General features: G+C 70.6%; 207 protein-coding genes, 1 tRNA gene, 1 pseudogene and 2 riboswitches (2 of these 211 running past the window's edge). Of the genes and pseudogenes, 91 read left to right on the plus strand and 118 right to left on the minus strand.

The features are described 5' to 3' along the window. Positions 1–499, plus strand: the 3' portion of a protein-coding gene (locus ACZ6S0_RS14400; RefSeq protein WP_465916510.1) for a TetR/AcrR family transcriptional regulator. The gene continues 71 nt to the left of window position 1, outside the view; 499 of the gene's 570 nt are visible here — the last part of the coding sequence; its start codon lies off the left edge, out of view; it ends in the stop codon at positions 497–499. Positions 500–673: 174 nt separating this feature from the next. Here ACZ6S0_RS14400 and ACZ6S0_RS14405 read toward each other — a convergent pair whose 3' ends face one another. The 5 genes from ACZ6S0_RS14405 to ACZ6S0_RS14425 all read right to left on the minus strand — a co-directional run bounded on the left by ACZ6S0_RS14405 (position 674) and on the right by ACZ6S0_RS14425 (position 6,230). Next, positions 674–1,615, minus strand: coding sequence for a sigma-70 family RNA polymerase sigma factor (locus ACZ6S0_RS14405; protein ID WP_344885371.1), 942 nt, complete (start codon positions 1,613–1,615; stop codon positions 674–676). A gap of 106 nt (positions 1,616–1,721) precedes the next feature. Beyond that, entirely contained in the window at positions 1,722–2,867 is a 1,146-nt protein-coding gene (hutI, locus tag ACZ6S0_RS14410) for an imidazolonepropionase (protein ID WP_465916515.1), read from the minus strand. A gap of 98 nt (positions 2,868–2,965) precedes the next feature. Next, positions 2,966–4,288 carry a formimidoylglutamate deiminase gene (locus ACZ6S0_RS14415; protein ID WP_465916518.1) on the minus strand — a complete coding sequence of 441 codons (1,323 nt, stop codon included), beginning with the start codon at positions 4,286–4,288 and terminating at the stop codon, positions 2,966–2,968. Beyond that, a complete protein-coding gene (locus tag ACZ6S0_RS14420) occupies positions 4,279–5,511 on the minus strand; it encodes an allantoate amidohydrolase (RefSeq protein WP_465916521.1) in 1,233 nt (410 codons plus the stop codon). The genes ACZ6S0_RS14415 and ACZ6S0_RS14420 overlap by 10 nt, the downstream gene beginning before the upstream one ends. A gap of 32 nt (positions 5,512–5,543) precedes the next feature. Continuing rightward, on the minus strand, positions 5,544–6,230 hold the full coding sequence (locus ACZ6S0_RS14425; RefSeq protein ID WP_465916525.1) for an SDR family oxidoreductase: 687 nt from the start codon (positions 6,228–6,230) through the stop codon (positions 5,544–5,546). A 56-nt stretch (positions 6,231–6,286) separates the two neighbouring features. On the opposite strand from ACZ6S0_RS14425, the gene ACZ6S0_RS14430 reads away from it, so the two are divergent. From ACZ6S0_RS14430 to ACZ6S0_RS14440, 3 genes are read left to right on the plus strand one after another with little or no spacing between them, the layout of a single operon-like run. After that, a complete protein-coding gene (locus tag ACZ6S0_RS14430; RefSeq protein ID WP_465916529.1) occupies positions 6,287–6,817 on the plus strand; it encodes a PadR family transcriptional regulator in 531 nt (176 codons plus the stop codon). A gap of 17 nt (positions 6,818–6,834) precedes the next feature. Then, positions 6,835–7,788: an ATP-binding cassette domain-containing protein gene (locus tag ACZ6S0_RS14435; RefSeq protein WP_465916534.1), complete on the plus strand. Its 954-nt coding sequence runs from the start codon at positions 6,835–6,837 to the stop codon at positions 7,786–7,788. After that, a complete protein-coding gene (locus tag ACZ6S0_RS14440; RefSeq protein ID WP_465916537.1) occupies positions 7,785–8,534 on the plus strand; it encodes an ABC transporter permease in 750 nt (249 codons plus the stop codon). Before ACZ6S0_RS14435 ends, ACZ6S0_RS14440 begins: the two co-directional genes overlap by 4 nt. Here the strand turns inward: ACZ6S0_RS14440 and ACZ6S0_RS14445 are convergent. The 3 genes from ACZ6S0_RS14445 to ACZ6S0_RS14455 form a co-directional block, all read right to left on the minus strand. Further along, complete coding sequence (locus ACZ6S0_RS14445; RefSeq protein WP_465916541.1) at positions 8,514–9,359, minus strand: MurR/RpiR family transcriptional regulator; 846 nt, start codon at positions 9,357–9,359, stop codon at positions 8,514–8,516. The two genes, ACZ6S0_RS14440 and ACZ6S0_RS14445, sit on opposite strands and share 21 nt — an antisense overlap. Before the next feature lie 58 nt (positions 9,360–9,417). Beyond that, complete coding sequence (gene hutU / locus ACZ6S0_RS14450; RefSeq protein WP_465916546.1) at positions 9,418–11,067, minus strand: urocanate hydratase; 1,650 nt, start codon at positions 11,065–11,067, stop codon at positions 9,418–9,420. Positions 11,068–11,142: 75 nt separating this feature from the next. Further along, a complete protein-coding gene (locus ACZ6S0_RS14455) occupies positions 11,143–12,849 on the minus strand; it encodes an ABC transporter ATP-binding protein (RefSeq protein WP_465916549.1) in 1,707 nt (568 codons plus the stop codon). A 227-nt stretch (positions 12,850–13,076) separates the two neighbouring features. Between ACZ6S0_RS14455 and ACZ6S0_RS14460 the strand changes: the two genes are divergently transcribed. The 3 genes from ACZ6S0_RS14460 (at position 13,077) to ACZ6S0_RS14470 (ending at position 17,252) form a co-directional block, all read left to right on the plus strand. After that, on the plus strand, positions 13,077–14,453 hold the full coding sequence (locus ACZ6S0_RS14460; RefSeq protein WP_465916554.1) for a DUF4331 domain-containing protein: 1,377 nt from the start codon (positions 13,077–13,079) through the stop codon (positions 14,451–14,453). A 166-nt stretch (positions 14,454–14,619) separates the two neighbouring features. After that, on the plus strand, positions 14,620–15,819 hold the full coding sequence (locus ACZ6S0_RS14465; RefSeq protein ID WP_465916558.1) for a tetratricopeptide repeat protein: 1,200 nt from the start codon (positions 14,620–14,622) through the stop codon (positions 15,817–15,819). Continuing rightward, on the plus strand, positions 15,816–17,252 hold the full coding sequence (locus ACZ6S0_RS14470) for a nickel/cobalt transporter (protein WP_465916560.1): 1,437 nt from the start codon (positions 15,816–15,818) through the stop codon (positions 17,250–17,252). Before ACZ6S0_RS14465 ends, ACZ6S0_RS14470 begins: the two co-directional genes overlap by 4 nt. Before the next feature lie 19 nt (positions 17,253–17,271). Here the strand turns inward: ACZ6S0_RS14470 and ACZ6S0_RS14475 are convergent, their stop codons facing one another. The 3 genes from ACZ6S0_RS14475 to ACZ6S0_RS14485 form a co-directional block, all read right to left on the minus strand. Next, positions 17,272–17,967, minus strand: coding sequence for a nucleotidyl transferase AbiEii/AbiGii toxin family protein (locus ACZ6S0_RS14475; RefSeq protein WP_465916564.1), 696 nt, complete (start codon positions 17,965–17,967; stop codon positions 17,272–17,274). Positions 17,968–18,051: 84 nt separating this feature from the next. Next, positions 18,052–18,804: a hypothetical protein gene (locus ACZ6S0_RS14480; protein ID WP_465916567.1), complete on the minus strand. Its 753-nt coding sequence runs from the start codon at positions 18,802–18,804 to the stop codon at positions 18,052–18,054. A 64-nt stretch (positions 18,805–18,868) separates the two neighbouring features. Further along, positions 18,869–19,615, minus strand: coding sequence for a FadR/GntR family transcriptional regulator (locus ACZ6S0_RS14485; RefSeq protein ID WP_465916570.1), 747 nt, complete (start codon positions 19,613–19,615; stop codon positions 18,869–18,871). Positions 19,616–19,697: 82 nt separating this feature from the next. Between ACZ6S0_RS14485 and ACZ6S0_RS14490 the strand changes: the two genes are divergently transcribed. The 7 genes from ACZ6S0_RS14490 to ACZ6S0_RS14520 all read left to right on the plus strand — a co-directional run bounded on the left by ACZ6S0_RS14490 (position 19,698) and on the right by ACZ6S0_RS14520 (position 27,138). Then, a complete protein-coding gene (locus ACZ6S0_RS14490) occupies positions 19,698–21,068 on the plus strand; it encodes a glutamine synthetase family protein (protein ID WP_465916574.1) in 1,371 nt (456 codons plus the stop codon). A 9-nt stretch (positions 21,069–21,077) separates the two neighbouring features. Beyond that, on the plus strand, positions 21,078–22,421 hold the full coding sequence (locus ACZ6S0_RS14495) for an aldehyde dehydrogenase family protein (protein WP_465916577.1): 1,344 nt from the start codon (positions 21,078–21,080) through the stop codon (positions 22,419–22,421). Between the two features lie 28 nt (positions 22,422–22,449). Next, positions 22,450–23,214 carry a 3-oxoacyl-ACP reductase gene (locus ACZ6S0_RS14500; protein ID WP_465916581.1) on the plus strand — a complete coding sequence of 255 codons (765 nt, stop codon included), beginning with the start codon at positions 22,450–22,452 and terminating at the stop codon, positions 23,212–23,214. 11 nt (positions 23,215–23,225) lie between these two features. Then, positions 23,226–23,921 carry a gamma-glutamyl-gamma-aminobutyrate hydrolase family protein gene (locus ACZ6S0_RS14505; protein ID WP_465916586.1) on the plus strand — a complete coding sequence of 232 codons (696 nt, stop codon included), beginning with the start codon at positions 23,226–23,228 and terminating at the stop codon, positions 23,919–23,921. Positions 23,922–24,003: 82 nt separating this feature from the next. Further along, a riboswitch (glycine riboswitch) is annotated at positions 24,004–24,101 on the plus strand. A gap of 4 nt (positions 24,102–24,105) precedes the next feature. Continuing rightward, a riboswitch (glycine riboswitch) is annotated at positions 24,106–24,189 on the plus strand. 42 nt (positions 24,190–24,231) lie between these two features. Continuing rightward, the gene (gene gcvT / locus ACZ6S0_RS14510; protein WP_465916589.1) at positions 24,232–25,317 is read left to right on the plus strand and encodes a glycine cleavage system aminomethyltransferase GcvT; all 1,086 of its coding nucleotides are present in this window, start codon (positions 24,232–24,234) and stop codon (positions 25,315–25,317) included. Beyond that, complete coding sequence (gene gcvH, locus ACZ6S0_RS14515; protein WP_465916592.1) at positions 25,314–25,703, plus strand: glycine cleavage system protein GcvH; 390 nt, start codon at positions 25,314–25,316, stop codon at positions 25,701–25,703. Before gcvT ends, gcvH begins: the two co-directional genes overlap by 4 nt. A 58-nt stretch (positions 25,704–25,761) precedes the next feature. Continuing rightward, complete coding sequence (locus ACZ6S0_RS14520; RefSeq protein ID WP_465916596.1) at positions 25,762–27,138, plus strand: L-serine ammonia-lyase; 1,377 nt, start codon at positions 25,762–25,764, stop codon at positions 27,136–27,138. A gap of 64 nt (positions 27,139–27,202) precedes the next feature. On the opposite strand, the gene ACZ6S0_RS14525 is transcribed toward ACZ6S0_RS14520, so the two are convergent. After that, entirely contained in the window at positions 27,203–27,625 is a 423-nt protein-coding gene (locus tag ACZ6S0_RS14525; RefSeq protein ID WP_465916600.1) for a hypothetical protein, read from the minus strand. Between the two features lie 160 nt (positions 27,626–27,785). Here ACZ6S0_RS14525 and ACZ6S0_RS14530 point away from each other — a divergent pair, with 160 nt between their 5' ends. Continuing rightward, positions 27,786–28,928: a helix-turn-helix domain-containing protein gene (locus tag ACZ6S0_RS14530; RefSeq protein WP_465916602.1), complete on the plus strand. Its 1,143-nt coding sequence runs from the start codon at positions 27,786–27,788 to the stop codon at positions 28,926–28,928. A gap of 32 nt (positions 28,929–28,960) precedes the next feature. Here the strand turns inward: ACZ6S0_RS14530 and ACZ6S0_RS14535 are convergent, their stop codons facing one another. Next, the gene (locus tag ACZ6S0_RS14535; RefSeq protein ID WP_465916605.1) at positions 28,961–29,476 is read right to left on the minus strand and encodes a hypothetical protein; all 516 of its coding nucleotides are present in this window, start codon (positions 29,474–29,476) and stop codon (positions 28,961–28,963) included. Further along, positions 29,476–30,075, minus strand: a complete 600-nt coding sequence (locus ACZ6S0_RS14540; RefSeq protein ID WP_465916609.1) for a DUF6286 domain-containing protein — start codon at positions 30,073–30,075, stop codon at positions 29,476–29,478. The genes ACZ6S0_RS14535 and ACZ6S0_RS14540 overlap by 1 nt, the downstream gene beginning before the upstream one ends. Positions 30,076–30,212: 137 nt before the next feature. On the opposite strand from ACZ6S0_RS14540, the gene ACZ6S0_RS14545 reads away from it, so the two are divergent. Further along, positions 30,213–31,406 carry an amino acid deaminase/aldolase gene (locus ACZ6S0_RS14545; RefSeq protein ID WP_465916613.1) on the plus strand — a complete coding sequence of 398 codons (1,194 nt, stop codon included), beginning with the start codon at positions 30,213–30,215 and terminating at the stop codon, positions 31,404–31,406. A gap of 73 nt (positions 31,407–31,479) precedes the next feature. Here the strand turns inward: ACZ6S0_RS14545 and ACZ6S0_RS14550 are convergent, their stop codons facing one another. Then, a complete protein-coding gene (locus ACZ6S0_RS14550; protein ID WP_344885448.1) occupies positions 31,480–31,812 on the minus strand; it encodes a DUF3618 domain-containing protein in 333 nt (110 codons plus the stop codon). 158 nt (positions 31,813–31,970) lie between these two features. Here ACZ6S0_RS14550 and bcp point away from each other — a divergent pair, with 158 nt between their 5' ends. Together bcp and ACZ6S0_RS14560 are read left to right on the plus strand one after the other, a co-directional pair. Continuing rightward, positions 31,971–32,444, plus strand: coding sequence for a thioredoxin-dependent thiol peroxidase (gene bcp / locus ACZ6S0_RS14555; protein ID WP_465916620.1), 474 nt, complete (start codon positions 31,971–31,973; stop codon positions 32,442–32,444). Positions 32,445–32,681: 237 nt separating this feature from the next. Further along, positions 32,682–32,754: transfer RNA gene (locus tag ACZ6S0_RS14560), tRNA-Leu, on the plus strand. Positions 32,755–32,805: 51 nt separating this feature from the next. Here the strand turns inward: ACZ6S0_RS14560 and ACZ6S0_RS14565 are convergent. Beyond that, entirely contained in the window at positions 32,806–33,315 is a 510-nt protein-coding gene (locus ACZ6S0_RS14565; protein WP_465916624.1) for a hypothetical protein, read from the minus strand. Between the two features lie 201 nt (positions 33,316–33,516). Here ACZ6S0_RS14565 and ACZ6S0_RS14570 point away from each other — a divergent pair, with 201 nt between their 5' ends. From ACZ6S0_RS14570 to ACZ6S0_RS14585, 4 genes are all read left to right on the plus strand, one after another. Further along, positions 33,517–34,692, plus strand: coding sequence for a sensor histidine kinase (locus tag ACZ6S0_RS14570; RefSeq protein ID WP_465916628.1), 1,176 nt, complete (start codon positions 33,517–33,519; stop codon positions 34,690–34,692). Then, positions 34,689–35,342, plus strand: coding sequence for a response regulator (locus ACZ6S0_RS14575; RefSeq protein ID WP_465916632.1), 654 nt, complete (start codon positions 34,689–34,691; stop codon positions 35,340–35,342). Before ACZ6S0_RS14570 ends, ACZ6S0_RS14575 begins: the two co-directional genes overlap by 4 nt. 113 nt (positions 35,343–35,455) lie before the next feature. Continuing rightward, positions 35,456–36,208 carry an ABC transporter ATP-binding protein gene (locus ACZ6S0_RS14580; protein WP_465916636.1) on the plus strand — a complete coding sequence of 251 codons (753 nt, stop codon included), beginning with the start codon at positions 35,456–35,458 and terminating at the stop codon, positions 36,206–36,208. Between the two features lies 1 nt (position 36,209). Then, the gene (locus ACZ6S0_RS14585; RefSeq protein WP_465916639.1) at positions 36,210–38,699 is read left to right on the plus strand and encodes an ABC transporter permease; all 2,490 of its coding nucleotides are present in this window, start codon (positions 36,210–36,212) and stop codon (positions 38,697–38,699) included. A gap of 279 nt (positions 38,700–38,978) precedes the next feature. On the opposite strand, the gene ACZ6S0_RS14590 is transcribed toward ACZ6S0_RS14585, so the two are convergent. The 5 genes from ACZ6S0_RS14590 to rph all read right to left on the minus strand — a co-directional run bounded on the left by ACZ6S0_RS14590 (position 38,979) and on the right by rph (position 43,173). Continuing rightward, on the minus strand, positions 38,979–39,248 hold the full coding sequence (locus tag ACZ6S0_RS14590) for a hypothetical protein (protein ID WP_344885469.1): 270 nt from the start codon (positions 39,246–39,248) through the stop codon (positions 38,979–38,981). Next, entirely contained in the window at positions 39,245–40,030 is a 786-nt protein-coding gene (locus ACZ6S0_RS14595; protein ID WP_344885473.1) for a toxin glutamine deamidase domain-containing protein, read from the minus strand. Before ACZ6S0_RS14595 ends, ACZ6S0_RS14590 begins: the two co-directional genes overlap by 4 nt. 118 nt (positions 40,031–40,148) lie before the next feature. Then, on the minus strand, positions 40,149–41,819 hold the full coding sequence (locus ACZ6S0_RS14600; RefSeq protein ID WP_465916645.1) for a molybdopterin-dependent oxidoreductase: 1,671 nt from the start codon (positions 41,817–41,819) through the stop codon (positions 40,149–40,151). 47 nt (positions 41,820–41,866) lie between these two features. Continuing rightward, positions 41,867–42,457, minus strand: coding sequence for an RdgB/HAM1 family non-canonical purine NTP pyrophosphatase (gene rdgB / locus ACZ6S0_RS14605; protein ID WP_465916649.1), 591 nt, complete (start codon positions 42,455–42,457; stop codon positions 41,867–41,869). Next, entirely contained in the window at positions 42,454–43,173 is a 720-nt protein-coding gene (gene rph / locus ACZ6S0_RS14610) for a ribonuclease PH (protein WP_465916652.1), read from the minus strand. The genes rdgB and rph overlap by 4 nt, the downstream gene beginning before the upstream one ends. Positions 43,174–43,241: 68 nt before the next feature. Here rph and ACZ6S0_RS14615 point away from each other — a divergent pair, with 68 nt between their 5' ends. Then, positions 43,242–44,480, plus strand: a complete 1,239-nt coding sequence (locus ACZ6S0_RS14615; RefSeq protein WP_465916657.1) for an MFS transporter — start codon at positions 43,242–43,244, stop codon at positions 44,478–44,480. On the opposite strand, the gene ACZ6S0_RS14620 is transcribed toward ACZ6S0_RS14615, so the two are convergent. The 3 genes from ACZ6S0_RS14620 to ACZ6S0_RS14630 form a co-directional block, all read right to left on the minus strand. Further along, positions 44,465–45,217 carry an MBL fold metallo-hydrolase gene (locus ACZ6S0_RS14620; RefSeq protein WP_465916663.1) on the minus strand — a complete coding sequence of 251 codons (753 nt, stop codon included), beginning with the start codon at positions 45,215–45,217 and terminating at the stop codon, positions 44,465–44,467. The two genes, ACZ6S0_RS14615 and ACZ6S0_RS14620, sit on opposite strands and share 16 nt — an antisense overlap. After that, complete coding sequence (gene murI, locus ACZ6S0_RS14625; RefSeq protein ID WP_465916667.1) at positions 45,214–46,038, minus strand: glutamate racemase; 825 nt, start codon at positions 46,036–46,038, stop codon at positions 45,214–45,216. The genes ACZ6S0_RS14620 and murI overlap by 4 nt, the downstream gene beginning before the upstream one ends. Before the next feature lie 104 nt (positions 46,039–46,142). Next, positions 46,143–46,934 (minus strand): thioesterase family protein, encoded by a 792-nt coding sequence (locus ACZ6S0_RS14630; protein WP_465916671.1) that lies wholly within the window; start codon positions 46,932–46,934, stop codon positions 46,143–46,145. A 101-nt stretch (positions 46,935–47,035) separates the two neighbouring features. Between ACZ6S0_RS14630 and ACZ6S0_RS14635 the strand changes: the two genes are divergently transcribed. Beyond that, positions 47,036–47,362 (plus strand): hypothetical protein, encoded by a 327-nt coding sequence (locus ACZ6S0_RS14635; RefSeq protein ID WP_465916674.1) that lies wholly within the window; start codon positions 47,036–47,038, stop codon positions 47,360–47,362. An 86-nt stretch (positions 47,363–47,448) separates the two neighbouring features. Beyond that, positions 47,449–49,353: a DUF3352 domain-containing protein gene (locus tag ACZ6S0_RS14640; protein WP_465916677.1), complete on the plus strand. Its 1,905-nt coding sequence runs from the start codon at positions 47,449–47,451 to the stop codon at positions 49,351–49,353. Between the two features lie 201 nt (positions 49,354–49,554). Here ACZ6S0_RS14640 and ACZ6S0_RS14645 read toward each other — a convergent pair whose 3' ends face one another. The 5 genes from ACZ6S0_RS14645 to clpS form a co-directional block, all read right to left on the minus strand. Next, the gene (locus ACZ6S0_RS14645) at positions 49,555–50,502 is read right to left on the minus strand and encodes a PLP-dependent cysteine synthase family protein (RefSeq protein WP_465916681.1); all 948 of its coding nucleotides are present in this window, start codon (positions 50,500–50,502) and stop codon (positions 49,555–49,557) included. A 1-nt stretch (position 50,503) separates the two neighbouring features. Then, positions 50,504–50,776 (minus strand): MoaD/ThiS family protein, encoded by a 273-nt coding sequence (locus ACZ6S0_RS14650; protein ID WP_465916684.1) that lies wholly within the window; start codon positions 50,774–50,776, stop codon positions 50,504–50,506. Positions 50,777–50,916: 140 nt separating this feature from the next. Next, entirely contained in the window at positions 50,917–51,318 is a 402-nt protein-coding gene (locus ACZ6S0_RS14655) for a M67 family metallopeptidase (RefSeq protein WP_465916687.1), read from the minus strand. 9 nt (positions 51,319–51,327) lie between these two features. Then, positions 51,328–51,852: a DUF2017 domain-containing protein gene (locus ACZ6S0_RS14660; protein ID WP_344885513.1), complete on the minus strand. Its 525-nt coding sequence runs from the start codon at positions 51,850–51,852 to the stop codon at positions 51,328–51,330. Positions 51,853–51,937: 85 nt separating this feature from the next. Then, complete coding sequence (gene clpS, locus ACZ6S0_RS14665; protein WP_344885516.1) at positions 51,938–52,231, minus strand: ATP-dependent Clp protease adapter ClpS; 294 nt, start codon at positions 52,229–52,231, stop codon at positions 51,938–51,940. A gap of 46 nt (positions 52,232–52,277) precedes the next feature. On the opposite strand from clpS, the gene ACZ6S0_RS14670 reads away from it, so the two are divergent. Both ACZ6S0_RS14670 and ACZ6S0_RS14675 read left to right on the plus strand, forming a co-directional pair. After that, the gene (locus tag ACZ6S0_RS14670) at positions 52,278–53,561 is read left to right on the plus strand and encodes a nicotinate phosphoribosyltransferase (RefSeq protein WP_465916696.1); all 1,284 of its coding nucleotides are present in this window, start codon (positions 52,278–52,280) and stop codon (positions 53,559–53,561) included. 15 nt (positions 53,562–53,576) lie between these two features. After that, on the plus strand, positions 53,577–54,146 hold the full coding sequence (locus ACZ6S0_RS14675; RefSeq protein WP_465916700.1) for a nicotinamidase: 570 nt from the start codon (positions 53,577–53,579) through the stop codon (positions 54,144–54,146). 35 nt (positions 54,147–54,181) lie between these two features. Here the strand turns inward: ACZ6S0_RS14675 and ACZ6S0_RS14680 are convergent, their stop codons facing one another. From ACZ6S0_RS14680 to ACZ6S0_RS14695, 4 genes are all read right to left on the minus strand, one after another. Beyond that, complete coding sequence (locus ACZ6S0_RS14680; RefSeq protein ID WP_465916703.1) at positions 54,182–54,376, minus strand: PIN domain-containing protein; 195 nt, start codon at positions 54,374–54,376, stop codon at positions 54,182–54,184. Next, entirely contained in the window at positions 54,376–54,609 is a 234-nt protein-coding gene (locus ACZ6S0_RS14685) for a ribbon-helix-helix domain-containing protein (protein WP_465916706.1), read from the minus strand. The genes ACZ6S0_RS14680 and ACZ6S0_RS14685 overlap by 1 nt, the downstream gene beginning before the upstream one ends. A gap of 725 nt (positions 54,610–55,334) precedes the next feature. Further along, positions 55,335–55,712 carry an STAS domain-containing protein gene (locus ACZ6S0_RS14690; RefSeq protein WP_465916710.1) on the minus strand — a complete coding sequence of 126 codons (378 nt, stop codon included), beginning with the start codon at positions 55,710–55,712 and terminating at the stop codon, positions 55,335–55,337. 185 nt (positions 55,713–55,897) lie between these two features. Next, positions 55,898–56,122, minus strand: coding sequence for a hypothetical protein (locus ACZ6S0_RS14695; protein WP_465916714.1), 225 nt, complete (start codon positions 56,120–56,122; stop codon positions 55,898–55,900). A 415-nt stretch (positions 56,123–56,537) separates the two neighbouring features. On the opposite strand from ACZ6S0_RS14695, the gene ACZ6S0_RS14700 reads away from it, so the two are divergent. From ACZ6S0_RS14700 to ACZ6S0_RS14710, 3 genes are all read left to right on the plus strand, one after another. Next, positions 56,538–57,644 (plus strand): helix-turn-helix domain-containing protein, encoded by a 1,107-nt coding sequence (locus ACZ6S0_RS14700; protein WP_465916717.1) that lies wholly within the window; start codon positions 56,538–56,540, stop codon positions 57,642–57,644. Then, a complete protein-coding gene (locus tag ACZ6S0_RS14705) occupies positions 57,634–58,779 on the plus strand; it encodes a hypothetical protein (RefSeq protein ID WP_465916721.1) in 1,146 nt (381 codons plus the stop codon). The genes ACZ6S0_RS14700 and ACZ6S0_RS14705 overlap by 11 nt, the downstream gene beginning before the upstream one ends. A gap of 82 nt (positions 58,780–58,861) precedes the next feature. Further along, on the plus strand, positions 58,862–59,338 hold the full coding sequence (locus ACZ6S0_RS14710; RefSeq protein ID WP_465916725.1) for a GNAT family N-acetyltransferase: 477 nt from the start codon (positions 58,862–58,864) through the stop codon (positions 59,336–59,338). A gap of 58 nt (positions 59,339–59,396) precedes the next feature. On the opposite strand, the gene ACZ6S0_RS14715 is transcribed toward ACZ6S0_RS14710, so the two are convergent. The 6 genes from ACZ6S0_RS14715 to ACZ6S0_RS14740 form a co-directional block, all read right to left on the minus strand. Continuing rightward, positions 59,397–61,151 (minus strand): DEAD/DEAH box helicase, encoded by a 1,755-nt coding sequence (locus ACZ6S0_RS14715; protein ID WP_465916729.1) that lies wholly within the window; start codon positions 61,149–61,151, stop codon positions 59,397–59,399. Positions 61,152–61,275: 124 nt separating this feature from the next. Further along, positions 61,276–62,196, minus strand: coding sequence for a hypothetical protein (locus ACZ6S0_RS14720; protein ID WP_465916731.1), 921 nt, complete (start codon positions 62,194–62,196; stop codon positions 61,276–61,278). An 84-nt stretch (positions 62,197–62,280) separates the two neighbouring features. Further along, entirely contained in the window at positions 62,281–63,666 is a 1,386-nt protein-coding gene (locus tag ACZ6S0_RS14725) for an MFS transporter (RefSeq protein ID WP_465916733.1), read from the minus strand. Positions 63,667–63,691: 25 nt separating this feature from the next. Then, positions 63,692–64,678 (minus strand): zinc metalloprotease, encoded by a 987-nt coding sequence (locus tag ACZ6S0_RS14730; RefSeq protein ID WP_465916737.1) that lies wholly within the window; start codon positions 64,676–64,678, stop codon positions 63,692–63,694. Positions 64,679–64,757: 79 nt separating this feature from the next. Next, a complete protein-coding gene (locus ACZ6S0_RS14735; protein WP_344885554.1) occupies positions 64,758–65,021 on the minus strand; it encodes a DUF3039 domain-containing protein in 264 nt (87 codons plus the stop codon). A gap of 112 nt (positions 65,022–65,133) precedes the next feature. Beyond that, a complete protein-coding gene (locus ACZ6S0_RS14740; protein ID WP_465916743.1) occupies positions 65,134–66,729 on the minus strand; it encodes an MFS transporter in 1,596 nt (531 codons plus the stop codon). 162 nt (positions 66,730–66,891) lie between these two features. On the opposite strand from ACZ6S0_RS14740, the gene ACZ6S0_RS14745 reads away from it, so the two are divergent. Continuing rightward, positions 66,892–67,506, plus strand: coding sequence for a TetR family transcriptional regulator (locus ACZ6S0_RS14745; protein ID WP_465916747.1), 615 nt, complete (start codon positions 66,892–66,894; stop codon positions 67,504–67,506). Between the two features lie 94 nt (positions 67,507–67,600). Here ACZ6S0_RS14745 and ACZ6S0_RS14750 read toward each other — a convergent pair whose 3' ends face one another. Further along, positions 67,601–68,179: a YqgE/AlgH family protein gene (locus tag ACZ6S0_RS14750; RefSeq protein ID WP_344885564.1), complete on the minus strand. Its 579-nt coding sequence runs from the start codon at positions 68,177–68,179 to the stop codon at positions 67,601–67,603. A gap of 111 nt (positions 68,180–68,290) precedes the next feature. Here ACZ6S0_RS14750 and ACZ6S0_RS14755 point away from each other — a divergent pair, with 111 nt between their 5' ends. Further along, the gene (locus ACZ6S0_RS14755) at positions 68,291–68,812 is read left to right on the plus strand and encodes a hypothetical protein (RefSeq protein ID WP_465916752.1); all 522 of its coding nucleotides are present in this window, start codon (positions 68,291–68,293) and stop codon (positions 68,810–68,812) included. Here the strand turns inward: ACZ6S0_RS14755 and ACZ6S0_RS14760 are convergent. Beyond that, a complete protein-coding gene (locus tag ACZ6S0_RS14760) occupies positions 68,801–69,427 on the minus strand; it encodes a TetR/AcrR family transcriptional regulator (RefSeq protein ID WP_465916756.1) in 627 nt (208 codons plus the stop codon). The two genes, ACZ6S0_RS14755 and ACZ6S0_RS14760, sit on opposite strands and share 12 nt — an antisense overlap. A 103-nt stretch (positions 69,428–69,530) precedes the next feature. On the opposite strand from ACZ6S0_RS14760, the gene ACZ6S0_RS14765 reads away from it, so the two are divergent. The 4 genes from ACZ6S0_RS14765 to ACZ6S0_RS14780 all read left to right on the plus strand — a co-directional run bounded on the left by ACZ6S0_RS14765 (position 69,531) and on the right by ACZ6S0_RS14780 (position 73,973). Beyond that, complete coding sequence (locus ACZ6S0_RS14765) at positions 69,531–70,280, plus strand: IclR family transcriptional regulator (RefSeq protein ID WP_344885573.1); 750 nt, start codon at positions 69,531–69,533, stop codon at positions 70,278–70,280. A 74-nt stretch (positions 70,281–70,354) separates the two neighbouring features. Then, positions 70,355–71,830: a glycerol kinase GlpK gene (glpK, locus tag ACZ6S0_RS14770; protein ID WP_465916762.1), complete on the plus strand. Its 1,476-nt coding sequence runs from the start codon at positions 70,355–70,357 to the stop codon at positions 71,828–71,830. Positions 71,831–71,840: 10 nt separating this feature from the next. Then, a complete protein-coding gene (locus tag ACZ6S0_RS14775) occupies positions 71,841–73,391 on the plus strand; it encodes a glycerol-3-phosphate dehydrogenase/oxidase (RefSeq protein ID WP_465916766.1) in 1,551 nt (516 codons plus the stop codon). Positions 73,392–73,463: 72 nt separating this feature from the next. Continuing rightward, entirely contained in the window at positions 73,464–73,973 is a 510-nt protein-coding gene (locus ACZ6S0_RS14780; RefSeq protein WP_465916770.1) for a hypothetical protein, read from the plus strand. On the opposite strand, the gene ACZ6S0_RS14785 is transcribed toward ACZ6S0_RS14780, so the two are convergent. Genes ACZ6S0_RS14785 through ACZ6S0_RS14800 form a run of 4 tightly spaced genes read right to left on the minus strand, consistent with a single transcriptional unit; the run spans position 73,960 to position 77,566 of the window. After that, the gene (locus tag ACZ6S0_RS14785) at positions 73,960–75,369 is read right to left on the minus strand and encodes an NAD-dependent malic enzyme (RefSeq protein ID WP_465916773.1); all 1,410 of its coding nucleotides are present in this window, start codon (positions 75,367–75,369) and stop codon (positions 73,960–73,962) included. The two genes, ACZ6S0_RS14780 and ACZ6S0_RS14785, sit on opposite strands and share 14 nt — an antisense overlap. 56 nt (positions 75,370–75,425) lie before the next feature. Then, complete coding sequence (locus ACZ6S0_RS14790) at positions 75,426–76,055, minus strand: cytidylate kinase-like family protein (RefSeq protein WP_465916776.1); 630 nt, start codon at positions 76,053–76,055, stop codon at positions 75,426–75,428. A gap of 28 nt (positions 76,056–76,083) precedes the next feature. Next, positions 76,084–77,031 (minus strand): tetratricopeptide repeat protein, encoded by a 948-nt coding sequence (locus ACZ6S0_RS14795; protein WP_465916780.1) that lies wholly within the window; start codon positions 77,029–77,031, stop codon positions 76,084–76,086. Then, positions 77,015–77,566: a MarR family winged helix-turn-helix transcriptional regulator gene (locus ACZ6S0_RS14800; RefSeq protein ID WP_465916784.1), complete on the minus strand. Its 552-nt coding sequence runs from the start codon at positions 77,564–77,566 to the stop codon at positions 77,015–77,017. Before ACZ6S0_RS14800 ends, ACZ6S0_RS14795 begins: the two co-directional genes overlap by 17 nt. 229 nt (positions 77,567–77,795) lie before the next feature. Here ACZ6S0_RS14800 and ACZ6S0_RS14805 point away from each other — a divergent pair, with 229 nt between their 5' ends. From ACZ6S0_RS14805 to ACZ6S0_RS14815, 3 genes are all read left to right on the plus strand, one after another. After that, positions 77,796–79,427 (plus strand): hypothetical protein, encoded by a 1,632-nt coding sequence (locus ACZ6S0_RS14805; protein ID WP_465916788.1) that lies wholly within the window; start codon positions 77,796–77,798, stop codon positions 79,425–79,427. 61 nt (positions 79,428–79,488) lie between these two features. After that, positions 79,489–80,160 (plus strand): DUF4230 domain-containing protein, encoded by a 672-nt coding sequence (locus ACZ6S0_RS14810; RefSeq protein WP_465916792.1) that lies wholly within the window; start codon positions 79,489–79,491, stop codon positions 80,158–80,160. A gap of 151 nt (positions 80,161–80,311) precedes the next feature. Continuing rightward, positions 80,312–80,461: a hypothetical protein gene (locus ACZ6S0_RS14815; RefSeq protein ID WP_465916795.1), complete on the plus strand. Its 150-nt coding sequence runs from the start codon at positions 80,312–80,314 to the stop codon at positions 80,459–80,461. A 248-nt stretch (positions 80,462–80,709) separates the two neighbouring features. On the opposite strand, the gene ACZ6S0_RS14820 is transcribed toward ACZ6S0_RS14815, so the two are convergent. Beyond that, positions 80,710–81,897: an acetyl-CoA C-acetyltransferase gene (locus ACZ6S0_RS14820; RefSeq protein ID WP_465916798.1), complete on the minus strand. Its 1,188-nt coding sequence runs from the start codon at positions 81,895–81,897 to the stop codon at positions 80,710–80,712. Positions 81,898–81,982: 85 nt separating this feature from the next. On the opposite strand from ACZ6S0_RS14820, the gene mce reads away from it, so the two are divergent. The 3 genes from mce (at position 81,983) to ACZ6S0_RS14835 (ending at position 85,213) form a co-directional block, all read left to right on the plus strand. Then, positions 81,983–82,405: a methylmalonyl-CoA epimerase gene (gene mce / locus ACZ6S0_RS14825; RefSeq protein ID WP_465916802.1), complete on the plus strand. Its 423-nt coding sequence runs from the start codon at positions 81,983–81,985 to the stop codon at positions 82,403–82,405. Between the two features lie 204 nt (positions 82,406–82,609). Next, on the plus strand, positions 82,610–83,896 hold the full coding sequence (locus ACZ6S0_RS14830) for a DivIVA domain-containing protein (RefSeq protein ID WP_465916806.1): 1,287 nt from the start codon (positions 82,610–82,612) through the stop codon (positions 83,894–83,896). Positions 83,897–84,034: 138 nt separating this feature from the next. Continuing rightward, positions 84,035–85,213, plus strand: coding sequence for an AI-2E family transporter (locus ACZ6S0_RS14835; protein ID WP_465916810.1), 1,179 nt, complete (start codon positions 84,035–84,037; stop codon positions 85,211–85,213). A 67-nt stretch (positions 85,214–85,280) separates the two neighbouring features. Here ACZ6S0_RS14835 and ACZ6S0_RS14840 read toward each other — a convergent pair whose 3' ends face one another. The 5 genes from ACZ6S0_RS14840 to ACZ6S0_RS14860 form a co-directional block, all read right to left on the minus strand. After that, on the minus strand, positions 85,281–86,066 hold the full coding sequence (locus ACZ6S0_RS14840) for an alpha/beta fold hydrolase (RefSeq protein WP_465916814.1): 786 nt from the start codon (positions 86,064–86,066) through the stop codon (positions 85,281–85,283). A 149-nt stretch (positions 86,067–86,215) separates the two neighbouring features. Beyond that, on the minus strand, positions 86,216–86,974 hold the full coding sequence (locus tag ACZ6S0_RS14845) for an SDR family NAD(P)-dependent oxidoreductase (protein ID WP_465916815.1): 759 nt from the start codon (positions 86,972–86,974) through the stop codon (positions 86,216–86,218). Between the two features lie 112 nt (positions 86,975–87,086). Continuing rightward, positions 87,087–90,371 carry a LamG-like jellyroll fold domain-containing protein gene (locus tag ACZ6S0_RS14850; RefSeq protein ID WP_465916816.1) on the minus strand — a complete coding sequence of 1,095 codons (3,285 nt, stop codon included), beginning with the start codon at positions 90,369–90,371 and terminating at the stop codon, positions 87,087–87,089. Positions 90,372–90,499: 128 nt separating this feature from the next. After that, positions 90,500–91,246 carry an alpha/beta hydrolase gene (locus ACZ6S0_RS14855; protein WP_465917857.1) on the minus strand — a complete coding sequence of 249 codons (747 nt, stop codon included), beginning with the start codon at positions 91,244–91,246 and terminating at the stop codon, positions 90,500–90,502. Between the two features lie 11 nt (positions 91,247–91,257). Next, positions 91,258–91,548: an ATP/GTP-binding protein gene (locus tag ACZ6S0_RS14860; RefSeq protein WP_465916817.1), complete on the minus strand. Its 291-nt coding sequence runs from the start codon at positions 91,546–91,548 to the stop codon at positions 91,258–91,260. Between the two features lie 68 nt (positions 91,549–91,616). Here ACZ6S0_RS14860 and nucS point away from each other — a divergent pair, with 68 nt between their 5' ends. From nucS to ACZ6S0_RS14875, 3 genes are all read left to right on the plus strand, one after another. Next, positions 91,617–92,279: an endonuclease NucS gene (gene nucS, locus ACZ6S0_RS14865; RefSeq protein WP_465916818.1), complete on the plus strand. Its 663-nt coding sequence runs from the start codon at positions 91,617–91,619 to the stop codon at positions 92,277–92,279. A 49-nt stretch (positions 92,280–92,328) separates the two neighbouring features. Beyond that, positions 92,329–93,801, plus strand: a complete 1,473-nt coding sequence (locus tag ACZ6S0_RS14870; protein WP_465916819.1) for an aldehyde dehydrogenase family protein — start codon at positions 92,329–92,331, stop codon at positions 93,799–93,801. 144 nt (positions 93,802–93,945) lie between these two features. Next, complete coding sequence (locus ACZ6S0_RS14875) at positions 93,946–94,488, plus strand: TetR/AcrR family transcriptional regulator (RefSeq protein ID WP_465916820.1); 543 nt, start codon at positions 93,946–93,948, stop codon at positions 94,486–94,488. Positions 94,489–94,604: 116 nt separating this feature from the next. Here ACZ6S0_RS14875 and ACZ6S0_RS14880 read toward each other — a convergent pair whose 3' ends face one another. From ACZ6S0_RS14880 to ACZ6S0_RS14895, 4 genes are all read right to left on the minus strand, one after another. Then, on the minus strand, positions 94,605–94,922 hold the full coding sequence (locus tag ACZ6S0_RS14880; RefSeq protein ID WP_465916821.1) for an STAS domain-containing protein: 318 nt from the start codon (positions 94,920–94,922) through the stop codon (positions 94,605–94,607). A 116-nt stretch (positions 94,923–95,038) separates the two neighbouring features. Then, positions 95,039–96,205 carry a sensor histidine kinase gene (locus tag ACZ6S0_RS14885; protein WP_465916822.1) on the minus strand — a complete coding sequence of 389 codons (1,167 nt, stop codon included), beginning with the start codon at positions 96,203–96,205 and terminating at the stop codon, positions 95,039–95,041. Continuing rightward, positions 96,206–97,318 carry an ABC transporter permease gene (locus tag ACZ6S0_RS14890; RefSeq protein ID WP_465916823.1) on the minus strand — a complete coding sequence of 371 codons (1,113 nt, stop codon included), beginning with the start codon at positions 97,316–97,318 and terminating at the stop codon, positions 96,206–96,208. It abuts the gene before it with no gap. After that, entirely contained in the window at positions 97,315–98,211 is an 897-nt protein-coding gene (locus tag ACZ6S0_RS14895) for an ABC transporter ATP-binding protein (RefSeq protein ID WP_465916824.1), read from the minus strand. The genes ACZ6S0_RS14890 and ACZ6S0_RS14895 overlap by 4 nt, the downstream gene beginning before the upstream one ends. A 127-nt stretch (positions 98,212–98,338) precedes the next feature. On the opposite strand from ACZ6S0_RS14895, the gene ACZ6S0_RS14900 reads away from it, so the two are divergent. Beyond that, positions 98,339–98,959, plus strand: coding sequence for a cob(I)yrinic acid a,c-diamide adenosyltransferase (locus tag ACZ6S0_RS14900; protein ID WP_465916825.1), 621 nt, complete (start codon positions 98,339–98,341; stop codon positions 98,957–98,959). A 38-nt stretch (positions 98,960–98,997) separates the two neighbouring features. On the opposite strand, the gene ACZ6S0_RS14905 is transcribed toward ACZ6S0_RS14900, so the two are convergent. The 24 genes from ACZ6S0_RS14905 to thrC form a co-directional block, all read right to left on the minus strand. Further along, a complete protein-coding gene (locus tag ACZ6S0_RS14905; protein ID WP_344876146.1) occupies positions 98,998–99,378 on the minus strand; it encodes a DUF2550 domain-containing protein in 381 nt (126 codons plus the stop codon). Between the two features lie 29 nt (positions 99,379–99,407). Next, positions 99,408–99,809, minus strand: a complete 402-nt coding sequence (locus tag ACZ6S0_RS14910) for a F0F1 ATP synthase subunit epsilon (RefSeq protein ID WP_080042501.1) — start codon at positions 99,807–99,809, stop codon at positions 99,408–99,410. A 69-nt stretch (positions 99,810–99,878) separates the two neighbouring features. Beyond that, a complete protein-coding gene (gene atpD, locus ACZ6S0_RS14915; protein WP_344876151.1) occupies positions 99,879–101,327 on the minus strand; it encodes a F0F1 ATP synthase subunit beta in 1,449 nt (482 codons plus the stop codon). A 1-nt stretch (position 101,328) separates the two neighbouring features. Continuing rightward, positions 101,329–102,231 carry a F0F1 ATP synthase subunit gamma gene (locus tag ACZ6S0_RS14920; protein ID WP_465916826.1) on the minus strand — a complete coding sequence of 301 codons (903 nt, stop codon included), beginning with the start codon at positions 102,229–102,231 and terminating at the stop codon, positions 101,329–101,331. A 3-nt stretch (positions 102,232–102,234) separates the two neighbouring features. Next, complete coding sequence (atpA, locus tag ACZ6S0_RS14925) at positions 102,235–103,884, minus strand: F0F1 ATP synthase subunit alpha (RefSeq protein ID WP_465916827.1); 1,650 nt, start codon at positions 103,882–103,884, stop codon at positions 102,235–102,237. 23 nt (positions 103,885–103,907) lie between these two features. Then, a complete protein-coding gene (locus ACZ6S0_RS14930; RefSeq protein WP_465916828.1) occupies positions 103,908–104,717 on the minus strand; it encodes a F0F1 ATP synthase subunit delta in 810 nt (269 codons plus the stop codon). Continuing rightward, entirely contained in the window at positions 104,717–105,271 is a 555-nt protein-coding gene (locus ACZ6S0_RS14935) for a F0F1 ATP synthase subunit B (RefSeq protein WP_465916829.1), read from the minus strand. The genes ACZ6S0_RS14930 and ACZ6S0_RS14935 overlap by 1 nt, the downstream gene beginning before the upstream one ends. Positions 105,272–105,303: 32 nt before the next feature. Further along, positions 105,304–105,534: an ATP synthase F0 subunit C gene (gene atpE / locus ACZ6S0_RS14940; RefSeq protein ID WP_344876161.1), complete on the minus strand. Its 231-nt coding sequence runs from the start codon at positions 105,532–105,534 to the stop codon at positions 105,304–105,306. 72 nt (positions 105,535–105,606) lie between these two features. Beyond that, complete coding sequence (gene atpB / locus ACZ6S0_RS14945) at positions 105,607–106,404, minus strand: F0F1 ATP synthase subunit A (RefSeq protein WP_465916830.1); 798 nt, start codon at positions 106,402–106,404, stop codon at positions 105,607–105,609. 72 nt (positions 106,405–106,476) lie between these two features. Next, entirely contained in the window at positions 106,477–106,692 is a 216-nt protein-coding gene (locus tag ACZ6S0_RS14950; protein WP_344876165.1) for an AtpZ/AtpI family protein, read from the minus strand. Between the two features lie 65 nt (positions 106,693–106,757). Continuing rightward, entirely contained in the window at positions 106,758–107,180 is a 423-nt protein-coding gene (locus tag ACZ6S0_RS14955; protein WP_344876166.1) for a hypothetical protein, read from the minus strand. 130 nt (positions 107,181–107,310) lie between these two features. Then, positions 107,311–108,597, minus strand: coding sequence for a glycosyltransferase family 4 protein (locus tag ACZ6S0_RS14960; RefSeq protein ID WP_465916831.1), 1,287 nt, complete (start codon positions 108,595–108,597; stop codon positions 107,311–107,313). Positions 108,598–108,654: 57 nt separating this feature from the next. Further along, entirely contained in the window at positions 108,655–109,920 is a 1,266-nt protein-coding gene (locus ACZ6S0_RS14965) for a serine hydroxymethyltransferase (RefSeq protein ID WP_465916832.1), read from the minus strand. A 63-nt stretch (positions 109,921–109,983) separates the two neighbouring features. Then, the gene (locus ACZ6S0_RS14970) at positions 109,984–110,358 is read right to left on the minus strand and encodes a hypothetical protein (RefSeq protein ID WP_344876172.1); all 375 of its coding nucleotides are present in this window, start codon (positions 110,356–110,358) and stop codon (positions 109,984–109,986) included. Then, on the minus strand, positions 110,358–112,958 hold the full coding sequence (locus tag ACZ6S0_RS14975) for a hypothetical protein (RefSeq protein WP_465916833.1): 2,601 nt from the start codon (positions 112,956–112,958) through the stop codon (positions 110,358–110,360). Before ACZ6S0_RS14975 ends, ACZ6S0_RS14970 begins: the two co-directional genes overlap by 1 nt. A gap of 89 nt (positions 112,959–113,047) precedes the next feature. Next, a complete protein-coding gene (locus ACZ6S0_RS14980; RefSeq protein WP_344876175.1) occupies positions 113,048–113,695 on the minus strand; it encodes an L-threonylcarbamoyladenylate synthase in 648 nt (215 codons plus the stop codon). 10 nt (positions 113,696–113,705) lie between these two features. Next, positions 113,706–114,560, minus strand: a complete 855-nt coding sequence (gene prmC, locus ACZ6S0_RS14985) for a peptide chain release factor N(5)-glutamine methyltransferase (protein ID WP_465916834.1) — start codon at positions 114,558–114,560, stop codon at positions 113,706–113,708. Next, positions 114,557–115,609, minus strand: coding sequence for a peptide chain release factor 1 (gene prfA, locus ACZ6S0_RS14990; protein ID WP_465916835.1), 1,053 nt, complete (start codon positions 115,607–115,609; stop codon positions 114,557–114,559). The genes prmC and prfA overlap by 4 nt, the downstream gene beginning before the upstream one ends. Positions 115,610–115,697: 88 nt before the next feature. Continuing rightward, entirely contained in the window at positions 115,698–115,916 is a 219-nt protein-coding gene (gene rpmE, locus ACZ6S0_RS14995) for a 50S ribosomal protein L31 (RefSeq protein WP_360692478.1), read from the minus strand. Positions 115,917–116,066: 150 nt separating this feature from the next. Further along, the gene (locus ACZ6S0_RS15000; protein ID WP_465916836.1) at positions 116,067–116,702 is read right to left on the minus strand and encodes a response regulator; all 636 of its coding nucleotides are present in this window, start codon (positions 116,700–116,702) and stop codon (positions 116,067–116,069) included. A gap of 60 nt (positions 116,703–116,762) precedes the next feature. Then, entirely contained in the window at positions 116,763–118,028 is a 1,266-nt protein-coding gene (locus ACZ6S0_RS15005) for a sensor histidine kinase (protein ID WP_465916837.1), read from the minus strand. Between the two features lie 168 nt (positions 118,029–118,196). Further along, positions 118,197–120,206 (minus strand): transcription termination factor Rho, encoded by a 2,010-nt coding sequence (rho, locus tag ACZ6S0_RS15010; RefSeq protein WP_465916838.1) that lies wholly within the window; start codon positions 120,204–120,206, stop codon positions 118,197–118,199. A gap of 457 nt (positions 120,207–120,663) precedes the next feature. Further along, positions 120,664–121,569, minus strand: a complete 906-nt coding sequence (gene thrB, locus ACZ6S0_RS15015) for a homoserine kinase (protein WP_465916839.1) — start codon at positions 121,567–121,569, stop codon at positions 120,664–120,666. Positions 121,570–121,607: 38 nt separating this feature from the next. After that, entirely contained in the window at positions 121,608–122,666 is a 1,059-nt protein-coding gene (gene thrC / locus ACZ6S0_RS15020) for a threonine synthase (protein WP_465916840.1), read from the minus strand. A gap of 266 nt (positions 122,667–122,932) precedes the next feature. Here thrC and ACZ6S0_RS15025 point away from each other — a divergent pair, with 266 nt between their 5' ends. Further along, entirely contained in the window at positions 122,933–124,477 is a 1,545-nt protein-coding gene (locus ACZ6S0_RS15025) for a glycosyltransferase family 2 protein (protein ID WP_465916841.1), read from the plus strand. 153 nt (positions 124,478–124,630) lie between these two features. Here ACZ6S0_RS15025 and ACZ6S0_RS15030 read toward each other — a convergent pair whose 3' ends face one another. Both ACZ6S0_RS15030 and ACZ6S0_RS15035 read right to left on the minus strand, forming a co-directional pair. Further along, positions 124,631–126,433 carry a glycosyltransferase gene (locus ACZ6S0_RS15030; RefSeq protein WP_465916842.1) on the minus strand — a complete coding sequence of 601 codons (1,803 nt, stop codon included), beginning with the start codon at positions 126,431–126,433 and terminating at the stop codon, positions 124,631–124,633. Next, entirely contained in the window at positions 126,430–127,506 is a 1,077-nt protein-coding gene (locus ACZ6S0_RS15035) for a glycosyltransferase family 2 protein (RefSeq protein WP_465916843.1), read from the minus strand. Before ACZ6S0_RS15035 ends, ACZ6S0_RS15030 begins: the two co-directional genes overlap by 4 nt. A 250-nt stretch (positions 127,507–127,756) precedes the next feature. Here ACZ6S0_RS15035 and ACZ6S0_RS15040 point away from each other — a divergent pair, with 250 nt between their 5' ends. Genes ACZ6S0_RS15040 through ACZ6S0_RS15055 form a run of 4 tightly spaced genes read left to right on the plus strand, consistent with a single transcriptional unit; the run spans position 127,757 to position 133,453 of the window. Beyond that, entirely contained in the window at positions 127,757–128,197 is a 441-nt protein-coding gene (locus tag ACZ6S0_RS15040) for a hypothetical protein (protein WP_465916844.1), read from the plus strand. Further along, complete coding sequence (locus tag ACZ6S0_RS15045) at positions 128,194–129,693, plus strand: glycosyltransferase family 2 protein (protein WP_465916845.1); 1,500 nt, start codon at positions 128,194–128,196, stop codon at positions 129,691–129,693. The genes ACZ6S0_RS15040 and ACZ6S0_RS15045 overlap by 4 nt, the downstream gene beginning before the upstream one ends. Next, positions 129,690–131,708, plus strand: a complete 2,019-nt coding sequence (locus ACZ6S0_RS15050) for a glycosyltransferase (RefSeq protein ID WP_465916846.1) — start codon at positions 129,690–129,692, stop codon at positions 131,706–131,708. The genes ACZ6S0_RS15045 and ACZ6S0_RS15050 overlap by 4 nt, the downstream gene beginning before the upstream one ends. Then, positions 131,705–133,453, plus strand: a complete 1,749-nt coding sequence (locus ACZ6S0_RS15055) for a glycosyltransferase family 2 protein (RefSeq protein ID WP_465916847.1) — start codon at positions 131,705–131,707, stop codon at positions 133,451–133,453. Before ACZ6S0_RS15050 ends, ACZ6S0_RS15055 begins: the two co-directional genes overlap by 4 nt. Positions 133,454–133,496: 43 nt before the next feature. Here ACZ6S0_RS15055 and ACZ6S0_RS15060 read toward each other — a convergent pair whose 3' ends face one another. The 4 genes from ACZ6S0_RS15060 to ACZ6S0_RS15075 all read right to left on the minus strand — a co-directional run bounded on the left by ACZ6S0_RS15060 (position 133,497) and on the right by ACZ6S0_RS15075 (position 138,770). Beyond that, on the minus strand, positions 133,497–134,786 hold the full coding sequence (locus tag ACZ6S0_RS15060) for a homoserine dehydrogenase (protein ID WP_465916848.1): 1,290 nt from the start codon (positions 134,784–134,786) through the stop codon (positions 133,497–133,499). Beyond that, positions 134,783–136,165 carry a diaminopimelate decarboxylase gene (lysA, locus tag ACZ6S0_RS15065; RefSeq protein ID WP_465916849.1) on the minus strand — a complete coding sequence of 461 codons (1,383 nt, stop codon included), beginning with the start codon at positions 136,163–136,165 and terminating at the stop codon, positions 134,783–134,785. Before lysA ends, ACZ6S0_RS15060 begins: the two co-directional genes overlap by 4 nt. 124 nt (positions 136,166–136,289) lie before the next feature. Continuing rightward, positions 136,290–136,913, minus strand: coding sequence for an anticodon-binding protein (locus ACZ6S0_RS15070; RefSeq protein WP_465916850.1), 624 nt, complete (start codon positions 136,911–136,913; stop codon positions 136,290–136,292). A 9-nt stretch (positions 136,914–136,922) separates the two neighbouring features. Further along, complete coding sequence (locus ACZ6S0_RS15075) at positions 136,923–138,770, minus strand: hypothetical protein (protein WP_465916851.1); 1,848 nt, start codon at positions 138,768–138,770, stop codon at positions 136,923–136,925. 71 nt (positions 138,771–138,841) lie between these two features. On the opposite strand from ACZ6S0_RS15075, the gene ACZ6S0_RS15080 reads away from it, so the two are divergent. Together ACZ6S0_RS15080 and treS are read left to right on the plus strand one after the other, a co-directional pair. Continuing rightward, positions 138,842–140,476, plus strand: a complete 1,635-nt coding sequence (locus tag ACZ6S0_RS15080) for an asparagine synthetase B family protein (protein WP_465916852.1) — start codon at positions 138,842–138,844, stop codon at positions 140,474–140,476. Positions 140,477–140,740: 264 nt separating this feature from the next. Next, positions 140,741–142,534, plus strand: coding sequence for a maltose alpha-D-glucosyltransferase (treS, locus tag ACZ6S0_RS15085; protein ID WP_465916853.1), 1,794 nt, complete (start codon positions 140,741–140,743; stop codon positions 142,532–142,534). Here the strand turns inward: treS and ACZ6S0_RS15090 are convergent. The 3 genes from ACZ6S0_RS15090 to ACZ6S0_RS15100 are packed head-to-tail and all read right to left on the minus strand — an operon-like array spanning position 142,521 to position 146,027. Next, positions 142,521–144,788 (minus strand): ABC transporter permease, encoded by a 2,268-nt coding sequence (locus ACZ6S0_RS15090; RefSeq protein WP_465916854.1) that lies wholly within the window; start codon positions 144,786–144,788, stop codon positions 142,521–142,523. The two genes, treS and ACZ6S0_RS15090, sit on opposite strands and share 14 nt — an antisense overlap. Before the next feature lie 7 nt (positions 144,789–144,795). After that, on the minus strand, positions 144,796–145,524 hold the full coding sequence (locus ACZ6S0_RS15095; RefSeq protein WP_465916855.1) for an ABC transporter ATP-binding protein: 729 nt from the start codon (positions 145,522–145,524) through the stop codon (positions 144,796–144,798). Further along, positions 145,521–146,027, minus strand: a complete 507-nt coding sequence (locus ACZ6S0_RS15100; protein WP_465916856.1) for a PadR family transcriptional regulator — start codon at positions 146,025–146,027, stop codon at positions 145,521–145,523. Before ACZ6S0_RS15100 ends, ACZ6S0_RS15095 begins: the two co-directional genes overlap by 4 nt. 131 nt (positions 146,028–146,158) lie before the next feature. On the opposite strand from ACZ6S0_RS15100, the gene ACZ6S0_RS15105 reads away from it, so the two are divergent. From ACZ6S0_RS15105 to ACZ6S0_RS15140, 8 genes are all read left to right on the plus strand, one after another. Next, entirely contained in the window at positions 146,159–147,406 is a 1,248-nt protein-coding gene (locus ACZ6S0_RS15105; RefSeq protein ID WP_465916857.1) for an ABC transporter substrate-binding protein, read from the plus strand. Between the two features lie 7 nt (positions 147,407–147,413). Further along, positions 147,414–148,739 (plus strand): ABC transporter substrate-binding protein, encoded by a 1,326-nt coding sequence (locus ACZ6S0_RS15110; protein WP_465916858.1) that lies wholly within the window; start codon positions 147,414–147,416, stop codon positions 148,737–148,739. Positions 148,740–148,751: 12 nt separating this feature from the next. Further along, positions 148,752–150,128, plus strand: a complete 1,377-nt coding sequence (locus ACZ6S0_RS15115; RefSeq protein ID WP_465916859.1) for an ABC transporter permease — start codon at positions 148,752–148,754, stop codon at positions 150,126–150,128. Beyond that, positions 150,125–151,033 (plus strand): carbohydrate ABC transporter permease, encoded by a 909-nt coding sequence (locus ACZ6S0_RS15120; protein WP_465916860.1) that lies wholly within the window; start codon positions 150,125–150,127, stop codon positions 151,031–151,033. Before ACZ6S0_RS15115 ends, ACZ6S0_RS15120 begins: the two co-directional genes overlap by 4 nt. Positions 151,034–151,140: 107 nt before the next feature. Then, positions 151,141–151,818, plus strand: a complete 678-nt coding sequence (locus ACZ6S0_RS15125) for a uracil-DNA glycosylase (RefSeq protein ID WP_465916861.1) — start codon at positions 151,141–151,143, stop codon at positions 151,816–151,818. Positions 151,819–151,828: 10 nt separating this feature from the next. Then, positions 151,829–152,152, plus strand: a complete 324-nt coding sequence (locus ACZ6S0_RS15130; RefSeq protein ID WP_344893985.1) for a hypothetical protein — start codon at positions 151,829–151,831, stop codon at positions 152,150–152,152. 87 nt (positions 152,153–152,239) lie between these two features. Beyond that, positions 152,240–152,530 (plus strand): MTH1187 family thiamine-binding protein, encoded by a 291-nt coding sequence (locus ACZ6S0_RS15135; protein WP_465916862.1) that lies wholly within the window; start codon positions 152,240–152,242, stop codon positions 152,528–152,530. 227 nt (positions 152,531–152,757) lie between these two features. Beyond that, positions 152,758–154,353: an FAD-dependent monooxygenase gene (locus ACZ6S0_RS15140; protein WP_465916863.1), complete on the plus strand. Its 1,596-nt coding sequence runs from the start codon at positions 152,758–152,760 to the stop codon at positions 154,351–154,353. A 69-nt stretch (positions 154,354–154,422) separates the two neighbouring features. On the opposite strand, the gene ACZ6S0_RS15145 is transcribed toward ACZ6S0_RS15140, so the two are convergent. After that, the gene (locus ACZ6S0_RS15145) at positions 154,423–155,055 is read right to left on the minus strand and encodes a hypothetical protein (RefSeq protein ID WP_465916864.1); all 633 of its coding nucleotides are present in this window, start codon (positions 155,053–155,055) and stop codon (positions 154,423–154,425) included. Positions 155,056–155,192: 137 nt separating this feature from the next. Between ACZ6S0_RS15145 and ACZ6S0_RS15150 the strand changes: the two genes are divergently transcribed. The 3 genes from ACZ6S0_RS15150 to ACZ6S0_RS15160 are packed head-to-tail and all read left to right on the plus strand — an operon-like array spanning position 155,193 to position 158,274. Next, positions 155,193–155,819, plus strand: a complete 627-nt coding sequence (locus ACZ6S0_RS15150) for a TetR/AcrR family transcriptional regulator (RefSeq protein ID WP_465916865.1) — start codon at positions 155,193–155,195, stop codon at positions 155,817–155,819. Then, entirely contained in the window at positions 155,816–156,706 is an 891-nt protein-coding gene (locus tag ACZ6S0_RS15155) for an ABC transporter ATP-binding protein (protein ID WP_465916866.1), read from the plus strand. Before ACZ6S0_RS15150 ends, ACZ6S0_RS15155 begins: the two co-directional genes overlap by 4 nt. After that, on the plus strand, positions 156,703–158,274 hold the full coding sequence (locus tag ACZ6S0_RS15160) for an ABC transporter permease (protein WP_465916867.1): 1,572 nt from the start codon (positions 156,703–156,705) through the stop codon (positions 158,272–158,274). The genes ACZ6S0_RS15155 and ACZ6S0_RS15160 overlap by 4 nt, the downstream gene beginning before the upstream one ends. Positions 158,275–158,401: 127 nt before the next feature. Here ACZ6S0_RS15160 and ACZ6S0_RS15165 read toward each other — a convergent pair whose 3' ends face one another. From ACZ6S0_RS15165 to glgX, 4 genes are all read right to left on the minus strand, one after another. After that, complete coding sequence (locus ACZ6S0_RS15165; RefSeq protein ID WP_465916868.1) at positions 158,402–159,382, minus strand: hypothetical protein; 981 nt, start codon at positions 159,380–159,382, stop codon at positions 158,402–158,404. Positions 159,383–159,505: 123 nt separating this feature from the next. Continuing rightward, a complete protein-coding gene (gene treZ, locus ACZ6S0_RS15170) occupies positions 159,506–161,215 on the minus strand; it encodes a malto-oligosyltrehalose trehalohydrolase (RefSeq protein WP_465916869.1) in 1,710 nt (569 codons plus the stop codon). Next, positions 161,205–163,334 carry a malto-oligosyltrehalose synthase gene (gene treY, locus ACZ6S0_RS15175; protein ID WP_465916870.1) on the minus strand — a complete coding sequence of 710 codons (2,130 nt, stop codon included), beginning with the start codon at positions 163,332–163,334 and terminating at the stop codon, positions 161,205–161,207. The genes treZ and treY overlap by 11 nt, the downstream gene beginning before the upstream one ends. Then, a complete protein-coding gene (gene glgX / locus ACZ6S0_RS15180; protein WP_465916871.1) occupies positions 163,327–165,420 on the minus strand; it encodes a glycogen debranching protein GlgX in 2,094 nt (697 codons plus the stop codon). Before glgX ends, treY begins: the two co-directional genes overlap by 8 nt. Positions 165,421–165,611: 191 nt before the next feature. Between glgX and ACZ6S0_RS15185 the strand changes: the two genes are divergently transcribed. Further along, entirely contained in the window at positions 165,612–166,184 is a 573-nt protein-coding gene (locus ACZ6S0_RS15185; protein ID WP_465916872.1) for a hypothetical protein, read from the plus strand. On the opposite strand, the gene ACZ6S0_RS15190 is transcribed toward ACZ6S0_RS15185, so the two are convergent. After that, positions 166,181–169,435, minus strand: a complete 3,255-nt coding sequence (locus tag ACZ6S0_RS15190; protein ID WP_465916873.1) for an NACHT domain-containing protein — start codon at positions 169,433–169,435, stop codon at positions 166,181–166,183. The genes ACZ6S0_RS15185 and ACZ6S0_RS15190 overlap by 4 nt on opposite strands. A 49-nt stretch (positions 169,436–169,484) precedes the next feature. Here ACZ6S0_RS15190 and pip point away from each other — a divergent pair, with 49 nt between their 5' ends. Then, the gene (gene pip, locus ACZ6S0_RS15195; protein ID WP_465916874.1) at positions 169,485–170,453 is read left to right on the plus strand and encodes a prolyl aminopeptidase; all 969 of its coding nucleotides are present in this window, start codon (positions 169,485–169,487) and stop codon (positions 170,451–170,453) included. Between the two features lie 23 nt (positions 170,454–170,476). Here pip and ACZ6S0_RS15200 read toward each other — a convergent pair whose 3' ends face one another. Beyond that, a complete protein-coding gene (locus ACZ6S0_RS15200) occupies positions 170,477–170,779 on the minus strand; it encodes a hypothetical protein (RefSeq protein WP_465916875.1) in 303 nt (100 codons plus the stop codon). A gap of 79 nt (positions 170,780–170,858) precedes the next feature. On the opposite strand from ACZ6S0_RS15200, the gene ACZ6S0_RS15205 reads away from it, so the two are divergent. Further along, positions 170,859–171,653 (plus strand): universal stress protein, encoded by a 795-nt coding sequence (locus ACZ6S0_RS15205; protein ID WP_465916876.1) that lies wholly within the window; start codon positions 170,859–170,861, stop codon positions 171,651–171,653. Here ACZ6S0_RS15205 and ACZ6S0_RS15210 read toward each other — a convergent pair. Both ACZ6S0_RS15210 and ACZ6S0_RS15215 read right to left on the minus strand, forming a co-directional pair. After that, entirely contained in the window at positions 171,650–172,786 is a 1,137-nt protein-coding gene (locus ACZ6S0_RS15210) for a glycosyltransferase (RefSeq protein WP_465916877.1), read from the minus strand. The two genes, ACZ6S0_RS15205 and ACZ6S0_RS15210, sit on opposite strands and share 4 nt — an antisense overlap. Then, positions 172,783–173,760, minus strand: a complete 978-nt coding sequence (locus ACZ6S0_RS15215; protein ID WP_465916878.1) for a glucosyl-3-phosphoglycerate synthase — start codon at positions 173,758–173,760, stop codon at positions 172,783–172,785. Before ACZ6S0_RS15215 ends, ACZ6S0_RS15210 begins: the two co-directional genes overlap by 4 nt. Before the next feature lie 108 nt (positions 173,761–173,868). On the opposite strand from ACZ6S0_RS15215, the gene ACZ6S0_RS15220 reads away from it, so the two are divergent. Together ACZ6S0_RS15220 and ACZ6S0_RS15225 are read left to right on the plus strand one after the other, a co-directional pair. Then, positions 173,869–174,813, plus strand: coding sequence for a Gfo/Idh/MocA family protein (locus ACZ6S0_RS15220; protein WP_465916879.1), 945 nt, complete (start codon positions 173,869–173,871; stop codon positions 174,811–174,813). Next, complete coding sequence (locus ACZ6S0_RS15225) at positions 174,803–175,933, plus strand: zinc-binding dehydrogenase (protein ID WP_465916880.1); 1,131 nt, start codon at positions 174,803–174,805, stop codon at positions 175,931–175,933. The genes ACZ6S0_RS15220 and ACZ6S0_RS15225 overlap by 11 nt, the downstream gene beginning before the upstream one ends. A 9-nt stretch (positions 175,934–175,942) precedes the next feature. On the opposite strand, the pseudogene ACZ6S0_RS15230 reads toward ACZ6S0_RS15225, so the two are convergent. From ACZ6S0_RS15230 to ACZ6S0_RS15240, 3 genes and pseudogenes are all read right to left on the minus strand, one after another. Further along, positions 175,943–177,187: pseudogene (locus ACZ6S0_RS15230) on the minus strand (MGH1-like glycoside hydrolase domain-containing protein); the annotation flags it as partial. Further along, complete coding sequence (locus tag ACZ6S0_RS15235; protein ID WP_465916881.1) at positions 177,118–177,903, minus strand: sugar phosphate isomerase/epimerase family protein; 786 nt, start codon at positions 177,901–177,903, stop codon at positions 177,118–177,120. The pseudogene ACZ6S0_RS15230 and the gene ACZ6S0_RS15235, both read right to left, overlap by 70 nt. Before the next feature lie 2 nt (positions 177,904–177,905). Beyond that, entirely contained in the window at positions 177,906–178,934 is a 1,029-nt protein-coding gene (locus ACZ6S0_RS15240) for a zinc-dependent alcohol dehydrogenase (RefSeq protein ID WP_465916882.1), read from the minus strand. A 113-nt stretch (positions 178,935–179,047) separates the two neighbouring features. Between ACZ6S0_RS15240 and ACZ6S0_RS15245 the strand changes: the two genes are divergently transcribed. From ACZ6S0_RS15245 to ACZ6S0_RS15265, 5 genes are read left to right on the plus strand one after another with little or no spacing between them, the layout of a single operon-like run. Continuing rightward, entirely contained in the window at positions 179,048–179,935 is an 888-nt protein-coding gene (locus ACZ6S0_RS15245; protein ID WP_465916883.1) for a sugar phosphate isomerase/epimerase family protein, read from the plus strand. Positions 179,936–179,967: 32 nt separating this feature from the next. Beyond that, the gene (locus tag ACZ6S0_RS15250; RefSeq protein ID WP_465916884.1) at positions 179,968–181,341 is read left to right on the plus strand and encodes an ABC transporter substrate-binding protein; all 1,374 of its coding nucleotides are present in this window, start codon (positions 179,968–179,970) and stop codon (positions 181,339–181,341) included. Beyond that, positions 181,338–182,309, plus strand: coding sequence for a carbohydrate ABC transporter permease (locus ACZ6S0_RS15255; protein ID WP_465916885.1), 972 nt, complete (start codon positions 181,338–181,340; stop codon positions 182,307–182,309). Before ACZ6S0_RS15250 ends, ACZ6S0_RS15255 begins: the two co-directional genes overlap by 4 nt. Continuing rightward, the gene (locus ACZ6S0_RS15260; RefSeq protein WP_465916886.1) at positions 182,296–183,141 is read left to right on the plus strand and encodes a carbohydrate ABC transporter permease; all 846 of its coding nucleotides are present in this window, start codon (positions 182,296–182,298) and stop codon (positions 183,139–183,141) included. Before ACZ6S0_RS15255 ends, ACZ6S0_RS15260 begins: the two co-directional genes overlap by 14 nt. 3 nt (positions 183,142–183,144) lie before the next feature. Beyond that, a complete protein-coding gene (locus ACZ6S0_RS15265; protein WP_465916887.1) occupies positions 183,145–184,293 on the plus strand; it encodes an ROK family transcriptional regulator in 1,149 nt (382 codons plus the stop codon). A gap of 17 nt (positions 184,294–184,310) precedes the next feature. Here ACZ6S0_RS15265 and ACZ6S0_RS15270 read toward each other — a convergent pair whose 3' ends face one another. After that, positions 184,311–185,057, minus strand: a complete 747-nt coding sequence (locus ACZ6S0_RS15270) for a helical backbone metal receptor (protein WP_465916888.1) — start codon at positions 185,055–185,057, stop codon at positions 184,311–184,313. A 97-nt stretch (positions 185,058–185,154) separates the two neighbouring features. Between ACZ6S0_RS15270 and ACZ6S0_RS15275 the strand changes: the two genes are divergently transcribed. Then, positions 185,155–185,958 carry an SAM-dependent methyltransferase gene (locus ACZ6S0_RS15275; protein WP_465916889.1) on the plus strand — a complete coding sequence of 268 codons (804 nt, stop codon included), beginning with the start codon at positions 185,155–185,157 and terminating at the stop codon, positions 185,956–185,958. Positions 185,959–185,962: 4 nt separating this feature from the next. Then, positions 185,963–186,886 carry a TIGR03619 family F420-dependent LLM class oxidoreductase gene (locus tag ACZ6S0_RS15280; RefSeq protein WP_465916890.1) on the plus strand — a complete coding sequence of 308 codons (924 nt, stop codon included), beginning with the start codon at positions 185,963–185,965 and terminating at the stop codon, positions 186,884–186,886. A 38-nt stretch (positions 186,887–186,924) separates the two neighbouring features. Here the strand turns inward: ACZ6S0_RS15280 and tpx are convergent, their stop codons facing one another. Both tpx and icmF read right to left on the minus strand, forming a co-directional pair. After that, positions 186,925–187,425, minus strand: a complete 501-nt coding sequence (gene tpx, locus ACZ6S0_RS15285; RefSeq protein ID WP_465916891.1) for a thiol peroxidase — start codon at positions 187,423–187,425, stop codon at positions 186,925–186,927. A 153-nt stretch (positions 187,426–187,578) separates the two neighbouring features. Beyond that, positions 187,579–190,770 (minus strand): fused isobutyryl-CoA mutase/GTPase IcmF, encoded by a 3,192-nt coding sequence (gene icmF / locus ACZ6S0_RS15290; protein WP_465916892.1) that lies wholly within the window; start codon positions 190,768–190,770, stop codon positions 187,579–187,581. Positions 190,771–190,872: 102 nt separating this feature from the next. Between icmF and ACZ6S0_RS15295 the strand changes: the two genes are divergently transcribed. Continuing rightward, entirely contained in the window at positions 190,873–191,922 is a 1,050-nt protein-coding gene (locus ACZ6S0_RS15295; protein ID WP_465916893.1) for a glucose 1-dehydrogenase, read from the plus strand. Between the two features lie 22 nt (positions 191,923–191,944). On the opposite strand, the gene ACZ6S0_RS15300 is transcribed toward ACZ6S0_RS15295, so the two are convergent. Then, complete coding sequence (locus ACZ6S0_RS15300) at positions 191,945–192,982, minus strand: CHAP domain-containing protein (protein ID WP_465916894.1); 1,038 nt, start codon at positions 192,980–192,982, stop codon at positions 191,945–191,947. Between the two features lie 181 nt (positions 192,983–193,163). After that, complete coding sequence (locus ACZ6S0_RS15305; RefSeq protein ID WP_465916895.1) at positions 193,164–193,934, minus strand: PP2C family protein-serine/threonine phosphatase; 771 nt, start codon at positions 193,932–193,934, stop codon at positions 193,164–193,166. Between the two features lie 76 nt (positions 193,935–194,010). Here ACZ6S0_RS15305 and ACZ6S0_RS15310 point away from each other — a divergent pair, with 76 nt between their 5' ends. The 7 genes from ACZ6S0_RS15310 to ACZ6S0_RS15340 all read left to right on the plus strand — a co-directional run bounded on the left by ACZ6S0_RS15310 (position 194,011) and on the right by ACZ6S0_RS15340 (position 202,475). Next, complete coding sequence (locus tag ACZ6S0_RS15310; protein ID WP_465916896.1) at positions 194,011–195,921, plus strand: HsdM family class I SAM-dependent methyltransferase; 1,911 nt, start codon at positions 194,011–194,013, stop codon at positions 195,919–195,921. 43 nt (positions 195,922–195,964) lie between these two features. After that, complete coding sequence (locus ACZ6S0_RS15315; protein ID WP_465916897.1) at positions 195,965–196,855, plus strand: serine/threonine-protein kinase; 891 nt, start codon at positions 195,965–195,967, stop codon at positions 196,853–196,855. A 170-nt stretch (positions 196,856–197,025) separates the two neighbouring features. After that, a complete protein-coding gene (locus tag ACZ6S0_RS15320; protein WP_465916898.1) occupies positions 197,026–198,321 on the plus strand; it encodes an ABC transporter substrate-binding protein in 1,296 nt (431 codons plus the stop codon). Beyond that, a complete protein-coding gene (locus tag ACZ6S0_RS15325; protein WP_465916899.1) occupies positions 198,318–199,280 on the plus strand; it encodes a carbohydrate ABC transporter permease in 963 nt (320 codons plus the stop codon). The genes ACZ6S0_RS15320 and ACZ6S0_RS15325 overlap by 4 nt, the downstream gene beginning before the upstream one ends. Beyond that, positions 199,277–200,080, plus strand: coding sequence for a carbohydrate ABC transporter permease (locus tag ACZ6S0_RS15330; RefSeq protein ID WP_344886893.1), 804 nt, complete (start codon positions 199,277–199,279; stop codon positions 200,078–200,080). The genes ACZ6S0_RS15325 and ACZ6S0_RS15330 overlap by 4 nt, the downstream gene beginning before the upstream one ends. Then, a complete protein-coding gene (locus ACZ6S0_RS15335; RefSeq protein WP_465916902.1) occupies positions 200,077–201,447 on the plus strand; it encodes a GH1 family beta-glucosidase in 1,371 nt (456 codons plus the stop codon). Before ACZ6S0_RS15330 ends, ACZ6S0_RS15335 begins: the two co-directional genes overlap by 4 nt. A gap of 32 nt (positions 201,448–201,479) precedes the next feature. Further along, on the plus strand, positions 201,480–202,475 hold the full coding sequence (locus ACZ6S0_RS15340) for a LacI family DNA-binding transcriptional regulator (RefSeq protein ID WP_465916906.1): 996 nt from the start codon (positions 201,480–201,482) through the stop codon (positions 202,473–202,475). A gap of 221 nt (positions 202,476–202,696) precedes the next feature. Here ACZ6S0_RS15340 and ACZ6S0_RS15345 read toward each other — a convergent pair whose 3' ends face one another. The 6 genes from ACZ6S0_RS15345 to ACZ6S0_RS15370 all read right to left on the minus strand — a co-directional run bounded on the left by ACZ6S0_RS15345 (position 202,697) and on the right by ACZ6S0_RS15370 (position 209,344). Continuing rightward, a complete protein-coding gene (locus tag ACZ6S0_RS15345; protein ID WP_465916910.1) occupies positions 202,697–203,224 on the minus strand; it encodes a carboxymuconolactone decarboxylase family protein in 528 nt (175 codons plus the stop codon). Between the two features lie 104 nt (positions 203,225–203,328). Then, the gene (locus ACZ6S0_RS15350; protein WP_465916914.1) at positions 203,329–204,837 is read right to left on the minus strand and encodes a glycoside hydrolase family 13 protein; all 1,509 of its coding nucleotides are present in this window, start codon (positions 204,835–204,837) and stop codon (positions 203,329–203,331) included. Positions 204,838–204,840: 3 nt separating this feature from the next. After that, positions 204,841–205,770, minus strand: a complete 930-nt coding sequence (locus ACZ6S0_RS15355) for a carbohydrate ABC transporter permease (RefSeq protein ID WP_465916917.1) — start codon at positions 205,768–205,770, stop codon at positions 204,841–204,843. Beyond that, positions 205,767–206,627, minus strand: a complete 861-nt coding sequence (locus tag ACZ6S0_RS15360; protein ID WP_344876105.1) for a carbohydrate ABC transporter permease — start codon at positions 206,625–206,627, stop codon at positions 205,767–205,769. Before ACZ6S0_RS15360 ends, ACZ6S0_RS15355 begins: the two co-directional genes overlap by 4 nt. Positions 206,628–206,638: 11 nt before the next feature. Next, on the minus strand, positions 206,639–207,991 hold the full coding sequence (locus ACZ6S0_RS15365; protein ID WP_465916923.1) for an ABC transporter substrate-binding protein: 1,353 nt from the start codon (positions 207,989–207,991) through the stop codon (positions 206,639–206,641). 363 nt (positions 207,992–208,354) lie between these two features. Further along, positions 208,355–209,344, minus strand: coding sequence for a LacI family DNA-binding transcriptional regulator (locus ACZ6S0_RS15370; protein WP_465916927.1), 990 nt, complete (start codon positions 209,342–209,344; stop codon positions 208,355–208,357). 240 nt (positions 209,345–209,584) lie between these two features. Here ACZ6S0_RS15370 and ACZ6S0_RS15375 point away from each other — a divergent pair, with 240 nt between their 5' ends. Next, positions 209,585–212,878, plus strand: a complete 3,294-nt coding sequence (locus ACZ6S0_RS15375; protein WP_465916931.1) for a discoidin domain-containing protein — start codon at positions 209,585–209,587, stop codon at positions 212,876–212,878. Between the two features lie 28 nt (positions 212,879–212,906). On the opposite strand, the gene ACZ6S0_RS15380 is transcribed toward ACZ6S0_RS15375, so the two are convergent. Next, positions 212,907–213,779, minus strand: a complete 873-nt coding sequence (locus tag ACZ6S0_RS15380) for a sugar kinase (protein WP_465916935.1) — start codon at positions 213,777–213,779, stop codon at positions 212,907–212,909. A gap of 192 nt (positions 213,780–213,971) precedes the next feature. Here ACZ6S0_RS15380 and ACZ6S0_RS15385 point away from each other — a divergent pair, with 192 nt between their 5' ends. From ACZ6S0_RS15385 to ACZ6S0_RS15400, 4 genes are all read left to right on the plus strand, one after another. Continuing rightward, positions 213,972–214,709 (plus strand): hypothetical protein, encoded by a 738-nt coding sequence (locus tag ACZ6S0_RS15385; RefSeq protein ID WP_465916939.1) that lies wholly within the window; start codon positions 213,972–213,974, stop codon positions 214,707–214,709. Positions 214,710–214,889: 180 nt separating this feature from the next. Further along, positions 214,890–215,594, plus strand: a complete 705-nt coding sequence (locus ACZ6S0_RS15390; RefSeq protein ID WP_465916942.1) for a DUF4344 domain-containing metallopeptidase — start codon at positions 214,890–214,892, stop codon at positions 215,592–215,594. A gap of 16 nt (positions 215,595–215,610) precedes the next feature. Then, complete coding sequence (locus ACZ6S0_RS15395; RefSeq protein WP_465916945.1) at positions 215,611–216,315, plus strand: maleylpyruvate isomerase family mycothiol-dependent enzyme; 705 nt, start codon at positions 215,611–215,613, stop codon at positions 216,313–216,315. Positions 216,316–216,351: 36 nt separating this feature from the next. Then, the gene (locus tag ACZ6S0_RS15400) at positions 216,352–216,600 is read left to right on the plus strand and encodes a DUF6343 family protein (protein WP_465916949.1); all 249 of its coding nucleotides are present in this window, start codon (positions 216,352–216,354) and stop codon (positions 216,598–216,600) included. A 46-nt stretch (positions 216,601–216,646) separates the two neighbouring features. Here the strand turns inward: ACZ6S0_RS15400 and ACZ6S0_RS15405 are convergent, their stop codons facing one another. The 3 genes from ACZ6S0_RS15405 to ACZ6S0_RS15415 all read right to left on the minus strand — a co-directional run bounded on the left by ACZ6S0_RS15405 (position 216,647) and on the right by ACZ6S0_RS15415 (position 218,798). Then, positions 216,647–217,477 carry an alpha/beta hydrolase gene (locus tag ACZ6S0_RS15405; protein ID WP_465916952.1) on the minus strand — a complete coding sequence of 277 codons (831 nt, stop codon included), beginning with the start codon at positions 217,475–217,477 and terminating at the stop codon, positions 216,647–216,649. 112 nt (positions 217,478–217,589) lie between these two features. Further along, complete coding sequence (locus ACZ6S0_RS15410) at positions 217,590–218,537, minus strand: DUF1152 domain-containing protein (protein ID WP_465916956.1); 948 nt, start codon at positions 218,535–218,537, stop codon at positions 217,590–217,592. Between the two features lie 15 nt (positions 218,538–218,552). After that, the gene (locus ACZ6S0_RS15415) at positions 218,553–218,798 is read right to left on the minus strand and encodes a type B 50S ribosomal protein L31 (protein WP_465916959.1); all 246 of its coding nucleotides are present in this window, start codon (positions 218,796–218,798) and stop codon (positions 218,553–218,555) included. Positions 218,799–219,235: 437 nt separating this feature from the next. Between ACZ6S0_RS15415 and recQ the strand changes: the two genes are divergently transcribed. Further along, positions 219,236–221,068 carry a DNA helicase RecQ gene (recQ, locus tag ACZ6S0_RS15420; RefSeq protein ID WP_465916964.1) on the plus strand — a complete coding sequence of 611 codons (1,833 nt, stop codon included), beginning with the start codon at positions 219,236–219,238 and terminating at the stop codon, positions 221,066–221,068. A gap of 1,360 nt (positions 221,069–222,428) precedes the next feature. Here the strand turns inward: recQ and ACZ6S0_RS15425 are convergent. The 3 genes from ACZ6S0_RS15425 to ACZ6S0_RS15435 all read right to left on the minus strand — a co-directional run bounded on the left by ACZ6S0_RS15425 (position 222,429) and on the right by ACZ6S0_RS15435 (position 225,541). After that, positions 222,429–224,462 (minus strand): hypothetical protein, encoded by a 2,034-nt coding sequence (locus tag ACZ6S0_RS15425; RefSeq protein ID WP_465916970.1) that lies wholly within the window; start codon positions 224,460–224,462, stop codon positions 222,429–222,431. Further along, complete coding sequence (locus ACZ6S0_RS15430; protein WP_465916974.1) at positions 224,459–224,761, minus strand: hypothetical protein; 303 nt, start codon at positions 224,759–224,761, stop codon at positions 224,459–224,461. Before ACZ6S0_RS15430 ends, ACZ6S0_RS15425 begins: the two co-directional genes overlap by 4 nt. Before the next feature lie 108 nt (positions 224,762–224,869). Then, on the minus strand, positions 224,870–225,541 hold the full coding sequence (locus ACZ6S0_RS15435) for an HAD family hydrolase (RefSeq protein ID WP_465916978.1): 672 nt from the start codon (positions 225,539–225,541) through the stop codon (positions 224,870–224,872). 877 nt (positions 225,542–226,418) lie between these two features. Here ACZ6S0_RS15435 and ACZ6S0_RS15440 point away from each other — a divergent pair. Next, positions 226,419–227,031: the 5' portion of a LamG-like jellyroll fold domain-containing protein gene (locus tag ACZ6S0_RS15440; RefSeq protein ID WP_465916982.1), read on the plus strand. 5,351 nt of this gene lie beyond the right edge of the window; the window shows 613 of its 5,964 coding nt (coding positions 1–613); its start codon is at positions 226,419–226,421; the stop codon falls past the right edge of the window.

The following is a 227,031-nucleotide window of genomic DNA, read 5'->3' on the forward strand; positions in this document are numbered from 1 at the left end:
CGAGCGCGGCTACGACGACACGTCGATCGAGACGGTGCTGCAGGAGTCGGGGCTGAGCAGGGGGGCTCTGTACCACCACTACGCCGGCAAGGAGGCCCTGTTCGAGGCCGTGCTGGAGGCCACCGAGGCGGCCATCGGCGCCGAACTGGTGCGGGCGGTGCGGGGCTCACGCGACGCCGAGGAGGCCCTGCTCACGGGCGTGCTGGCCTGGGTCCGGCTGGCGCGCGACCCGGTGATCAAACGCATCGTGCTCACCGATGCCCCGGCCGTGCTGGGCTGGGAGCGGTGGCGGGCGATGGAGGAGCGCTACTCGTTCGGCATGCTCAGGGCGGCACTCGACGCCACGGGGGCGGTGCCGGCCGAGTTCCTGGACCTGCACGCCCACATGCTGCTGGCGGCCGTCAACGAGAGCGTCCTGATGGTGGCGCGCGGCGGCGACCAGGCCACCGCCGAGGCCGCCGTGCGGGAGTTCCTCCACAGGCTCCTCCGCCCGCGCTGACCACCGACGCCCCGCGAGCCACGGATCCCGACGCCGGACGGAGGCGGCTGACGGAGACGCCGGGCGTGGGATCTTCGGAACACGCCGACGGGGGCGCCGGATCAGGTGTCCGGCGCCCCCGTCGGCGTCGCGAGTGTCAGGAGGCGTCAGGCGCCTCCGTCGGCGTCGCGGGTGTCAGGCGGCCGCCGTGGCCATCTTGCGCAGGCGGGCCAGGGCGTCGCGCTCGATGCGGCGGGCGCGGTCACGGCCGATGCCGTAGCGCTCGCCCACCTCGGTCAGCGTGTGCTCGCGCCCGTCGACCAGCCCGTAACGCCACCGCAGCATCTCGCTGGTCGGCCCCTCCAGACCGGTGAGCCACTGGTCGAGCCGCTCCCGCTCCAGGATGTCGATGGCCTGCTGCTCGGGGTCGGCCCACGTCTCGTCGGCGATCATGTCGCCCAGCTCGGTCTCGTCCTCGTCGCCCACGCCGAGCTGCAGCGAGACCGGGTCGGACGCCCAGCGCCGCAGCTCACGGACCCGCTCGATCGGCAGGTCGAGGATCCCGGCGAGATCGTCGTCGGTCGGCTCGGCGTCGAACTCCGCCAGCATGTCACGACGGACCCGCATCAGCCGGGTCATCTGCTCCCCCGCGTGCGTGGGCAGCCGCACCGGACGCGCCTGCTCGTGGATGGCCCGCCCCACGGACTGCCTGATCCACCACGTCGCGTACGTCGAGAACTTGTACCCCCGCCGGTAGTCGAACTTCTCCACCGCGCGCACCAGGCCCAGGTTCCCCTCCTGGACCAGGTCGATCAGCGGCATCCCCCGACCCGAATATTTCCTGGCCACCGCCACCACCAGGCGCAGGTTGGCCTGAATGAACTCCTCCTTGGCCCGCTGGCCGGAAATGGCCAGCCGCTCCAGTTCCTCGTCGGCCGCGTCCCCGATGCGCGGCTCCGAGCCCCCGCTGTCGAGGAGCTGCTCGGCGAAGAGCCCCGCCTCTATCCGCTTGGCGAGCTCAACCTCTTCTTCCGCCGTGAGCAGTGGGACCCGGCCGATCTCGGCCAGATATGTCCCCAGCAGATCGCGGTCAGCGATGTGCTGCTCCTGCGTGCGACTCCCCGTAGGCCTTGCCATCCCCAGGCACCTCGTTCCGCAGATGCGTTCTATACCCGGCCAACGTCCGGCCAGATGCAAAGATTCCCTAAAGCACTACGCCTGCGGGATGGTTCTGGATGTCCTCCTAAAGGAGGAGCCCGCCCTGAAACACCTGGTGAACGAGGGGGACGCCGGGCCGATAGGCAAGGTGTACATAGGAGGGGGCGTCGAGGACGACGAGGTCGGCGCGGGCTCCGCGTCGCAGCCAGCCTACGTCCGTACGCCGCAGTGCGCGCGCCCCTCCGTACGTCGCCGCCCTGACCGCCTCCAGCGGCGTCATCCGCATCTCCCGTACGGCCAGCGCCACGCAGAACGCCATCGACGAGGTGAACGACGACCCCGGGTTGCAGTCGGTCGCCAGCGCCACGGTCACCCCGGCGTCGACGAGCCCCCGCGCGTCGGGGTACGGCGAGCGCGTGGAGAACTCGGCCCCCGGCAGGAGCGTCGCCACCGTCCCCGAGGAGGAGAGCGCCTCCACGTCGCCCGGCGTGAGGTGCGTGCAGTGGTCGGCCGAGGCCGCGCCCAGCTCGCAGGCGATGCGCACGCCCGGCCCCTCGGTGAGCTGGTTGGCGTGCACCCGCACCCCGAGCCCGGCCTTGAGCCCGGCGGCCAGGATCTCCCGCGTCTGGTCGCCGTCGAACGCGCCCCGCTCGCAGAACACGTCCACCCACTTCGCGTACGGCGCGCACGCCTCCAGCATCTCCCCGGCCACCAGCCGGACGTAGGAGTCGGCGTCCATGTCCGCCGGCACCACGTGCGCCCCCAGGAAGGTGGTCTCGTCGGTCAGGCCGGTGGCGATCTCCAGCGAGCGCCGCTCGTGCTCGACGGACAGGCCGTAACCGCTCTTGATCTCCACGGTGGTCGTGCCCTGGGCCAGCATCTCCGTCACCAGGGCGCGGGCGCGGGTGGCCAGCTCCGCCTCGCTCGCCCGGCGGGTGGCGGCGACCGTGGTCCTGATGCCGCCCCCGGTGTACGGCTCGCCGGACATGCGGGCCTGGAACTCGGCCGTCCGGTCACCGGCGAAGACCAGGTGGGCGTGGCTGTCGACGAAGCCGGGGATGACGGCCCGGCCGGCGGCGTCCACCCGTTCGTCGGCGTCGGGGGCCTGGGCTGCGGGGCCGGTCCAGGCGACCAGGCCGTCCTCGATGACGAGCGCGGCGTCGGGGATCTCCTCGCGCTCGGGGTCGCCGGTGTAGAGCAGGCCGATTCCGTCGATCAACGTCGTGGTCACCACAGGTCTCCCGTCGTCACGCGGCACGCGCCGCCCCACCCGGCCGTCATCATGGGCCGTCGTCGCTGTGTCGTCATCGCTGTGCCGTCGCTGTGTCGTCATCGCAGGTCGGCTATCGTCTCGGCCAGCAGGGGGCCGATGTCGCCGAGCACGTGCCTTCCGTCCGTGACGATCCGGCGGCCGCCGGACACGACGGAGTGCACGTCGGCCGCCGTGGCCGCGAACACGGCCGCCTCCAGGCCGGGCGTGCCCGCCGTACGCACCGAGTCGAGCCGGATCGACACCAGGTCGGCCCAGGCTCCGGGCACCAGCAGGCCCGCGTCGGGGAAGCCGAGCGAGGCGTGGCCCGCGCCCGCGGCGGCGGCGAGCAGGTCGGCGGCCGGCCAGTGGCCGCGCCGCTCGGTGGCCAGCCTCTCGTGCAGCTCCACCGCCCTGGCCTCCTCGAACAGGTCGATCACGGCGTGGCTGTCGGAGCCCAGCGTGATCTGCGCGCCCCGCTCGAAGGCCGCCCGCGTCGGGCCGATGCCGTCGGCGAGGTCGCGTTCGGTGGTGGGACACACGCACATGTACGTGCCCGACTGCCCCAGCAGCTCGATGTCCACGTCGGTCAGGTGGGTGGCGTGCACGGCGGTCGAGCGCGGCCCCAGCGCCCCGCGTTCGTGCAGGATCTGGACGGGCGTGGCCGCGTACAGCTCCACGCAGGCCGTGTTCTCGGCCCGCTGCTCGGAGACGTGCATGTGGAGGGGCGCCGCGTGCCGGTGGGAGAAGTCGGCCACGACGGGCATCTGCTCGGGCGGCACCGCGCGTACGGAGTGGATGGCCGCGCCGATCTCGACGTCGGGCTGCCCTTCGTACTCGGCCGCCAGCCGTTCGGCCCTGGCCGCCCAGCGTTCGGCGTCGCCGTCGCTGAACCGCAGTTGCACGCCGGTCAGCGGGGCGCCGACGCCGCCGGACACGTAGCAGGTGTCGAGCAGCGTGATGCGCAGCCCGGCCGTACGGGCGGCACGGACCAGGGCGTGGCCCATCGCGTTGGGATCGGGGTAGGGCCGCCCGCCCTCGTCGTGGTGCAGGTAGTGGAACTCGCCCACGCACGTCACCCCCGCCAGCGCCATCTCGGCGTAGACCGCCGTGGCCAGCCGCTGGTAGGAGGCGGGGTCGAGCCGGGCGGCCACCTCGTACATGCGCTCGCGCCAGGTCCAGAAGTCGCCCTTGCCCTCCTGCGTCGCGCCGCGCAGGGCGCGGTGGAAGGCGTGGGAGTGGGCGTTGGCCAGGCCGGGGATCGTCAGCCCCGGCAGGCGTTGCGCCGAGCCGGGCGGGCCCTGCTCGACCCTCGTGATCCTGGTGCCGTCGACTTCGACGAGCACGTCGTCGGCGACGCCGTCGGGCAGCCAGGCCCGCTCGCACCAGTAGGTCAGCGACACAGATCCTCCAGCACGTCCGCGAGTGCCACGACTCCCGCCTCGCAGTCTGCCCGCTCGGCGTGCTCGTCGGGGGAATGGGACACGCCGGTGGGGTTCCTGACGAACAGCATGGCGCTCGGGACGCCCGCCGTGGCCAGGATCCCGGCGTCGTGCCCGGCGCCCGTGGGCAGGATCGGCGCGGGCGTGTCGCCCCCCGCCACCCTGGCCAGCCGGTCTCTGAGCGCCACGTCGAAGTCGACGACCGGGGTCCACGACTCCTCCCGCACGTCCACCTCGCCCGGCACCGGCCCAGTGGCGGGCACAGTGGCGGGCCCAGCGCCAGGTTCGCCCGCGCCGACCGCGTGGGCGAGGTCGGCCACCAGCCCCCGCACCTCGCGCTCGTCCGCGCCGCGCGCGTCCAGCCAGGCCGAGACCAGGCCGGGGATGGCGTTGGCGTTGCCGGGCGAGACGCGTACCTTGCCCACCGTGGCCACCACCCCGCGGCGCCGCGCGGCCTCCCGCGCGGCCAGCACCATGCGGGCGAACGGCAGCATCGGGTCGTCGCGGTCGGCCAGCCCGGTCGTGCCCGCGTGGTCGGCCCGCCCGCGGAAGTCGAACCGCCACCGCCCGTGGGGCCAGATCGCGGCGGCCACGCCCACGGGCCTGCCCTCGGTCACGAGCCCGCGCCCCTGCTCGACGTGCAGCTCCACGAACGTGCCGACGTGGGCCAGGGTCTCGTCGTCACGCCCGGCCCGCTCCGGCCTGCGCCCGGCCCGCCGCATGGCCTCGGCCAGCGTGCCGCCGTCGTCGTCGGTGAGCCCGAGCGCGCGCTCGGGCGAGAGCGCCCCGGTCAGCAGCCGCGAGCCCATGCAGGGCACGCCGAACCTGGCGCCCTCCTCGTCGGCGAAGCAGACCACGCCCACCGGGACGGACGGCGTCACGGCCCGGTCTCTCAGGAGGTCGAGCGCGGCGAAGGCCGACACGACGCCGAGCGGCCCGTCGTACGCGCCGCCCTGGCGTACGGAGTCGAGGTGACTGCCGGTCACCACGCCGGGGCGCGCGGACGACGGGGCGCCCCACCACGCCCACAGGTTGCCGTTGCGGTCTTCCCGCAGGTCGAGGCCCCGGCGCGCGGCCTCGCCCGCGAACCACTCGCGCAGCTCCAGGTCGGCGTCCGACCACGAGTCCCTCAGGTATCCGCCGGTCTTCGGATCTCGTCCGATGTGCGCGAGTGGTTCAAGCATGGAGCCAACTGTAGTGAATGAATCCATTCACCTCAGTTGACGGGGCCTCCTCTGGGGCGGACGGTCAGCTCGGTGAGGTGGGCGTCGGGCCCGGCGGTGACGGCGGCCAGCACGGCCCGCGCCACGGTCTCCGGCCGCAGGTACTTCTCCGGCTCGAACTCCCCGCCCTCCTGGGCCCGCACTCCCCGCTGCATGTCGGTGGCGATCCGGCCGGGATAGACGGTGGTGACCCTGAGCGCGGGCTCCTCCAGCCGCAGCGCGTCGGCGAACGCCCTGAGCGCGAACTTGCTGGCCGCGTAGGAGGCCCACTCGGGGTTCGCGCGCAGCCCGGCGCCGGAGTTGACGCAGACCACGTGGCCCTCGGCCCGCCTGAGCGCGGGCAGCAGCAGCCTGGTCAGCTCGGCGACGGCGACGACGTTGATCTCCATCGTGCGCCGCCACACGTCGGCGCCCTGGTCGGCGATCGGGCCGAGGGTGACGACCCCGGCGCTGTGCACGAGGACGTCGAGCCGCTCGACGCCCGCGACGTCGGCCGCCGAGACCTGGGTCAGCTCCACCGGCCAGGCCCGCGCGCCGGGCAGCTCAGCCGCCAGCGCGGCCAGCGCCTCCTCGTCACGGCCACCGAGGATGACGTCGTGGGTGGGTGCCAGGGCCCGTGCCACGGCTTCGCCGACGCCCTTGGACGCGCCTGTGACCAGCGCCTGCGCTCGTTCAGTCATGGGGGGCAGCTTATTGAGGTTGACGGATACTCAAATTTGTATACAAACTTGAGCCTATGTCTTCGACGCGCATCCTCATCCTCGGCGCCCTGCTCGACGGCCCCATGAACGGCTACGCGGTCCGCCGCCGCCTGGAGGCCATGGGCATCGACCGCTGGACCAACGTGGCCTTCGGCTCGATCTACCACGGCCTGGGCAAGATGGCCGACGAGGAGCTGCTGGAGGTCGTCGAGTCCGGCAGGGGCGGCAGGACGGTCTACTCGCTGACGGAGCTGGGCCGGGCCGAGTTCCACCGGCTGCTGCTGAAGTCCTGGCACGAGCTCAAGCCGATCGTGGACCCGTTCCAGGTGGCGATGACCTTCATGGACCGCCTGGAAAAGCAGGAGATACTGGCCGCCCTGCATGGCAGGATGGCCCAGCTCAAGATGTACGTCGAGACCATGGGGCACCTGACCGGCGTCAAGCACGCCCACGGGGCTCCCCAGCACGTCAACGAGAACCTCGGCCTGCAGCGGGCCATGTTCCAGGCCCAGCTCGACTGGGTGGAGCGGGCGATACCCCGGGTCGAGGCCGACCAGTTGCCATGAAGGAGCTGACCCCCCCAATGATCATTCAGGCGCATGGCCTGCGGAAGACGTTCACCACCAGGAGCAGGAAGGGCACCCAGACCGTCGAGGCCGTACGCGGCGTCGACCTCGAGGTGAAGAAGGGCGAGATCTTCGGCGTGCTCGGGCCCAACGGCGCCGGCAAGACCACCACGATCAGGATGTTGTCCACGCTCATCGCCCCCGACGCGGGCACGGCCACCATCGCGGGCCACGACCTGCGCAAGGAGCCCGCCGCGATCCGGCGCAGCCTCGGCTACGTGAGCCAGGCCGGCGGGGTCGAGGACACCACCAGCGCCCGCGCCCAGATCATGATGGCCGCCAGGATCCATGCGATGGCCGACCCGAGGCGGGCCACGTCCGAGGTGCTCGAACGGTTCGAGCTGACCGAGATGGCCGACCGCCCCGGCCGTACGCTCTCCGGCGGCCAGAAGCGGCGCGTGGCCATCGCGATCGGGCTGGTGCACACCCCGCCGCTGCTCTTCCTCGACGAGCCCACCACCGGCCTCGACCCGCAGAATCGCGCCAACCTGTGGGAGCGCATCAGGCAGTTGCGCGAGTCGGGCACGAGCGTCCTGCTCAGCACCCACTACCTCGACGAGGCCGACGCGCTCTGCGACCGGCTGATGATCGTCGATCACGGTCTGGTCGTCGCCGAGGGCACGCCGGCCGCGCTCAAGCGCGAGGTCTCCGGCGACGTGATCTCGCTCAGGCTCGACGATCCCGAACGGGCCGCAGAGACGCTCGGGCCGCTGGCCCGCGAGATCCGCGTCGACGACGACCGGCTGCGCGTCTACGTCGACGACGGCGAGCACACGCTGCCCGTGCTGCTGCGGGCGCTGGAGGAGCAGGGCCTCGGGCTCAGCTCGATCGCGCTCGACCGGTCCACCCTCGACGACGTCTTCCTGGCCAAGACCGGCCGTACCCTGCGTGACTCGGGAGCCGCCGCATGATCCGCCACACCGTCCTGTTCACCGGCTACGAGCTGCGCAAGTCGTTCAGCAACCCGATCTGGCCGCTGTTCGGCATCATGCAGCCGGTGCTGTACCTGCTGATGTTCGCCCCGCTGCTCAAGACCATGACGCCGGGCGGCACGACCGTCGACGCGCTGCGCATGTTCACCCCGGCGGCCATGATGATGATCGCGGTCTTCGGGTCGCTGTTCTCCGGGTTCGGGCTGATCGCCGAGCTGCGCAACGGCTCACTCGAGCGGTACGCCGTCAGCCCCGCCTGGCGACCGGCCATCGTGCTCGGCCGGGTGGCCAAGGACATGGTCGTCCTGGTCCTCCAGGCCGTGCTGGTGCTGATCGTGGCCATCGCCATGGGCGTGCGGATCGGCGCCGTGGAGCTGCTGCTGGTGCTGCTGCTGATGGCGGCGACCGGGTTGTTCGCCTCGGGGCTGTCGCAGGGGCTCGCGCTGACCGTGCGCGACGAGAACGGCATGTCGCAGACGCTCAACCTCTTCATGCTGCCGATCATGCTGCTGGCCGGGCTGTTCGTGCCCATCTCGTTCGCGCCCGACTGGATGAAGTTCCTGGCCCCGGTCAACCCGCTCTACCACGCGGTCGAGGCCGGGCGGGCGTTGTTCGCCGGGCGGCTGGGCGACCCGTCGGTCCCGATCGCGTTCGGGTTGTTCGCGGTTCTGGCAGTGCTCACCACCCTGTGGTCGATGCGGTCGCTACGCAGGATCGCCGGGTAGGAAGGTGCCGGTCTCCTCGGCCATCCGCTCGTACTCGTCGAGCCTGGCCCTGGTGCGCAACGGCACCGCATCGGCCATGGCCTCCACCAGGGCCATGGCCAGCGCCAGCGGCGCCGCGTGCGAGTCGAACACCAGCCGGTCGCCGACGGGCGCGTCCAGCACCACGTCGGCGGGGAAGCCGGCGCTGTCGGTGATGGCGGCCACCCGCAGGCCCAGCTTCCCCGCGTAGTCGAGGGCCTGCAGGGCCTCCACCGGATAGCGCGGCAGCACGACGGCCACCACCCACTCGGCCCCGGCCCGGCGGGCCGCGTGCAGCCCGTCGGCCAGCTCGGAGCCGCCGTGGGTGAGCAGCCGCACGTCGGGGTGGATGCGGCGGGCGTAGTAGGCGAAGGTGGTGGCCAGCCCGCACGAGACGCGCAGCCCCAGCACGGGCAGCGGCTCGGTCGCCGCGAGCTGCTCACCCAGCTCCTTGAGCGGGAACGCCGCCAGCCGCTCTCTGACCAGCCCGAGATTGCGGATCTCGCAGTCGATGGCCCCGGGCAGCAGGCTCTCCCGCGGCGCCTCGACGCCGCCGCCGAGCACCAGCGGCCGCAGCGCCTGGCGCAGCTCCGGATAGCCCGCGAAGCCCAGCACCATGGCGAACCTGGTCACCGAGGGCTGGCTGACCCCGGCCCGCTCTGCCAGCTCCACGCTGGACAGGAAGATCGCCTCGTCCAGGTGCTCGCTGAGATAGTGCGCGATCCTGCGCTGTACGGGTGACAGCCTCCGGCCGTCCAGCAGCACGTCGAGCCCCATGTGGTAGCCATCGTGATATCCGTCCGCCACGCCACCTCCAACGTCGGCGACCCGCCATTCTCATCCCGCGCACGGATACCGGATCCGATCAGGTCTCCCGCATCGGGATGCGCACGCCCTTGTCGGCGGCCACCTCCGCGGCCTCCTCGTAGCCCGCGTCCACGTGCCGCATGACCCCGGTGCCGGGGTCGTTGGTGAGCACGCGGGCGAGCTTCTCGGCGGCCAGCGGGGTGCCGTCGGCCACCGTCACCTGCCCGGCGTGGATGGAGCGGCCCATGCCGACCCCGCCGCCGTGGTGGATCGACACCCAGGCGGCGCCGGAGGCGGTGTTGAGCATCGCGTTGAGCAGCGGCCAGTCGGCGATCGCGTCGGAGCCGTCGGCCATGGCCTCGGTCTCGCGGTAGGGGGAGGCGACCGAGCCGCTGTCGAGGTGGTCGCGCCCGATCACGACGGGCGCCTGCAGCTCGCCGGAGGCCACCATGTCGTTGAACCGCTCGCCCGCCACGTTCCGCTCGCCGTAGCCCAGCCAGCAGATGCGCGCGGGCAGTCCCTGGAAGTGCACCTTCTCCCCGGCCTTGCGGATCCAGCGGGCGAGGGGCTCGTTGTCGGGGAACAGCTCCAGGATCGCGCGGTCGGTGGCGGCGATGTCGGCCGGGTCGCCCGACAGGGCGGCCCACCGGAACGGGCCCTTGCCCGCGCAGAACAGCGGCCTGATGTAGGCGGGCACGAACCCGGGGAAGTCGAAGGCCCGGCCGTAGCCGGCCAGCTTGGCCTCGCCCCTGATGGAGTTGCCGTAGTCGAACACCTCGGCCCCGGCGTCCTGGAAGCCGACCATGGCCTCGACGTGCCGCGCCATCGACGCGCGGGCCCGCTCGGTGAACCCGGCCGGGTCCTTGTCGCGCGCCGCGGCCATGTCGTCGAAGGCCAGGCCGAGCGGCAGGTACATCAGCGGGTCGTGGGCCGAGGTCTGGTCGGTGACGATGTCGATCTCGGCGCCGCGGGCCAGCAGGTCGGGCAGGGCCTCGGCGGCGTTGGCGACGACTCCGATCGACAGCGGCCGGCGGGCGTCGCGGGCCTCGTAGGCGAGGCGCAGCGCCTCGTCCAGCGAGGCCGCCTCGACGTCGAGGTAGCGGTGCTCGATGCGGCGGGCCACCGAGCGCGGGTCGCAGTCGACGCAGATGGCCACGCCGCCGTTCATGGTGACGGCCAGGGGCTGGGCGCCGCCCATGCCGCCGAGCCCGGCCGTGAGGGTGATCGTCCCGGCCAGCGAACCGCCGAAGCGCTTGGCGGCCACGGCGGCGAACGTCTCGTAGGTGCCCTGCAGGATGCCCTGCGTGCCGATGTAGATCCACGACCCGGCCGTCATCTGGCCGTACATGGTGAGCCCGGCCGCCTCCAGCCGCCGGAACTCCTCCCATGTGGCCCAGTCGGGGACGAGGTTGGAGTTGGCGATGAGCACCCGGGGCGCCCACTCGTGCGTACGGAACACGCCGACCGGCCGCCCCGACTGCACCAGCAGGGTCTCGTCGCCCTCCAGCGTGGTCAGCGTCCTGACCAGCGCGTCGAACGAGGGCCAGTCGCGGGCCGCCTTGCCGGACCCCCCGTAGACCACCAGTTGTTCCGGATGCTCGGCGACCTCGGGGTCGAGGTTGTTCTGGAGCATGCGCAGCGCGGCCTCCTGCGGCCAGCCCTTCGCGGTGATCGTGGTGCCTCGCGGGGCGCGGACAATCCGGCTCATGGGGTGGTCCCTTCGTGAATGAAACCATTCACGAAGAGACTAACCCGCTACGCGACCGTCCCGCAGTGGAGGGCGTCAACTGACCAGGAACTGGGTGGCCGCCAGCTCGCGGTACAGCTCGTCCCCGCCGACGAGTTCGTCGTGCGTGCCCACAGCCCGTACGCGGCCGCCCTCCATGACCACGATCCGGTCGGCGTTGGTCACCGTGGACAGGCGGTGCGCGATGACCAGCACCGTGGTCTCCGTCGCGACCTCGGCGATGACCTCGCGCAGCCGCAGCTCGTTGACCGCGTCGAGCTGCGAGGTGGCCTCGTCGAGCAGCAGCAGCCTGGGCCTGCGCAGCAGCGCCCTGGCGATGGCCACGCGCTGCCGCTCGCCGCCCGACAGCAGCACCCCGCGGTGGCCGACCGCCGTCTCCAGCCCGTCGGGCAGCCGGTCCACCAGGTCGTCGAGCCTGGTACGCGCGATCGCCCGGCGCAGCTCCTCCTCCGTGGCGTTCTGGGCGGCGAAGAGCAGGTTCTCCCTGAGCGTGCCGGCCAGCACGGGGGCGTCCTGCTCGACGTAGCCGAGGGCGGCGCGCAGCTCGCCCAGCGGCCAGTCGCGGATGTCCCGGCCGTCGATGGCGATCAGGCCGTCCTGGTGGTCGTAGAAGCGTTCGAGCAGCCCGAACACCGTGGACTTGCCCGCCCCCGAGGGCCCGACCAGCGCGGTCAGGCCGCCCGGCGGCACCTCGAAGCTCACGCCGTCGTGCACGGTCGGCCGGTCGTCGCCGTAGCGGAAGGCCACGTCCATGAAGGTCAGGCCGATGGGCCGGCCCTCCGCGGGCGTCACGGCGTCGGCGGGCTCGGCGGGCAGGTTCTCGATCTCCTTGATCCGCTTCATCGCCGCCAGGCCCTGCTGCAACTGCACCCCGCCCTGGACGAGCTGCCCGATCGGCGGCACGAGGTAGAACAGGTAGAGCAGGAACGCGATCAGCGACGACACGTCCAGCGTGCCCGAGGCCACCCGGGCGCCGCCCACCGCCAGCACGGCCACGAACGCGATCTGCACGGCCATCCACGTCGCCACCCCCGCGAGCGACGTCCATCCCGCGACCTGCAGGCCGCGGTCGCGGGCGCGCACGGCAGCCTCGCCGACCACGGCGATCTCCCGCTCCTCCGCGCCGCTGGCCTTGACCGTCCGGTACGCCTGCAACGCCCGGTCCAGCACGGCCCCCATCTCGCCCACGGCCTCCTGGGCGTGCGTCTGGGCCCGCTGGATCTTCGGCATGATCAACGCGACCAGCCCGCCGATGAGCACCACGATGAGCAGCGTGACCAGCAGCAGCACGCCGTCCATGGCCGCCATCATGACGATGGCCCCGACCAGCATGAACGCCGCGCTGACCGACTCCACGATGCCGTTCGTGAGGACGGCCCGCAGCAGCGTCGTGTCACCGGTCACCCGCGACAGCAGGTCGCCGGGCTTGAGCCGGTCCACGTCGGCGACCCTGAGGCGCAGCATGCGGTCCACCAGCTTGCGCCGGGCGCTCAGCACGATGCCCTCGCCCGTGCGCTCCATGAGGTAGCTTCCCCCGGCCGAGACGACCGCGCCGACCAACACCGCCACGGTCAGCCACAGCAACGGCCCGGCCATCGACCGGTCCTGGCCGAAGGCGTCCACCACGTACTTGGCCAGCAACGGCATCGCGAGGCCCGCCGCCGAGCCGATCAAGCTCAGTAATCCGCCGACGACGAGGATCTTCCGGTGCGGGCGGATGTAGGCGAGCAGCTCCTTGACCACCGCATCTCCTTTCACGACATTTCTGGTTTCGCCAACGAACGGGAGCACGCGGTCGGCACCCCCGAGACAGGGTCAACTTAAATTGACGACCTAAGTATGTCAACTTTGGTTGACCCTCATTCTCAAGGAGGAGCCCGACATCCACGGAGGGCCGAGGGACGAATAGGGCGTCGAGGAACCCGGCCGGAACCTCGTACGTCACGATCAGCCCTTCGAAAGGACCGAACATGGAGCTCCGGATCAACCGGCGCGCTCTGGTCGGACTTGGCCTCGCCGCAGCGGTCGCCGCGTCGTCGTCGGCCGTGCTCCGTACCGACTCCGGCACCGCCTCCTCGCACCGCGAGGCCCCGATGATCGCGGGTGACCCGCAGCACGACAACACGGACCTGTACGCGTTCGTGAGCCCCGACAAAGCCGGCACCGTGACCCTGCTGGCCAACTGGATCCCGTTCGAGGAGCCCCACGGCGGCCCGAACTTCTACCCGTTCGCCACGAAGTCCCGGTACAACATCAAGATCGACAACAACGGTGACGCCAAGACGGACATCACCTACCAGTGGACGTTCCGCAACGAGGACAAGCGCGGCACGACCACGTTCCTCTACAACAACGGGCCCGTCACCTCGCTGGACGACCCCAACCTGCTCTTCCGCCAGCGCTACACGCTCAAGCGGATCACCCCCGGCGGCACCAGGACACTGGTCGACGACGGCATTGTCGCGCCCAGCCACGTCGGCCGCGCCTCCATGCCCGACTACGCGACCCTGCGCAACCAGGCGATCAAGGGCCTGCCGGGCGGCGGCAGGTCGTTCGCCGGGCAGTCGGACGAGGCGTTCTTCCTCGACCTGCGGGTCTTCGACCTGCTCTACGGCGGCGACCTGTCCGAGGTCGGCCAGGACACCGCCAAGGGCTACAACGTCAACACCGTGGCGCTCCAGATCCCGCAGTCCGAGGTGGCGCTCAAGGGCGACCCCAGGCGCAACCCGGTGATCGGCGTCTGCTCCACCACCGACAAGTTCGACGGCCGCTCGTACGTGCAGGTCTCCCGCCTGTGCAACCCGCTGGTGAACGAGGTCGTGGCGCCCGCCGGGCTGAAGGACGCCTTCAACGCGCTGGACCCGTCGAAGGACGCCGACGTCAAGGCCCTGGTCGACCGGGTCACCGACCCCGAGGTGGCCAGGCTGCTGCAGACCGTCTACGGCATCAAGGCGCCCGCGACCCCGCGTACCGACCTGGTCGAGATCTTCCTGACCGGCCTGGCCAAGCGGAACGGCCCCATCAAGGCCGACCTGAACTCACAGGTGCTCAACAAGGACGCGGGCAAGCTGCGCCCCTCGGAGATGCTGCGGCTGAACATGTCGATCCCGCCCGCCAAGGACCCCAACCGGCTCGGCGTGCTCGGCGGGGACCTCCAGGGATTCCCCAACGGCCGCCGGCTCGGCGACGACGTGGTGGACATCGCGCTGCAGGCCGTGGCCGGTGCCGCGCTGACCGGCAGGCTCGTCCCCGGACTGACGGACAAGGTGGACGGCAACGACAAGCCCGCGCTCCGGACGTTCCCGTACATCCCGCTGCCGAGCGACGTCGCAGTGAACCAGCGCTGACTCGGCGCTCGCACCCTCCCGACCGGCCGGCTCCCTCTCCGATCCGGCCGGTCCACCCGGCGGCGGACCACCCGTCTCCCATGGCCCGCCGCCACCGGAAAAGGGCCGGCCGGCCGTGTCCCCGTCGCGGCCGGCCGGCCCGCACTCCCGTTCTGGAGCCATGGACATGCGTGCCTTCGCGACACTCGCCGGTCTCGCCCTCGTCGGGGCGACGATCTTCACCCTGCTCTCCTTCTCCGCCGCGCCCGCACCCGAGCCGACGGCGTACGCGGCCCGCCGCGAGACCCTCCAGGAGCGGCTCAAGCGCCTGCCCGGCGACTACCGCGGCTGGGCCCGGCTCGCCTCCCAGTACGTCGACCAGGCCCGGATCACCGGCGACCCGTCGTACTACGCCAAGGCGGAGGGCGCGCTCGCCACGGCCGCCAGGCTGAACGACCGCGACGACGCCGTCCTGACCGGCCAGGCGGCCCTGGCCGCGGGCCGCCACGAGTTCGCCGCGGCCGCCAGGCTGGCCGAACGCGCCATCGACGCCAACCCGTACGGGGCCGCGGCGTACGGCGTGCTCGCCGACGCCCGGACCCAGCTCGGCGACCTGCGCGGGGCCCAGAGCGCCGTGGACAGGATGATGGACCTGCGTCCCAGCGTGGCGGCCTTCGCCCGCGCCTCGTACGCCGCCGAGCTGCGCGGCGACCGCGACGAGGCCCGCAGGTACCTCGAACTCGCCCACGACGACGCCTGGCTGCCCGCCGACCTCGCCTACGCCCGCTACTACCTGGGCGAGCTGGCCCTGCACTCCGGCGACCTGAAGACGGCGGCCGGCTGGTACGCCAAGGCGCTGCAGGCGTATCCCGCGTACACGCCCGCGCTCGCCGGGCAGGCCAGGGCGGCGGCCCTCGACGGCCGCCTCACCGAGGCGCTCGACCTGTACGACCAGGTCGTCGAGCGCCTCCCCCTCCCGCAGTACCTCATCGAACAGGGCGAGACCCGCATCAAGGCGGGCGGGCGCCCCGACTGGACGCTGCTCAGGGCCCAGCGCAGGCTCTTCCAGGCCGCGGGCGTGCGCGACGACCTGACGTGGGCCGAGTTCGAGGCCGACCACGGCGACCCGGAGCAGGCCGTACGGCACGCGCGGGCCGAATACGCCCGCAACCCCAACCTCGTCGCCGCCGACGCCCTGGCCTGGGCGCTGTTCAGGGCGGGCAGGCCGGGCGAGGCGCTGCCGTACGCGAAGGAGGCCACCGCCACCGGCTGGCGCAACCCGCTGCTCTCCTACCACCGCGCCAGGATCGAGCGGGCCCTCGGCCGCCCCGCGCGGGTGGATCCCGGATTCGACCCGGCTCTGTCCGCGCTGGCGAGGTTCTCATGAGAGCGGTCCCGCTCGGCCTGCTGTCCGTGGCGACGGGGCTGCTGCTGACGCTGTGCGCGAGCGTTCTCCTGGCCGCCCCCGCCTCCGCCCATCCGCTGGGCAACTTCACCGTCAACCACTACAACGGCCTGCGCGTCTCGGCCTCCGACGTGCGCAACCTCGCCGTCGTGGATCTGGCCGAGCTGCCCACCCTGCAGGAACGGCCGGAGGCGGACGCCACGTACGCGGCCCGCCGCTGCGCCGCCCTGGCCGCCGCCCAGCGGCTGGAGGTGGCGGGCGCGGCGGTGCCGTGGCGGGTGACCGGCTCCGCCCTCACCTACTCCCCCGGCGAGGGGGGCCTGCGGACCAGCCGCCTGTCCTGCCGCCTCGTGGCCGAAGTCCGCGCCTCGGGGGCGGTGACCTTCACCGACGGGTTCGAACAGGACAGGATCGGCTGGCGCGAGATCACCGTGGCCGGGGACGGGGTGCGCCTGACCGCCTCCTCGGCGCCCGCGACGAGCGTCAGCCGGGAACTGCTGGCCTACCCCGACGACCTCCTCGCGGACCCACTCGACCAACGCACCGCCACCTTCACCGTCTCCGGCACCGTCTCCGGCACTCTCTCGGGCGTCACGCAGGGCGGCCCTCAGGGGGGCGCTCAGGACGGCACCGCTCCCGGCGGCATCGGCGTCGGCGGCCCGGTCGGGGACGCGCTGGCCGCGCTGGACCGCACGTTCGCCGGGTTGATCGGCTCGGAGTCGCTCACGGTGCCGCTCGGGCTGCTGGCCGTGGGGCTGGCCGTGGTGCTCGGGGCCGGGCACGCGCTGATCCCCGGGCATGGCAAGACCATCATGGCGGCGTACCTGGCGGGGCGGCGCGGACGTCCGCGTGACGCCCTGGTGGTGGGCGCGACGGTGACCGCCACGCACACGGCCGGGGTGCTGGTGGTGGGGTTGCTGCTGACGGTGTTCACGGCGCTGGCCGGGGAGTCGGTGCTGGCCTGGCTGGGGGTGGCCAGCGGCGCCCTCATCGCCGTCATCGGCCTGCGCCTCCTCCTGAACGCCCGCCACGGCCACCCCCACCCGCACGAACACGGGCATGGGCACGGGCACGGGCACGGAGATCGGCCCGCGAGGCGGTCGGGGCTGATCGGGCTCGGTGTGGCGGGCGGCCTCGTCCCCAGCCCTTCGGCCCTGATCGTGCTGCTCGGCGCGATCGCCCTGGGCCGTACGTGGTTCGGGGTGGCGCTGGTGACCGCGTACGGGCTCGGCATGGCCGCCACCCTCACAGTGACCGGACTGCTCCTGGTCAAGCTCGTGGACCGGCTGGAACGACGCGCCTCGGCGGGCCGCCGCCTGGCCGCGAGGCTCTCGGGCCTGGCCCCGATGGGAACGGCCGCCATGGTCGTCCTCCTGGGCACGGGCCTGGCCCTGCGCTCGGTCGCGGCACTTTAGCCAGGCGGCGACCGGGCTCCTAGTCGATCTCCGGCACGTCGGGAGAGTCGTGGTCGGCGTCACCGTCGTCGGCCCGCCGCAGCTTGATGTCCGCCACCCAGTCCCGGGTGAACCGGCGGAGCTCCTTGATCCGCTCCTCGTCCAGGCCGTGGGCCTCGAAGCTCTCCGGCCCCATGAGATCGGCGAACTCCAGCCGCACGAGCAGTTCGTGCACCGAGAAGCCGTCGTGGTGCGCGGCGCCGAGGCGTTCGAGTGCCCGATAGGAGTAGAGGTGGGCGACGGCGGCGACGTCGATGAGGTCTGCGGCCAGGCCGCCCTCGTGCACGGCGCGCATCCTCAGCCCGACGGCGTCGTCGAGGCCGACCACCTTCAGCGCGCCCCAGGTGGTCGGGGGCCGCTGGAGGGCCTCGCGGTGCAGGCCGCACGCGCAGGTCTGGCCGGTGACGGGATCGCTGACCACCACCTGCCCCGTTCGCCGCGTGACCCCGGCGATCGTCGCCTCCAGCCCTTCGGCAGGGAACGCTCCGGCCACCCCTCGCGCCACGAGCGCCAGCGGGATCTCCGAGGCGGCGACGAGGTCGAGACCGTCGCCCGGCCGCACGGCCACCCCGTGCGCCCCGAACGCGTGCCGTCCCGCCAGAGCCAGCCCGTACGGCTCGCAGACGGGCGCGAGCACGCGCAGCAGCCGCTCATGGAAGGGCGGAGGAAAGCCCATCAGCCGACCGTCTCCCACGGAGATGCCACGCCTCAAGTATGCCGACGCGGGCGAGGCGGCACAGCACCCCGGGGAGGCCCGACCTCAGGTACGCCGCCGCCCACGCCGCGTGGAGGGCAGGTCGTGACGCCCGGAGAGGAACTCCTGGAACGCGATCTTCACCTTGATCACCGGCCGCCGCCACCGCTCCTCCCGGTGGACGGCCCTGGCCAGCTTGCGCGGGGAGCGCCCGGCGAAGAACCAGCGGGCCCACGGGGAGCCCGGCCGCGCCAGCCGTACGGCCCCCACCACCAGCATGGGCGGCAGGAACAGCCCCGCCATGCCCGTCCAGATCTTGCCCTTCAGCAGGGTGACGACGGCGAGCACCAGGTTGACCCCGATCAGCGCGGCCGGATTGACCGGGGTGCCGTAGTCCCAGGTGAGGGGGCGCAGGCCGATGAGGAGCAGGCCGCTCACGGCGATCGCGATGAAGACCGCGTCGACGGAGGTGCGCCCCTCCTCCTCCCAGTAGACGTCGTGCAGGTGCAGGATCAGCGCGAACTCGTCCAGCACCAGCGCCGAGCCGACGCCGAACACCGAGGCCGCGACGGCCGTGCTGACCTGCGAGCCGGGCGAGACGATGAGCGCGACGCCGCCGACGAGCATCAGCACCACGCCGAACACCACGTGGTGGATGTGCATCTCCCCCACGTTGACGTTGCGGAACCAGCCGACCCTCGCCCTGATCAGGCGGACGTTGATGCGGGTGGCGATGAAGGCCACGATGAGCATGACGAAGTAGCAGAACAGCGGAAGCCGTCCCGTGGCGATGATGCTGTGCTGGAACCAGTTCCCCATGAGCCTGGCTTCGATGGTACGAGCCGCCCGCCCGTCACGGGCCGCGTGCCCCGCTGGGGGAACATCAGGACAGGAACGCCCGCAGCAACGCCGCCGTGCCCTCCAGGTGCTCGGCCACGGCCCGCCTGGCCGCGTCCTGGTCTCCGGACAGTATGGCCTCCACGATGGCCCGGTGCTGCACGGCGGCGTGGTCGAGGTTGACCTGGAGCATGGGGATCGCGTTCAGCAGGTCGCTGACCCGGGAGCGGGCGTCGGCGCAGGTCGTGGCGAGCAGGGTGGACCCTGTCAGCTCCGCGATGGACAGGTGGAAGGCGGTGTCGAGGCGGCGGTAGTCGTCGAGCCCGGCCCGGTTCAGCTCGGCGAGCCTGCGCCGCAGCACCTCCCGCTGCTCCTCGGTGAGCGTGGTGGCGGCCAGGACCTGGGCCGCGCCGCACTCCACGGCCAGCCGGAACGTCAGCGCGTCCGTCAGCTCGGCCAGGCCCATCTCGTTGACCACCTGACGCAGGTCGCTCGCGTCGGGCTCGGGCGGCGTGTACGTGACGAACGCCCCTCCGTAGCGGCCCCTGCGCACGTCGAGATAGCCCTCGTCCGACAGCGCCCTGATGGCCTCGCGCAGGGTCACCCTGCTGATGCCGAGCTGGGCGGCCAGCTCGCGCTCCGGTGGAAGCTTGCCGCCGGGCGGGACCACGCCCAGCTTGATCGCCTGGAGCAGCCGTTCCACGGTCTCCTCGAAGGCGTTGCCGGCCCTGACCGGGCGCAGCACCGTCGTCCAACGCGCCGACTCGTCCAACGTGTCCTCAGGTCTTGACAAGTGATCCCGGCATACACATCAATGGTCTGAGACTAGCCCAATCAACGGGAAAGCGCGCCAGGCCAGATCGGAGCGACACAGCGTGGACGATCGAGCGAGCACCGGGTTCCTGTCCGTGGACGAACTGCGCGACGAGATCGCGGCCGGGCGGATCGACACCGTGCTCCTCGCGATCGCCGACATGCAGGGCAGGCTGCAGGGCAAGCGGCTGTCGGCCCGCTACTTCCTGGACGAGGTGCTGCACCACGGCTCCGAGGGCTGCAACTACCTGCTGGCGGTCGACGTGGACATGAACACCGTCCCCGGCTACGCGATGTCGTCCTGGGAACGCGGCTACGGCGACTTCGTGATGCGGCCCGACCTCACGACGCTGCGCCGGGTGCCCTGGCACGAGGGCACGGCGCTGCTGATGGCCGACCTGGCCTGGGAGCACGGCGGCGACGTGACCGCCTCGCCCCGCCAGATCCTGCGCAGGCAGCTCGCCCGCCTGGCCGAGCGGGGGCTGGCCGCGTACGTGGGCACGGAGCTGGAGTTCGTGGTCTACGACGACAGCTACGAGGACGCCTGGAGGCGCGCCTACCGCGACCTGACCCCGGCCAACCTCTACAACGTGGACTACTCGCTGCTGGGCACGGCCCGCGTCGAGCCGCTGCTGCGCCGGATCAGGCGCGAGATGGAGGGCGCCGGGCTCTACGTCGAGTCCGCCAAGGGCGAGTGCAACCTCGGCCAGCACGAGATCGCCTTCCGCTACGACGAGGCGCTCAGGACCTGCGACAACCACGTCATCTACAAGACCGGCGCCAAGGAGATCGCCGCCCAGGAGGGCAGGTCGATCACGTTCATGGCCAAGCCGAACCAGCGCGAGGGCAACTCCTGCCACATCCACATCTCGCTGCGCGGCGTCGACGGCGACCCGGTGATGGCGGGCGAGGAGCGGTACGGGCTCTCGCCGCTCGGCGCGCGTTTCATCGCCGGGCAGCTCGCTCTCATGCGGGAGCTGACCCTCCTCTACGCCCCCAACATCAACTCCTACAAGCGCTACGTCCCGGGCAGCTTCGCGCCCACGGCCGTCAAGTGGGGGGTGGACAACCGGACGTGCGCGCTGCGTCTCGTCGGCCACGGCCACTCGCTGCGCGTGGAGAACCGGGTGCCGGGCGGCGACGTGAACCCGTACCTGGCGGTGGCGGCGCTGGTGGCGGCCGGGCTGCACGGCATCGACGCCGGGCTGCCGCTGGAGGACCCGTACGCGGGCAACGCCTACGCCTCGGGGGCCGAGACCGTGCCGGTGACGTTGCGGGACGCGCTGACCCTGTTCGAGGGGTCGAAGGCGGCCCGCGAGGCGTTCGGCGAGGACGTGGTGGGGCACTATGCGAACAACGCGCGGGTGGAGCTGGCGGCGTACGACGCGGCGGTGACGGACTGGGAGCTGTTCCGTGGTTTCGAGCGAATGTGACGAGTGCGAATGAAGATCGTTAATCCGGCGACGGAAGCGGTGCTGGCCGACGTCGAACTGGCCGACCCGGCCGAGGTCGACCGGGCGGTGGAGCGTGCCAGGAAGGCGTACGCGGCCTGGCGCGAGGTGTCGCCAGGAGACCGGGCGCGGCTGCTGCGCCGGTTCGCGGACCTGGTGGGCGAGCACGGCGCGGAGCTGGCCGGTCTCGAGCTGGCCAACGCCGGCCACCCGATCGGCAGCGCGCGCTGGGAGGCCGGCACCGTACGCGACGTGCTGCACTTCTACGCCGGAGCCCCCGAACGCAACCACGGCAGGCAGATCCCGGTGGCGGGCGGCGTGGACCTCACGTTCCAGGAGCCCCTGGGCGTGGTCGGGGTCATCGTGCCGTGGAACTTCCCCATGCTGATCATGTCGTGGGGCGTCGCCCCCGCGCTGGCGGCCGGCAACACGGTGATCGTCAAGCCGGCCGAGTGGACCCCGCTGACCGCGCTGAGGCTGGCCGAGCTGGCCCTGGCGGCGGGCATCCCCGAGGGGGTGCTCCAGGTCCTGCCCGGGGCGGGGGAGGTCGCGGGCGCCCGGCTGGTCGAGCATCCGGACGTGGCCAAGATCGTGTTCACCGGCTCGACCGAGGTGGGCAAGGAGATCGCCGCCAAGGCGGCGCGCCAGGTCAAGCGGATCACCCTGGAGCTGGGCGGCAAGTCCGCGAACATCGTCTTCGCCGACTCCGACCTCGAGAAGGCGGCCAGGACCGCGCCGTACGCCGTCTTCGACAACGCGGGCCAGGACTGCTGCGCCCGCTCCAGGATCCTCGTCCAGTCCTCCGTGTACGACGAGTTCATGGCCCTGCTCACCCCCGCCGTGCTGGGCGTGAAGGTCGGCGACCCCCTCGACGAGTCCACCGAAATGGGCCCGCTGATCAGCGCCGAGCACCTCGGACGGGTCCAGGGCTTCGTCGAGGGCACCCCCTACCTGCGCGGATCCTGCCCGCAGGGCAAGGGCTACTGGTTCCCGCCGACCGTGCTGACCTCGGGGGTCACCGACCGGGCGTTCACCGAGGAGATCTTCGGCCCGGTGGTGTCGGTGGCCCGGTTCGAGGACGAGGCCGAGGCCGTACGCATCGCCAACGACACCCCGTACGGGCTGAGCGGCTCGATCTGGACCCGCGACGTCGGGCGGGCGCTGCGCGTGGCCAGGGCCGTCGAGTCGGGCGCCCTGTCGGTCAACTCCCACTCCTCGGTGCGCTACTGGACCCCGTTCGGCGGCTTCAAGCAATCCGGCCTCGGCAGAGAACTAGGCCCGGACGCCCTCGCGGCGTTCACGGAGACCAAGAACGTCTTCATCTCAACGGAGTGAACGACCAGTCGGACACGGAGTGAGGCACATGCAGCGGTTGCAGGATCGGGTGGCGGTCGTCACCGGCGCGGGCAGCGGGATCGGGCTGGCCACGGCCCGCAGGTTCGCGGAGGAGGGGGCCAAGGTCGTCTGCGCGGACATCGACGAGGAGGCGGGCGTCAAGGCCGCGAACGAGGTCGGCGGCCTGTTCGTCCGCGCCGACGTGACCAGCGAGGACGACGTCGTCCGCATGTACCGCACGGCCCACGACACCTACGGCAGCGTGGACGTGGCCTTCAACAACGCCGGCATCTCGCCGCCCGACGACGACTCGATCCTGGAGACCGGGCTCGACGCCTGGCGCCGCGTCCAGGAGGTGAACCTCACCAGCGTCTACCTGTGCTGCAAGCACGTCATCCCGTACATGCGCGGCCAGGGCAAGGGCTCGATCATCAACACCGCGTCCTTCGTGGCCGTGCTGGGGTCGGCGACCTCGCAGATCTCCTACACCGCCTCCAAGGGCGGGGTGCTGGCGATGTCGCGGGAGCTGGGCGTGCAGTTCGCCAGGGAGGGCATCCGGGTCAACGCGCTGTGCCCTGGACCGGTGAACACGCCGCTGCTGCGCGAGCTGTTCGCCAAGGACCCGGAGCGGGCGCAGCGCAGGCTGGTGCACGTGCCGGTGGGCCGCTTCGCCGAGGCGTCGGAGATCGCGGCCGCGGTGGCGTTCCTGGCCAGCGACGACGCCTCGTTCATCACGGCCAGCGAGTTCCTGGTGGACGGCGGCATCTCCGGCGCCTACGTCACGCCGCTGTAGAGGGGGTCGCGGTGCGGCGTCCGGTCATCGGCATCACGTGTTACGTCGAGTCCGCCACGTTCACGGTGTGGCGGGACACGACCGCGGCGCTGCTGCCGTACGCGTACGTGGAGCAGGTCGTACGGGCCGGTGGGCAGCCGGTCCTGCTGCCTCCGGCGGGCGAGCCCGCCTCGGTCGTACGGGGTCTCGACGGGCTCGTCCTGGCCGGCGGCGGCGACATCGACCCGGCCAGGTACGGCGCGGAGCCGCAAGAGCAAACCGGCTATGTCCGCAAATTTCGTGATGAGGCCGAATTCTCGCTGCTCGCGACCGCCCTCGACGGCGGCCTGCCCTACCTGGGCGTCTGCCGCGGCCTCCAGGTGCTCAACGTGGCCCTCGGCGGGACCCTCCACCAGCACCTGCCCGACGTGGTCGGGCACACCGGCCACTGCCCAGGACCCGGCCACTTCGGCGACCTGCCGATCGTCCCCGTTCCCGGCACCCGCCTGGCCGAGGCGCTGGGGACGGACCCGGTGACCGTGCCCCACTACCACCACCAGGCCGTCGACCGCCTCGCCCTCGGCCTGACCGTCACGGCCACCACCGCCGACGGCACGATCGAGGCCGTGGAGCCGGTCTCCTCCGGCTCGTTCACGATGGCGGTGCAGTGGCATCCGGAGGCGGCCGAGGACCACGCGCTGTTCGAGGCGCTCGTCAGGGCCTGCTGACCGTCCCACGAGAGGAGCCATCGAGCGGCCGTGCGACGCGACAAGAGCCCCGTAACGGCACTAGGCTGGCGGACATCACCGGCGAAACCGTGCGGGAGAGAGCCCTGACAGCCGGTCAGGGCCCCTGAAGGAGCAAGCCCTCCCCGCGAACCTCTCAAGGCAAAGGACCGTACGGCCACGGTGTCTCTGGAAAGCAGGTCCCTGCGGCCTCGCCGAAGGTGAAAGTCCGGCAAAAGTCGGGCGAAGCTCTCAGGCACCGATGACAGAGGGGGAGGATGCTGGCATCCACTCCTGTCCTGAGGTGCGACCAATGTCCAGACCGACACCGCTACGCGACGTTCACGAGAGCCTCGGCGCCACGCTCACCGACTTCGCGGGATGGCTCATGCCGCTCCGCTACGGCAGCGAGTCCGCGGAGCACAGGGCCGTCCGCGAGGCGGCCGGGCTGTTCGACCTCTCCCACATGGGCGAGATCTTCCTGACGGGGCCGCAGGCCGGCGAGGCGCTCGACTACGCCCTGGTCGGACACCTGTCGGCACTCGCTCCCGGGCGGGCCCGCTACACCATGATCGTCGACGAGCGCGGCGGGGTGCTCGACGACCTCATCGTCTACCGGCTCGGGGACGACGAGTACATGGTCGTGGCGAACGCCTCGAACTACGAGAAGGTCGCGACCGAGCTGACGAACCGCGCGAAGGCGTACGACGCGGTGGTCGAGGACCGCTCCGAGCAGTACGCGCTGATCGCCGTCCAGGGGCCCCGCGCCCAGGAGATCCTCGCCACGCTCACCGACGCCGACCTCGACGGCCTCAAGTACTACGCGGGCCTGCCCGGCCTGGTGGACGGACGGCAGGCGCTCATCGCCCGCACCGGCTACACCGGCGAGGACGGGTTCGAGCTGTTCGTCGCCAACCAGGACGCGGTGCCGCTCTGGCACGCGCTCGTGGCGGCCGGCGAGCCTTACGGGCTCAAGCCGGCGGGCCTGTCCAGCCGCGACACGCTCCGGCTGGAGGCCGGCATGCCGCTGTACGGCAACGAGCTGAGCGCGCGGCTCACCCCGTTCGACGCGGGGCTGGGCAGAGTGGTGAAATTCGACAAGCCCGGCGACTTCGTCGGCAGGGCGGCGCTGGAGGCGGTCAAGGACGACCGGCCACGGCGCCGGCTCGTCGGCCTGGTCGCGCGGGGCCGCCGGGTGCCGCGCCACGGCTACCCGGTGACCAAAGACGGCGTCGTCGTCGGCGAGGTCACCAGCGGTGCGCCTTCCCAGACCCTGGGGAAGCCCATTGCCATGGCCTACGTCGACACTGGGGCCGAATCTGGCCTGGCCGTGGACATCCGGGGCAGCCAAGAACCTGTGGACCTGATCGAGCTGCCCTTTTACAGGAGGAACAAGTGAGCAACATCCCTGACGACCTGAGCTACACCAAGGAGCACGAGTGGGTACGCGGTGTCGAGGACAGCGTCACCGTGACCGTCGGCATCACGGCCTTCGCCGCCGAATCCCTTGGTGACGTCGTCTTCGTGCAGCTCCCCGACGTCGGTTCGAACGTCGAATCGGGTGACTCGGTCGGCGAGGTGGAGTCCACCAAGTCGGTGAGTGAGATCTACACGCCTGTCGGCGGCGAGGTCGTCGAGGTCAACCAGTCCGTCGTTGACGATCCCAGCCTGGCCAACAGCGACCCGTACGGCGACGGCTGGATGTTCCGGGTACGCGTGGAGGGCGACCCCGGCGACCTGCTCACCCCCGAGGAGTACGCCGCCTTCACCTCGGACGGCTCCTGACCCTTTTGCGCCGGGGCTCGTGATCCGGGCCCCGGCCCTGCCTGAAAGGCGCCCATCAATGGCGATCAGCGTCTTCGACCTCTTCAAGATCGGCATCGGCCCGTCCAGCTCCCACACGGGCGGCCCGATGGCCGCCGCGCACAAGTTCGCCCGCGGTCTGCACGACGACGGCCTGCTCGACCGGGTGGCGCACGTCGAGGCCATCCTGTACGGCTCGCTCGGCCTGACCGGCAAGGGCCACGGCAGCGACAAGGCCGTGCTGCTCGGCCTGTCCGGCGAGAAGCCCGAACTGGTGGACGTCGACACCGTGGACGCCCGCGTCGCCGCCATGCGCGAGTCGGGCACCGTCCAGCTCTTCGGCACGCACGAGATCCCCTTCGTCGTCGGCGAGCACCTCGTCTTCGAACGCAAGATCTCGCTCCCCGAGCACCCGAACGGCATGCGTTTCACCGCCTTCGACGCCTCCGGCGAGCGCCTGCGGGAGAAGGTCTACTTCTCGGTCGGCGGCGGTTTCGTCGTGGACGAGGAGGCCACCGGCGCCGACCGCATCAAGCCGGACGACACCGTTCTCCCCTACCCCTTCACCACCGGCGAGGAGCTGCTCAAGCACTGCTCGAACACCGGTCTGTCGATCTCCGCGCTGATGCTGGAGAACGAGCGGGCGTTCGGCCGCACCGAGGCCGAGATCCGCGCGGGACTGCTGCGCCTGTGGCAGGTCATGTCCGAGTGCGTACGCCGCGGCATCTCCAAGGAGGGCGTGCTCCCCGGCGGCCTGAAGGTCAAGCGCCGCGCCAACCAGCTCCACCGCCGCCTGCAGTCGGAGCCGGCCGAGAAGGACCCGTTGCAGGCCATGGACTGGGTGACGCTGTTCGCGCTGGCGGTCAACGAGGAGAACGCCGCCGGTGGCCGCATCGTCACCGCCCCCACCAACGGCGCCGCCGGCATCATCCCGGCCGTGCTGACCTACTACTCCCGTTTCGTCCCCCACGCCGACGACGAGGGCGTCATCCGCTTCCTCCTCACGGCCGGCGCGATCGGCGTGCTGTTCAAGGAGAACGCCTCGATCTCGGGCGCGGAGGTGGGCTGTCAGGGCGAGGTGGGCTCGGCCTGCTCGATGGCGTCGGCCGGCCTCACGGAGGTCCTCGGGGGCACGCCGGAGCAGGTGGAGAACGCGGCCGAGATCGGCATCGAGCACAACCTGGGCCTGACCTGCGACCCGATCGGCGGCCTGGTCCAGATCCCGTGCATCGAGCGCAACGCGGTCGCCTCCAACAAGGCCATCACCGCCGCCCGCATCGCCCTGCGCGGCGACGGCCGCCACTTCGTCGCCCTCGACAAGGCCATCAAGACGATGCGCATCACCGGACAGGACATGCTGGACAAGTACAAGGAGACCTCACGCGGCGGCCTGGCCGTCAACGTGATCGAGTGCTGATCACCCATTGTATGAAGAGGGTCTTCGGCGCGACACCGGCCGAGTTCTCGAAGGCCGTCCAGTGTCAGGGCAGGTCCGGGAGGAAGCCGGGGATCAGGGCGGCGGCTTTCGCCGGATGACCGGCAGGGATCGTGTGGCGTTTGTCCGGCGCCATCGCGCCGGGCTCGCCGACCTGCGCCAGGTCGACGACGTACGCCCGCGACCGTACGGCCATGCGGATCGTGGCGACGCGTCGGCCTTCGGGGCCGAACACGTGGAGTTCCGGGGCGTACCGATCCAGGCTCCATTCGTACGGACGCCGAAAGCCGCCGGAATGTAGCGAGAGTTTGAGCCATTCGAGGATCCGAGCGTGTATGCCGCGCTCGGCGAGCAGCGATTGCAGCCCGGTCAGAATCTTGTCGTGCTCACCTGCCAGCTTTTCCGAGATGCGTTCGCGAGGGAATTCCAGGCTTTCGCTCATGCCCTCCGGCAGTTCACGAGTCAGCACCGTCCACCTCCATGGTCGCCATCACGCCGAGTAATCGCGATGTGTCTCACCGCTCGGGCGGCCCATGCTCTCCCAACCGTTTCCGCCATACCAGCACGGGTATTCCTCAGACGTATAAGGCACCTGTCGGGCTGATACCTCTCCGTCATACGCTCAGCCAGTGGAAGTTCGGACGCTCCCCGAGGCCCTTGCGGCGATCATGAAACAACGCGGCTGGACTCAGCGACAACTCGGCCGTGAGCTGGGGATATCCCAAGCGTGGATCTCTCGCATCTGCAACGGGGTTGCCGATACGGGTCTCGCTCGGGCGACGGAACTGCTTGCGCGCGTCGGCTGGGAGGTGCGATTCACGCCGTCTGTGGAGGAGCCAGTGGAGCGCCGTGAGTTCTTGGCAGCCGCCGCATCGGTGGTGTTCGTTCCATCTGGGGTCAGCTCGAATCCGTACCTCGATCCGGATTATGTGCGCGCACTGGCCGACAGTCTGGCGCGAGGCCGCTACGAACTCGGAGGGCTGCCTCTCACCGCCCGCGCCCTCGGACACGTGCGGCACATCGACCAACTGAAAGCCCGGCCGCTCGGAGACGAGTTGCGGACGGCGGCCTCCGACCTGCTCTACCAGGTAAGCCTCGCCCTGTACGACGCGGGCAGGCTCGCCCAGGCCGAGCATGCCGGGACGATCGCCCTCGACCTGGCTCACCATGCCGAAGACCCGTCGGCACGGTCACGCGCATACGACGCGCTGAGCCGCGTCAGCCTCTATCGCGGCGACTCGATGCGCGCGATCCAGCACGCCCAGCGCGGACTGCGGATCCCCGACCTTCCCCCCAGCCGCCGCGCCGGCCTGCACATGCGCCTGGGCCGCGCGCTGGCCTCGATCAAGGGCGGCGCCAAGGAGGCCAGGCGCGCCCTGGACAGCGCCTTGGACACCTCCGGCCTGAGCGCGTTCTCCGAAGCGGCCCTCAGCGGCGACGTGGCGATCGGCCTGAGCAGCCTGGGCGAGTACGACCAGGCTGATCGACTTCTCCACGAAGCGGCGGACGCCATGGGGCAATGGTCCCCGCTCTTTCAGGCGCAATATCTCGGCCGCCAGGCACAGACGGCCATCCGGGCGGGCAACCCCGCCCTCGCCGCCAACGGCATGCACAACCTCACCCGCGCGCTGCCCTTCATCAGCTCCGCCCGCGTGAATGATCGAGCGAAAGAGATAATCACTCAATCGGCCAAATGGGACCGAATTTCGGACATGCATCAGGCCCGCGCGAACCTCCAGGCCATGTTGTCACCCGAGTATCGTCCCGGCTGACGGGACCATGCACCCCCGCGGCGGCCTGGCCGTCAACGTGATCGAGTGTTGACCAGGCGGCGTACGTGCAGGCGGACGACCGCCGGGCACTCGTCGTCGCGGACCTCGCGGCGGATGCGGCCGACGATGTCCTGGTCCAGTTTGCTCACCACCGAGCCCACGTCGGCCGCCGCCGGGCAGGTCAGGCCGATGCGCAGGCCGTCCTCGCCGACCCGCACCCCCGCCCGGCCCAGTCCGTCCACCCCCTTGAGGCCGACGAACAGCATCGCGGTGCCCGTGCCGTTGTGGGCGCCGCGGCGTCCCCAGCCCAGGCAGAGCAGCAGCCAGCGCAGCGACACCAGGGCCAGGAACAGCAGGCCCAGGGCCAGCATCCACAGCGGCCAGGGGTCCTCCGCCAGCGTCCTGTGGGTCTGCGCGGGCAGCACCTTGGCGCCCGGCGGCAGACCGAAGAGGCGGTCGTGGCCGCGCAGCCACGCGTAGATCCCCAGGGCCAGCAGCATCCCCCCGACGACGGCCAGGCCGACGCGGTTGCCGGTGTACTGGCGCATCAGGCGGCCCTCCTGCGCAGGCGTACCACGACCTCGCCCGTGCCGAGGGTGCCCACGCCCGCCAGGCGGTCGCCCACGGCGGTGCCGACCTGCCTGAGCATCTGGCCGGAGCTCTCGGCGCTGGTCATGACCGTGACCTCGATGGTGCGCCTGCGCAGCCGTACGCGGGCTCTGTCCACCCCCGCCACCTGCTGTGCCGCCGCGCGCAGGGTGCGGCGCAGCCCCGGGCGGGTGATGCCGATGACGATCAGCGGGTCGGACGTCTCCACCGGCACCAGCGTGGTACGGCCGGGCACGACCGCCAGCAGCAGCATCAACGTGCCCGCCCCCGCCATGGCCAGGGCGAGGGTGGCGGTCTGCGGCCAGGTGCTCTTGCCCGCGAGGTCGACCAGTTCGTTCACCGGGACCCAGCCGAGCGGCGCGCCGAGCAGCCCCGACACCACCTCGGCCGTGCTCGCCCCCAGCCCTGCGGCCAGCGTGACCGCGACCAGAGCCCCCGGCACCGTGCGCGCCGACCTGAGCACCCTGCTCGCCCTGCGCAGTCCGGTGTGCCGCGGGGTGACCGCGGCACCGGGCAGCATCTGCTGAAGCGTGGTCATCACAACGACAGACGTACATGGTTCCGGCCTGGCCTGGACCGCGCCCTCGCCGCCGGTTTGCCCGAACATTACGGGGCCGCCGAGTAACACGAACAAGCCTCATGTTCATTTGCCCCATATGTCGTTACGCTTCCCCTATGGATGACCGCCGGCGCTACGACCGCGCGACAGCGGGCCTCGAACCACCGTTCGCGATCCTCGACCTGGCGGCCATGCGGGCCAACGCGGCCGACCTGGTGAGACGGGCGGCCGGCAAGCCGATCCGGGTGGCCAGCAAGTCCGTACGCAGCCGCCCGCTCCTCGATCGCATCCTGGCCATGGACGGCTTCCAGGGCATCATGGCCTTCACCCTGCCGGAGGCGCTCTGGCTGGCCGCGCACGGCTTCACCGACATCCTCGTCGCCTACCCCACGGCCGACCGGCGGGCGCTGGCCGCCCTGGCCGGGGACGCCGACGCCGCCCGGCACATCACCGTGACCGTCGACTCGGCCGCCCACCTGGACTTCGTCGAGGCCGCCGTCGCCGCGGCGCGCCCCCGGTCCGAGATCAGGACCTGCATCGAGGTCGACGCCGCCTACCTCGCACTCGGCGGCAGGTTCAGGGCGGGCGTGCTGCGCTCCCCCGTACGCGAGCCCGAGCAGGCCGTCCACCTGGCCGCCGACATCGCCGCGCGCCCGGGCTTCCGGCTGGCGGGGCTGATGGCGTACGAGGCGCAGATCGCCGGGCTCGGCGACGACCCGCCCGGCAACGCCGCCTACGCCCGGCTCGTCCGGCTCATGCAGACCCGCTCGGCCAGGGAACTCGTCCTGCGGCGCGGACGCGTCGTGAACGCCGTGCGCCAGGTCGCCGACCTGGAGTTCGTCAACGGCGGCGGCACCGGCTCGGTCGAGCGCACGGTGCGCGAGAAGGCGATCACCGAGGTGGCCGCCGGGTCGGGCTTGTTCCACCCCCGGTTGTTCGACTTCTACCGGCGGTTCACGGGACGTCCTGCCGCCCTGTTCGCCCTGCCGGTGGTGCGGCGTCCCGGGCCGGACGCGGTGGCCGTGCTCGGCGGCGGCTATCCGGCCTCCGGCACGCCGGGGCCGAATCGGCTGCCGCAGCCGTACCTGCCCGCCGGGCTGCGGTACGCGCCCGACGAAGGCGCGGGCGAGGTGCAGACCCCGTTGCTCGGCCAGGCGGCCGGGGACCTGCGGATCGGCGACAGGGTGTGGTTCAGGCACGCCAAGGCGGGTGAGCTGTGCGAACGCTTCGACGAACTGCACCTCGTCGAGGGCGACACGGTGGTGGAGTCGGTGCCGACCTACCGGGGTGAGGGCCGCACGTTCCTCTGAAGCGGTACGGCAGACCCCGATGACGCGGCGCGATCTGCCCCGATGGCGCGGCGCGACCGGGCTCCGAGGGCGATCAGCGGCGGCGCCGACGCCGCCACAGCACGACGGCCGCCCCCACGACCAGTACGGCGCCGATGCCGATCAGCACCGGCGAAAGGTCGGGCGGACGCTCTTCCTCCCACAGGCGATCGGGGTCGTCCGCGTATTCGACCGGCCGCGGCGTGACGCCCAGCGCGTCGCCGACGGACGCCACGAAGTGCCCGGCCCTGCTCTTGACGTCGGCCACCGTACGCTCGGCGACCCGCTTGGGGCTCACCCGGTCGGCGATGGCGTCGACCGTCTGCGCCAGCTCGGCGCGGGTCCGTGCGATCCGGCGTTCCAGCTCGTCGGGATCGGTGTCGGCCATGGCTCTCCTTCCGGCCGTACGCGTGCCCTCGCGGCGGGCCCCGTGCGTTGCGCGTCGTCGCGCGTACGTTGTGGTCGTGATCAGTCTGTCAGGTCGGCGCGCCGTACGGGACGGCGGGCAGGCCGGTAGGTTGGCGGGACGAACTCGAGGAGGGCCCTTTGACCGAAACCAAGCTCGCGCCCGGCGACGCCGCGCCCGAGTTCACGCTACCCACCGCCGACGGCGGCACCGTCTCTCTCGACGCCTACCGCGGCAAGCGGGTGATCCTCTATTTCTACCCCGCCGCGATGACGCCCGGCTGCACCAAGCAGGCGTGTGACTTCCGCGACAACCTCGGCCAGTTGACGGCCGAGGGTTACGTGGTCCTCGGCGTGTCGAAGGACAAACCGGAGAAGCTGGCCAAGTTCGTCGAGCGCGACGCGCTGACCTTCCCCCTGCTCTCCGACCCCGACCTCACCGTCCACCAGGCTTTCGGCGCGTACGGCCCGAAGAAGCTGTACGGCAAGGAGGTCGTGGGCGTCATCCGCTCGACGTTCGTCATCGACGGCGACGGGAAGGTGGAGCAGGCGCTCTACAACGTGAAGGCGACGGGCCACGTGGCCTCGCTCAAGAAGAGACTCGGTCTGGCGTGAGCGACCGGCGGGTCCTCTCGTACCGGAGGGCCCGCATCCCCCGCCCGACCGCCCGGCCGCGCGACGGCGAACGCCGTCGCCCGTGCCGCCGGGAGCCGGAAAGCTCGTGCGGCGAGGGCTCCGTGGCCGTGCACAGGCTGTAGGATTGGCGGCACGCGGCAGGGAGAGCGGTTGACCCTCCACTGTCCGCCTCGCTGTCCCCGACCGACGATTCCGCAGGTGCGGGAGAGGCGAAAAGGGGTCGTAGCCCAATGGCAGAGGCGCAGTCTTTAGGTGGCTGTCAGTGTGGGTTCGAATCCCACCGGCCCTACAAAGTTCCCACCGGCCCTACGAACCGGCCTACAAAATGCCCGTTCCCTGCTCAGCCGTAGCTCGTGGGCCCCGGCGCGGGCTCCACGGGGTTCGGGGCGTCGGGCATCCCGGGGGGCGGCGCCGCGCAGCGCACCCCGCCGTCGACCCACTCGCAGTAGCGCGCCATGTCCCCTGGACCACCGAACTCCGGAGCCCTCGGGGCCCAGCCGGGCTGCACGTGGCCGAACCTGCCGTGGTCTTCCGCGGCATCGCTGAAGGCGGCCACGGTGACGCCGCCGAGCAGGACACCGGCGACGAGCCCTACCAGCCCCGCACCCACGACCTGGGTGCGTCGGCGGCGGAAGAAGCCGTCCGCGCGAGGCGTCTCCCGCTCCCAGCTCGCCGGACCCGGCTGCATGGGTGGGATGTGGGTGTATGCCTGATCTGCCTGTTCGCCGTACCTGAGCCGGTCGCGATCTCCGCCCGGCTCGTCCAGGTTCCGCGTCGACTGCGCCGGGTTCGGGTCGCGCGGCGCTTCCTCTTCGCCGCGCGACCCAGCGTCGCGATCATGATCCGCCATCACGATCTCCCTTTACTCGCCCCGCGAAGGGCGCTCCCAGTGACGAGAATGCCAAGCCGACCGTAAGCCCCGCGTAAGCACTCGGTCATGAAAGATCTCCACACTGGTCGTGGAGGTCCCGGCCATGTAAGACCTGGGTCGTACACGGACTTCCGCCTCCAGACGGATCGATGCCGGGGCGGCCGTACATATCGTGGTGATGTGTTCGGCAAGGTACGCGCGTGGTCCAGGCGCCATGAGAAGGCGGCGAGCGCACTCAGGGTGGCTCCCCTGGCGGTGCTGTGCTCCGCCTTCGCGGTGCCGTACGCGGCCACCGAGCCGGCCGGCCCCGCGGTCCTCTCCCTCGGCGTGCCGGGCTTCCTGGGCCTGTCCGCGGCGCTGATCGTCCCGCTGGCGTGGCGGGACCGGCCGCTGGCCACGTTCGCGGCCGTGTCGCTGGTCAGCTTCGCGCAGTGGCTGGCGGGGATCGACCCGCTGCCGGCGAACTTCTCGGTGCTGATCGCGCTCTGGGGGGTGGCCCACCGGTGCTCGTTCCGCTGGGCGCTGGCGGCGTGCCTGGTGACCGAGCTGGGCGTGTTCCTGGCGGTGGTCAACTGGCTCGACGCCACGCTCGGCATGTTCACCAGCGGCTCGATCCTCGTGGTGACGATCTGGGTGACCGGCCTGTACGCCAACACCCGCCGCCGCTACCTGGAGGGCCTGGAGGAGCGCGCCGAGCGGGCCGAGCGCGAACGCGACCAGCAGGCCAGGATGGCCGCCGCCGCCGAGCGGGCCAGGATCGCCAGAGAGCTGCACGACGTCGTGGCCCACAACGTCAGCGTCATCGTGGTGCAGGCCGACGGCGCCGGCTACGCCCTGGACAGCGACCTCGAGCAGGCCCGCCTGGCCGTCATGAACATCTCCAAGACCGGCCGCGCCGCCCTGGCCGAGATGCGCCGGCTGGTCGGCGTGCTGCGCGAGAACGAGGCCGAGGGCACCGACTACACCCCGCAGCCAGGGCTGGACCAGCTCGACGAGCTGGTACGCGGCTCGGCGGTGCCCGCCAGGTTACGAGTCGGCGGCGTCCCCGCCGAGCTGCCCGAGGGGCAGCAGCTCGCCGTCTACCGCATCGTCCAGGAGGCGCTGACGAACGCGCTCAAGCACGGCGGCCCCGGCGTCTCGGCCACCGTGGAGATCGACTACACCGGCCCCGACCTGGTGGTGCGCGTGACCGACGACGGGCGGGGCGCGGCGGCCCCGGAGAGCCCCGACGGCCACGGCCTGATCGGGATGCGCGAGCGGGTCGGCATGTTCGGCGGCGCGGTGTCGGCGGGCCCCAGGCGGGGCGGCGGCTTCGAGGTGCTGGCCAGACTGCCCATGACCAAGGAGGCGGCGTGATCCGCGTGATGCTGGTCGACGACCAGGAGCTGCTGCGGGCCGGGTTCAGGATGGTGCTCGGGGCCCAGCCGGACATCGAGGTGGTGGCGGAGGCCGGCGACGGCGCGGCGGCCCTGGAGCTGCTCCGCACCACGCAGGTGGACGTCGTCCTGATGGACGTGCGCATGCCCACCATGGACGGCGTGGAGGCCACCAGGCGCGTCCAGGGGCCCAAGGTGCTCATCCTGACCACGTTCGACCTCGACGAGTACGCCTTCGCGGCGGTCAAGGCGGGCGCGGCCGGGTTCCTGCTGAAGGACGTGCCACCGGCCGACCTGGTCAGCGCCATCAGGGTCGTGCACGCGGGCGAGTCCGTGGTCTCGCCGAGCACGTTGCGGCGGATGCTGGACCGCTTCGCCGCCCAGCTCCCCACCGGCGAGCCCATGGCGGGGGCGGACGAGCTGACGCCGCGCGAGCGCGAGGTGCTGCTCATGGTGGGGCGCGGCCTGTCCAACACGGAGATCGCGGGCCGGCTGGAGGTGGCCGAGGCGACGGTGAAGACGCACCTGGGCCGGGTGCTGGCCAAACTGGGGCTGCGCGACCGGGCCCAGGCGGTGGTGTACGCGTACGAGGCCGGGCTGATCGTGCCCTCCCATCGGCCGGAAGTCTGACCCGGGTCATCTCCCGGCGCACCCGAAGTCCCTCCTCAAGGCCCAGGGAAGGGGGAATTTCCGCTCCTAGCGTGAGTCGCGTCGAAAATTCGTGATGTATCGAAGGAGTGGACGTGACCCTCACCGAGACCCGGCGTCAGGCCCCGCCCGCCGTGGTGGCCGCCGATCTGAGCAAGGAGTACGGGCAGGGCGACGCCCGGGTGCACGCCCTGCGCCGAGTGAACGTGTCCTTCGCCACCGGGGCGTTCACCGCCATCATGGGCCCGTCGGGATCCGGGAAGTCGACGCTGATGCACTGCCTGGCCGGGCTCGACACCGCCACCTCGGGCACCGTGCACATCGGCGACGTGGAGCTGACCGGGCTGAGCGACCGGCAGCTCACGCTGCTGCGCCGTGAGCGGATCGGCTTCGTCTTCCAGGCGTTCAACCTGCTGCCCACGCTGACCGCCGAGCAGAACATCCGCCTGCCCCTCGACATCTCCGCCCGCCAGGCCGACCAGGCGCTGTTCGACCGGGTCATCGAGACCGTCGGGCTGCGCGAACGGCTCGCGCACCGGCCCTCGGAGCTGTCGGGCGGTCAGCAGCAGCGGGTGGCCGTGGCCAGGGCGCTCATCAGCAAGCCACAGGTGATCTTCGCCGACGAGCCCACCGGGAACCTCGACTCGCGCAGCGGCGCCGAGGTGCTGTCGTTCCTGCGCGCCTCCGTACGGGAGCTGGGCCAGACCATCGTCATGGTCACGCACGATCCCGTAGCGGCGGCGTACGCCGACCGCGTGGTGTTCCTGCGTGACGGCGAGCTGGTCACCGAGGTCACCGCGCCGACGCCGCAGTCCGTGCTGGACACCCTCGTCCGGCTGGAGGCGTGAGGTGCTGAAGACCGCGCTGGCCGGGCTGCGCGCGCACCGGCTGAGGCTGCTGCTCACGTCGCTGGCGATCATGCTGGGCGTGGGCTTCATCGCGGGCACGTTCGTGCTGAACGACACCGTCCAGGCCGGTTTCGCCCAGCGGGTGACGGCCGACGCGGGCAAGGTGGACGTGGTCGTCCTGCCCGGGAAACCGGACGGCGTGCTGCCGGAGGAGGTGCTGGAGCGCGTACGGGGGCTGCCCGGCGTCCGCGAGGCGCAGGGCCTGGTCCGCGGCAGCGCCCCCGTCCTGGGCAGGGACGGCAAGGTCGCCGGCAACGCCGCCACCACCGCCCTGTCGATCGTCACCGGCCCGCTCGACCGCAGCGACGTGGTCTCCGGCACCGGCCCCGGCACCGACGACCAGGCCGCCGTGCTGGACGAGAACACCGCCCAGCGTCAGGGCTTCCGGCTCGGCGACACGATCGCCGTGCTCGACCCCGGCGGGGCCGAGCACCGCTTCAGGCTGGTCGGCCTGATCGACACCGGCGTGGACCAGATGCTCGCCTACACCGGCGCGGTCGGCTTCACCCCGGCCGTAGCCAGGCGCATGACGGGCGCGAAGGGGTACGCCGAGATCGACGTCGAGGGCTCGGCCCCCGGGCTGGCGCGGGACGTCGAGGCGGCCGTCGGCGACACCTATCCGGTCAGGACCGGCGCGGAGCTGGCCGACGACCTGGCCAGGGCGGCCGGGGTGGAGACCCGCCAGTTGACGCTGGGCCTGCTGATGTTCGGCGTCGTGGCGATGATGGTGGCCGCGCTGGTCATCTACAACACCTTCAACGTCCTCGTCGCCCAGCGCACGCGGGAGATGGCGCTGCTGCGCTGCATCGGGGCCACGCGCGGGCAGGTGTTCGGCTCGATCGTGCTGGAGTCGGCCGTCGTCGGCCTGCTGGCCTCCGCGTTCGGCCTGCTCATCGGGTACGGCCTGGCCACGCTGACGCTGACCGTGCTCGGTGCGCTCGACGCCCCGCTGCCCACGGACGCGGCGGTCGCCCTCACCCCGGCCACGATCGCGACCGGCCTGGCCGTCGGGCTGACGGTCACGATGTGCTCGGCCCTGCTGCCGGCCGTGTCGGCCACCCGCGTCCCGCCGATCGCGGCGCTGCGCAGCCAGGCCGAGGAGCGGACGTTCCGCGCGGGAAGGGCGCGTGCCTGGCTCGCCGCGCTCTTCCTCGTGGCGGGCCTCGGCACGACCGGTGCGGGCGTCTTCGTCCTCGGACCCGGACAGCAGATCTCGCTCGTCGTGGTCATGGCCGGGGGCGCGCTGACCTTCCTCGCGGTGCTGGTCCTGGGCCCGGTGCTGGTCAGGCCGCTGAGCGCGCTGGTGGGCTGGGTCCCGCGCAGGCTGTTCGGGGTGCCGGGGCGGCTGGCGGTGGACAACTCGGGACGCAACCCGAAGCGGGCCGCCACGACCACGGTCGCGCTGACCATCGGGGTGACCTTGATGACGCTGATCTCGGTGGTCACGGCGTCCACCCGGCTGACGATGACCGCCAAGCTGGACGGCCAGTTCCCGATCGACTACCTGCTCGCCGGTCAGGAGCACGAGGCCGTCGTCCCCCGTTCCGTGGCGGAGGAGCTGCGCCGCCGGCCGGAGCTGGCCTCGGTGGCGCAGGTGCGCGAGGTCACGGCTCCGGTCGCGGGCGATCGACGGACCGTGGGGACGTTCAGCGGGGCCGTGGAGCCGTACGTCGTCGCCGGTTCCATGAAGGGCTTCGGCGAGGGCCAGGTCGCGCTGCAGGACACCGTGGCCGAGCGGCTCGGCGTACGGGTGGGCGACGCGGTGGCGCTCGCCACCAAGCGCGCGGGCGACGTGTCGCTCACCGTGGTCGCGCTGCTCGACGCCGACCAGTCGGCGTTGCCGCCGGTCACGGTCGCGGAGAAGGCGTTCGACACGTACTTCGGGGCGGTGCGGGACTCCCGCGTGATGGTCACCGTCAAGGAGGGCGTGGCGGAGGAGCGGGCCCGCGCGGTGGTGGACGCCGCCGCGGCGGCGTACCCGGCGGTGCGGGTGACCAGCTCGACGGAGGTCCGCGGGCAGTTCGACGAGACCCTCGACATGCTGCTCATGATCATCAGCGGGCTGCTCGGCCTGGCGATCCTGATCTCGCTGCTCGGCATCGCGAACACGCTGTCGTTGTCGGTGCACGAACGCACCCGCGAGTCGGCCCTGCTGCGGGCCCTGGGGCTGACCCGGCCGCAGCTCCGGCGCATGTTGTCCGTCGAGGCCCTGGTGCTCGGCCTGATCGGGGCGCTGGTGGGCGTCGTGCTCGGCCTGGCCTTCGGGTGGGCGGCGATGCGGGCGCTGTTCGACGGGGCGCTGTACGCGGTGCCCGTGCCGCAGGTGGTGTCGTTCGTGGTGCTGTCGGGGGTGGCCGGGGTTCTGGCGGCCGTGCTGCCGGCCCGGCGGGCCGCGCGGGCCTCCATCGTCGGCTCGCTCGCCACGGGATGAGCCTGGCTCACCGCCGGACAAGCCGGGCTCACCGCCGGACAAGCCGGACGAAAGCCCCGGATACGAATAAAGGCGAAAAATCCGGATAGGGGGTGGGCGGGTCGGGCGTCTTATGGGGGCGACGCCCGACCCCGCACTGCGCCAGGGCGCCCTGGGCGGCCGGGCGAGCAGCAGTCGGCGAGCGGCGAGCGGCGACGGGCGACGGGCGGTCAGCGGGCGGCGACGGGCGCGCGACGACGGGCGCGCGACGACGGGCGCGCGACGACGGGCGGGCGGCGGTCAGCGGGGGGTGCGGCCTGGCCAGAGTTCGGCCACGGTCTCCGGGTCGAGCAGCGGCCTGGCCACCACCTCGCCCGTGACCCGGTCGATCACGATGCAGCCGCCTCCGGCCGTCTCCGGCAGCCGGGCGGGGTCGTCGGGCTCCAGGTCGCGCACCCAGCCCACGTAGCCGCCCTCGAACCCGTACACGCCCACCGGCACCGCCTCCTCCGGCGGCCTGACCCCGTTGAAGTACTCCTCGGCCAGCGCCCTGGCCTGCTCCAGGTTCATCGCGGCCGCCCCTGCCGGTCGAGCATCGCGCAGAACACCCCGGTCACGGTCCGGTAGGGAGGCTCGACCGCCATGTGCCCCCGCTGGGCGTCGATCCAGATCACCTCGCCGTCGTAGTTGACCGCGTTCCAGGCGTGGCTGCCGCCGCCGGGCCAGCGCACCACGATGACGGCCGCCGCGCCGTGCCCGGCGTCGAGCAGCCGCCGCGCGATCAACGGGTAGGCGTGCCGCCCCTGGCCCGCGTACTGCAGGCGCTGGCCCACCCACCGCTCGATCCTGGCCACGCTCCCCTGCTCGCCGGTCAGCACGGGACGGCCGATCCGGTCGTACTCGGGGAATCTCGGGGCGGCGGTGGCGGGCTCGCCGTGCCAGGTGGACAGCACGGCCAGCGCGCAGTCGGCGGCGTTGGAGGCCCTGAACGGGTCGTCGGCGGGGCCGCCGCCGTTGACGAGGCGCACCCAGGTGCCGCGCGGGTCGGCGAAGCGGACGCCGGGCCGCAGCGCCTCGACGAGGTCCTGCTCCACCTGCGGGTCGGGCTGGGCGAGCCCGCCCGGCACACCGTACGGACGGCTGTCGGCGAGCCGGGGCGGCCGGTGCGGCCCGTCGAACCAGTCGTCGTCGTCCGGCGGCTCCTGGAAGGCCGGATCGTCCGCGTGGGAGCCGTCGGCACCCGGCTCCACGGCCCGCTCGTAGTCGAGCCAGCACACCCCATCGGCCACCACGGGGTTGTACTGCCCTTCTGGAAGAACCCTCCGGACACTCGGCTTGCGCTCGCGGAACACGGCCTGCCTCCTGTCATGCTCGACCAACGATCGTAGAGGCCACGCCCTGACCAGGAGGGGAAGTCGGCAAGATCCGCCACCCGTGTGGCGGCTCTTACCTGGGCAAATGCGGCGAACCTCAGCCCACCTGCACGGTGATGGTGTGCCAGCCGGTGGCGCCGTCGGGTGCGGGCGGGGCGATCCGCTCGGTCTGGGTACGGCCGGCGGCGTCGGTGGCCCGTACCTCGATGGTGTGCTCGCCGGCGGTCGCGTTCCAGTCGATCGACCACTGCCGCCAGGTGTCGGGGCCGGGCACCTGGGCCAGCCGCGCCCGGCGCCACTCACCGCGATCGACGCGGACCTCGACGGCCTCCACCCCGGTGTGCTGCGCCCAGGCCACCCCGGCGATCGTGGTGGCCCCCGCCTTGAGCGAGTCGTCCGCCTTGGGCACGTCGATGCGCGACTGGGTCTTGATCGGGCCCTTGGCGGACCAGCCACGCGGGGTCCAGTACGCCTGGTCGGTGTCGAACCTGGTCACCTTGATGTCCACGACCCACTTGGTGGCCGAGACGTATCCGTACAGGCCGGGCACGACCTGCCGCACCGGGAAGCCGTGCTCGACGGGGAGCGCCTCGCCGTTCATCGCGATCGCGAACAGGGCCTCGCGGCCGTCCATCACCACGTCCACCGGGGTGCCGCAGGTGAAGCCGTCGGCGGAGGTGGACAGCAGCATGTCGGCGTCCGACCGCAGGCCCGCCCGGCGCAGCACGTCGGCCATGCGCACGCCCAGCCAGCGGGCGTTGCCCACGTAAGGGCCGCCGACCTCGTTGGAGACGCAGGTGAGCGTCACGTCGGCCTCGGTGAGCGGCAGCTTCAGCAGGTCGGCGTAGGTCAGCTCGACGGGACGGGCGACCAGGCCGTGGATGCGCAGCGTCCAGTCGTTCGGGTCGACCTGGGGGACGGAGATGGCGGTGTCGACGCGGTAGAAGTCCCGGTTCGGGGTGACGAACGGTGACAGGCCCGGAATGCGCAGGTCGGCGCCCGCGGGAACGGGCCTGGCCGGGACGGCGGGCCTGGGCAACCGCACGCCCAGTCTGGCGGCGTCCACGGCCCGCTGCCCGCTGAGCTGCCGCCCCAGCAGCGCGGTGGCCCCCGCCACCACCACGCCGCCGGCGGCACCGGTCAGCAACCGCCGCCGGTCGAACTCCGCCACCTCGCCCCCCGCCCGCATCACCGCGGGCCGCTCGGGCTCCGGAGCGGTGCTCGCGGGCTCCCCATCCCCTGCCTCCGCCGGAGGGCCGGGGGCAGGGAGCGCCGTGGAGACGCGGGACGTGGAAACACGGGACACGGTGGCGCGACGCAGGAGCCAGGCGAGTGCCACGGAACCGGCGGCCACCCCCGCCACGGTCGGCAGCAGGTCGAGCGCCACCGCGCCCGGCCGGGTGAACACCGCCAGCGCGCCGATCACCCCGAAGGCATCCAGCCCCGCGAGCCCGTACGCCAGCCGCCGCCGCGCCACCACCCCGATCAGCGCGGCGATCCCGGCCAGCACCACCAGCACGCCCCCGACGAGCACGGCCTTGTCGTTCTCGCCGAAGGTCGCGATGGCGAAGTCTTTGACCGGGGCGGGCGTCAGGTCGACGACCGCGTCACCGACGGCCACCACCGGAAACGCCGCGGGCCCGAAGAATCCGGCCACGAGCTGCGCGACACCGAGGGCCACGCCCCCGGACACCAGCCCCACCAGCGCCCCTGCCCAGGCGGGGGCCATGGTGGGGGCACTGGTGGGGATCGTCTCGTTCCTCTGCACAAGTCCGACGGTACGCCCGGCCGGGCCCTGGCTTTCTTACGCGGTGGTTACGAGCCGAGGATCTCTCGCACGACGGGCACCAGCGCGCGGAAGGCCCGGCCCCGGTGGCTGATCGCGTCTTTCTCCTCGGGCGCCAGCTCGGCGGCCGTGCGCCGCTCACCGTCGGGCACGAGGATCGGGTCGTAGCCGAACCCGTTGGACCCGCGCGGCACCCGGACCAGGCGGCCCGGCAGCGTGCCGTGCGACACCCTCGACTCCCCCGAGGGGAGCGCCAGCGCGGCGGCGCAGGCGAAGTGGGCGGTCAGCCGGTCTTCCTGCACGTCGGAGATCTGAGCCAGCAGCAGGTCGAGGTTGGCGCGGTCGTCGCCGTGCCGCCCGGCCCAGCGGGCGGAGAAGACGCCCGGCATGCCGTTGAGCACGTCGACGCACAGGCCCGAGTCGTCGGCCACGGCGGGCAGCCCCGAGCCCTGGGCGACCGCGTGCGCCTTGAGCAGGGCGTTCTCCTCGAACGTGACCCCGGTCTCGGCGACCTCGCCGATCGAGGGGAACTCCTCCAGCCCCACGATCTCGAACCCGGCGAGAATGCGGCGCAGCTCCGCGATCTTGCCCGCGTTGCGCGTGGCCAGCACGATCTTCATGACCCGAGGGCCTCCTGCTGGATCAGGGTCAGCTCCTCGCAGCCCGCCACGGCCAGGTCGAGGAGGCTGCCGAGCGCTGCCCGGTCGAAGGGGGCACCCTCGGCGGTGCCCTGCACCTCGACGAAGCGGCCGTCGCCGGTCATCACGACGTTCATGTCGGTCTCGGCGGCGACGTCTTCCGTGTAGCAGAGGTCGAGCATCGGCACGGTGCCCACGACGCCGACGGACACGGCCGCGACCGAGCCGATGAGCGGGTCTCCCGGGCACATGCGGCGCTTGCGCATCCACTCGACCGCGTCGGCCAGCGCGACGTAGGCGCCGGTGATGGCGGCCGTCCTGGTGCCGCCGTCGGCCTGCAGCACGTCGCAGTCGAGCAGGACGGAGTTTTCCCCCAGCGCCTTGTAGTCGACGCAGGCCCGCAGCGACCGGCCGATCAGCCGCGAGATCTCGTGGGTCCTGCCGCCGATTTTGCCGCGGACCGATTCGCGGTCGTTGCGGGTATTGGTCGCCCTCGGCAACATCGCGTACTCGGCCGTAACCCAGCCCTGACCGCTGCCCCTGCGCCAGCGCGGCACGCTGTCCTGCACCGACGCCGCGCACAGCACCCGGGTGCCGCCGAATTCGACCAGAACCGATCCCTCGGCGTGGGTCAGCCATTGCCGGGTGATGGTAATGGGTCGGAGCTGGTCAGGGTTGCGGCCATCCTGTCGGGACATGCAGATCACCCTATCTCCGCGCCGCAACACTCTTGACCAAATGTGTCCGACACATGGATCCTTACGCAATGACAACGGGGGTGTTGCGAAACCCTGACTTCCTCCGGTTCCTCAGTTCGCATGTGGCGAACGAACTTGGAGCTAATGTCTCGCGCGTCGCGCTTCCACTGGTGGCCGTGCTGGCGCTGCAGGCGGGGCCCGTTCAGGTGGGGCTGCTGTCGTCGTTACAGACGGCGGCGTTCCTGCTCATCGGCCTGCCCGCGGGGGTGTGGGTCGACCGGATGCGCAGACGTCAGGTGCTGATGGCCTCGGACCTGGCCAGGTTCGTGCTGCTGGGGAGCATCCCGGTGGCGGCCGGGCTGGGGCTGCTGAGCATCGAGATGATGTTCGTGGTCGCGGTGCTGGTCGGTGTGTCGCAGGTCTTCAACGACGTGGCGGACCAGACGTACCTGCCCGATCTGGTGGGGGCCGCGCAGCTCAGCGACGGCAACGCCAAGCTCGAGGTGGTGCGGTCGGGGGCGTTCCTGGCGGGGCCCGGCCTGGGCGGCACGCTCGTGCAGTTGCTGGGCGCGCCGCGCACGATGATCGCCACCGCGCTCGGCGCGCTGGCCTCGGTGCTCTTCCTGGCCTCGATCAGGGCGCCGGACAAGCCGCCCGCCGACACCGAGCGCGGGCCGCTGCTGCGCGGCATCCGCGAGGGGCTGGCCTACGTGTGGAACGACCGCCTGATGCGCTCCTTCGCGGCCTCGTCGGCGATCGGCAACCTGTGCGTGAGCGGCGTGCTGGCGCTGTCGGTGCTGTTCCTGGCCGAGACCGTGAAGCTGAGCCCAGGCGTGATCGGGGTGCTGCTCATGTCCGGCGGGATCGGCGGGCTGCTGGGCGGCCTGACCGGCGCGTGGCTGTCGAGGAGGTACGGCACGGCCAGGATGACCTGGCTGGCCGCCACCATCGGCGCTCCGTTCGGCCTGCTGCTGCCGTTGACGCAGGCCGACTGGCGGATGGCGTTCTTCGCGATCACCTCGATCATGATCTCGTGGAACGCGACGCTCTCGAACGTGGGCCAGATCACCTACCGGCAGACCGTCACCCCTGATCACCTGCTCGGCCGGGTCAACGCGTCGGTGCGGTTCATCACGTGGGGCATGATGCCGCTGGGGGCCATGATCGGCGGGCTCGTCGCCCAGCAGATCGGGGTCCGGCAGGCGCTGTGGCTGCTCATGGTGGGACGGGCGGTGGCGTTCGTGCCGCTGCTGTTCTCGCCCCTGCCGCGCATGCGCGACTTCACCGAGGTTCAGGCCAGGTCGTAGACAGCGCCGCTGCGGGCCAGCTCGATCGGCCCGTCGTAGCCGCCGCCCGACGCCTCGTCCAGCACGGTGGACTGGTCGTTCCAGGGGACGAGGTGGGTGAGCACGAGCTTGCCCACGCCCGCCTTGGCGGCGTGCTCGGCCGCCTGGCGGCCGGTCAGGTGCAGGTCGGGAGGCAGGTCGGGGCCGTCCACGAACGACGCCTCGCACAGCAGCAGGTCGGTGCCCGCGGCCAGCCTGACCAACTCGTGCGACTCCCCCGTGTCGCCGGAGTAGGTCAGGCTCCGCCCGCCGTGGGCCACGCGGAAGCCGTATGCCTCGACCGGGTGGTTGACCAGGCCCGCGGTGAGGGTGAACGGCCCGATCTCGAACGAGCCCTGCGCCAGGGCGACGAACTCGAACGCGGTCTCCAGACCCGGCTCGTCAGGCATGCCGTACGCGGCCGCCATCCGCACGGGGGCGGCCGCGGGCGCGTAGACGGGCACGAGGGGGTAGGGCGCCTCGGGGCCGTACGTACGGGCCACGTGGTAGCCGCAGAGGTCGAGACAGTGATCGGCGTGCAGGTGCGACAGGCAGATCGCGTCCACGTCGTACAGGCCGATGTGGCGCTGCAACGCGCCCAGCGACCCGCTGCCGAGGTCGAGCAGCATCCTGAAGCCGTCGGCCTCGACGAGGTAGCAGGACGCGGGACTGTCGGGGCCGGGATAGCTCCCTGAGCATCCGACGACGGTCACCTTCATGTGGGCCTCCCGTTAAAGGTAGTACCCCCCGCTGGTGCGACTTCGACCACGTCGATCTCCGGCCCCAGGAAGCGCCGCCCGAGCCGGGCGAACAGGAGGGAGTCGCCGGTGGCGCGGAAGCGGTGCCGGGGGGTGGCCTCGCCTCCCGCCGCCAGATCGCGGTCGTGCAGGATGCGGTAGACGTCCTTGGCCGTCTCGTCGGCGCTGGAGATCAGCGTGACCCCGTCGCCGGTGACGTAGGAGATCGCGCCGGTGAGCAGCGGGTAGTGGGTGCAGCCGAGGATGAGCGTGTCGCACCCGGCGGCCCTGACCGGCTCCAGGTAGTCGCGCACGACCTCGATCAGCTCGTCGCTCATCGTCTCTCCCCGCTCGACGTACTCCACCAGGCGCGGGGCGGCCACGCCGGTGAGCCGCACGTCGGGAGCCGCGGTGAAGGCGTCGTGATAGGCCATGGAGTCGATGGTGGCGCTGGTGGCGATCACGCCGACCCGGCCGTTGCGGGTGGCGCGCACCGCCCGCCTGGTGGCCGGCATGATCACTTCGACGACGGGGACGTCGTACCGCTCGCGCGCGTCGCGCAGGACGGCGGCGCTGGCGCTGTTGCACGCGATCACGAGCATCTTGACGTTCTGCTCGACCAGGTGGTCCATGACCTCCAGGGCGTAGGCGCGCAGCTCCGCGATGCGCTTGGGCCCGTACGGCTGGCGGGCCGTGTCGGCCACGTAGGTGATGGACTCGTGGGGGAGCTGATCGATGATCGCTCGGGCGACCGTCAGGCCGCCGACCCCGCTGTCGAAGATCCCAATACTCGCGTCCGGCACGCTCTAGAGGTTAGGCGACCTGCGCGATCAACACTGCGTAAGAATGCTCACACTCCGCGGCCCATGGGCGGGAAGCGGTGTTGCCTTGGTCACAGCGTGGCCGGTCAGCCCCTTCCGACCCGGGCGAGCTGACGTGACTGCGCGACCAGGCGGCCCGTGGAGTCGCGCACCTCGACCTCCTCGTCGAACCAGCCGTCGCTGACGAGCCGGCCGCCGCCGAGCAGCGTCAGCCAGCCGGGCGCGGGCAGGGCGCGCAGGTGCCAGGTGAGGTCCACGGTGGGGGCCCAGCCGCGGGCGCCGGTGGAGAAGACCACGGGCGGCAGCGCGTCCACGGCCAGCGCCAGCACGTACGGGTCGGGGTCCTGGGGCTCGGCCATCCTGAAGTACGCCCGCGACTCCGGCCTGCCGGTGGGCCGGCCCTTCAGCCAGCCGATCGTGGGCGGGTCGAAGAGCAGGTCCATCTGGGCGTTCAGGGTCATGCCCGACTCGGGCCTGGGGGCGGGGAGCTGGACGCACTCCTCGATCGGCGGCAGGTCATGGGCCGGCCCGTCGGCGTACGCGGGCTCGGCGTCGCGCAGCGTGGCCGTGGTGATCAGGCCCTCGATCTGCGCCTCGCCGTTCTGCACCAGCGTCGCGCGGGCGAAGGCGGCGGTCCGGCCGGCCTTGAGCGGCTCGACCCTGACCTGCGCGGGGCCGGGGGCCGGGGCCTTCAGGAACTGCGCCGTCGTGCTCACCGGGTGCTCGAACGGCGAGGCGTCCACCGCCGCCCGCAGGATCACGGCCATCAGATAGCCGCCGTTGAGCGGGCCGCCGATCGCGTAGCCGGGGTCGAGACACACGTCGTAGGCGTTCCCCTCGGCCCGGATCGCCTGCGTGGCCTCGTCGAACTTGGTCATCCGCACCGCCTCACGTCCGAACTTTGTTCTGGACACTCTAGAGCATTCGCCCATCAGCGCGCCTACCTGCGAAAACGTGATTCGGCTGACAACGTTTGATCATGACAAGTGTCACCGAACTCCTTGGTCAATCCGTTTGGGACTCCAACGGGGTATGGGTCGGTTTCGTGGTGGACATCCGGGTGGTCAAGCACAAGGGCGAGCTCCAGCAGAGCCATACCGTCTACGGGCTGGTCGTCTCCGGCCGGCGCGCCCCGCTGCTGCTCGGCCTCACCCGCGATCGCCAGGGCCGATCGGCCTGGCTCTCACAGGCGCTGGCGCGTGTGGTCTACGCGGGCTGCACCTTCGTGCCCTGGGCGAACGTCGCGGACTACGGAGGCGGCGAGGTTCACATCGACGTCCTGAGAAATGAGCTGAACCGCGTCTAAATCCCAACTTCAGTACATTGCAAGCGCACATCTAGCAACATCAGCTACCTTCTCTGTGGTCCAAAGTCCACATTGTGAGTTGAGTGATGTCTGCGAACAATCCCCCCTATGGCCAAGATCCTGAACGGACCACGGCGTACAACTGGAATCAGGCGCAGCAGCCGGAGAACCCGCCCACGGCGCAGCAGTACCAGGGGCAGCCCTACCCGCCGCAGCAGCCGTACCAGCAGCAGCCCCACGGCCAGCAGTCCGCCCAGGGGCAGGGAGCCCAGGGGCAGGGAGCCCAGGGGCAGGGAGCGTACGGGCAGCAGGCGTCCTACGGCCAGCAGCCCTCCTACGGCCCCCAGTACGGGCAGCACGCCTCCTACGGCGCCCCCCAGTACGGCGGCGGCCAGCCGGGCCAGCAGCCCCCGCAGCAGCAACCCCAGCAACAGAACTGGCAGCAGGCCCAGGGCGGGTGGCAGCAGCAGCCCCAGCAGCCGGGCTGGCAGCAGCAGAACCCGCACCCCCAGGGCGGCTGGCAGCACCAGGGCCCCGAGGGCTTCGGCCCGGCCGAGCCGGCGAAGAAGGGCGGCAAGAACTGGATCATCATCGTGGCCGCGGCGCTGGCCGTGGTGCTGTTCGGCGGCGGCGCCGTGTGGGCCGTGGGCGCCTTCGGCGGCGGCGGCACGCAGCCGGACGCCGTCCTGCCCGCCGACTCCATCGCCTACGTCCGCCTCGACCTCGACCCGGCCGCGAACCAGAAGCTGGCCCTGTTCCAGATCGCCAGGAAGTTCGCGGCCACCAAGGACGCCTTCTCCGGCGAGGACCCGCGCAAGGCGCTGTTCGACCTGATCGACGAGGACTCCGAGAACAAGATCGACTTCGCCAAGGACGTGGACCCGTGGCTGGGCAGCCGGGTCGGCGTCGCCGCCGTCCCCTCCGGCAAGGAGGAGCCCGACGTCGCGGTGGCCGTCCAGATCACGGACCAGGAGGCGGCCAAGGCCGGCCTCGCCAAGATCATGGACGGTGACGAGTACGGCATCGCCTTCCGCGAGGACTACGCGCTGCTGACCGCCACCCAGGACCTGGCCACCAAGTACGCCCAGGCCGAGGGCAGCCTGGCGGACAACGCCGAGTTCGGCGACGACATGGGCGCGGTCGGCGAGCAGGGCGTGCTGTCGTTCTGGGCCGACACGGGCGGCCTGCTCGAACTGGCCAAGAAGGAGATCCCCGCCGGGCAGGCGGCCGTGCTCGACAAGGTCAAGAACACCCGGTTCGCCGGCGCGCTGCGCTTCGACAGCGCCTACGCCGAACTCGCCGGCGTCGTACGGGGCGTCGAGGGACTGACCCCCGAGGGCGACCTGCCCAAGGCGAACCTCGGCACCCTGCCCGCCACCACGGCCGGCGCCCTGTCGATCTCCGGCCTGGACCAGGTCATCACCAAGCAGTGGGCCGAGATCGAGAAGCAGGCCGCGGCGACCGGCGGCACGGAGGTGGCGCAGATGCTGCAGCAGGCCAAGACGCAGCTCGGCCTCAACCTGCCCGGCGACCTGGCCACCTTCGTCGGCCAGAACCTCACCGTCGCCGTCGACGGCGAGGGACTGGGCGGCGACCAGGTCAAGGGCGGCGTCCGCATCGCCACCGACCCGGCCAAGGCGCAGGCCATCCTCGACAAGGTGCTGCAGGGGCTGTCCCAGGGCCAGCCCGCCCCGCAGCTCGCCAAGGCCACCGGCGACGGCGTCTTCGCGGTCGCGACGACGGACGAGTACGCCAAGAAGCTGGCCGAGGAGGGCACGCTCGGCGACTCGGAGACGTTCCAGACCGCCGTGCCGAACGCGGACGAGGCGAACGTCGCGCTCTTCGTGGACCTGGACAAGCTGGAGAGCCTCTACCTGAACTCGATGCAGGGCGAGGAGAAGGCCAGCGCCCAGGTGCTGCGGGCCGTGGGGCTGAGCAGCACGCAGACCGACACCGAGGCGGCGTTCTCGCTGCGGCTCCTGTTCAACTGAGCCGCCCCCGGCAGCTCACGGAACTCACCTGGACCACCCCGGCGAGCCCGCCCGAGGGCCCCGGAAACGAGAAAGGCGGCCGGTCCCGATCGGACCGGCCGCTTCCGTGTCGACGGCCTCCGGCCTGCGAGGTGCCGCCAACGGCGACCTTCGAAACGGGGCCTTCGAAACGGGGCCTTCGGGACGGGGCCTTCGCGGAGGTCAGGCCCAGAGCTGGCCGTCGAGGCGCTCTTCCGCCTCCTCCAGCGTCCCCTCGTAGGCGCCCGTGGACAGGTATTTCCACCCGCCGTCGGCCACCACGAACACGACGTCGGCCCGCTCGCCCGCCTGGACCGCCTTCCTGGCCACGCCCAGCGCCGCGTGCAGCGTCGCCCCGGTCGAGACCCCGGCGAAGATGCCCTCGCCGGCCAGCAGCTCACGGGTGCGCCGCAGCGCGTCGGCCGAGCCCACCGAGAAGCGGGTGGTCAGCACCGACTCGTCGTAGAGCTCGGGGATGAACCCCTCGTCCACGTTGCGCAGGCCGTACACCAGCTCGCCGTAACGCGGCTCGGCCGCGACGATCTGCACGCCCGGCACCCGCTCGCGCAGGAACCGGCCGACCCCCATGAGGGTGCCGGTCGTGCCGAGCCCGGCCACGAAGTGGGTGATCGTGGGCAGGTCGTCGAGGATCTCGGGCCCGGTGGTCTCGTAGTGGGAGCGCCAGTTGGCGGGGTTGCCGTACTGGTAGAGCATCACCCACGAAGGGTTGTCGGCGGCCAGCCCCTTGGCCACCCGGACGGCCTCGTTGGAGCCTCCGGCGGCGGGCGAGGAGATGATCTCCGCACCCCACATGCGCAGGAGCTGGCGGCGCTCCTCCGAGGTGTTCTCCGGCATCACGCAGATCAGCCGGTAGCCCTTGAGCTTGGCCGACATGGCGAGCGAGATGCCGGTGTTGCCGCTGGTGGGCTCGAGGATCGTGCAGCCCGGCGTGAGCAGGCCGTCCTTCTCGGCCTGCTGGATCATCCAGAGCGCCGGTCGGTCCTTGATCGACCCGGTCGGGTTGCGGTCCTCGAGCTTGGCCCAGATCCGCACCTCGGCGGAGGGCGACAACCTCGGCAGCCCCACCAGGGGCGTGCGCCCCACCGAGTCGATCAGTGAGTCGAAACGCATGTCATCCGCCGGCGACGGCGGGGAGCACGGTCACCGTGTCACCGTCGGCCACGGGCGTGCCGAGGCCGCCGAGGAAGCGTACGTCCTCGTCGTTCAGGTAGACGTTGACGAAGCGGCGCAGGCTGCCCTCGTCGACCAGGCGGGCCTTGATGCCCGGGTGGCGCGACTCGAGATTGCTGATCAGCTCGTCGAGCGTGGCGCCCTCGGCGCTCACGGCCTTGGCGCCGTCGGTGTACGTGCGCAGGATGGTCGGAATGCGAACCTCGATGGCCATCGCGGTCAGTCTCCTCAGATCAGGTCGTCGTCCCATCGGCAGCAACACCGACGGGGGGATGCGGATTCCGAGCTAAGGACAGTCGTAGACGACGACGGCGCGGGTGTGGGCGAAGAGAAAGCTCTGCACCGGCCTGGCCATCATGGGAGAAACCTTACCTCTTCCTCGCTGATCACTCCGTCGAGGATCCGGTAGGAGCGGAACTCCACCTCGTTCTCGTCCCGCGTGGAGACCAGGACGTAGTGGGCCTCGGGCTCGGAGGCGTACGACACGTCGGTGCGCGACGGGTACGCCTCGGTGGCGGTGTGGGAGTGGTAGATCACGACGGGCTCCTCGTCGCGGTCGTCCATCTCCCGCCAGACCCGGAACTGCTCCATCGAGTCGAAGCGGTAGAAGGTGGGGGAACGCTCGGCGTTCTCCATCGGGACGAACCGCTCGGGCACGCCGCCCTTGCCCGCGATGACGCCGCACGCCTCGTCGGGGTGATCGGCCCGGGCATGAGCGACGATCTTGTCCACCAGCTCCTGCGAGATCGACAGCATGCCCGGAAGCTACCAGAGGGCCCGGACCAGGCTGTCCTGGAGGTAGGTCAGCCAGTCGTAGGTGACGTAGGCCGGATAGCGGGGGTCGTCTTCGGACATCATCGCGATCTCGTCGTGGATCTCCTCGGTCACGTCGAGCTTGGTGCCGAGGGTCAGGCGCAGGTCGTTGAGCGCGCGCAGCCATGCCTGGGCCTCTTCGGGCGACAGCTCAGACCGGCCCGCCCTGGCGGTGTCGTGGACGGTCTGCGCGTCGGCCCGCTTGCCGTCGCGCAGGGTGGCCTCGGTGTAGCGGCGGAACTCGGCCGCCTCCTTCTCGTCCTCGTACGCCGAGGGGAACAGCCTGGCCAGCACCGGATCGGACGGCACCGCGCTGTCGCCGATGCCCAGGGCCCGCTCCAGCGGGTCGTCGCTGGTCTGCCCCGGCGAGACGATGCCGAGCATCATGGAGACCAGCGACCGCAGCAGGGAGATCTCCGCCGCCTCGAACTCCGCGACGACGACGCCGTCGCTGCCTCGCGAGAACCCCGAACTCACCTGCGCCTCTTCCTCGTACGACTGGTGCGGCCCCCGTGACCCGTGCGGCCCGCGCGACCCGTGTGATCCGCGCCGTGCGTGCGTCTCACTTGACCGAGTCCGGCTGGACCGTTGCCCACAGGCCGTAGGAGTGGAGAATCTGCACATCCCGTTCCATCTCCTCGCGCGTGCCACTGGACACGACCGCCTTGCCCTTGTGATGCACGTCCATCATGAGCTTCTCGGCCTTCTCACGCGTGTAGCCGAAGACCGTTTGGAAGACATAGGTCACGTAGGACATGAGGTTGACGGGGTCGTTCCAGACGATGGTCACCCATGGCAGATCGGGCCGGACGTCCGATGACGGACGCTCAACGGCGATTGGAGCGGTGCTACCCACATCCAGAAGTCTGCCCTATCTGGGCCGTAGTCTTCGAGTCGTGACAATGACCATGAGCACTGCGTTGCTCACAGATCACTATGAGCTGACGATGCTGCAGGCCGCCCTGCGCAGCGGCGCGGCGCACAGACGGGCGGTTTTCGAGGTGTTCGCCCGCCATCTGCCTGGTGGGCGGCGCTACGGCGTGGTCGCCGGCACGGGACGTATCCTCGACGAGCTTGAAAGCTTCCGTTTTGGTGACGAAGAACTCACCTATCTGCGAGATCATCAGATCGTCGACGACACCACTCTGGCGTTTCTCGCCGATTTCCGGTTTTCCGGGAACATCCACGGCTACCGCGAGGGCGACCTCTATTTCCCCGCCTCCCCGATCATGGTCGTGGAGGGCACCTTCGCGGAGGCCGTGCTGCTGGAGACCATCTCCCTGTCGATTCTCAACCACGACTGCGCCATCGCCTCCGCCGCCTCCCGCATGACCAACGCCGCCGGTCGCCGCCCGCTCATCGAGATGGGCTCGCGCCGCACGCACGAGGGCGCCGCCGTGGCCGCCGCCAGGGCCGCGTACATCGCCGGGTTCGCCTCCACCTCCAACCTGATGGCCGGGCGCATGTACGGGGTTCCCACGGCCGGCACGGCGGCGCACGCGTTCACGCTGCTGCACGACTCGGAGCGGGCGGCGTTCGAGGCCCAGATCGCCACCCTGGGGCCGGAGACGACGCTGCTGGTGGACACGTACGACGTGGCCGAGGCGGTGCGGACGGCCGTGGAGCTGGCCGGGCAGAAGCTCGGCGCGGTGCGCATCGACTCGGGCGACCTGGCGGCCGCCGCCCAGGAGGTACGCGAGCAGCTCGACGCCCTCGGCGCCTTCGACACCCGCATCCTGGTCACCTCCGACCTCGACGAGTACGCCATCGCCGCGCTCGCCGCCGCCCCCGTCGACGGCTACGGCGTGGGCACCTCCCTGGTGACCGGCTCCGGCGTGCCGACGGCGGCCCTGGTGTACAAGCTGGTGGCCCGCGAGACGGCCGCGGGCAGGCTCGAGGCCGTGGCCAAGCGCTCGGTGGGCAAACCGTCGCGCGGGGGCCGCAAGGAGGCGTACCGGATTCTGGACGAGAACGGGCACGCCGAGACCGAGCTGATCACCACCGGCGGGCTCGTCCCGGAGGGCGGCGTTCCCCTGCTGCACGAGCTGGTGCGCGACGGCGAGGTGGTGGGCCGCGAGCCCCTGTCCGCCGCCCGCGAACGCCACGCCGCCGCCGTCGCCGCCCTCCCCCTCGACGCCCTCCACCTCGGACGGGGGTACGCGGCGATCCCCACCGAGTTCGCCTGACGTATCGTGCTGTCCATGGGCACCGCGTTGATCATCGTCGATGTGCAGAACGACTTCTGCGAGGGCGGCAGCCTGGCCGTGGCCGGGGGCTCGGAGGTGGCCGCGGCGATCTCCCGCCACGTGACCGACCACGGCTACGACCACGTCGTGGCCACTCGCGACTACCACATCTCCCCCGGCACCCACTTCTCCGACGCCCCTGACTACGTCTCCACCTGGCCCGCCCACTGCGTGGCAGGGACCCCTGGAGCGGACTTCCATCCCTCGTTCGACGTCTCGGGGGTGGAGGAGGTCTTCAGCAAGGGGGCGTACGCGGCGGCGTACAGCGGCTTCGAGGGCCTGTCCGGCGACGGGGTGCCGCTGGCGGAATGGCTGCGCGAGCGCGGCGTGCACGAGGTCGACGTGGTGGGCATCGCCACCGACCACTGCGTGCGGGCGACGGCCCTCGACGCGGTCACGCACGGGCTGGCCGTACGCGTCCTCCTCGGCCTGACGGCGGGGGTGTCACCGACGACCACGGAGGCGGCGATCGCCGAGATGGAGCGGGCAGGCGCCACCCTGAAGGGCGCGCCTGCCGGGGGGTGACTCAGTTCGCGTCCGCGGGCAGCACGGTGAACGCCTCACCCCAGAGCGGGCGCATCGCCCTGAAGCCGCACGCCGATCCTGGTCATGAGCATGTAGTCGACCTCGGCCAGGACGAACGGCGAGAGGACCACCCCGCCCGTCTCGTTGTCGAGGACCTTCCTCGCGGCGAGGTGTTCGGGGGCGGAGCGATCCGCGGCGGCGAACACTCCGCTCGTGTCGAGGATGAGCATCAGTCGAGCCCATCCCGCCCGAACCCCTCGGCGAGGATCTCGTCCACGCGCTCCGCCATGGTCGGATCGCCGCAGTCGAACAGCGGGAGCCGGGGGCGGGGGCGTTCGCCGACGATCTCCTCGCTCAGCGCGCGCCTGATGGCCTCGCGCATGTAGGCGTCCTCGGACATCTCATGAGCCCGCGCCGCCTCGGCGACCCGGTGCTTGATGTCCTCCGGTAGATACAGACTCACCTCAGGCACCTCCTACGGTAACCCGGCGCCTCCGTGGCACCGACGATCACGAAGCGTACACACTTTGCAACGCTCAGGTCATGTGATATCGAAGAGGGCGGACCCATTCCGAAGTCGGAGCAATGCGGAGAGTGAAAACTCTTCCAATCGGTGGGAGGTTCCTCATGCTGCCCCTCTCGCTCGGCATGGCCTGGCTCCTGCTCGCCCCCCTCTGCCTGTGGCTGCTCATCACGGGGAGCAGGGGCGAGCGCGCCGCCGCGCTCGCGACGTTAGCCCTGCTGGAGGGCGGGACGATCGCGATGAGCGCCCTCCAGCACTCCACCGCCGCCGAGGTGCGGCCGGTCGGCGCGCACGCCGCCCCGGCCCCGCCGCCCGCCTGCGAGGAGCGCGCCCCCAGCCCTCGGTACGCGAAGGCGGGCGACGAGCTGGTGCTGGCCTGGCGGGCCGGGCCGCGTCCGTGCGACAGCGCCGAGGTCGTGCTCCGCACCCACGGCAGGAAACTGCTGGTCTGGCTGTACGAGGCCCCACGCACCGGCGAGCACGTGGCCGTCCTGGCCAGGCGTCACCGCGACGTCTTCACCCTCCCCGTGAGCCCCAAGGACGGCATGGTCACCCTGAAGGTGCCGTGGCACGAAAAGCCCGGCGTCATCCCCACCGACGGCCGCACAGGACGCCGCATCCCAGGCCCGGCCACGCGACGCCCCTGGAGAGCGGCGCGGGCCCGGCTACGCCTGCGCCATGGTCAGTCGCAGGGCGTCGTCGAACGTGGCGAACACCTCGAACGCGTGCCGCAGCCCGGTGATCGACAGCACCCTGGCCATCACCCCCTGAACCCCGCCGAGCAGCAGCCTGGTGCCACGGGTCTCGCATCGCTGCATGATGTCGACGAGTTCGTTCATGCCCATGGAGTCGCAGAACGAGACCTCGCCCAGATCCAGGAGCAGGAAGGATTTGGGGGGTAACTCCCAGATGCGCTGGACGTGCTCTCTGAGTATCGGCAGCGCGTTGACGTCGAGCTCACCTTCGAGCCTGACGATGACGGCATTTCCAGAGAGGCCGGAAGTGACGGTGAGGGTCGGCCTTCCGGTGGCCTCAGACGACATGGGAAAAGCCCTTCCGCATTTCCGAAGACGAGCCAAGGTGGTTCTTGCCGCTTCCGCCGGGCTTCTAACGGAATGCCACCGGTCTGTGACCAAAATGCGCGCGGCCACGAGCCGCAACCACCGGCCCGGCGTCCGCTTCGTACCCCTTCACCAGGGGTTTCCGCGTCGCCGGGCCTGCGTGCCCCTCAGGCCGCCCCGAAGGCGGCGAGGTAGGCGAGGGCCAGGACGGCGAGGATCACGAGCAGGACGCTCGTGCCGCTGACGACCATGACCACGTGCGTCCGCCGCCGCAAGGCGCGGAGCCCGGCCCAGGAGAGGGTGATCAGGACGGTGAGGATGACGAGGGACAGGTGCCGGGTCTCGATGGTTTCGGGCATTGCCACCGCGAGGTGGAGGGCTACAGTTGGCATGGGTTTTCCCTGGTGCGGAGACGCGCTCTGACAGAAACCTTGCCGCGCGGACACCTCTGAGTGGATGTCGGTTCCTGGGGGTGTCCACGGTCTTTCCGCTGGGATGCCGCTCGGTGGCCGGGGACGTGGCCGGGGACGTGGCTCATCTCGTGACTGTCGTGAACCACCTCCACCAACTATTCAGTCAACTTCAGTCGTATTAACTGAACTTCTTTCATATTCATTGATACCCCCTGCGGATACCGCCCACGCGCCACGTTCGAGACCCGCCACTCGCTAGACTGGTGGCTCTTTGTGCTCGGGTTTACCCACGTCGAGCCCCATGTGGGGATCTAGCTGCGGATTCGCCCATCGACTTCGCGGTGCGATCGATGTTCACTAGAAATCACTGAAGTTCACACGAATGAGGCTGGGCATGAGCGGCGACGATTCCGCGCGGACCGCGCTGGCCCGCCGCCTGCGCGAGCTTCGCGAGGGCCACTGGCCTGACCTGCGGGTCACCCAGGCACAGCTCCGTGAGGCGCTCGGGGTCAGCGTCCCGCTGATCTCCTCGTGGGAGTCGACCCACGCGATCAAGGTCCCGCCCCTGCACCGGCTGGAGAAGTACGCCGCGTTCTTCGCGACGAGGCGCTCGGTGGCCAACGGGCGGGCCCGCCTGCTGCCGCTCGCCGAGCTGACCGCCGGTGAGCGCGAGGAGCAGCACAGGCTGCTGGCCGAGCTGACCCGGCTGCGCCAGACCACGCTGCGGGCCCTGGCCTCGGGAGAGAGCGCCGAGCCCGCGCCCGGCGACGACGGCTTCCGCCACAACCCCTGGCGGTTCCCCGACGGCGAGCCGATCACGATCATCTGCTCGCAGCTCCCCGAGGAGCAGCGGGCCAAGATCCCGTACGCGTCGCCGGAGACCGCCGACTACATCGAGCACTACAAGTACTCCGACCTCGACTCCCTCTTCGAGCTGCACGGCCATCTCCGCGCCGCGAACCCGCGCAGCCTGGTCACCCTGCGCGCCCCCGAGGACTTACGCTCCGACGACTTCACCACACACCTGGCGCTGCTCGGCGGCGTCGACTACAACCAGGTCACCGCGTCCATGCTGAGGCGCATGGAGCTGCCGGTGCGGCAGGTGGCCGACTGGGAGGGCGCGCTCGGGCCGTACTTCGAGGTGGACGAGGGGCACGACACACGCAGGCACTACCCGGTGCGCACGGGGTCAGGCGCTAATGTGCGACTCCTGGAGGACGTCGCGCTCTTCTACCGCGGGGTCAACCCCAACAACGTCGAACGCACGCTGACCATTTGCAATGCGATGTACGGCAGAGGCGTGTACGGCGCGGTCCGGGCGCTGACCGACGAGCGGTTCCGCGACAGGAACGCCGCCTACCTGCGCCGGCGCTTCGGCAACGCCTCCTCCTACAGCATGCTCACCCGGGTCCGGATCGAGGGCCAAGCCGTCGTCACACCCGACTGGACTCTGGAATCGATGCGGCTCCACGAATGGTCGGAGCCCGCCCATGGCGAATGAGAACCACCACGGCTCACACAGACATCTCGTCGACCTGCGCCTCACCGACGGCGAGGGCCCGCAGGAGGCCACCGTGGACGCGATCATCGTCCCGACCATCCGGCACCCGCGGTGGCTGGGCCACGCGACCCGCCTGGCGACCGCGCTGGGCTGTCCCCTCGTGACGCTGCACAGCCGGCCGTGGAGCAAGGCCGACCGGGTGGCCGCCCTGATGCCGTACGACGTGCGGTACATCGCGATCGACATCGACGACGCGGGCCGGCTCAACATGCCGGACTTCGAGACGACCGCGATCGTGAAGGGCACCAAGTTCGAGCGGGCGACCGACCTCAGCGCCAAGCGGAACATCGGGCTGCTCCTCTCCCACGTGATGGGCTGGGAGCGCGTCGTCTTCCTCGACGACGACATCGAGGTGGGCGGGCACGAGGACGTCATGCGCGCCGCCGCGCTGCTGGACCGGTACGACGCCGTGGGCATGCACATCGGCGGCTTCCCCGACAACTCGGTGGTGTGTCACGCGCACCGGCTGGCCGGGGGATATCAGGACTCGTTCGTGGGCGGCGGCGCGCTGGCGGTCGAGACGTTCCGCGACCCCTCGTTCTTCCCGAACGTCTACAACGAGGACTGGTTCTACCTGCTGGGCGAGACCTCGCTGCGCCGCCTGGCCGTGACGGGGATGGTGAAGCAGCGGCCGTACGACCCGTTCGACCGCGCGGTACGAGCGCGCGACCAGGAGTTCGGCGACGTGCTGGCCGAGGGCGTCTACTGGCTGCTCGACCACCGGATCGGCTGGGCCGCCGCCACCGACACCCGGCACTGGGCCGACTTCCTGGCCAGGCGCAGGGCGTTCATCCTCGACGTGCTGCGGCGCGTCCGGCAGTTGACGCCCGGGTCCGGGCCCGATCCACGGGCCATGGAGGAGTCGCTGCGGGCCGCGCTCGGCCGGCTCAACAGCATCGAGCCGGAGTTCTGCGTGCGCTACATCAAGGGCTGGCGCGAGGACCGCCACCGCTGGATCGAGCACCTGCGCAAGCACTCACTGCTCGCCTCGGACGTACGGGACGCGCTGAAGTGGCTGGTCAAGGATGGCGCGGCGGCACTCAACCACCAGCCACGCCTGAATCTTCCCATTTGATTCACTTCAGTCCCGATTGGGAATCTTGACGTCCGTGGAGGCACCTGAGATACGCCAAGCCGTCCATGCCGACCTCCCTGCCGTGATCCGTTCACTCGGACAGGCGGCCTACTTCGCCGACCGGCTCAGGCTGCAGGACGCCGGGCACGGGCTGCTCCTGGTCGCCTGGGAGCGCCAGGTGGCGCTCGGAGACGTCTACGTCTGGCTGGCGCCCGCCGAGGAGCCGGAGCTGCGCGCCCGCCTGCCCGGGGTCGCGCTGCTCACCCACCTGGAGGTCGCGGAGAAGCGGCGCAACGAGGGCATCGGCACCCGGCTGCTGGACGCGGCCGAGGAGCGCCTGACCGCCATGGGACACGAACGGGTCGCCCTCGGCGTCGGACTGGACAACCCGGCCGCGCACCGGTTGTACCTGCGCCGCGGGTACGCGGAATGGCCGTACGGGAAGGTGGGCACCACGCAGGTCGTCTACGGCGCGAACGGCGAACGCGAGCTGCGGCCGGAGGTGTGCCGCATCATGGTCCGCCACCTCGCCCACACCCCCCACCCGGCCCCGCAGTGACCTCCCCCTCCCGGACCGGCAGAGAAGGGGAGGCACAGGCCCTGGCCAGCGGCGCTGGCTAGCGGCGCTGGCTGGCCCATCGGCGGATCAGGTCGATCCGCTCCTGGATCTGCTCCACCGTCGCCTGCGCGATCGGCGGCCCTCCGCAGGCCCGCCGCAGCTCCGCGTGGATCACCCCGTGCGGCTGCCCCGTGCGGTGGTTCCAGGCGCCCACCAGGCCGTTCAGCTCGCGCCGCAGCTCGGCGATCTGCTCATGCGGCGCCTGCGACTGCACGGGCTCCTCGGCTGCCTCCTGCCTGCGCTTGGCCGCCTGCTGGTCGGACTGGCGCTTGCGCAGCAGCGTCGCCACCTGGTCGGGCTCCAGCAGGCCGGGCAGCCCGATGAAGTCTTCCTCCTCGGCCGAGCCGATCTCGGCGCCGGTGCCGAACTCGCCCCCGTCGAAGAGCACCCGGTCGAACGTGGCCGAGGTCTCCATCGTCTCGAACGGCAGCTCGTCGCCCAGCACGTCGGGCTGGTCCTTCTGCCGGTTGGCCTGTTCGAGCAGCGAGTCGTCGAGGCCGTCTTCAGGAGGCCGCTTGTTGAGCACGTGGTCGCGCTCGACCTCCATCTCGTTGGCCAGCCCCATGAGGGTGGGCACCGAGGGCAGGAACACCGAGGCGGTCTCGCCGCGCTTGCGCGCACGTACGAAACGCCCCACGGCCTGGGCGAAGAAGAGCGGGGTCGAGGTGGAGGTGGCGTAGACGCCGACGCACAGCCGGGGGATGTCGACGCCCTCCGACACCATGCGCACGGCCACCAGCCAGCGGTCCTGCGAGGCCGCGAACTGCTTGATCTTCTTGGACGCGCCCGGGTCGTCGGACAGCACCACGGTCGCGCCCTCGCCGGTGATGTTGCGCAGGTGGCGGGCGTAGGCCCGGGCGGTCTCGTGGTCGGTGGCGATGACCAGGCCGCCCGCGTCGGGCACGCCCCTGCGCACCTCGGTGAGCCGGCGGTCGGCGGCCTGCATGACCTGGCGGATCCAGTCGCCCTTGGGGTCGAGGGCGGCCCGCCACGCCTGGGAGAGCTGGTCTTTGGTGAGGGGGGTGCCCAGCGTCGCGGCGATCTCGTCTCCCGCGCGCGTGCGCCACTTCATCTCGCCGGAGTAGGCCAGGAAGATGACCGGCCGCACGACCCCGTCGTCGAGCGCGGGGCCGTAGCCGTAGGAGTAGTCGGCGACGCTGCGCTTGAGACCCTCGGCGTCCTCCGCGTAGCCGACGAACGGGATCGGGTTGTCGTCGGACCGGAAGGGGGTGCCGGTGAGCTGGAGCCGCCGCGTGGCGGGCTCGAACGCCTCGCGGACGCCGTCGCCCCACGACTTCGCGTCGCCCGCGTGGTGGATCTCGTCGAAGATGATCATCGTCTTGCGCGCCTCTGTGCGCGCCCTGTGCAGCGCGGGGTGCATCGCGACCTGCGCGTACGTCACCGCCACCCCGACGTAGTCGCGCGAGGTCGCGCCCTGGCTGTTCTTGAACTCCGGGTCGATGGCGATGCCCACCCGCCCGGCGGCGTCGGCCCACTGGCGCTTGAGGTGCTCGGTGGGCGTCACGACGGTGATGGCCCTGATCACCCCGTTGGCGAGCAGCTCGCTGGCGATGCGCAGGGCGTAGGTGGTCTTGCCCGCGCCCGGCGTCGCCACGGTGAGGAAGTCACGCGGCTCGCGCCTGAAGTAGAGGTCGAACGCCTCCTGCTGCCACGCGCGCAGCTTGGGGGCGGTGCCCCATGCGGCGCGGTCTGGATAGGAAGGCGAAAGATGGGACGCGGCGAAGGTGCTCACCGCATCACCTCTGAGGTTCGTGTGCTTCGCTGTCTCACAGTGACCCAAGGGTAATCGGGCCCACCGACAAGACGTGCCGTGAGCCGGGGATTCTGGCCAAGGTCTTTCGTACGTGCTATGCGGCTTATCGGAGGCTCGTCATGAGCGCGTCGAGGGCCTGCCGCCTGCTGTTCTCCTCCGGCTGGAGCAGCCCGACCAGCAGGACGGGCCTGGTCGCGCGAGTGAGCAGCATCACTCTGAGGAACGCGGGGCGGTTGACCACGTCCTCGTACTCGGCCCGCAGCGCGCGGGTGTGGCCGCCGGGCATCGCCCTGTCCTCGACCACGGTCACGCGGTCGCCCTTGAGCAGGAGCCGGGAGTACTGCTCCCCTGCCTCGGCGGCGGCCTTCTTGGCGTCCGTCACCGGTCCGGGCATCGGGCGGGCCATGACCAGCGCCCCGTCCCTGTGCCGGGCGACCGAGGTGAACCCCGTGACCGGCGGCACCGGCTCCACGCTCCACCCCTGCGGCAGCGTCGCGGCCACCCCCGCGAGGGCGTCGCTCAGCCGTACCGCCTCCTCGGCCGGGGCGGTGAGCCGCGCCGCCAGGGCCGTCGCCCCCGCCACGACCGCCGTCCCGGCCGCCAGGGACACCAGCACGACCGCCGCCCGCCGCCACACCCGTGACGTGCCGGCGGCGCGTACGCGCATGTGGGGGTCCGCCGGGGAGCCGTGCAGGCGGGCGGAGGGGGGCAGCTCGTCCCACGGCTCCCCGGACCGTACGGGGCCGCCTGGGACGGTTCCGCGGATCCGGGGGTTCCAGGACGGCCCGTCGTCGGCGGGCAGGTCGAGGGGGTGCCCGCGCTCCTCCCCCCAGAAGTCGGGATCCGGGGAGTCCGGGATGGCACGTTCCCTCGGGGGGCGCTCGACCGGGTCGCGGTCCAGGGGGTCGGGGGCGTCGCCCGCCCATCGGTCGCGTTGCAAGGAGGCGTCCGGGTACGGCTGGCTCGTGCGTCGGCGATGCCTGGCCCTCGACTGAGGGGGCCAGACACGGTGATCATCCTCCATGTCACCTCCTTGCCCGCTGTCCTATCACTCCTCGCCACCGGGATCAGGCGATCCGTGATCGCTGTGACGGGAGGGACGGAATATTCAGCGGGTGCGGCCGGCGAGCACGGTGGCGCTCAGCGCGACGGCCGCCATGAGGGCCGAGGTGACCACGAACCCGGTGGCGATCTGGGTCGGGGAGTGCCCGATCACGTTCATCAGCGCGCCGCCGACGCCGATCGACAGCGCCGCGCCGAGTTGGTCGGAGACCGACAGCGCCGCGGAGTTCGCGCCCTGCTCGGTCACCGGCGACTGCCTCATGGCGGTCACGCTGACCGTGGTGATGCCGAAGCCCATCCCGAACCCGGCCACGATCCACGCGGGCACGGCGATCCACCCGGTGACCCCGGGCAGCACGCAGAGCAGGCAGACCAGGATCGAGACGGTCACGCATCCGGCGCCCAGCCGGATCCGCTTGTGCGCCTCCCCCGGCCGCCGGCTCTGCAGGAACGAGCCCGCCGACCAGCCCAGCGCCCCGGTCGTCAGCGCGATGCCCGCCTGCGTGGCGTCGAAGAGCTTCACCGACTGCAGCGCCAGCGGGATGAAGGTGTTCACGGCGAAGAAGGCGGAGGAGAAGAAGCCGCGCATCAGGATGGTCGTGGGCAACCCGCGCGTGAACCGCAGCGCCCCCGGCGGCAGCAGCTTGTAGAGGCCGTAGCCCAGCAGGGCCAGGCCCACGGCGGTCTCCAGCGACGCGGGCACGGCGTACGCCTGCAGCCGGTCCACGCCGTGCAGCAGCAGCCCGGCGCCGCCGGCCGTGGCGGTGGCGGCCACCGTCATCGCGACCGGCCTGGACCGCGGCCCGGTGCCGGGCCGCGTCTCACCCGACGAGCCCATCCGCAACGCCGGTACGAGCATCACCAGCGCGGGCACGACCAGCGGCACGATGCCGTAGAAGACGTAGCGCCACCCCAGGTGGTCACCGACGAACCCGGCCACCGACGGCCCCACCATGGCGGGCACCACCCAGGCCGCCGAGAGGGCCGCGAACGCCTTGGGCCGCACCTCCACCGGATAGACGCGGGCGATCATCACGTACAGCGCCACGATGGCGGCCCCGCCGCCCAGCCCCTGCACGGCCCGCGCCACCAGGAACATCTCGGCCGACCACGCCGCCCCTGCCAGCGCCATCCCGGCCGCGAACAGCACCACGCCGGTCAGGAACGGCACCGGGTAGCCGCGCCGGTCCGACCAGAGCCCGGCCACCACGTTCATGAACAGGCTGGCGATGAGGAAGGCGGAGAAGCTGAGCCCGTAGAGGTCCAGGGCGTCCAGCTCACCGGCGATCGCCGGCATGACGACGCCGACCGACATCCCCTCGAACGCGATCAGCGTGACCACGAGCACGATTCCTAAGGTGGCCGTCCGGTACTCGGGGCCGAGGAGTCCCGGGGATCGGTGGGGAGCGTCGAGTGCCTTTGGTGCTGTCACCTACACATCGTAATTTGCCGGACATCTAGGCAGCGGGCGGTGTCGCCCGGAACGCGGCCCACATCTGGTGCATCCGCTCCGCCTGCCCCCGCGTGAACTCCCACATGCACCGGTCGTGGGCGTAGTCCATGAAGTTGTGCGCCGGGTCCATGCCCTCGCGGGCGGCGCAGGTGTCCTTGTCCTGCGGGCAGGCGACGGTCGGCCGGGCCTCGGCCGGGGTGTCGTCGATGCCGTCGCCGGGCTCCGCGCAGCCGTTCTCGAACGTGTGGAAGAGCCCGAGCCAGTGGCCGATCTCGTGGACGCCGGTGAAGCCTCTGTTGTAGTTGGTCATCGCGCCGCCGGGCAGGCTGCGCCAGTCGATCACGACGCCGTCGAGGCGGGGGGTGCCCGCGTACCAGTAGGGGTAGCTGGCGAAGCCCAGCATCAGCTCGCTGAGCTGGGCGATGTAGAGGTTGAGCGTGTCGGCGCCGCCCTCGTGCAGCGCGGTCTTCATGGCCTTCTCGTTGCCGATGGGGTCGGCGAACCAGGCGGCACTCTGCTTGACCGAGATGCCGTCGAGGCGGAAGCGCACGCCGGTGTCGACGCCGCCGTACGTGCCGGCGTACGCGTGGTTGAGCGCGTCGATCTGGGCCAGGATCGTCTGGTCGGACACCAGGCGGTCGGGGCCGCGGCTGACGAGGTGTACGCGGGTGGGCACGGTGATCTGGCTCGGGGGCGTGACACCGGCCAGCCGCTCGTCCAGCTCGGCCATGACCTTCGCGACGTCTTCCGGCTTGGGCGAGCGCGGCCCGGGACGACGCGACCCGGGAGAGCGCGGCCGCGGGGCCCGCAGGCCCGCCGCGAGCATGCGAGACCCGGCCGTCTGCCCGGCCGTCTGCCCGGCCGTCTGACCGGCCGTCTGCGCAGCGTGCCGGGCGCAACCGGCCGCCGGGGCGGCGCCCGCCTCGAACGGCGGGACGAGCCCCGCCGTGAGCAGGCATGCCAACGAGACGGCGGTCACGCGCCGGAGCATGCGGTCCCCCTCCTACGGATTTGCGCTGGTCTGGCTACAGACCGTAACGCTCCGTCGCGGGATTACCGCACAGCAACACTCACTGCTTGTTGTCGTCGCCGCCGTCGCCGCCCGGGGGCAGGCCCTCGTAGATCTCCTTGCACTCCGGGCAGACCGGGTATTTCTTGGGATCGCGGCTGGGCACCCAGACCTTGCCGCACAGAGCGCGGATCGGCGTGCCGGTCACCATGCTCTCGGTGATCTTGTGCTTGTCCGCGTAGTGGGCGAACCGCTCGTGGTCGCCGTCGCCGTGCGACGTCCGCGGAGTGGTCTCCTGCTCTGGGAGGATCTTCGTGCTGCTCACTCCACAGAGTTTATGCCCGCCGACGACCTCGTCCCCCCAAGTCTCCTCCCTTTCCGGACAGCCGTACGGCCCCCGCCCGGAGGGACGGAGGCCGTACGCGGAAGGAGGTCGATCAGCCCACGTGGACCGGGCCGCTCTCGGTCTTCCGCCCCGCCTTGACGAACAGCGCGAGCACCGCGGTCAGCACCGCGATGCAGGTGCTCACCAGGAAGGCCAGGTGCATGCCGTCCATGAACGACAGGTGGATGGCGTCGCCGATCTGCTCGGGCAGCCCCGGAGGCGCCGAGCCGAAGGCGGCGGCCTTCTCCAGGCCCTCCAGCTCGGCGGGCGCGAACGCCTGGGCCGCCGGGCCGAGGTAGCCGGGCAGCGTGTCGGAGATCTCACCGGCCATGACGGCTCCGAGAATCGCGGTGCCGAGCGCGCCGCCGACCTGCATGGCCGACTGCTGCAGACCGCCCGCGACCCCGCTGAGCTGGATGGGGGCGTTGCCCACGATGATCTCGGTGGCGCCCACGAAGACCGGCGAGAGGCCGAAGGCCAGCACCACGAACGGAATGGCGCTCTCGATGAACGACGCGTCGATGCCGAGCCGAGACATGAGGAACATCGCGACCGCGGTGATCAGCAGACCGCCCGACATCGTGAGCCTGGGCCCGAACCTGCTGAGCGCCATGCCCGCCAGCGGCGAGGCGACGATCATGCCGGCGCTCATCGGCAGCATGCGCAGACCGGCCTCCAGCGGCGTCAGCCCGTGCACGCCCTGGAAGAAGAAGCCCAGGAAGAACATCGCCCCGAACATCGCGAAGGCCACCATCATCATGAGGAAGGTGCCGATGGAGATGGACGGGTTCGCGAACAGCGACAGCGGCACCAGCGGCTGCTTGGCCCGGCTCTGCCAGAAGATGAACGCGCCGATGAGCACCACGAACGTGGCGACGAAGGTCAGCGTCGTGCTGTCGCCCCAGCCCCACTCGGGCGCCTTGATGATCGTCCACACCAGCGAGAACATCGCGCCCGACAGCAGCACCACGCCGAGCCAGTCGATGCGCGCGAACGTCTGCGCCCGGTTCTCCTTGATCAGCAGGAAGCCCAGGATCAGAGCCACGACACCGACCGGCGCGTTGATGAAGAAGACCGACTCCCAGCTCACCTTCTCGACCAGCAGCCCGCCCACGATCGGACCGGCGGCGCTCGACAGGCCGATGATCGCGCCCCAGGCCCCCATCGCCTGGTTCAGCTTCTCACCGGGGAACGCCGTCCGCAGCAACGCCAGGGCGGCCGGCTGCAGCAACGCGCCGAACAGACCCTGCAGCACCCGCAGGCCGATCAACGCGCCGACCGGCGAGATGCCGGGAATGATGTCGGCGAGTTCGGCGCTGAAGCCGATGCCCACAGACGAGATGGCGAAGCCCGCCACACCGATGAGAAAGACCCGCTTGTGCCCGAACAGGTCGCCGAGCTTGCCCGCGGTGATCAGAAAGACCGCCAGCGCGAGCAGGTAGCCGCTGGTCACCCACTGCAGGTCGGAGAGTGAAGCCTTCAGGTCGACCTGGATGCTCGGGTTGGCGATGCCCACCACGGTGCCGTCGAGCATCACCATGATGACGCCCAGGCTGACCGCGAGCAGCACCAGCCACGGGTTTCCCCCGCCACCCCGCTCGGCCGGGCCGGGCGATGACGGCGCGTCGACCGCCTTCGCGTGAGCCATGAGTTAGTCCCCCTCAGTACACGTACCGCCCCACATCGGGGCATAGAAGTCGTAAGCCTCCGGTAATCTATGTCAGCCTATGACAGATGACAAACGACTTTTATTGGGCGCACTATGACATATGGCACACTGTGACAAAAGGATGTCGAGGGAGTAACGGCAGTGGGTCTGCGTGAACGCAAGAAGGAGAAGACACGGCTGGCGATCCTCGACGCCGCACTCGACCTGTTCCTCGAACAAGGATACGAGTCGACCACCGTCGAGCAGATAGCGGGGGTCGTCGAGATCTCCCCCCGCACCTTCTTCCGCTACTTCACCAGCAAGGATCACCTGGTGCTGTGGTTCCACGAGCACGGCGAGGAGATCATGCTGGAGACGCTGGCGGACCGGCCGGGCGACGAGCCGCCTTTCACCTCTCTCATGCACGCGCTGCGCGCGGTCGTCACCGACGTCGAAAGCTCAACGCCCGAGGACGCGGAGAGGTTCCTGAAGTTGCGCAAGCTGCTGGACGGTCACCCGCACCTGGTGGGGCTGTCGGTGGCCAGGGGCGCGGAGACCGAGCGGCGGCTGGCCGAGGTGATCGCCGACCGCCGGGGCGTCGATCCCGACGTCGACCAGCTCACCCACCTGATCGTGGCGTTCGCGATGTCCACCATGCGGGTCGGCTTCGAGTGCCCGCGCCGCGAGGGGACCATGAGCGAGGTCATGCGGCGCATGACGGAGACCATCGAGCTGACCGAGCGCTGCCTGCGGCCCGGCTGGGACCTCCAGCACTGACCTCCGCCGCCCGGCTGGGACCTCCGGCGCCGACCCTCCGCCGCCCGGAGCCCGGCTCGGCCCTCAGCGCCGATCTCGCGCCGGGGCTCGGGGGTCAGTTCTGTGTCGGGTCGTCCGGACAGGTGGCCACGAAGGCCAGTTCGCCGCGCTGGCGGCGGAGCACCTGCCGCCACAGCGAGCCGGGGTTCGCGTGGAAGGTGTCGCCCACCTCGGAGTCGACGATGTACCAGGCCCCTTCGGCGATCTCGCTCTCGAGCTGCCCCGACGTCCAGCCCGCGTAGCCCGCGAAGATACGCATCTGCGCGATCTCACCCTGGAGGATCTCGGGCGGCGCGTCGAGGTCGACCGTGCCCAGCCGGGCGACCGCGTCGGTGCCGGCGTGCAGCCGCCGCCAGCCGAGCGGCTCCTCCCCGCTCGGCACCGCCGCCAGCGCGAGCGCGCTGTCAGTCTGTACGGGCCCGCCCTCGAACAACACCGACGGCCCCGTGACCAGCGGATCCCACACCGGCAACACCTGCGTCACCGAGATGTCGCTCGGCCGGTTGAGCACGACGCCCAGGGTGCCGCCGTCGTGGTCGTGTTCGAGGATCAGCACGACGCTACGCCGGAAGTTGGGGTCGTCGAGCAGTGGCGTCGCCACCAACAAGCCGCCGACGTAGATCGCTTCCGCCATACCTCCATCATGAAGGCTAACCAGGGGTGCGCGCTCCCCCGGTGAGTCGATGTTACTTTTCGTGACCACTTGGGAACTTTATGTAGCTGAGATCATGTTCTGGAGGAGCACATGCGCATCGGAGTCCGCCTCTCCTTGGCCTTCCTGCCATTGGGGGCCGCCCTGCTCCTCCCTGCCCTGCTCTTCCCCGGCGAGGCCCACGCCTGGCCGCGGCCCGACCCCGGGGAGCCGTTCACGATGACCGTGGACGACGTGGGCTGCCGTTCTGGCCGGGCGCGGGTCACCCTGCACAACCGGACCAGTCAGCTCGCGCGCTTCGACCTGAAGGCCGACGGCGCCAGCCTGGCCAACGGCTCGATCCCGGCCCACAAGACGATCGTCAGGCAGGTCCCCGTACAGAAGGGCAGCGCGTCCGAGATCGAGGCGTTCTCACTCGGCGATCGCGTCCCGGAGACGCTGATCGAATCCTCCCGTGTCGAGAACGACTGCCCCTGGGGTCACCATCACGGCCGGCTCCCCTTCACGGGCCCGCCCACCGACCTCATGGGCAAGCTCGCCACGGCCGCCGGGCTGGTGGTGATGGGCGGGATCCTGTGGTGGTACGGCTCGATCTGGCCGCGCTCATCCCCGTGAGGCCGCCGTCACGAACGCGCCCGCCCTGGCGGCGGCCAGCGTACGCGCCACCGACCACTCGGCGACCTCCCGCGTCACCGGCTCCCGCGTGACGACCAGGCGGTAGTAGAGCGGGGCGGAGATCGCCCTGATCACCTCGGCGCCGTCGGTGCCCGCGGGCAGCTCGCCGCGGGCGACGGCCAGGTCCACCACGTTGGCCCACTCCTGGATGCGGCGCAGGTAGAAGGCGTTCAACGCGCGGGCGGCCGGCTCGTCGCCGGTGCCGGCGGCGATCACCGCCTGGAACGTGACGCCCAGGCGCTCGTCGTTGAGCGCATTGAGCACCGACAGCGCGTTGGCGCGCAGGTCGCCCTCGATGCCGCCGGTGTCGGCATGCGGCGACGACTGGTCGGCCAGCTCGTTCATCAGGTCGGTGACCAGGCCGGAGGGGCTCCCCCAGCGCCGGTAGACGGTGGTCTTGCCGACGCCCGCCCTGGCCGCGACCTGGTCCATGGTCAGCTCGTGGAAGCCGCGCTCGACCAGCTCGTCCTGGGTCGCCTCCAGGACGGCCGCGCGCACTCTGGCGGTACGGCCCCCGGGCCGCACGGTTCCCGCCGAACGGGAAGGTTGGTCCATCAAGTCTCCTCATCGTCGGAGCAACCGGATCCATCTTATCGAAACAGGTGTTTCATTAACTGCTGTTCGACATTACCGAACAGAACTGCGCTAGGGTGCCCTCGTGGGAGAGACGATTCAGTCGGTCGAGCGGGCCGCCGCGATTCTGCGGCTGCTCGCCTCCGGTCCCCGCCAGCTCGGGGTGGCCGAGCTGGCCAGAGCGCTCGGCCTGCCGAAGGGGACGCTACACGGCATCCTGCGCACTCTGGTCCACGTCGGGTTCGTCGAGCAGGACGACGCCACCGGCAAGTACCGCCTCGGCGCCACCCTGCTCCATCTGGGCAGCAGCTACCTCGACGTCAACGAGCTGCGCACCCGCTCCATCAACTGGGCCGACGCGCTGGCCGGGCGCAGCCGGGAGAGCGCCTGGATCGGCACCCTGCACGAGGGCCACGTGCTGGTGATCCACCACGTGTTCCGGCCCGACGACAGCCTGCAGACGCTGCAGGTGGGCACGTACCTGCCGACCCACGCGAGCGCGCTGGGCAAGGTGCTGCTCGCCTTCGACCCCTACGGCGAGCCGCCCCCGCCGCCCCTGCGCCCGCACACCAAGCACACGATCACCGACCCGGCCGGGCTGGAGGCCGAGCTCGACCGGGTCAGGGCGCGCGGGTGGGCGGCCGAGATGGAGGAGCTGACCGAGGGCGAGGTGGCCATCGCCGCCCCGATCAGAGACCCGCGCGGCGTCGCGGTGGGCGCCATCGGCATCCGGGGCGCCGTCGAGCGGCTGGCGCCGGGCGGCGACCTGCCGATGGAGTTCGTCTCCTACGTACGCGACGCGGCCCGCGCCATCACCCGCGACCTCGCCAGATGACACTTGAACAGCTCCCGGCGACCACATAGCATTCGTTCGGCATTGTCGAACCCTGAGCCCATGCGAGGAACCCAGTGCCCCGACCGCACTACGTCGCAGCCATCGACCAGGGCACCACGTCCAGCCGGTGCATCGTCTTCGACCAGGCCGGCCATCTCATCTCCGTCGCACAGCGCGAGCACCGTCAGATCTTCCCCAGGCCGGGCTGGGTCGAGCACGACGCGGACGAGATCTGGCAGGCCGTCCAGGGCGTGCTGGCCGAGGCGGTGAGCGGCGGCGGCCTGGAGGACGGCCAGATCGCCGCGCTGGGCATCACCAACCAGCGCGAGACCACCGTGCTCTGGGACCGCGACACCGGCCGCCCGGTCTGCCCGGCCATCGTCTGGCAGGACACCCGCACCGACGCGCTCACCCGCGCGCTGGCCGAGCACGAGCCGCTGTTCAAGGAGCGGGCGGGGCTGCCGCTGGCGACGTACTTCTCGGGGCCCAAGATCCGCTGGCTGCTGGACGAGCACCCTGGGCTGCGCGAGCGGGCCGAACGCGGCGAGGTCCTGTTCGGCACGATGGACAGTTGGCTGCTGTGGAACCTCACCGGGCGGCACATCACCGACGTGACCAACGCCAGCCGCACGATGCTGATGAACATCCACACCCTGGCCTGGGACGACGACCTGCTCGCGATCCTGGGCGTGCCACGGGCCATGCTGCCCGAGATCCGCTCCTCCGCCGAGGTCTACGGGCACACCCCGGCGGGCGTGCCGGTGGCCTCGGCGCTCGGCGACCAGCAGGCGGCGCTGTTCGGCCAGACCTGCTTCGACCCCGGCGAGACCAAGAGCACCTACGGCTCGGGCAGCTTCCTGCTGATGAACACCGGGTCCGCGCCCGTCGCCTCCAAGCACGGCCTGCTCACCACCGTCGGCTACCGGATCGGCGACGGCCCGGCCACGTACGCGCTGGAGGGCGCCATCGCGGTCACCGGCTCGCTCGTCCAGTGGCTGCGCGACAACCTGGGCCTGATCTCCAGCGCGGCCGAGATCGAGACGCTGGCCAAGACCGTCGACGACAACGGCGGCTGCTACTTCGTCCCGGCCTTCTCGGGGTTGTTCGCGCCGCACTGGCGCTCGGACGCGCGCGGGGTGATCGCGGGGCTGACCGGGTTCGTGAACAAGGGGCACATCGCGCGGGCCGTCCTGGAGGCCACGGCGTGGCAGACCCGCGAGGTCGTCGACGCCATGAACGCCGACTCCGGGCTCGACCTGACCACGCTGCGCGCCGACGGCGGCATGACCGCCGACAACCTGCTCATGCAGACGCTCGCCGACGTGCTGGCCGTGCCGGTGATCCGGCCGATGGTGTCCGAGACCACCGCGCTGGGCGCCGCCTACGCCGCCGGGCTGGCCACCGGTTACTGGCCCGACCTCGACAGCCTGCGCGTCAACTGGCACAAGGCCGCCGAGTGGCGTCCGGCGATCGACGAGTCCGTACGCGAGCGCGAATACCGCAACTGGAAGAAGGCCGTGGCCCGGACCCTGGACTGGGTCGAGCAATAGGGGGTTGTGCATGACGACCACGATCGGCACCGACCGGGCGCAGGCCCGCGAAGAGCTGTCCACCTCCACCCACGACCTGCTGGTCATCGGTGGCGGGATCCTCGGCACGTCGGTGACCTGGATGGCCGCCCAGGCGGGGCTGCGGGTGGCGATGGTCGACGCGGGCGACTTCGCCGGCGCCACCTCCAGCGCCTCCTCCAAGCTCGTCCACGGCGGCCTGCGCTACCTGCAGACCGGCAACGTCAGGCTGGTGGCCGAGAACCACCGCGAGCGGCGCGCCCTGGCCGCCGACATCGCGCCCCACCTGGTCAAGCCACTGACGTTCGTGGTGCCGATCTACAAGGGCGGCCCGCACGGGCCGGCCAAGCTGGGCGCCGGGGTGTTCCTGTACTCGGCGCTGTCGGTGTTCGGCGACGGCATGGGCCGGGTCATCACGCCCCAGCAGGCGCTGGCCAAGGTGCCCGCGCTGCGTACCGAGGGGCTGCGGGCCGCCGCCGTCTACGGCGACCACCAGATGAACGACAGCCGCGTCGCGGTCATGACCGTCCGGGCCGCCGTGGACGCGGGCGCGACCGTGCTCAACCACGCCGAGGTGGTCGGGCTGCGCATGACCTCCGGCAGCGTCACGGGCGCCGAGCTGCGCGACCGGCTCGACGGCACGGAGTTCGGCGTGTCGGCCCGCCTCGTGCTGAACGCCACCGGGCCGTGGGTCGACCACCTGCGCCGCATGGAGGACCCCGAGGCCGCGCCCAGCATCCGCCTGTCCAAGGGCGCCCACCTGGTGCTGCGCCGGCACGAGCCGTGGAAGGCGGCGCTGACCACGCCGATCGACAAGTACCGCGTGTCGTTCGCGATCCCGTGGGAGGACCACCTGCTGCTGGGCACCACGGACGAGGCGTACGAGGGCGACCCGGCGGCGGTGAGCGCCACCGAGGCCGACATCGCGCAGATCCTCGACGAGGCGGGGCACGCCGTACGCGACTCCCAGCTCAGGCGCGACGACATCACCTACGCCTTCGCCGGGCTGCGGGTGCTGCCCGGCGGTCCTGGGCAGGTGACGGCCGCCAAGCGGGAGACCGTGCTGACCCGGGGCTCGGGCGGCATGCTGTCCGTGGCCGGCGGGAAGTGGACGACCTACCGGCACATCGGCAGGTACGTGCTCGACATCCTGGCCCACCTGCCGGGGCAGCCCCTGGGCGACGACCTGGCCGACATCCTGCCGGCTGTGCCGCTGCCCGGCCTGGCCAGCCCCGACGCGGTGGCCATGCGGCTGTGGTCCGAGCGCGAGCCGGGCACGCGCATGGACCCGCTGGTCGCCAGGCACCTGGCCACGCACTACGGCTCGATCGCGTTCGATCTGGCCCGGCTCATCCGCGACGATCCCGCGCTCGGGGAGCGCATCCACCCCGGCGGCCCCGACATCTGGGCCCAGGCGGTCTACGCCCGCGACCACGAGTGGGCGGCCACGGTGGACGACGTCGTACGCCGCCGGACCACCCTCACCGTGCGCGGTCTCGACACCGAGGAGGTCCGCGCCCGCATCGCGGCGCTGCTCGGCTGAGCCGCGAGCCCGTCGGCGCCCTCGTTTCAGGCGTCGAGGTGGCCCGGCCCGCCCTCGGGGAAGGGGATGGGCATGTGTACTCCCATCAACGAAGCCCTGCTCAGGCACTTCACGGACCTGCGCGACGGCACGCACGGCCGGGCCGTCACGCGGGAGGACAAGGAACGCCTGTTCGTCAGGGCCGTCGAACTCCTCGACCCCATGGCGCGCCGGGCCCTCGACGAGGCCAACGCCGACCTGCTGCTCGGCACCGGCGAGGTGGTGGCCAGCGGGGTCACCCGGTCACGGGAGGGCGGGCTCAACGCGATGTGGTCGCTGACCTGGCCCGAGCAGCGCGAGAGCGGCGAGCAGCCGATCGCGGTGGTCGCCCACTACGGGCGCGACTTCCACCACCCGCACCTGCGCGGGAACACGGTCGGCGACTGGCCGCTGAACGTCTTCGACGAGGCGGACGCGGCGGGCCAGCTCGACACGCTGCGGGTGATCGCCGCCGGTGACGCCCACAACCTGGTCTTCCAGGAGAGCTACCGCCTGATGCCCGCCGCCACCGCCCCGGCCCGGCGCGGGCCTACGCCTCGGTGAAGCCGCGGGCGCGCCCACCGGCGGACTCGCGCACGGCCGCCGCGACCGCCGTCGCCACGTCGGGGTGGAACACGCTCGGGATGATGTAGTTGGGCCCCAGCTCCTCCGGAGTGACGACGGCGGCCAGCGCCCCTGCGGCGGCCAGCAGCATCTCCTGCGTCACCCCACCGGCCTGGGCGTCGAGCAGCCCGCGGAAGACCCCGGGGAAGGCCAGCACGTTGTTGATCTGGTTGGGGTAGTCGGAGCGGCCCGTGGCCACCACGGCCGCGTGCTCGCGGGCGTCGTCGGGCGACACCTCGGGCTCGGGGTTGGCCAGCGCGAAGACGACCGCGTCTGTGGCCATCGTGGCGATGTCGTCACCGGTCAGGATGCCCGGCGCGGACACCCCCACGAAGACGTCGGCGTCCTTGATCGCCCCGCGCAGGTCGCCGGAGTAGCCCTCGGCGTTGGTGTGCTCGGCGATCCAGCGCAGCGACTCGTCGAGGTCGTCGCGCCCCTTGTGCACGGCCCCCAGGTAGTCGCAGACGATCACGTTGCGCGCCCCGGCCTCCAGCAGCAGCCGCAGCACCGCGTTGCCGGCCGCGCCCGCGCCCGCCATGGTGATCTTGACGTTCTCGATGCTCTTGTTCACCACGCGCAGCGCGTTGGTCAGCGCCGCCAGCACGCAGATCGCGGTGCCGTGCTGGTCGTCGTGGAAGACCGGGATGTCGAGCAGCTCGCGCAGCCGCCGCTCCACCTCGAAGCAGCGCGGCGCGCCGATGTCCTCGAGGTTGATGCCGCCGAACCCGGGCGCGATCACCTGCACGGTGCGGACGATCTCGTCGACGTCCTGCGTGTCGAGGCAGATCGGCCAGGCGTCGATGCCCGCGAACCGTTTGAACAGCGCCGCCTTGCCCTCCATGACCGGCAGCGCGGCCTCGGGCCCGATGTTGCCCAGCCCCAGCACGGCCGAGCCGTCGGTGACGACGGCCACGGTGTTGCGCTTGATGGTCAGCCGCCGCGCGTCTTCCTTGTTGCGCGCGATCGCCATGGACACGCGGGCCACGCCCGGCGTGTAGGCCATGGACAGCTCGTCGCGGTTGCGCAGCGGCACCTTGGACTTCATCTCGATCTTGCCGCCGAGATGCATGAGGAACGTGCGGTCGGACACCTTGTGGATGACCACGCCCTCGACCGCCTCGAGCTGGTCGACGATGGCCTGGGCGTGGTCGGTGTCCCTGGCCGCGCACGTGACGTCGATGCGGAGCTTCTCGTGCCCCGCATTCGTGACGTCGAGGGCGGTCACGACGCCCCCGGCCGACTCTACGGCGTGGGTGAGCTGGCTGACGGCCTTGCCGCCTGCGGGCACCTCGAGCCGCACGGTGATGGAGTACGACACACTCGGGACGGTCGCCACGTCAATCGCTCCTTCGGGACTGACCAAGAATGCCTCCCATGTTAGGGGGCGTTTGGTCAATCCAGTGCCTCGGCGGCCAGGACGATCAGGTCGACGCAGGCGGGCACCGGAATCGTGGTGCTGTCGAGAACCAGGTGATAGAGGCACGGATCGGACGGATCGGTGCGGTAGAAGTGGCGTACGTAGGCCGCGCGCGCCCGGTCGTTGTCGGCGATGATCCGCCGGGCCTCGCGCTCACCGATCTCCCCCAGCGTGGCGGTCTGCCGGATGCGGCGCCCGACCGGGGCGTCGAGCCGCACGTGCAGCGCCCCCGGATGGTCGGCCAGGACCACCGCGCCGGCCCGGCCCAGGAACACGCCGCCCTGGTCGCGGGCCATCTCTGTCAGCGTGCGCTCGGTACGGCGGACGAACTCCTCCGGCGCGAGCGGCATCGCGCCCGGAACGTACATGTCCACGCCGCCGAACGTCACGGTCGGCAGCCGCATCGCCCCGGAGAACAGCCGCCCAAGGCCGTGCTCGGCGCGGTCGTCGTGGGCCAGCGCCTCCTCCAGGGTGCAGCCCAGCTCCTGGGCCACCGCGCTGGGGATGGCCCGGTCGACGAAGGGCACGCCGAGCCGCCCGGCCACGGCGGGACCGATCTGGCTGCCGGCCGTGCCGTATGTCGCCGATATCGTGACGACCCGCATACGCCCAGGTTAGAACAGAACGCGCAGGTTAGAACAGGGCGCTGGCCAGCGCCCGCCGCGCTTTCGCCAAGGAGGGGTCGTCGGCGGGCAACGCGTCGAAAAGGCCGAGCAGGTGCTTCCTGGCCCGGTCGCGGTCGTCGCCGGAGGTGCGCTTGACCACGGCGATGACCCGGGCGAACGCCTCGTCGACCGACCCGGACATCATCTCGAGGTCGGCGGCCAGGAGGTGGGCGTCGAGGTCGGCCGGATCCTGCAGGCGCCGCTGCACGTCGGCCGGGTCGGCCTCGGACGTGCGCTTGATCAGGTTGACCCCCGCGAGCCCCATCTTGGCGTCCTCGTCGCCCGGGGCGCGGGCCAGCAGCCGCTGGTAGGCCGCGATCGCCGCGTCGAGGTCGCCGTCGTCGATGGCCTGCTCGGCCGCCACCAGGTCGGGGTCGGCGGGCGGCCCCAAAGGCTCCTCCGCACCACCCGGCTCGCCCGGCTCACCCGGCGGCCGGGCCCCGGGGTTGGCCTGGTAGAACTGCTCGACCGCGCCCATCAGCTCGTCGAGCCAGCGCCGCACCTCCTGCTCGGGCAGCACCTGCTGGAAGCCGGTGACGGCCTGGCCCTGGAAGATCGCCAGCACGGTCGGCACGGCCTGCACGCGCAGCGCCTGGGCGATCTGCGGGCTGGCGTCGACGTTGACCTTGGCCAGCACGGCCCTGCCGGCCAGGTCGCCGACGACCTTCTCCAGCACCGGGCTGAGCTGGGAGCTGCCCGGCGCCCTGGGCGACCAGAGGTCGAGCACGACCGGCACGCTCATGGAGCGCTCGATGACGTCGGCCGTGAACGTCTCCTCGGTCACGTCGACGACCGAGGCCGACGAGGCCGCCTGGGGACCTGCCGCCTCCCGCTTGGCCTGCGCATCCAGAGCCTGCTTACGCGCGCCCAGGTCGACAGCTCCGTAGAGTGACCCGGGCCTAGAGAAGTCCGCCATGCCCTTCATCTTGCCGCATGGACGAGGCGGGGAAGTCACCCGCCGCCACCCGTAGCGTGCGCAACTGGTCGAACATCCCCTGGAGTTCGTCCTCGGCGTACATCGTGAGCCCGAACTCGGCGGCCATCAGGTCGGCCGTGGCCCGCCCCACGACGTCCCTGCCCGCCTCGGTGATCTCGGCGAGCACGCCGCGGCCGTCGCGGGGATTCGGCAGCCTGCGTACGAACCCGGACTTCTCCAGCCTGTCCACCGTGTTCGTGACGCTGGTGGGGTGAACCATGAGCCGCTCGCCGATCCTGGACAGCGGCAGCGCCCCGGTCTTGCTGAAGGTCAACAACACCAGCGCCTCGTACCTGGCGAAGGTCAAGTCGTATGGCTTCAGGAGCGAGTCAAGTTGCGACAGCAGGATCTGATGCGCTCTCATGATCGAGGTAACGGCCGCCATGGCGGCCGACGGTCCGAAGTGGGCGCGCCAGCTCTCCGCGGCGCGGTCGATCGGGTCGAACGGCAGGTTGAGCGGCTTGGGCTGCGACACAGCGCTACGGTAGCGCGCTGGTCGTCCCGGTTCGTCTGATTACTCTGTGCGACAGGATTCTCCGCTTGACCAAGAATCCGGACGTCAATCATCACGCTCAGTTATTGTTCTCGTACGCATGGTGACGCGGATGCCAAGTCCATGGCCCTGGGGACCGGCCTGGACCGTTCGTTTTCCGCCTCGCCTAGGGGCACGGGGGGTTGTTTGATGAGCTTCAACGAGGACAAGGGTGCGTGAGCACGCGGGCGTTTCACGAGAGGAGCTGAAGCACAGCGCGGCCGTCACGGTTGCCGTACTGCTGGCTGTCGGCCTGATCGCGGCGTGGAACGTCCTGATACCTGGCGTTGACGCGTGGGAGAACATCGTGGCCGCCGTCATCGGCTCGCTCCGGCTGACCGGGCCGGTGGCGGCGGCGTTCGCCGCGTGGGTGGCGCTGCGCAAACGCCGGGCGCTGCGCGGGCGCTCGCTCACGACGTGGCGGGCGCTAAAGGCGCCGCTGGCGATCGTGATGGTGGTGCTGGGGTCGTTCGGGGCCACGGTGCTGGTGCTGGCGGTCAAGACGGTGCTCACCGAGCAGGCGGGCCGGCTGAGCCTGCCGGGGCTGGGGATGGGCATGGCGGGGCTGGCGCTCTACTCGGTGATCGGGTGGGTCGCCGGGTGGGTGCTGCCGCGGCCGTACACGCCGCCGCTGGCGGGTCTGGCCTGCTACGGGCTGTTCTCGTGGCTGGCCGACGACCGTGGGTGGGCCGACAAGCTGGCGCCGGGGACCGGGGAGCCGTACGACCTGTTCCAGGGGCTGAACGGGGCGCCGTTCTTCGACCAGACGATCTGGCTGCTCGGCATCACGGCGGCGCTGCTGCTCGGCTGGGCGGCGCTGGTGACCAGGCAGGCGCTGGTGCTGGCGTGCGCGCTGCTGGCCGTGCTGGCCGCCGGCATGGGCGTGTCGCGGGTGCTCACCCAGGCCAAGCCGGCCGCGGCGGTGGACATCGCCTACAGTTGCCAGGAGTGGCCGATCACGGTGTGCGTGCACCCGGGCATGCGGGCGGGGCTGACCGAGCTGGGCGCGGCGTTCACGCAGATCGCCTCGCGGCTGGCGGGCACGCCCGCCGCGTTCACGCGGGTGGAGCAGCGGCCGCTGGACGACTCGCTCAAGCCGTCGAACGGGCTGGCGCCGGTGCACGTTCCCGACCTGTCGGCCGGGTTCGCCGAGCAGGCCGCCCACGAGTACGTCGAGTCGCTCGCCCCCAACTGCCAGGGCACGGTCGCGGAGGGCTACCGGCAGATCGTGGTGGCCTGGCTGCGCGGCGAGCCGCTGCCGGGCACGCCGCTGCCCGAGCACCAGTACGCGACGTCGTGGTTCTCCTCGCTGAGCGAGCACCAGCGCAGGGAGTGGCTGCGCATGTTCTACAGCGACTTCCAGGGCTGCCGCCTGTCGAGCACGCACTTCGGCGGCGGGCCCGGACACACGCAGGTGGCGCCGTCGGCGCGGCCGATCCCCGAGTCGAGCCACGTCTACCCGGTCTACCCGGGGCCGGGCGAGACGGCCCCGTCGGGCTCCGCGACGCGGACGCCCGCCGGGCAGACCCCCTCCGGCACGCCCTCCGAGGGCTGGGGGCCCGCCACGCCCGCCGACCGCTGGGGGCCCGACACGTCGCAGGCGAGCTGGCCGGTGGTCGACCCCGGGGTGTCCGAGGTCTCCGGCTCGCGGGACCCGCAGGTCCTCGCGGCGGAGGAGGGCGGCGGACCTGAGGAGGAGCGTCGGTCACCCGCCGCCGGTTCCGGCCCGCGCCTCCCGTCGCGCGACGGCTCGGCACCGCACGAGAACGACGGCTCGGCGCCGCACGAGAACGACGGCGAATGAGGACCGAAGATGTCACCAAAGGGCTGGCACTGATGATCGGCGAACGGGTAGTCATGCTCGCATGACGACTTCCCGTACGACGCCGCCCGAGGTGACCCCCGGGCGGCGTCGCAGGTGGCGATATGCGGCGGGCCTGCTGGTGCTGGCCGTCCTGCTGGTGGTGGGCGGGCGCCTGGCCTGGTCGTGGCTCAACCCGCTCGGCGAGCGAACCATCGACCGCAGCCAGCCGGTGCTCCTGCAGTCGATCAGGGACCTGAGCAGGTTCGAGGCCGCGACGGGCAACTTCCAGGTGGTGGTGGACCTGGAGAAGGACGCCAACTTCCTGCCCGACGCGATCAAGGGCACGCGTACGCTGTTCGTCGGCGCGGGCGGGGTGGACGCCTACGTCGACTTCACGGCCCTCGCGACGAACGGCGTGACGGTGTCGGAAGACCGTACGGAGGCCGTCGTACGCCTGCCGCGGGCCCAGTTGGAGAAGCCGAACCTGGACAACAGCCGCTCGTACGTGTTCGCGCAGCAGCGCGGCATCTTCGACCGGGTCCAGGACTTCCTGTCGGGCTCCCCCGGCGACCAGCGGGAGCTCTACCTGCTGGCCGAGAAGAAGATCGCCGAGGCGGCCGTGGCGAGCGACCTGCGCAGCCGGGCCGACGCCAACACCAGGGCGATGCTGTCGGGGATGCTCAGGTCGCTCGGATTCGCCAAGGTCACGGTCAAGTTCACCGACGAGCCCTAAGTCTCTCCCCGCGCCTTAGACGCCGCGCCCGGCCCGCCTAAGGACCTTCCTAGCTGCGCTTATGCCCAGAGATAAGGCATACGCCCGATGTGTCGCAGGGGTCCTTAGGCGGAGTCTTGAGAGTGCAGGGAACGAGCACAAGGAGCATCCGGTGAACGCCGAACTCGAGTACACGATCATGCAGCACCGCGCCGCCGAGCTGCGCAGCGCCGCCGCCGAGCACCGGCGCGTACGGGAGGCCCGCCAGGGCCTGCCCACGGAGCGCCGCCGCTCCGTCTTCGCCCGCCTTCTCGCCTCATGACCGCCCACAAGCAGCCCGGCCGCAGCCTCCCTCGCGGCCGGGCTGAAACGCCCCCTTAGGGGGCGATGGCGTCCTGGCCCGAAATCCTGGTCAGGCCGCGGACGCCGCACCACCCGACCCCGGTCCTTCCTGGTGGACCGGGGTCTCGTGCTGTGCGGCACCTGAACGGGCCGTCGCGCGCGGGACGCCCACCACGGCCGGTCGGACGACGGGTGAGCGATGCGGACCGGCCGCGTCCGGCAGGCGGGTCAGGACTTGGGGACGGTGATGAGGAGGGCGTCGCCCTGGCCGCCGCCGCCGCACAGCCCCGCCGCGCCCAGCCCGCCGCCGCGCCGCCGCAGCTCGTACGCCAGGGTCAGCACGATGCGCGCCCCCGAGGCCCCGATCGGGTGGCCCAGGGCGATGCCCCCGCCGTTGACGTTGACCTTGTCGAGCGGGATCCCCAGCTCCTTGACCGACTGGAGCACCACGCTCGCGAACGCCTCGTTGATCTCCACCAGGTCGAGGTCGCCGGCCGTGACGCCCTGCCGGGTCAGCGCGTGCTTGATGGCGTTGGCGGGCTGGGACTGGAGCGAGGCGTCGGGGCCCGCCACGTTGCCGTGCCGGCCGATCTCGGCCAACCACGGCAGGCCCAGCTCCTCCGCCTTCGCCCTGGACATGACGACGACGGCGCACGCCCCGTCGGAGATCTGGGAGGCCGAGCCGGCCGTGATCGTGCCGTCGGCGGCGAAGGCCGGGCGGAGCTTGGCGAGCGTCTCGGCGGTGGTGTCGCCGCGTACGCCCTCGTCCTCCTTGACGATCATCGGCTCGCCGCGGCGCTGCGGGATCTCCACCGGGACGATCTCCTCCTCGAAGACGCCGTTCTTGGCGGCCGCGGCGGCGAGCTGGTGGGAGCGGGCCGACAGGGAGTCCTGCTCCTCGCGGCCGATGCCCAGCCGGGTGTTGTACCGCTCGGTGGACTCGCCCATCGCGCACTGGTCGAAGGCGCAGAACAGGCCGTCGTGGGCCATCGAGTCGACCACCTGCGAGCCGCCGTACTTGACGCCCTTGCGCAGGCCGGGCAGCAGGTGGGGGGCGTTGGTCATGGACTCCATGCCGCCCGCCACCACGATGTCGAACTCGCCCGCCCTGATGAGCTGGTCGGCCAGGGCGATGGCGTCGAGGCCCGACAGGCACACCTTGTTGATCGTGATCGAGGGGACGGTCATCGGGATGCCCGCCTTGACGGCGGCCTGGCGGGAGGGGATCTGGCCGGCGCCCGCCTGGAGGACCTGGCCCATGATGACGTACTCGACGGATTCGGGGGCGACCCCGGCCCGCCGCAGGGCGGCCTCGATGGCGATGCCGCCCAGGTCGACGGCCTGCAGGCCGGAGAGGGAGCCGAGCAGTCTCCCGATAGGGGTGCGAGCTCCGGCGACGATGACGGAACTGGACATGACAACGGCCTCCTGTGCTCGCGCGTCCGGTCTTTGACACGATACCCACGAGTACGATGCCGTTTGCCATGGAGGTGGCCCACACATGTTCATGCGGATCGATCACATAGGCATCGCCTGCCGTGACCTCGAGGAGAAGATCGAGCTGTTCTCCCGGACGTTCGAGCTGACGGTGGTGGCCAGGGAGGTGAACGAGGAGCAGGGAGTGAAGGAGGCCATGCTGCACATTGCCGACGGCGAAGGCGGGGGCTCCTACATTCAGCTCCTGGAACCGCTCTCCGACGACTCACCTGTGGGAAAATTCCTTGCCAGGCGGGGCGAAGGCGTCCATCACGTTGCATTCGGGGTGGCCGACGTCGCCGAGGCCATGTCCACCATCAGCGAGAAAGGCGTGAGGTTGCTGGACGAACGCCCCAGACACGGGTCTATGGGCTCCGAAATAGCGTTCCTGCACCCCAAGGACGTAGGAGGAATGTTGACGGAGCTAGTCCAAGCGCCCAAACGTTAGCTAACTATCACAAAACGCAAAAAACGTTCATATGTAACTAGTCACGCAGAAAGTTGGACGGGGCTTCGCAGGTGGCACCAGCGGAGTACGCTTGACCTTCCACCGGACATGGGGCCTGCCGCGAGGCACAGGCTCCTGGTACGGATGCCCCGAACCCCCCGTCCGGCCCGTGTAGCCGTCTCGACAACCCAGGATCGAGCCTCCATGCAGTCCGACATCGACGCCCAGCTCAACAACTTCTTCGAGGACGCCCCAGCACGCGAGTTCGACGTGGTGCTCCGTGGTTACGACCGGCACCAGGTCCACGACCATCTCAAGCAGCTCGACGGGGAGCTCCGCCAGGCCCGGGAGCAGGTCTCCGGCCTCCAGCGCGACCTGTCCGACTCCCAGCGCCAGCTACAGGAGCAGGAGCGCCCCACCTACTCCGGTCTAGGCGCCCGCATCGAGCAGCTCCTGCGCCTGGCCGAGGAGCAGGCGACCGAGCTGGTGCAGGCCGCCAGGTCGGAGGCCAACGAGATCAAGGCCGCCGCCAAGGTCGAGGCCGCCGACGTGCGCGCCGCCGCCGAGTCCGAGGCGGCCGACAAGCGGGCCCAGGCCGCGCGCGAGAGCGACGAGATGCGCACGACCGCCGAGCGCGAGGCCGACGACATCCGTTCGACCGCCCGCCGCGAGGCCGACGAGCTGACCAACACCACCGAGCGCGAGGCCGCCAAGCTGCGCGCCACCGCCGACCACGAGGTGGCGGAGAAGCGGGCCGACGCCGAGCGCGAGATCGCCAAGCTCCGCACCACCACCGAGCGCGAGGTGGCCCAGCTCCGCGCCTCGACCAAGCGCGAGCGCGACGAGGTGCTGACCACCGCCAAGCGGCAGGCCGACGAGATGCGCGCGCAGGCCCAGCGGGTGCTGGAGGAGTCGGAGGCCAAGCGGGCGCAGGACGAGGCCGAGTTCGAGATCCAGCTCGCCGCCCGCCGCGAGGAGGCCGAGCGGCAGGAGGCCGAGCGCCACGCCACCGCCCAGGCCGCCACGCAGAAGCTGGTGGCCGAGGCCGAGCAGCGCGCGGCCACGGCCGAGTCGCGGGCCACGAAGGCCACGCAGCAGGCCGACCAGACCCGCCGCGAGGCCGACCTGCACGCCAAGCAGCTCGTGGCGAACGCCCGCAAGAGCTCCGAGACCATCGTCTCCGACGCCAAGTCGAGCGCCGAGACGATCGTCACCGAGGCCAAGAACGAGGCCGAGCGCACCCGCACGGCGATGCAGCGCCAGGTCGACGAGCTGACCCGCCAGCGCGACAGCATCACCAGCCACCTCGCCCAGCTCCGCCAGCTCCTCGGCGGCGCTCCGCTGCCCGGCATGGACTCGGAGCCTGCGGTCACGGCCGCACCGGCGAAGCCCGCGCTGGCCGCATCCTCGTCCGACTCGGCTCCGGCCACGACGCCCGGCGCCAAGGTGCAGACCAAGTCCGAAGACGACGCCGAGTGGTGGCAGGAGTAACCCCGGCGAGCACACACGGGGGCTGAATGACGGCGGGAGAGGGCCTGGCGATCGAACGGTCGCTAGGCTCTCTCTTTGTTGTCGGGCCGATACGATCCGGTGCCGGTCCGTCATGGTGTGTCACCGATTCCCCCTGGAGTGTCCCCCTTGTCGGCAGACGTCGAGCCCGCGACCGAGCGGGAAGAAGGCGAAGCCCCGGAGCGGGCCGCGAAGCCGTCCCCACCGGCGGCCGAACAACCGAAGGCCCCGGCCGACGACGGTGAGGGCGGGCAGCCGTACGGGCTGCCCGGCAAGCCGCTCGCGCGCGGCCCCTTCCTGTTCGGCCTGGTCGGCGGGCTGGGGGTGCTGACGGCGATCGCGCTGGCCCAGATGATCGTGGCCTCACTGAGCACGATCATCCTGGTCGTCGTGGCGATGTTCCTGGCCGTCGGGCTCAACCCGGCCGTCGAGGCCCTGCAGCGCCGCGGCCTGGCCAGGCGGGGCGCGATCGCGATCGTGTTCGCCGGGGTGATCGTGGCGTTCACGCTGTTCGGGCTGGCCGTGGTGCCGCCGGTGAGCAAGCAGCTCACCGAGTTCGTCAACGCCGTGCCCGGCTACATCACCGAGCTGAGCAACCATCCGACCTTGCGCCAGCTCGACGCCGACTACCAGATCCTGCCGCAGCTCAGGACGTTCGTGACGGGCACGCTGGGGCCGTCGCTGGCGACCGGGATCATGGGCGCGGGGCTGGTGGTGCTGAACGGCGTGTTCACGACGGTGACGCTGCTCGTGCTCATGCTGTACTTCCTCGGGTCGCTGCCCACGATCAAGGACTACCTGCTCAAGCTCGTCCCGGCCTCGCGCCGGTCGCGTACGCGCGCGATCAGCGAGCAGATCCTCACCGGCATCGGCGGGTACGTGGCGGGCAACGTGCTGATCTCGGTCATCGCGGGCGTGCTGACCTGGATCTTCCTGTCGATCGCCGGCGTCCAGTACGCGCTCGCGCTCGCCCTGGTCGTGGCCTTGACCGACCTGATCCCGCTGATGGGCGCGACGATCGGCGCGGTGCTGGTGACCGGGGTGGCGCTGCTGGACTCGTTGCCCGCGGGGATCGCGTGCGCGATCTTCTTCGTGGTCTACCAGCAGGTCGAGAACTACTTCGTCTATCCCAGAGTGATGAAGCGCTCGGTCGACGTGACACCGGCGGTGACGGTGATCGCCGCGCTGTTCGGGGGCGCGCTGCTGGGCATCGTGGGCGCCCTGCTGGCCATCCCGGTGGCGGCGGCGATCGCGTTGATCGTCCGCGAGATCGTACTGCCGCGCCAGGACCGGACCTGACCCCGCGCGGCTCTCTGACCGGCCGTCGCGGGCGCGTGGCGGGGAGCCGCCTGACTCGCGGACGGCTTCAGGGACGCCGGACGCCCAGCTCCGACCTGAGGAACTCGGTGACGGCCGCGTTGAAAGCCTCCGGCTGTTCGACGGCGCTGAGGTGACCGGCCTTCGGGATGACCTCCAGCCTGCCCCCGGGGGCCGCGCGCGCCATGGCCTCGGCGTCGGCGGGCGGTGACAGCTCGTCCTCCTCCCCCACGACGATCAGCAGCGGCGCCTCGAGCGTCTCCAGCATCCCGAACGAGCCGGGCCGAGCGGCCATGGCCCGTTGCGCCCAGGCGACGGCGCCGGGCGGGGCCGACTGCACCAGCCCTTTGACCCGCCCGAACACCATGGCCCGCCGTTCCTTGGTCGTCGGCCCGATGAGCGCGGGAAGCACCTCGCTCACCAGCACCCCGCTGCCGTCGGACAGCACGGCCCGCGCGATGCGCTCCCTGTTCTCCCGCGCCGTGGGCGGGTCGGGGTCGGCCTTGGTGTCGGCCAGGATCACGCCGAGCACCCGGTCGGGGTGCCGGCGGCAGAAGGCCATGGTGACGTAGCCGCCCATCGAGAGCCCGCCGACCACCGCCTTGTCGATGCCCTCCCCGTCGAGCAGCCTGGCGACGTCGTCGGCCATCAGGTCGAGGGACGGTTCGTCCTCGCCCAGCCGCGAGCCGCCGAACCCGCGCAGGTCAGGAGTGATGACCCGGCAGACCTTGGCCAGCCCTTCCCGCTGCGCCAGCCACATGGCCGACGACAGCGGGAACGCGTGGAGGAGCACAACCGGGAGCCCGGTCCCGGCCGATCTCGTGTAGAGCTGCACGGACCACACGGTAACGCGGTTCACGGCAACTATCACTCAATAACGTATGCCGATATTTCCCTGACGGTCACATCTACGTCGATAAAAGCCGCACTTAGCGCAATAACGGCCATAAATCCGTCATTGTCCGACGGTCTTTTCCGCACCGATCAGATGGCGGTGGCTCCCCCGTCGACGAACAGCACCTGCCCCGTCACGTACGCCGCCGCCGGGCTGGCCAGGAACACAGCCGGCTGCGCCATCTCCTCCGCCGTCCCCCACCGGCGCATGGGCACGCCCGCCACCGTGGCGGCGCCGGCGCCCTCGTCCTCCCAGAGATTGCGGTTGAGGTCGGTGGCCGTCCAGCCGGGGCACAGGGCGTTGACCCGCACCCCGGAGCCCGCCCACTCCACGGCCAGCGTCTTGGTGAGCGCGACCAGCCCGGCCTTGGCGGCGGCGTACGGGGCCAGGAAGGGCGCGCCGAGCGCCGCCACGGAGGCCACGTTGACGACCACCCCGTCACCCCGGCCGAGCAGGTGCGGGGCGACCGCGTGGCAGACGGCCATGGCGGAGTCGAGGTTGAGCCGCATGAGCTTGTCCCACCCGGACAGGCGCAGGTCCTTGAACTCGACCAGGAAGTTCGACCCGCCCGCGTTGTTGACCACGATGTCGAGGTGCCCGAGCCCGTCGATCGCGGCCGCCACGGCGGAGGCGGCGGCCTCGCGGTCGGTGAGGTCGGCGGGGACGACGACCGCGCGCCGCCCCAGGGCCTCGATCTCCTTGCCCACCTCGGCCAGCCGCTCGGCGGACCGGGAGACGAGCGCCACGTCGGCCCCTGCCTCGGCGTACGCGAGCGCGACGGCCCGCCCGATCCCCCTCGACGCCCCGGTGACCAGAGCCCGCCTGCCCGTGAGATCGAACGCGCCCACGCCGCCTCCTCCGCCATGTGAACCGAACAAGATTCTATGGACAGGACACCCGGGAACGCCACCGGCGCGGGACCACGAAGGTCCCGCGCCGGCCGTGCGATGGCAGGTGACTCTATTGCGCGGCGAGCTGGGCGATCTGCTCCGCGTTCAGCACGCCGTCGTACGTGCGGACGTCGTCCACGGTCCCCGGCCAGTAGCCGGTGAACACGCCCGCCGCCTTGGTCCGGCCCATCTGCAGCGGCCCGGTGGCGTTCCACGCGCTCAGATGACTGGTGACGGTGGTGGTGGCCAGCCGGCCGTTGACGTAGATGCGCAGCTCACCGGCGAGCGGGTCGTACACACCGGCGACGTGGGCCCACTCCATCGGGTTGGGGACCGCGTCGGACCTGGTCCGTACGAGGGCCGCGGTGTCGGTGTCGGCGGCGGCCATGCCGAGCGTCCAGCGGCCCTGCTCCTTGTCGAAGCCGAGCTGGAAGCCCGCGGCCCGGCTGCCCGGCTGGGCGACCATGGCCGTGTCGCGGGTCGGCAGGTAGTCGAGCTGGGTCCAGGCGGCGACGGTGAAGCCGTTCCTGGTGTTGACCGCGGGACCGGTCGTCTGGGCGAAGCCGTTCACGCCGTCGAGGGCGAGGGCGCCGTCCAGCCAGCCGGACGTCCACGAGGCGGCTCCGGACAGCGTCGCCGCGCCTGCCCGGCCGGAGGAGTCGGCCGCCGAGGTGCCGGACTCCTCGTCCAGCGTCCAGTGGCCGACCAGCGTGGCAGCGCTGTTGACCAGATCGGCGACCTCGTCGGCGAACATGGCGCGGCCGTGGACCCGCACCTCGTCGACGTCTCCCGGCCACGGGTCCGAAGCCGCCCCGTTGACCTTTCCGCGGCCGATGGTCAGAGGGCCGGTGGCGTTCCACGGTTGGGTGACGGTGGCGCTGCCTTCGAGCCGGCCGTTCACGTAGAGCGAGATCTTGCCCGCCGCCGAGTCGTAGACGCCGGTCAGGTGGGTCCACTCGTTCAGCCTGGGCGCCGCCGTGGACAGGGCGCGCACGGTGGCGGCGTTGTCGGCGTCGGTGCCCGCCCTGGTGAGCGCCCAGCGGTCGTCGGTCTTGGAGTACTGCAGGGCGAAGGCGCCCGTCCGCGTGCCTTCCTGGGTGACGAGTGTGGCCGTGGCGGCCGTGCTGGTCAGGCGGCCCCAGGCGCTGACGGTGAAGTTGCGTCCTGTGTCGACGACCGGCCCGGAGGTCTGGGCGTTGGCCCCGGCCAGGCGCAGGCCGCCGCCGGTCCGGCCGCTCGTCCAGGTGGCGGCCCCGTTCAGGGTCGCCGGGTGGGCGCCGGACGCGTCGGCCGCCGTGGTGCCCTGCCCGTCGTCCATCGCCCAGTGGCCGGCCGGGGCCGAGCCGCTGTTGACGTTGAACACGTAGGTGCGGATCGGGCCGGACTGCCCGGCCCGGTCCTTGCTGCGGACCGACAGCACGTTGGGGCCGTCGTGGCTCGGGGTGATCTGGATCGTGGCCTTCCCGTCGGCCCCCACCGCGACCTCCGTCTTGGGCGTGGTGTCCAGGCCGTAGACGTAGGTGACCACGTCGGTGACCCCGTTCGGGTCGAACGTGAACGCACCGGCCAGGCCGACGCCGTCGTTCCAGGAGTCCTCGGCGTACTGGGGCGAGGTCACGATCGGTTCCCGGCCGGGGGCGGTGGCGTCCACGGTGGCCTCGCACCAGGGGCTCCACGCGCTGGTGGCCTTGCCGTCCTCGGCTCGTACCCGCCAGCGGACGAGCGCGCCGTCGGCGTACAGGGCCTGCGGGATCGTGGCGCTGAAGGCGTTGCCGTTGGAGCCGAGCGGGGTGACGTACTCGCCGACCTTGGTCCCGGCGGCGTTGTACCACTCGAACCGGCCCTTGACCGAGTTGTCGACGTCCTTCAGCTTGGCCCACAGCTTGGGCGCGGCGGTGCTGATGACCGGACGGCCGTCACCGGAGACGCAGGGGCCGCCCGGGTCCGACCACACGTCGGCGGCCACGGGGGCACTGGGCAGCGAGTTGTACTCGATGACCAGGCTCGGGTTGTTCCTGAACTTCTTCCAGGCGTAGACGTCGGTCTCGCTGGTGGCCCGCAGGCCGATGGTGGCCTGTGTCCACTTCTTGGCGGCCGCGTCGACGATCCACGGCGTGACGTCGAACTCCACCCCGCCGGGCAGGCAGCTCGAACCCCAGCCCTTCGCCACGTTCACGGTGGCGAGCAGCTTCGTCCACGCCGGCTGACTGTTCCAGGTGGTGGACTTGGTGGCCGCGCCGGTCCCCCACGCCTCCACCTTGCGGGCGCTGCACGAGTACGACCACGTCTCGTACGTGCGCAGCGTCGCCTTGATGATCTGCTTGCCGTGGATGGTCGTGCCGGTGGCCATGTTGAAGAAGGAGCGGTTCTTCTGCGACTCGACGTGGCCCACCCGCGCGACGTCGCTGGAGTTGAGGTAGTTGGAGTTGGGCCAGTTGCTCCAGACCGCGGTCCACGAGCCGCGCGCGGCCGAGAAGTACGGGTCCAGGTAGACGGGGAACTTCGTCTCCGGGTCGGTCATCATCGCGCGGTCCGGCCTGAGCCGGAGCTGCTTGCCCGCCAGCTCCACGCCCATCGTGGCCTCGTTGGCCTCGGGCGAGCGGCCCTCCTTGAGCATCTGCGGGCTCTTGATGCCCTCGGAGTCCCACATCTTGGGGGTGGGCGCGATGAAGATGGTGCCCTCGTTCTTGTCGCTGGCCTCGAGGTTGCCCGCCCTGTCCGCCTCCAGGGTCAGGCCCTGGGACGAGAGCGGGAACTTCAGCTCGGTCAGGTTCGCCGCGGCCTCCCGCGACTTGACCACCAGCAGGTGGGAGAAGCCGTCCACGTCGGCGGTGACCTGGAGGTCCACGCCGGGCATGACCTCCGCGTAGGTGGCGGTGTCGCCGTTGAGCGTCGGCTTGGGCAGCGGGCCCGTCCAGCCGAGTTCCATGGACTTGGTGCCCCTCGACAGGCGGGCGAGCGAGGCGTCGCCGCCGCCGGAGAACGTCAGGCCGACCGCGGCGGCCACGGGCTCGACCGCGCCGTCGGGGCGCAGGCGGAGCGTGGTGTCCACGGGGACCCAGGCGTCGCCCTTGCGCACGCGTACGGGGCGGACGTTCAGCTCCATGGTGAGGGTGCCGTCGGGCTGGGCGTGGACCGTACGGGTCTCGCTGCGCAGCGACTCGACCTCGACCGGCGCACCGGTACGGCGGGCCGTGCCGATCGCGGCCTGCTCGGTTTCCGCGGGCTGGGTTTCCGCAGGCGGTTCCACCGTGTGGACCGGCTGCTGCCGGGTGTCTTCCGCGGCCACCGGTGGTGGCACTGCCAAAGTCGTGATAGATAACGCCGCCGCGATCAGCCCATGCACCATCCGCATATGTGCCTCGCTATGCCGAGCAGGGATTACGCACGGACAACGAGGGCCCGCGCGTCTCCACGATCTTCAGTTGACGATCGGATCGTCACCCTCGGCTATGGGAAAGTCCAGAGTTTTGCTCATTCTGCTTAGAAATCCTTCACGGGGACTTCGGCGACGGAAATATCCGCCAGGACGTCCGTCGGCAGGGGCCAGGCGGCCGGGTTGACCCGCTTGACGATCTCGTTCAGGGCGATGCGTACGTACGGCTCGCCCACCCACAGGTGCTTGGCCCCCTCGACCCCGATGACCTCGGCCTGCGGGACCCTGGCGAACCGGGCACGGGCCTCCTCGGGCCGCAGGTAGTCGTCGAACTCCGGCACCAGCGCCACCAGCGGCCGGCCGAACTCCGCCCAGGCGTCGAGGTCGGCGTCGGTGGCCCTGTGCAGCGGCGGCGAGAGCAGGACGGCGCCCTCCACCAGCGGGTCGTGCGCCCACTTCAGCGTCAGCTCGGTGCCGAACGACCAGCCCACCACCCACACGCGCGGCAGGTCGTGGTATTCGGCGTATTCGAGGGCGGCGGCCACGTCGTAACGCTCGCCCTCGCCCCCGTCGAACGTGCCCTCGGAGGTGCCGCGATCGGAGGAGGTGCCGCGGGTGTTGAAGCGCAGCACGGCCAGGCCGGCCAGGGTGGGCAGCCGGTTGGCGGCCTTCTTGTAGACGTGGCTGTCCATGAACCCGCCGTGGGTGGGCAGCGGGTGCAGCATCACCAGCGTCGCCACGGGCGGCCGGTCGAGGGGCTGGGCCAGCTCGCCGACCAGGGTCAGGCCGTCGGCCGTGTGCAACTCGATCGGCTCCCGCCGGGCGGGCAGCACGGTCGCCGCGCGAATCTCCACCATCGATCCCTTCAGTAACGGCTGCGGCCGGGGCCGCGGTCGAGTCTCTTACGCCAGCAGGCCGGGTGCCAATGACGCCGCTCCTCGTCGCCGCCCGGCCAGTTGGGCCAGCTCACCAGGTGCGACTGGCCGCTGCGGATCTCCTGGTCACAACCGGGGCACCGGTAGTCCTTCGTCGAGGCGGCGCCGGTGAGCAGGCGTACTTTCCACTCGCCGTCGGGCCACTCCTCCACCTTGTCCAGGCCGGTGGGAAAACCGAAGGGACGGGAGGACTCCCTCCGGCGGGCGCGTCGAGGGCTCATCCGCCGATCACACCCACCCGTTCGAACGCCATGCGTCCAGTTTTCCAGAGGCACTAAGGTGGACGGTCATGCGGTTGGTCATCGCGCGATGCAGCGTGGATTACATCGGACGGCTCACGGCTCACCTGCCGATGGCGCCGAGGCTCGTCCTCATCAAGGCCGACGGCAGCGTGAGCATTCACGCCGACGACCGTGCCTTCAAGCCGCTCAACTGGATGAACCCGCCGTGCAAGCTCAAGGAGGACGGCGAGACCTGGACGGTCACCCACGGCAAGACCGGCGAGAAGCTGGTGCTGACCATGGCGGAGATCCTCCACGACTCCAGCCACGAGTTGGGGGTCGACCCCGGCCTGATCAAGGACGGCGTCGAGGCGCACCTGCAGGAGCTGCTCGCCGAGCACATCACGACCCTGGGCGACGGCTACTCGCTGATCCGGCGCGAGTTCATGACGGCCATCGGTCCCGTCGACATCCTGTGCCGCGACTCGGCGGGGGCGACGGTGGCGGTGGAGATCAAGCGCCGCGGGGAGATCGACGGGGTCGAGCAGCTCACGCGTTACCTGGAGCTGCTCAACCGCGATCCGCTGCTGGCGCCCGTACGCGGGGTCTTCGCCGCCCAGGAGATCAAGCCCCAGGCCCGCGTGCTGGCCACCGACCGGGGCATCGGCTGCGTGACGCTCGACTACGACGCGTTGCGCGGCATCGAGCCGGAGAACCCCACCCTTTTCTGACCAGGGGAGCGACCTGGTAAGCACTGGCTTACCGGATTATCGTGGCGGCATGACGACGCGCACGTTCGACTCACTCGACCCGGCGACCGGCGAGGTCGTCGCCAGTCATCCCCAGCACACCCCGCAGGACGTGCGCCAGGCGGTGGGGCGGGCGGAGGAGGCCGCCGCGTGGTGGGCCGCGCTGGGCCACGCCGAGCGCAGGCGCCGGCTGCTCGACTACAAGGCGGTCCTCACGCAGCACCTCAGCGAGCTGGCCGCCCTCGTGCACCGGGAGACCGGCAAGCCGGTGGGTGACGCGACGCTGGAGATCGTCCTGGCCGTCACCCACCTCGACTGGGCCGCCCGCAACGCCCCGAAGGTGCTCGGCCGCCGCCGCGTGGCCACCGGCCTGATCGGCCTGAACCTGGCCGCCACCCTCGAATACCTGCCCCTCGGCGTCGTCGCCGTCATCGGCCCGTGGAACTACCCGGTCTTCACGCCCATGGGCTCCATCGCCTACGCGCTGGCGGCCGGGAACGCGGTCGTCTTCAAGCCCAGCGAGCTGACCCCCGGCATCGGGGTGCGGCTGGCCGAGCTGTTCAGGGAGTCCGTCCCCGAGCACCCGGTGTTCCAGACCGTCACGGGCCTGGGCGAGACGGGGGCCGCGCTGGCGGGCGACCCCCGCGTGAAGAAGGTGGCCTTCACCGGCTCCACCGCCACGGCCAAGCGCGTCATGGCCGCCTGCGCGGAGAACCTCACGCCGATCGTCGCCGAGTGCGGCGGCAAGGACGCCTTCATCGTCGACGGCGACGCCGACGTCGGGGCGGCCGCCGACGCCTGCCTGTGGGGCGCGATGTCCAACGCCGGCCAGACGTGCGTCGGCGTCGAACGGGTCTACGTCGTGGACGCCGTCTACGACCGTTTCATGCGCGAGCTGACCGAGCGGGTGACGAGGGTGCGTGCCGGCGAGGACTACGGCCCGATCACGATGCCGGGTCAGGTGGACGTCATCAAGCGGCACATCGACGACGCCGCCAAGTCGGGCCGGACGGTGACGGGCGGCCCCGCCTCGGTACGCGCCCCGTACGTCGACCCGGTCATCGTCGAGGACGTGCCGGAGGACTCCCCCGCCGTACGCGAGGAGACGTTCGGCCCGACCATCACCGTACGCCGCACCCGCGACGTCCAGGAGGCGCTGGAGCTGGCCAACGCCTCGGCGTACGGGCTGGGCGGCACGATCTTCAGCGGGAACGCCCGCCGCGCCGCCGAGCTGGCCCGGCTGATGCGCAGCGGCATGACCGCGATCAACTCGGTCATCTCCTTCGCGGGAGTGCCCGCCCTGCCCTTCGGCGGGACGGGCGACTCCGGCTTCGGGCGCATCCACGGGGCCGACGGGCTGCGCGAGTTCGCCCGGCCCAAGGCCGTCTCACGACAGCGCTTCGCGATGCCCGGGATGAAGCTGACTTCCTTCACCCGGGGCCCCGCCGAACTTGAGCGGCTGGTCAGGCTTGTCACGTTCTTGCATGGCCGACGTAAAAGATAACCTTCTTACCCTTTTCCAAATCCGATCATCCGTCCATAATTGTGTGCTCTGGGGGCCACGATCATGTTGGACGGGTGGAATGTGAACCGGTCTTACCGGGGAATGTCGGCTGAGCAAAGGCTGGCGGACAGACGCGAGCGGCTGATGACGGCCGCGTACACGCTATACGCGAAGCCTGGATTCGCGGCGACGACCATCGAAAGGCTGTGCTCGGAGGCCAGGATCTCCAACCGGGCCTTCTACGAATGTTTCGGCGGCCGGGAGGATCTCCTGCAGGCGTTACACGATCGCTGCGTGGACGAAAGCCTCGCGGCCGTCGCCAAGGCGTTACAGGAGGCGCCGAACTCCCTTGACGGAAGAGTCAAAGCGGGGATTCGCGCCTATCTCGAGTTCACCACCGCCGACTGGCGGCGGGCCCGCATCATGCACGTGGAGGTACGCAGGTCGGGGGACATCCTGACACTGTCGCGTCAACGCGCGGTGGACGCGTTCGCCCGACTTGTGGAGGAGGCGTCGGCGGATTTCCCCATGGCCGCCACGTTGAATCGCCGGCTGGTGGCGCTCGGCATCATAGGGTCGTTGCAGGAGTTGCTGATCGAATGGCTGCTCTCCGACGAGCCGCCGGAGATCGACGAACTCGTCGCCGTGGCGGTGCACATCTTCGGTCGCAGCCTCGGCACGAGTTGATCGCGATTTCGACTCGCATTCATGCCTTTCCCCCAACGGACGGCCGAAATCTACATTTCGTCTAAGCACGGATAGAGCGGGCAACGGCTGATCGTTGCCCGCTCCGATATGTCACATCAGGCCACCGCGACCACAGGAACCTCCACATGCAACACCCGATTCAGCCGGGTCACCGCCAGTATCCGCATGATCCTCGGTGGCACCCCCCGAAGAACGAGGCGGCGTCGCACGCTCAACGCGCGCCGATGCGCGCCCACGAGGACGCCGAGACCGGTCGCGTCGATCATCTCCAGTCTGGAGAGATCGAGGATCAGGTCGCCTTCGCCGGAGTCGAGAGCCTTGTGCAGCCTCTCACGCACCCCCGCAGACGTGCCGGCGTCGAGCCGGGCACCGATCCGCACCACCTGGGCCGTCGGATTGCCCCGGACGCGCATGCCACCTCCTCAGTCACGCACGCTCACGTTGTCGTCCGCGTTGTCGTCCGCCGCGCCATTTCTGCGGTCACCCGCAGGACGCGGCGCTTGCCGAGGTGAACCTCAGCACGAGTCCCCTACCCAGCCATCGGCAATGACACGACCGCACGCAGCAGGAAGTGCCCGTCGCCGGTCGGCTGGGCGGTCACGACGCCGCCCACGGCGGCCAGCCGCTCCCCCAGCCCCGCCAGGCCGCCGCCCAGCTCCGTGGCCCGGCGCCGGGCCACGCCGTCGTTGCGCACGGTCAGCTCGGCCTCGTGCTCGGTGAGGCGGATCGCGATGTCGCAGAAGGTCGCGGTGCTGTGCTTGAGCACGTTGGTCACGGCCTCGCGCACCGCGAGGGCGAACACCGGCGCCACGCCGGCCGGCGGCTCGCGGTGGGGCAACCCGACCTCGCAGCGGACCCCCGCCGCCTCGAGCACACCCTTCACGCTATTCAGCTCAGCGGTCAAGTCAAGCTCGCGGTGGCCACGCACGGCCTGCCGCAGCTCCTTCAGCGCCTTCCTGGTCAGCCGGTTCACCTCGGACATCTCCGCCTTGGCCGCCGCCGGGTCCGCGTCCGACAGGCGTACGGCCAGGTCGGTCTTGACGGCGATGGCCGAGAGCTGGTGCCCCACGAGGTCGTTCAGGTCTCTGGCGAAACGCAGCCGCTCCTCCGCCAGCGCGAGCCGGGTGTGCGCCTCCCCGCCCCTGTGCGCCTCCACGGCCAGCGCCCAGATCCACCTCCACACCCGGTTGGACGCCAGCACCGCCGCGCACAGGATTCCGTAGGTGAGCAGGTTGACGACCAACGCCTCGCCGCGCGTCAGCTCGAAGGCAGTGGAGGTCAGCCCGGCCTCCCGCCCCAGGAAGCTGAGCCCGACGCCGACCGCCCACGTGCCCGCCGCCAGCGCCGACGCCGTACGCCGGGGGACCTCCAGCGTGGCGACCGACAGCCAGCACACGAGCGCGAAGCCCCAGCCGAACGCGTCGGCCCCGCCCAGACCGGCCGCCGACAGCGCGAAGACCGCCGCCCCCACCACCTGCCAGGTGGGGTGACGGCGGTCGAGCGCTGCTCTGACGACGTTCCCGCAGAGCCAGGTGAACCCGATCGCGGCGAGCAGCGCGGGCGCCACGCGCCACCAGACGAGCCGCCCCTCGCCCGCCGCGACCGCGATCGTCATGAGGATCAGCAGCCACATCACGGCGAGACCGGAGAGCAGCACCTTCCAGGTGATGCGCCGCGCCCGCTCGATCGCGTCCATCTACGCCCGCGTACGCAGGACTTCGCCGAGTTTCAGCCGGGCGCCCGTCCGCAGCACGGCCCGCTCGTACACCTTGGCCCCGAAGGCGAGCACCGCCACCACGGCCGCCAGCATCGCCGCCATGGACAGCCCCACCTGCCACACCGGCACCTCGGTCGCCGCCATCCGGACCGGCATGATCATGGAGGAGAACGGCGGGAGGTACGACGCCACCGTCGCCAGCGTGCCCGTGGGCTCGTTGCTGGCGTAGAAGGCCACGAAGTACGTCGCCATGATGATCATGGTCAGCGGCGTCAGCACGGAGTTCACCTCCTCCTGGCGCGAGACCAGCGAGGCGGAGGCCGCCGCGAGCGTGGCGAAGAACGCGTACCCCAGCACGAACCACAGCACCACCCCGGCCACCAGCCCGGGAATGCCGGGCGGGAAGTCGGCGGCCAGGCCGGAGGCGGACGCGGAGGCGAGGCCGACCACCAGGATCGTGACCAGGTTGATCAGGCCCAGGATGCCCAGCCCGACGATCTTCCCGCCGAGAAGCTGCCAGGGCCGTACGGCGGCCAGCAGGATCTCCACGATCCGGCTGCCCTTCTCCTCCACCACGCCCATGGCGACCATGACGACCTGACCCAGGATCATCATGAACAGGACGAGGACGAGCACGGTCGCGATGGCCCCGCGGGCGGCCTCGTACCGGGTGTCGGCGCCCACCGACTCCATCTGCAGCGGCGGGATCGCCACCCCGGCCGCGCCGAGCTTGAACTCCCGGTTGACGCTCTGCATGAGCACGCCGAGCTGGGCGTCGATCTCGCCGTCGGTGAGCACCTTGGCGCTGTTGACCAGCACCGCGTCCACGTCGCCCGCGAGCACGGCCCGCTTGGCCGCCGCCTCGTCGGGGAAGGCGCGCCACTCGAACCCGACCTCGGGCGCCGCCGCCTGGAGCGGGAGCTGCTGGGAGTTCACGGTGCCCAGGGTGTAGGAGTCGCCGCCGCCGAAGATCTTGGGGGCGAACGACAGCCCTGCCACCAGCACGGCCGTGACCAGCAGGCCGATCACGAACGCCCGGCTGCGAACCTGGGTGGACACCTCGCGACGGGCGACCAGCATCAGTCCGTTCACGCCACGGCCTCCTTGAAGATCTCGGTGAGGGTCGGGTGCTGGACCCCGAAGTGCTCCACGTGCCCGGCCTTCATGGCGCGGCGCAGGATCTCCTGGTCGTCGCCGCCGGTCGTGAGCAGGGTGTGCCGGTCGCCGTGCACGGTGACCGTGCCGGGCAGGCCGTCGGCCCAGCCGGGGGCCGGGTCGCGGACGACGACCCGCAGCGTGTCGCCCTCCGCGGACCGCAGGGCCTCCACCGTGCCCACGGCGACCATGCGCCCCGCCGAGACGATGCCCACGGAGTCGCAGAGCCGCTCCACCAGTTCGAGCTGGTGACTGGAGAAGATCACCGGCACGCCGCCCCTGCACCGCTCCTGCAGCGCTCCGACCAGCGCGTCCACGGCGATCGGGTCCAGGCCGGAGAACGGCTCGTCCAGGATCAGCACCTGGGGGTCGTGCACGAGCGCCACGGCGAGCTGCACGCGCTGCTGGTTGCCCAGGGAGAGCGTCTGCACGGCGTCGTTCCTGCGCTCGGTCAGCCCGAGCCGCTCCAGCAGGTCGTCGGTGGCCTTCTTCGCGGCCTGGGTGCTCAGGCCGTGCAGGCGGCCGAAGTACTCGATCTGCTCGGCGACCCGCATCTTCTGGTAGAGCCCGCGCTCCTCCGGCATGTACCCGAACCGCTGCCTGGCGTAGTGGTCGAGGGGCTTGCCCTCCCAGCTCGCCGAGCCGGAGTCCGCCTGGAGCACGCCCATCACGATGCGCATCGTCGTGGTCTTCCCGGCGCCGTTCGCGCCGACGAACCCGAACATCTCGCCCGGCCGGACGGCGAAGCTGATCCCGTCCAGGGCGAGCTTGCCGCCGGGAGCGCCGGGACCACCCGCGAAACGTTTGCGCAGCTCGCTGATCTCGAGCATCAGGTCATCTCCTTCGTCATGGGTCAATAGTGCCCTTCGCCCTGTTCAGCGAGGTAGTCGTGGAAATCACGTGGCGGAGGTGGATCCCGCGTCCGATCCCGATGACATTTGTCACTACGCTGAGGCCATGACGCGCGCGGACAGAGACGGGGCGGGCAGCGACGGCCCCGACAGGGACAAGCCGGTGGTTCTCTCTCGCATCTACACGAGGGCCGGCGACGACGGCACCACGGCGCTGGTCGACATGAGCCGCACCTCGAAGACCGATCCCCGGCTGGCGGCCTACGCCGACGTCGAGGAGGCCAACGCCCACCTGGGCCTGGCGCTGTCCTTCCGCACGCTCTCCGACGACCTGGCGGGGGTGCTCACACGCGTCCAGAACGAACTGTTCGACGTGGGGGCCGACCTGGCCACCCCGGTCGTGGCCGAGCCGGAGTTCCCGCCGCTGCGGGTCGAGCCGTCGTACGTCACGTGGCTGGAGGAGCAGTGCGACCGGCTCAACGCCGGGCTCAAGCCGCTGCGGAGCTTCATCCTGCCGGGCGGCGACCCCGCCACGGCCGCCCTGCACGTGGCCCGCGTCACCGTCCGCAGGGCCGAGCGGACGACCTGGGCGGCCCTGCAGGCGCATGAAGACATGAACCCGCTGACCGCGAAATACCTCAACCGCCTGTCAGACCTGCTCTTCATCGCCTGCCGCGTCGCCCACGCGGGCGACGAGATCCTCTGGAAGCCGGGCGGCACCCGCTGACCCCCGCCCGAGCGGGTCGGAGACGGGCCGTGACGGCCTCAGGCGACGTCGAGGTAGGCGCTCGGCGGGGCCGACTCCAGCCAGGCCAGGAAGCCGGTCAGCGCGTCGGCGCTCATGGCCAGGGACAACCCGCGGGTGCTCCCCTCGCAGTCGACCGCGTACAGGCCGCCGTCGATCTCGCGCCGGGCGGAAACGACGAGGCCGCGCCTCGCGATCGCGTGGCGCGGCCTGAGCCGGATGCCCAAGAGCGGAATCCAGTGGAGCTCCCCGTCGGCGTAGCGGGCCACCCCGCTCTGCCACCCGCGCTCCCCCACCCGCAGGCGACAGGGTACGCTCCCCCGCGAACGGGCCAGCGTGAAGCCCCGCAGGACTATGAGGGCGGCCAGCAGCACTACGAGAGTCACAACCGTCGCCGCCATGCCGCCCCCCTGAGCCGTCTTGAAATGTATTAAACCTCTTCGCCTGCCGCGCGCAGCCGGGCCCTGGCACGCTTGGCCTCGATTGCCGCGTCGGCGTCTTCCTGGTTGGCCTCGATCGAGGCCTGAGCCCGGTCGAGAGCGTCACGGGCCGCCGCGACGTCGACCTCGGAACCGAGCTCGGCCACCTCGGCCAGCACGGAAACCTCGTCGTCGGCCACGGAGATGAACCCCCCGTGCACCGCCGCCACCAGCTCCGGCTCGCCTTCCCGCTTCACGCGCAGCACTCCGCCCTCGACGAGGACACCGAGCACAGGTGCGTGTTGCGGCATAATACCGATCTCGCCGTCCACGGTCTTGGCAATCACCATGTCGGCCTCGCCCGACCAGATCTCACGCTCGGGTGAGACAACCCCTACGCGTAGCTTCGCCACTGAAGTAGGTTCCTTTCCGATCAGGTGGCGGCTCGGCCCGGGTGGAGCCGCGCCGCCACCGTGGGGCGATTAGCGACGCTCGAGTTCCTTGGCCTTCGCGATGGCCTGCTCGATGCCACCGACCATGAAGAACGCCTGCTCGGGCAGGTGGTCGTACTCACCCGCGCACAGGCCCTTGAAGGAGGCGATGGTCTCGTCGAGCGGCACGGTCTCGCCCGGCTGGCCGGTGAAGGCCTCGGCCGCGTACATCGGGTGCGACAGGAAGCGCTCGATGCGGCGGGCCCGCTGGACGGTGACCTTGTCCTCCTCGGACAGCTCGTCGATACCGAGGATCGCGATGATGTCCTGGAGCTCGCGGTACTTCTGCAGGATCCGCTTGGTCTCCTGGGCCACCCGGTAGTGCTCCTCGCCCACGATCTGCGGGTCGAGGATCCGGGAGGAGGAGTCGAGCGGGTCCACCGCCGGGTAGATGCCCTTCTCCGAGATCGGCCGCGAGAGCACGGTCTGCGCGTCGAGGTGCGCGAACGCGTTGTGCGGGGCCGGGTCGGTGATGTCGTCGGCGGGCACGTAGATCGCCTGCATGGAGGTGATCGAGTGACCGCGCGTCGAGGTGATGCGCTCCTGGAGCACACCCATCTCGTCGGCCAGCGTGGGCTGGTAACCCACGGCGGACGGCATGCGGCCGAGCAGCGTGGAGACCTCGGAACCGGCCTGCGTGAAGCGGAAGATGTTGTCGATGAACAGCAGCACGTCCTGCTTCTGCACGTCGCGGAAGTATTCCGCCATCGTCAGCGCGGACAGGGCGACCCGCAGACGGGTGCCCGGCGGCTCGTCCATCTGACCGAAGACGAGCGCGGTGTCCTTGAGGACGTCCGCCTCCTCCATCTCCAGCCACAGGTCGTTGCCCTCACGGGTGCGCTCGCCCACCCCGGCGAAGCACGAGGTGCCACCGAAGTTACGGGCGACGCGGCGGATCATCTCCTGGATCAGAACGGTCTTGCCGACGCCGGCGCCGCCGAACAGACCGATCTTCCCACCCTGCACGTACGGGGTGAGCAGGTCGATGACCTTGATACCGGTGACCAGCAGCTCGGTACGGGACTCGAGCTGGTCGAAGGGCGGCGACGGCCGGTGGATGCCCCAGCGCTCGTTGATCTTGAGCGACGCGGTCGGCACGTCGAGCGTCTCGCCCAGCGCGTTCCACACGTGGCCCTTGACGACGTCGCCGACCGGCACCGAGATCGGGCCGCCGGTGTCGGTGACCGCCTGGCCGCGGACCAGGCCGTCGGTGGGCTGCATCGAGATGGCCCTGACCAGGTTGTCGCCCAGGTGCTGGGCGACCTCGAGCGTCAGCGTCTTGGTCTCGCCGCCGAGGGTCACCTCGACCTTGAGCGCGTTATAGATGTCGGGCATCGCCTCGACGGGGAACTCCACGTCGACGACGGCGCCGGTGACGCGCGCCACGCGGCCGGTGCCGGCCGCCGCGGCTTCTACAGTTTCAACAGCCTCTGCAGTCATTTCACTCTTTCCCCGCTGCGGCGTCAGCGAGCGCGTTGGCGCCACCGACGATCTCGCTGATTTCCTGGGTGATCTCAGCCTGGCGAGCCTGGTTCATCTGCTGGGTGAGCACCCGCATCAGCTCGTTGGCGTTGTCGGTCGCGGCCTTCATCGCACGTCGCCGCGCGGCCTCCTCAGAGGCGGCGGACTGGAGCAGCGCCGTGAAGATGCGCGACTCCACGTAGCGCGGCAGCAGCGACTCCAGCACGTCACCGGCGGTCGGCTCGAACTCGAAGTACGGCGGGATCGCGGTGGACTCCGTCGCCTCGGTCTCCTCGACCTCCAGCGGCAGGATCCGCTTGACCACGACGTTCTGCGTGAGCATCGAGACGAACTCGGTCGACACGATGTGGATCTCGTCGATCCCGTTGTCGTCCTTGAACGAGTCGATCAGCGTGTTCGCGATCTCCTTGGCGTCGGCGTAGGCCGGCTTCCTGGAGAAGCCGACCCAGTTGCCGCCCATGTCCCGGCTGCGGAAGGTGTGCCAGGTGACACCCTTGCGCCCGGTGACGAACGGCACCACGTTCAGCCCACGGGCCTGCAGCAGCCCGCGCAGGGCCTCGGCCTCGCGCAGCACGTTGGCGTTGAAGCCGCCGCAGAACCCGCTGTCGCTGGTGACGATGAGCACGCCCGCCTTGGGGGGGTTCTCCTTCGCCACGGTCAGCGGATGGTCGACGCTGGCCGCGTTGCTGACGACGCCGGTGACGGCGCGCGTGATCTCGCGCTCGTACGGCAGCGCCGCCTGCATCCGCTGCTGCGCCCGCACGATCCGTGAGGAGGCGATGAGCTCCTGCGCACGCGTGATCTTCGCGGTCGACTTGACCGAGTTGATCCGCCGCCGCAGCAGCCTTAGCTGGGCACCCATGACCTACTTCTCCGTCGAGGGACGGACGACCTTCTTGATCTTCTCCTGGCCGACCTCGTCGGCGTCGAGCGGCGCCACCGGCTCGTCCTTGACCAGCAGCTCGCCCGAGGAGGTGGTGAAGCCCTTCTTGAACTCCGTGATGGCGTCCTTGAGGGCGGTCACGGCGTCGTCGGCGAGGTCCTTGGTCTCCCGGATCCCGTCGAAGATGCCCTTGTGCGAGGACTGCAGGTAGTCGAGGAACTCCTGCTCGAAGCGGCGGACGTCCTCGGTGGGAACCTCGTCGAGCTCACCGGTGGTGCCGGACCACACCGACACGACCTGCCGCTCGACCGGGTACGGCGAGTACTGAGGCTGCTTGAGCAGCTCGACCAGCCGCTGACCGCGCTCGAGCTGGGCCCGGGAGGCGGCGTCGAGGTCGGAGGCGAACGAGGCGAACGCCTCCAGGTCGCGGTACTGCGACAGCGACAGCTTCAGCGTGCCCGCCACCTTGCGCATCGCCTTGACCTGCGCCGAGCCACCGACTCGGGAGACCGAGATACCGACGTTGATGGCCGGACGGACGCCCGCGTTGAACAGGTCGGTCTCGAGGAAGCACTGGCCGTCGGTGATGGAGATGACGTTGGTCGGGATGAACGCCGAGACGTCGTTGCCCTTGGTCTCGATGACCGGCAGACCCGTCATCGAGCCCGCGCCCATGTCGTCGGAGAGCTTGGCGCAGCGCTCCAGCAGGCGGGAGTGGAGGTAGAAGACGTCGCCGGGGAAGGCCTCGCGGCCCGGAGGGCGACGCAGCAGCAGGGACACGGCGCGGTAGGCGTCGGCCTGCTTGGTCAGGTCGTCGAAGACGATGAGGACGTGCTTGCCCTGGTACATCCAGTGCTGGCCGATGGCGGAACCGGTGTAGGGGGCAAGGTATTTGTAACCGGCCGGGTCAGAGGCGGGGGCGGCGACGATGGTCGTGTAGTCGAGCGCGCCTGCCTCCTCGAGGCGGGCCTTGACCTGCGCGATCGTCGAGCCCTTCTGGCCGATGGCGACGTAGACGCAGCGGACCTGCTGCTCGGGGTCGCCGGAGAGCCAGCCCTCACGCTGGTTGAGGATCGTGTCGACGGCGATCGCCGTCTTGCCGGTGCCGCGGTCGCCGATGATGAGCTGACGCTGGCCGCGGCCGATCGGCGTCATGGCGTCGATCGCCTTGATGCCGGTCTGCAGCGGCTGCTTCACCGGCTGCCGCTGGACGACCGTGGGCGCCTGGAGCTCGAGAGCGCGCAGGCTCTCGGACTCGATGGCGCCCTTGCCGTCGAGCGGGTTGCCGAGGGGGTCGACCACGCGGCCGAGGAAGTTGTCGCCGACGGGCACGGACAGGACCTCGCCCGTCCTGCGGACCGTCTGGCCCTCCTCGATGCCGCTGAAGTCACCCAGGATCACGACACCGATCTCGCGGGTGTCGAGGTTGAGTGCCAGGCCACGCGTGCCATTCTCGAACTCGAGCAGCTCGTTCGCCATCGCCGAGGGAAGGCCGGAGACATGGGCGATGCCGTCGCCGGCGTCGACGACGGTCCCGATCTCCTCGCGCGCGGCGCCTTCCGGTTCGTACGCCTGGACGAAGCGCTCAAGCGCGTCCCGGATCTCGTCCGGCCGGATCGTAAGCTCCGCCATCTCTACTCTGTCTCCCTCTTCGCCTAGCCGGCCAACCGGCGGCGGACTTCTTCGATTCGTCCCACAATGGTGGTGTCGATGATCTCGTCGCCGATGCGGACCGAGAACCCACCGAGCACCCGCTTGTCGACCTCGACGTTCAGGTGCACGTCACGGCCGTACGAGGTGCGCAGCCACGCCGTCAGGCGCTCCTTCTGCGCCTCGGACAGCTCGACCGCGCTACGCACCACCGCCACGAGGCGCTGGCGCTGCTGGGCCACGAGCTGGCCGAACTCTTCCAGACCTGGCTCCAGGTTACGTCCTCGCGGATGCACCACAACCTGCGTGATCAGACGCAGGCTGGTCGGGGCGACTTTGCCGTCGAGCAGGTTGCGCAGCAGGTCGCGCTTGCCCGCTTCGGGCGCGGCCGCGTCGGCGAGCGCGCGGCGCAGGTCAGGGTTGGCGGCGACGATGCGGCCGAAGCGGAAGAGCTCGTCCTCCACCTCGTCGAGCCTGGACTGGCTCTCCGCCTCCGCGGCCGCGGCGACGACGCCGAGCCGTTCGAGCACGTCGGCCAGGTCACCGGCGCGCGACCACTTGGCCGCGACCGCGGCCTCGGCCGTGGCGATGGCCGCCGTGCCGACCTTGCCGTCGAGCAGCGAGCCCACCACGGCGGACTTCTGCTCGGGAACCCTGGCCGGGTCGGACAGGGCACGGCGCAGGCCGTGCTCGCGGTCGAGCAGATCCGCGACCGCGAACAGCTCGTCGGAGAGCGTACCGAGGTCGGCACCGCCGGCGACCGCGTTGAACCGCTCTTCGACGTCGGCCAGCGAGGCCCTGCTCAAACCGCGCATCAGCGCACCGCCTGCGCGGTGCTGTTCTCCAGCTCGTCGAGGAACCTGTCGACGATGCGGCTCTGGCGGACCTCGTCCTCGAGGGACTCGCCCACGATGCGGCCGGCCAGGTCGGTCGACAGGCGGCCGATCTCCGCGCGGAGCTGGGCGAACGCCGCCTGGCGGTCCGCCTCGATCTGCGCGTGCGCGGCCTCGACGAGGCGGCGGGCCTCGGCCTGCGCCTCCTCGCGAAGCTCGGCCTTGATCTGCGCGGCCTGCTCGCGAGCCTCCTCGCGCAGCCTGGCGGCGTCGCGACGGGCCTCTTCGAGCTGCTCGGAGTAGCGCTTCTGCAGGGCCTGAGCCTCCGCCTGCGCCTCCTCGGCCCGCTTGATGCCGCCCTCGATCGCGTCGGTCCGCTCGGCCAGCGTCTTCTGGATGCGCGGGACGAGGATCCTGCCGACGACGATCAGAACGACGGCGAACGCGAAGATACCGACGACGAGCTCGTATTCGTGGGGCCAGAGCGGGTTTGCGCCCTCCTCCGCCGCAGCGAGGAGCGTAGCTGCCTTAATCATGGACGCAGCCTTTCGTCAGGGGTCTTCTGGTCTTAGATGTTCGCGAAGATGAACGGAGCGACCAGACCGAGCAGGGCCAGAGCCTCGGTGAGAACGAAGCCGAGGAGCATGTTCTGGCGGATCAGGCCGTAAGCCTCCGGCTGGCGGGCGATGGCCTGCACGCCCTGACCGAAGATGATGCCGACGCCGATGCCGGGGCCGATGGCGGCGAGACCGTAACCGATGGCGGTGACGTTGCCGGAGACCTCAGCGAGAACGCTCATTGCTGTTATTCCTTTACTGGACGGCCGGTGAAGCGGAGTCTCACCGGTCATGGATATTCCGGTATGTGGTTCTCAGTGATCTGGGTGCAGCGCGCCGCCGATGTACATCGACGCCAGCATCGCGAAGAGGAACGCCTGCAGGAACTGGATGAACATCTCGAACGCGGTGAAGATGATGGTCATGATCACGCCGAGGACGCCGATGGGGGCCCCGAGCGGGGTCAACTGCTCGAACAGGAACCAGAAGCCCACCATGCTGAAGAAGGCCAGCAGCATGTGGCCCGCGAACATGTTCGCGAACAGTCGCACCATGTGCGTGAACGGTGCGATGATCATGTTCGAGAGGAACTCGATCGGTGCCAGCAGGAAGTAGATGCCCTTGGGCAGGCCCGGAGGGAACATCATGTTCTTGAAGTAGCCGATGCCGCCCTGGTGCTTGACGCCCAGGTAGACCTTGAGCACGTAGATCGAGATCGCGAGGACCGCCGGGAAGGCGATGTGCGAGGCCACGGGGAACTGAGCTATGGGGATGACCCCCATGACGTTCCAGACGAGGACCAGGAAGAACACCGAGAGCAGCAGGCCCATCCACCGGTCGGCGTCCTTGCCCAGGAAGGGCCGGGCGACCTGATCGCGGACGAACATGTAGCCGTACTCGACCACGTTCTGGACACCCCGTGGCACCACCTTCGGATTGCCGAAGGCGGCCCAGGTGACACCGATCACCAGCACCGCACTGAGCAGCGCCAGCAGGACCGGCTTGGTGAACCAGTCGACCCCGGGGATGATCGGAGGCAGGTTGAACAGTTCGTCAGGCGTTGGCGCCCCGAACTGGTCAGCGGGTGTCGCGAGGACCGTCAGCGCACTCACGCGGCGTTCCCTTCATCAACGTCGTAGTGTGGATCACAAGGATTTCCTCAGCGAAGTCGTCGCTGCGGCGGACTAGCGGGAGAACTTCCGGTAGGCGGAGTAGCCGGAGAGCACTAGCCCCAGAACGATGCCTATGGGGAAGAACGCGGACATGTCCAGCCACCGGTCCAGCAACCACCCGAGGCCGCCGTAGATGGCCATCCCGGCGAGCAGCAAGCTCGGGATCGACCACATGGCGTCGGCGAAGTCGCGACCGTCTTCTTCCGGTCGGCGTTCCTGTGCGCTCATCGCGGGGCTGACGATAGCAGGCAAGTAGAGGACTAGTCATATCGGGCCCCACCCGAGGGTCGACCTCACGAGTCGCCCTTCCCGGGGACCCCGGCTTCGGGGTCGACGTAGAGCATCTTCGTCTTGACGAAGGCCCGCACCTCGAAACCCGTCCAGACCAGCGTGCACACCACGACGGCCCAGGCGAACGCCTGCGTGTTCCAGAGCGTGGTGTCACGGAAGGAAGCGAGTACGATCATGATGACGACGACCTTGACGAGATAGCTGCCCATCGCCGCGATCGCCATCATCTGCGGGGAGACGCGGGCGGCATAGGACACCGCCACCACACTGATGCTGAAGAAGACCCCGACGAGCAGGGCGCCGATGACCGCGCCCAGCGCCCCCTTGCCACCTGCCGTCAGGAGCGCCACGACCACGGCGACCACTCCAACCAGGGCGGTCGGAATCGCGGCGCTTTTGAGTACGCGCAAGTCGTTGGCCTGCATCAATGCTCCATCAAACAGTTATCAAGCGAGCGTTTGCTACCTCCAGAGCCGCTCGGCCTGGAGTCCCTGCTCGTGAAAGATATCACAAGCTCACGGAAGACCGCTTTTACCTGCCGTTTCTAGTTCGCGATCAAGAACGGCCTGGAAAGACGGGAATGACCGGTTTGCCGTCGGCCGTCGCGCGCTCGTGCGAAGGGCCGTCCGCCGGTGGCCGCCTGGGCTGGGTGTCGGGCGCGATCGGCGGCATCGGCCCGGTGGGCGGGCCGTCGTCGTTGTCGGGCCGCTTGCCTCTCTCGGCCGAGTGGGCGCCACCCCTGCCCCGCCACCAGCGCGGGGCCGCCATCAGGACCAGCGCCGCCAGCGCCAGCACGATGACCACGGGGAACAGCAGCACCGGCACACCCTGCCGGGACATCAGGACCATGCCGAAGGCGAACGCGAACGCCCACGCGTACATGATCAGCACCGAACGCCGGTGCGAGTAGCCGATGTCGAGCAGCCGATGGTGCAGGTGGCCGCGGTCGGGCGCGAACGGCGACAGGCCGTGCGACGTGCGCCGGACCACGGCGGTGATCAGGTCGGTCAGCGGGAGGACCAGCACCGCGGCGGGCAGCAGCAGCGGCAGGAAGACGCCGGCCTTGTTCATGTCCTCGATGGCCGCCGGGTCGAGCGGCGTCACGGTCACGATCGAGGAGGCGAGCACCAGGCCGATCAGCATGGCCCCGGTGTCGCCCATGAAGATCTTCGCCGGATGGAAGTTGTGCGGCAGGAACCCCAGGCAGGCGCCGATGAGAACGGCGGCGATGGCGGCGGTGGTGGTGATGTTGCCCACGCTCATGCTCTGGGCCAGGAAGATCGAGTAGGCCCAGGTGGCCATGGCGGCGATGCACACGATCCCGGCGGCGAGCCCGTCGAGGCCGTCGACGAAGTTGACCGCGTTGATGGTCACGACCACGACCAGGATGGTGATGATCGTGCTCAGCGTGTAGTCGAGGCTCATGGAGCCGCCCCAGTCTTTGGGCAGCGGCAGGTAGAGCAGTCGCATGTTGAAGAAGACCAGCACGCCCGCCGCCGCGATCTGCCCGGCGAGCTTGATGAAGGCGTCCATGCCCCACCAGTCGTCGAGGAAGCCGGTGAGCGTGATCAGGCCGCCCGCCACGATCAGCGCGGTGACCGCGTCGGACTCGGACTCGGCCAGCGCCTGGCCGGTGTGGGTGAGCTGGCTGGCGGTGAGCAGCCCCACGACCAGGCCGCCGTACATCGCCAGGCCGCCCAGCCTGGGTGTCGGCGTCGTGTGCACGTCGCGCGCGCGGACCTCGGGCATGGCACCGATGCGGATGGCGAAGCGGCGCACCAACGGGACCAGCAGATAAGTCACCGCCGCCGAGATGAGCGCCATGAACAGGTATTCGCGCACGAACCTAGTTTCCCGGATGCTCCGGCCCGCTGTGACCGGAAAACGACACAGACCATCTTAATATTCGCTGAGATATGGCTGATGGATGGCCAGAAGCGCCGAAACTCTTTCCCTGACCCCCTCCACGGCCTCCGGCCGCCGCACGGCCCACGCCACCAGTGCGCCCACCTCGGCCAGCTCCTGAGGCCCCATTCCCTGGGTGGTGACACAGGGCGTGCCCACGCGGATACCGGAGGTGACCGCGGGCGGCTCGGGATCGTACGGGACGGCGTTGCGGTTGAGCGTGATCCCCGCCGCCGCGCACCTGCGCTCCGCCTCCGCCCCCGACACCCCGAGCCCGCGCAGGTCGATCAGCGCCAGATGGGTGTCCGTGCCGCCGGACACGGGCCGCATCCCCTCCGCCGCCAGCGACTCGGCCAGCGCCCTGGCGTTCACGATCACGCGCCTGGCGTAGTCGGCGAACTCCGGCCGCATCGCCTCGCCGAACGCCACCGCCTTGGCCGCCACCGCATGCATCAGCGGCCCGCCCTGGACGAACGGGAACACCGCCCGGTCGATCCGGCCGGCCAGCTCGCCGGTGCACAGGATGGCGCCGCCGCGCGGCCCGCGCAGCGTCTTGTGCGTGGTGAAGGTCACGACGTCCGCGTACGGCACCGCCGACGGGATCGCGCCGCCCGCCATCAGCCCGATCGGGTGCGCCGCGTCGACCAGCAGCCACGCGCCCACCTCGTCCGCGATGCAGCGGAAGACCTCGTGGTCGATCAGCCTCGGGTACGCCGTGGCCCCGCACACGATGAGCTTCGGCCGATGCCGCAGCGCGAGGTCGCGTACCTCGTCGAGGTCGATGAGTTCGGTGTCCCGACGCACGCCGTACGAGACGACGTCGAACCATCTTCCCGAGAAGTTCACCTTCGAGCCATGGGTGAGGTGGCCGCCGTGCGGCAGCGCCATGGCCAGCATGGTGTCGCCGGGCTGCAGGAGGGCGGCGTAGGCGGCCAGGTTCGCGGAGGCGCCGGAATGGGGCTGGACGTTCGCGTGCTCGGCCCCGAACAGCTCGCACGCCCGGTCGATGGCCAGCCGCTCGGCCCGGTCCACGACCTCGCAGCCGCCGTAGTAGCGCCTGCCCGGGTAGCCCTCGGCGTACTTGTTGGTCAGGGTGGAGCCCAGGGCGGCCATGACGGCGGGCGAGGTGAAATTCTCGCTCGCGATGAGCTGGATCCCGCCGCGCACCCGGTCCAGCTCGTCGATCAGGACCTGCGCGATCTCGGGATCCCGCGTCCGCAGCAGCCCGAAGTCCGGGCCGTAGTAGGGTTCTGCACCCATTTCCCCACTGTACGACCGAATGTCCGTTTTCCCCATATACCGGTGATGCCCCGAAATTTCGACTTATGGGAAGGCATGGGGTGCGTTGGCCGTCGTTTGTACCCATCGTGGTGTATCTGAGGCTTCGTCGCTGATCGTGGTGAGCACGGACAAGCGATAGCGCGCCAGCCTGTCACGCCACTCGCGGAGGTCCTCGACGTAGCGCTCGCCCACGGGGGCGTCCCAGGTCTGCGGGCTCCTGGCCATCGCGTACGCCTTGTCGAGCGTGGTCTTGAGCGTCTCCAGATGGGGCATGACGGTGTTCCAGGCCACGACGAGACGCTCGTAGTCGGGATTGAACCGCCAGGCGCGCTGAGGGTCCTCCAGGGGGCCCGTGGAGGTGATGGGCGGGACCTCGTCGCGGCCCTTCGCCCGGGGGGCCGGTGGATCTGCGTACATCAGGCGCTCCTTCCTGGCCGGCCGGGGTCGATCTCACCCTGCGGGCCGTCCGGCCCGACGTCCTGCGGGGCCCAGGCGCCCTTGCCGTACTCGCCGGGCGGGACCTCCACGCTCGGCATCTCCTGGGGCTGGATGTCGCGGTGGTGCTCGACGACCGTCGCGAGGGCGTCGAGAGTGGGCGGCGCCATGTCGGACGACACCACATCGCTCCCGTCATCCGCCCACCCGACACCGCCCGCCACGGCCGCCGGTGAACCCACGTCCACCCCAAAGCCCGCACCCGCCCCACGGCTCACGTCGGCTGCCGGGTCCACACCCGCCCCCAGACCCACGTCGGCTGCAGGGTCCACGCCCACCGCAAGTTGCGCGTCCAGTGCGAGGTCCGCACCCGTCGCACTGCCCACGCCCGTCGCAAGCTCAACGTCCGGCGCGAGGTCCGCGCCCGCCGCAAGGCTCACGTCCGATGCGAGGCCCACACCCGCCCCACTACCCACGTCCGGTGCGAGGCCCGCGCCCGCCGCAACGCTCACGTCCGGCGCAAGGCTCGCCTGCGCCGGAGGAACCACGTCGTAGGCGATCAGGATGTCGTAGTCGGGTGACGTCCCGCCGCCCCCGCCCGAGCCGCCACTGCCGCCCCCGCCGCCCCCGCTTTCGCGCGCGCCGGTCGCCGTGTCGGCCGTCTCCGGCTGGGCTCCGGCGCGCACGTCGGCGCCCGTCCCAGCGTCCGGATGGTCGGCGGTTGTGCTGATCGGTGGCTCGGCCGAGGGGTTCGCCGAGGGATTCGTGGAGGGGTTCGTCGGCAGTTCGGCGGAGGGGTTCGTCGGCGGAATCGTCACCGGCTCGCCACGCCCACCCGTCCCTTGTCCACCAGCTTGACTGCCGCTGCCAGTGCCCTGACCAGCCCCGCTGCCACCAGCGCCCTGGTCACCGGTCCCGCTACCGCCCGTGCCCTGGTTGCCCGAGCCCTGGCTCGGCTGGTCGCCTGTCGGCGGGGCCGGTGTCGGGTCCTTGCCGCCGGGTGTGGTGCTGGTGCCGTCGTCAGGTGTCGGGTCCTGGCGGGAGTCGCAGGTGCCGTCGGCCTGCGACCCGTCCCCACCGGTACGAGCCCCGCTCCCATCAGCCTGCGCCCCGCCCCCGCCTGTGCTGGATCCGCCTCCATCGGTACGAGCCCCGTCCACGTCGGTACGAGCCCCGTTCGCGTCGGTACGGGCTCCGTCCACGTCGGTACGCGCTCCGTCCACGTCGGTGCGGGAACCGCCGCCGTCGTTGGCAGGGGTTTCGTACCGGTCGTAGGCCGATGGGGTGGCGGTGCCTGCGACCTCGGTTGTCGTGGCGCCGCCCGAGGTCGTGGTGTCCGGTGGCGGGAGTGTCACCGACTGGCCGGAGCCCGTGCTCGGCGCGCCCGCGTCGATCGAGCCCACGGGGCCGTCCGGGCGGATGTCGCGTTCCGCCCACTCCCCCTTGCCGTACTCGCCGGCGGGCACCTCGACGCTCGGCATGTCCTGCGGCGCTATGTCCCGATGGTTCTCGATCACCGTCTTCAGCGCGTCCAGGTCGGGTGGGCGGGCCTCGGCCGAGACCACGTCGCTGCCGTCGTTGGCCCAGCCGTTGACACTGTTCGCATTCGTCGCGTTCGCCCCATCCGTGGGGCCGGTATTCGCAGGACCGGTGGGGTTCGCCGCGTCGGCGGGGAGTTTCGGCATCTCGGCCGGTTGCACAGTGTCCGCGTTCTCCAGCATGTCCTCCACGACCTCGGCCGTGGGCGGGTCGAGCGGCACCTGCAGCACTTTGACCCCATCGACCTCAATGACCTGCGGTTTGGTCGGGTCGGGCGCGTCCTTGGCGGGCGTGTCCGGCACGCCGCCATCAGGCTTCGTGTCGTCAGGCTTCGTGTCGTCAGGCTTCGTGTCATCAGGCTTCGTGTCATCAGGCTTCGTGTCATCAGGCTTTGCGCCATCCGACTCAGCGCCGTCCGACTGCGCGCCGTCAGCCTCGGCACCGCGGTCGCGCCTGCTGTCCTGGTCGGCGTCCTTGGGGTCGTCCTTGGGCTGGTCGGTGGGCTGGTCAACGGGCTTGTCGCCGGTCTTGCCCTCGCTGCCGGTCCCGCCGCCCTGACCGGCCCCGGGATCCTGCCTGGTGCCGGTGTCTTTACCGGTTTCGGTGTCTTTACCGGTTTCGGGGTCCTTGCCGGTGCTGGTGTCCTTGCCCGTCCCCGCGTTCTTGTCGCCGTTCTTGTCCGTCTTGCCGTCCGAGCCCTTCGGGTCGTCCGTGCCCTTGCCGTCGGGGGTCGGTGTCGTGGCAGGCTCGTCCGTCTTCGGTCGCCCGCCGGTCCCGGGTGCGTCGCCGCCCTGTACGGCCCCGGCGCGCGCCGGATCCTCGCGCTTCTCGAGCACCCCGAGCCGCGTGTTGACGTCCTTGACCATCTCGTCGACGGAGTCGGCGATCTGGACCGGACGGTGGGTGGCCTGGGTGGGAAGCCCGGCCTGCTGCATGGCGAGCCTGACCCGGTCTTCGGCCGTACGCATCCGCTCGGCCGCCTGTTTCACCTCGGCCAACAGGTCGCGCACCAGCTTGGGATCCATGCCGTCGAACTTGCCCATGGGCCACTCCCGGGACGTATCGCCGCTCCGGGCCTCACCGTAGTGTCGGCCGGAACGCGATAGCAGCCGGAATAAGCAGCCGGTATACGTCAGTCGTCGGTGGCGACGTAACCGATGATGCCGCGCAGCTTCTCCACCGGGATGGCTCCGCGCCGCAGCAGCCGGGGCACGGCCGTGGTGAGGTCGATGATGGTGGAGGGCGTGTTGTCGGTGGTCTTGCCGCCGTCGAGGTAGACCTCGACGGAGTCGCCGAGCTGCTCCTCGGCGTTCTCGGCCGTGGTGGCGGCGGGCGCGCCGGAGCGGTTGGCGCTGGAGACGGCCATGGGGCCGGTCTCCTTGAGCAGGTCGAGCGCGACCGGGTGGAGCGGCATGCGTACGGCGACGGTGCCCTTGGTGTCACCCAGGTCCCAGGAAAGGGCCCTGTTGGCCTTGCAGATGAGCGTGAGCGGCCCCGGCCAGAAGGCGTCGATCAGATCCTGCCCGTACGGCCCCAGGTCGTCCACGAGTGCTGTGGCGGCTCTGACGGTGCCCACCAGGACGGGCGGCGGCATGTCGCGGCCCCGCCCCTTGGCGTCGAGCAGCTTCGTGACGGCCGTCGGAGTGAAGGCGTCGGCGCCGATGCCGTAGACGGTGTCGGTCGGCAACACCACGAGGTCGCCGCGGCGAACCGCGGCCGCGGCCTCCACCAGGGCCGTAGCGCGCTGGTCGGGGTCGGAGCAGTCAAAACGTCGTCCCACGCCGTGCATCCTAGTCCTGGCCCAGCCTGGCCGTGACGAAGCGGTCTCTTCTGGTGAGGTCTTGGCGCAGGCGCACGTCACGCCAGCCGTTGTCCTCGGGGAAGGTCAAGTAGGCGGCCCTGCCCTGTTCGTCCGCGTGCTCCACGGCCACCCAGCCGCCCGGACGCAGCAGCCGGCGGGCCGTGCGCTCCACCGCGCGCACCTCGCCCAGACCGTCGTCCCCTGAGCCGTACAGAGCCCTGGAGGGGTCGTAGTGGCGCACCTCGGGGTCGCGCGGGATCGCGCCGGGCGGGATGTAGGGCGGGTTGGAGATGACCAGGTCGACCTTGCCGTTCAGCTCGGGCAGCGCCTCGGCGAGGTCGTCGGGGTGCAGGTGGGTGCGGCCCTGGCCGTGCTCGGAGATGTTGCGCTTGGCCCACGTGTACGCCGCGGGATCGACCTCCACTGCGTGCACCTCGGCCAGCGCGACCTCCTGGGCGATCGAGAGCGCGATCGCTCCGGAACCGGTGCCGAGGTCGACGACGAGCGGGGCGGTCACGTCCATCTCCCGCAGGGTCTCGATGGCCCAGCCTGCCACCACCTCGGTCTCGGGCCGCGGCACGAACACCCCTGGCCCCACCGCCAACTCCAGATAGCGGAAGTAGGCGTGGCCGGTGATGTGCTGCAGCGGCTCGCGGGCCTCGCGCCGGGCGACGCCCTCCCAGAACAGCGCGTCGAAGTCGGCGTCCTTGACCGTGTGCAGCTCACTCCTGCGCACGCCGTGGACGAACGCCGCGATCTCCTCCGCGTCGGTGCGCGGCGAAGGAACGCCTGCCTCGGCCAGCCGGGCGGTGGCGAGCGCGATCTCGTCCAGCAGAAATGTCATGAGTGTTGTGCGAGCTTCTCCGCCATCTCGGCGTCGATGAGGGCTTGGGTGACGGCGTTCAGCTCGCCGTCGAGAACCTGGTCGAGGTTATACGCCTTGAAGCCGACGCGGTGGTCGGAGATGCGATTTTCCGGGAAGTTGTAGGTGCGTACGCGCTCGGAGCGGTCGACGGTGCGCACCTGCGACTTGCGCTCGGCCTGGGCGGCGGCCTCGGCCTGCTCCTGAGCGATGGCCAGCAGCCGCGCGCGCAGGATGCGCAGCGCCGACTCCTTGTTCTGGAGCTGGCTCTTCTCGTTCTGGCACGAGACGACGACGCCCGTGGGCAGGTGGGTGATGCGGACCGCGGAGTCGGTGGTGTTGACGCTCTGGCCGCCGGGACCGCTGGAGCGGTAGACGTCGATGCGCAGGTCGTTGGAGTCGATCTGGACGTCGACCTCCTCGGCCTCCGGGTAGACGAGCACGCCGGCGGCGCTGGTGTGGATGCGGCCCTGCGACTCGGTGACCGGCACCCGCTGCACGCGGTGCACCCCGCCCTCGTATTTCAGCCGGGACCACACGCCCTCGTCGCCCTTGGCCCTGATGCCGACCGTGACGTCTTTGTACCCGCCCAGGTCGGAGGGCTGGCTGTCGATGATCTCGGTCTTCCAGCCGAGCCGCTCGGCGTAGCGCAGGTACATGCGCAGCAGGTCGCCCGCGAACAGCGCGGACTCCTCACCGCCCTCGCCCGCCTTGATCTCCATGATGAGGTCCTTGTCATCGTTGGGATCGCGCGGGATGAGCAGGTGCCTGAGCCGCTCTTCGAGCTGCGGGACGCGCTCTTCGAGCTCGGCGGCCTCGGCCGCGAACGCTTCGTCCTCGCCGGCCAGCTCTCTGGCGGCGGTCAGATCGTCGCGGACGGAGTCGAGCTCGCGATAGGTGCCGACGATCGGCGTGAGCTGCGCGTAGCGCCTGCCGAGGGTGCGGGCCTTGCCCTGATCGGCGTGCACGGCGGGGTCGGCGAGCTGCAACTCCAGCTCGGAATACTCCTTGAGCAACTCGTCGAGGTTCACCGTGGGTCCCTTTTGCGTAAAGTTCGGCCGTTTCACCAACAACGCCGACCCGGCGCACGCGGGTGCGTCCGGGCCGGCGTGAGTGAAGCTAGTTGCCCGTGGCCTTCTTGCCGAAGCGCTTCTCGAAGCGGGCCACCCGGCCGCCGGTGTCGAGGATCTTCTGCTTGCCGGTGTAGAACGGGTGGCAGGCAGAGCACACGTCGGCGTGGATCACGCCGTTTTTGGCCGTGCTACGGGTGGTGAACGTGTTACCGCAGGAGCAGGAGACCTGCGTCACGTGGTATTCGGGGTGGATGTCGCGCTTCATGGCTGTCCTTTCGGGGTGCGGCCGCCGGGTCGCCTTCACGCACGGCGTGAACCGGAACCGCAAAACGGTCAGCTACCAGTGTGCCAGATCGTGCAACCATCCCAGGCCATCGGACATTCCCCCGGCGGACATTCACGCGGCGCGTGAAGGTCACCGCCCCAGGTAGGTCAGGACGGCGAGCACACGCCGATGGTCCTCAGGGGCCGGACCGAGTGCCAGCTTGGCGAAGATGCCGGAGATGTGCTTCTCCACCGCGCCCTCCGTGACGACGAGCCGGGCGGCGATCGCGGTGTTCGACCGGCCCTCGGCCATCAGGGCCAGCACCTCGCGCTCGCGCGGCGACAACGAGTCGAGCGGCGCGCCCCGGCGCTGACGGCTCAGCAACTGCACCACGACCTCGGAGTCGATCACCGTGCCGCCCGCCGCCACCTGCCGTACGGCCTCCAGGAACTCGGCCACGTCCGCCACCCGCTCCTTCAGCAGGTAGCCGACGGCCTTGCCGATGAGGTCGCCCGCGTAGCGTTCCTCGACGTACTGGGAGAGGACCAGGATCGGGAAGTCGGGGCGGGCCGCGCGCACCTCCAGCGCCGCCCTCAGGCCCTCGTCCGTGTGGGTGGGCGGCATGCGTACGTCGACGATCGCCAGGTCGGGCTCGTGCTCCAGCACCGCGGCCACCAGGGAGGGACCGTCGGAGACGCCGACGACCGTCTCGATGCCGCCGTCGGCGAGCAGCCGCGCGAGCCCCTCGCGCAGCAGTACGGAATCCTCGGCGATGACCACGCGCATGGCCACATGACTACAGGGGATCGCGCTCAGCGTCCACCGAGAGCCGTCCACGGGGTCCGCCTACCACTCGCACGGCAGCTCCGCGCGTACGAGGGTGTGCCCGCCCACGGGGCTGTGCAGCACCAGGACGCCGTCGATGGTGGCCGCCCGGTCCGCCAGCCCGGACAGGCCGCCGCCGGGGCTGACGACCGCGCCGCCGATGCCGTTGTCCCAGACGTCCACGACCACGCCGCGCCGGTCCCTGATCACCGTCACGGACGCCTCGGTGGCGCTGGAGTGCTTGGCCATGTTGGCCAGCGTCTCGGCCACGATGAAGTACGCGATGCTCTCCACCGCCGCCGGCGGCCGCTCGTCCAGCTCGACGGAGACGTCCACCCGGATCGGCGCCCGCGCCGCCAGTCCCGAGAGGGCGGCGTCGAGCCCGCGGTCGCTCAGGATCGCCGGATGGATGCCCCTGGCGAGGTTGCGCAGCTCGGCGATGGCCGCCTTGGTGCCGGTGTGGGCCTGGGCGATGAGCGCCCTGACCTCCTCGGGGGCGGTGTCGAACTTCGCCTGCGCCCGTCCGAGGTCGACCGCCACCGACAGGAGCCGCTGCTGCGCGCCGTCGTGCAGGTCGCGCTCGATGCGGCGCCGCTCGGCCTCGGCCGCGTCGACCCCTCTGGCCCTGCTGGCCCGCAGCCGTCCTGCCTCGTCGCCGCTGAACAGCACCGTGGCCAGCGTCCCGTGCAGCCAGGCCATCCCCCTCACGAGGTACGCCGTCAGCACGAGCACCACGACGCCGAACAGCCCGGCGACGCAGGCGCCCACCCAGTTGTCGATCATCAGCTCGCTGGAGAAGCCGGTGGTCAAGTACAGGAGGGCCAGCAGCGGCTGGACCAGCAGCATCCCCGTCGCCAGCCACATCCAGAACGACAGCAGCACCTCCAGCGCGCCCAGCGTCAGCAGCATCAGCAGGTAACCCAGGTCCTGCCAGGTGGCGGGGTCGGACAGCAGCCAACGCAGGTGCGCGCTGAGCCCTTGCTCGGGCCTCGGGCGGTAGTGGTCGGGGAGCCTGACGCCGAGCGTCACGCGCATCAGCCGCCGCTCCAGCATCGCGCCGCCACGCCACATCAGCACCGTGGCCATCATGAGCGGCAGCCCGACCCACACGACCGACAGGGTGAGCGCCGCCGGGATCGCCACCCCGAGCACGAGAAACCACCCGAGCCCGAAGAAGCCGGTGACCAGCAGGTACGGAGCCGCCCGCCACGTCATCGGATCCACCAGGACACCCAGCGGACCCTTGGGCCCGTACGGCACCCGGTCCTTCAACGCCACCGATCGCATGTCCTTCAGACTGCACGGGACGAGCGCCGCGGTGAATACGGGAGACAGCCGTCGCACGGGTGGGGCTAGCCCCACCCCCGCCGTGACGTCGGCGCGGGCGGAAACCGGCTCGACGTGAAAGGGGCGGCAACGGGTGTGGAACCCGTGCCGCCCCGCTCAGGACCTGCGCTAGTCGCGGCTGTTGCTCACCGTGGTCGTCTGGACCTGCATGAGGAACTCAGCGTTGGACTTGGTCTCCTTCATCTTCTCCAGCAGGAGCTCGAGGGCCTGCTGCATGTCGAGAGCGTGCAGCACCCGCCGCAGCTTCCAGACGATCTGCAGCTCCTCCTTGGCCATGAGGATCTCTTCCTTACGCGTGCTGGACGCGTCGACGTCGACCGCCGGGAAGATCCGCTTGTCGGCCAGGGACCGGTTGAGCTTGAGCTCCATGTTGCCGGTGCCCTTGAACTCTTCGAAGATGACCTCGTCCATCTTCGACCCGGTCTCGACCAGGGCCGTGGCGAGGATCGTCAGCGAGCCGCCGTTCTCGATGTTGCGGGCGGCGCCGAAGAAGCGCTTGGGCGGGTAGAGGGCCGTGGAGTCGACACCACCCGACAGGATGCGCCCGGACGCCGGGGCCGCCAGGTTGTAGGCACGGCCGAGGCGGGTGATCGAGTCGAGCAGGACGACCACGTCGTGGCCCAGCTCCACCAGGCGCTTGGCGCGCTCGATGGCCAGCTCGGCGACCGTGGTGTGGTCTTCCGCGGGACGGTCGAAGGTCGAGTGGATGACCTCGCCCTTGACCGACCGCTGCATGTCGGTGACCTCTTCCGGCCGCTCGTCCACGAGCACGACCATCAGGTGGCACTCGGGGTTGTTGCGGGTGAGCGCGTTGGCGATGGCCTGCAGCACCATCGTCTTGCCGGCCTTGGGCGGGGAGACGATGAGGCCGCGCTGGCCCTTGCCGATGGGCGAGACGAGGTCGATGATCCGCGTGGTGAGGATGTTCGGCTCGGTCTCGAGGCGCAGGCGCTCCTGCGGGTAGAGCGGCGTCAGCTTGTTGAAGTCGGGCCGGTTGCGGGCCTGCTCGGGGTCCATGCCGTTGACGGTGTCGAGGCGGACCAGGGCGTTGAACTTCTCGCGCCGCTCGCCGTCGCGCGGCTGCCTGACGGCGCCCGTGATGACGTCGCCCTTGCGCAGGCCGTTACGCCGGATCTGGGCCAGCGAGACGTAGACGTCGTTGCTGCCCGGCAGGTAACCGCTGGTGCGGACGAAAGCGTAGTTGTCGAGGATGTCGAGGATGCCGGCGATGGGGATGAGCACGTCGTCGTCGCCGACGACGGGCTCGCCGCCGCCCTCGTAGCGCTCACGGCCGCGGCCGCGGTTGCGCTCTCTGAAGCGGCCCCTGCGACCGCGCCCGCCGCGATCGTCGTCGTCGATGCCACCGCGCGGGTCGTTGCGCTGGTCACCCCGCTGGTCGTTGCGCTGATCACCCCGCTGGTCGCCACGCTGGTCGCCACGCTGGTCACCGCGCTGGTCGCCACGCTGGTCACCGCGTTGGTCGGTCCGGCCGGAGTCCGCGGCGGCGCGCTCGCGCTGCTCGCCACGGCCGCTGTCGCGGCCGCTCTCGGCGCGGCCGCCCTCACCGCGGTCGCCGCGCTCGCGGCGCTCGCCGCGGCTGCGGCGCTCGCGCCGGCTCTCGCCACGCTCGGCCCGCAGGTCGCTCTGCCCGGCCTCCTGCTGCTCCACGACGGGCTCCGCCGGAGCGGCGGCGACCGGCTCCGGGGCGACGACCACGGGGTCGGCGGCCGGTGCCGGCGCGGGCTGCGGGGCGGGGTCGTCGGCGGTCTTGGCGCGGGAACGTTCCCTGCGCGTACGGGTGGGCCGCTCGGCCGCGGGCGCCGCCTCCGTCGAAACGGGGGCGGGCGTCTCCGCCGCGGCGGCGGCCGGGGTCGCGCCGTCTCCGGAACCGCCACCCTGCTTCTCCTGGATGGCCGCGATGAGCTGGCTCTTCCGCATGCGCCCGGTCCCGCTGATGCCCAGCTCCGCGGCCATCTTCTGCAGCTCGGGCAGCACCTTGGCGGACAGGCCGGTGCCGGAGCGACGCGCACGCGGCTTGGCCGGAGCGCGGGTGGGGGTGTCGCCGGACGCCGGCTCAGCGCCTGATGCGTCGGAGAGGAGTTCGGTGGTGTCGCTCAACTAAAAGGTCCTTCCCAGGGGTCGGGCGCCGGATTTGTTCTTCCGGGCGTCCCGGAGGTGCTTGCGATCCGGCGGGACAGACCGGGTCGGGGTGCACTTTGCGATCTTCGGCTGTCGCTTGAGACGGCCGCCACTCTTGGGGAGGGGCTCGCCCACGCCGCCGATGGCCCTTGGCGCGTGGCTGACACCCCCCAGATTGCTGTCGCCAACCAGATGTCGAGATGATTCGAACGCACAGATCCCCGTCGTCGCCACCTCGCGTTGAGCCAACCGGGTGTGGGCCAACCGGAGGCAACGGATTCCGGGGAGACAGCCGCGCTGCCCACGCCTCGCGACGTGAAGCATGATGCAGCGATGTATGGCTGACAAGCACGCACCCACCAAGGGGGCATCTGGTGCGGCTACCAGCCTAACATCACCAGCGCACACGGCTATTCCCTGAAGGTCTAAAGAGGCATCAGCGTGTCTCGGGGAACTGAACGTTCGCACCAAACGGGTCGACGTCCATTTGCTGGATGTGCCAGTCATTACCCACTTCTGGCGCGATCAAATCCTGCGTATCCGATGTCGAAAACGCAAGAACCGTGGGCCCCGCTCCCGAAACGACCGCGGGCACGCCCACTGCACGGAGACGTTCTACCAGATCCGCGCTCTGCCTCATGGCAGGCGCGCGGTAGGGCTGGTGGAGGCGGTCCTCCGTGGCCGCGAGCAGCAGCTCGCGCTCTGGCCGCTGGGTCAGCGCGGCGATCAGCAACGCGGCCCGGCCGGCGTTGAAGGAGGCGTCCTTGTGGGGCACGTCCTTCGGCAGGAGCCCCCGCGCCGCCTCCGTGGACAGCCGTGCCGACGGCACGACGACGACCGGACGGATGCGCTGGTCGGGAGCGAGTTTCACCATACGCGGCAGCTCGGTGTGGTCGGACCACGCCACGGTCAGCCCGCCCGCCAGGCAGGGGGCGACGTTGTCGGGATGGCCCTCCATCTCGGTGGCCAGCGCGAAAACCGCGTCATCGGAGAACTCGGCGCCGGCCAGGGCGCGCGCGGCGAGAATGCCCGCGCACACGGCCGCCGACGACGACCCCAGGCCACGCGCGTGCGGAATCCTGTTGCGGCAGCGCAGGCGTATGCCTTCCGGCTGGGGCACGCCCATGCGCGCGAACGCCGCGCGCATGGCCCTGACGACCAGGTGACCCTCGCCGGTATCGACCTCCCCCGCGCCCTCCCCCTCCACGCTGACGTGTACGCCGCGCTCGCCGGTGAGCGTGGCCTCGACGTCGTCGTGGAGGCTCAGTGCCAGCCCCAGCGCGTCGAACCCGGGCCCCAGGTTCGCCGACGTGGCGGGCACGCGGATGTCAACGGTTGTCATGCGTTCACTTTTCCCTCGTCACTCCCCGTGCGCCCCCGTCAGGCGAGGTTGAGCGCCGCCGCGGCGGCGTGGACGTCGATGGGGATGACCACCGGCGCCGGAGCCCCCGAGATGGCCCAGTCGGGATCTTTCAGGCCGTTGCCCGTGACCGTGCAGACGATGCGCTGCCCCGCCTCCACCATGCCCTGCCCGTGGGCCTGCAGCAAGCCCGCGACGCTGGCGGCCGAGGCCAGCTCCACGAACACGCCCTCCTCCTGCGCCAGCAGCTTGTACGCGGCCGCGATCTTCCGGTCGGTCACCGACTGGATCACCCCGCCTGACTCGTCGCGGGCCGCGGTGGCCAGCGACCAGGAGGCGGGGTTGCCGATGCGGATCGCGGTGGCGATCGTGTGCGGATGGGCGACGGGCGCCCCCTGGACGATCGGCGCCGCGCCGCTGGCCTGGAAGCCGAACATGCGCGGCCGCCTCGTCGACACGCCGTCGGCGGCGTATTCGGAGTAACCCATCCAGTACGCCGAGATGTTGCCCGCGTTGCCCACCGGGATGCAGTGGATGTCGGGCGCGTCGCCCAGCGCGTCGACGATCTCGAACGCCGCCGTCTTCTGCCCCTGCAACCTGAACGGGTTGACGGAGTTGACCAGCGCGATCGGATAGTTGGACGACAGCTTGCGGGTCATCTCCAGACAGTCGTCGAACGACCCCTCGACCTGCAGCAGCGTGGCCCCGTGCACGAGCGCCTGGGCCAGCTTGCCCATCGCGATCTTCCCCCGCGGCACCAGCACGGCGCAGGTCAGCCCGGCGCGTACGGCGTAGGCCGCCGCGGACGCCGAGGTGTTGCCGGTGGAGGCGCAGATGACCGCCTTGGCCCCCTCTTCCACCGCCTTGCTGATGGCCATGGTCATCCCGCGGTCCTTGAAGCTGCCCGTCGGGTTGGCCCCCTCGACCTTCAGGTAGACGTCGCACCCCGTGAGGGCGGAGACGCGGTGCGCGGGCACCAGCGGCGTGCCGCCCTCGAGCAGCGTGATGACCGGCGTCTTCGGGGTGACCGGAAGACGCTCGCGGTACTCCTCGATGAGGCCACGCCACGACCTGCTCATGATGACTCCCTACCTGCGCTGTTGGGCACCGAGTCTACGGGGTGCGGGCGACCGTCCTGGTGCCGAGTCCCGGGCCGGACACGGCCCACCACACCGGGCACGACACCGGGCACAGCGCCGGGCACGACACCAGGCGAACACGGTGCGACTCGCCCGTTGGACAGGGGCACTATTCAGGAAATTCTCAGCATCTCCCGATAAGGTCTCGGGAGGGGGTCACGACCATGAACGCGCGTCCTGCTCTGAGGCAGAACGACTATTCACCAGTGGCGGCACCGCAGCTCGGCGCCTGGTCACCCGCCCTTTCCGTGAGCGTGGTGATACCCGCGCACGGAGGGCAGGACAAGCTCGACCTGACGCTGGCGGCGCTGGCCGCGCAGACGTACCCGGAGCACCTCATCGAGGTCCTGGTCGTCGACGACGGCAGCCGTCCGCCGATCCGGCTGCCGGAGATCCGCCCGGTCAACACCCGCCTCGTACGGGTCCACGACGGCTGGGGCATCTCCAACGCCGTCAACACGGGCGCCAAGGCCGCCGACGGAGAGATCATCCAGCGTCTCGACTCCGACATGGTGGCCTGCCGCGAGCACATCGAGGCCATGGCCCGCTGGCACCACGTGACGGACTACCTGGTCACGATCGGCATGAAGAGGTTCGTCGACGCGCCGCCGGTCACCCCCGGGCAGGTCTTTCAGGCGGGACACCTGGGAGAGCTGTTCGACCTGGACGCGGCCGTGGCGAGCTCCACCGAGGCGACGATCGCCAAGACCGACGGACTGCGCAAGAGCCGCAACCCCTACCACGTGTGCACCGGCCCGACCTTCGCCCTTCCCAGGGAGGTCTTCCACGCGGTGGGCGGGCTCGACCCGACCGTGGCCAGGGGAGAGGACACCGAGTTCGCGTACCGGCTGGCCATGCACGGGGTGGTGTTCGTGCCCGATCCGGCCGCGCAGGCCGTGCACCTGGGGCTGCCGGCCCAGCACCGCGACAGGGAGCGGGCCGTGCGGGCGGTGGAGCCGTACCTGGCGCACCGGATTCCGCAGCGCAGAGACCTGCGCAAGGACCGGGGGCGGCGGTGGCTGGTGCCGTACGTGGAGATCGTGCTCGACGTCACCGACACCTCCGAGTCGGTGGTGCGGCAGGCGGTGGCGGCGGCGCTGGACGGCAAGCTGCAGGACGTCGTGGTGACGCTGGTGGGGCCGTGGTCGCGGCTCAGCGACTCGCGCCGCTTCGCGCTGTCGGACCCGTGTTTCGAGCTGCGGCTGATGCGTGACCTGTTCGCGCACGACGAACGCGTCCGGCTCATCGACGAGGCCGCCCCGACGCCCGCGCCGACCCCGTTCCGCTATCGGGGGCCTGTGGACGTGCCGCTGCACCGGGCGACGCTGGAGCGGATGATCGAGTCGGTGCAGAAGGACCTCGTGGGCGTGCTGGTGGTGGACCTGCCCGACGGGCGTACGGCCCGGCTCGAACGCACCTCCGCCCTGGGCCGCGCCGTGCTGCTCGGCGACGCGGGCGACGATCCGGACGAGATCATCGACGCCACGCACGGCGTGCGCCACGAGACTCCCGACCGCTTCTGGCCCGCTCCCCCGCAGCCCGAGCCGGTGGTCGTCCCGGCGCTCGACGGGCCCCGGAATCAGCCCCAGAGCGATCAGACGCAGAACGATCAGCCCCGGAACAAGCAGGCGCAGAACAACCAGGCGCAGAAGCAGGCCCGGCTTCCGGCTCAGGAGCCGGTGGGCGTCCCGGGCGAGACGCCGGAGCGCACGCTTCTGCGGCGGCTGAAGTCCGCCCTGCGCCCCAACTGACGGCCCGGGGATCTCCCCTGGGCGGAGCAGCCGAGGCTTCCCCGGACGGAGTAGCCGGGGCTTCGCCGGGAGCGTCCGAGGCTTCCCCGGACGGAGCCGCCGGGGGCTTCCCGCGCGGAGCGGCCGGGGGCTTCCCCGCGCGGAGCGGCCGGGTCAGCCGCGCAGGCGTTTGCTGAGGGCGCGTCTCATCGTGGTGGAGACCAGCGTGCGCAGGCCCTGCTGGGCGCGGCCGGCGGCGGCGAGTTGGCGGCGTAGCGCGCCGACCTCGCGCCGCAGCTCCACGGCCGACCTGCGCCAGCGCCCCGCCTCCTCCTTCCACTTGGCCACCTGGGCCCGCAGCCGCTCGGCCTCCTTGGCCAGCCGGTCGGCCTCCGCCCGCGCCGCCGCCCGGGCCCGGTACGCCCCACGCCGCCCCAGCGGGGCCTCCGCCGCCTCAGCGGTCAGATCCGTAGCCAGGCCAGTGGTCGGGCCAGTGGTCAGATCCGTGGCCGGCGCTGTGGTCGAGCCCGTGGTCGGCGCTGTGGTCGCACCCGTGGTCGGCGCTGTGGTCGCACCCGTGGTCGGCGCTGTGGTCGCACCCGTGGTCGGCGCTGTGGTCGCACCCGTGGTGAAGAAGCCGTAGGTCTCGCCCGCGACCCAGGCCACGCCGGACACCGTGTCCACGACGTCGTCGAGGGCCTCGCCGTCGGCCGCGACGAGGCGGGCCCTGGCGAAGGACGAGGCGCGCTCCAGCCGGGCCGCCACGACGCACTCGGACGACTCCCCCAGCAGCACGTCGACCAGCCCCAGCCCTTCGTCGCGGGCCAGGTCGAGGAGGCGGGCGAGGGTGTCCTCGCCGGGGATCCAGCCGCCGGGCAGCCGCAGCACGAACGGCACGGCCGGATCGACGTCGCCGGTCGGGGCCAGGCGTACCCGTCCCTCGTGGCGGTAGTGCCCGTGGACGAGCACCAGCTCCAGGTCCGGGTCTTCGAGCGGGGCGCGGTGGTCGCGGCCGAGCGTGTCCCATGGGCCGGTCACGAGCACCGACAGGTCGGGCACGGTGCAGGCCAGCAGGGCGTCCACCGTCGCGCGCACACCGTCGTAGCCGCCCGTCCCGTCCACCACCGCCGTGACGTACGGGACCTTCCACTGCCGCCCGGGATGCCCTCTGAGCCACCGGTAGGCCGGGATGCGGTCGGCCACGAACGCGTGGCTGACCCGGTCGATGGGCCGCTTGTCGCGCATGCGCATGGTCGGCCCGAGGTGGTAGGCGCGGGCCGCCGGCTCCGGTACGAAGACCGCGCCCGCCTGCCACAGCCGGTAGCCCATCTCGGTGTCCTGGCCGAGTATCAGCTCCTCGTCCATGGGCCCGGCGGCCTCGACGAGGCGGGCGCCGACCGAGGTGGCGCCGCCGACGTGCAGGCTGAAGGGGCGCTGGGGGTTGTCGGTGAGGCCGTCGGTGCGCTCGACCAGGTCCACGAGCCAGGCGTGCGGCTCGGCGGGTTCGAAGGCCGTCTCGAGGTCGTGCGGCAGCTCGGCGGGCACGTCGGCGGGGGTGAAGCGGATGTAGCCGGTCACGACGAGGTAGGGGGCGGCGTGGTGCCAGCGCATGTGGGCCTCGATCGCGCCGGGGGTCAGCACCACGTCGGAGTCGAGCCAGTGGATCACCTCCCCGGTGGACTCGGCCAGGCCGGCGTTGCGGGCGGCGGCCCGGCCGGGGCGCTCGCAGACGACCAGGCGGGCGCTGGCGCCCTCGGGCAGGCGTAACGGCGGGGAGCTGGCGTTGTCGACGACGATGACCTCCGTCAGCTCCGCCGGGTAGGTCTGCCGGGCCAGCGCCTGTAAGACCAGGTCGAGCTTGTCCTGGCCGCCGTACGCCGGGATGACCACGCTGACGGTCAGGCGCGGGGTGAAGTGGGGCTCGGGGGCGAGCACCCGGTAGTCGTTGCCGCGTACCCGGCGGGCGGGGGCGGTCATGCGGCTTCCATCAGCAGGCTGGGACGGAAGCCGCGCCACTGGTTGGCGGCCACCTTGACAAAGTGGGCCAGCGGGAGCTGCCAGGTGTGCTCGGCGCTGAGGCCCCTGCGCAGGACGTAACCGAGCCCGTGGGTCCGGTAGGTACGGGCGCCGGCCTTTTGGGCCGCTTTCAGAAATTCAAGATCAACAGCCCTGGGCAGACCAGGAAATCCACCTATTTCCTGAAATTTTACCCTGGACACCAGGATCGTGCCGCCCGCCACGTGATCCGCCCAGACCTCACTCGGATAGCTCGCCCCGCTGGCGAACGTCGTACGCCTGATCGTCGCCCTCAGCGGTTCGAGGTAGAAGAACTCGGCCGTCGTGCCCACCACGTCGGCCCCCGTGTACGCCAGGGCCATGGCCAGATCGGCCAGATGGCGCGGGCCGTACCAGTCGTCGTCGTCCCACTTCGCGAGGTGGTCGCCGCTCGCCAGGGCGGCCGCCCGGTTGAGCACCTCCCCGAACGGCACCGACTGCGCCGCCTCGACCCATTTCACGGGCAGCGAACAGCGCTCGACCTCCTCGCGTACCTGCTCGAAGGCCACCCCGTGCAGGCCCAGCAGTACCTCGGCCGAGACGTCCCGCTGGCGCTCCATCTGGGCCAGGGCCGCGCCCACCAGCCCCGGGCGCTTGGTCGCCATGACGATGCTGACCTGCGCGGGGGCGGCGGCCGGGTGGGCGAGGCGGCGCAGGCGTACGCTGTGCTCCTCGCGCCGCAGGTCGGCCAGGCAGCGCGCGGTGCCGTCGGGGACGTGGCCGAGCCAGTCGCGGTCGGTGAGCAGCGCGGCGAGGTCGGCGGGCACCCAGGGCGCGGCGCGGTCGGCGGTCAGCGGCACCCCGGCGGCGGCCAGCAGCATCAGCCCGTCGAGCGGCACCGGCGCGTCGGGCCACTCGACCTCCAGCCCTCGCAGTGGGCGCAGCGACGACACCTCGGGCCGCCGGCCCTCGACCGTCCAGTCGCCGTCGGCCCAGCGCAGGGGGGCCGGCCCCTTGTCCGGCGTGCGGGTGAAGCCGCAGGGGGTGACGGACATGGGTGGTGTGCTCCTCGATCGTTTGGACTCGATCGGCGCCTACCTTACGCCGGTTTTACTCGCGAGTAGACGAGAGTGACACATTCGGCAGGCCCGGTGGCGCAGGTGACGAGCCTGAACGTTCGCTGTGATCTTTCAGAACTTATGGCGCGGTAGTTGCCGATGTTTATTAGGGTGTCAATAATCCCTGGATGTCCGTGACGCCGCTGATGTCCATGAAAAAGTTGTAAATCACGAAAGGTTTGCGCGGATGCTCTCGCCTCGCCGACTGGCGGCGACCGCCGCACCCCTGGCAGCAATCATCCTCGGCGGGCTGGCGCTCCTCGTCCTCGCCGATCTGATCACGTTCGGTGCCGCGGCGACCGCGGTGGCCTTCCTGGTCACGCTGGCGGCCCTCGCCCTTGTCCTGCTCACCGTGCGCCGCATCGACGGCAAGGCGCACCGGATCGACCTGCGGATGAAGAAACACGAGGCCGAGTTGGCCAGGAGCACGGCAGCGCTGAAGAACATCGAGACCAGGCTGGACGTGCTGGTGCGGGCCGTCGAGGACTCGGCCGCGCGGCGGGCCGACGACCTGGGCGCGATCCTGGCCTCGCTCGGCGAGGACCGGGTCAACGCCATGGCGCAGGCGCGCGAGGTGCGGGAACTGCGCGAGGAGGTCCGCGCGCTGGCCACCGAGGACCGGGTATGACGCGGGTCCGGCACAACGACTACGGCGTGCTGCGCCCGCCCGCTCTGGGGACGTGGCGTCCCACGCTGCGGGTCTCCGTGGTCATCCCGGCCTACAACTGCGCGGAGGCGCTGGAGCGCACGATCGCGGCGCTGGCGCGGCAGACGTACCCGGCCGAGCTGGTCGAGGTGGTCGTCGCCGACGACGGCAGCGAGCCGCCGATCGAGGCGGCCGGGGCCCGGGTCGTACGGGTGACCGACGGGTGGGGACGCGGCACCGCCCGCCAGACCGGGCAGCTCGCGGCCACGGGCGACGTGGTCCACTGGCTCGACGCGGACATGATCCTGGCCGACGACCACCTCGAGGCGCACATGCGCTGGCACCACCTGATCGACTACGCGGTGGTGATCGGCGACACCAGGTTCGTGGACGCGCCGGGCGAGGAGGGCGTCCAGACGGAGTACACGAGGAAGACCCTGGAGTCCACCAGGCGGCTCAAGGACGCGGGGGCGAGCGCGTACCTGCTGCACACCGGGGCCTCCTCCTCCGTGCGGACCGAGCTGCTGCGCGCGGCGGGCGGCGTGGACGCCGCGCTGAACATGGCCGAGGACACCGAGCTGGGCTACCGGCTGGCCCAGGCGGGAGCGGTGTTCGTCCCCGACCCCGAGGCCAGGGGATGGCACGTCGGCCCCTCGACGGTCATGCTGCGCGAGAAGGAGGTGCACCGGCACAACTGGTCGTACCTCGGTGACCTGATCCCCGACCTGCGCTGGCTGCGCGGGCATCCCCGCCGCACGTGGCTGGTCCCTTACGTGCGCGTCGCGGTGACCGCCACCACGTACGAGGAGACGCGGGCGACCGTGGACTCGGCGCTGGCGGGCACGCTCACCGACGCCGCGGTCACGATCGTCGGCCCCTGGGGCAAGCTGACCGGCGAACGGCGTTCCAGCCTCGACGACCCGATGCTGGAGCTGCGGCTGCTGAGCCATCACTACGCCCATGAGCCCCGGGTGGAGTTCGCGGAGAGCGCACCGGTCTCGGCCGCGCCCGCGCCCTTCCTGGTCACCGTGCCCACCGGATGGGTGCTGGGCGCCGACACGCTGGCCGCCCTCGTCCGCCACGCCGACCGCGACGTGCTCGGCCTGGTGTGCGTGGCGCTCGCGGAGGGCGGGAGCGAGGTCGTCACGGCCCGCCTGGAGCGTACGGCCGCCTTCGCCCGCGCCGCCCTGCTCCCCGGCGCGGCCGACGACCTGGTGGACGAGCTGTTCGGGTCGGAGTGGGTCAGCGGATCCGAGTACGGCTTCGCGACGGCGGAGCAGGCCGAGCCACTGACCGGGGAGCCGGCGAAGTGGCGGGCGCTGGCCGGGGAACGGCTGGGCGAGGTCAAGAAGCTGCGGGCCGAGGTGGCCCGGCTGACCGCCGAGGTGGACCGGCTCGCCGCCGCCGAGCCCCCGGGCGAGCAGGAGCGGCGCGGCCCGCTGCACTCGATCATCCGTCACCTGCGGAGCGCCGGATGATCGAGCGACTGCTGGCGGAGCTGGACGGGGCCCGGGTGTACGCCGCCGGCATCGACGGCCCTGAGCTGCCCTCCCGCGACGGCGGCGTGGTGGACCTGGACCGGGACCTGCTGGAGCCCGTGACGGAGCCGGAGCCCGTACGTGAGGTCCTCGTCCTGGCCAAGACGCCCACCGACCTGCGCAGGATCGCCACGCTGCACAAGCTGCTGCCGCAGGCAGAGCGGGTCGTGGTGGCCGTGCTCGACACGCCGGCCGCGCATCCGGCCCCCGTCCCCACGCCCACACCGGCACACCGCTGGCGGTCGCTGGTGGACCTGCGGGTGTACCAGCCGAAGAACCGGGTCTGGGTGGTGGACGCGCGGTTCTCGGCCGCCACCCCCGCCGGGCGCACGGTGACGGCCACGGCCCGCGCGTTCGCCGGGCACCGGCTCGACGTCATCGCGGCTCCCGCCGCAGCCGTCGCGGGCGTGGGCGCGGCCGACTGGCGGCCCGGTGACCCGAACGCGACGCCCGCGGAGCTGGCCGGGCCCGTGCCCGAGCGGGTCGGCGCGCCGGGCAGCGACCTCGTGCTGCGTACGCTCGGGGCGGACCTCACGGACCTCACGGACCTCGCGGAGCCGCGCGAGCGGGCGTCCGGCGGCGCGGAGTGGGCCGGGGAAGAGACGCCCATCGAGCGGCCGGCGCTGCGGGCCGTGAGCTGGGAGCGCCTGGGGCGGCCCGGGATGGCCGCCTCGCCGCTGGCCGACCCCGACGTGCTGGGCGAGCCGTCCATGATCCCGCCGGTGGACGAGCGGCTGGTGAACCCGCAGGGGTTCGTCACCACGCCCGCCCGCGGCATGGCGGCCCTGTCCGAGCGCGACGGGCGCTGGTCGGTGGTGCTGGACGGGAAGGTCGTGACGTCGTTCGCGGAGTCGGGCGGTGTCACCGACGCCGACGTGGCCAGGCTGCGGCAGATCCGCGGCGTCGAGGTCGGCTGGCTGCACGCGCACAGCGGGCCGCTGGCGGCCGTACGCGTGCTGGCCGGGCTGGCCGCCGCCGGGGTGCCGCTGGTGGTGACCGAGGCGGTGCCGCGCTGGGCCCGCGCCCTCGGGGACGACCTCGTCACGCTGATCTCGCGCTCCCCCGACCTCACCGACGAACTGCGGCGGGAGGAGCACAGCATCCGCCTGCGCCGGGCCGCCCTGCGTACGCACGGGGTAGCGGCCCGGTGGGAGCAGTTCGGCGCCCCCGCCCCGGCTCCCCCGCTGACCTCTGTGCTGCTGGCCACGCGCCGGGCCGACATGGTGGCGTTCGCGCTGGAGCAGGTCGCCCGGCAGCGCGACGCCCGGCTCGAGGTGATCCTCGCCCTGCACGGGGTGCCGAAGGGGCATCCGGACGTGACGGCGGCGATCGACGCGTTCGAGGGGCCGCTGACCGTGTTCGAGGCCGACCACCGGGCCGTGTTCGGCGAGGTGCTGAACGACGCCGCCGCCAGGGCCTCCGGGTCGTTCCTGCTGAAGATGGACGACGACGACTGGTACGGCCCCGACTTCCTGGCCGACCTGCTGCTGGCCCACGCGTACTCGGGGGCCCAGGTGGTCGGCACGGTGCCGGAGTTCGTCTACCTGTCGTCCATCGACGTCACCGTGCACCGCAGGCAGGTCACCGAGCAGATCACCAGCTTCGTGGCGGGCGGGACGATCCTGGTGGAGCGTTCTGCGTTCCAGGCGGTGGGCGGGTTCAGGCCGCTGCGGCGGTCGGTGGACACCCAGTTCCAGGAGGCGTTGCAGGCCGCGGGCGGGCAGATCTACCGTACGCACGGGCTCGGGTACATCCTGCGCCGCGGCCCGGCCGCCAACCACACCTGGCAGGAGCCGATCGGGACGTTCCTGCAGCGCAACAGGCGGCAGTGGCGCGGCTTCCGCCCGAGCGCCCTGATGCACCTGGACGCCCCGGCCGACCTGGACTCCCAGGTCGATCCGGACGTCCCGGCCGACGGGAGCCCGTCGCCGCTCGACGGGAGCGCGCGCCCATGACCGGCATTCCGCGCATCCGCCGCAACGACTACGGCGTCCTCACCCCGCCCGAGCTGGGCGCCTGGGAGCCCACGCGCACGGTCACCGTCGTGATCCCGGCGTACGACCGCCAGGAGACCCTGGACCTGACCCTCGCGGCCCTCTCGGCGCAGACCTACCCCGAGCACCTCCTCGACGTCATCGTCGTGGACGACGGCAGCGGCACGCCGCTGCACCTGCCCGAGATCGTCCCGTCGCGGACGAAGCTCGTCTCCAGCCCGCCGGGCGGGTGGGGGCGGGCCTGGGCGGTGCAGGCGGGCCTCGACGCCGCGACCGGCGAGGTCGTCTTCGTCCTGGACGCCGACATGGTGCCGCACCGGCACCACGTGGAGGCCCAGCTCCGGTGGCACCACCTGGCCCCGTACGTGGTGGTGCTGGGCTGGATCGACTTCACCGCGGCCGACTTCAGGGGGACCGACTCCGGGGGGACCGGCGCGGCCCTGCCCACGCCCGAGCAGGTCAGGAGGGCTCTGGAGGCGGGCACGGAGGCGGAGCTGTTCCCCCTCTCCCCGCAGCGGCACGACTGGGCCGAGAAGATCATCCAGGACCACGACGGCCTGCGCACCGCCCCGAACTCCCTGGCCACCCGGATCCACGTGGGGGCCACGGTGTCGTACCCGGCCGCGCTGCTGCGCTCGATCGGCGGCCTGGACACCGCGCTGGTGCTGGCGGAGGACACGGAGCTGGGGTACCGGCTCACGCAGGCGGGCGTCGTGTACGTGCCCGACCCGGAGTCCAGGGCGTGGCACGTCGGCCTGCCCACGGCCATGCGCGACTTCCAGGCGTTGAAGCGCTACAACGACCCGTACGTGGCCGACCGCGTCCCCTACCGGCGCTACCTGCGCACGGACGCGGGGCGGCAGTGGCTGGTGCCGTACGTGGAGGCGACGGTGCCGGAGGGCTCGTACGAGGACGTACGGGCGAGCGTGGACTCCCTCCTGGCCGGTTCCCTCCCCGACATCAGGGTCACCGTCCGCGCCCCCTGGGACTCGCTCACCGCCGAACGCCGCTCCCCGCTGGCCGACCCGTACCTCGACCTGCGGCTCCTCGACGCCGCCTTCGCCCACGACGCCCGCGTCCACCTCCCCAGGGCCGGGGACGCCGCCCTGCCCGGCACGGCCCCGTTCCGGCTGTCGCTGCCGCCGGGCTGGGTCGTGGCGAAGGACGCGGTGCGGCGGCTGGTGGAGTACATGGAGGAGCACGACCTGGGCACGCTCTGCGTCGCGCTGGAGGAGACGCGGACGGGCGTCACGGTGGCCCGCCTGGACCGCACGGCCGCACTCTCACGGGCCGCGCTGGTCGCGACGCCGGGCGGCGACCTGGACGACCACGAGCTGGACGACCTCGTGGACGACCTGTTCGGCCTGGAGTGGGTGGACGGGGAGTCGTGGGGGCTGCGGCGCCGCCCGGCCGTCTACCCGCCGCGCAAACCGCCGCCGTCGGACCTCGACCTGCTCACGGCCGCGTACGAGAAGGAGCTGGCCCTCTACCGCAAGCGCACGACCAGTCTCAGGGCGGAGCTGGGGCAACTGCGCAAGGCGGCGGGCAAGAGCGCCAGGGACGCGGCCCGATGGCACGAGAAGGCCGAGGCGTGGCGGCGCGAGGCGGTCCGGCTGACCAGGGAACGGGCCAGGGACCGGGACCGCACGGTGCTCAGGCGCGCCGTGCGCCGCGTCCGCGGCCTGGCCTTCCCCGGCGACGAGTAGGCGGGCTCCCGCGGGGCTACTCGTCGCCCGGACGATGGAGGGGCTACTCGTCGCCCTCCACGCGCATCACGCTCGCCACCGCGCGGACGATGTCCAGCTCCCGCAGCCCTTCCATCGTCGCCGACAGGGCGGCGTCGGTGGCGCGGTGGGTGACGATGACGAGCTGGGCGTCGTCGCCGTGGCCCTCCTGGCGCACGGTCTGGATCGACACGTCGTGCTTGGCGAACAGCTCGGCCACCCGCGCCAGCACGCCCGGCTTGTCGGCCACGTCGAGTGCCACGTGGCAGCGCGTGACCGTCTCCCCCATGGGGTGCACGGCCAGCTCCGCGTACGTCGACTCCTCCGGCCCCCGGGTGCCCGCCAGGCGGTTGCGCCCGACGGCGACCAGGTCGCCGAGCACCGCCGAGGCCGTCGGGGCCCCGCCCGCGCCCTTGCCGTAGAACATGAGCTGCCCCGCCGACTCCGCCTCCACGAAGACCGCGTTGTACGCCTCGCGCACCCCGGCCAGCGGGTGCGAGCGGGGGATCATCGCCGGGTGCACCCGCACCCCGAACGAGCGGCCGTCGTCGGAGCGGGCACAGATGGCCAGCAGCTTGATGACGTAGCCCATGGCCTTGGCCGAGGCCACGTCGGTGGCGGTGATCTCGGTGATGCCCTCGCGGTGCACCTCTTCCGCGCGCACGCGGCTGTGGAAGCCGAGCCCGGCCAGGATGGCGGCCTTGGCGGCGGCGTCGAAGCCCTCGACGTCGGCGGTGGGGTCGGCCTCGGCGTAGCCCAGGGTCTGGGCCTCCTCCAGGGCGTCGGTGAAGGACGCGCCCGTGGAGTCCATCTTGTCGAGGATGTAGTTGGTGGTGCCGTTGACGATGCCGAGCACCCGGTTGACGTGGTCGCCGGCCAGCGACTCGCGCAGGGGCCGCAGGAGCGGGATGGCCCCGGCCACGCTGGCCTCGAAGTAGAGGTCGCCGGCACCGGACCTGGCGGCCTCGTGGAGGGTGGCGCCGTCTTCTGCCAGCAGCGCCTTGTTGGCGGTGACCACCGACTTGCCCCTCGACAGGGCGGCCACGATGAGCGAGCGGGCGGGCTCGATGCCGCCGATGACCTCGATCACGATGTCGACGTCGTCGCGGGTGACCAGCGACTCGGCGTCGGTGGTCAGCAGCGCGGGATCGATCTCGACGTCGCGTTTGCGGCCCAGCCTGCGTACGGCGACCCCGGCCAGCTCCAGCGGCGCCCCGACGCGGGCGGCCAGGTCGGCGGCCTGCTCGTGCATGAGCCTGATGACCTGCGAGCCGACGACGCCGCAGCCCAGCAGAGCCACTTTCAGCGGTTTCACAACTGCCCCCTCAACAAGTCGTCCTCGGTCTCACCCTGCACGATCACGCGGGAGGCGCCGCCGGAGACGGCGACCACGGCCGGCTTGGGGAGGTAGTTGTAGTTGTTGGCCAGCGAACGGCAGTAGGCGCCGGTCGCGGCCACGGCGATCAGGTCGCCCGGGGCAAGGTCGGACGGCAGGTGGAAGTCGCGTACGACGATGTCGCCGCTCTCGCAGTGCTTGCCCACCAGGCGGCTGAGCATGGGCTCGGCCTCGCTGGCGCGGCTGGCCAGCACGGCGGTGTAATCGGCGGCGTAGAGCGCCGTGCGCACGTTGTCGCTCATGCCCCCGTCGACGCTGACGTAGGTGCGCAGCCCTTCGACGTCCTTGATCGTGCCGACCTCGTAGAGGGTGATGCCGCCGGGGCCGACGATGGTGCGGCCGGGCTCGACGGTCAGGCGGGGCACCGGCAGGCCGGCGTCCACGCACACCTTGGAGACGATCTCGCGCAGTCCGTCGGCCAGCTCCTTGATGTCGGGGGCCTCGTCGCCCTCGACGTAGGCGATGCCGTAGCCGCCGCCGAGGTCGAGCTCGGGCAGCACCACGCCGTGCTCGTCCTTGATCTGGACGAGCAGCGTGGCCAGCCGCCGCGCGGCCACCTCGAACCCGGCCGTGTCGACGATCTGGGAGCCGATGTGCGAGTGCAGCCCGACCAGCTCGAGCTGGGGAAGGGCCAGGATCCTGCGTACGGCCTCGGCCGCCGCCCCGGTGCTCAGCGACAGCCCGAACTTCTGGTCGTCGTGCGCCGTGGCGATGAACTCGTGCGTGTGCGCCTCGACCCCGGTGGTCACCCTGACCATCACCTTGGGCCGCTTGCCGTGCTGTTCGGCGAGGTAGCCGAGCCTGGCGATCTCGTCGAACGAGTCGACCACGATGTGCCCGACCCCCGCCAGCAGAGCCTTGGTCAGCTCGGCCGCGGACTTGTTGTTGCCGTGCATGGTGATGCGCCCGGCGGGGAAGCCGACGCTCAGCGCGACCGCCAGCTCGCCGCTGCTGGCCACGTCGAGCCCGAGGCCCTCCTCCTGGAGCCAGCGCACGATCTCCCTGCACAGGAACGCCTTGCCGGCGTAGTGGACCTCGGAGCCGGCGAAGGCGGTGGCGTAGTCGCGCATGCGGGAGCGCACGTCGTCCTCGTCGAGGACGTAGAGGGGCGTGCCGTGCTCGCGGGCCAGGTCGCGGACGTCGACGCCGCCGACCGTGAGCGCGCCGTCGGTCCGGGCCGACGTTCGGGGCCAGATCGCGGGGTTGATCCGGTTGAGGTCGGCGGGCGCCAGCGGCGGGCGCTCGTGGGGCAGCATCTCGGCGTGCCGGTCCCCGGCGGGATGGGCGAATCGACTCACCCGATCGAGGCTATCGGAAGCGCAAGTGAGCCATGACCCGGTGACCACGTATCGAGACGCGATCAAGCTTCAGAAGGGATATTTTTACGTTTTTTCGCCGTTTGGCCGGATATTTTGTGAGACGTTACAAGCGCTCCGGCCCCGGCAGCACCATCCGCACCGCCTGTGCGAGCCGCACCCGCGCCGTGTGCACCGGCCCCGGATCCTCGTCGCCCACGGGAACGGCGGGGGCCCGCTCGTGGGCGTCGTGGTAGGCCAGCGCCAGCCGGAGCAGGTAGCCCTCCCAGCCGGGCTCCCTGCTGTCCAGCCGGCCGGGCAGCTCCGCCAGCACCCGCAACACCCGGCGGTGGCAGGGGTCGTCCAGCAACTCGGGACGGAACCCGGCCTCGGACACGCCCAGCTCCCCCGCCCAGCGCCGCACGGCACAGGCCCTGGCGTGCGCGTAGCGGACCACGAAGCCCGGGTTGTCCCACGTACGCGGGAAGTCGGGCCAGGCGGGCTCGGGCAGGTCGACCGGCCCGACCTCCGCCACCAGCGCGCCCGGCACGCCGACGGCGATCCGCAGCAGCCCGTCGGCGCGCACCTCGACGGAGTCGACCCCCGGCAGCGCCCGCACCAGGGAGGCCAGCTCCTCGGGGGGCACCCGCCGCCGCAGCGCGGCCGCGGACACGTACCGGGCCTCGCGCTCCCACGTGCCCTCGGGCGCCGGCGGCTCCCCCAGCACCCCCGCCAGCTCCCCAGGCGTCATGGGACGACCCTAGATGAGCGCGTGGGGCTCCGCCGAGCCGTATTCGACCAGGTGGGCCGAGCCGAGCAGCCAGCGGTCCTCGTCGCGCACCCGGACGTAGCCGAAGCGGTCGGCCGAGAACACCTTGATCCCGTCGGTACGGCACTGCCGCATGAGCACCTCGTCCCAGCCCTCGGTGAGGTCGGCGAAGCCCAGCTCGCGCAGGGCGTTGCGGCGGGCCAGCAGCGTGCCGCCGGCGACCTCGGGGAGGTAGGTGTACTCGGCGTCGGGCTGCTTGAGCAGCGTGGCCTGGGGTTTGCGCAGGTGCGCGTAGAAGGCGGCCTTGCCGATGATGTCCGCGGTGCTGAACAGGAAGGCCCTGCGCAGGTCCGACAGGTAGTGGGGGCCGTAGACGTCGCGCGGGTCCATGACCGCCACCAGGTCCGCCTCGCACAGGTCGAGGCCCGCGTTGAGCAGCGCGCCCTCGGTCATCTCGACGGACGGGCGGCGGCAGATGATCTCCACGTCCGGCAGCACGTCGCGGGCCCGCAGCTCGGCCTCCGGCGGTCCGATGACGATGACCTGGTCGACGCCCGACTGCTTGGCGACCTGCGCCAGCGCGTGCTCCAGCAGGTACGGGTCGAGCACGGCCAGCAGGACCGAGGTGTTGAGGGTGGGCCGGGCGCTGGGCAGCCCGATGGCGTCGAGCATCTCGTCGATGCGCTCGCTCATCGTGCCCATCGAGTACGCCCGCCGCATCGCCACGTGCGCCCGCCGCGAGTCGGACTCGGTGCCGATCGACGTGCCGCAGGCCGCCAGCTCGGCCAGCCGCCACTGCGGCGTGCCGGGCGGGCAGTCGGCGGCGGCCGGCCAGCGGTAGGAGGTCAGGATGTCGGGATAGCCCAGGTGGCCGGGAAGGAGCTGGTCGAGCGTGAGCACCCGGTCGATGCGGCCCCCGGCCAGCGGCAGCGGGTTGTGCACCCGGGGCTGCACCCCGAACTGCAGCCGCGGCCAGGCCACGGAGAGGTCGGTCGTGAAGCGGTGCTCGAACAGCTCGGCCGCGGCCGCGTACGCCGAGACGTCGCCCCGCGTGTGCCAGAAGACCGTGCGGATGCCGCGCTCGGCGCACCAGGCCAGCAGCGCCTTGAGTCCCTCGCCGGGCTCGCCGGTGATCTCCTCGGCCCACGGCCCCTGGGCGACGGACTCGACGACCAGCAGGTGAGGCACCTCGAGCGGGAGCACCCTGGCGAAGTCGCGGGGCGTGAAGCCGGTCGTCTGGCGCCACTCGTAGCGCAGCAGCGCCTCGGCGTGCGGGTCGGCGATCACCGCGGCCGTCAGGTGGGGGCGCGTGTTGGGGCCGGTCGGCACCCGGAACGGCTTGAGCTTGAACGAGGCGCCCCCGAGCGTCCTGGTCGAGGTGGTGGCCTGGAACGCGGCCCCCGGGCGCTCGTCCTTGGGCTTGGCGGCGCTCGTCACGGGCTTGCGCTTGGGCGCGACGGGCCGCTTGACCGGCTTGGCGGCGCCTTTGAGCCCCTTGGCCAGGCGTACCGGGTTGCTCTTGCCGGTCCTGATGGCGTCGCCGAGCCGGTTCCAGCGGGCGACCTTGATGGACGACAGCTTCCAGTTGGCCACCTCGGCCTGGAAGCTCTGCTCGGCCAGCTCCTTGCGGAGCCTGTCGGCCGCGGCCCGCTCGGCGGCCAGCCGCTCCTCTGCCTCGCTCAACTGCTCCGCCAGCGCCTTGGCCTCCTCGACGCTCTGCTCGGCGGCGGCGAGCTTGGCCTGGGCGGCGTCCAGCAGTCTGGCCAGCTCGGCCGCGCGCCCGGCCTGGGAGACGGCCTCGCGCAGCGCCTTCCGCGTGCTCTCAAGCTCGATGGACAAACCAGGACCTCCGCTCTCGTAGCCCGGCAAAGGATACTCTTTTGCAAAGCGTCTCGAAGGGATGAGATCCGGTGCAGTTCAACGTGCGGCCCTACGTCTGCGGCGCTCTCGGCCGGATCGACACCGCGATGCTCGGCAAGCTCACGGCCGCCGGGCCCAAGGTCCGCCCGGCGCTCCAGGCTGCCGACGCGGCCCTGTTCAGCTCCTCCCCGCTGCCGCCCTACCACCGGGCGGGCGACGCGTACGCGTTCGCCTGGGGCGAGCGCAGGCCGAAGGCGGCCGACGAGTGGATCACGGTCGCGGAGACGTACGAGACGCCGGGGCTGATCGGCGACGGCGCGCGGGTGACGCTGCACACGGGCGCGCTGGGCCTGGTGGACGTCTACTACGTACGCCTCGGGGAGGCGGTCTACTTCTCGTCCCTGATCCACCCGCTGCTCAGCCTCGTGCCCGTCGAGATCGACTGGTCGGCGTGGGCCTCGATACTCCAGGTGACGTTCCCGCTGGGCGAGGCGACCCCGTACACGGAGGTCAAGCGGCTGCCGGGGGCCGGGGCGCTGGTGTTCGAGCACGGCAGGCTGCTCACGGAGCGCAGGCTGCCGCGCTGGCTGCGTACGGAGCCGTACGAGGCGTGGGTCAGCCCTCGGGAGATCGTGGAGCTGCTCGACGGCGTCTACGCGGAGTACGACGGGCGCGCGCTGCTGGTGCCGGTCAGCGGCGGCTACGACTCCCGGCTGCTGGCGAGCGTGGCCAAGGCGCGCGGCGCGGACGTGGAGTCGTGGACGACCAGCCCCGACGACGGCACCGACACCGACATCGCCTTCGCCCAGGCGATCACCAAGGAGCTGGGCATCCCGCACCGGGTGATCACGCAGGAGGCCGCCGCCTACCCGCAGGACGCGGCGGAGGTGGCGCGCAGGCTCGAATACCTGACCCCCCACCACGCCTGGTACGCCCCCTTCGCCAAGGAGGTGCACGGCGCGGGCCGGGTCCTGGTCGACGGGCTGGCCGGCGGGCCGCTGCTGAAGAACTTCATGGTCAGCGGGGCCGCCCTGGAGGCCAGGACGCAGGCGGAGCGCTCGGCGGCCGTGCTGGACTCGCTCTCGCTGGGCCGGCCCACGCAGCCGTTCCTGTCGGAGGCGGCGCGGGAGTGGATGGAGGCGACCGTCCGCGAGCAGTTCCTGGCCACGACCTCCATGCTCCACGGGCACCGGGCCGAGCTGCCGCTGTCGGTGCTGCACACGAGGACGGTGCGGGGCATCGCGCGCTCGGCGGTCAACCTGGTGGGGCCGGAGGCGTCGTTCACGGCGCCGTTCATCCATCCCGAGTTCTTCGACGCCGCGCTGTCGGTCGGGGTGGCCAGGAAGGCCAAGGGCCGCTTCTACCGCGAGGTGCTGCACGCGGCCAACCCGCGGGTGGCCGCCCTGCCCTCGACGAACGTGGTCAAGCAGCCGCTGAGGCGGGTGCCGCTGAGGTCGACGGCGGCCCCGGCCCGGCACTACGCGCACAGCATGCTGGAGACCCTGGCGGGCCGCGTGCCAGGGCTGCTCTCGGAGGAGTTGCACGAGGTGGTCGCGGGCGGCCCCGACGCTCTGACCAGGTTCAACGGCTGGAATGATCGTTTCTGGGTGCGCGGTCTTGTGCTCTTCGGGCTGTGGCTGAGCGACTTCGAGAACGATCTCTCAGATCTGGCCACTCCTTTTTAGTGAACCCTGGGTAACAGGGCGATTACACACGGATCTCACGGGTATTAACCGTCGCACAGCAGAAGCGGGTTCCGGAAAGCCGACGGGCTGGTAGTGTTCGGCCCGTAAGCGCCGCGCAAACGGGCACCAGATCACAAATCCGGTCTCGTTCGAGGACAGTGGAGTACGCAGGGATGACGACTCCACGCGGCGCAGTCACCAGCTAGTAACGCCGGGGTAACCGGTGACTTCGTCCTGCCCACATCTCTTCCTGTGAGCGACATCATGATCAACGCATCCCCAACACCGGAGCCGATCTCCGAGGCCTTCGTCTCGGAGGACCCAGCCTGGTACAAGCGGGCGGTCTTCTACGAGGTTCTCGTCCGGGGGTTCAAGGACTCCAACGGCGACGGGACCGGCGACCTTCGCGGTCTCGCCGAGAAGCTCGGGTACCTCGAGTGGCTCGGTGTGGACTGCCTGTGGCTGCTGCCGTTGTACGAATCGCCGCTACGCGACGGCGGGTACGACATTTCGGATTACATGAAGATCCTCCCGGATTTTGGGGACTTGGGGGACTTCGTGCAGTTGATCGAGGCCGCACACGAGCGCGGCCTGCGGATCATCACCGACCTCGTGATGAACCACACCAGTGACCGGCACCCCTGGTTCCAGGCGTCCCGGCACGACCCCGAGGGGCCGTACGGGGACTTCTACGTGTGGTCCGACACCCCTGGTGGCTATCCGGACGCGCCGATCATCTTCATCGGCGCCGAGGAGTCGAACTGGACCTACGACCCGGTGCGCAAGCAGTACTACTGGCACCGCTTCTTCCACCACCAGCCGGACCTGAACTATGACAACCCGGCGGTGCAGGAGGCCATGCTGGAGGTCCTGCGGTTCTGGCTCGACCTGGGCATCGACGGGTTCCGGCTGGACGCGGTCCCCTACCTGTTCGAGCGCGAGGGCACGGCCTGCTCCGGGCTGCCGGAGACGCACGCGTACCTGAAGAAGGTCCGCGCGGAGGTCGACCGCCTCTACCCCGACCGGGTGCTGCTGGCCGAGGCCAACGGCTGGCCGGAGGACGTGGTGGAGTACTTCGGCGACCCCACCGTGGGCGGCGACGAGTGCCACATGGCCTTCCACTTCCCCCTGATGCCGCGCATCTACATGGCGGTCAAGAAGGAGACCCGCGAGCCGATCTCCGAGATCATGTCGCGCACGCCCAAGCTGCCGGAGACGGCGCAGTGGGGCATCTTCCTGCGCAACCACGACGAGCTCACGCTCGAGACGGTCACCGAGGAAGAGCGCGACTACATGCACAAGGAATACGCCAAGGACCCGCGCATGCGCGCCTACCTGGGCATCCGCCGCCGCCTCGCCCCCCTGCTCGACAACGACCGGGACCGCATCGAGCTGTTCACGGCGCTGCTGCTGTCGCTGCCCGGCTCGCCGGTCATCTACTACGGCGACGAGATCGGCATGGGTGACAACATCTGGCTGGAGGACCGCGACTCGGTCCGCACGCCGATGCAGTGGAGCCCCGACCGCAACGCCGGGTTCTCCTCGGCCGACCCAGGGCGGCTCTACCTGCCCGCGGTCATGGACCCGATCTACGGCTACCAGGGGGTCAACGTGGAGGCCCAGCAGCGCCACGAGGGGTCGCTGCTGCACTTCACCCGCAAGATGCTGGAGATCCGGCGCAGGCACCCGGTCTTCGGCGTGGGGGCGTACACGGAAATGTGGTCGTCCAACCCGTGCGTGCTCACGTACGTGCGCGAGGACCGCGACGACGTGATGCTGTGCGTGAACAACCTGTCGAAGTTCCCGCAGCCGGTCGAGCTGGACCTGCGGCGCTTCGAGGGCATGACGCCGGTCGAGGCGCGGGGCGGGGTGCCCTTCCCGGCCATCGGGGAGCTGCCCTACCTGCTCACGCTGCCGGGGCACGGCTTCTACTGGTTCGCGCTGAAGCAGCCCGACCAGGCACGCGAGCAGCCGCAGAGGTCCGAGCAGACCTCCGCGCGGACGCCGGTGCGCACCGCGCGGCGGGTGACCGATCGGGAGAGCCTCAGCGCGAAGTGACCGGCACCTGGGCACGGGCCGCGCGGCGCGCCGGGATGAGCGCGACCGCCAGGGCCGTGCCCACGGCCACCAGCACGGTCACGGTCAGAGTCAGCGGCGACGGGGCCCGGCCGATGCCCGCCCCGACGCCGCTGGTGTGCCCCTGCAGGTCGATCAGGCCGGTGACGACGAAGAACCCGGCCGCCGCACCCACGCCGATGCCCAGCACCACCAGCAGGCCCGTACCGGTCACCAGCGTGGCCATGACCTGACGTGGGGTCAGCCCCATGGCCTTGAGCACGGCCAGGTCGAAGGCGTGGTCGCGCAGGCCCAGCGCGCTGGCGGTGAGCAGGTTGGCCAGCCCGATGAGGGCCAGCACGGCGATCAGCGCCACGATCACCACCCTGATGATCGACAGCCGGTCGGCCGGGTTGACCACGGACTGCACCTCGAGGCCCTCACCCGACTCCGACAGCAGCCGGCCGCGCACCTCCGAGGGGTCGGCGCCCGTCTTGAGCGCCAGCGCGTAGTACTCGGGCGGCACCGCGTCCTTGGCCTCCAGGCTGTCGATCCCCAGCGAGAGCACCACGCCGTCCTGCTCGGGCTCGACGGTGCGGCCCACGATCCTGACGATCAGCGGGCTGCCGCCCACGGTGAGCCGCACCCGGTCGCCGATCTTGAGCCCGAGCAGGTCGAGCAGGCCCTGGCCGGCCACCGCCTCGCCCTGGCGGCCGTACATGCGGCCCTCGACCACGGGGAACGGGTAGGGGCTCGTCGAGCTGCCGACGGCCCGCACCCTGACCGAGCGGGCCTCGCCCGGGGCCAGCGCGTTGACGTCGGTGCCCGGGTAGACCGAGGCGACGTCACGGTCCTGGCGGGCGATCCGCTCGGCCACGGCCGGCTCCAGCTTGCCCGGCCTGACGTGCAGCGCGGCGTGCTGGCCCACCTGTTCCGGGTGGGCCAGGAAGTTGTCCAGCGTGGCCCACACGCCGAGCCCGACGGTGATCATCATCATGGGCACGGCCAGCCCGAACGCCGTCAGGAACGCCGGCACCCGCCGGGTGAAGGCGTCGCGGGTGCCGAGGACGAGGGCGGGCGGGAGGCGTACGAGCAGGCCCAGCCGGGCCAGCCGGGACAGGCGGCCCCTTGGCGGCCCCGAGGGCACGTCGGGGATCGGCGGCGTGCGTCCGCCGCGCCAGGCGGGCACCCAGACGGCGGCCAGCACCAGCAGGGCCGTGCCCGCGACGATGGCCAGCGCGGGGGTGGGCGCCACGGAGGTGGGCCCGAGCATCGCCGCCATCACGCCCCAGCCCGCGAAGGCGCCCACGACGACGCCCAGCAGCCCGAGCGCGCCGTGCTCGACCAGGAGCAGCAGCGCCACCTGGCCGCGGGTGAAGCCCATCGACTTGAGCGTGGCCAGGTCGCGGAGCTGGCCGAGCACCCGGCCGCCGGCGGCGTTGGCCAGCGCGAGCGCGGCGGCCACCAGCCCGGCCACGCCGAACAGCGCCAGCAGCGTGCCCAGCAGCCGGTTGTCCAGCTCCATCGCGGCCCTGACCTCGCGCCAGGTGTAGACGCGCTGCAGGTGGTCCTCCAGCATGACCACGACCCGCTGGGAGACGACCTGGGACGCCTCGGCGTCGGCCAGGCGCAGCCCGGTGACCCATTCGCTGCGGCCCAGCATGGGCTCGACGCGGTCGAGCATGGCGGGCAGCACGTAGGCCAGGCCGGGGGTCCACTCGGGGTAGAAGCCCTGCTCGGCGGAGTCGGCGATGCCGCGTACGTAGAGGGTGTGGCGCTCGCCGCTGAGCGCGATGATCGTGAACGGGTCGCCGATCCTGAGCCTGAGTGACCCGGCGAAGGAGCGCTCGACGACCACCCCGTCGGGCTGGGCCGGGTCGAGCCACCTGCCCTCGGCCACCACGGGGTGGGCCACCGCGGGCGGGGCGGCGGGCATGGCGCGCAGCGCCGCGGGCTCCTTCTTGCCGTCCCGCGCCACGGTGACCGGAGCCGACCGGTACGGCCCCGCGGTCTGCGTCACGCCCTCGATGCCGCCCAGGGCCACCTGGGGGCTGTTCTTGGTGTAGAGCCAGACGTGGGCCCCGTCGGTCTGGGCGAAGAGGCTGCGCCACGGGTTGGTGCCCTCTTCGAGCAGGGTCGCCGCGGTGATCAGCGCGGCCACGATGCCGGCCACGGCCAGCACGGTCAGCACCGCCTGGCCCTTCCTCGCCCGCAGGTCGGCCCTGATCCACCGGCTGCCGGCCAGCGCGGTGCTCATGTGTCGCTCACCGGAGGTCGATCACCTCTCCGGCCGTGCGGGTACGGCGGCGCGCGATGCGGCCGTCGTCCACGATCTCGCCGTCGAACAGCGACACCAGCCGGTCGGCCAGGCTCGCCACGCGGGCGTCGTGGGTGACCATGACGATGCTCTGGCCCTCCTTGTGCACCTTGCTGAGCAGGTTGAGGACGTCGCGGGTGTTGCGGCTGTCGAGGTTGCCGGTGGGCTCGTCGGCCAGCAGCAGGCTGGGCTGGTTGGCCAGCGCCCTGGCCAGGGCGACGCGCTGCTGCTCGCCGCCGGAGAGCTGGGCGGGCGCGGCGTCGGCCCGGTCGGTCAGGTTGAGCGCGGCCAGCAGGCTCTCGCGGCGCTCGCGGGCCACCTTGGGCGAGGCCCCGGCCAGCAGCGCGGGCAGCTCGACGTTGTCGCCGACGGTCATGTTGGCGACCAGGTTGAAGAACTGGAAGACGAACCCGATCTTCTTGCGCCGCAGGAGCGCCCACGCGCTCTCCGACAGGGTGTCGACGCGCTTGTCGTCGAGCCAGATCTCCCCGCTCGTACGGGTGTCGAGCCCGCCCAGCATGTGGACGAGCGTGGACTTCCCGGACCCGGACGGGCCCATCACCGCGACGAACTCGCCCGGCTCGACCTGCAGATCCACCCCGCGCACGGCAGGCACGGGGACCGCACCGTCCTGGTAGATTTTGACCAGATTGACCGTTTTCACCACCGCGCTCATGCCAGATCCTCCTGGCATCGGGTCAGCCAGTCAAGATCTGCCTGCAGGTGCAACATGGCGCCCTCGATGAGCAGCATCGCCACCCGGTCGGTCGGCGGCGTGCGGGCCAGGAGGTCGTTGAGATCACTCATGAGGGACAGGTAGTGGCGGCGCTGCCGGCTGATCAGCGCCATGCGGTCGGCGATGCCGGTGAGCGGGGCGAGCACGAGCTTCATGAAGAACTCGTCACGCACCCTGGGGCCTTCGGTCGGCTCGTCGACCCAGGTCACGAGCACCTCACGGCCCTTGGCCGTCAGATAATAGACCTTCTTGTTGGGCCGGTTGGACTGCTCGACGTCGACCGCCCGCACCAGCCCGTCCTTCTCCAGCCTGCCGAGGGTGACGTAGATCTGCCCGATGTTGGGCGAGGGATAGGCGCTGCCGAAGGTCTGCTCCAGGGCCTGTTTCAGCTCGTAGCCGTGGGCCGGCTCCTTCGCCAGGAGCGCCAGCAGGTGAAGCCGCACCGCCCCTCCTCCCCGCTCCTGTTACGTATGCGTTACGGAGCAATCCGTTGACCTCAAGATTACAGGTGTGCATAACATGAATGCATCTACCTAACACGTATGTAAATCACTGTGAACACGGAGGAAACAGGGTGCCTCGCTCGCTGCTGGTGCTGCTGGCCGTAACCCTGGCGGCCGGATGCACTGCTGCGGGCGACACGGGCGGCGGCGAGACGGCGACGGGCGGAACCGGGCCGATCACGTTCGCCACCGGACGCGACACCACGGCGTACCTGCAACCCCTGCTGGACCGCTGGAACCAGGCCCATCCGGCCGAGAAGGTGACGCTGCTGGAGCTGCCCGAGGCCGCCGACGAGCAACGCGCTCAGATGGCGGCCAACCTACAGGCCCAGAGCAGCCGGTACGACGTGCTCGGGCTTGACGTGGTGTGGACCGCCGAATTCGCGGACAACGGCTGGATCATCCCCCTGGAGCGCGGGTCGTTCCCGCTCGACAGGTTCCTGCCGCCGGTCGTGGAGACGGCCGTCTACAAGAACAAGCTCTGGGCCGTCCCGTACACGAGCAACGCGGGCCTGCTCTACTACCGGACCGACCTGGTCGACAAGCCGCCCAAAACCTGGGCCGAGCTTCGCGACCAGTCACGAGAGATCGACAAGAAGCACGACGTAGGAGGCTACGCCGGGCAGTTCCTGGCCTACGAAGGGCTCACGGTCAACTTCTCCGAGGCCGTGCAGTCGGCCGGCGGGGAGATCATCAGCCGGGATGGCACGGCGGTGACCTTCGACCCCGCCACGGGCGGGACCGCGCTCGAGTTCCTGCTCCAGGGGCTGCGCGAGGGCTGGATCCCGAAGAAGGCGCTGAGCTACAAGGAGGAGGAGTCCCGCCTGGCCTTCCAGGAGGGCGAGCTGGCCTTCGCCCGCAACTGGCCGCACGCGTACGGACCGGCCAAGGCCCGGCTGGGCGACAAGCTGGGCGTGACCCGGCTGCCCGGCCTCGACGGCCCCGGCTCCAGCACCCTGGGCGGCGTGAACCTGGCCATCAGCGCCTACTCCAAGAACCAGCACACCGCCCAGGAGTTCATCCGCTACTTCACGAGCCTGGAGAACGAGCGCCGGGTCCTCACCGAGGGCTCGTTCCCGCCCGTGTGGACGGAGCTGTACGACGACCCCGACCTCATCAAGCGCTTCCCCTACCTCCCCGTGCTCAAGGAGAGCATCCTCGCCGCCAAACCGCGGCCGGTGAGCGCCAACTACACCCAGGTCAGCCTGGTGATCGCCAGTTCGGTCGCCAAGGCGCTCGCCAACCCATCCCCCGAGACCGCCGACGACGTCGCGGTCTCCATGAAGTCCGAACTCGAAGAGATCATCAGAACTCAGTGAGGCAGCCATGCGAAAAGGCAGAGCAGCAGCGATCCTGGCCGGGCTCGCGGTAGCGGTCGCCGCCTGCGGCAACGCTCCGACAACGACCGAGCCCGCCGCGTCGGGATCGGCGCCCGCGACCGACGGCGGCGCCAAGCCGCTCGCGGGTGTGAAGCTCGAGGTCGCCGCCAAGTGGACCGGTGCCGAGCAGAAGAACTTCGAGCAGGTGCTCAAGGCGTTCACCGAGAAGACCGGCGCCGAGGTCACCTATGCCTCCACCGGCGAGGACACCGGCGCCTACCTCGGCCCGCGCATCCAGGGCAAGAACCCGCCGGACGTCGCCATCCTGCCCCAGCCCGGCCTGGTCCAGCAGTACGCCGACCAGGACGCGCTCAAGCCCCTGGCCCCCGAGATCATCCAGGAGATCGACACCAACTACACCCCGTACTGGAAGGAGCTGGGCTCGGCCGGCGGCCAGGTCTACGGCGTGCTGATCAAGGCGGCGCACAAGTCGCTGGTCTGGTACAGCTCGACGGCGTACCAGGACGCGGGCGTCCAGCCGGCCACCACCTGGGACGAACTGGTCAAGAACGCGCAGACGATCGCCGACTCCGGCACCCCGCCGTTCTCCGTCTGCGGCGCCTCCGGCTGGACGCTGACCGACCTGTTCGAGAACGTCTACCTGTCGAGCGCGGGCCCGGAGAACTACGACAAGCTCTCCAAGCACGAGATCCCGTGGACCGACCCGAGCGTGGCGACCGCGCTGGAGAAGATCGCGCAGATCGTCGGCAAGAACGAGTTCGTGGCCGGCGGCAGCTCCGGCGCCCTGCAGACCGACTTCCCCACCTGCGTGAGCGAGGTCTACAGCAACAAGAAGGGCGCCATGGTCATCGAGGCCGACTTCGTGGCCGTCGAGGCCCTGCAGTCGGGCGCCAAGGTGGGCGAGGAGGCGAAATACTTCCCGTTCCCCAAGGTCGGTGACACCGCCCCGGTCGTCCTCGGCGGCGACGTCGCGGTGGCCATGAAGGAGTCGCCCGGCGCCATGGCGCTGCTGCAGTACCTGGCCTCCAAGGAGGGCGGCGAGGTCTGGGCCAAGCTGCCCGGCTACCTGTCGCCGAACAAGAACGTCTCCCCCGACAACTACCCCGACGAGCTGACCAAGGCGCTCGGCCAGACCATCGTCTCGGCCGGCGACTCCGTCCGCTACGACATGTCCGACCTCGCCCCCAGCGCGTTCGGCGCCACCGACGGCAAGGGCGAGTGGAAGGTCCTCCAGGACTTCCTGCGCGACCCGAGCGACGTCAAGGGCACCCAGGAGGCGCTCGAAGCCGAGGCCAAGAAGGCCTGGAAGTAAAGAGGTAAGGCCGTGACCGAACGGTTGGACGGCCGGCAGAGCCCGCCCGCGCACGTCGCGGGCGGGCCCCCCACCGGACCGGCTGATACCCCCCGCACCAAACTACGCCTCGGCCCCTCGCCGGCGGTCGCCATCGCCTTCCTCCTCCCGGCGGCGCTGCTGCTGGGCATCTGGGTGGTCTACCCGATCGTCTACTCCGTGTTCCGTAGCCTGTTCGACGCGACGGGCACCGGGTTCGTGGGCCTGGGCAACTACCTGACGATCTTCACCGACCAGGCCATGCTGACCACGGTCCGCAACAACCTCATCTGGGTCGTGATCGCTCCGATCATCGTCACCATGCTGGGCCTGATCTTCGCGGTGCTGACCGAGCGCATCAAGTGGGCGACCGCGTTCAAACTGATCGTGTTCATGCCGATGGCGGTCTCGCTGATGGCGGCGGGCGTCATCTTCCGCCTCGTCTACGAGGAGGACCCCGAGCGGGGCCTGGCGAACGCGGTGCTGACCACCGTGCACGACACGTTCTCCTCCGCGCAGGGCTATCCCGAGGCCCGGCCGCGCGAGGGCGACGAGTCACCGGTCGCCGCCCAGGACGGCGCGGTCGTCACCAAGCAGCCCGCCCAGGCGGGCCAGCCGGTGCTGATCCCGATCGTGGGCGTCAAGCAGGAGCTGGTGCCCGCCTCCGCCGAGGCCGCGCAGGCCCCCGCGATCCCCGACGGCGTGTCGGGGACCGTCTGGTTCGACTTCACGCCGGGGGGCGGCGGCACCAACAACGAGTTGGACGCCACCGAGAAGGGCCTGCCCGGCATGACCGTCGAGGCGGTCCAGAACGGCGAGGTCGCGGCGACCGCGACGACGGCGGCGAACGGATCGTTCCGCTTCGAGGGACTGCCGGCCGGCTCCTACGTCGTACGGCTGCCGCAGTCGAACTTCGAGGCCGCCTACTCCGGCCTGACCTGGCTCGGCCCGACGCTGATCACGCCCGCGATCATCGGCGCGTTCGTCTGGGTGTGGGCCGGGTTCGCGATGGTGCTGCTCGCGGCCGGTCTGGCGGCGATCCCCCGTGACGCGCTGGAGGCGGCCCGCATCGACGGCGCCACGGAGTGGCAGGTGTTCCGCAAGATCACGGTGCCGCTGCTGTCGCCGGTGCTGCTCGTCGTGTTCGTCACGATGATCATCAATACCCTGAAGGTGTTCGACCTGGTGTTCATCATCGCGCCCTCCTCGGTCCAGCCGCAGGCGAACGTGGTCGCGCTGGAGATGTGGCGCGTGTCGTTCGGCGGCGGGAACAACCAGGGGCTGGGCAGCGCGCTCGCCATCTTCCTGCTGATCCTGGTGCTTCCCTTCATGGTCATGAACATCAGGCGGTTCAGGAGGGGAGAGTCATGACGACCACGACGGCCGCCGCGCGGCCCAAGTCGTCCGGGATGGAGTCGGGCGCGCCGCGCAGGGGCGTGCTCAGCAAGATCGTCGATCGCGTGGGCGGCGGCGCCGTCCAGGTGATCATGGTGGTGCTGGGCCTGTTCTGGCTGGTGCCGACGCTGGGCCTGCTGGTCGTGTCGTTGCGGACGACGCAGGTCAACAACGCCGAGGGCTGGTGGACGGTCTTCACCAAGCCGGCCGAGCTGACCATCAGGAACTACCAGAACCTGCTCGGCAGCGGATTCACCGGGTCGTTCTGGAACACCATCCTGATCACGGTGCCGACGACCGTCCTGGTGATCGGCATCGCGGCCATGGCGGCGTACGCGTTCGCGTGGATGGACTTCCCCGGCCGGGACCTGGGCTTCCTGATCGTGGTCGGGCTGCTGATCGTGCCCATCCAGATCGCGCTGATCCCCATCGCCGTGCTCTACGGCGGCGCCGAGATCTTCGGCAGCATCCCAGGAGTGGTGCTGTTCCACGTGGCCTTCGGCCTGCCGTTCGCGATCTTCCTGCTGCGGAACTTCTTCGTCGGCATCCCCTCCTCGCTCCTGGAGGCGGCGCGCATGGACGGCGCGTCGGAGTGGAAGATCTTCGCCACGGTGGTCTTCCCGCTGGGCAAGCCCGCCATCGCCTCGCTGGGCATCTTCCAGTTCCTGTGGGTGTGGAACGACATGCTCATCGCGCTGGTCTTCGCCGACTCGGGCAACCAGCCGATGACCAAGTATCTGCAGTCTCAGATGCGGCAGTTCGGGTCGAACGTCGACATCCTCTCGTCGGGTGCGTTCATGTCGCTGATCGTGCCGCTGATCATGTTCTTCGCGTTCCAGCGGTACTTCGTCCAGGGCATGATGGCCGGTTCCGTGAAGTGACCGGCCGCCTGGTCGTACCTGGTGAACCGGGGTCGTGATCATTCTGGTACGGCTTGCGCCGAGGTTTCGGCCGCAAGCCGTACCAGACCTGGCTAAGCTCAACGGCCATGGCCGGTCTTCCACTGAACGAAGTCGTCGAAGCGGGATGGGCGCGTGCGCTCGAGCCCGTCTCCGAGCAGATCGCCCAGATGGGCGATTTCCTGCGTAAGGAAATCGCCGAGGGCAGGCAATACCTGCCCGCCGGCGCCCACGTGCTGCGTGCTTTCAGCCAGCCCTTCGACGAGGTCAAGGTGCTGATCGTGGGCCAGGACCCCTACCCCACCCCCGGCCACCCCGTCGGGCTGTCGTTCTCGGTGGCCCCCGACGTGCGGCCGCTGCCGGGCAGCCTGGTCAACATCTACAAGGAGATGGAGACCGACCTCGGCCTCCCCCGGCCCGCCAACGGCGACCTGACGCCGTGGGCCGAGCAGGGCGTCCTGCTGCTCAACAGGGTGCTCACCGTGATGCCCGGCAAGCCCGCCTCACACCGGGGCAAGGGCTGGGAGCAGGTCACCGAGCAGGCCATCCACGCGCTCGTGGCGCGCGACAAGCCGATGGTCGCCATCCTGTGGGGCCGCGACGCCCGCAACCTCGCCCCGATGCTCGGCCAGGTGCCGCGCGTCGAGTCCGCTCACCCCTCTCCCCTGTCGGCACGCAGCGGGTTCTTCGGCTCGCGGCCGTTCAGCCGGGCCAATGAGCTGCTCACCCAGCAAGGCGCCACACCCGTCGAGTGGAAGCTGCCCTAGCATCTTCGCCATGAGTGATGAACCGAAGTTCCTGCGCCTCACGGTCGAACTGACCGTCGAGGTGCTCGACATGGACGCGCTGCAGGCCGCGGCGCTCGCCGAGATCAGGCACCCCGACGCTGATCTCACCGACGAGGAGCGCACCGAGCAGGCCGAACTGGTCGCCTCCGACGACAGCGGCGCCTCCGCGCTGCAGTGGCTGATCGAGCCCGACCACGTGCTGCAGCTCGTCGATCACATCAGCGAGATCGAGCCCCGCGAGGCCGTGCTGGGCGTGGAGCCGTCCGAGGAGCCGGGCGAGGAAGAGGTCGAAGAAGAGCACGACCACGTGTGACGTACGGCGGCAGCCACGGCGTTCCCACGTCGTGGCTTTTCGCTGGTTAAGATCGAGATCGTCCGGCACCCGCTGAGAGGGCACTCGATGATCGTCGCATTCTCCATCACCCCGCTGGGCGTCGGCGAAGGGGTCGCCGAGCCCGTCGCCCGCGCCGTCAAGGTCGTCCGTGACAGCGGGCTGCCCAACCACACCGACGCGATGTTCACCACGATCGAGGGTGAGTGGGACGAGGTCATGGACGTGGTCAAGCGGGCCGTCGACGCCGTGGCCGAGGTCGCTCCCCGGGTGGGCCTGGTGCTCAAGGCCGACCTGCGGCAGGGCGTCACGGACGCCATGACGTCCAAGGTCGAATCGCTGGAACGCCACCTCCCCTGACCCCCTGTCGAATCGCCGGAACGCCACCTCCCCTGAGTCCCTGTCGAATCGCTGGAACGTCTCCCCTCCCGAGCCCCTTTCGGCCCCCGCCCGCCGGGGGCTTCTTCATGTGGAGCGGCCCCCAAATCCCCTTTTTCGAGATATATCTTGACTCGCTCCGTAGACGCGACATATCGTGTCGCTCGGCACACAGACGCGATAGTACGCGTTCTCGGAGGTGGATATCAATGGAACAAGAGCGAGTGCCGGTCCTGGTGGTCGGCGGCGGATACGCGGGCCTGAGCGCCGCGACGCTGCTGGCCTGGCGTGACGTGCCCGTCATGGTGGTCGAACGCCATCCGGGCACCTCCGTCCAGCCCAAGGCGTTCGGCGTCGGGCCGCGCGCGGTGGAGCTGCTGCGGGTCGTACCGGGGATCGAGGAGGAGCTGGCCGGCATCTGGGCCGGGATCGGCGAGAACATGCGCATCGCGGTCGCAGAGAGCCTGACCGACCCGGACCCCCACATGATCATCCACGACGAGCAGGAGGAGTTCGCCTTCCTGGCCGACCTCACGCCCGTCGCCATGGTCGGGGCGCCACAGGCCGAGATCGAGCGCGTCCTGCGGGTCAAGGCCGAGGAGCTGGGCGCCGACCTGCGTTTCTCCACCGAGCTGGTCTCCCTGGAAGAGGACTCCGCCGGAGTGACCGCGGTGATCCGGGACAAGGACGGCGACCGCATCGTACGGGCCGACTACGTGGTGGCCGCCGACGGGCACCGCAGCCCGCTGCGCGAGTCGCTGAACGTCCCCACCTCGGGCCGCGGGCCGCTGGGCCAGATGTGCTCGATCATGTTCGACGCCGACCTGTCCGAGCTGGTACGGGAGCGGGAGGTGACGCTCTGGTACCTGCGCAACGACGTCTTCACCGGCGTGATCGTGACCGGCACCGGAGTCGGGGCCCACGTGCTCGGCGTCAACCTCGCCGAGGGCGAGAGCGCGGCCGACTTCACCGAGGAGCACTGCGTCGAGCTGGTCCGCCTGGCGACCGGCCGGCCCGACCTCGACGTACGGGTGCTCGACCGGTCCATGATCGGCATCGCGCACCTGGTGGCCGACACGTACCGGGCGGGGCGGGTGTTCTTCGCCGGCGACGCCGCCCACACCATGCCGCCGACCGGCGGGCAGGGCGGCAGCACGGCCCTGCAGGACGGGTGCGACCTGGCCTGGCGGCTGTGGCTGGTGCTCACGGGGCAGGCCGGGCCCGGATTCCTGGACACCTACGACGCCGAACGCCGCCCGATCGGCAAGCTGACCGCCGACGCCCAACTCGCCGACCTCGGCGCGCGCATGCCCCCAGCGGCCCGGGCCGGTTATCCGGAACCCCTGGAGGACCCGATCGGCGCCCTCCTCGGACACCGCTACCACTCCACGGCGATCATCGACGAGCCCGGGGACGACGGCTCGATCCTGGAGGACCCGCGCGCGCCGAACGGGCGGCCCGGCAGCCGGGCCCCGCACGTGGTGCTCGACTGGGACGGGCAGCTCATGTCCACGATCGACCTGTTCGGCTCGGGGTTCGTGCTGATGGCGGCCAAGCAGGGCGGGCAGGCGTGGATGGACGCGGGGCGGCAGGTCAAGGAGCGGCTCGGCGTGGAGCTGACGCGGCTGCCGGTGGACGACGAGCTGCTGGACGTGGACGGGCGGTTCCTGGAGCGGTACGGCGTCAGCGGGGGCGGCGCCGTACTGGTGCGGCCGGACGGCTACGTGGCCTGGCGCTCACCGGAGGCGGACGCGAATCCGGCAGCCACCCTGGAACGCGTCCTGCGCCGAATCCTCAGCCGCTGACCCCGCCCACGATCGGCCCAGCCCTCCTTCGCTTCCGAGGGGCCTTCCGAGGGGCGGGGGCGTGAGTTCTCAGCCGAGGAGGAGGGCCTCACGGCGGGCGTGCAACCTGTCGCGCAGTCGTTTCAGCTCGCGGCAGCGCTCCCCCAACCGCTTCACCACCTGTTCGACCTCGACGTCACCACCACTCCCCGCCTGGGCGGGAACACTCATGCCCACGGCTTCGGCCCGTCGCGCGAACTCGGCCAGCGTCTCCTCCCGGTCCCCGGCTCCGTCCAGGAGCGCGAGCCCGGCCGCTCTGGCACGTTCCCCGGCGGGCAGTTCCACGTCCAGCTCGGCCAAGAGCCGGCCGATGCCCAGCAGTTCGGCGCCGCGCGGATCGGCCGAATCGGTCAACCGGCGCTCCTCGCGCAGCAGCAACTCCTCGTAGAGCTCCCTGGCCGGGCCCACCTCGGCCAGCTCGCGCCGCACCGTCGCCAGCACCATCCGGTACGCGCCCACCCTGGACTCCCGCATGGCCACGCCCGCCTGATCCCACACCTCGGCCGCGTCCAGCTCCCGTTGGGCCTCCCGCATGAGGGCGGACACCACCGTACGGCGTCCCTCCAGTTCCTCCCAGCGATGCGCCCGCCGACGTGCCGTGCGCAGGTCTTCGTCGATCATCTCGAACGGGATCACGTCACTTGGACGCGTCCACCGCCTCATTTGGTTCAGGACAATCATCCACTTTTCCCATCAAAGTAGACCAAAACAGTCACACCAGCCTCACCCATTGTGAGCCCGGCCACGTGAGGCCCTGAACACTTGCACAGCATCCAATACATCTGTATAGAATCCTGGACGTGCGACCAATCTCTGAAGAGGACCTGACGACGCGAGCCCGCATCCGCGACGCCGCGATGGCGTTGTTCGCGGAGCAGGGCGTCAAGGCCACCACGATCCGCGGCATCGCCGAGGCCGCCAAAGTCTCGCCCGGCCTGGTGCAGCACCACTTCGGCACCAAGGAGGCGCTGAGACACGCGTGCGACGAGTACGTCCTCAGCTACATGCGCGAACAGGTCGACGCCGGCATCACCGGCCGCAACCTGGACAAGCCCGAGTTCGTCGACAACGTGCACCGCACCGCGCCGCCCCTGATGAAATATCTCGGCCGCGCGCTCGTCGACGGCTCCCCCGCCGCCGCGGAGCTGTTCGACGAGCTGGTCCGCGTGACGGAGCAGCATCTCGCCCGCGACGACCGCACCGAGGCCGACCACCGCGCCCGCGCTACCGTCCTGACGGCGATGAAGCTGGGCATCACGGTGCTGCACGAGCACGTCTCCCGCGCGCTGGACACGGACGTCTACGCCTTGGAGGGCGTGCTGCGCGTGGGAAAGGCCCAGCTCGACCTGATCAGACCGGAATTCCTCGGCCGCGAGCTGTTCGAACAGGCGCGGACCGGCTTGGAGAAGTACGAGGGACAACGATGAACGCCGCTGTGCGTGCCGAGGGCCTGGTCAAGACCTTCGGCCGGGCCAGGGCCCTGGACGGGCTCGATCTCACCGTCGAGGCGGGCGAGGTGCACGGTTTCCTCGGCCCGAACGGTGCGGGCAAGACCACCACCATCCGTATCCTGCTGGGCCAGATGCGCGCCGACGGCGGCCGGATGACATTACTGGGCGGCGACCCGTGGCACGACGCCACCGAGCTGCACCGCAGGCTCGCCTACGTGCCCGGCGACGTCACCCTGTGGCCGTCGCTGACCGGCGGCGAGGTCATCGACCTGCTCGGCAGGGTACACGGCGGCCTCGACCCCGAGCGACGCGCCGAGCTGCTCGAACGCTTCGAGCTCGACCCGCGCAAGAAGTGCCGCACCTACTCCAAGGGCAACCGGCAGAAGGTGGCGCTGGTGGCCGCCTTCGCCTCCGACGCGGAGCTGCTGGTGCTGGACGAGCCGACCTCGGGCCTCGACCCGCTGATGGAGGCGGTCTTCAACGACTGCGTCCTGCGGGAGAAGCGCGCCGGCCGCACCGTGCTGCTGTCCAGCCACATCCTGTCGGAGGTCGAGACGCTGTGCGACCGCGTCAGCATCATCCGCGCCGGCCGTACCGTCGAGTCGGGCAGCCTGGCCGACCTGCGCCACCTCACCCGTACTTCGGTGACGGCCGAGCTGATCGGGCCCGCGCCCGGCCTGGCCGCGCTGGCGGGCGTGCACGACCTGACCGTCGACGGCGCCCGGCTGCGCTGCCAGGTGGACGGTGACGCGCTCACCGCGGTGCTCGCCGAGCTGGCCAGGGCGGGCGTACGCACCCTGACCACGCAGCCGCCGACGCTGGAGGAGCTGTTCCTGCGGCACTACGAGGGAGCGGCCGGATGACCGGCACCTGGGCACTGATCCGGCTCGTTCTGCGCAGAGACCGCGTGCTGCTGCCGGTGTGGATCGTGATCAGCGCGGTGATGCCGACGAGCATCGCCTCCGCCACCACCGACCTGTACGCCGACCAGGCCGCCCGTGACGCCTTCGCGGCGGCCTCGGCGGGCAACCCGGCGCAGTTGGCCATGCGCGGCCACATCTACGACGCGAGTGTCGGCGGCCTGACCGCCTGGACGCTCGGCTCGTCACTCGCGATGATCGGCGGGCTGGTCAGCATCCTGCTGGTGATCAGGCACACCCGGGTCGAGGAGGAGACCGGCCGGCGCGAGCTGCTGTCGTCGGGGGTCGTCGGCCGGCACGCCCCGCTGGCCGCCGCGCTCGCGGTCGTGCTGGCCGCCAACCTGCTGCTGGGCGTGCTGTCGGTGCCCGCCCTGGTCGCGACCGGCCTGCCCGCGGGTTCGTCGGTGTTGTTCGGGCTGTCCACGGCCGGGGGCGGCTGGGTGTTCGCGGCCGTGGCCGCCGTCACCGCCCAGCTCACCTCCTCGTCCGGCACGGCGCGCGGCATCGCGATCGCCGTCGGCGGCCTGTTCTTCGCGCTGCGCTCGCTGGCCGACGCGGGCGGCATCGGCTGGCTGGCCTGGGTGTCGCCGTTCGGATGGGTCCGGCTGACCAAGCCCTACGCCGGTGACCAGTGGTGGGTGCTGGGGGTGATCGTGGCGTTCGTCGTCGCCCTGGCGGCGGCCGCGTTCGCGCTGTCCACGCGGCGCGACCTGGCCGGGGGCCTGGTGTCCATCCGCCCAGGGCCCGCCACCGGGACGCTGTCGGGCGCGTTCGGCCTGGCCGGGCAGCTCCACCGGGGCACGCTCGCGGGCTTCGCGATCGGTTTCGGCCTGCTGGGCGCCCTGCTCGGCGTGGCGGCGCGCGGGTTGGACGCCCAGTTGGACACGCCCCAGTTCCGCGAGCTGGCCGCGACCGTCGGCGGCGCCGACGCCCACATCTCGGACGTGTTCTTCACGTTCGTGATGTACGTGCTCAGCCAGCTCGTCACGGGGGCGGCGCTGGTGTCGGCGCTGCGCGCCCGTACCGAGGAGGCGGCGGGCCGGGCCGAGCTGCTGCTGTCGACCCCCGTCGGCCGGATGCGCTGGGCGCTGAGCCATCTGGTGTACGCCCTGGCGAGCCCGGTGCTGCTGCTGGCCGTGCTGGGCGCCATGGCGGGGCTCACCTACGACGGCGACGTGGCCCGTGTCACCGTGGCCACGCTGGCCTACCTGCCCGCGGTCTGGATCGTGGTCGGGATCGCGACGCTGCTCTTCGGTGTGCTGCCCCGGTCGGCGATGGCCGTGAGCTGGACCGTGCTCGGCCTGTTTCTCGTCGTGGACCTGCTCGCGGAGTTCAAGCTGGCCACCGGGGGCGTGCTCAACCTTTCGCCGTTCGTGCACGTGCCCGCCCTGCTGCTGGGCGACGCCTCGTCACCGGCGCCGCCACTGCTGGGGCTCACGGCGCTCGCCGCCGCCCTGGCCGCGGCGGGGCTGGCGTGCCTGCGCCGCCGCGACCTGGTGCCCTCCGCCTGAACAGGCACGGCCGCCCCACCGGAGCCCACGGCAACGACCGCCCGACCGGACCCACGACGTGGACCGCCCAGCCGGAGCCCACCGCGTGGACCGTCCGACCGGACCCACGGCGTGGACCGCAGGGTGATCAGGCGGCCACGGCGTGGGCCGGGTCGGGTGGGCGGCGGTCGATCGGGGTCAGGGTGGCGGGCTGAGACGCCTGGGTGGCGCAGAGCCAGTCATTGAGTGAGCCGGTGAAGCCGGACGGTGGTCCGACCTTGAGGCAGGTGAGCCGGCCGGCGCCGGGCACGGGGCCGATCTTCAGACGGCGGATGCTGCCGGTGCGGCCCAGCTCGCCCACGTCGGCGTCGTAAGGAGTGAGCCGGACACCGAAGGGATGCCCGCCGTCGGGCTGGTCGGCGGTCTGTATGTGGACGACGTCGTCGATCCTGCGGACCGTGGCCTCCGGATGACCGGCGAGGTAGGACAGGTGGTCGGTGACGAGGCGGCCCGCCACCGTACGGAGAAGGTTCGTCGCGCACAGGTTGTGGGCGCAGGCGGCGCCGTCGAGGGTGATCTCGGGGAGCGCGAAGCGGCGCAGACCCCTCGACGTGACGCGCAGGCAGTCGCACGCCCCCGTGTCGCGCGGGTCCCAGGGCGGGCAGGTCGCGGCGTCGTGGACCTGGACGTCCCAGGCCAGCCAGTCGTCGTCGAGCCGGAAGATCGTGGGCTCGCCCGCGCATCTGCCGCACGTGACGATGGTCGAGCCGGTCAGCGGGTCGATGAGGAGGCCGTCGCATTCGCGGGCCAGCGCCCGGGCGGCGGCACGGGCCACCTGCACGGCGGTGGGGAGCTTGTGCGGCGGCGCGGTGGCGGAGACCACCAGATGATGCCCGGTGCGGCGCAGGCGGCGTCTTTCGTCGTCGGCGAGGCCCGCCTCGACGGGTTTCCACGGGCTCGCGTGGTGGGTGACCGTCAGCGTGCCGTTGGCCACCGCCGTGATCGCGGCCCTCTTGTACGGCCCGCCGATCCGCCATGGGACGAACGAGCGGACGTCGAAGGGCAGGTGCTCCATCGCGACGACGAAGAGGGACGTCATGGCGCCGGGCAGGGGAAGGTCGATCTTCATGGGTCTGAGTCCTCCGTGCGTAGGGGGCCGGGAGGCACTCAGGATCGTCGACGGTGGGCGGCCCACGGGGAGTGGAACGGCGTTCTGTGGAGGACGGGGCGATATCCACAACCAGCGAGCCGGTCAGGCGGGGCGGATGACGGCCATCGACTGGGCCGGCAGCCGCAGCCCCTCCTCGCCCGCCGCCACCGGCTCGTCCGAGGCCAGCAGCACCGTCCCCGGTGACAGCGGCAGCGTCACCGACTCCTGGGCGAAGTTCACCGTCACCGCCAGCTCCCCCCGCCACATCAGCAGCCACTTCCCCTGCGGGTCCACCTCCACCCGCACCCGGTCCAGGCGCGGGTCCGACAGCTCGGGCAGTGCCTTGCGCAGCGCGATCAGGTCGCGGTACCAGCACAGCAGCGACCAGTGCGCCTCCTCCTTCACCTCGCCCCAGTCCAGCTTGGAGCGCAGGAACGTCTCCTCGTCCGAGGGGTCGGGAGCCTGCCACACGTACCCGAACCCGTCGAACTCCCGCTCCCTCCGCGCCCCCTCGCTGTCGCGCAGCTCCGGCTCCACGTGGTCGGAGAAGAACTGGAACGGCGAGCGCGCCCCCCACTCCTCCCCCATGAACAGCATCGGCGTGAACGGCGAGGTCAGCAGCAGTCCGGCACCGAGTTTGAGCGCCGGGATCGGGAGGCGGTCGCCGACGGGCCGGTTGCCGATCTGGTCGTGGTTCTGCAGGCAGGCGACCAGGCGATGGCCGGGCACCCCGTCGAAGGGACGGCCGTGCGCGCGGGAGCGGAAGCTGGAGTGGCCGCCGTCGTGCAGGACCCCGCGCGTCAGCACCTTGGCCAGCGCGGTGAGCTGGGCGAAGTCCCGGTAGTAGCCGTGGGATTCGCCGCTGACCGCGCAGTGCAGGGCGTGGTGGACGTCGTCGTCCCACTGCGCCGTCATGCCCAGCCCTCCGGCGTCGAGCGAGCGGACCATGCGCGGGTCGTTGAGGTCGGACTCGGCGATCAGGGACAGCGGGCGGCCGACGGAGCAGGCCAGCGCGTCGACCTCCTCCGACAGCTCGGCCAGCAGGTGCCGGGCGCGCCTGTCGTGCAGCGCGTGCACGGCGTCCAGGCGCAGCCCGTCGATGTGGTAGTCGCGCAGCCACTGCAGCGCGTTGCCGATGAGGTAGCGCCGCACCTCGTCGGACCCCGGCCCATCCAGATTGACCGCTTCACCCCAGTAGCTGCCGTCAAATCCAGAAAAGTACGGCCCGAACGGGTGCAGGAAGTTCCCCGACGGCCCGAGATGGTTGTAAACCACGTCCAGAACGACCCCGATCCCGGCCCGATGACAGGCGTCCACGAACGACTTGAGCCCGTCGGGCCCCCCGTACGTCTCGTTCACGGCATAGAGATCGACCCCGTCGTACCCCCAGTTGCGCCCGCCCGGCACGGGTGCCACCGGCATGACCTCCACGAGGTCCACGCACAGCTCCACCAGGTGCGGCAGCTTCTCGACGGCCGCCGCGAACGTCCCCTCGGGCGTGAACGTCCCGACGTGCAGCTCGTAGATCACCGCCCCGCGCAGGTCGCGGCCCTTCCAGTCGTGGTCGGACCAGGTGAAACGGTCATGGTCGTAGACCGCGCTCGGCCCGAAGACGCCCTCCGGCTGCCGCCGCGAGCGCGGGTCCGGGTACGGCCCGTCGCCGTCCACCACGAACGCGTACCGGGTGCCGTGCCCGGCCCCCGCCACGTCGGCCGACCACCAGCCGTCCGCCCCGGGGGACATCGCCCGCCGCGCCCCCAGGACGTACACGTCGACCGCCGTGGCCTTCGGCGCCCAGACCTCAAAGATCATGTCTCTCCAGGAGTGAGACCGGATACTGACCGAGCAGATGGGCGAGCGGGATCCGTCCGGTGTGCAGGCCGCCGGTGAGCAGGTCCCGCCAGTCGCCCGAGGGCAACGTCAAGGTCGTGGCGCCCCAGCCGGAGACGGCCAGGCCCACGGGCAGCCGGGTGGCGACGGCGACGGCGCCCGGTCGTTCACCCCGGGCGAAGGCGATCACGTGCTCGGCCCGCGCCCCCTCGGCCCGCAGCGGCAGGTAGGGGGCCGCGCCGCCCAGCCTCCTGCGCAGCCGCAGCGCCTGGGTGGTGACCAGGAGCTTGGCGGAGTCCCAGGCGGTCTCGGGCTTGCGCAGATAGGAGACGGGCCGCCGGTTGTCCGGATCGACCAGCGAGAAGTCGGTCGTCTCGTTGCCCTGGTAGACGTCCGGCACCCCCGGCATCATGAGCTGCACGAGCTTGGCCCCCAGCGAGTTGGACATCGCGTACGGGTCGATGCGCTCGGTGAACTTCCCGACCGGCAGGCGCACGGCCGCCTCGGCGAAGGCCCGCAGCCGCCGCTCATAGGACGGGTCGGGACTCACCCAGGAGGTCGCGGTCTTGGCCTCCCGCGCGGCCTTGAGCAGGTGATCGGCGAACCGCTCGGCCGAGATCGGCCAGGCCGCCATGAGGTTCTGCCAGGCCAGGTAGTCGAGGTGGGGGTCGAAGCTCACCTGCGCCGACCATTCGGCCACCGCCGCCGCCCACTCCCCCGGCATCTCCGACAACACCGACAGCCGGGCCCGCACGTCCTCCGACCGCTTGGTGTCGTGCGTGGACAGCGTGGTCATCGTGTACGGGGACATTTCCCCGCAGAAGTCGTGGAACTCCTCCACCGGCACCCCGAACCTGTCCGGCTCCCCGCCCACCTCGTTCAGGCACGCCAGCGGGAACCACCGGTAGAGCGCCGTGTCCTCCACGCCCTTGGCCATGACCGGGCCGCACGTCTGCTGGAAGCGCACGATCGACTCGGCCGAGCCGTACAGGACCTCGCGGACCAGCGGCCGCACGGCGGGCGAGCAGGACTCGGCGGCCATCTCCACGATCTCCACCGACTCGGGCGGCGGCGGCTGCCCCGGCACCACGTACGCCCGGTAGACCGGCATCGCGGCGAGCAGCTCGCGCACGGCGGCCGGGTCGCAGGCGGTGGCCCTGGCCAGCCGGTCCACCTCGGCCCCGAAGAACAGGTCCAGCACCTCCCGCTTCGACCGGGCCATGACCGGCCGGTAGACGGACGGCTGCCCGGTCAGCTCCGTGAACAGCCGCACCAGCGGCGTCCCGCCCGCCGGGTCGACGAAGAGGCCGTTGACGCGGTTGAGCACGTCGTAGCCGGTGGTGCCGTCGCACGGCCAGTCGGCCGGCAGCCGCTCGGGCCCGATGAGGATCTTCTCCACGACCGTCCAGGCGTCGCCCGCCCGCTCGCGCAGCCGTTCCAGGTAGCCGCGCGGGTCGGCCAGGCCGTCGGGGTGGTCGACGCGCAGCCCGTCCACCAGGCCCTCGTCGAGCAGCCAGAAGATCACCTCGTGCGTGGCGAACAGCACCGACGGGTCCTCGACCCGCAGCCCGATCAGCGACGACACGTCGAAGAAGCGCCGGTAGCCGGGCCCCTCCCGCCAACCGGCCAGGCGGTAGTGGCCGGGGTGCGGGAAGGCGTGGTCGTGGTAGCGCAGGACGTCGCCGTCCACGACCGGTCGCGTGTCGTCCCCCAGTACGGGCAGCGCGACCTCGCCGTCCACCCAGTCGATGTCGAACCAGTGCGCGTACGGCGAGCCGGGACCGCCCCTGAGCACCGACCAGAACTGGGCGTTCACCGTGTTCATGTGGTTGGGCACGAGGTCGAGCACGATGCCCAGGTCGTGCCCGGCGAGCTGCTGCGCCATCTCCCTGAAGCCCGTGGCGCCGCCGAACTCCTCCCTGATCCTGGAGTGGTCGGTGACGTCGTAGCCGTGCCGCGACCCGGGCGTGGACTGCAGGATCGGCGACAGGTACACGTGGCTCACGCCGAGGTCGCGCAGGTAACCGGCGATCTCGGCGACCTGCGCGAAGCCGAAGTCGGGGGTGAGCTGCACGCGGTAGGTGGAGGTGGGCCTAGACACGGCGCAGCACCCGTACGCTGCGTCCCGGCACGGCGATGGCGTCGCCCGCCTTGACCATCCGCGCGTCGAGCCTGATCGGCAGGGCCGTGTCGATCTCCGTGTGCCACATCTCGCCGTAGTCCTCGGGGATCGTGAAGGTGATGGGGTCGTAGTGGGCGTTGAACAGCAGCAGGAACGAGTCGTCCCTGATCGGCCGGCCGCGCCGGTCGGGCTCGGTGATGGCGTCGCCGTTGAGGAAGACGGCCAGGGACTTGGCGTACCCGACGGTCCAGTCACCGTCGGTCATCTCCTCGCCCGACGGGGTGAGCCAGGCGATGTCGCTCAGCCCGCGTACCGGCTTGCCGTAGAAGAAGCGCCTGCGCCGGAAGACGGGATGCTTCTTGCGCAGCTCGGCCAGACTCTGGGTGAACTCGAGCAGCAGCCAGTTCTCCCGCACGTCCGACCAGTCGACCCAGGTCAGCTCGTTGTCCTGGCAGTAGCCGTTGTTGTTGCCCCGCTGGGTGCGGCCCAGCTCGTCGCCGTGGCAGAGCATCGGCACGCCCTGCGACAGGAACAGGGTGGTGAGGAAGTTGCGCTTCTGCTGCTCGCGCAGCGACTCGACGGCGATGCCCGCCGGGCCCTCCTCGCCGCAGTTCCAGGACCGGTTGTCGTCGGTGCCGTCGCGGTTGCCCTCCTTGTTGGCCTCGTTGTGCTTGTGGTCGTACGACACCAGGTCTCTCAGCGTGAACCCGTCGTGGCAGGTCACGAAGTTGATCGAGGCGGCAGGGCGGCGGCTGTCGTCCTTGTACAGGTCGCTCGACCCGGTGAACCGGGAGCCGAACTCGGGCAGCGTGGCCGCCTGCCCCCGCCACAGGTCGCGGATCGTGTCGCGGTAGCGGCCGTTCCACTCCGTCCAGCGCGAGGGGAAGTTGCCGACCTGGTAGCCGCCGGGGCCCACGTCCCACGGCTCGGCGATCAGCTTGACCTGCGACAGCACCGGGTCCTGCTGCACCAGGTCGAAGAACGCGCTCAGCCGGTCGACCTCGTGCAGCTCCCTGGCCAGCGTCGAGGCCAGGTCGAACCTGAACCCGTCGACGTGCATCTCGATGACCCAGTAGCGGAGCGAGTCCATGATCATCTGCAGGACGTGCGGCGAGCGCATGAGCAGGCTGTTGCCCGTGCCCGTGGTGTCCATGTAGTAACGCTTGTCGTTCTCGACCAGCCGGTAGTAGCTGAGGTTGTCGATCCCCCTGAACCCCAGCGTCGGCCCCAGGTGGTTGCCCTCGGCGGTGTGGTTGTAGACGACGTCGAGGATGACCTCGATGCCCGCCTCGTGCAGCGAGCGCACCATCGCCTTGAACTCCAGCACCTGCCCGCCCCGCTGCCCCTGGCTGGAGTAGCGGTTGTGCGGCGCGAAGAACCCGATCGAGTCGTAGCCCCAGTAGTTGGACAGGCCGCGCTGCTCCAGGATGTGGTCGGTGACGAACTGGTGCACCGGCATCAGCTCCAGCGCCGTCACGCCCAGCTTGGTGAGGTGGTCGAGGATCTCGGGATGCCCGAGCGCCGCGTACGTGCCGCGCAGGTGCCGGGGAATCTTGGGATGGCTGACCGTCAGCCCGCGCACGTGCGCCTCGTAGATCACGGTGTCGTGGTACGGCGTGGCGGGCGGCCGGTCGTGCCCCCACCCGAAGAACGGGTTGATCACGATCGAACGCGGCACGTAAGGGGCCGAGTCGAGGTCGTTCCTGAGATCGGGCTGGCCGAACCGGTAGCCGTAGACGGCCTCGTTCCAGTGCACGCCGCCCTCGATCGCCATCGCGTACGGGTCGAGCAGCAGCTTGCTCGGGTTGCAGCGCAGCCCCTGGGCCGGGTCGCTGGGCCCGTGGACGCGGTAGCCGTAGCGCTGGCCCGGCCCGATGCCCGGCAGGTAGCCGTGCCAGATGAACCCGTCGACCTCGGAGAGCGGCACCCGCGCCTCGACGTTGTCCTCGTCGAACAGGCACAGCTCGACCTTGTCGGCCACCTCGGTGTAGAGGGAGAAGTTCGTGCCGGCGCCGTCGTAGGTGGCCCCGAGCGGATAAGGGTCTCCCGGCCAGATCTCGATCATCGAGGCTCCCTTGCGGTCTCTCCCATGGTCTGTTCCCCCGCTCCACCCGGCAACCCGATGTCAGCCTGCTCGACCGGGACAGGTCGGCCACGACCAGAAGGTGCCCGGAAAGCCGGTCCGACATTCCGGCCGAGGCGCGCCGCTGTGCGGGCGGTGCGGCGGAGCCGGTTCTGGTGGGTCAAGATGGACCGATGAGCGTTGAGTTGATGGTCTGGGACGAGCCGGCGCCGATCAGCCGTGACCAGGCGCGGGCCACGTACCTGGCGGTCAAGCGGACCGAGCCCGACGGCGGGCCCGCACCCGACGTCGCCAAAGAACTACCCGGGGAGATCACGGTCTACCCGGGCCACGTGCTGGTGACGATGGACCTGGACACGATGGACGAGCTGTCCGCGCAGGTGTTCACGACCGCCCGCGCCCACGGCCTGGTCTGCTACGACCCCCAGCGCGACCTGGTGCACAACGTGGCGCCCCTGGGGGTCTACGAGGGCATGCAGCTCCACACCGGCGACGGCATGATCGTCAACGACCCCGACCTCGGCCTCGTCCACGACGTGCTGGGCACGATGTCACCGCAGAACCCGTTCGTCGCCCTGGTCAACTTCGGCCGCCACTTCCTGCAGGTGTCGCCGGGGTTCGAGCTGGAGTACAAGGAGGGCACCCTCATCCGGGCCATGGTCGCGGACCTGGCGGAGGTACGCCAGGCGTTCCACGACTACGCGACGGGCGACCGCTCATTCCTGAACCGGTACTCGTGGTCCTAGCGGGAGTACTTCAGCCGGGGGCCGAGCAACCGCGCGTTGCGGGGTTCCGCACCGGACCGCACATAGACCTCCTCCAGCGTCGGATGGTCGGCGAGCGACGCCAGGTCCGCGTCGGGCGCGATGTCCGGCAGCCACAACGTGCACAGTTCGGGCAGGCCCGCCAGTGGCGAAAGATCCCGCACGTTGGCGCAGTTGGACAGATTCAGTGAGGTCAGGAGCGGCAGGGAGGCGATCGGGCGCAGATCGCTGACCTGCGTCTCGGCGAGATCGACGTATTCCAGTCCCGGACACCTCGCGACAGAGCCGATGTCCTCCAGCCCACGCATGCCCCAGAGCGAAAGGCCAATCAGGGGGAGTTCCGCCAACGCGTCCAGGTCCGGCAGCAAGTCGGTGCTGAGCAGGTGCAAGTCCGTCACGTTCGGGGCCCGCTCGACGATCTCCCGGAGTCGAGTGACCATCGGCGCGCTCCCGAGAGCCAATGAACGCACCTGATCGAGTGGGGGGACATCGTGCCACGAGTCCAGATGCCGCGCACGGAAGAGGTACAGGTACTCCAGCCGTGTGAGCTCGCGCAGTGCCCGGTAATCGCGCACGTCGTGGAGCCCATCCAGAAGGAGGTCGGTCAGGCCGGTCATGGAGGAAAGGAAGTCGATGCTCAGAATTGGCTTGATGCTGATGGTCAGGGACTCGAGCTTCGTCAGCGCGCTCAGCGGCGACAGGTCCGGTCCCTGATCGATGCCGCGCAGGCGGAGAGTCGTCAGGCGCTCGGAAGCGCGCAGCAGCGGGCGCAGGTCAGACGGGGGAAAACCCTGGAGGCCAATGTCCTTGGGAGGGGGAAGGTGGTGGAGTGCCTGATACTGACCGACGGTGGCGATCTCCAAACGGTCGAGCGAGGGCATCCGGGACAGCACGCTCCTGGCGTAACCTTCCGGCTCGAAGCACCGCCAGCCTCGCACCAGATCCCTCTCCACCATCGGCCGGTTGTCACCCGCGTAGCGCGCCAGCACGTCCATCGCCTTCTGGCCGTTGATCAGCCAGGCCGTCCGCACGGTGGCCGCGGCAGCCGTCTCCGAAAGCTCGCCGAGGTCCGCCGGTAGCCGGTCGAGCACCGCCGCTCCCCCGGTGGCCAGGGATCGGGCCGTGGTCAGGTCTCGGGGCGGGATGAGGTCGTTCACGCAGGCGTCCACGGCGGGGCGCAGGTCGTCCGGCACGTGCGGCAACGTCTCGAAGCACGCCGCCACCAGCAGCTTCAGCCTCCGCCGGTGCCGGGGCTCCCGGTCGATCCGGCCCAGCAGCCCCGCGAGCAGTTCCCGGCGCAGCGGCGCGTTGGCGTGGCCCGCGGCCATGACGACGGTCTCCCGCCACGTGTCCCGGTGGGCGGCGGCGACGAGCGGCTCGATGTCGCCGTCCTCGGCCGCGGCCCGCGCCGTCAGGTATTCCTGCACGGTCCTGTGCACGAAGTCGATCCGGCCGTCCACAGGCTCCCTGATCAGCCCGCTGCGGTCGAGGAGGTAGCGCAGCACGGCCTCCCCGCCCGCCTCGACCAGCGGCATCCCGGCCACCAGGCGTTCGACCCGGGCCGCCGCGGCGCGCAGGGGCAGCTCGACCCGGTTGCCCATCGACAGCTCCCACGCCAGCAGTTGCAGGATCTGCAGCTTCTGGGCGCGGTCCAGCCGGAGCTCCCCGTAGTTGGGGATCGAGCGTTCCAGGTCGCGGCGTTCGAGCAGCATCTCCATCGCGGCGGCGTACAGGGCCATGCGGTTGGGCGGGAGTTGGGCCGTGCGGTCGAGGTTGAGCGCGCACAACATCGAGGCGAGCAGCGGCGTGGCGGCGAGCGAGCGCAGGCTCGGCAGGTCCTCCAGGTGCTGCAGCAGCCGCGCCTCGACGACGGGCAGCATCTCCGGTGGGCAGGGCAGCTCCTTGCCACCTCTGACCGCCGCGTGCCAGTGGCTGATCAGCTCCCGCGTGTCGGAGGGCGTCATCTGCTCCAGGAACGCCGGTGCGAAGCCCTCCTCTTCCAGCCATGACGACTGGGCCGCCGAGGGCCGGGAGGTGACGACCACCTTGGTCGTGCCGAACTCGGCCAGCAACCCGCGCAGCCACGGCCTGATCGCCCTGCGCTGCCCGCCGGCCAGCTCGTCCACCCCGTCCACCAGGAGTAACGCGCGCCCGGACGACAACTGCCTGTGCACCCATCCGGACGGCATGAGGCCGGTGATCGGGTCGGCCACCCCGTCGAGGAACCGCTCCGGCCTGGGCAGCTCGCGGTCGGCGTAGCTGCGGAGCTTGACCAGGAACGGCACGCAGCCGTTCCACTCGGCCAGTGGGCCGGCGAACCCGCCCCGGGCGGCGGTGATCGCGAGCCAGCGCAGCAGCGTGCTCTTGCCGCCGCCCGCCTCTCCCCTGAGCAGCATCCGCCGCCCGTGGCCGAGCGCGTGCTCCACGCGCATGGTGGACGGCTCGTCGGAGCGCTGCTGCCACATCTCCATCGGGGCCTCCCGCGACCGGGAGCGGGAGAGGGCGGTGGTGACCGACAGGCTGATGTACGCGACGCTCAACGACGTACGCGGCGTGAACCGCTCGACCCGGACCCCGATGAGGTCGAGGGTGTCGAGAGTCCTGCTGACGTGCTCCAGGTAGCGCCGGGTGAACTCGGCGTCCCGGTCGGCGCCCTCCGGCGCTTCGAGAGTTCGGGCCGGGAGCCGGTCGAGGATGCCGGCGATCTGCTCCCCCACCCCCGACAGCCGGGCGAGCAGTTCGGCGGCGGCGCGGGGCTGGAACTCCGGCAGATGGACGACGACGCGCACCAGGCAGTCGCAGCACTCGTCGAGGACCAGCTCGTACAGCCGGGAGGCGGCCTCGGGCAGGTCCTTGGAGGCGGGCAGCGCGGCTCTGACGGCCCGCGCGAGGCGTACGGGGTCGGCGTCGGCGGCGAACAGGGCGTCGTCGGACAGGTCCGCGCGGGTCAGGGTCGAGACCACCTCGGCCAGCACGACCCCGCGGTCGTCGTCGGACAGCCCTGGGTATTCGTGGGAGCACGCCTTCGGCACCCGCGTGGTCACCGAGTCCGCGATGTCCTCGATCTGGCGCTCGGCCTTGCGCCGGACGAGCTGGTCGGCGAAGTGGGCCCGCATCAGCTCGACGAGGTCCTTGGAGCGGCTCTCGGCACCGGCCCTGGCGGTCAGCCAGATCCGGGCCGCCCGGTCGCCGACCGCCCTGCCCACGGCGAGAGCCGCTGTCTCCAGTGCCACAGGTCCAGTATCGCGACTCGGCCGCCGTGATGCGGAAGGATCAGGGCGTATGAGAGACCTGTACCCACCCATCGAACCGTACGACTCCGGCCTGCTCGACGTGGGCGACGGCAACCAGATCCACTACGAGGTCTGCGGCAACCCCGACGGCAAGCCCGCCGTGATGCTCCACGGCGGGCCGGGAGGCGGGTGCGACGCCAAGCACCGCCGCCAGTGGAACCCCGAGGTCTACCGCATCGTCCTGTTCGACCAGCGCAACTGCGGACGGAGCCGTCCGCACGCCGCCGACCCGGCCACCGACCTGAGCGCGAACACCACCTGGAACCTGGTGGCCGACATGGAACGGCTGCGCGAGCACCTCGGCATCGAGCGCTGGCAGGTGTTCGGGGGGTCGTGGGGCAGCGCGCTGGCGCTCGCGTACGCGCAGACCCACCCCGGCAGGACGACCGAGCTGGTGCTGCGCGGCATCTTCACCCTGCGCCCCCAGGAGCTGCACTGGTTCTACCAGGAGGGCGCGAGCCACCTGTTCCCCGACCTGTGGGAGCACTACGTCGCCCCGATCCCGCAGGACGAGCGGGGCGACCTGATCGCCGCGTTCAGGAGGCGGCTGGAGGGGCAGGACGCCGAGGCCAGGCTGGCGGCGGCCAAGGCGTGGGCCCAGTGGGAGGGCGGCACGGTCTCGCTGCTGCCTGACCCGGCGCGGGTCGCGGAGTTCGGCGAGGACGACAAGGCCCTCGCGTTCTCCAGGATCGAGAACCACTACTTCACCCACGGCGGCTGGTTCGACCCCGCCGACCAGCTCATCAGGGACGTCGGCAAGATCCGGCACATCCCGGCGGTGATCGTGCAGGGCCGCTACGACGCGTGCACGCCCATGACGACGGCCTGGGACCTGCACAAGGCGTGGCCCGAGGCCGAGTTCCACGTGGTGGACGACGGCGGGCACGCCTTCTCCGAGCCGGGCGTCCTCGACCGGCTCATCGCGGCGACGGACGCGTTCGGCGCCGCGACGAGGTAGCGGCCCGGCCTGGGTGCGGGGGCTCAGGTGAGGTGGCGGCGGACCAGGGCGGCCTGCTTCATCTCCAGTTCGCCGCGGGTGATCAGCCCTAGGTCGAACGCCTCGGTGGTGGCGTCGCGCTCGGCGACGTAGTAGGCGGCCATGATCTCGCTGCGCAGCGGGGTGAACCCGCGTTCCACGCAGTCGGCGAAGATACCGACCTTCAGCTCCAAGGTGTCCGAGGCCACCGTGCAGGCCAGGTCACGATCTTTGAGCTGCTGGACCGCTTCGCGAAGGGTGACGGGACCGCGGGACCCGTTGAAACGGGTGTCAAGGGTGATCTTCACGTTCTTTGCGCCTCCAATCGATTACAACGATCCGACCAAAGCCGCGTATTCCCAGTTCAGCGCGGGTAAGAGGGCATTCGTGACCGGAGCGCACGTGATCGTCGGCTATGCGAACGACCAGGGCGGGCGAGACGCTCTCGCCCTCGGGGCCGCGATCACCCGGGTCACCGGCGGCGAGCTGACGATCGCCACGATCTACCCTCCCGGCAGCCCGGGACTGGCGGTCGAGGCGCAGGCCAACCTGGCGCACGCGGCCGAGGAGCTGGGGACGGTCCCGGCCGAGTTCCTCACGTTCGAGAGCAGGGGCACCGGGCGCGGGCTGTCGGTGCTGGCAGGGCGGATCAGGGCCGACCTGATCGTGGTGGGTTCGGCGGCGAGCGGGCAGCCCGGCCGCATCGCCATCGGCTCCACCTCCGACCACCTGCTCCACCTGGCGCCCGAGGCGGTCATGCTGGCCCCGGCGGGCTACGTGCCGCCCGCCGGGGCCGCCCGCCTCACCCTCGCCTACGTGCACCGGCCGCAGTGCGACGCGGCGGTCGAGCAGGTGGCGCAGGCCGCGCTACGGCTGGGCGTGCCGCTCCGGCTGATCACCCTCGACCTGCGCACGGACGACCAGGGCAAGCTCAGGGACGATCTCGCGCTGGCCGTCCGGCTGGCGTGGGAGACGACCGGGATCGAGGCGGAGTCTGAGGTGGCCGAGGGCCACGACGTGACCGCCGCGCTGCAGGACGTCGAGTGGCTGACGGGCGAGCTGCTGGTGTGCGCGGCCAGCGAGGACGCCCAGCCCCATCGGGTGTTCCTCGGCGAGCTGGCCATGAAGGTGCTGCGGGCCTCCGCCTGCCCGGTCGCCGTCCTGCCGCGGGGGTTCTCCTAGGCTCGCGGGCTGGTGCCCGTTCCGCGCGCCACCTCCTCGTACAGCTCCAGGTACCGCTCGGCCATCACCGAGGGGGAGAAGCGGCGCCGGGCCTCCCTGCGGCACTCCTCGGGGTCCAGCTCGTCCACCCGCAGCACCAGCTCGGCCAGTTCCTCCTCGGTGTCGGCCAGGAACCCGGTGCGGCCGTGGTCGATGATCTCCGGCAGGCAGCCCCGCCGCAGGCCCACCGGCGGCACGCCGAGCGCCAGGGCCTCGACGACGGCCGTGCCGCCGGGCTCGTCCCACTGGATGGGGAAGAGCGCCGCGCGGGCCGAGGCGTACAGGTGGTCTCGGGCCTGGCCGCCCACCGAGCCGATCCACCTGACCAGGTCGCCGTCGAGGTAGGGAGAGACCTGGTCGAGGTGGTAGCGGACGTCGGGATGGTTGTGCAGCGGGTGGTAGGGGTTCTGGGCGACGACGTCCAGCTCGGCGGGGGTGTCGCGGCCGCTCACGGGACCGGCCAGGACGAGCGGGAGACCGAGCTTCTGGCAGATCCTGGCCGCCACGTGCTGGCCCTTGAGACCGCAGACCCGGCCCATCACCACCAGGTAGTCCTCGCGCTCCACCCGCACGTCGCGATCGGCCAGCGGGGTGGCCAGGTGGACGGCGCCGAGCGCGGCGGCGCGCAGGGCGTCGGGGGCGCGGGCGAGCTGCGACTCAGAGACGCCGCTGACGGCGATCGACGACGGGAACGCTCCATAGAAGGCGGGGTGCTTGCGCAGATCCCAGTGGAGGGTGTGGAGGACGGGCGGGCCGCCCAGCGCCGACAGCACGGCCGGGCCGACCACCTCGACGTGGTCGTGCACGAGGTCGATGTCGTCGCGCCGCCGCAGTTCGTCCACCACCCGGGCGAGGTGGGCGTGGGCGATGCCCATGACCTGGTTGTACGGTTTCTGCAGCTCGGTGAACTGACCGTCGTCGTACGCGCAGAGCAGCTCGTCCACCTCCAGCGTGCTCGCGCCCACCGAGGCCAGCACCACGCTGACCCCGCGCTCGCGCAGCGCCGGCACGAGTGTGGCCAGCACGTTCTCGATCCCGCCGTAGCCGGGGGGCGGAACCGCCAGCCACGGCCCCGCGTTCACCAGGACTTTCATGCGACGTCCTCCTCTGGTACGAGGGAGGCGAGCGGCGGTCGCTCTGCCACGGCCACGTCCACCAGCGCGGACTGTCCCTGCAGCCCGAACTGCAACAGCGTGTGCGCCGGAGGCTCCGACGCGAGCACGCGGCCCTGCCGCTCCAGCCGGGACCAGGCGGTGAGGATGATCTGTCCCGCCATCCGGCCGAGCGCGGCCATCGACTGATGGGTGTGCGTACGGTGACCCAGATCCACCTGGGCCATCGCGTCGAGCCCGACGAGGTGCAGCAGGTCGACGAGGAGACCGAACTCGACGCCGTACTCGGTGACGTACGGCACCTGTTCGAGCACCACGCGCCGGGCCGCGTACTCGCCGCCCAGCGGCTGGGCGAAGCCGGCCAGTTCCGGCCAGAACATGTTGAGCAGCGGCCGGGCCACCAGTTCGGTCACGCGCCCGCCGCCGCCCCGCTGGACGACACCGTCCGCGCCGGTGTACGGCCGCTCGTACGTGGCCTTGACGAACTGGAGGTCACCGTGCTTGAGCAGCGGCCCCACCAGGCCCGACACGTAGTGCGCGCCGAAGCTGCGCAGGTCCGAGTCGATGTAGACGACGATGTCGCCCGTGGAGGCCGCCAAACCTTTCCACAGGGCCTCCCCCTTGCCCGTGAGCGGTTCCACGAGGTGGGAGAGCACCTGATCCTGCGCCACCACGCGGGCCCCGGCCTGGCGGGCCCGTTCTGCGGTGGCGTCGGTCGAGTTGGAGTCGACGACGAGGACCTCGTCGACCAGTGCCACGCGCTCGACGAGGTCACGGCGGATGACCGTGACGATATCCCCCACGGTGCTCTCCTCGTCCCGCGCAGGCAGGACCACGCTCACCGTGGTGTTTCCCTTGACCGCCATTAAGGCGTCCACCGGCCACTCGGCAGCGGTGCTCGAGTGCGGGCCGTACCATTCTTGGACCTTGGCCAAGGCTTGCAGATCTTTCTCCATGCATCAGCCCCGATCTCATGAGGGTCACGGCTTATGCCCGATCTATAGGCATTCGAACATTTTTGTTTGAATGCTCCCAGACGTGGCATATGCCGGATTGTGTCCCCAATGACCCGTGTCGGCATCATAGGTGCCGGAAATGTCGCTGCCCGTCATGCGGACGTACTGTCCGCGTTCCCCGATGTGACGATCGCTGGAATCGCCGACACCGATCTACGCAGGGCCGAGGCGCTGGCCTCGAAGCACGGATCCCCCGCCTATGGCGGCCATGCCGACCTGCTCAGTGCCGGAGGTCTGGATGCTGTCTATGTATGTGTGCCTCCTTTCGCGCACGGTAACCCGGAACATGATGTTCTGTCGTGCAATCTCCCGATTTTTGTAGAAAAACCCCTTTCTCTAGACCTCCAAACCGCAGAAAACATCGCGTCCGAAATCGAACGGCGATCTCTGCCGTCCGCCGTCGGCCATCACTGGCGTTACCTCGACGTCGTCGGACGGGCACACGACCTGCTCGCCGGCCGCCCCGTACGCCTCGCGCTCGGCCACTGGCTGGACAAGGTGCCCCCGGTCGGCTGGTGGCTGGACCGCCACCGGTCCGGCGGCCAGATCGTGGAGCAGGCGGTGCACGTCCTGGACCTGGCGCGGCTGCTGGTGGGAGAGGTGTCCATGGTGCACGCGGTGCCCGTCGAGAACACCGTGGACGGTGAGGTCGACCGGGCCACCTCGGCGGTCTTGCGCTTCGCGGAGGGGGCCGCCGGGCTGCTGGCCACCTCCTGCCTGCTCACCCGCAAGCACCGGGTGGGGCTGGAGGTGTGCGCCGACGGCATCGCGCTGGAACTCAGCGAGACCCGGCTGCTGGTGGACGGCGAGCGCGTCATCGAGGACGACGGCCAGGCGAAGATCCGGGTGGACCGGGAGTTCGTCAACGCGGTGCAGGGCAGGGCGGCCGATGTCCGCGTACCGTACGGTGAGGCGTTGCGCACTCACCGTCTGGCGCTGGCGCTCGCTCGATCCGCAGCCGAACGGAGGCCGGTGATGCTCGATGACCAGTGAGACGGTGAGCACAGTGCTCAGCATCGAGGCGCCGGGCGAGGTGTGCCTGGTCGAGGAGAAGCTGCCCGACCTGCCCGACGGCGGGTTCATGGTGGCCACCACGCACAGCGGCGTCTCGGCGGGCACCGAGCTGACCTACGTCAAGGGCACCAACCCCTACCTCGGCGCGTCGTGGGACCCGGCGCTCGGGCTGTTCATGGAGGGCGCGCCGTCGGTGTCGTACCCGGTGCGCGGCATCGGCTACATGCAGGTCGGCTTCGTGGTCGAGACGCGGACGCGGGCCGTGCCCGAGGGCGCGCTGGTCGCCATGGCGTACGGGCACCGCACGGCGTACGTGGCCGACCCGATGATCGACAGGTTCGTGGAGCTGCCCGACGACCTCGACCCCGTCCTCGGCGTCTACGTCGCCCACATGGGCCCGATCTGCGCCAACGGACTCCTGCACGCCGCCCACGACCTGCACGGCCCGGCCGTGCGGCACCTGGGCGACGGCGTACGCGGGCGGCGCGTCGCGGTCGTCGGCGCGGGCGTGGTCGGGCTGCTCACGACCTGCTTCGCCCTCTCGGGCGGCGCGGCGGAGGTCGTGGTCGTGGACGAGACCCCCGACCGGCTCGCCGTGGCGGCGGCCCTGGGCGCCGACGTGCTGGCCGCCGACGGGCTGTCCGACGAGGACCCGGCCGTCACCCTCAAGCGCCGCTGGCGCCACGGCCCCAACGACCGCGGCGCCGACGTGGTCTTCCAGTGCCGCGGCCAGGCCAGGGCGCTGGCCCTCGGGCTGCGCCTGCTGCGCCCCCAGGGCACGCTGGTCGACCTGGCCTTCTACACGCAGGGCGCCCAGGAGGTGCGGCTCGGCGAGGAGTTCCACCACAACGGGCTGACCGTGCGCTGCGCCCAGATCGGCCGGGTGCCCCGCGGCCTGGCGCACGCCTGGGACAGGGAACGGCTCTCGCACGAGACCGTCGCGCTGCTCAGGGAGCGGGGCGGGCGGCTACGCGAGCACGTGATCACCGACGTCGTCGGCTTCCCCGACGCTCCACGGCTGCTGACCGATCTCGCGGCCAGACGGCTTCAGAGCGTCCAGGCTGTACTCTGCGACGAGGTCGAGGACGAGGGCGGCTGACCAACTGAAGTCGCGGCAGCCGTGCCCCTGCAGCGTGAGCGGGTCGAAATACTCGCGAAAGCCCGCCAGGCTCACCGCCCGCACCATCGCCTCGGCCAGCGGCCTGGCCAGGTCGGGGCGGTGGTCCTTCAGCCCGTGCCAGACGAGCCAGCCCAGGTTGATCCAGCTCGGGCCCCGCCAGTAGCGGGCCTGGTCGAACCCGGGCGCGTCGGGGGCGTAGCTGGGCAGCATCATGTCCTTGAGCCCGAACCGGTCGAGCGCGCTCGCCACCAGCGCCAAGGAGATCCGCGGCGGCAGGCCGGTCAGCACGAGCGGGGTCAGCCCGGCCGCGCTGCTGGAGCGGATCATCGCCCCGGTGCGCACGTCGCGGGCCTGGAAGAGGCCGCCGTCCCAGAGGTGCTCGATCATGGCGCAGGTCATCGCCTCGGCCTCGCGCTCGTGGGGCTCGGGGTCGAGCCCGCACTCGCGCGCGATGTCGGCCAGCGTCGACTCCGCCAGCCCGTACGCGGTGTTGAACAGCGGGCACTCGACCTGGAACGCGCCCGGCTCGGTGTAGCCCGAGTCCCGGTAGGCGGCGGACAGCGTGACGTACAGCTCGTAGTCGCGGTCGGTGGGCCGCTCGTCGGCGCTCACGGTCGCCAGGTCCCGGCGGACGAACCCGGTCGGCCGCGTCACCACCGCACGCAGCGGCAGGTCCCACGCCGGGCTGTTGTCCATGCCCGACTCCCAGGGGTGCACGATCGAGATGAGCCCTTCGGGGGAGCGCCGCTGCGCGCGCAGGAACTCCTGCTGCGCCACCAGCCGGGGGTAGATCCGGCGCAGGAACCCGGGGTCGGGCTCGGCCAGGTACGTCTTCCACGCGGCCAGCGCGTGCACCGGCGGCTGGACGATGCCGGACGTCTCCACCCCGGACGGCGCCCGCGTCCGCCAGAACTCGGGGCCGGGGAAGTAGGCGCCCTCCGGCACCTCGGGGTTGAACACGATGTGCGGCACCCGGCCGTCGCCCCACTGGGCGCCGAACAGGGACAGCAGCTCCAGCCTGGCCCGTCGCGGCGACCAGCGGGCGTTGCCGATCGCGGTGAAGGCGGAGTCCCAGCTCCACTGATGGGGATAGAGGCGACGTGAAGGGACTGTGTAGGTGCCGTCCCAATTGCTGGCCAGGACACGCACCGCGTCGCGAATGATCATAGATATTTCCTGATGAAGGCTGCGGTCTGGGGAAGGACGATCTCGGGCTCGCCGCGCAGCCGGCATTCGAGCGCGAGATAGCCGTCGTAGCCGACGGCGTCGAGCGTGGCCAGTTGCGCGCCCCAGTCGAGGTGACCGGTGCCCGGCTGGTTCCTGTTCGACTCGCTGATCTGCATGTGCGCCAGGTAGGGGGCCGCGTCGATGAGGGCGCGGCAGGGGTCGTCCTCCTCGATGTTCATGTGGTAGGTGTCGCCGACGATCCTGATCGAGTCCATCGAGCAGTACGAGACGGCCTCGGCCAGCGTGTTGACCATGTGGTTCTCGTAGCGGTTGAGCGGCTCCAGCATGATCAGCACGCCGTTGCGCTGCGCGTGCTCGCCCAGGACGCCCAGCGCCTCGGCCAGCACCTCGCGGTCCTCCTCGGGGCTGCGCGGCGGCTCGAACGGGGGCAGCCTGCGCGAGAACTGGCCCCAGGAGGCGGGCGTCATGACGCCCAGGCCGCCCAGCTCGCCGATCACCGTGAGCTGCGACCTGAGCTGCTGGATGGCGTCCTTGCGCCTGGCGGGGTCGAAGTCGCCGATGAAGTGGGACATCTCCACGCACACCGTCGGCATGACCACGCCGTCGGCCAGCGCCCGCTTGAGCTCGGTCAGGCGGCCGGCGAAGTGGAAATCGCCCTTGCCTCGCAGTTCGATGGCGTCGAACCCGGCGTCGACCGCGAAGGCGTACTTCTCCTGCAGTGTACGGCCAGGCAGAAGCTGCTCCTGTACGGCGAGCTTCACTGTCACTCCTTGAATTCGAAGACGAGCTGGAGCACCTCGGACTGGTGCTTGTCGAGCAGGTCGAAGGCCTCGGCGGCCCGGTCCACGGGCACGACGTGGCTGATCAGCTCCCCCGCGGCGACCTCTCCGCGGTGGACGAGCTCCATGAACGTGCGCTGCATGCGCTCGACGTCCCACCGGTGGGCGAGCCACGAGGCGACGCCGCCGATCTGGGAGGAGACGAGCTGGACCTGGTTGTGGTGGAACTCCTCGCCGAGGCGCAGCCCGACGGCGTCGCCCTGGTAGAAGCCGGCGGCCACGACGCGCCCGCCCCTGCGCACGGTCCTGATGGCCTCGTGCAGGCCGGCGTGGGTGCCGCTCAGCTCGATGACGGTGTCGGCGCCCTCGACGCGCTTGCGCATGAACTCGGCCACCGACCCCGAGGAGATGTCGAACGTCTCGGCGGCGCCGAACCTCCTGGCCAGCTCCAGCCGGTCGGGGATGGCGTCGGCGGCGACCACGCGGGCGCCGCTGAGCACAGCCAGGCGGGTGGCGAGCAGCCCGATGACGCCCTGGCCGAAGATCGCGAGCTGATCGCCGAGGTGCACGTCGGCGGCGTGCACGCCGTTGAGCGCGATCGCGCCCACCCGGGCGAAGACGCCGGTCAGGGGGTCGGCGCCGGGCGGGATCACGTGCCCGACGAGCTTGTCGGCGGGGACGACGGCCTCGGCCCGGTGGCCCCAGATGCCCCACACGAGGCTGCCGACCGGGGGGTCGGCCACATCGGGCGCGGCCTCCACCACCTCGCCTACCTCCTGGTAGCCCCACCCGGCCAGCGGGTAGGCGTGCGTCTGGCCTTCGACGAAGAGCCGGCGCTCGGTGTCCCACTTGCGATTGAGGTATGGATTGGTGCCGCGGTAGGCGGTCAGTTCAGTGCCCGCTGAGACTCCGGAATAGAGCGTGCGAACTCGCACTGCCCCCGCCACAAGCTCGGCGGGTGACTCCAGGCCGACGCGGACTTCGCCTGGCTCCTCGAAGGTGATGACGCGCATTCCCCACACTTATGCCTATTGATCAAACAAAAGTCAAAGATTTAGTGCGTGTTTGCAAACGATAGTTGCGTTCGTAACACTCTTAAGTCTACGACTTCCGTCGGAGGTGACTGATGAAATTGGGGTTTCTGACAGCGTGTCTTCCGGAAAGTGACCTTACCGACATAGCACGCTGGGCCGCGAGTCAGGGCTACGAGGCCCTGGAGGTCGCGGGGTGGCCGTCTACGGATGACCGAAATCACATCAGAGTGGATCGTTTCGACGACACCGAATGTGATCGAGTCAGGCGAATCTTCGCGGAGACCGGACTCACGCTTTCCTCGATCGCGTACTACGAGAACAATCTGCACCCTCGGCAAGGGGCTGCGGTGAACGCGCACGTGAGGCGGTGCGTGGACGCCGCCGCCGCGCTCGGCTGCCCGACGGTGGGCACGTTCGTGGGCCGCGACCCGTCCCTGCCGGTGCGCGACAACCTCAAGCTCGCCGAGGACGTCTTCGGCCCGCTGGTCGCGTACGCCAGGACGAACGGGGTCGAGATCGTCATTGAGAACTGCGTGATGAAGAGCTGGCATCCCGATGGGTATCCGGGCAACCTCGCCTACTCCCCCGAGCTGTGGGAGTGGATGTTCACGCTGGGGCTCAAGCTCAACTACGACCCGTCACACCTGGTGGCGCTCGGCATCGACCCGGTCGCCGCGCTGACCCCGTACGTGCCGAACATCGCGCACGTCCAGGCCAAGGACACCCAGTTCCTGCCCGGCAAGATCGACCGGTACGGCTTCCACGGCCCGATCAGCGGCGAGAAGGGCTGGTACCGCTTCCGTGTCCCCGGGCTCGGGCAGGTCGACTGGACCAGGGTGATCGACGCGCTCTACGAAGGGGGGTACGACGGGGTGGTCTCCGTGGAGCACGAGGACCCGGTCTGGAGCGGCAGCACGGACAGGGTACAGACCGGTCTCGGTATCGCCTACCGCACGTTGCGGCCTCTCGTGCACGGGTAAGGGCGGCATAACCCCAACCGGAGGAGCGTGCCATGCCGACCAAGGTTACCGCCGTCCTCTCCGTCGCACTGCTGGCCGCCGTCTCGCTGACGGCCTGCGGGGACGGCGGTGGCGAGAAGTCGTCCACGAGCAACGAGATCACGGTCTGGACCGAGGAGAACCTCCAGGACCGGATGGCGGTCCAGAACGCGATCGCCGCCGACTTCACCAGGAAGACCGGGATCAAGGTGAATCTGGTCGGCGTGGCCGAAGACCAGTTCAGCCAGACGCTCACCGCCGCCGCGGCGGCCGACGACCTGCCCGACGTGATCGGCGCCCTGCCGCTGGCCTCCATCCGCGAGATGGAGGCCAACGACCTGCTCGACACCGAGACGCCGGGCAGGATCGTCGACCAGCTCGGGCGTGACACGTTCTCGCCGCGGGCGCTGGAGCTCGACAGCTCGGGCGGCAAGCTGCTCGCGGTGCCGAGCGACGGGTGGGCGCAGCTCATCCTGTACCGCAAGGACCTGTTCGAGAAGGCGGGGCTGCGGCCACCAGACACCTACGAGGCGCTGGAGGCCGCGGCGGCCAGGCTGAACACGGGCGGGGTCGCGGGGATCACGCTCGCCATCGCGCCGAAAGACTCGTTCACCGCCCAGAGCTTCGAGCACGTGGCGCTGGCCAACGGCTGCCAGCTCGTCGACGACGCCGGGAACGTCACGCTCGACTCGCCGCAGTGCGTGCGGGCGTTCGGCTTCTACGCGAAGCTGGCCGAGGACTACTCCGTCAAGGGCAAGCAGGACGTCGACTCCACCCGGGCCACGTATTTCGCCGGGAAGTCGGCCATGACGATCTGGTCGTCGTTCATCCTCGACGAGCTGGCCGGGCTGCGCAAGGACGCACTGCCGAGCTGCCCCGAGTGCCGCGCGGACCCCGAGTGGCTGGCCAGGCACACCGGCGTCGTCACCGCGCTCAAGGGGCCCGACGGGAGCGCGCCCGCGCAGTACGGCGAGATCGTCTCCTGGGCGATCACCCGCGACGCCGCCACCGACTCGGCGAGCAAGTTCGTCTCCTTCATGATGAACGAGGGCTACGAGCGCTGGATCGGGATGGCGCCGGAGGGCAAGTTCCCGACCCGCAGGGGCTTCGAGGACGTGTGGAACAAGCTGCCCGCCGGGGTCGACACCAAGAAGCCGCTGGCCGACGTCTACCCGGCCGACGTGCTCGACGCCCTGCGCACCAGCCCCGACACCTTCGCCCGATGGGGCATCCCGCAGGGGCAGGGCAAGCTGGTCGGCGCCACGATGGGTGAGCTGCCCGTGCCCAAGGCGCTCAGCGAGATCGTGGACGGGTCGCTCACCCCGCAGGCCGCCGCGGCGCAGGCCAAGACCGACGTGGAGACGATCAAGCGCGGGATCCGGCAGTGACCGCCACGCCTCCCCGCACGGCCAGGCCGCCCGCTCCTCCGGCGCGGCGCCGGGCGCGGCGCGGGCGGACGCTGCGTGAGCAGGAGGGGCGCGCCGGGCTCGCGCTCATCTCGCCGACGCTGGTCATCACGCTCGTCGTGGTGGTGCTGCCGCTGCTGTGGGCGGTCATGCTGGCGTTCCAGGACGTGCGGCTGATCAACATCCGGCGGGTGGGGATCTTCGGACACTACACGCTGGAGAACTTCTTCTACGTCGTCTCCGAGCCGGGCTTCTGGTCGTCGCTGGTCAACACGCTCGTCTACACCGTCGCGGGCACGGCGCTGTCGATCGCGATCGGGCTGGTGACCGCGCTGGCGCTGCGCGACAGGTTCAGGGGGCGGACCCTGGTCAGGGCCTCGATCCTGATCCCGTACGTGGCCCCGGTGGTGGCGGTGGCGTTCCTGTGGGAGACGATGCTCAACCCCCAGTACGGCATCGTCAACACCTGGCTGAGCGAGCCGATCGCGTTCCTCTCCCAGGCCAGGGGCGAGATCCTGGGCGTACAGGTGCCCGTGGCGCTGCTCACGGTGATCGCCTTCGAGGCGTGGCGGTACTTCCCGTTCGCGTTCCTGTTCATCCTGGCCCGGCTCCAGGCGCTGCCGGCCGAGCTGGACGAGGCCGCGGTGGTCGACGGCGCCACCCCCACCCAGCGCTTCCGGTACGTGATCATGCCGCAGCTCTGGCGGATCATCGCGCTGCTGTCGGTGCTGCGGTTCGTGTTCACGTTCACCAAGTTCGACGACGTCTACCTGCTGACCGGCGGCGGGGCCGGCACCGAGGTGGTCAGCGTGCGCGTCTACAACTTCCTGACCTCGCGCGACGACATCGGCGCGTCGGCGGCGCAGGCGATCGTGCTGGCGGTCTTCCTGGTCGTCTTCCTGGCGATCTACCTGAGGTTCTTCTCGGGGGGTGAACGTGAGCAGGGATAGGTTCGAGCGGGGCCTGCTCAAGGTGCTCAAGCCGGTGGTGGTCGCGTTCCTCTTCCTGATCACCGCGTTCCCGTTCTGCTACATGGTGATGCTGTCCGTACGCGACATCCAGGAGCTGATCCTGGATCCCGGCTCGCTGTGGCCGCGCAGCCTCACCCTCGACACCTACGTCGACGTGCTGACCCGGCAGGGCTTCCTGACCTTCCTCAGGAACAGCACGATCGTCGCGGTGGCCTCGGTCGCGGTCACGCTGCTGATCTCGATCCCGGGCGCGTACGCGGTCGCGCGGCTGCGCTTCTTCGGCCGGCGGCAGGTGCACTTCCTGTTCCTCGCGGTCTACCTCTTCCCGGCGATCGTGCTGGCCATCCCGCTGTTCGTGCTCTTCACGATGATCGGGCTGCGCGGATCTCTCATAGGACTGATCCTCGTGTATATCGCGCAAACAGTGCCTGTCACGGTATACATGCTCCGCAACTACTTCGAGACCGTGCCGCAGAGCGTGGAGGAAGCGGCCGCGATCGACGGGTGCACGAGGTTGTCGACCATCTGGCGCGTGGTGCTGCCGTTGTCCAAGCCCGCGCTGATGGCCACCGGCCTCTACGCGTTCATGATCGCGTGGAACGAGTTCCTGTTCGCCCTGCTCTTCCTCGTGGACAGGCGGGAGAACTGGACGGTGTCCCTGGGGCTCTCTCAGCTCGCGGGCAGCATAGAGATCCCGACGACGGTCCTGATGGCAGGATCGGTGGTGCTCACGCTGCCCATCGTGATCGTGTTCTTCGCCGGCGAGCGACTGCTGACGGCGGGCCTCACCGCGGGAGCGGAGAAGGGATAGACCATGCTGACGGCAGGGCAGATCCTCCAGCTCATCCGCAGTGGCTCCTGCCGTACCCGCAAAGAACTGATCGAGGGCACCGGCCTGTCCCGCTCGACGATCACCGACCGCGTCGACCGGCTCATCGACGCGGGCTACATCCACGAGTCCGGCGTCGGCACCTCCGGGGGCGGGCGACCGCCCTCGGTGCTCGACGTGGACGCCACCAGGCGCCTGCTGCTGGTGGCCGACCTGGGCGCCACCCACGCCAGGGTGGCGCTCACCGACCTGGCCGCCCGGCCGTTGGTCGAGGAGCACACCGAGATGCGCATCGAACTCGGGCCGGAGGCCGTGCTGTCGTGGGTGCGGCAGGCGTTCCAGCGGCTGCTCGACCGGGCGGGGCGGCCGACCGGCGACGTCTGCGGGATCGGGCTGGACGTGCCGGGGTCGGTCGACCACACCACCGGGCGGGTGATCAGGTCGTTCCTGATGCCGGGGTGGGACGACCACCCGGTGGCCGCGGCCATCGGCTCGACGTACGACGTGCCCATCCTCGTGGAGAACGACGCCAACGCGATGGCGCTGGGCGAGTGGTGGACGTCATGGCGCGACACCGACTCGCTGGTCCTCATCAAGGTGTCCACCGGGATCGGGACCGGCATCATCCTCGACGGGCAGATCTACCACGGGGTCGAGGAGGCCGCGGGGAACATCGGGCACGTGCGGTTGGCCGAGACCGACGCCCGGGTCTGCACCTGCGGCTCGCGCGGCTGCGTGGCCTCGCTCGCCAGCGGCCACGCCCTCGCCGCGGACCTGGGCCTCGACTACAGCCGGGACGTGGTCAGGCTCGTGCAGGCGGGCGATCCCGAGGCCATCGCGCGCGTCCAGGAGGGCGGGCGCACGCTGGGCGTCGTGCTGGCCACCGCGGTCAGCCTGCTCAACCCGGGCGTGCTGGTGCTGGCCGGGGACATGGCGGAGACCAGGGAGCACTACCTGACGGGGATCAGGGAGATCGTCTACCGGCGCAGCCTGCCGTATACGACCAGGAACCTGGAGATCGTCACCAGCTCGCTCGGCGACCGGGCCGGGATCGTCGGGATGGCCGTGATCGTCATGGAGCACGTGCTCTCCCCCACCTCGGTGGACGCCGCCCTGGCCACGGCCGTCCGCTGACCGCCGCCTCCGCCGCGCTAGCCGAGGGCCTGGCGCAGGAGGGCGGGGGCCTGGACGAGCGAGGGGCCGTACCAGGTGAGCAGCCGCCCGCTGACCAGCGCGCACGTGTGCCCGGGGAACGCCTCGGGCCCGTCGGCCCCGGAGAAGGCGTACGGCTCGTCGGGCAGGACCACCAGGTCGGGCCGCCGCTCGTTCAGCTCGGCGAGCGGGATCTTGGGGTAGCGCTCGGGGTGGGCGGCGTACAGGTTGTCCACGCCGAGCCGCCTGAGCACGTCGCCGGTGAACGTGTCGCGCCCCACCACCATCCACGGCCGCCGCCAGATCGGGACGACCGCCGTCCGCCGCGCCCCCTCGAAGGGCGCCCGCCACGCCTCCCGCGCGGCCTCCAGCCATGCGGGTGGCCGGGTGCGGCAGGCCACGGCGAACATCCGCGCCAGCGACGCGAACGCCTCCTCCACCGTCTCGATCTTCGTCACCCACACGGCGACGCCCGACTCGCGCAGGGCCTCGATGTCGGGGACGCGGTTCTCCTCGGCGTTGGCCAGCACCACGTCGGGCCGCAGCCGCCTGATCGCGTCGAGGTCGGGGTTCTTGGTGCCCCTGACCCTGACCACGTCGAGGCCGGCCGGGTGCGAACACCAGTCGGTGGCCCCCACCAGCGCCCGCGGCACGGTCGCCGCCACCGACTCGGTCAGCGACGGGACCAGGGACACGATGCGCCGCACGGAGCCGGGAATCTGCACGGGCACGCCGGTGTCATCCACAGCAACAGCCTAGATGCGTGGAAGCAGCGATCAATTGTCGGCGAACAACCGTAGAATTCAGGACAAAGGTCGTTCACTCTTGATCGGGGGATGACGGTTGGACCGGGAGTCGCTCGGCTTCGATCCGAACACACCCAGCGTGGCCAGGCTCTACGACTACTACCTCGGGGGGAAGGACAACTTCCCGGCCGATCGCGAGGCCGCCGAGAGGATCCTGTCGGTCGCTCCCGAGTTGCGCGCGGCCGCGCGGGCGAACCGGGCGTTCCTGGGGCGGGCGGTACGCCACCTCGCCGAGGCCGGCATCACCCAGTTCCTCGACATCGGCACGGGCCTGCCGACCCAGGGCAACGTGCACGAGGTGGCCAAGAAGGTCACCCCCGGCGCCAGGGTGGTCTACGTCGACCGCGATCCGGTGGTGCTGGTGCACGCCCGAGCGCTGCTGGCCGACCAGGGCGACACCACGGTGATCGAGGGCGACCTGCGCGAGCCCGGCGCCGTCCTGGGCCATCCGGACACGCGGCGGCTCATCGACTTCGACCGGCCGGTCGGCGTGCTGCTGGTCGCGATCATGCACTTCATCACCGAGGCCGAGCGCCCCGGCGAGATCATCGCGACGCTGCGCGAGGCCATGGCGCCCGGCAGTTGCCTCGTGCTGTCCCACGGCACCAGCGACGCCCGCCCGGCCGCCGTCGACCGGGGCACCGAGGTCTACCGGAACGCCAGCGCCCAGCTCACCCTGCGCGGCCGTGACCGGATCATGGAGTTGTTCGAGGGGTTCGAGCTGGTGGACCCCGGTCTGGTGTGGCTGCCGCAGTGGCGTCCCGAGCAGGCCGACGAGATCGACTTCGTCGACGGCCCCGAGTCGTCGCTGATCCTGTGCGGCGTGGGCAGAAAGGGCTGAGTTCATGCGGATCGGGCTGGCGGTGCCGCAGTACGGCAGGTTCGCGGCGCTCTCCAGCGTGTTGCGGGTGGCGCGCGAGGCGGAGTCGATGGGGCTGCACAGCCTGTGGGCGGGTGACCGGCTGCTGACCCCGCTGCGGCCCCTCGACCGCTATCCGGGCGGCGACGGCCGTATCCCCGAGGCGCACCGGGTGTTCCTCGACCCGTTCGCGGTGTTGTCGGTGGCCGCGTCGGCGACCTCGGCCGTGCGGCTGGGCACCAGCGCGCTCAACGCCTGCTGGTATCCCCCGGCGGTGCTGGCCCGCTCGCTCACCACGATCGACCACCTCAGCGGCGGACGGCTCGACGCGGGCCTCGGGCTCGGCTGGTCCTCCGACGAGTACGCCGCCGTGGGCGTGCCCTGGAAAGACCGGGCCAGGCGCTACGACGCCACCCTCGACGCGCTGGAGGCGATCTGGACCACCGATCCGGTGTCGTTCGAGCACGAGCTGTGGACGATCGCGCCGAGCCACATCGAGCCCAAGCCCGCCCGCCGCCCGCCGCTCTATCTGGCGGGCCTGTCGGAGGGCGCGCTGCGCCGCATCGGGCGCAGGGGCGACGGCTGGCTGACGGCCTCGCTGCCGATCCCGATGCTCACGTCGATGTGGCAGACGGTGTGCCGCACGGCCGAGCAGGCCGGGCGCGACCCCGGCGGCCTGCGCATGATCCTGCGCGCCAACCCGATCGTCACCGAAGGGGGCACCCCGCCCAGGAGCGGCACGGTGGCCGAGATCTCCGCCTACCTGGCCGACGCGGCGGAGGCCGGGGTCCACGAGGTCATCCTGGACCTCCAGCACACCGCCACGGACGACCGGCACCTGCTGGAGCTGGCCGAGGCGTTCAAGAGCGAGCTGAGCGCCCGCCTGGCACAGACGGGCGGGTCTGTCTGAGAGCCGACCCTGAGAGCCGGTAGAGCGGGCGACAGGGTCTACTTGAGTGCGGACAGGGCGTTGTCGTAGTCGGGCTCCTGCGTGATCTCCGGCACCAGCTCGGAGTAGATCACCTTGTTGTCGCCGTCGAGCACGATCACCGCGCGCGCGGCCAGGCCCGCCAGCGGCCCCGACTCCTGCGCCACGCCGTAGTCGGCGAGGAACTCACGGCCCCGCATGAGCGAGAGCGTGGTCACGTTCTCGATCCCCTCCGCGCCGCAGAAGCGCTTCTGCGCGAACGGCAGGTCCGCCGAGACGCAGAGCACGGCCACGTCGGGGTGGTCGGCGGCGATCTGGTTGAAGCGGCGCACCGAGGCGGCGCAGACGCCGGTGTCGAGGCTCGGGAAGATGTTGAGCACCTTGGTCTGGCCGCCGAAGTCGTCGAGGGAGCGCTCGGCCAGGTCGGGGCCGACCAGCCGGAACGCGGGGGCGGTGTCGCCGGGCCGCGGGAAGGAGCCGGCCACGGTGACGGGGGTGCCCTTGAAGGTGACGTCGGACATGAAAGCCTCCTGAAAGCGATGTTCCCAGCAGCGTGATCCTATCCGCGCCGCCCTCCGCCTCCGCTCACCGCCCACCGGAGCCGTGGCGTGGCCTTCGTGCCCGGTCGTCGCAGGCCGCCCACAGGCCGAGCCGGACCTCTCCGACCCGGCCGGTCAGACGTTGCGGCGGTACTGGCCGCCCGCCTCGAACAGGGCGTCGGTGATCTGGCCGAGCGAGCAGTGGCGGGCCGCCTCCATCAGCACCTCGAACGCGTTCCCCTCCGACATCGCCACCTCGCGCAGCCGGGCGAGCTGGGCCGGGGCCTCGGAGCGGTTGCGCTCGTGGAAGGCGCGCAGCCGGTCGAGCTGCGAACGCTTCTCCTCCTCGGTGCCCCTGGCCAGCTCCAGCTTGTGCGGCTGGGCCCCGTCCTCTTCGTGCGGGTTGCGGAAGGTGTTGACGCCGACGATGGGCAGCGAGCCGTCGTGCTTGCGCATCTCGTACAGCATGGACTCGTCCTGGATCTTGCCGCGCTGGTAGCCGGTCTCCATCGCGCCCAGGACGCCGCCCCGGTCCGAGAGCCGTTCGAACTCGCTCAGCACCGCCTCCTCGACCAGGTCCGTCAGCTCCTCGACGATGAACGCGCCCTGCAGCGGGTTCTCGTTCCTGGCCAGGCCCCACTCGCGGTTGATGATGAGCTGGATGGCCATGGCGCGGCGTACGGAGTCGGCCGACGGGGTGGTCACGGCCTCGTCGAAGGCGTTGGTGTGCAGGCTGTTGCAGTTGTCGTAGACGGCGATCAGGGCCTGGAGGGTGGTGCGGATGTCGTTGAAGTTCATCTCCTGGGCGTGCAGGGAGCGGCCCGAGGTCTGGATGTGGTACTTCAGCTTCTGCGAGCGCTCGCCCGCGCCGTAGCGCTCGCGCATGGCCACCGCCCAGATGCGCCGGGCCACCCGCCCGAGCACGCTGTACTCGGGGTCCATGCCGTTGGAGAAGAAGAACGACAGGTTCGGCGCGAAGTCGTCCACCTTCATGCCCCTGGCCAGGTACGCCTCCACGTACGTGAAGCCGTTGGCCAGCGTGAACGCGAGCTGGCTGATGGGGTTGGCCCCCGCCTCGGCGATGTGGTAGCCGGAGATCGAGACCGAGTAGAAGTTCCTGACCCCGTTCCTGATGAACCACTCCTGGATGTCGGCCATCATCCGCAGCGAGAACTCGGTGGAGAAGATGCAGGTGTTCTGCCCCTGGTCCTCCTTGAGGATGTCGGCCTGCACCGTGCCCCTGACCGTGGCCAGCGTACGGGCGCGCAGCTCGCGCCGCTCCCCCTCGTCGGGCTCCCGGTCGTGCTCGGCCAGGAAGCGGGCTGTGGCCTGGTCGACGGCGGCGTTGAGGAAGAACGCCAGGATCGTGGGGGCCGGGCCGTTGATCGTCATGGACACCGACGTGTTGGGCGCCGACAGGTCGAACCCGTCGTAGAGCACCTTCATGTCGTCGAGCGTGGCGATGGAGACGCCGGAGGTGCCGACCTTGCCGTAGATGTCGGGGCGCAGGTCGGGGTCGTGGCCGTACAGGGTCACCGAGTCGAACGCCGTGGACAGCCTGGTCGCGGGCTGGCCCTCGGAGAGCAGCTTGAAGCGCCTGTTGGTGCGGAACGGGTCGCCCTCGCCGGCGAACATCCGGGTCGGGTCCTCGTCGTCGCGCTTGAACGGGAACACCCCGGCGGTGAACGGGAACATCCCCGGCAGGTTCTCCCCGCGCAGGAACCTCAGCAGGTCGCCGTGGTCGTGGTAGCGGGGCAGGGCCACCCTCGGGATCCGGTTGCCGGAGAGTGTCTCGCGCCACAGCGGCGTGTGGATCTCCCTGTCGCGCACCTTCACCACCAGCTCGTCGGCGGTGTAGCGCTCCTTGACGGCCGGCCAGCCGTCGAGCAGCGCGCGGCTCTCGTCCGACAGCTCCAGCTCGGCCTGCTCGACGGCCGCCGCGCCGTCCTCGTTCAGCAGGCCGCGCACGGCGGCGAGTTGCTGGCGGCGGCGGGCCACCTCGGCCTGGGCGAGCGTCTCGGCGTGGTAGGCGCGCACGGTCTCGGCGATGTCGGCCAGGTAGCGCGACCTGGCGGGCGGCACGATGGCCGCCGACACCTTCGAGGTACGGCCCTCGACCGGCGCGAGCAGCCTCGGGCCCTCCCCGGTCGGCAGCAGCCGCTCGAGGTGGTGGTAGAGGGCGGTGACGCCGGCGTCGTTGTAGCGGGCGGCGATGGTGCCGAAGACCGGCATCTCGTCGGGTGAGACGCCGAACGCCTCGCGGTTGCGTACGAGCTGGCGGCGCACGTCGCGCAGGGCGTCCTCCGCGCCGCGCCGCTCGTACTTGTTGATCACGACGGCCTCGGCGAAGTCGAGCATGTCGATCTTCTCGAGCTGGGAGGCCGCGCCGAACTCGGGGGTCATCACGTAGATGGGCACGTCCACGTGCGGCACGATGCCCGCGTCGCCCTGGCCGATGCCGGGCGTCTCCACGATCACCAGGTCGTAGCCGGCGGCCCGGCAGGCGGTGATCACGTCGTCGAGGCAGGCGGGCACCTCGTTGGCCGCGCCCCTGGTGGCCAGGGAGCGGAAGTAGGTCTGGGGTCCCAGGCTGTTCATGCGGATGCGGTCGCCGAGCAGCGCGCCGCCACCGCGCCTGCGGGTGGGGTCGATGGCCACGATCGCGATGCGCAGCTTGTCGTCGTTGTCGACGCGGAACCTGCGGACCAGCTCGTCGGTGAGCGAGGACTTGCCGGAGCCGCCGGTGCCGGTGATGCCGAGCACGGGCGCGTGCCGCTCCCTCGCGCCCTTCAGGCCCGCCACCAGCTCCGCCGGGGCCCTGCCTCCTTCGATGAGGGTGATCGCGCGGGCCAGCGCCGCCTCGTCGCCGGAGACCACGGCCTCCACCGAGGGCGGATCGCTCAGCTCGACGTCGCAGTCCTCGATCAGCTTGTTGATCATGCCGGGCAGGCCGTAGCGCTGGCCGTCCTCGGGCGAGAAGATGCGCGTGACCCCTCGGGAGTGCAGCAACTCGATCTCCTCGGGGACGATCACGCCCCCGCCGCCGCCGTACACCTTGACGTGGCCCGCGCCGCGCTCGCGCAGCAGCTCCACCAGGTAGGAGAAGAACTCCACGTGACCACCCTGGTAGGAGCTGATCGCCACGCCCTGGGCGTCCTCCTGGATGGCGGCCGTGACGATCTCGTCCACCGAGCGGTTGTGCCCGAGGTGGATGACCTCCGCCCCTTGGGACTGGAGGATGCGCCGCATGATGTTGATCGCCGCGTCGTGCCCGTCGAACAGGGCCGCGGCGGTCACGAAGCGGACGGGGTGTACCGGGACGTGCACGCCTGATCACTCCTTCGTGGAGGCTTCCACATTCCAAGATACTAGGACGTCCTACTATTTCCCAACCACGCCCGGGTAGAGGCCCGGCGAGGGGGTGACGGGATGCGCGCGCTGACGTTCGAGCCGGGCGTGCGGGACACGCTGGAGGTGCGGGAGGCGCCCGAGCCCGTGCCGGGCCAGGGCGAGCTGCTCGTCCAGGGGCTGGCCCTGGGCGTCTGCGGGACGGACAGGGAGCTGGCACGCGGCGGGTACGGCCGGCCGCCACCGGGCGGCCGACGCATGATCATCGGCCACGAGTCGCTCGGCCGGGTGCTGGAGTCGCCGGAGGGCTCGGCGTTCTCGCCCGGCGACCTGGTGGTGGGCGTCGTCCGGCGGCCCGACCCTGAGCCGTGCGGGGCCTGCCGGCGGGGCGAGTTCGACATGTGCCGCAACGGCCGCTACACCGAGCGCGGCATCAGGGAGCGCGACGGCTACGGCAGCGAACGGTGGACCGTCGAGGCCGGGTACGCCGTCCGGCTGGACCCCGCGCTGGCGGGCGTCGGCGTGCTGGCCGAGCCCACGTCGGTGGTCGCCAAGGCATGGGAGCAGATCGACCGGATCGGCTCGCGGGCCTGGTTCGAGCCCCGCAGGCTGCTGGTCACGGGCGCCGGGCCGATCGGGCTGCTGGCGGCGCTGCTGGGGCGACAGCGAGGGCTGGAGGTGCACGTGCTCGACCGGGCCGCTCCTGGGCTCAAGTCGAGCCTGGTGGAGGAGCTGGGCGGGACGTACCACTCGGGCTCGTCCCTGGAGGCGCTCGCCGCCGCCGAGCCGGACGTCATCATCGAGTGCACGGGGGCGGGGCGGCTCGTCATCGACGCCATGACGGCGGTCTCGGCCGCCGGGATCGTCTGCCTGTGCGGGCTGTCGGCCGGAGGGCGTACGGACCGGGTGGACGCCGGGGAGATCAACCGGGACCTCGTCCTGGAGAACAGCGTGGTCTTCGGCACCGTCAACGGCAATCTCCGCCACTTCAGGGACGCGGCCACCGCCCTGGCCAAGGCGGACCTCGGGTGGCTGGAGCGGCTCGTCACCCGGCGGGTGCCGCTGTCGCGGGCGGTGGAGGCGTTCCAGCCGGCCGACGACGTCAAGGCCGTCATCGACCTCACCTCCTGACCCCGGCTGACGCCTCCGGGCGTCAGGAGTCGTACGGCTTGCGGCGTCTCGTGGGCTGGGAGGGGTGCTTCTGGGCCGGGGAAGGGTGTTTGGGGGCCGCGGTGGGGTGTTTGGCGGCCGGGGCGGGGGCGCGCGATCGCGTACGCTCCCGCGCCGGGGCCGTGCCGCGCGCCGCACCCTTGCCGCCCGAGGCGCCGGAGACGCCATGAGCCCCAGGAGCACCGGGAGCACCGGACGCACCGGACGCACCGGGAAGGTCGGGAGCGCCGACGGGGGTGCGCTCGCCGGACAGCGGGTTCCGGGGCGACGGGACCCGCTCGCGGACCTCGGGCACGCCGGACGGCCGCCCCCGCGCGAGATAGGGCCAGGGAGACCGGGCGAGCACCCGGCGCAGCCGCGGCGAGCGGGCGAGCAGGCGGCGGAGCCGGGCACGGACCGGCGCGGAGAGGCGGCGCCGGCCGCGGCGGCGGCCCGTCAGCCGGAGCGAGAGCACGATGGTCATGAGCACCATGGCGGCCAGCAGCGCCTGCGGCGTGCCCAGGACGTCCAGCGGCGACCCGTTCCCGCTCTGCGACCCGGGCGGGGCCACGAACGGCTGCTCGGTCGAGCGGATCTCGTCCGCCCGGTCGGCGTCGGCCTTGACCAGGCGCGGGATGCCGTACCCGACGACCTTGTCCGTCTCCCGGGTCTTGCGCTTGAGCCAGACGCGGTCCACGTTCGCCTCGATGGTGTGGATCCGCTCGCCGCTGACGCGTTCCACGACCCCGACGTGGTCGATGCCCTTGTAGCTCTTGCCCCCGCGCCAGTCGAAGAAGACCAGCGCGCCGGGCTCGGGCCGCTGGGTCCAGGCGCCCTTCTGGATGAACCAGGCCGCGTGGGAAGGCGTCCAGGCGAACTCCCCGACGTACTCGGTGACGTCGGCCTTGTCCGCGGCCCAGGCGAGGAACATGTCGCACCACGGGGCGTCGCGGTACTGGTTGTCTTGGACGCGATCCGCGTACCACTGGCCGAACTTGGTGAGCTGGCCGCTCTTCTCCTTGTAGCCGAGTTCCTGCCGCACCGTCTTCAGCAGTTTGTCCGCGATCGGGTCCAGGGCGACTCCTCCCAGAAAACCGACAAATCACGATGGACTGTAGTAGCGCCATCACGAAGTTGCGCGCATTAACTGGAAAGTGTCTTGTTATCGGCCGAAATTTCGGCTATGCGACTGCTGAGACGGGCGGGGCTGTCTACTACTGCCGTTAGGAGCCGGCGCCCACGCGGTAGACGCCCGCGTCCCCCGCGCCCGGCGCGACCACGTCGGCCACGATCACGGTCACGTTGTCGGGAGAGCCGCCCTCGTTCGCCAGATCGATGAGTCGCTGGACGGCCGCCCCCGGGTCTGCCACCGTGGTCAGCACCTCGTGCAGGACCTCGGGACCGAGCACGGTCGTGAGCCCGTCGGAGCAGAGGAGGTAGCGGTCATCAGGCTCGGCTTCGCGCAGCGCCATGTCCGGCTCCGCCCTGCCCTCGCTGCCCAGCACCCGCAGCACCATCGAACGCCGGGGGTGCACGGCCGCCTGATCCTCCGTTATCCGCCCTTCGTCCACCATCGACTGCACAAGTGTGTGATCCTTGGTCATCTGGTAGAGAGCACCATCGCGAAGCAAGTATCCGCGGGAGTCACCAAGATGAGCCAGGGCGAACCGGTAACCGTCCCAGAGCATGGCGGTCACCGTGGTCCCCATCCCCCTGCGGGCGGGGTCGATGTCGGCCAGCTCCACCAGCCTGCGCGCGGCCTCGTGCACGGCGCCCTCGAGCGCCACCTCCAGGTCGGAGCCCGTCTCGGGAAGCGTGGCGTCCAGTTCGCGCATGACGGCGATCGCCGCCGAGCTGGCCAGCTCGCCGGCCGCGTGTCCGCCCATCCCGTCAGCCACCACGAGCAACCGGCCGCTCGCATAGCCAGAATCCTCGTTCTGCTCCCTGCGGCGGCCCACGTCTGATCCGGCGGCATAGCGGATGTTGTGCTTCATACCCAGCAGTAAATCATTGGTTGAAAGACTTCACAAGCAGATGCGCTGAAGACTCTTGTGAACTACTGTGGGCTCCATGAGCCACGACCCGACCGTCAACGCCGGGGACATCGCCCGGCTCGCCGGCGTCGGGCGGGCAGCGGTGAGCAACTGGCGCCGTCGCCACGACGACTTCCCCCAGCCCGTCGGCGGAACCGCCAACCAGCCGCTGTTCTCGCTACGGCAGGTCGAGTCCTGGCTGCGCCGCTATGGGAAGTCCTACCAGGTCTCCCTGGGAGATCGGGTGTGGCAACGCCTGAAAGCGGCCGGTGATTTGCGGCTGGGCGAGCTGGTGTCCCAGGCGGGCGCCCTGCTGACCGGGGCCGCGACCGCTCCGGGCGGCGGCGCGGCCAACGCTGTGACCAGCCCAGTGGCGGGCCCAGTGGCGGGTGCCGTGGTCGACCCCGAGGCGGGCGCTGTGACCGGCCCTGAGGCGGCCGGTGCGGGGACCGGCGGGCGCGGTCCGGCGGAGCCGCCGTCGGGAGACGGGCTCGATGACGAGCTGGCCGGGCTCGTTCTGGAGCTGGGCGAGCAGCACGGCCCGCGCACCGCGTACGAGTTCCTGTGCGAGCGCTATCTCGAGGCCCACTCGCGCCAGCTCTCGGTCACCCGCGACGACGTCGCCGCGCTCATGGTCCGGCTCGTGAGCGCCGACGGCGCGACCGTGTTCGACCCCGCGTGCGGCGTCGGCACGCTGCTGCTCGCGCCGGGGCGCGCGACCACGGTGCTCGGCCAGGAGCTCAGCGACACCTCGGCCGCCATCGCGGCCTCCAGGCTGCGGCTGCGCGGCGTCGAGGCCAGGATCGTGGCCGGCGACTCCATGCGCCACGACGGCTTCGCGGGCGAGCGGGCCGACGCCGTGGTGTGCGACCCCCCGTTCAACGAACGGGCCTGGGGCTACGAGGAGCTGACCGGCGACCCGCGCTGGGAATACGGCCTGCCGCCGCGCGGCGAGCCCGAGCTGGCCTGGGTCCAGCACTGCCTCACCCATGTCAGGCCGCGCGGCCTGGTCGCCATCCTCATGCCCCCGGCCGCCGCCAGCCGCAGGGCGGGCCGCCGCATCCGGGCCAACCTCCTGCGCGCGGGCGCACTGCGGGCGGTCGTGGCGCTGCCCGGCTCCGACCTGTGGCTGCTGCGCCGCCCGGCGGCGGGTGAGCGCCCCCCGTCGGAGGTGCTGATCCTCGACGCCACGGGCGACCTGTCGGCGGTGGAGCCGGCCTGGCAGGCGTATCTGGAGGACCGTTCCGACCAGACCGTACGCATCATCGACCTGCTGGCCGACGAGGTCGACATGACCCCGGCCCGCCACCAGCGGCGTGACGACGTGGGACGGGCCTTCGCGGAGGCGCGTGACCGGTTCCTGGCCGCCGCCGCGGCGCCGCCCGACCTGAAGGTGCTGGAGCAGCCGCTCGACCAGCCCTCGACCACGCTGGGCGACCTGATCAAGGAGGGCCTGGTGACCGCGTCGCAGGGCCCGCCCAAGATGGCCGCCGACGGGGGCGACGTCCCGGTCCTGACCTCCGACGACGTGGTCGGCGGCGGCTCGCCGTCCGGCTCGACCACCATGCAGCAGGGGCTGATCGCGATCCGGCCGGGTGACGTGGTGGCCTCCTACGCCGCCGTACGCGTGATGGACGACGGTGCGGGGGCCGTCCTGGGGCCGCACCTGACCCTCTACCGGGTCGACGGCCGCCGGCTCGACCCCGACTTCCTGGCCGGCTTCCTGCGGGCCGCGGGCGGCCGGGCGACGACGGGTTCGAGCAGGTTCGACGTACGGCGCACCCGTCTGCCGCGGTTGTCGCTGAAGGAGCAGAAGGCGTACGGCGAGGCGTTCAGGCAACTGGCCGTGCTGGAGGACGCCATCCGGGAGACCTCGACGCTCGGGCAGACGCTGATCAGGCTGGGCCTCGACGGCCTCGCCGACGGCCATCTGCATCCGCAGTCCTGACGGTGTAGTTTTTCCCGAAAAGGCCGTTGGAGGAGGGGGTTTCATGGTCATCGGCGACCGCTACGAGCTGGACGACCTCCCCCTCGGGCAGGGCGGCATGGGGGCCGTCTACGCGGGCCACGACCGCCACCTCGACCGCCGGGTCGCGGTGAAGCTGATGCGCCTGCCCAGCGGCCCCGATCACGAGCTCGAACGCCGCTTCATCCGCGAGGCCCGCATCCTGGCCAGGCTGGAGCATCCCGGCGCCCCCGTGCTCTACGACTTCGGCACCCATGAGCAGCGGCTCTACCAGGTGATGCAGTTCATCGAGGGCGTCACGGTGGCCGACGTCGTGCACGAGCACGGACCGATACCGGTGCCGTGGGCCGCCGCGATCGCCGCCCAGGCGTGCGCGGTGCTGTCGGCGGCCCACGCCCTGTCGATCTGCCACCGCGACCTCAAGCCGACCAACCTCATGCTCTGCCCGGACGGCAGCGTGAAGGTGCTCGACTTCGGGCTGGCCATGTTGCGCGAGTCCGATGTCACCACGTTCACGCGGATCGGGCAGATCCTGGGGACTCCGGCGTACATGGCTCCCGAGCAGATCCAGCACGGCGTGACCGAGGCGCGCAGCGACCTGTACTCGCTGGGGTGCGTCCTGCACGAGATGCTGACCGGTCGTCGGCTCTTCACCGGGCACACCGACTACGTGGTCTTCGAGAAGCAGGTCAAGCAGCGCCCGCCGGGCATCCCTGGGCTGCCGGAGCCGCTGGCGGCGCTGCTGGCGCAGTTGCTGGAGAAGCGGCCCGGCGACCGGCCGGCGGACGCCGACGAGCTGTACGAGCGGCTCGACCCGTTCGCGGTGGACCTGCCCCTGCTGCCCGGCTTCCTGACCAGGGCTCCCAGCCCCGGCCGCATGTACGCCCGGATGGCCGGACGCGCGCTGACCGCGTAGCCACCCCCTTTCGCAGGACGCGGCACCGGGCCGTGGCACGCTCTGAACGCGCTCTCTCGCAGAGCCCGGATCGTTATTGAACTTCCGTTGACACAGCCATGTGAGCACCGGGAATCTCGTGAGAGAGCGCTCTCTCATCCCCCGAAAGCTCCGACCCAGGAGGGTTTCCCATGACCCCTCGTACCCGGCGGCTCGGCCTGCCCTTGCTCACCGCGTCCGTCCTCGCCCTGGCGACGGCGTGCGGCGGGGGCGGCGGGAGCCCCGCGACCGAGTCGAGCGCCGCGCCCGGCGAGAAGATCAAGCTGACCGTCAGCCTGTTCGGCGACTTCGGCTTCAAACCGCTCTACGAGGAGTACAAGAAGACCCACCCGAACATCGAGATCGTCGAGAACGTCACGCAGTTCAACGACCACCACAGCAACCTGGTCAAGCGGCTGGCCACGAACGCCGGCGCGGGGGACGTGGAGGCGGTCGAGGTGGGCTACATCAGCACGTTCACCGCCCAGCCCGGCAAGTTCGCCGACCTCAAGCAGTACGGGCTCGACAAACGGCAGGCCGACTACCTCGACTGGAAGTGGCAGCAGGGCCTGAGCAAGGACGGCTCCCAGCTCCTCGGCCTCGGCACCGACGTGGGCGGGCTGGCCATGTGCTACCGCAAGGACCTGTTCGAGAAGGCCGGGCTGCCCGAGGACCGGGACGAGGTGGCCGCGCTCTGGCCGACCTGGGAGCAGTACATCGAGACGGGCAAGAAGTTCGCCGCGGCGAACGTGGACGGCGCCAAGTTCGTGGACTCACCCGGTGAGATCCTCCGGGCCATGGTCAACCAGGCCCCGACCGGCCTGTACGACGCCCAGGACAACATCATCGTGGCGACCAACCCCGACGTGAAGAGGGCCTGGGACCTGTCGAACCAGCTCACCCAGGAGGGCCTCACGGCCAAGCTGGCCGCCTTCTCGCCGCCGTGGAACACCGGCTTCGCCAAGGGCTCGTTCGCCACGATCATCTGCCCGGCCTGGATGACCGGCTACATCCAGGAGCAGGCCAAGGACGCCTCCGGCAAGTGGGACATCGCGACCGTACCCGGCGGCTCGGGCAACAGCGGCGGCTCGCACCTGATGGTGCCCAAGCAGAGCAAGCACCCGAAGGAGGCGGCCGAGCTGATCGACTTCCTCACCTCGAAGGACAACCAGGCCAGGGTGTTCAAGGAGGAGGGCACCTTCCCGTCGATCCCGGCCCTGTACGACGACCCGTCGATCCAGAACTTCACCAAGCCGTTCTTCGGCGACGCCCCCATCGGCAAGATCTACTCCGACGCCGCCAAGGCGCTCAAGCCGCAGCGCCTCGGCCCGAAGGAGGCCGACGTGCGCACGGTCATCGGCAACGGGCTCGGCCGCGTCGAGCAGGGCAAGCAGACGCCGGACGAGGCGTGGGCGCAGGTGCTCGAGGACGTCAAGAAGATCAAATGAGCACCCTTCCCCTCGCGGTCACGCGACGGCGTAGGCGCAGCGTGCGGCACACCCTCGACGTGAGGGTGTCGCCGTACGCCTACGTGGCCCCGTTCTTCCTGCTGTTCTGCGCCTTCGGGATCTTCCCGCTGGTCTACACGGCCTGGGTGAGCCTGCACGAGTGGACGTTGCTGTCGGAGACGCAGGAGTTCATCGGGCTGGACAACTACTCGACGCTCCTATCCGACGCGTATTTCTGGAACGCCACCTTCAACACCCTGTCGATCGGCGTGCTCTCCACGGTGCCGCAGCTCGCGCTGGCCATCTGGCTGGCGCACCTGCTCAACCGGCGGCTGCGGTTCCAGACGTTGTTCCGGATCTCGCTGCTGCTGCCCAACGTCACGAGCGTGGTCGCGGTGGTGGTGATCTTCAGCCAGCTCTTCGGCCGGGACTTCGGGATCATCAACTGGATCCTGTCGTGGTTCGGGGCCGGCGGCATCGACTGGGCGGCGGGCACCGCCACCTCGCACGTCGCGCTGTCAGTGATGATCATGTGGCGCTGGACGGGTTACAACGCGCTGATCTTCCTGGCCGCCATGCAGGCCGTGCCGCGCGAGCTGTACGAGGCCGCCACCATCGACGGCGCGAGCAACGTCACCCAGCTCCGCAGGATCACCATGCCGATGATCCGGCCGACGATCGTCTTCGTGGTCATCGTCTCCACCATCGGCGCGATGCAGATCATCGCCGAGCCCATGCTGTTCGGGCAGAGCAGCGGCAGCGGCGGCGGCATCGCGGCGGGCGGGCCCGACCGGCAGTTCCAGACGCTGGCGCTGTTCGTCTACGAGCAGGGCTTCGCGAACTCGGCGTTCGACTTCGGCTACGCCTCCGCGGCGTCGTGGCTGATGTTCGTGGCCGTGGTGATCGCCGCCGCGGTCAACTTCCTGATCACCCGCAGGGTGAAGGGCGGGCTGGTATGAGGCTGCGTTATCTGACCCTGATCGCGGTGGCCTTCTTCTCCGCCTTCCCGCTGTACTACAGCGTCGTGGTGGCCTCCAGGCACAACTCCGCGCTGGCCGAGGTGCCGCCACCGCTCATTCCCGGCGGGAACTTCTTCGCCAACGTCGCCCGGGTCTTCGACACCGTGCCGTTCGGGCTGGCGCTGCTCAACTCGCTGATCGTGGCCGGCTCGATCGCGGTCGCGGTGATGTTCCTCTCGACGCTGGCGGGCTTCGCCTTCGCCAAGCTGAAGTTCAGGGGCAGGAACGTGCTGCTGGTGATCACCGTCGCGACCATGATGGTCCCGGCGCAGCTCGGCATCATCCCGCTCTACATGCTCATGGTGAAGCTGGAGTGGACCGGCACCAACTACGCCCTGATCGTGCCGGCGCTGGTCAACGCGTTCGGCGTGTTCTTCATGACCCAGTACCTCACCCGCGCACTGCCCACCGAGCTGCTGGAGGCCGGGCGGGTGGACGGGTGCACGACGTGGGGGCTGTTCTGGCACGTGGTGCTGCCGGCCGCGCGGCCCGCGGCGGCGGTGCTGGGCATGCTGACGTTCATGTCGGCCTGGAACGACTACTTCTGGCCGCTGGTCGTCCTGAATCCGGACAATCCCACCGTCCAGGTGGCTCTCTCGACCCTGGCCAGCGGGTACGTCAACGACTACGTGCTCGGGCTCGCGGGCACCGCGATCGGGACCCTGCCGCTCGTGGCCGTCTTCGCCCTGTTCGGCAAGCAAATCATCGGTGGAATCATGCAAGGAGCTGTTAAGGGATGATCTTTCCCGAGGACTTCGTCTGGGGCGCCGCGACGGCCTCCTACCAGATCGAGGGGGCGGTCAAGGAGGACGGGCGAGGCCAGTCGATCTGGGACACCTTCTCCCACACCCCCGGGAACGTGGCCGACGGCGACACCGGAGACGTGGCCTGCGACCACTATCACCGCTACGGTGGCGACATCGGGCTGATGCGCGAACTGCGGCTGGCCGCCTACCGGTTCTCGGTGGCCTGGCCGCGCATCCAGCCCGACGGCGCGGGCTCGATCAACCCGCGCGGCCTGGCCTTCTACGACCGGCTCGTCGACGAGCTGCTGGCCGCCGGCATCACGCCTTACGTCACGCTCTATCACTGGGACCTCCCCCAGGCCCTCGAAGACCAGGGCGGCTGGACGAACCGCGACACCGCCGGCCGCTTCGCCGACTACGCCCAGGCCGTCTACGACCGGCTCGGCGACCGTGTCACCGACTGGGCCACGCTGAACGAGCCGTGGGTGGCGGCGTACCTCGGCTACGGCAACGGCGTGCACGCGCCGGGCCGCCGCGACCCGGCCGACGCCCTGCGCTCCGCCCACCACCTGCTGCTCGGCCACGGGCTGGCGGCGCGGCGGCTGCGCGCGGCCGGCGCGCGCAGCATCATGCTGGTGGTCAACTCCTCCCCCGTGCTCACCCCGGCCCAGGTCAACGACCCTTCCGCGGTGCCCAGCGAGGCCGACGCGGCCGTGGTCCACCGCATCCACACGCTGCTGACCCGGCAGTTCCTCGACCCGGCCGTGAACGGCACGTACCCGGAGGAGGTGCTGGCCGCGGCCGAGCGCAACGGCGGGACGGCCCACCTCCGGGACGGCGACCTCGAACTGATCAACGCCCCGATCGACCTGATCGGCGTCAACTACTACAACCCGTGCGTGGTCGAGTCGGGCCCCGGACTGCCGGCCGACGCCGCCTGGCCCGGCTCGGAGGGCGTCAGGTTCGCCACGGCCGACGCGCCGACGACCGCGATGGGCTGGCCGATCGTGCCCGACGGCCTCTCCCGCCTGCTCGTACGGCTCTCGCAGGACTACCCGCGGGTCGGCCTCATGGTCACCGAGAACGGCGCGGCCTTCGACGACGTCGTCGAGCAGGGCCGGGTGCACGACGACCAGCGGGTGGCGTACCTGGACGGGCACCTGCGCGAGGTGCACAGGGCCATCGAGGCGGGCGCGGACCTGCGGGGGTATCTGCTCTGGTCGCTGCTGGACAACTTCGAGTGGGCCGAGGGCTACCGGCGGCGCTTCGGCATCGTCCACGTGGACTACTCGACCCAGGCCAGGGTGCTCAAGGACAGCGCGCTGTGGTACCGGGACGTGATCAGCAGGAATGGCCTGTAGATTTTTTCCGTGCTCTCCCTACTGGTGAAGTCATGAGACGCCCGACCCTCGAGGCGGTCGCCGCCCGGGCGGGTGTCTCACGTGCCACCGCCTCCCGGGTGGTCAACGGGCAGACGACGGTCGCCCCCCACATCCGCGACGCCGTGCAGCGCGCGATCGACGAACTGGGCTACGTCCCCAACTCGGCCGCGCGCAGCCTGGTCACCCAGCGCACCGACTCGATCGCGCTGGTCGTCAGCGAGCCGGGCACCCGGGTCTTCTCCGAGGACCCGTTGTTCTCCACGGCGATCAGGTCGGCCTCCGTGGAGCTGGAGGCGATCAACAAGCAGGTCGTGCTGATGCTGGCGTCGTCGGCCAAGAGCCACGCCCGGGTGGAGCGTTACATCGCGGGCGGGCACGTCGACGGCGTCATGCTGCTGTCCATGCACGGCGCCGACCCGCTGCCGTCGGCGCTGTCGCGGCTGCGCGTGCCCGTGGTCTCGTACGGGCGGCCGGCCGTGCCGGTGGACATCCCGTTCGTCGACAACGACAACGTGGGCGGGGCGGAGGCGGGGGTGCGGCACCTGGTGGAGACGGGGCGGCGCAGGATCGCCACGATCGCCGGGCCACAGGACATGATCGCCGGGCAGGACCGGCTGGCCGGCTACCGCAACGTGCTGCGCGACTCCGACCGCCGCTCGATCGTCGCGGTCGGCGACTTCACCCGTGAGTCGGGGGCGATCGCGATGCGCCAGCTCCTCGGCGACGACCCGGCGCTCGACGCCGTGTTCGTGGCCAACGACCTGATGGCGGTCGGGGCGCTGCAGTCGTTGCGGCAGGCGGGGCGGCGGGTGCCCGACGACGTGGCGGTGGTGGGGTTCGACGACATCGAGGCGGCGAAATACACCGAGCCGCCGCTGACGACGCTCCGGCACCCGATCGCCGAGCAGGCGGCGGCCATGGTGCGGCTGCTGCTCAACCTCTTCGAGGGCGGGCCAACCGATCCGATCATCCTGCCCACGGAGCTGGTGGTCAGGGAGTCGGCCTAGGCTTGGTGAGATGATCTCCCGTCACGTCCCCGCGCCCGGCGGCGGCCCGCCGAGGCCCTGCGCGCCTTGGCGGCGCGGGCGGGCGGCAGGCCGTGCACGGTGACGCCCATCCGGGCAACCTGCTCGCCACCCCCGCCGGGGCTGTGCTTCCCCTCGGAGGCGGCCAGGGCGCGGGCCGCGCTGGAGAGGTGGTCGCGCGACCCCAGCGGCAGGTCCAGGGCCTAGACCCGGAAGACGCGGAGCTGGAGCGCGAGCGTGGAGTAGTAGCCGACCAGCGTGGTCAGCTCGAACAGGGCCCGCTCCCCGAGCAGGGCGTATTCGTCGTCGTCCAGGTCGCCCTCGGTCACCAGCGCGCGGGTCACGGCGTGCACCGCGGCCTCGGCCGGGTCGTCGAGGTGCGGGGGCGTGCCGTCGCGCAGCGCCAGGAGCTGGTCGTCGGTGAAGCCCAGGCCGCGGGCGATCGGCTCGTGGGCCGCCCGTTCGAACGCGCTGTCGTGGTGCCCGGCCACGACCAGGATCGCCAGCTCCCGCGCCCGGTCGGTGAGCGAGGAGCGGTAGCGGACGGCCGCCCCCAGCTCCTGGAGCGGGTGGCCGACGGGCGGGCTGAGGAGCATCGCGTTGAACGGCCCGGTGAGCCCGCCCGCCGCGTCGACCATGAACCGGCCGCGCGGCCCGGAGGTGATCTCGTCGTAGAGGGCTCGGGCCTCGGGGTCGAGGTCGTGCGGGAGCGTTCTGCGCAGCCGTGCCATCTGGTGATCGTAACCCTCGCCAGGGCGCGGCTGACCGTGACGTGCCCGCCGTGAACGGCCGCCGTCCCGAGCGGAGCAGGTCCGGCTCGGGGCGGCGGAGTCGGTCAGACCAGCCAGGCCGTGGTGTCGGAGGGCAGCAGGCCGTCCTCGATCGGCCCGCTGGCCAGCACGACCTCGCCCGGGGGCAGCGGCACCGGGTCCGCGCCCAGGTTCGTGACGGAGGTCAGGCCGGAGTCGCGGGTGAACGCGAGGACCTCCTCACCCAGCGGGAGCCAGGTCAGCGTCCCGTCGCCGAGCCGCTCCCTGCGGATGGCCAGGCCGGAGCGGTAGAGGTTGAGCATCGAGCCCAGATCCGTACGCTGCGCCTCGGCCGTCAGCTTGCGCCAGCCCTCCGGCTGCGGCAGCCACGGCGTGCCCGTGCCGAAGCCGAACGGCGGCTCCTCGCCCGACCACGGCAGCGGGATGCGGCAGCCGTCGCGGCCTGGGTTCTCGCCGCCCGAGCGGGCGTACATCGGGTCCTGGCGCACCTCGTTCGGCAGGTCCTCGACCTCCGGCAGGCCCAGCTCCTCGCCCTGGTAGACGTAGAGCGAGCCGGGCAGCGCCATGGCCAGCAGCGCCGCCGCCCGCGCCCGCCGGTAGCCCAGCTCCAGGTCGGAGGGGGTGCCGTGGAGGCGCCCGCCGTGCGCGAACGTGCTGTCGGCACGACCGTAGCGGGTGACCGGCCTGGTCACGTCGTGGTTGGACAGCACCCACGTGGGCGGGGCGCCGACGGGGGCGTGCGTCGACAGCGTCAGGTCGATGGACCTGCGCAGGTCGCGCGGGTCCCAGGCGCAGGACAGGAAGTCGAAGTTGAAGGCCGTGTGCAGCTCGTCAGGACGCAGGTAGCGCGCGAAACGCTCCTGATCGGGGAGCCAGACCTCCCCGATCAGAACGCGCTCGCCATACTCGTCGGCCACCTCGCGCCACCGGCGGTAGACGTCGTGGACCTCGTCGAGGTCTTCGTACGCGGTGTCGGACTTGATCAGCAGGGCCGCCGAGTCGATGCGGACGCCGTCCACACCGCGCTCGAACCAGAAGCGCAGCACGTCCTCGAACTCCTGGTGCACCTCCGGGTTGGCCCAGTTGAGGTCGGGCTGCTCGGGGGCGAACAGGTGCAGGTACCACTGGCCGTCGGGGACCTGGGACCAGGCGGAGCCGCCGAAGATCGACTGCCAGTCGTTGAGCGGCTCGTCGGCGAACCAGAACCGGTCGCGCGCTGCCGGGTTCGCCAGGGCCTCCTTGAACCACTCGCTCTCCGTGGAGCTGTGGTTGGGGACGACGTCGATGATGACCTTGATGTCGAGCTCGTGCGCCTCCTCGATGAACCGCTCGGCCTCGCCCAGCGTGCCGAACACCGGCTCGATGTCGCGGTAGTCGGCCACGTCGTAGCCGCCGTCGGCCATCGGTGACGGATACCACGGGTTGAGCCAGATGGCGTCGATCCCCAGCTCTTTCAGGTACGGCAGGCGGGAGCGCAGGCCGGCGAGATCGCCGGCGCCGTCGCCGTTCCCGTCGGCGAAGCTACGCAGGTAGACCTGGTAGATCGCGGCCCCCCGCCACCACGTTTGCGACATGCGCTATCCCTTAATGCTTCCGGCGGTGAGTCCCGCCATGATGTGCCGTTGGAAGATGAAGAAAACAATGATCATGGGGATGCTGGTGATCAGCAGGCCGCCCATGACCTGGTTCTGGGTGACGGCCCCGGCCGTCTGCGACAGTCCCACGCTGATCGTCATCCTGTCGCTGTCGGTCATGACCAGCAGCGGCCAGACGAAGTCCTTGAACGACGTGACGATCGTGAAGATGGAGACCACGCCCAGGATGGGCCTGGAGACCGGCAGGACCACCGAGCGGAGCACGCGTACCGGCCCCGCCCCGTCGATCTGCGCGGCCTCGATCAGCTCCCGGGGTATCGAGTCGAAGAAGCGCTTGAGCAGGAAGATGTTGAACCCGTTGGCCGCCGCGGGCAGCCACAGCGCCCACGGGTTGTTGAGCAGGCCCAGGTCCACGACCGTGACGTACAGCGGGATCAGGATGACCATCGCCGGGATCATCAGGGTCGCCAGCATCAGGCCGAGGATGACGTTGCCGAACATCGGCCGCAGCTTCGACAGCGCGTACGCCGCCGACACGTCCACCGCCATGCACACGGCCCAGCCGCCCAGCGAGTAGTACGCGGTGTTCGCCAGCAGCGTGCCGATGTCGAACAGGTCCCACGCCTCGAAGAAGGCGTCCGGCGTCGGATTCGCCGGCACCAGCGTGGGCGGCATCTGCGCCAGCTCCTCCGGCGTCTTGAGCGCGCCGGTCGCCATCCAGTACAGCGGGAAGACGAAGGCCAGGGTGAAGACAACGAGGACCGTGGCCAGCACGAGCCAGTAGATGCGCCGGCCCCACCTGCTGTTGAGCTGATGAGGGGAGACGATCGTCCTGAACTGCACCTCGATCGGCTTAGGCGCCCTCTTCCTGGCCCGCTTCCCGGTGGCCGTGCCGGCCCCGACGGAGATCACGCCTTGTCCTCCCTGGTCAGCCTGAGCTGGAATGCGGCGAAGACGAGCAGCACGATCATCAGCATCATGCCGAGCGCCCCCGCGGAGCCGTAGTCCTGCAGCGTGAACGCGTTCTGGAACATCAGGTACGCGACCGTGACCGTCGCGTTCTCCGGTCCGCCGCCGGTCAGCATGTACGGCTCGATGAACACCTGCATCGTCGCCACGATCTGCAGCATCAGCATGAGCAGCAGGATCAGCCGGGTCTGCGGGATCGTGACGTGCCTGATCCGCTTGAAGATCCCGGCGCCGTCCAGCTCCGCGGCCTCGTACAGCTCGGGCGGGATGTTCTGCAGCGCGGCCAGGTAGATCAGCGTCGCGCTGCCCATGTTCATCCAGGTCGAGACGATGACCAGGGAGATCAGGGCGGTGGACGAGCTGTCGAGCCAGGCCAGCGGAGCCAGGCCGAAGAAGTCGAGCACCTGGTTGAACAGCCCGGGCCCCGGGTCGAAGAACCACCTGAACAGCAGCACCGCCACGATCGGCGGCAGCATGACCGGCAGGTAGACCACGAACCGCAGGTAGGCCCGGGCGTGGCGCAGCTCGTTCAGGACGAGCGCGACGACGAACGGCACGACATAGCCGCACACCAGTGCGAGGAACGTGAACTCCAGGGTGTTCAGCCAAGCCTCGCTGAAGGCGGGGTCGAGGATGGCCGTCTTGAAGTTGTCCAGCCCCACCCAGGTCGGCTCGTTGATCAGGTCGGTCTTCTGGAAGCTCAGAATGAACTCCCTGACCATCGGATACCAGGCGAACACCGCGAAGCAGAACAGCGCCGCGCACAAGAACCCGTAGGCCGTCAGATTGCGCCTCAACATCTGCATTGAGGTCAGCCCTTGGCCGCCAGCACCGAGTTGGCCTTGGTCTCGGCGTCCGTCAGCAACTCGTCGATGTTGGCGTCCTTTCGGCTCAGGACGCCCGACATGGCCACGTCGAGGATGGCGTACAGCTCCTGGGCGTACAGCGGCTCGGCCTTCGGCGGGATGGTGCCGGCGGCCAGGACGTAGGAGTCGTAGTTCGTGACCGGCAGGGAGGCGTTCTTGACCCGGTCGGCCTGGATGGCCTGGCCGGTCGCCGAGTCACCGAAGACGGCGTTGTCCGGCACGCCGACGGGGTTGCCGATGCTCTTGCCGCGGGCGAAGTCGAAGCGGCCCTTGCCGACGGTGTTGAAGCGGAAGTCGACCCACTCCAGCGCGGCCTTCGCCTCCTCCGGCGTCGCCTTCGGGTTGATCATGAACGCTTCGCCGCCGCTCAGCGACGCCTTGGCCTCGGGGAAGCCGGTGATGCCGTAGTCGTCGACCTTGCCCTTGAACTTGTTCACCACGTCGGTGACCACGTCGGGCGCGCCCAGCATCATGCCGACCTTGCCGCTGCCCATCGCCACCATGAGCGACTCCCAGCCGACCAGCAGCTTGGTGCCCATGCTGTTGTCCACCCAGCGCATGTCGTGCAGCGTCTGGAGGACGGCCTTGCCCTCGGGCGAGTTGAACGCGGCCTTCTTGTTGTCGGGGGTCAGGATGTCACCGCCGCGACCGTAGATGGCCTGCGTGAAGTGCCAGCCGCCGGTGTTGCCGCCGGAGTACTCGCCGTAGCCGACGTACCCGGTGCCCAGGGCGGCGATCTTCTTGGCGGCCTCGCGAACCTCGGCCCAGGTCTTGGGCGGGTTGTTGGGGTCGAGCCCGGCCTGGGTGAACAGGGCCCGGTTGTAGACCAGGCCCACGCTGTAGTGGACGTTGGGGACGCCGTAGATCTTGCCGTCCTTGGTGACCAGTTCCTTGTGGTCGGCGCGCAGGTCGTTCCAGTTCTTGATCGAGCTGGTGTACGGCGTGATGTCCAGGGCCTGGCCCTTGGAGATCACGTCGTTGTAGTTGGTCACGGGCACCACGAAGGCCGTCTCCATCTGCCCGCCGGCCAGCTTGGGGCCGAACGTCTTGGGGTCGAAGCACGGCTGCTGGTCGGTGCTCTTGACCGTCACACCAGGGTGTTCCTTCATGAACGTGGCCACGTCGTCGTCCCACGCCTGACGCTCCTTCGGCGCGGACTTCGCCGGCTGGCAGGCCACCGTGATCGTCACGGCCTTGGCGCCACTGGCGGAGGGGGTGGCGGGCTCGCCGCCCGAGCCGCACGCGGTGGCCGTGAGGCTCAGCGCGGTTACGAGCAGGAGTCCGGTGGATCTCTGCATGGTCTGACCCTTCTAGATGCGAGGTGCCCACACCATAGGATCCTCGACCTAGGTGCGCAATATTTCGACTTCATATTGCAAGATAACGACTGCGTTACGCCCAGCGTGCCTGGCGGCGCGGCCGTACGTGGCCGGGGTCTGCCGAGGTCGGAGGGGGGTCGTCGCCCGCACTCGCACCTTACGTGCCCATGACCGCCTCCGGACAGCGACGACCCCGGCTTCCGCGCACGTCACCGTGCGGGCGGAAACCGGGGCCTGGAGAGGTCTGGGGCGAGGCCAGGGGCCGGAGTCAGGGGCCGCGGTCAAGAGCCGGGGCCGGGGATCGGGGTGAGGTCGGGGTGGGGATCGGGGCGGGGGCGGGAGTCAGGGGCGGGCGCGGGTGGTGGAGGCGCGGACGACCAGCTCCGGCTCGAAGAGCAGCTCGTCGGCCGGCACGACCGCCTTGTCGATCTGCGCCACGAGCAGGTCGACCGCGGCCCGCCCCATCGCGTCTATCGGCTGGCGGACCGTCGTCAGCGGCGGCTCGGTGCAGTTCATCAGGGCCGAGTCGTCGAAGCCGATGACCGAGATGTCATCGGGGACGGTGAGCCCGGCCCTGCGGGCCGCGCGCACGGTGCCGAGCGCGAGCAGGTCGCTGGCGCAGATCACGCCGGTGACCCCGCGCTTGACCAGCCGCGCCGCCGCCGCGTGCCCGCCCTCCAGCGAGAACATCGTGTGCTCCACGAACGTGGCGTCCCCGCCCGCCGTCTGGAACGTCTCCAGCTTGCGGCGCGACGGCATGTGGTCCTTGGGCCCGAGCACCATGCCGATCTTCTCGTGCCCGAGCGCGCGCAGGTGGGCGACGGCCATCTCGGCGGCCACCACGTCGTCGCACGAGACCTGGGGGAAGTCGAGGTGCCGGACGGCGGCGTTGACCAGCACCGTGGGCAGCTTGCGCTCGTGCAGCAGCTCGTAGTGGCCGTGGGAGGCGTCGGCCTGGGCGTACAGGCCGCCGGCGAAGACCACGCCGCTGACCTGTTGCTGGAGGAGCAGGTCCACGTAGTCGGCCTCGGAGACGCCGCCCACGGTGCGGGTGCACAGCACCGACGTGAAGCCCTGCTGGGCCAGCGCGCCGCCGACCACTTCCGCGAAGGCGGGGAAGATCGGGTTCTGCAGTTCGGGGAGCACCAGGCCGACCAGCCGGGCCCGGTCGCCGCGCAACTGGGTGGGGCGTTCGTAGCCGAGTACGTCGAGCGCCGTCAGCACCGCCTCGCGGGTCGCGTCGGACACCCCGGGCTTGCCGTTGAGCACGCGGCTCACGGTCGCCTCGCTCACCCCGACCTTCTTGGCCACCTCTGCGAGTCGTCGTGTCATGCGCAAACTATACGACCATCCGCGCAAGCGCTTGCAATGGCTTACGTCGATAGGACGTCGGGGCTTGCGCCGCCCTCACGGCGGGCTTCACCCCCGGTACCCCCCTCTGACCAGCGCATCGAGCCACTCCCATACATGCGGTGTCAGTAGACTGTTTGCGAAATGTCGTCGAAATATTGCGGCTATCTGCTCGACATCTTATGGTTCGGCCATCCCCCCTTACCCGAAGGGCCACCCCCCATGAGAGCACTGTTAGCCGCCCTGACCTTACTCATCGGAGTCCTCGCCGCCCCCACCACCGCACAGGCAGCCCTCCTCGCCGACACCGACCTCGCCGCCGGCAAGACCGCCACCGCCAGCTCCACCAACGACGTCTACCGCCCCGCCAACATCACCGACGGCAACCAGGCCACCTACTGGGAATCGGCCAACAACGCCCTCCCCCAATGGATCCAGGTCGACCTCGGCACCGAGGCCACCCTCAGCAGAGCCGTACTCAAACTCCCCACCGGCTGGCCCAGCCGCACCCAGACCCTGACCGTCCAGGGCAGCACCAACGGCACCACCTTCACCCCCATCACCACCTCCGCCACCTACACACTCAACCCCACCGCCACCATCACCTTCACCACCCCACCCACCACCCGCCACCTCCGCCTGCACATCACCGCCAACACCGGCTGGCCCGCAGGCCAGCTCTCCGAACTCGAAGTCTGGGGCACCCCCACCGACCCAGGCGACCCAGGCGGCCCAGGCGACGGCACCAACCTCGCACTCGGCAAACAGATCACCGAGTCCTCCCACGTCCACACCTACGTGGCCGCCAACGCCAACGACGACAACCTCCAGACCTACTGGGAAAGCGGCGCCTACCCCGCCACCCTCACCGTCCAGCTCGGCTCCAACACCGACCTGACCTCCATCACCGTCAAACTCAACCCCGACCCCGTCTGGGGCCGCCGCACCCAGACCTTCCAAGTCCTCGGCCGCGAACAGAGCGCCACCGCCTACACCACCCTCGCCGCCCAGGCCACCCACACCTTCGACCCCGCCACCGGAAACACCGTCACCATCCCCGTCACCGGCCGCGTCGCCGACGTCCGCCTCCAGTTCACCGCCAACTCCGGCGCACCAGGCGGACAGGTCGCCGAGTTCCAGATCTTCGGCACCCCCGCCCCCAACCCCGACCTGACCGTGTCGAACCTGACCTCCTCGCCGGCGAGCCCGGTCGAGACGGACGCGGTGACGTTGTCGGCCACGGTCAGGAACGCCGGCAGCGCGGCCTCCGTGGCGACCTCGGTCAACTTCTACGCGGGCACCACCAAGGTCGGCACCGCCAACGTGGGCGCGCTGGCCGCCGGCGCCACCGCCAACGTGTCGGCCGACATCGGGGCCAGGGACGCGGGCACGTACCAGCTCTCGGCCAAGGTCGACGAGGACAACAAGGTCATCGAGCAGAACGAGGCCAACAACACCGCCACGGGCACGCTGACCGTACGGCCGGTCGACACGGCCGACCTGATCGCCTCCCCGGTCGCCTGGACGCCGGGCAACCCGGCCGCGGGCACCACGGTGTCGTTCTCCGTCGCGATCAGGAACCAGGGCACCGTGGCCTCCAGCAGCGGCTCCCACGGCATCACGCTCACCGTCGCCGACGACTCGGGCGCCGTCGTACGGACGCTGACCGGCTCGGTCTCCGGCACGATCGCCCCCGGCGCCACCACCAGCCCGGTCAGCCTGGGCACCTGGACGGCGGCCAACGGCAAGTACACGGTGAAGACCGTGCTCGCCGACGACCCCAACGAGCTGCCGGTCAAGCGGGCCAACAACACCAGCACGCTGCCGCTGTTCGTGGGCCGGGGCGCGAACATGCCGTACGACACGTACGAGGCCGAGGACGGCGTGATCGGCGGCGGCGCGGCCCGCGTCGGCCCCAGCAGGGACATCGGCACCATCGCCGGCGAGGCGTCGGGGCGGCGCGCCGTGACGCTGAACCAGACCGGCGCCTACGTCGAGTTCACCACCAGGGCGGCGACGAACACCCTGGTCACCCGCTTCAACATGCCCGACGCCCCGGGCGGCGGCGGCATCAACTCCACCCTGAACGTCTACGTCAATGGCACGTTCCTCAAGCCCATCAACCTGTCCTCCCGCTACGCCTGGCTCTACGGCCCCGAGGCCAGCCCGAACAACAACCCCGGCTCGGGCCCGCCCCGGCACATCTACGACGAGGCGAACGTGCTGCTCGGCACCACCGTGCCGGCCGGCAGCAAGATCAGGCTGCAGAAGGACGCGGCCAACGCCCACACCTACGCCATCGACTTCGTCGACTTCGAGCAGGCCACGCAGCTCGGCAACCCGGACCCGGCGAAGTACGCGGTCCCGGCCGGCTTCACCCACCAGGACGTGCAGAACGCCCTGGACAGGGCCCGCATGGACGCCAACCTGACCGGCGTCTACCTGCCCGCGGGCGACTACCAGACGACGAGCAAGTTCCACGTGTACGGCAAGGCGGTCAGGATCGTCGGCGCGGGCCCCTGGTTCACCAGGTTCTACACGCCCACGGGGTCGTCCAACACCGACGCGGGCTTCCGCGCGGAGGCCACGGCCAACGGCTCGACGTTCGCGAACTTCGCGTTCTTCGGCAACTACGCCGAGCGCATCGACGGGCCCGGCAAGGTGTTCGACTTCTCGAACGTGGCCAACATCACGATCGACAACCTCTGGGTCGAGCACCAGATCTGCATGCTGTGGGGCTCGAACACGGACAACCTGACGGTCAGCAACTCCCGCATCCGCAACGTGTTCGCCGACGGCCTGAACCTGACCAACGGCAGCACCGGCAACCGCGTCACCAACATCGAGACCAGGTCCACGGGCGACGACAGCTTCGCGCTGTTCTCGGCCACCGACAACAACTCGGGCGAGCAGTTCGGCAACGTCTACGAGAACCTGACCTCGCTGCTGACGTGGCGGGCCGCGGGCATCGCCGTCTACGGCGGCTACAACAACGCCTTCAGGAACATCTACGTGGCCGACACGCTGACGTACCCGGGCGTCACGATCAGCTCGCTGGACTTCGGGATCCCGATGCACGGCTTCGGCGCCAGCCCGCCCACGACCTTCGACAACATCTCGCTGGTCAGGGCCGGCGGGCACTTCTGGGGCCAGCAGACGTTCCCGGCCCTGTGGGTGTTCTCCTCCTCCAAGGTGTTCCAGGGCATCCGCGTCAGCAACCTGGACATCGTGGACCCGACCTACAGCGGGATCATGTTCCAGACCGGCTACTCGAACCCGTCGACCCCGCTGAACCCGGTCAGGGACACGGTCTTCACGAACGTGTCGATCAGCGGGGCGCAGCGCAGCGGTGACGCGTTCGACGCCAAGTCCGGCTTCGGCATCTGGGTGAACGAGCTGCCCGAGCCCGGCCAGGGCCCGGCGGTCGGGTCGGCCACGATCAACAACCTCAGGTTCAGCAACAACTTCCAGAACATCAAGAACACCACCTCGACGTTCACCCTGACGACCAACTAGCACCCGGCGGTCGGCGAGACCCGCCGGCTCACAGGTCGGCCCTGGTGGGCAACCCCTGCCAGTCGCTGACGCTGGTCACCGCGGCGGCGCTCAACAGCGCCCCGCGGTGCAGGCGTTCCTGGGGGGTGAGGCCGTCGAGCGCGGCGCTGATGTAACCGGCCGCGAACGCCTCTCCCGCCCCCGCCGTGTCCACGACGGGGACCTGCCAGCCCGGCACGTCGTACCGCATCCGGTCGGACCGGGCGGTGGCGCCCTTCGCGCCCCGGTCCACCACGACCTCCCGCTCGGGGGTGAGGGCGGGCTTGACCAGGTCGAGTTCGTCCTGCCGGAGGAAGAGCAGGTGCGACTCGCAGGCCAGCTCGCTCAGCACCTCCTCGGCGTCGCGGACCGAGGCCCACAGCTCGGGGACGTACGCGACGGAGAAGGAGATCATCACCCCGGCCTTCCTGGCCGCGGTGACGGCGGTGCGCACGGCGTCGAGCGCGTCGTGGCCCAGCCCCGCCGTGAGGCCGGTGACGTGCAACATCTTGGCGGCGGCGATCCGGTCGATCGGCACGTTGCCCGCCGCGAGCAGCGACCCGGCCGAGCCGGCGCGGTAGTGGACGACGACGTGCTCCCTGGCCACGCGCGTCTCGCGTAACAGCAGCCCCGTACGCGCGCCCTCGGTCACGCGCATGTCCAGGACGTCCACGCCCTCGCCCCGCAGCACGCTCAGCGCCCTGGCTCCCAGGTCGTCGGCGCCCACCTTGCCCAGATACGCACACTGGTGCCCGAGCCTGGCCAGGGCGACGGCCAGGGTGAACTCGGGGCCGCAGACGTCCATCCGGGCTTCGCTCTCATGGCGCACCCGACCGCTGGACACCACCCCCAGCGGCTCACCCAGCGTGTAGACGTCCGTCATGGGGCCAGACTGTAGTGCGTCGGCATGATCAAACATGTGATTTTCCTGTGTAAGCCCTGGTTAACACCGTGATCAAATATTGCTCCGAACTTTAGCCAACCTTTTCCCTTTCCGGAGCCTCAAAGTAGTAGAGGGAGTCCGGCCACCCCGAGCCGGCTCCAAGTCAATACGGGGAGAGGAATCAGCACCCTCATGAGAAAGATCGCAGTAGGTATCCTTTCCGCTCTTGTGGGCGGCGCCATGCTCGTGTCCGGCGCCGGCATCGCTTCGGCGACCACCAAGACGGACACCCAGCTCCGGATCCGCGACATCACCCCCAACCCGGTGGTCGTGAAGCCGGGCGCCGAGACCACGGCATACTTCGACGTCGGCGCCAGCTCCGACGTCAAGAAGGTCGAGCTCACCCTGTCCCCCGCCGACGGCTTCCACACCATGCGGAACAGGGACGTCAAGGACCTCGAGGGCTGGCGCTTCGCCGCCGGGTTCAACGAGAACGACCCGGCCGGCAAGTGGCGGGCCACCGCCGTCGCCTTCGACGGCGCCGGCAAGGAGATCGCCACGGACTCGGCGTACTTCTCGGTCGAGATCCAGAAGGGCAAGGCCGACACGCGCATCTCGCGCTTCGACGCCGGCCCCTCCAAGGTCCGCAAGGGCAAGTCGATCTCCTTCTCCGGCCGTCTGCAGGTGGACGACGACGGCTGGGAGGGCGTGCGCAACGAGCGCGTCAACATCTACTTCCGGGCCAACGGCTCCAACGCCTGGAAGTGGGTCGCCTCCGACCGCACGTCGTGGGACGGCAAGTTCTACGCCAAGGCGCGTGCCAGCAAGAGCGGCAGCTTCCGTGCCGTGTTCAGCGGTGACGACGAGCTCGAGAGCGCGACGAGCCGCACGGACTACGTGCGGGTCTACGGCTCCTGGTGGCGTGGCTGATCCATCTCGCCGAGGCCCGGTCCCCCTGCGGGGCCGGGCCTCCGGCCTTTTCGAGCCCGGTCCCGTGTGGGCCGGGCTCCGGCATTCCCGGGATCTTTTATCTTTCCGAGGTTTATCGATCACTCAATCGCCGCATGGTGAGTCGCATTGTGTCGACCGAGCCCCCGAAGGAGCACTCGAATGCCGCACCCCGTCGTCGCCCTCGTCCTGAGCATGACGAGCACGCTGGGCGCGGCCCCCTCACCCGGGCTGTCCGTACGCTACGAGGAGCCCGGCTCGCCGCGCGCCGAGCAGGCCGAGCGGCTGCTGAAGGACAGCGGCGCGCTGAAGACCGGCATCCGGCTGCCCGAGCCCGTCCGGGTGGTCGCCCGTGACTGCGACTCCCCCACGGCCGGGTGGAACGCCGGCAAACGCGAGATCACGATCTGCTACTCCCTGGTCGACCGGGTACGCGGCACGATCAAGGGCATCTCCGAGACCGAGGAGACCGACACGCGGGCCGCCGGCGCTCGGCTCGACGGCGCGCTCACCGTGCTCTTCCACCACCAGCTCGGCCACGCGCTGACCACGCTCAACGGCCTGACCGACAGCTCCGGGCAGGCCGACAGGTTCGCCGCGCTGACGCTGCCGGCCGACGCGCCCGAGCGCGTGATCGCCGCCGCCGAGGCCCGCCACCTGCTGGCCGGGCACCTCGACCTCGACCACCTGTCCGGCAGGGCCGAGTCGGCCACGTTCGCCTGCCTGCTCTACGGCGCCGACCCCGCCAAGTACGGCCGCATCGCCGAGGGCGGCTGGGTCCCGGCCGAGCGCGCGCCCTCCTGCCCCGGCGAGTACCGCCGGGTCAAGGCGGCCATCGGCGACCGGGCCGTGAAAGTCGGCACCTGACGGGTAGCGTCCGGGTATGGCCGACGACCTGCTCAAAGACCTCAACCCGTTCGACATCTTCGACACCGAGGCCGCCCGGCTCGACTGGTTCTTCTCGGGGCTCGACGAGACCGGTTGGCGTCGGCCGTCCCGGTGCGCGGGCTGGTCCGTCCGCGACGTGCTGGCCCATCTGGCGGGCGAGGAGCTGTACAACCACGCCTGCCTCGACGGCACCGTGGAGGATCTGATGTCCCAACTGGCCGGGGAGGCCGTCGACGGGTACAACGACTTCAACGAGTGGTGCGTACGCGAGCGCCGCGACCTGCCCGTCGAAGAGGTGCTGGCCGAGTGGCGGGTCAAGAACGGCGAGACGCGTGAGCGCATGCGGGCGCTCGGCCCCGACGCGCTGCTCGAGACGATGGCCGGGCCCTACCCCGTGGGCCTGCAGACATTCCACTACGACTCCGAGTACGCCACCCACGCCGACGACGTGGCCGCGCCCGTCTCCGAGGCCGAGACCGAGGGCCGGACGTTGTGGCGGGTGGCCGTGGGCCGGTTCGTGCTGGCGGAGCAGGACGCCAAGGTGCAGGTCGAGCAGATGCCCGACGCGGTCTGGGTGGCGGCGGGCGGGACCAGCGCGACGCTGTCGTACCCGGAGTTCGTCGAGGCCACGGTGGGCCGTCTGCCGGACTCCCACGACGTCGACCCGCGCGTCGCCGCGGCCCTGAGGTGCCTGGCCTGAGGCCCTGAGGCGCCTCGCTCGAGGAGGGGGACGACCATGTGGCTGCGTAACCGCCAGGGCACCGAGCCGGTGACCGCGCGCAGCCCGCTCCGGGTCCGCCGGATCATGTCGCTCGTCGCCCTGGCGTTCGGCCTCGTGGCGGGTGTGTTCTTCGTCGTGCTCGCCGTACGCACGGGGGAGGAGGTGTGGCGCTGGGAGGCCGGCATCGCCGCCGCCGTGGTGGTCATCGCCGTGATCGACCTGCTGGTGCTGCGCCGCCGCTCCCGCTCTCAGCGCGACGGCTGAGGCCCACGCGCCGCTCTCAGAGGTGCCGCTCTCAGAGGTGCCGCTCTCAGAGGTGCCGCTCCAGGAAGCCCAGGACCGTATGGGCCAGCGTCACGCGGTGGTCCGACAACGCGTGGTCGGTGGGGAGGACGTGGTGTTCGAGCTGTTCGACGGGCTGCGCCAGGTACGCCGCCACGACCGGCTCATGATGCACGTCGGAGGGGGTGACGGTGTCGTGGCCGGTGCCGACGAGGAGCACCGGGCGGTCCGCCAGCAGCGGCGCGAGCCCGGCCAACCGCCACGCGTCGCCTGCGGCCTCCATCTCGGCGACGAGCGCCTCCCCGCTGGTGCCCTGAAGTGGGCCCAGCTCACCGGCGAACGCCTCGACGTAGGCCGCACGGACGCTCGGATCGGCACGGCAGAGCGCCGACGCCGTACCGAAGTCGAACGCGGACACCGAGGCGACCGCCGCGACGGACGGGTCGGCGGCCGCGGTCATCACGGCGGTGAAGCCCCCAAGGCTGTGGCCGACCAGCGCCACCCGGCGCGGATCGAGCCGGTGGGCGGCCACGACGTCAGGGTCGCGCAGCCCGGCCACGACCGCCGCCGCGTCCTGGAGCACGTTGCCCCATGACCACGAGCCGCCGACGCCCCACGAGCCGCGATAGTGGAACACCAACGCCGCGTAGCCCGCCCTGCGCAGCACCTGCGCGAGGTCGAAGTTGCGCTCGTTCCCCGGGAATCCGTGCAGCACCACGACCACCGGATGCGGCCCGGGGCCGGACGGCACGTGCAGCACGCCCAGCAGGGTCGCGCCGCCGCTGTCGAAGGTCACGGCGGGCGTGGTGGCGGGAAAGTCGGGGTCTCGCGGCGGGTCGGCGGAGAAGGGATCGGTCATCAAAGGCTCCAAGGGTCGCACCGAATCAGAACGATCCAGGACGCTAACACCTCATCGAACCGAACGGTACGGTCAGGCGTGGGGCCCGTGCAGGCGTGGGGTTGCTGAAGGCTCAGTGGGGGAACTGTTTGGGCGGCCGGGGCGTCACCTCGTCGCGGAAGTCCTCGATGACCGAGACAACCTGTCGCATCAGGACGGTGTCCGCCAGCCGGTCCAGGTAGAGCGAGCGCCTGGCCAGCGCGTCCAGGTCCACCGCGAAGTAGACGGCCATGAGCGGATTGACGAACAACTCGCCGCCCCGGGTCCTGTCGGTGAAGCGCACGTCCCCGAAGTCGCCGCGCACGGCCGCCGCGATCGAGCCGTTCACGATGCTCGGGTACACCGGCAGCTCGGCCTGGGCATGGGCGACGGCGTCGAGATAGAGCGCGCCCGCCTTCGTGGCCCTGGACACGGAGAACGCGCCCAGGTAGCCGCCCTCGCGTTCGAGCGCCGCCAGGTTCTCCAGCACCTGTACGTGGTTGACGCCGTGATAGGCGTCCACACCGAAGCCCAGGCAGACCACGACCTTCTCGGGAACGTCGAGCGCGTGCGCGGCGGCCAGGCTGGTCATGTCGTCGGCCGGGGTGCCGAGGCCGGCCTCGTCCCCGCGCATGAGGATGTCGGTGCCGCCGTCCACGAGGACGACCGCGTCGAGGCCCAGGTGCTCGGCCAGCCTGGCGTACGCGGCCCCCAGCGGGCGCACGCCGACCTTGGGGAAGGCGTACACGGTGGCCGATTGGCCGTGCGCGGCGAGCCAGCGGGCCAGGCAGCGCTCGGGGAAGTACCAGTCGCGGGCGGGGGTGTCGGGGCCGATCTCGGCGACGTCCTCGAACAGCCAGACGTCGAGGTCGAGCGCGTCGAGGTGGCTGAACGACAGGTTCGCCAGGTGCACCTCCTTGCCCGCCTCGCGCAGGGACAGGGCGAGGGGTAACCCGGCGTACACGTCCGAGCCCCCGCCCGCGCCGGCGACCAGGATCCGTTCGGCCCGGTCGAGGCGGGCAGACAGGGGCGATTCGAACATGCGTCACATACTGCCTCAGCGCTTGCCGTAGCGCTGGTTGAACCGCTCGACCCGGCCCGCGGTGTCGAGGATGCGGCCACGGCCCGTGTAGAAGGGGTGGCTGGCGGACGAGACGTCCACGTCGATGACCGGGTACGCCTTTCCGTCCGCCCACTCGACGGTCTTGTCGCTGGTCAGCGTCGAACGGGTGAGGAAGGCGAAGCCGGCGCTCGGGTCGCGGAAGACGACCGGACGGTAGTCGGGGTGCAGGTTCTTCTTCATGGCCCCTGCAACCAAGCGACAACGGTTTTCATTCCCCGATTGCCGACCGACCCCGCCACCCCACCCGCCACCACGCACGCCGAGGCGGCACCCCGCCCACCCGCACCCCACCCACATCCACCCGGACGACACCCGCACCCCGTCCGCCTCAACCCCTTCCCATGCCGCCGGAGCCGCCCAGCTCACCGGGACGGGCGGTGCCGTCGGCGTTCCGATAATCCGCTCACCGAGACGGGCGGCACCGTCGGCGTTCCGATGATCCGCTCACCGGGACGGGCAGTGCCGTCCGCGTTCCGATGATCCGCGCGGGAACCGTCCGCACCGGCCACCCGACCCCGGTCCACGTCTTACGATCGAAGGGCCCCGGCGCACGGACGCGGGGTCCGCCGTCGGCGGAACTGACACTACGTCCACCCACGAACACGTAAGGTAGCCGCATGGATACCCCCACCGACGTCCTGCATCGCGTGTTCGGCTACGACTCCTTCCGGGCGGGCCAGCAGGAGATCATCGACCACGTCGTGGGCGGCGGTGACGCACTCGTCCTGATGCCCACCGGTGGCGGCAAGTCGCTGTGCTATCAGATCCCCGCCCTGGTGCGCCGTGGCGTGGGCGTGGTCATCTCACCGCTGATCGCGCTGATGCAGGACCAGGTCGACGCGTTGCGGGCGCTCGGCGTACGGGCGGGGTTCCTCAACTCGACACAGGACTTCGACGAACGCCAGCTCGTGGAGTCGGAGTTCCTGGCCGGCGAGCTCGACCTGCTCTACCTCGCCCCCGAGCGGCTGCGGGTCGAGGCCACCCAGCGGCTGCTGGCCAAGGGCGAGATCTCGGTGTTCGCCATCGACGAGGCGCACTGCGTGGCGCAGTGGGGGCACGACTTCCGTCCCGACTACCTCGAGCTGTCCAGGCTGCACGAGCTGTGGCCCGAGGTGCCGCGCATCGCGCTCACCGCCACCGCCACCCCCGCCACGCACGAGGAGATCTCCGCCAGGCTCGGGCTCCAGCAGGCCCGCCACTTCGTGGCCAGCTTCGACCGGCCCAACATCCACTACCGCATCGCGCCGAAAAACGAGCCCAAGCGCCAACTCCTGGAGTTCCTGCGCACCGAGCATGCGGGCGAGTCGGGCATCGTCTACTGCCTGTCCCGGTCCTCGGTCGAGAAGATCGCCGAGTTCCTGGTGGACAACGGCATCGCGGCGGTGCCGTACCACGCGGGCCTCGACGCCCGCACCCGCGCCCTGCACCAGGCTCGCTTCCTGCGGGAAGACGGGCTCGTGGTGGTGGCCACGATCGCGTTCGGCATGGGCATCGACAAGCCCGACGTGCGCTTCGTGGCCCACTTCGACCTGCCGAAGTCGGTGGAGGGCTACTACCAGGAGACCGGGCGGGCGGGGCGCGACGGGCTGCCCGCCACCGCGTGGATGGCCTACGGTCTGCACGACGTCGTCCAACACCGGCGCATGGCGTTGGAGGGCGACGAGGCCCACCGCCGCCGCCAGGTGCTGCACCTCGACGCGATGCTGGCGCTGTGCGAGACCGTGGGCTGCCGGCGGGTGATGCTGCTCGACTACTTCGGGCAGAAGGGCTCGCAGCCGTGCGGAAACTGCGACACCTGCCAGGCTCCTCCCGAGTCGTGGGACGGCACGGTCCCGGCGCAGAAGGTGCTGTCCACGGTGTTCCGGCTGGCCAAGGAGCGGCGGCAGAAGTTCGGGGTGGGGCAGGTGGTCGACATCCTGCTCGGCAAGAAGACCGCCAAGGTGCTGCAGCACGGGCACGAGACGCTCAAGGTGTTCGGCGTCGGGGCCGACCTGGGCAACGCGGAGTGGCACGGGGTCGTCCGGCAACTGCTGGCCCAGGGGCTGCTGGCGGTGGAGTCCGACCACGGGACACTGGTGCTGACGGAGGAGAGTTCAGCGGTGCTGCGCGGGCAGCGAGAGGTGCCCCTGCGCCGAGACACCCTGCGCCCGGCCCGCGTGAAGACGGCCTCCGGGTCGAAGTCCGCCCAGGCCGTCGTGGAGCTGCCGCCGGAGGCCGCCCCCCTGTTCGAACGCCTGCGCTCGTGGCGCGGCTCGATCGCCAAGGAGCAGGGGGTGCCCGCCTACGTCATCTTCCACGACGCGACCCTGCGAGAGATCGCCACGCTCCGACCCGCCTCGCTGACCGAGCTGAGCAGGGTGAACGGGGTCGGGGAGAACAAGCTGGCCAAATACGGAGAGCAGGTCCTGGAAACACTCCGCGAAGAAGACCCCACCCCTCCCCTCCTCTGACCCCAAACACCCCAGATCCACCCCTAAACCCCCGACACGGCACCCCAGGCCGGGGCCGAGGGCCGAGGGCCGGGGGCGGAGTGCCATGATCGCCGCTCCCCCAACCGCCCGTCAGGCACGCAGCCGTCCGTCCAGGGCGCACTTGTCCGTACGGGGCACGGTCGTTCGTACAGACCGCCAGTCGTCCGTACCGGGCACGATCGCCTGTACGGGCCGCCAGTGGCCCGTACGGGACGCGGTCGTTCGTACGGGGCGCACTTGTCCGTACGAGCCGCCAGTGACCTGTACGGGGCGCAGTCCTTCGTACAGGGCGCGCTTGTCCGTACCGTACGAGGCGCAGTCCTTCGTACGGGGCGCCAATCTGCCCGTACGACGCGCGGGCGGGCAACGGCAGGCGCAGGGGTGCACGACGAGCCACTGGTCGGCCGGGCCTGGCCTTTGTCGTCCAGCTCGGCCGTTCTCTTGGAACGGGCCCCACTTCGTCTCTCGCGAAGACTGACGCGTCTACGGTGAGAGGGCGAGCCAAGTCGCATCGCCACATGCCTTGACCTGCTGAAACATACTGATTAGTTCGTTCAGCAAGCTTGATCATCCCGCGTATGTCCCGCGTCACCACCGACTGCGGTCACCACGTCATCCGGTGGCACGCCGACCCGGAGCGCAGGGCCGCCAGGCCCGAGCGCCGGAAGCGGCGCGGCAGTAAAGTACTGCTTGCAATTGATCGCCTTGGGGCGTGGGCGAGAAGGTCGATGCTCCATGCAGCTATGGCGCGAGCTACTCCAGCACAGACGCCGCCATACGTAGCGCAGTAGTCAGGGGGAGGAAGGACGGAGAAGGAGGGGACGGAGTTGCCGGGCGAATTCGATGACGTCCGCTTGGTGATCTCGGCCTGGCGCGCCTTGGTAGAGCGTGATGGAAAGAAGTTTGGTGCCCTGTGTCGTCCATGCGGATACGGAGGCCCCCAAGGGCTCTCCATTCTCGCCCCTGACGATCGTGCTATAGCCGGGACCCACTCCAACAGGCAGGATAACGCCTTTGTCGGCGACCCTTCTGCGTTCGAGCCCTTCCTGTGAAAAGGCTAGGTCGTCTTGAAGCTCGATCGACAATCTCGCTGGCTCTTTGGTGTCTGCGGATTTCGATATGATGCAGTATCTGAAATGGGTGAGTGAATCTGTGCCACTGGTGTAGAAGCCGGTCATGCCTGTTGCGCGGGCTATGGCCTGCTCGGAGAGTACGCCACATTCACCGGGAGACGCGGTAACTGCCCCTAGGGGAGTCCGGTCCTTCGGCGGCGGAGGGGATGAACAAGAGACAGCTGCGGCTGCCACGGCGATCAACAGGAGCGCTGATGGATACGCCCTCATTCGTCGGCCTTAGGGTAGGGAGGCGGCGACGGTCTGAAGCCGTCCTCTACTGCGTCGCTGACGTCCTTGAACATGCCTGAAGCCGCTCCTTGTTCCAGCCAATCCAGATACGCGATCTTCTGAAGCGTCGTCATAGCGTCGCGAGGAAGGATCTCCCCATCCTTGATAAAGTCCTGCGGAGAGCCTTTTGCGTAGTTCTCGGATGCATGGGGATGTGTAGTCGCTGCCTCCGTGTCTTCTCCGAACAGGCCGTTTCGCATCATAGCATCTGCGGTCAGGTCCTTGAAAAGTTCTCGACTCGTAGATAGAGCCGTCTCTGCCTTCTCGCGCGCTTTCGTGCCCTCTTCGAATTTAACTTGAGCCCCAGCAGTGTCATCAAGGAATTCAAATCCCGCCACAACCCACTCGCCTGCTGGTGTGAGCATAAGTTTGACTGTGCTGGCAGCGGTATCCTTCATGATCTGGTTGGTCTTATCTCGCGCGTCCGCTGCGTTTACCTCGGACAAGTTTCCGGCGTCCACAACGAAATGAAGTGACTTGCTCAGATCGAAAACCCTCGCTTTGAAGTCTTCGGCCGCATCGCCAGCCATGTTGCCCCGTAAGAACTTCTGTTTCTGTATGTCAACTTCGGCCTTGGAGGCGTTCGAATGACTCTCGCGCCAAGCTTCAAAGGCGCTCTTATTCGCTTGCGCAATCTGCGCGGCCTGAGCGTCTAGAGCCATCGCACTGTATTTGCCATGCGCGGCGATGACGGTCTTTAGAGCCTCGGGATCCTTGAATGCCCATGTCATCGCACGTTTGGACTCGTCATAGCCGAACACAGCGCCATAAGGTTGCTTCCCCGGAAGCGCTGAGTCCGAATCCGGCAGCGGCGTGACACCGAGATACTCCGGTGTCTTAGGAGAGATGCGGTTGACGTCACTTATGTAGGCCGCGAAGACGCGGCCGGCGTTCTGCCGGGTATCGGGAAGGTTGGCCTGCGCCCGCGGGTCTGACCAGAAGTGGACGGCCCAGGACGCGATCAAGGCCGACTTGTACCCACGTGAACTGCCAGGAGGCTGGCCGTGGTCACGGAAGGTTGTGGTGGCCGCCTCGATAGCCCGGCCGAGTTCGCCGCTGCCGCCGCCCCAGGAGTTGTCCCGCATCAGGAAGGACAAGGGTTTGCGAGCGGGGTCGGTGAAGAAGTCCTGGGCGACTCGGGCGTTGTTCGCCAGAGCGGCGGCGATCCCTGAGCCGAACCCGATGACGTCCTGTCGTTCGGCGGGCGGCTTCTGCGTGTTGTCGAAGACCTTGTTGGCGATCTCACGCAGGAACGCGTCATCGAAGGTCCCATGCCGCAGCAGATTGCCAACGATGGTGCCGCTCAGCACCTCGTCATCTGAGGCGATGAGCGCGTCGGCGTAACCCTTGGGTAACTTCATCTCGCCGGCGCCTCGCGAGGCCGTGCCCAGCGTCACTCCCAGTGCCGCCACCAGACGATCGATATCCGGGGACGGCGGGTTGTTGTAGAGAGAACCGTTCTGCGAGAGGTAGAGATCCTTCAGCAGCGCCTTGAGTTCCTTGGGCGGCATCTCCTTGGCAAAGGCGACAGCGAAGTAGGGATCGCTTTGGTGCTTTTCCAGCAGTTCCAGAAGCTCGCGGCCGATGGCCTTCTGGCCGCCGACGAAGGCGGCGTCCTTTTGCGCCTGCCGGAGGTGGCCGGCGACCGACTTGGCTGCCGCGGCCCCGCTCGCTGGCGAGTTCGACACCCAGAGTGTCTCATCGGCCCACACCACTCCCTTGTCGAGCCCGATCTTCTGGGTGGAGATGATGAGGTCCAAACGGCGCTGGAGGTCGGGAATGTGCTGGGCGATCTGGGAGGCGACGTCCCTGAGCGTGCCTGGTCCGGACATGCTGGCGCCGATCGAGGTCAACGCTCTGCCGATCTGCGCGTCCGCGTCTGGCCACGACCGCTCCAGGCGCTTGATCTCGCTGATCAGCTGGGTCATCAGCGCGGGGTCGATGCCGATCCGGTTCGGGGCAGGGCTCATCCGCGCGCCGTCCCCGGCAGGTTCAGGGGTGGTGGCCGAACTCCCAAGGGGTCTGTCGGATCTGTCGACTTGGCAGGATCGGGACGTGCGGACTCGACCAGCGCCAGGGCCCGGTTGAAGACGCCTCGATAGGCGGCCTCCCACACCTGGCAGTCCTTGAGCAGCTTGTCGGCGGCCTTGCCCTTCATCGCGCCGTCTTGGAGCAGGCCGATGAGCTTGCGCACGTCGTTGGCGTGCTGGTCGCGTACCTGCTCGATCGTGCGCCGAGCGGCAGTGATCTGCTCCTGGGACGCCATCATCCTGGATCCTTTGGATCTTGAGGACGACTATCTATGGGATCAATGTGACGATAAAGGGCTGTCGTAGCGCCGTCGAGCCGAACTGCTCATACGGCATGAGATCAACATTCATCCCGGCTGGTGCGTATCACGCATGATGGCAATCGCCTCGGCCACGTCCGCCACCACGTGATCGGCACGATGTTCGTGCCCGAGCCACGTCCCCCGATCGACCCAGATCCCGCGCAGGCCCGCAGCTTGAGCACCCGCGATGTCCGCGACGAGGTTGTCGCCCACCATCCAACCGCCCTCGGCGAGACTGGCTCCGCACCGCTGAGCCGCGATCTGGAAGAGCCGGGTATCGGGCTTCCGGACACCTTCAACCCCTGACAAGGCATAGCCGTCGACCATGTCGGCCAGCCCGGTCCGGCGTAGCTTGCCGAGCTGGTTGTCCGCCATGCCGTTGGCGACGATCCCCACCCGCCATCCCGCGGCGCGCAGGCCGGCTAATCCGGTGAGGACGCCGGGATAGCACTGTACGAGGTGGGGCATGCGGCGGCGGTAGCCGGCCCACAGCTCCTCGACCGGCTCGGGCAGCGCGAAGTGCTCGCGGACCTTGGTGAAGAATGCTTCTCGGTGCGGCTGTGTCACTCGATCCTGGGAGACCAGCCAGGCGACGCCCTCGGGGTCCAGATGGTGCTGCGCGGCGAACTCCTCGGCCCACCGGCTGAACGCGGTGTCAAGGTCGATGAGTGTTCTGTCGAGGTCAAAGAGGGCGAGGCGCTGCACGCCGACGATCATAGAAAGCAGCGGTTCGGCCGTGCCAGCCACCTCTATCTATCTGCGGCTGACCTCGGGAAACACCTTCAAGATCATCCCCCGTATGTCCCCAGAACACTGTCCCACGGCTGCATGCGGGTGCCTCTGGCGGCCTTACAGGGGTCTGGAAAGCAAAAGACCTGCGGCACCCGCTTTAGGAGAGCTCGAGTCATTTCGTGTCCAACATGTCTACTGATGGGCGATATCTGATTGCTGTGCACCGTGCATTGGCCCCTCAGTCAGGACCTCCTATTGTCCGTCGCTTGACGGGCGTTTGGCCTGGTCAAAAAAATACTCGCGGTCGGAGCCTTGCAAGAAGTTCCCGCTCTTAAGATGTGGGCGTCGGGGAAGGAGTCTGATGTCGTTGCCGCCTCCCTCAACGCATCGTCCCAGCTCAACAAGAGAAACACCTGTAACTGCTGCGTGATCCTTGGCCATCACTGTCCGCTGTCCGTCGGCCTACCAGGCCATCAGCCGCCGCTGCGACCGCATCACCGTGAGCGGGTGGCGTGACGCGGGAACCGTAGGTAGCTGACGGGATTGCTGGTCAGCAGCCCGTCACGGACCGCCCGTTCGGTGCCGCCCCGCAGCGTCGTGTGAACACGTTGCAACATCGTAGGGGCAAGGGCCGCCCGTATCGGTTCCGGCGCCGGGCCAGCGTCTTGAACAGCTGGCGCATCCGCTGGCTCGACGGCTCCGCCAGCCGTATCCGCCCCAAGGCCAGGGACAAGGCGGAGCCCGACGTGATCGGCGTACCCCTGCCGTGTTCGCGGCCGAATCTTTTGATCGCTGCCGAGCCAGGCCCTCGAAGCCACTCCGCCCCGGTGCATGTGGTGCCAACCGTCCGGCCAGGACACACATGGACAGATTGCCGCTCGACAAGGCGGGTCCACGCGATCTGTGCTCACGGAGCATCTCGTTCCCGATACTGAAAACGATCTTTACTTTATCGCTCCCTTATGTCACGATCAAGCCTGTTTTGCCACATCTGTTCGAAAGGTTACGAGTGAACACACGCCGATTAGTGTCCGGCTTATCCGGCCGGACGCGCCGCCGCGCTGCCCTGATCGCGGCTCTGACGCTGCCGCTCTCGCTCATGAGCGCACCCGCGACCGCCCAGAGCCCTACGCCATCCCCTACCTCGACACCCAAATCGACAGCCGCGACCACGGAGTCGACGCTCAAGGCGGCGTGGGAAGAGGCGGCCAAATCCGGTAAGCCCGTCGAGGTTCCCTCCCGCTCCACCGAGACCATGAAGGTCTGGGCGAACACCGATGGCAAGAACATGCGAGCTGAGCTGTCCACCCGGCCCGTTCAGCTCAAGAACCCGGCCAGCGGCGCTTGGGAACCCATCGACACCCGCATCGTCACGCGCAACGGCAAGCTGCAGGCCGCCCGGGTCAAGACCCCGCTGACCTTCGGCGGGCGTGGCGCCAAGCATCTGGTATCCGCGGCCGGGGAGCACGGCGAGA

This window comes from Nonomuraea sp. NPDC051298 (genome assembly GCF_055586305.1).

Coding starts and splice junctions, on each gene's coding strand:
- ACZ6S0_RS14885 (WP_465916822.1), bottom strand. CDS start 96,205: ATGGACGCGATCGAGCGGGCGCGGCGCATCACCTGGAAGGTGCTGCTC.
- ACZ6S0_RS14760 (WP_465916756.1), bottom strand. CDS start 69,427: ATGGACCAACCTTCCCGTTCGGCGGGAACCGTGCGGCCCGGGGGCCGT.
- ACZ6S0_RS14970 (WP_344876172.1), bottom strand. CDS start 110,358: ATGTACGCAGATCCACCGGCCCCCCGGGCGAAGGGCCGCGACGAGGTC.
- treZ (WP_465916869.1), bottom strand. CDS start 161,215: ATGATCTTTGAGGTCTGGGCGCCGAAGGCCACGGCGGTCGACGTGTAC.
- ACZ6S0_RS15415 (WP_465916959.1), bottom strand. CDS start 218,798: ATGAAGAAGAACCTGCACCCCGACTACCGTCCGGTCGTCTTCCGCGAC.
- ACZ6S0_RS14895 (WP_465916824.1), bottom strand. CDS start 98,211: ATGCTCGAGATCAGCGAGCTGCGCAAACGTTTCGCGGGTGGTCCCGGC.
- ACZ6S0_RS14440 (WP_465916537.1), top strand. CDS start 7,785: ATGATCCGCCACACCGTCCTGTTCACCGGCTACGAGCTGCGCAAGTCG.
- ACZ6S0_RS14420 (WP_465916521.1), bottom strand. CDS start 5,511: ATGCTTGAACCACTCGCGCACATCGGACGAGATCCGAAGACCGGCGGA.
- ACZ6S0_RS14630 (WP_465916671.1), bottom strand. CDS start 46,934: ATGACCAAGTTCGACGAGGCCACGCAGGCGATCCGGGCCGAGGGGAAC.
- ACZ6S0_RS14465 (WP_465916558.1), top strand. CDS start 14,620: ATGCGTGCCTTCGCGACACTCGCCGGTCTCGCCCTCGTCGGGGCGACG.
- ACZ6S0_RS15385 (WP_465916939.1), top strand. CDS start 213,972: ATGAGAAAGATCGCAGTAGGTATCCTTTCCGCTCTTGTGGGCGGCGCC.
- ACZ6S0_RS14540 (WP_465916609.1), bottom strand. CDS start 30,075: ATGACCACGCTTCAGCAGATGCTGCCCGGTGCCGCGGTCACCCCGCGG.
- ACZ6S0_RS15375 (WP_465916931.1), top strand. CDS start 209,585: ATGAGAGCACTGTTAGCCGCCCTGACCTTACTCATCGGAGTCCTCGCC.
- ACZ6S0_RS14860 (WP_465916817.1), bottom strand. CDS start 91,548: ATGAGCCCTCGACGCGCCCGCCGGAGGGAGTCCTCCCGTCCCTTCGGT.
- ACZ6S0_RS15220 (WP_465916879.1), top strand. CDS start 173,869: ATGACCCGTGTCGGCATCATAGGTGCCGGAAATGTCGCTGCCCGTCAT.
- ACZ6S0_RS14405 (WP_344885371.1), bottom strand. CDS start 1,615: ATGGCAAGGCCTACGGGGAGTCGCACGCAGGAGCAGCACATCGCTGAC.
- ACZ6S0_RS15240 (WP_465916882.1), bottom strand. CDS start 178,934: ATGCGCGTCATCACCTTCGAGGAGCCAGGCGAAGTCCGCGTCGGCCTG.
- ACZ6S0_RS14850 (WP_465916816.1), bottom strand. CDS start 90,371: ATGCGGATGGTGCATGGGCTGATCGCGGCGGCGTTATCTATCACGACT.
- ACZ6S0_RS14930 (WP_465916828.1), bottom strand. CDS start 104,717: ATGCGCGGTTTGAGCAGGGCCTCGCTGGCCGACGTCGAAGAGCGGTTC.
- ACZ6S0_RS14500 (WP_465916581.1), top strand. CDS start 22,450: ATGCAGCGGTTGCAGGATCGGGTGGCGGTCGTCACCGGCGCGGGCAGC.
- ACZ6S0_RS15265 (WP_465916887.1), top strand. CDS start 183,145: ATGCTGACGGCAGGGCAGATCCTCCAGCTCATCCGCAGTGGCTCCTGC.
- ACZ6S0_RS14550 (WP_344885448.1), bottom strand. CDS start 31,812: ATGGCCGACACCGATCCCGACGAGCTGGAACGCCGGATCGCACGGACC.
- ACZ6S0_RS15430 (WP_465916974.1), bottom strand. CDS start 224,761: ATGATGGCGTCCCAGGAGCAGATCACTGCCGCTCGGCGCACGATCGAG.
- ACZ6S0_RS15120 (WP_465916860.1), top strand. CDS start 150,125: ATGACGACCACGACGGCCGCCGCGCGGCCCAAGTCGTCCGGGATGGAG.
- ACZ6S0_RS14820 (WP_465916798.1), bottom strand. CDS start 81,897: ATGTCCAGTTCCGTCATCGTCGCCGGAGCTCGCACCCCTATCGGGAGA.
- ACZ6S0_RS14670 (WP_465916696.1), top strand. CDS start 52,278: ATGACCATGAGCACTGCGTTGCTCACAGATCACTATGAGCTGACGATG.
- atpA (WP_465916827.1), bottom strand. CDS start 103,884: ATGGCGGAGCTTACGATCCGGCCGGACGAGATCCGGGACGCGCTTGAG.
- ACZ6S0_RS15090 (WP_465916854.1), bottom strand. CDS start 144,788: ATGAGCACCGCGCTGGCCGGCAGCCGGTGGATCAGGGCCGACCTGCGG.
- ACZ6S0_RS15095 (WP_465916855.1), bottom strand. CDS start 145,524: ATGAGCGCGGTGGTGAAAACGGTCAATCTGGTCAAAATCTACCAGGAC.
- ACZ6S0_RS14950 (WP_344876165.1), bottom strand. CDS start 106,692: ATGAGCGCACAGGAACGCCGACCGGAAGAAGACGGTCGCGACTTCGCC.
- ACZ6S0_RS15035 (WP_465916843.1), bottom strand. CDS start 127,506: ATGTCCGTCACCCCCTGCGGCTTCACCCGCACGCCGGACAAGGGGCCG.
- ACZ6S0_RS14675 (WP_465916700.1), top strand. CDS start 53,577: ATGGGCACCGCGTTGATCATCGTCGATGTGCAGAACGACTTCTGCGAG.
- ACZ6S0_RS15380 (WP_465916935.1), bottom strand. CDS start 213,779: ATGACGGACGTCTACACGCTGGGTGAGCCGCTGGGGGTGGTGTCCAGC.
- ACZ6S0_RS14955 (WP_344876166.1), bottom strand. CDS start 107,180: ATGCAGGCCAACGACTTGCGCGTACTCAAAAGCGCCGCGATTCCGACC.
- ACZ6S0_RS14775 (WP_465916766.1), top strand. CDS start 71,841: ATGACGACCACGATCGGCACCGACCGGGCGCAGGCCCGCGAAGAGCTG.
- ACZ6S0_RS14695 (WP_465916714.1), bottom strand. CDS start 56,122: ATGCCAACTGTAGCCCTCCACCTCGCGGTGGCAATGCCCGAAACCATC.
- ACZ6S0_RS15110 (WP_465916858.1), top strand. CDS start 147,414: ATGCGAAAAGGCAGAGCAGCAGCGATCCTGGCCGGGCTCGCGGTAGCG.
- ACZ6S0_RS15210 (WP_465916877.1), bottom strand. CDS start 172,786: ATGAAAGTCCTGGTGAACGCGGGGCCGTGGCTGGCGGTTCCGCCCCCC.
- ACZ6S0_RS15410 (WP_465916956.1), bottom strand. CDS start 218,537: ATGTTCGAATCGCCCCTGTCTGCCCGCCTCGACCGGGCCGAACGGATC.
- ACZ6S0_RS15310 (WP_465916896.1), top strand. CDS start 194,011: ATGAGCCACGACCCGACCGTCAACGCCGGGGACATCGCCCGGCTCGCC.
- thrB (WP_465916839.1), bottom strand. CDS start 121,569: ATGACAACCGTTGACATCCGCGTGCCCGCCACGTCGGCGAACCTGGGG.
- ACZ6S0_RS15005 (WP_465916837.1), bottom strand. CDS start 118,028: ATGCGATCGGTGGCGTTGAAGGACCGGGTGCCGTACGGGCCCAAGGGT.
- ACZ6S0_RS15395 (WP_465916945.1), top strand. CDS start 215,611: ATGGCCGACGACCTGCTCAAAGACCTCAACCCGTTCGACATCTTCGAC.
- ACZ6S0_RS14535 (WP_465916605.1), bottom strand. CDS start 29,476: ATGCGCCAGTACACCGGCAACCGCGTCGGCCTGGCCGTCGTCGGGGGG.
- ACZ6S0_RS14640 (WP_465916677.1), top strand. CDS start 47,449: ATGTCTGCGAACAATCCCCCCTATGGCCAAGATCCTGAACGGACCACG.
- recQ (WP_465916964.1), top strand. CDS start 219,236: ATGGATACCCCCACCGACGTCCTGCATCGCGTGTTCGGCTACGACTCC.
- nucS (WP_465916818.1), top strand. CDS start 91,617: ATGCGGTTGGTCATCGCGCGATGCAGCGTGGATTACATCGGACGGCTC.
- ACZ6S0_RS15185 (WP_465916872.1), top strand. CDS start 165,612: ATGAGCGTTGAGTTGATGGTCTGGGACGAGCCGGCGCCGATCAGCCGT.
- ACZ6S0_RS14565 (WP_465916624.1), bottom strand. CDS start 33,315: ATGGCGGATCATGATCGCGACGCTGGGTCGCGCGGCGAAGAGGAAGCG.
- ACZ6S0_RS14700 (WP_465916717.1), top strand. CDS start 56,538: ATGAGCGGCGACGATTCCGCGCGGACCGCGCTGGCCCGCCGCCTGCGC.
- ACZ6S0_RS15225 (WP_465916880.1), top strand. CDS start 174,803: ATGACCAGTGAGACGGTGAGCACAGTGCTCAGCATCGAGGCGCCGGGC.
- ACZ6S0_RS14705 (WP_465916721.1), top strand. CDS start 57,634: ATGGCGAATGAGAACCACCACGGCTCACACAGACATCTCGTCGACCTG.
- treS (WP_465916853.1), top strand. CDS start 140,741: ATGATCAACGCATCCCCAACACCGGAGCCGATCTCCGAGGCCTTCGTC.
- ACZ6S0_RS15245 (WP_465916883.1), top strand. CDS start 179,048: ATGAAATTGGGGTTTCTGACAGCGTGTCTTCCGGAAAGTGACCTTACC.
- ACZ6S0_RS14545 (WP_465916613.1), top strand. CDS start 30,213: ATGGATGACCGCCGGCGCTACGACCGCGCGACAGCGGGCCTCGAACCA.
- ACZ6S0_RS14720 (WP_465916731.1), bottom strand. CDS start 62,196: ATGGAGGATGATCACCGTGTCTGGCCCCCTCAGTCGAGGGCCAGGCAT.
- ACZ6S0_RS15140 (WP_465916863.1), top strand. CDS start 152,758: ATGGAACAAGAGCGAGTGCCGGTCCTGGTGGTCGGCGGCGGATACGCG.
- ACZ6S0_RS14495 (WP_465916577.1), top strand. CDS start 21,078: ATGAAGATCGTTAATCCGGCGACGGAAGCGGTGCTGGCCGACGTCGAA.
- ACZ6S0_RS14750 (WP_344885564.1), bottom strand. CDS start 68,179: ATGGCGGAAGCGATCTACGTCGGCGGCTTGTTGGTGGCGACGCCACTG.
- gcvT (WP_465916589.1), top strand. CDS start 24,232: ATGTCCAGACCGACACCGCTACGCGACGTTCACGAGAGCCTCGGCGCC.
- prmC (WP_465916834.1), bottom strand. CDS start 114,560: ATGACATTTCTGCTGGACGAGATCGCGCTCGCCACCGCCCGGCTGGCC.
- ACZ6S0_RS14470 (WP_465916560.1), top strand. CDS start 15,816: ATGAGAGCGGTCCCGCTCGGCCTGCTGTCCGTGGCGACGGGGCTGCTG.
- ACZ6S0_RS15390 (WP_465916942.1), top strand. CDS start 214,890: ATGCCGCACCCCGTCGTCGCCCTCGTCCTGAGCATGACGAGCACGCTG.
- ACZ6S0_RS14615 (WP_465916657.1), top strand. CDS start 43,242: ATGACAACGGGGGTGTTGCGAAACCCTGACTTCCTCCGGTTCCTCAGT.
- ACZ6S0_RS15340 (WP_465916906.1), top strand. CDS start 201,480: ATGAGACGCCCGACCCTCGAGGCGGTCGCCGCCCGGGCGGGTGTCTCA.
- hutU (WP_465916546.1), bottom strand. CDS start 11,067: ATGAGCCGGATTGTCCGCGCCCCGCGAGGCACCACGATCACCGCGAAG.
- ACZ6S0_RS15405 (WP_465916952.1), bottom strand. CDS start 217,477: ATGACCGATCCCTTCTCCGCCGACCCGCCGCGAGACCCCGACTTTCCC.
- ACZ6S0_RS14740 (WP_465916743.1), bottom strand. CDS start 66,729: ATGGCTCACGCGAAGGCGGTCGACGCGCCGTCATCGCCCGGCCCGGCC.
- thrC (WP_465916840.1), bottom strand. CDS start 122,666: ATGAGCAGGTCGTGGCGTGGCCTCATCGAGGAGTACCGCGAGCGTCTT.
- ACZ6S0_RS14645 (WP_465916681.1), bottom strand. CDS start 50,502: ATGCGTTTCGACTCACTGATCGACTCGGTGGGGCGCACGCCCCTGGTG.
- pip (WP_465916874.1), top strand. CDS start 169,485: ATGAGAGACCTGTACCCACCCATCGAACCGTACGACTCCGGCCTGCTC.
- ACZ6S0_RS15425 (WP_465916970.1), bottom strand. CDS start 224,462: ATGAGCCCTGCCCCGAACCGGATCGGCATCGACCCCGCGCTGATGACC.
- ACZ6S0_RS14905 (WP_344876146.1), bottom strand. CDS start 99,378: ATGGCGGCGACGGTTGTGACTCTCGTAGTGCTGCTGGCCGCCCTCATA.
- ACZ6S0_RS15155 (WP_465916866.1), top strand. CDS start 155,816: ATGAACGCCGCTGTGCGTGCCGAGGGCCTGGTCAAGACCTTCGGCCGG.
- ACZ6S0_RS14795 (WP_465916780.1), bottom strand. CDS start 77,031: ATGGCGGACTTCTCTAGGCCCGGGTCACTCTACGGAGCTGTCGACCTG.
- ACZ6S0_RS15250 (WP_465916884.1), top strand. CDS start 179,968: ATGCCGACCAAGGTTACCGCCGTCCTCTCCGTCGCACTGCTGGCCGCC.
- ACZ6S0_RS14655 (WP_465916687.1), bottom strand. CDS start 51,318: ATGCTGTCGATCTCGCAGGAGCTGGTGGACAAGATCGTCGCTCATGCC.
- ACZ6S0_RS15135 (WP_465916862.1), top strand. CDS start 152,240: ATGATCGTCGCATTCTCCATCACCCCGCTGGGCGTCGGCGAAGGGGTC.
- ACZ6S0_RS14520 (WP_465916596.1), top strand. CDS start 25,762: ATGGCGATCAGCGTCTTCGACCTCTTCAAGATCGGCATCGGCCCGTCC.
- ACZ6S0_RS14935 (WP_465916829.1), bottom strand. CDS start 105,271: ATGATTAAGGCAGCTACGCTCCTCGCTGCGGCGGAGGAGGGCGCAAAC.
- ACZ6S0_RS15215 (WP_465916878.1), bottom strand. CDS start 173,760: ATGGAGAAAGATCTGCAAGCCTTGGCCAAGGTCCAAGAATGGTACGGC.
- ACZ6S0_RS15315 (WP_465916897.1), top strand. CDS start 195,965: ATGGTCATCGGCGACCGCTACGAGCTGGACGACCTCCCCCTCGGGCAG.
- ACZ6S0_RS14425 (WP_465916525.1), bottom strand. CDS start 6,230: ATGACTGAACGAGCGCAGGCGCTGGTCACAGGCGCGTCCAAGGGCGTC.
- ACZ6S0_RS14730 (WP_465916737.1), bottom strand. CDS start 64,678: ATGCTCCGGCGCGTGACCGCCGTCTCGTTGGCATGCCTGCTCACGGCG.
- ACZ6S0_RS15295 (WP_465916893.1), top strand. CDS start 190,873: ATGCGCGCGCTGACGTTCGAGCCGGGCGTGCGGGACACGCTGGAGGTG.
- ACZ6S0_RS14780 (WP_465916770.1), top strand. CDS start 73,464: ATGTGTACTCCCATCAACGAAGCCCTGCTCAGGCACTTCACGGACCTG.
- ACZ6S0_RS14480 (WP_465916567.1), bottom strand. CDS start 18,804: ATGGGGAACTGGTTCCAGCACAGCATCATCGCCACGGGACGGCTTCCG.
- ACZ6S0_RS15030 (WP_465916842.1), bottom strand. CDS start 126,433: ATGACCGCCCCCGCCCGCCGGGTACGCGGCAACGACTACCGGGTGCTC.
- ACZ6S0_RS14975 (WP_465916833.1), bottom strand. CDS start 112,958: ATGGGCAAGTTCGACGGCATGGATCCCAAGCTGGTGCGCGACCTGTTG.
- ACZ6S0_RS15350 (WP_465916914.1), bottom strand. CDS start 204,837: ATGTCGCAAACGTGGTGGCGGGGGGCCGCGATCTACCAGGTCTACCTG.
- ACZ6S0_RS14830 (WP_465916806.1), top strand. CDS start 82,610: ATGCAGTCCGACATCGACGCCCAGCTCAACAACTTCTTCGAGGACGCC.
- ACZ6S0_RS14690 (WP_465916710.1), bottom strand. CDS start 55,712: ATGTCGTCTGAGGCCACCGGAAGGCCGACCCTCACCGTCACTTCCGGC.
- ACZ6S0_RS15370 (WP_465916927.1), bottom strand. CDS start 209,344: ATGACACGACGACTCGCAGAGGTGGCCAAGAAGGTCGGGGTGAGCGAG.
- ACZ6S0_RS15305 (WP_465916895.1), bottom strand. CDS start 193,934: ATGAAGCACAACATCCGCTATGCCGCCGGATCAGACGTGGGCCGCCGC.
- tpx (WP_465916891.1), bottom strand. CDS start 187,425: ATGTCCGACGTCACCTTCAAGGGCACCCCCGTCACCGTGGCCGGCTCC.
- ACZ6S0_RS15145 (WP_465916864.1), bottom strand. CDS start 155,055: ATGAGGCGGTGGACGCGTCCAAGTGACGTGATCCCGTTCGAGATGATC.
- rph (WP_465916652.1), bottom strand. CDS start 43,173: ATGTCCCGACAGGATGGCCGCAACCCTGACCAGCTCCGACCCATTACC.
- ACZ6S0_RS15130 (WP_344893985.1), top strand. CDS start 151,829: ATGAGTGATGAACCGAAGTTCCTGCGCCTCACGGTCGAACTGACCGTC.
- ACZ6S0_RS14430 (WP_465916529.1), top strand. CDS start 6,287: ATGTCTTCGACGCGCATCCTCATCCTCGGCGCCCTGCTCGACGGCCCC.
- ACZ6S0_RS15045 (WP_465916845.1), top strand. CDS start 128,194: ATGACGCGGGTCCGGCACAACGACTACGGCGTGCTGCGCCCGCCCGCT.
- atpD (WP_344876151.1), bottom strand. CDS start 101,327: ATGACTGCAGAGGCTGTTGAAACTGTAGAAGCCGCGGCGGCCGGCACC.
- ACZ6S0_RS15125 (WP_465916861.1), top strand. CDS start 151,141: ATGGCCGGTCTTCCACTGAACGAAGTCGTCGAAGCGGGATGGGCGCGT.
- ACZ6S0_RS14900 (WP_465916825.1), top strand. CDS start 98,339: ATGACGCGCGCGGACAGAGACGGGGCGGGCAGCGACGGCCCCGACAGG.
- ACZ6S0_RS14620 (WP_465916663.1), bottom strand. CDS start 45,217: ATGAAGGTGACCGTCGTCGGATGCTCAGGGAGCTATCCCGGCCCCGAC.
- ACZ6S0_RS15335 (WP_465916902.1), top strand. CDS start 200,077: ATGATCTTTCCCGAGGACTTCGTCTGGGGCGCCGCGACGGCCTCCTAC.
- ACZ6S0_RS15055 (WP_465916847.1), top strand. CDS start 131,705: ATGACCGGCATTCCGCGCATCCGCCGCAACGACTACGGCGTCCTCACC.
- ACZ6S0_RS15345 (WP_465916910.1), bottom strand. CDS start 203,224: ATGGCACGGCTGCGCAGAACGCTCCCGCACGACCTCGACCCCGAGGCC.
- ACZ6S0_RS14680 (WP_465916703.1), bottom strand. CDS start 54,376: ATGCTCATCCTCGACACGAGCGGAGTGTTCGCCGCCGCGGATCGCTCC.
- ACZ6S0_RS14650 (WP_465916684.1), bottom strand. CDS start 50,776: ATGGCCATCGAGGTTCGCATTCCGACCATCCTGCGCACGTACACCGAC.
- ACZ6S0_RS14810 (WP_465916792.1), top strand. CDS start 79,489: ATGACGACTTCCCGTACGACGCCGCCCGAGGTGACCCCCGGGCGGCGT.
- ACZ6S0_RS14965 (WP_465916832.1), bottom strand. CDS start 109,920: ATGGGTGCAGAACCCTACTACGGCCCGGACTTCGGGCTGCTGCGGACG.
- ACZ6S0_RS15165 (WP_465916868.1), bottom strand. CDS start 159,382: ATGAAGATCGACCTTCCCCTGCCCGGCGCCATGACGTCCCTCTTCGTC.
- ACZ6S0_RS14755 (WP_465916752.1), top strand. CDS start 68,291: ATGCGCATCGGAGTCCGCCTCTCCTTGGCCTTCCTGCCATTGGGGGCC.
- ACZ6S0_RS15435 (WP_465916978.1), bottom strand. CDS start 225,541: ATGATCGTCGGCGTGCAGCGCCTCGCCCTCTTTGACCTCGACAGAACA.
- ACZ6S0_RS15160 (WP_465916867.1), top strand. CDS start 156,703: ATGACCGGCACCTGGGCACTGATCCGGCTCGTTCTGCGCAGAGACCGC.
- ACZ6S0_RS14875 (WP_465916820.1), top strand. CDS start 93,946: ATGACGGCCGCGTACACGCTATACGCGAAGCCTGGATTCGCGGCGACG.
- ACZ6S0_RS14790 (WP_465916776.1), bottom strand. CDS start 76,055: ATGCGGGTCGTCACGATATCGGCGACATACGGCACGGCCGGCAGCCAG.
- mce (WP_465916802.1), top strand. CDS start 81,983: ATGTTCATGCGGATCGATCACATAGGCATCGCCTGCCGTGACCTCGAG.
- rdgB (WP_465916649.1), bottom strand. CDS start 42,457: ATGAAGATCGTGCTGGCCACGCGCAACGCGGGCAAGATCGCGGAGCTG.
- ACZ6S0_RS15000 (WP_465916836.1), bottom strand. CDS start 116,702: ATGCGCGTGGTCATCGCCGAGGATTCCGTACTGCTGCGCGAGGGGCTC.
- ACZ6S0_RS14460 (WP_465916554.1), top strand. CDS start 13,077: ATGGAGCTCCGGATCAACCGGCGCGCTCTGGTCGGACTTGGCCTCGCC.
- ACZ6S0_RS15320 (WP_465916898.1), top strand. CDS start 197,026: ATGACCCCTCGTACCCGGCGGCTCGGCCTGCCCTTGCTCACCGCGTCC.
- ACZ6S0_RS15330 (WP_344886893.1), top strand. CDS start 199,277: ATGAGGCTGCGTTATCTGACCCTGATCGCGGTGGCCTTCTTCTCCGCC.
- ACZ6S0_RS15040 (WP_465916844.1), top strand. CDS start 127,757: ATGCTCTCGCCTCGCCGACTGGCGGCGACCGCCGCACCCCTGGCAGCA.
- glgX (WP_465916871.1), bottom strand. CDS start 165,420: ATGATCGAGATCTGGCCGGGAGACCCTTATCCGCTCGGGGCCACCTAC.
- ACZ6S0_RS14880 (WP_465916821.1), bottom strand. CDS start 94,922: ATGCGCGTCCGGGGCAATCCGACGGCCCAGGTGGTGCGGATCGGTGCC.
- ACZ6S0_RS15050 (WP_465916846.1), top strand. CDS start 129,690: ATGATCGAGCGACTGCTGGCGGAGCTGGACGGGGCCCGGGTGTACGCC.
- ACZ6S0_RS14870 (WP_465916819.1), top strand. CDS start 92,329: ATGACGACGCGCACGTTCGACTCACTCGACCCGGCGACCGGCGAGGTC.
- atpE (WP_344876161.1), bottom strand. CDS start 105,534: ATGAGCGTTCTCGCTGAGGTCTCCGGCAACGTCACCGCCATCGGTTAC.
- ACZ6S0_RS15365 (WP_465916923.1), bottom strand. CDS start 207,991: ATGCAGAGATCCACCGGACTCCTGCTCGTAACCGCGCTGAGCCTCACG.
- ACZ6S0_RS15400 (WP_465916949.1), top strand. CDS start 216,352: ATGTGGCTGCGTAACCGCCAGGGCACCGAGCCGGTGACCGCGCGCAGC.
- ACZ6S0_RS14635 (WP_465916674.1), top strand. CDS start 47,036: ATGACAAGTGTCACCGAACTCCTTGGTCAATCCGTTTGGGACTCCAAC.
- ACZ6S0_RS14920 (WP_465916826.1), bottom strand. CDS start 102,231: ATGGGTGCCCAGCTAAGGCTGCTGCGGCGGCGGATCAACTCGGTCAAG.
- ACZ6S0_RS15280 (WP_465916890.1), top strand. CDS start 185,963: ATGCGGATCGGGCTGGCGGTGCCGCAGTACGGCAGGTTCGCGGCGCTC.
- ACZ6S0_RS14475 (WP_465916564.1), bottom strand. CDS start 17,967: ATGGGCTTTCCTCCGCCCTTCCATGAGCGGCTGCTGCGCGTGCTCGCG.
- ACZ6S0_RS14435 (WP_465916534.1), top strand. CDS start 6,835: ATGATCATTCAGGCGCATGGCCTGCGGAAGACGTTCACCACCAGGAGC.
- ACZ6S0_RS15360 (WP_344876105.1), bottom strand. CDS start 206,627: ATGTTGAGGCGCAATCTGACGGCCTACGGGTTCTTGTGCGCGGCGCTG.
- ACZ6S0_RS15325 (WP_465916899.1), top strand. CDS start 198,318: ATGAGCACCCTTCCCCTCGCGGTCACGCGACGGCGTAGGCGCAGCGTG.
- ACZ6S0_RS15070 (WP_465916850.1), bottom strand. CDS start 136,913: ATGACGCCTGGGGAGCTGGCGGGGGTGCTGGGGGAGCCGCCGGCGCCC.
- ACZ6S0_RS14590 (WP_344885469.1), bottom strand. CDS start 39,248: ATGAACCTGGAGCAGGCCAGGGCGCTGGCCGAGGAGTACTTCAACGGG.
- rpmE (WP_360692478.1), bottom strand. CDS start 115,916: ATGAAGCGCGACATCCACCCCGAATACCACGTGACGCAGGTCTCCTGC.